The sequence below is a fragment of the Hymenobacter ginkgonis genome (assembly GCF_009755225.1).
Lineage (GTDB): Bacteria > Bacteroidota > Bacteroidia > Cytophagales > Hymenobacteraceae > Hymenobacter > Hymenobacter ginkgonis.
The window spans coordinates 1-230,686 of the sequence record NZ_WQKZ01000003.1 but is presented as its reverse complement, the minus strand read 5'-3'; the positions used below and the strand labels follow the sequence as shown (position 1 = coordinate 230,686).

Sequence of the window (230,686 nt, the reverse complement as noted above, 5' to 3'; positions counted from 1 at the left end):
GGCGTAGCGGTAGCCGTAGAGGTTGTCGCGGCCCAGCACGTTGCTCATGCTCAGGTGCACAATGGTGTACTGGCCGGCCAGGTGCGTGAGGTAGCTCAGGCCCAGGTCGAACTGCTGCGAGCTGGGTGTGCGGCCCTGGTTGTAGCCCGGCTGGTTGGGGTCGTAGTAAGCGCGCGGGCTGCCGTAGGCGTAGGTGGCGCTCACTTGCAGGTGCAATTGCTGCACCCAATACTTGCCCACCAGGCTCACGGTGTGGGTAGCGGCGAAGGTGGGCACGGCCGGCGCCAAGTCGGCCCGAAACTGCCGGCGGGTGTCGAGCAGGCCGTAGCTCACCCAGTAATCTATCTTCTTGAACGTGCGGTACTGGTCGCGCCACAGCACATCCACGCCCTGGGCGTAGCCACTACCCGAGTTGGCGTAGGCACTCGCGTTCAGGGTATTGTAGCGGTCGAAGCACACCAGGCCGCGGTAGTCTTTGCGGTAGGTATCGACGCGCAGGATGCGCCCAGCGGCCATGTGCTGGTAAGTGAGGATGTAGTGCGCGGCCCGCTCGAAGCCCAGCGCCGGCTGCACGTAGAGCAGGTCGTTGGTGGGGTTTTGGTAGAACAGCCCCGCGGCGGCCGATAGTTGCTCGCCCGCGCCCAGCTGCCAGGCCAGGGCCGCCCGCGGCGCCAAGTTGGCTTTATGTAGCAACGCCGAATACTCGCCGCGCAGCCCTACCCGCCCCGTAAGGCGCGGGGCCAGGCTAAGGTCGCTTTCGGCAAATACGGCGGTGCGCTTTTCCAAAAAACCGGGGGTAGCCACGGGCGCGTCGGGCGTGGCTTGGTAGGTGAGGTCGTAGCGCTGCACGGTGTTTTCGGTGCCCAGCTTGAGGTTATACCACGTGCTGGCCGAGTCGTTGGTGAGCACCAGGCGGGCAGTGGCGGTTTGCTCGAGCGTGCCGATGCGCTGGGGCTCGGGCTGCACGGCGTTGCGCTCGCGGCCCAGGGCCAGGCCGGCGTTCAGGCTCCAGCCACGGCGCCAGGCGGTGCGGTAAGTGGTATTGAAGTAATAATTTGTGTTTTGCAGGCTAGTGAGGCGGCCGCCCAGCGCGTAAGCGGCCTCGGGGTCTGCCTGGCGCGAGGCCACTTGCTGGTGGCTATAGGTGGCGTAGAGCTTCAGCATGCCCGTCTGGCCGGTGCGGTGCACCAGGCGGAAGGCGCCGCCCAACGTTTGCGGGGCCTGCTCCCAGCGCTGGGCGGGCGCCGTGAGGCCGAAGTAGGGCGCCAGGTTGGTATAATCGACATTCACCGAGGCTGAGGTGCGCGCCCAGCGCTTGGTGCGCGACAGGCTGCCGCCCACGCTCAAGAGCGAAATGCCAGTTTGCGTTTCGGGGTCGAGGTCGAGCGAGTTCAGCCCTACCACCGCGCTCAGCGCCTGCCCGTACTCGGCCGAGTAGCCGCCCGTGCTAAACAGCGTGCCCTTAAACAGGCTAGGCGAAAACCGCCCCCGCGCCGGCATACCCGCCGTGCTGCCGCCATAAAAGCTCTGCACGGGCAGCCCGTCGAGGTAGTAGCGCGTTTCGGAGGCCGCCCCGCCGCGCACGAACAGCTTGCCCTCTTCCCCTACCCGCGTGGTGCCGGGCAGCGTGTTGAGGGCCGTCGAGATATTAGCCATCGCCCCGGCCGTGGTCAAAATATCAAGCGGTTTGAGGGTGGCCGAGCGCTTTTCGTCGCTCGCCTCAAACGCCCCCGCCACGATGGTGACCGTGCCCAGCGAGGCGCGGCTCTCGCGCAGGCGGCAGGGGGGTAGGGCCAGCACGCCGCCGGTCAGCGCCAGCGGCGTTTCTTGTAGCGCGTAGCCAATGAGCGTGCACACCAGCGGCAGCGTGCCGGTGGCCGTAGTGGAGAACGCGAATCGGCCCAGCGAATCGGTAGTAGCGCCGTCGAAAGTGGTTTTTAAGAACACGTTGGCGCCCGGCAGCGGGTGGCCGGCCCCGTCGAGCACGGTGCCGCTGAGGCGGGTAGTGGCCTGGGCCACAGAGGCGGGGGTAGGGGCCGCCACGGGCGTTTGGGCGGCGGTAGGAGCAACTGAGGCCAAGGCAAAAAGCAGGAGCAGCGCGGGCGTTTTCATGGGGGGTAGGCCGGGGAGCGTTTAACTGCTCCAAAGGTGCCGGGCCACCCTACCCCCCTTCAATTAAAAGCTACCGAAACAGCAAAAGCCGGCACTGAGCCGTCGTTTGGCGCAGTTGGGCGAACTGCCTCAACCACTGGCGGTGGCTGGCGTTGTTTAGCATACTTATTACCTTCGCTCCCCTGTAAGTACCTGCTCTTATGTCTACCCCTACGCTTCCCGCTGACTATCAACACGTCTTCCGCTCGCTGCCCGAGAACTTCCTACTCATGGCGCCGGATGCAACTATTATCGACAACACCGACAGCCACGTGGCAGTGTCGCTCAAGCCCCGGGCGGAGGTAGTGGGCCAGACGCTGTTTGAGGCCTATCCTTCAGTGGATGAGAACGAAGGCGAGGTTATTTTCCAATCACACGAGCACGTGCGCAACTTCCTGGAGCCGCACACCATGCCGCTCATTCGCTACGACCTGGAGCGGCCCGCCGAGCAGGGCGGCGGCTTCGAGGAGTACTACTGGCAGGCTACCCACTACCCCATTCTGGACGCTACCGGGCAGCTGCAATATATTTTGCAGCGCACCCAGAACGTAACCGAGCAACTGCGCGCCGCCAGCGCCGCCCGCGAGGCGCAGCAAAAGCTGACCGACGAGCAGGAGCGCACCCGTTTCATCCTCGACAGCCTGCCGGTGCTGATTTGGACGGCCACGCCCGATGGCCAGCGCGACTACTTCAACCCCCGCTGGCTGGCCTTTACGGGCAAAGAAATGGCCGCCGAAACCGGCGAGCAGTGGCTCGAAAGCCTGCACCCCGACGACCGTGAATCGGTGAGCACCAAGTGGCAGCAGGCTATAGCCACCGGCAGCACCTACCAGGTAGAGTACCGCCTGCGCCGCCACGACGGCCAGTACCGCTGGGTGCTGAGCCGCGCGCTGCCCCGCCGCGGCGCCGACGGCCAAATTTTGATGTGGGTGGGCGGCGTCACCGACATCCACGACCAAAAGCTGCTGGTGCAGGAAATCTTGGAAACCAACGAGCAGCAGGCCGTACTCTCCGACCAAGCTTACCAGAACTACAAACGGGCCGAAAGCCAGCGTGAAACCTACCAGGAGTTATTCCGGCAGGCACCGGCGCTCATCTGCATTCTGCGCGGGCCCGAGCACCGCTACGAGTTTGTGAATGCCGCCTACCAAAGCTTATTTGCTGGCCGCCAGCTCGTGGGCAAAACCGTGGCCGAAGCCCTGCCAGAGGTAGCGGCCCAGGGCGTTATCACGCTGCTCGACAATGTGTATACCACGGGCGAAACCTTCCGAGCCAACGAGCTGCCGGTGCAATTGCGCACGGCTGCGGCCGCAGGCGAGCCCCTGCACCAGCGGTACTTCAGCTTCACGTACCAGCGCTTCAGCGAAGCCGACCAGCCGGTTGGCATCATGGTATTTGCCTTCGACATCACTGAGCTGGTAGAAGCGCGCCAAACCCTGGAGCGCCTGCAACCTTCGGGCGGCCGGTAGCCTCCTTGTCCACGCCGCCGGCCCCTGCTGGCAGCCAGGTAGGTAGCCCATAGAGCAGGCGGTATTTGCCAGAAGTTCTCCCATTCTTCACCTGTTTGGCCGTTAATTTGCTATGCACGCCGCCCGGCAGCCAGCAATGTTGCTTGCCTAGGCTAGCCGAATTTTTGTAAAGCATCAGTAGTTTGCTTTAAACCGCGTTTTCCCTCTCTTTTATGGAGCTCACCGCCCTCGACTTTCAGCAAGCCCGCGTGAAGCAGGTGTTGTTTAAGTCGCGCCTGCGTTCGGTACTCTATGGCGTGCGGGAAGCGGAACCCAGCCTGTTTACCATGCAGGATAACCCGCTGGGGCAGTGGCTAAACGCCGTGCTGAAGCCTCAGTACAGCCACCGCCCCGAAGTGGCGGGCATCGAGCGCCTCATCCGCCAAACCCTCGACACGGGCCAGTCGCTAGTGCGCCAGCACCAGCGCGGCGAGATGGAGCAGGCCCGCGCCGGCCTTGAGCAGATAGAGCGCCTAGCCAGCGAAATTGACGTGCTGCTGACTACCGTGGAGCGGAGCGCGTAGCGCCAGCCACCTGACTCATCGGCCTAACTACTACCGTTGTAATCCAACTTTCAATCGAGCGGCCGGCGGCGGGGCGCCGCTAAAAAACTGGTTTTAGAGTTGAGCCGAGGTACAAAGCCTGGTGGCTCTCTGTACGCTGTCGCGGCCCCGAGAATCACGCCAGGTGGTGGGGTAAGCACAGCTGCACTGCGGGGCATTTTGTCAGCTTGCACTGCCCAGCGGAGCGGGGCGGCAGTCAGCCTGTCGCTGCCTTTCTCCCCAACCGGGCCAACGGCACCCCACCCAACCGCGGGTAATGGCGCAGCAGCCCACCTTGCCGCAGCCCGCCCGCCTGGTGGGCGCTACTGCTGGGCAAGGGGGGTAGGCAGCTTTTAAGTCCTCCATCGCCGCGCACCTATTTTTTGGGCTACTGCGTGGTATAGCCAAATAGCGCCGGGCTGGCGCCGAAGCTGACGGTGCTCCCTCGGCGCCATTTGGCAGCCCAACAAAGAAGTTATAAATTTGGCTAACACCTGCTTGCCTACCCCCTGCCTGGGGGATGAGGTGCCGGCACGCGAGCTGCACGTAGCCCCGTGCCTGGCGCTGCGCCGGGTAAGTAGCCGGCCCCAAACGGCGCAGGCTACTTCGAGGGTGGCAGTAGCTGGCGGGGGTAGGGCGCGGCTAGGTTGAGTAGGTATACAGCACCCGCTCGGGGCCGGGGCAGGAGGATTCGAGCGGGTTGTGGCCGGGCAACGGCGGCTGGCAGGTAACCGTTATTTATTGAAAACTTGTTCTAACCTTGTGAAGTAATAAACTGGCTATCAAGCGTATTTCTGGCATTCAATTTATTCTGGCTCATGGAATCCGAATTTACCCGTGTCCCGCTTGACCGCCTGCGCTACAGCTTGGTATGGGAAGACCACGCGACGCTCTACGCGGCCCTAGAGCTGGCCCCGACCGACCATGCGCTCATCATTACTTCGGGGGGCAGCAATGCCCTGAATGCCCTGCTAGCCGGCCCCCGCCTGGTAACGGCCATCGACCTGAACCCGGTGCAAAACCAGCTATTAGCTCTCAAAGCACACATCATCAAGCACCACCCGCCGGCGGTGCTGCGTGGGCTACTGGGCCTTGACGGGCCGGCCGCCGTGGCTACCACCGTCGAGGCGCTGCAAGCTACCCTACCCCCCGTGGCGTTCGCCTGCTGGGCCGAGTACCTGCGCCTGCACCCCGGCGGCCTGCTGGTAGCCGGGCAGCTCGAAGCCTACGTAACCAGTTTTATCACCGGCCTATCAAGCAGTTGGCAGCGCAAGCTGCACAAGCTGCTGGATTGCGAATCGGTAGCCGAGCAGCAGATGTACGTCGAGATGGAACTCGACCAGCCAGCTTTTCGGGCGGCGTTTACGGTGTACTTTGATGCGGTGAACCTGAGCCAGGGCCGCGACCCGCGCCTGTATAGCTACGCCGCCGAATCGGGCGGGGCCACGTTTTACCGGCGCCTAATGCGGCAGCTAAACCAACGGCTGGCGCGCGACAATTTTTTTCTGCGCTTCCTGCTTTTTGGGCCCACCAACCTGCCCGAGGCCATATTACCGCCCTGCTACCAAGCTGCCCACCACGACCAGCTGCGCGAGCGCCTCCTCAACCTGCGGCTGGTAGTGGGCGAGGCCATCGGGTTTTTGCTCTCCGAAGCCGGGCAGGACGTGGACAAGGCCAGCCTATCCAATATTTTTGAGTACGTCAGCCCCGCCGAATTCGAGCGCGTGAGCACGGCCCTGGCGGCCCAGCGTGCGGCCAGTGGCCGGCCGCTGCGGGCTGTGTTCTGGAACCTGTTGCAGGTGCAGGCGCCCGGGCGGGTGGCGGGCGTGCCGCTGCTGCCCGCCGCCTCGGCCCGGCTGAGTGCCGCCGACGCCTGCTTTTATTTTAGTGGCGTGCGGCTGCTGAGCTATGCCGACTATCCCGCTGAGCAAGCAAGCAGTATGCCCTACGCCCTACCCTACCCCACCCCGCCCCGATGAGCCCTGACTTGCTGCAAAGGTTGCTGCGCCAGCACGCGCCCACCCAGGCGGCCGACGTGCGCGCCGTGCGCCCCCGGCTGCTCGATAGCTCAGCCAGTATTTTGGCCAACCTTACGGCCGAGCGCACGGCCCAGCCGGTAGGCCTGTTTGGCCTCGAAGCCGAGCTGCGCACCACTGGCACCACCTGGCGCACCGAGCGCCTGGTGCTGAAAGCCAAGCCTCCTGGCCCAGCTATCTGCCAGATGTTGACTTCGTTAGCGCGGGCATGCGGCGGCCTCCTGGCCGAGGTATACCCGGCTTTTGAGCTGCGCACTGGCTTTGCCCACACGCACCGCCGCGAGCTGGCCGTGTATGGCTCGGCGGCCGCGGACGTGGCCCTGCCCCCACTGCTGCCTACCATTTGGGCCACCCACGCCGACGAGGCTGCCGCGAGCTACCTCGTGGTGCTGGAAGACCTCAGCGACCGCGAGCTGCTCAACTCGGCCCCCACGCCCGATGCCTGGACCGATGCGCACCTGCGCGCAGCCCTGCGCCAACTGGCTGCCTGGCACGCCCGGCACCTGGCCGGCCCTATCCCTCCCGAAAGTGCCCCGGCCACCTGGCCCGAGCTTGTGCCCCTCTGGGAGGCGCTGCTGGCGCACGCGGCTACCCACTTTCCGGCGCTCTACCCCCCGGCGCGCGTGCGGCAGCTGCGCACCGCCCTGCGCGGCATTCCGGCCGACTGGGCAACGCTGCAAACGTTGCCTAAAACCCTTATTCACAACGACCTAAACCCGCGCAATACGTGTTTTAAGCGTAGCCCCGACGGCCACCTGGCGTTTGTGGCCTACGACTGGGAGCTGGCCGCCTGGCACCTGCCGCAGTACGACGTGGTGGAGCTGCTGAGCTTCGTGCTCACGCCGGCCCGCTACCACCTGCGGCCCCTGTATTTCGAATTGTATCGCCAGGAGCTGCACGCACTTACGGGCCAGTTTGCCGACCGCGCCGCCTTCGCCGAGGGCTACCGCTTGGCTAGCCTAGAATTTGGCCTGCACCGCGTGGGGCTCTACCTCATGGCCCATACCCGGAGCCCCTACTGCTTTTTGCCGGGGGTGATAAACAGCTTTTTTGCGGGGCTAACCAGGTGAGTTGTAGCGAGGCCCCGGCAACTCGCACGCAGCTTCCGGCCCTACCCCCTACCACTCGGCCGGCAGGCGCACCAGGGCCAAATAATCGGCCAGGCCGCTGGGCCGCTCAAACACGTGGATGAACAAGATGGCTTCCTCGCCGATGCTGCGCCACACTTCGGCGTAGAAGTTTTCTACCGCATAGAGGCTCAGCCGAAAGCTGTCTTCGGTGCGCTCGGCCAGGGGGCGGCCGTGGTGGGCCAGATGCTCGGCCTGGCGGCGCTGGTGCAGGTCTTTAAAGGCGGAAAACGTCATGGCTTGTATCCCGAAGATACACCCGGCAGCCCGGCCCTGGTTCCCGGCTAAGCGCCGGCGCGCCAACTTTGCGGCATGACTTCCTTTCGCTTTCCGCACCCCCTGGTGCTGCTTACCTTCTTTATTTTGCTGGCAGCGGCCCTGAGCTACGTGCTGCCCGCCGGCCAATTTACGCGCCGCCCCAACGCTGCCACCGGCCGCGAGGTGGTGGTGCCCGGCTCGTACCAGCGCGTGCCAGCCACTCCCGTAAGCCCGCTGCAAGTGTTTGTGGACATCCCCCGGGGCCTAGCCGATGCGAGCGCGGTGATATTCCTGATTTTTTTGGCCGGCGGGGCTTTCACGGTGGTGGACCAAACCGGGGCGCTGCGTTACGGCGTCGATTGGCTACTGCGCCATGCGCAGGGGCGCGAAGTGGCCATTATTCCGCTCATTTCCTTGGCCTTCGCCACCATGGGCGCCCTCGAAAACATGGGCGAAGAAATTATCGCTCTCGTGCCGGTGCTGCTCGTGCTCATGCGGCGGCTCGGCTACCCCACCCTCACGGCAGTAGCCGCCAGCCTGGGGGCAGCGCTAGTGGGCGCGGCGTTCAGCCCCATCAATCCGTTTCAGGTGGGCATTGCCCAAAAGCTGGCGCAACTGCCGCTGCTGTCGGGCTGGGGCTACCGGCTGGTATTTCTGGCCGCGGCCTTGGCCATTTGGATAGGGGGCACGCTGCGCCACGCCATTCGCCACCGCCAGGCGGCCGATAGTAGCGCCCAGGAGGAAGAGGCCGATGCCGTGGGCGCCGGCCGCCACGGGCTGGTACTGCTCCTCATGCTGGTGGCGTTCAGTATTTTTGGCTACGGCGTAGTAAGCTTGGGGTGGGATTTTGAGCAAATGGCGGCCTTGTTCTTCGTGCTGGGGGTAGGAGCCGGCCTGCTGGGCGGCCTGGGCCTCACGGGCACGGCTGAGGGCTTTGTGGTGGGCTTCCGCGACATTGCGTTTTCGGCCATTCTTATTGGGTTTGCGCGGGCCATTTTCGTGGTGCTAGAGCAAGGCCACATCGTCGATACCCTGGTGCAGGGGCTGGCTACGCCGCTGGCGCACCTGCCCGTGGCCTTCGCGGCGCTGGGCATGCTGGGCGTGCACGCGGCCCTGCATTTGCCCGTGCCCAGCGTGAGCGGCCAAGCCGTGCTGACGATGCCGCTGCTCGTGCCGCTCTCCGACCTCATCGGCCTGTCGCGGCAAGTCACGGTGCTGGCCTACCAATATGGCGCCGGCCTCACCGACCTCCTTACCCCCACCAACGGTGCCCTGATGGCTATGCTAGCTGCCTGCGGCGTGCGCTACGACCAGTGGCTGCGCTTTGCCGGGCCACTCTATGGGCTGCTGCTGGCACTGGGCGCGGCGGGCATACTGCTCGGCATCGGGCTGGGAGTGTGAGTTTTTGGCCCTCCTTACACTTAAGTTCTAGCTTGGCATTTTACGCAAATCAATTTCCTTTTTCCATTCTCAAATCATGTCTGCGTCTGACCTCGACTACCTGCGCTACCCCATTGGCCGGCCAGTGCTGCCTGCTACCCCCCTCACGCCGGCCGCGCGAGTGCCCTATTTGCAGCAGCTGGCTGAGCTACCGGCGCGCCTCACGGCGGCGGCGCGCCGGGTGGGCGGCGAGCGCCTGCAAGTACCCTACCGCCCCGGCGGCTGGACGGGCCGCCAGGTCATTCACCACATCGCCGACTCGCACCTGAATGCCTACGTGCGCTTTCGCCTAGCCCTCACGGAAGCTAATCCCACCATTCGGCCCTACGACGAAGCTGCCTGGGCCGAACTACCCGATGTGGCCGCTACGCCCATCACCGTGTCGCTGGCGCTGCTCGATAGCTTGCACACCCGCTGGCTTTCCCTGCTGCATAACCTCGACGAGGCGCAGTGGCAGCGCACCTTTTTTCATCCCGAGACCAAGAAAATTGCCACGCTCGACCAGACGCTGGTGCTGTACGCCTGGCACGGCCAGCACCATTTGGCCCATGTCGAGCTGCTGGCTGCTGCGCATTAATTTTTGGGTCAAAAAAAGAACGTCCTGCTGACGAAGAAAACAACTTGCTCGCGCCAATAGGATTACTAACCCTAATGGCGCGAGCAAGTTGTTTTCTTCGTCAGCAGGACGTTCTGTTAGCTTTCGCTAGTATTTCCGCACCCGCCTTACTTATTGCCGCCGCGCACCATGCTGCTGCCTTTGCCGTAGCGGCGGAGGCTTTTTTCGGCCTCCGGATTCAGTTTGGCGGCTTTTTCGAGGTCTTTGCGGGCTTCGCTTTTGCGGTCGTAGCTAGCGTAGCTGATGCCGCGATACTCCAGGGCGTCGGCGTAGAGCGAATCGACGGCCAGAGCGCGGGTGAAGTCCGACACGGCAGCCTTGTACTGGTACATCTGCATCTTGGCCACGCCACGGCCGAAGAAGGCCTCCTTATCGTCGGGGCGGAACTTTACGGCGCCGCTAAAGTCATTCGAGGCAGCCTTGTACTGCTTTAGCATTAGCTCGTTCACGCCCTTGTTATAATACACATCGGGGTTGCCGCGCATGGTGCGCAGGGCCACCACGTAGTCGGGCTGGGCTTCCTTATAACTCTTGAGGTTGGAATAAGCCTTGGCACGCTCCAAGTGAGCTTGGGCATCCTTGGGCTTCATTTTGAGCGTCAGGTTGGCGCGGGCGAGTTGGCTGCGGTAATCGGCGGCGGTCATTTTGCGCTCGGCGGCGCGCTCAGCAGTTGCGGCACTGGTAGTCAGGGCATTGGGGTCGAGCGTAGCAGTGGCCGCTTCGGCCGAGGGGTTGTCGAGGCCCTCAAGGGGGGTAGCGTTGGCCGAAGCAGTAGCATCGGCGGGCGGCGTGGCGGCGGGGTCGGGCAGCGGCACGGCCGTGGGGTCGGTGGCCGTGTTGGCGGGGGCCGTGCTCATGGGCTGGGCGGCCTTGGCGGTAGTGGTGGGGCGGTCGGTTTCGGTAGTAGTAGCACAACTGGCCAGGGCCAGCAGGGCAATAGCAACGGGGATATATGGGGTAATGAACGGCTTCATAAAGCAGAAAAAAAAGGAGTGAGTCAGCAGCGAGCTGGCTATTGGGGGCTTGTACGGAAAAGTACCACAAGGGTAAACAACAACAACTGGTCCAGCCTAAAAAAGCTACCGAACCCGTAGCCGCGCTACGGGGTTATCTTTGCCGCCCCCGGCTTGGCCGCGGAGCTTTTAGTAATCTCATTTACTCTGCACAAACAAACTCATGGCATTGCAATTTGACCTGGTAGTAATTGGCTCCGGCCCCGGTGGGTACGTAGCGGCCATCCGCGCCGCGCAGCTCGGGCTGAAGGTGGGCGTGGTAGAGCGCGAGTCGCTCGGCGGCATCTGCCTCAACTGGGGTTGTATTCCAACCAAGGCCCTGCTCAAAACGGCGCAGGTATACGAATATCTCCAGCACGCCCAGGACTACGGCCTGACGGTGAAGGAGGCTGGCTTCGACTTCGGAGCCGTGATTAAGCGCAGCCGGGGCGTCGCCGATGGCATGAGCAAGGGCATCAACTTCTTGTTTAAGAAAAACAAAATTGAGGTGGTGAACGGCACCGGTAAGCTCCTGGCTCCCGGCAAAGTAGAAGTAACCAAGGCCGACGGCACCAAGGAAACCGTGGAGGCGAAGAGCATTATCCTGGCTACCGGTGCCCGCGCCCGCCAGCTACCCAACCTGCCCATCGACGACAAGAAAATCATCGGCTACCGCAAGGCCATGACCCCCGACAGCCTGCCCAAGCGCCTGGTAGTGGTGGGCTCGGGCGCCATCGGCGTCGAGTTTGCCTACTTCTACCGCTCGCTCGGCACCGAGGTTACCATCGTGGAGTACCTGCCGCGCATTGTGCCGGTAGAGGACGAGGAGATTTCGCGCCAGATGGAGAAGTCCTATAAAAAGATGGGCATCAACATCCTCACCAGCGCCGAAGTAACCAAGGTAGATACGGCCGGCGCCGGCTGCAACGTGTTCATCAAGACGGCCAAGGGCGAGCAGCAAATTGCCTGCGACGTGGTGCTGAGCGCCGTAGGCGTGCAAACCAACCTCGAAAATATCGGCCTCGAAGAGCTGAAAATCAAGGTAGAGAAAGGCCGCGTCATCGTCGATGATTTCTACCAGACCAATGTGCCCGGCATCTACGCCATCGGCGACATTATTCCGGGCCCGGCGCTGGCGCACGTAGCGTCGGCCGAAGGCATTATCTGCGTCGAGAAAATCACGGGCCACAACCCCGAGCCTCTCAACTACACCAACATCCCCGGTTGCACCTACGCCCAACCCGAAATCGCCTCGGTAGGCTTCACCGAAGCGGAGGCCAAGGCCAAAGGCTACGACGTTCGGGTAGGTAAATTCCCCTTCTCGGCGTCGGGCAAAGCTGCGGCGGCCGGCGTAAAGGACGGCTTCGTGAAAGTCATCTTCGACGCCAAATACGGCGAGTGGCTCGGCGCCCACATGATTGGTGCCAACGTGACCGAGATGATTGCCGAGGTAGTGGTAGCGCGCAAGCTCGAAACTACTGGCCACGAAATCATCAAATCGGTGCACCCGCACCCCACCATGAGCGAAGCTATTATGGAAGCCACGGCTGCCGCCTACGATGAGGTAATCCACCTCTAAAGTTTTGTAATTTTCCTTGAAAAGCCAGGCCCGCACACGGCCTGGCTTTTTTTGTTCTTTATATTTGAAAGCTATATTTTTCCCTACCCCTTATTTTACCCATGAAACAACGCTTTACTCGCTCATTAGCAACCTTTTTAACGAGCTGCACGCTGCTGGGCAGCGGATGCGCGGGGTCTTACACGGCCATTCGCCCCGACCGTATTGCCAGCTACCAAGCGTCGCCGGTTGGCGCGCCGTTGCAGTTCAATTACCAGTTCGATGCCTTGCGTTTACAGGGCCGCAACAAGAAATACGCGAAGAAAGAGCAGAAGAAAGGCTACCACGTAGTGGCCGTGCAGGTCAAGAATACAACCGGCGCCGAAATCAACTTTTCGCGGGACGCCGTTTTGTACTATGGCGACCGCCCCGTGGTGCCCGTTGATGCCCGCCTTGCGGCCAAAGACATGAAGCAGGGGGTAGCCATTTATCTACTCTACGTGCTGCTCAATCCTACTTTCACCAAAACGACTACCACAAACGGGTACGTCACCAGTTCGGAAGGCAGCACCTTCTACGTTGGTCCTTTCATTGCCGGCGGCAACATGCTCGGCGCCTCGCTGGCCAACAACAACTTCCGCCGCGAACTAGAGCAGTACGACCTCACTAACCGCATCATCCACCCCGGCGAAACGGTGTACGGCCTGCTCTGCCTGCGCGAAGCCACCGTGGCCCCGCTCCGGCTCGAACTGCGCTCGGTAGCGGCCAATACCCCCGCCACGCCGGCGCCCGCGGCACCGGCCACCAGCCCCGCGCCGACTACCAACTAGTATTTTCAGTGCGTTTCTTACTCAAAAAAGCCTCGCGAATTGCGGGGCTTTTTTGCTTGGGCAGCTGCTAAGGGTGCTACCCCCCGCTTGGGCGCGAGGGCCGTTATTTTGCGCAAAATTCTTCTCATGAAAATACCTAGCCTCTATTTATCGCTGCTACTGGGCTTGCTAGCCGGCTGCACCTCTCCCACCGAAAAGCAAGGCCTCGATGCGGTAGCGCAGTTCTATGGCGATAAGGTGAGCTATAGCAAAGGCAGCCACCTCTCGACCAATGCCGCCGAGCCCCAGGGCAAGTACTTGGAGGTAAAGGTGTTCAACACCAAGCTCAGTAAGGAATTTTCTGATTTGCGCCTGCCGGCCTCCAACTGCGCCTACCTCACCTACAGCAGCCTGGCCCCGGCCGAGCGCCAAGCCTATAACTACGTGAAGGTGACGCTGCAAGACTCGCTCACCGAGCATTCTTACACTTTTAAGGCGCCCGAGCTGGCCCTGGCTACCCAAGCCGCTACCGACCTCGACCGGCTGATGACGCACTTCAAAGACCGCGACTACAATGGCGTGGTCAACAGCTTTAACCCCGCCACCCTACCCCCCGATGTGCGCGCCAACCTGCCCACCTCGCTGGCCGAGCTGGAAAAGAAGACCGGCCCTGTTACGCAGTATTATCTGCAAGGCTACGCCTTGACGAGCGCGCCCGTGGCGGGCCGCTCGCAGCAGCTGGTGCGCCTGTTCGTGACGGTGCAGCGCGCGCAAAAAGCGGGCAAGCTGCTGGCTGTCATCAATCCGCAGCTGCGCCCCAACGAGAAGTTCCTCTACGGCCTCAACATCCTCGACTAGCCGGTGCTTGGCGGCTTAAACAACAAAAAAGGCTGCTTCCCGGTTGGGAAGCAGCCTTTTTTCGTAGCTCGCGGCGCTGATTATTGCTTGGCGATGACGTTGAAGTCCAGCGTGAACTCGTCGTAGATAGCCTTGTCGCCAATGCTTTCGAAGAACGACTTCGAGCCGTATTTTAGGCCAAACTTGGTGCGGTCGATGGTTAGCTTGCCGGTGGCAGCAGCTACGCCGTTTTTCACGCCCACTTTGGCGGGGAAGGTTACGCGCTGCGTTACGCCCTTGATGGTCATATCACCGGCGATGTTGGCGTTGTTGGCATTGGCGGCAGCCCCGGCGATGGGGGTAACGCTAACAATTTTGAAGGTCGAAGTAGGGTACGTGCCAGCGCCGAAGAAGTCGTCGCTGCTCATGTGGCCCACAAATTTGGCGTGGTTGTCGGCATCGGTGATGTCGGTAGCTTTGATGGTCTTCATGTCCACCGTAGCCGTGCCGCCAACTACCATGTTGTTGCGCACCTGCAAGTCGCCACCCGTGAATTGGATGGTGCCGTTGTGGCCGTGCGTTACGGCTTTGCCCTCCCAGCCCAGGGTGCTCAGCTGCGGCTGCAACTTGTAGACTGCTACAGCGTTAGCGGCGGTTTTGGTGGTAGCCTTTTGGGCAAAAGCAGCCGGCGCAGCCAGCAAAGCAGCCCCAAGCAGGGCAGGCATCAAAATTTTTTTCATGAGTGAAAAAAGGTAAAAGAAGTGTAGTATGTTTTTGGATAGGTAGGCGACCAATTCAACTTTGGCGCCAAAATAAATTACCCGGCTATTCGGCAGCTACTACTAGCATAACCAGGGAATAGCAGCGGCCCTACCCCCGCATTTTATCAAGCAGCTGGTTGAGCTGGCGTAGCTCCGCTTCGCTGAGCTTATCGGTTCCGTGGCCAACGGGCCCCACCACATTGTCATCCTCCATCTGGCGGAGCAGGCGCAAGCCGCTTTCGGTGATGCAGATATCAACGGCCCGGCGATTGGCGGGGCAAATGGTGCGGGTTACGAGCTTTTTCTCTTCCAGCTTATCCACAATGCGCGAGGCATTGCTGGTTTTATCGAGCATACGCTCGATGAGCAGCGCTACCGTGGCGGGCTTGGGGTGCTGGCCGCGCAAGATGCGCAGCACATTAAATTGCGGCAGCGTAAGGCCGTAGGGCTTGAAAGCAGTAGCTTGGCGCAGCGATAGCCAGCCCGCCGTGTAGACCACGTTGAGGTAGGCCTTCTGAGCGTCGCTCTGAAAAGTAGGTTGCTTAATTTCGTCTTCGAGGCGCACTGGATTCTTTAATTACGACTACAAATTTAGTGTACATACATTTAATGTTGCAACATTATTTTAATTTCTCGCCTTATTTATTTTTTCAACGTACGAGCGACAGCCGTTATTTCAATGGTTCAGCTTAGCCACTCTGCCCTTCCCTTACTTTCACACCATGCGTAGTATTCACCTCTTTACGGTAGCCCTGCTTGGCCTGGGCTGCACGCTGCTGCCCCACCAAAGCGCAGCCCAAAGCAAGAAAAAGCAAAAGGCGCAGGCCCAAACCCAAAGTGTGGTGCAAGATGTGCGCCCCAACCGCAACACGCAATTTCTGTTCCGCAACGGAAGCGTGGTGCAGCGCCTGGGCAACGAGACTACCCCCCTCGACCAGAACGTGCGCTTGCCCAACGGCACCAAGATTAATGTGCGCAGCGGCATTATTGAGCTGCCCGGCGGCAAAATCACGAGCCTGCGCGAGGGCGACTACGTGAATGCCGAAGGGGGCATCGTGTTTGGCTCGCCGGCCAGCGCGGCCGCCGCCCGCGGCGACAACAGCGTGCCCGCCGATGCCAAGTTCGACTCGTATGTGCACGTGGGCAGCGCCGCCGCGCCGGTGCTCACCAACGAGCCTAACGAGCGCGAGCAACTGCTGATGCGCAAGATTGAGCTACTCAACCGCAAGGTAGCCTTGCTTACCCAGACGCACACCAACCCGCCAAATACGGAGGCCGTAGACAAGCAATTGCAAGAGCTGGACGCCCAATTGAAAACGGCGAAGTAGGCGCCGCCCTACCCCCACTGAGAATCAAAGCCCTTAGTGCCGCGCGGCACCAAGGGCTTTTTAGTGCCTGATTACGTAGCCGGCAGCTTACGGATGAGCTGTAAGTGCGGTGAGTTTGCCATCGGCTTCATTCACCAAACCAAACGGCTCATCGCGGATAATTAGGCTGCCATCGAGGTCGTGGATGTCGGCCAAGGCGCTCACTTGCAGCGCCGACCAGATGCCGAGCGTGGTTTCGACCATGCAACCCAGCATCGGGAGCAGGCCGTGGGCGCGGGTGCGGCGCAGCAGCTCGATGCCGCGCTGGTAGCCACCAGCCTTCATCAGCTTCACGTTTACGCCGTGAAATTGCTGGGCGATTGCCTCAAAATCGGCTTCATCCGTCACCGATTCGTCGGCCATGAGCGGCACTTGCACGCGGGTATGCAAGTAGCGGTAGTCGGCGGCGCGGGCGGCGGGCAGGGGCTGCTCGAGGTAGCGCAACTGCAAGCCCGGCACGGCAGCGGTGGCTTCCAGAAAGCGGAGCACGCCGTCGGCATCGGGCCAGGTTTCGTTGCCATCTACCAGCAGCGGCTGGCCGGGGCTGGCCTGGGCCACCGCCCGGAGCAAGTCGAGCCCGGCTTCCTGGTTCACCTTGACTTTCAATAAACTAAACCGCCCAGCCTGCTGCGCCCGAAAGAACCCAGCCACCTCGCCCGGCTCCATAATGGGCAACGAAAACGCGGTGGCCACCTGCGGCGCAGGCGCGGGCACGCCCAGCCACTGCCACACCGGCTGCTGGGCGCGGGTGGCTAGGTAGTGCGTTAGGGCGGCTTCGAGGGCAAAGCGCAGGGCGTGAGCCACCGGCTGGGCAGCCAGCAATTCGGTGAGGCTAGCTAGGGTATCGGCGGCGGGCAGGCCGTGGTGCAGCAAGTCGTCGAATTGGGCTTGCAGCAGGGCCGGCGACTCGCCATAGCGCACGTTGGGAGCGGCTTCGCCACGGCCGCTGGCCCCGCCCTGGCTAACATGCACCACCAAGTTGGTTTTAGCATCCGAAGCATTGCGCGCAATTTTCCATACGTAGCGCAGCGGTAAGGTATGGGCAGTGAGCGTCCAGGAAATAGGCATACAGGCACGTAGCTGCCGCACTAATGCCGCCGCTAAGCCGAAGGTGAGCAAAAAAACTGGCTTTTACAGCCGCCTACCCCCTTCTCCTACCCCCGCCGCCAGCGCCAACACGCGCCTGTGCTCGCAAGGCCAGGGTAGCCCAGTAGGCGCCAACCGTCGGGTTTCGGTTCGGCCTGCCGTACTTTGATGTCCGATTTCGGTTTTATTTTCTTGCGTGCATGAAGTTTTCTCGTCTCTTTTGGCTCACCATTTTGCTAGCAATTGTGGCGGTGGTCCTCACCTTTTTGGGCGCCCGCCCCGATGCAGCCCTGCCGGCGGCCCTCCCACTGGCGGCTCGCTGGTTGACCCTGGCGGCCCTGGCAGCCACGCTGGCCCCGCGCCGTTCGCTCACGCTCTGGATAGTGCTGAGCATGCTAGTTGGCATCGAGCTGGGCCACGACGCGCCCACCGCTGCCATGAACCTTAAAGTACTGAGTGACGCCTTCTTACGCTTGGTAAAAACTATTATTGCGCCGCTGGTATTCGCTACCCTGGTGGTGGGCATCGCCGGCCACGCCAACCTCAAGCAAGTAGGCCGCATGGGCCTCAAAGCGCTGATTTATTTTGAGGTGGTAACCACGTTTGCGCTCTTCATTGGGCTGGCGGCCATCAACTTCACCAAGGCTGGCGTAGGTATCGAGCACGTAGTCTCCACCGACAAAGCCGACGCTATCGCGGCGGCAGCACCACAAACCGCGGCCGACATCATCCTGCACATTTTCCCCGAAAACATTGCCAAGTCAGTGGCCGAAGGACAAGTGCTGCAAGTCGTCATCTTCGCCATCATCTTCGCTATTGGTCTGGCGCTCACCCCAGAACGCCAGCGCCGGGTGATGCTCGACTTTTGCGAAAGTCTTTCCGAGGTCATGTTCAAGTTCACCAATGTAGTGATGTATTTCGCGCCACTCGGGGTGGGCGGGGCTATGGCCTACACGGTAGCTAAAATGGGTTTTGGTCCGCTCCTGAACGCTTTTCAATTGCTACTGACGCTCTACGGAGCACTTATTGCCTTTGTATTGCTGATTTTGCTGCCAGTAGCCCTGATTATGCGCATTCCGCTGCGGCGCTTTGTGGCGGCAGTGGCCGAGCCAGTGAGCATTGCCTTCGCCACCACGAGTAGCGAGGCAGCCCTGCCGCGCGCCATGGAAGCCATGGAAAGCATTGGCGTGCCACGCCGCATTGTGGCCTTTGTGATGCCTACGGGCTACTCCTTCAACCTTGATGGCACCACGCTGTACTTGTCGTTAGCGGCGGTGTTTGTAGCGCAGGCCGCTGGGGTATCCCTCTCCTTCGGCGACCAGATGCTGCTTGTATTCACGCTGATGCTCACCAGCAAAGGAGTGGCTGGCGTACCGCGCGCCTCGCTCGTTATTCTGCTAGCCACGTTGCCTTCGTTCAACCTACCAGCCTGGCCCGTATTTATCATCCTGGGCATCGATGCGCTCATGGACATGGCCCGCACCGCCGTGAACGTACTCGGTAATTGTTTGGCCAGCGCCGTAGTGGCCCGCTGGGAAGGCGAGTTTATTGATAACTACGTGGCTCCCGCCGACTTACTTGCGCCGGTGGCAGCGCCTGCCGAGCTTCAGCACTAAACCGGGGGTAGGAAAAAATAAAAAGTTGAATTATTACGGGCTGCTTGCAAACAAAAAGGGGGGTAGCGTTTTAGTAGTACAGCAGGCTTTTAGATAATGCCTATGTGCAATTATGATGCGCGGTAATTGGATAAATTGCAGTAACTTAGCTGCCGGAATAGCTACTATTACCGTATATCTACTTAATGACCAAGTACTTCTTTTTATAGTCCCACTCTACTAAATCGATTTTTTCTAAATTTTTATGAGCTATATGTTGTTTGCTAGTCGCACGGCTTTACTGGCCACCTTGGCACTGGCCGGCCTAGGTGCCTGCAAGTCGGTAAAAGGTACTTTTTCGGCTACGCCCACGGCCGTCATCACCAAGCGCCTGCCGCCGCTGGAAATCACGGCCGACCCAGGCCCCCTGGCCATGAACGACGGGGCCTTGCCCGAAGACCCGCTGCGCATGTTCAAAGCCGAGCTGCAACGCAACGTAGTAGAGCCCACCGACACGGCCACGTATGGCTATGCCCGCCTCGTTGTCACGAAGGTGCACACTACCCGCACGGGCCGCAGCTTGCAGGCCGCCCAGGTACTTACTATGCTGGTTCCCAGTGTGTTCGGCGCTCCGCTAGAATGGTATAAAACCGATATTCAAGCCGAAGTGCAACTGATGAATGCCAGCGGCGAGCTGCTGGGCACTTACACCGGCAAGGGCACTTCCAACGTGAAAGTGGCCATGTACCACGGCTACTCGCAAACCGAGGCGCCACGCCTGGCCGACGTACTGGCGCTGCGCGAAGCCCTAGGGCAGATTCGCCCGCAGCTCGACACGGCGGCCACCCGCCTGCGCCCCCTGCTGATGGCGGGTGGCCAAGTCAATAACCCTACCCTGCCTACCTCCAGCCGCTAAACGCCGCTGGCTGGCAGCTCGGCACCTTCCTTATGCAGCCCAGCCCGGCCGCTACTGCCTTCGGGCGAGGCGGCCGGGCTGTCGTATTTTTATGCGAAAAGGGCCAGGCCGGCCGTTTGGGTGGGCCACGCTCCGCTGCTAGTTCATGAAAAATACCCTGCGCACTCTGCTGCTTATGCCCGCCTTGCTGCTGGCTGGTTGCTGCGCCAATAATTCCTGCGATTGCCAAGACCTGCTCGCAGATGCCCTGTTCTTTAAACTCGACCAAAGCACGTTTCGGCCCAGCGACATCGACACCGTATATCTGGTGCAATACAGCTCCACCAATAGCACTACCCCCGTCAATACGGCTCGGCTGCTGCCCGGCGTGCTAAGCGACTCTATACTGGCCCGCCAGCTGCGGCAAGTAAAGCTGCCTAGTACTACCATCGTGCTCAGCAATACCTACCCCTTCGCCACGGCCTCGGCCGGTAGCAAACTCAGCCTCTACACCTACCGGCTGCTAGTGCCCAAAGGCGATTCGGTGCGCGTGCGAGCCAATGGCGGCTTGGCGCCCCGGCCGGTGTATAGCTTCGCCATCGGCCCCGTAACGCTGAGCGGCCGCTACAATGCAGACGGTTGCTGCACTTGCTACCAAAACACTAAAAAAACTGTTTCCGTCAACGGGACGTTTTATGATGCTACTGAAAGCAGTGGCGAACCCCTGCCCATTTTGCTGCGCAGGTAGCCCCGAGGAATTTTACCCTGGGCTACTTGCGCAAAGACAGGCTTGGCCGCTCCTACTCTACCGGGCTTCCCTATCCCTATGCTCGCTCCTGATACGTTATTGCCCTCGGCCGCTGCCACCGCAGCCCTGCCCCTCGTTCCCCCCGAGCCTACCCCGCCCGGTAGCCACCACGTGGGCTTTCCGTTTGTGACGCGTCTTAGCCTGGAGCCACTCATTAGCTATTGGCATGAGCGTGAGCACGATGCCAACCCTGGGGTAGCCCGGCTGGCGTGCTCCATTGGCAAGCAGGTGGCCGCAGCGACGTATTGCCGGGGCGACTTGGCCAATATTCATTCCCTGGATGAGCACCGCGACCTGGTCGATACGCTGATGCTGGCCGTGTTTCCGCCAGCGGCCACGACTACCGGTATCAGCGGGGCCATTCCGCCGTTTCAGCGGCAGAGCTTCTACTACACCACTCGCTTTGCGGAGGTGATGCTGGGTAAGGACCGCACCATTAAGCAGCCGCTGAACGTGGACCTGCCCATGCTGGAAGAACGCATGACGCGCATGGCTTACCTGCTGATTCTCAGCCGCGAGTACGGGGCGGAGGTACCCGACCAGGGCGGCCTCATTTTTACGGTGGCCGACTACCGCATTGGGCTGTACCGGCACTACGGAGTAGATTTTGACTCGTCGTTTGTGCGGGTGCGGGTGGTAGGCGATAAGCCCATGCTGACCCATGAGCAAGTGCAGCACCTGCTGCGTAACCGCCACCGCCTCGACCTGTGGCAGGAATTCCTACCCCCCGAGCGCTTCGTGCTCGAGGGTTTCAACCTGCTTCACCTGCTGGATGTTACGACCCAGGAGATACTATCCGAACTGAAGTACGACTTGCTGGAGCGCGATGTGTTGCAGGCCTCCGACCGGCTCGAACAGATTCAGGAAAAGCTGCGGGTGCTGTTTGCCCGGCCGGCGTTGCAGCTGGGCATTGCAGCCTATGATGAGCGCAAAAAAGCCTTCGTGGACTTCGGCCGCAAGATTAACCACAGCTTTCTCATCAAGCAGATGCAGGGGCAGCAGCTAGAGGGCGACTTTCGCCACCTCTACGCCCGCCTGCTGGCCGAGCGCCGCCCGCTGGTGCTCGAAGACGTAGCCACCGCGCCCGACCTGCCCGAGGGCATGCGCCATCAAATGCTGAGCATGGGCGTGCATTCGGCCATTTTGGCGCTACTGCCCTACGGCCCCGATACGGTGGGCCTGCTCGAGTTGGGCTCGCCCGGCGTGGGCGACCTCGACGAGTTTGACATGGAGCTGGTGAACCAGTTTGTGCCGCTGTTTGCGGTAGCGGTGAAGCGCAATGCGGAGGACCTAGAAACCCGCATTCAATCGGTTATCAAAGAGAAGTTTACGGCCATTCACCCTACCATGGAATGGCGCTTCAACGATGCGGCCCGGCGGCTGCTGGCCCAGCACGAAGACGGGAACCGCAACGCCGAAATGGAGGCCATTGTGTTTGAGGAGGTCTATCCGCTGCACGGCTCCTGCGACATTCGGGGCAGCAGCATGGCCCGCAACGAAGCCGTGCAGGGCGACCTCATCGAGCACCTAACCCTGGCCAACCGAGTGCTCAAAAAGGCGTCCGATTTTCAGCAGCTACCCATTCTAGATGAACTTAAGTTCTACGTAACTAAGAACTTGCGGCGCCTGCGCCAGGGCATCATCAGTGGCGATGAGGTAAGTATTTACGACTCGCTGCGCACCGAAGTCGAGCCTCTGTTTGAGTATTTGGCCCAAAACAACGTAGAGCTACGCCCCACCATCGCCGCCTACTGGCAGCAGATTGACCCGCGCCTGGGCATTCTCTACCACCGCCGCCGCGACTTTGAAGAAAGCGTTACGCGCATCAACGATACCATCAGCGACTACCTCGACGAGGAAGAAGCCAAGGCGCAGCTCATGTTTCCGCACTACTTCCAGCGCCTTAAAACCGATGGTGTCGAGCACAACATTTACGTGGGGGGTAGCCTGGTGCAGGGCAAGCCGTTTGACCTGGTTTTTCTGAAAAACTTGCGCCTGTGGCAATTGCTGGTGATGGTCGAAATCACGCGCCGCACTCATATCCTCAAGGCCACGCTTTCGGTACCGCTCGACACTACGCAGCTGATTTTGGTGCATTCGCAGCCCCTGAGCATTCGCTTCCGACAAGACGAACGCCAGTTCGACGTCGATGGAGCGTATAACATTCGCTACGAGATAATTAAGAAGCGTATCGACAAAGCCACCGTGCTCGGTACCGGCGAGCGCCTGACCCAGCCCGGCCAGCTAGCACTGGTGTATGCCCAGCCCCGCGAGGCTACCGAATACCTCGAGTACATTGATTACCTGCAAGACCGCAACCTGCTGGAGCCCGGCATTGAGGAGCTAGAACTAGAAGAATTGCAAGGCGTGAAAGGCCTGCTGGCCCTGCGCGTAGCCGTGAAACTGTAGTCACAACCTAATTGCAAAACGGGGGGTAGGGAGCGACCGCTCCCTACCCCCCGTTTGCGTCCGATACTTTCGTTGTTGGCAACAGGCCCGGCCGTTTACTCGGTCACGTTAGTGCCCGATTCGTTGGTATTGACCACCTTTTTCTCTTTCCAAAACAGCCGGATGCCCGTGCGCAGCAGTACTAGCCACGCTGCGCCCCCAGCAAAACCAGCCAGCACATCGGTGGGGTAGTGCACGTGCAAAAACACCCGCGTGAGGCCAATCAGCACAGCGAAACACACCAGCGCCGCCGCCCAGCCCCAGTGCCGGCCGTGCTGCACGGCCAGCCAAGCCAAGCACCCATAAAAAGCCATGCTCATCATAGCATGCCCACTGGGAAAGCTCAGACCGTACTGGTGAATAAGGGCCGTGGTAGGCCGGTCGCGGTGGAAATATGCTTTCAGCAACTCATTGAGCGCCAAGCCTCCGCCCATAGAAGCCAGCAATTCGATGGCGTAGCGGCTGAGGCCGCGTCGGTGCAGCACCAGCGGCGTAAGCAAGCTGGCCGGCACAAAAAACCACACCGACCCAAACCAGGTAAGTACGTTTTGTATCCACCACCGCAAGCCAGGATGCGCGGCCCGCAGGCGGTCCATTTGCGCAAAACCCCAGTTATCAAACACTTGTGAATGCTCTTGAAAAACTACCCGAATCAAGTAGAAAAACAAGGCGAACGCTACTAAGAATAATACGCCCCCAAAAACGACCTCCGTAGTAAGCAAACCGGCTAGCTCAGCTTGGCGGGTCGAGGAGCTGGACTGGTTGGGCGGAGCAGCGGGCGCGGGCATATCGAGGCTTTTCGGAAAGGAGAAAAAACGTTGAACGGAATTTCTTCAGGATTGGCTGTCTGGCTTCTATTTCAACAAAATTGAAAACAAAAAAGCCAGCCCCACATGGGGCTGGCTCTTATTGTACTCGTGCGCTCGGAGAGACTCGAACTCTCACACCTTGCGGAACTGCCGCCTGAAGACAGCGCGTCTACCAATTTCGCCACAAGCGCAAACGAAGTTCAAAAACCGCTCCACCCGGTCGGTGGTGGCTTTTGATGGTACAAAGATAGCCTCCTTGCATAGCATCTCGCAAGCGTAGCCCCGTTTTTTTTGCTGTCCTGAGGCACTACACGCAGCCGGAAAATTGTCTCTCAGCTACTTGCAGCTGCCGTTTTTCACAAAATAAATCTGGCTTAGTTAGTAATAGCTAGGTTCAAACGGAAATTAGCCTGCTTTTTAGCTTTTCTGTTGGTTATGGCCGTTTCTCCTCCGCAAACCTTCCCGCCAGAGGCCGACTTCGGCCGAGTGGCTCGTTTCTACGACTTGTTGGCGGGGCTGGCATTTGGCGGGGCACTGCGGCGGGCGCAGCGAGCGGCCCTTGTGGCGGGGCTGCCGCCCAGCCCTACCCCCCTACGGGTGCTGGTGCTGGGCGGCGGTGCGGGCTGGGTACTCAGCGAGTTGTGGCGGCATCAGCCCACGGCCCAGGTACTCTACCTAGAAGTCTCGGCCGAAATGCTGGCTCGTACGCGGGCACGACTGCGGCGGCAGCCTGCACCGCCCGGCGCGGCTGTTGAGCTGCGCCGGGGCAGCGAAGCCGCCTTGCAGCCGGGCGAGCAGTTCGATGTGCTTATTACTTTTTTCGTCCTCGATTGCTTCACCGCCGAAGCTTTGCCAGGTGCGCTGGCTCGCTTGCAGGCCGCTCGCCAGCCGAGCGCACCCTGGCTAGTAACCGACTTTCGACCAGCGCAAAGCGGCTGGCGGCTTTGGCTGATACAAGCCATGTACCGGTTTTTTGGTTTGCTGGTGGGGCTGCAAGTGCAGCGAATGCCCCCGTGGCCGGCTGAGCTGGCTAGCTTGGGATTACGTTCTATCTGGAAAAAATCCTTTTTTGCAAATGCGATTGACGCACTCGTTCTGCACTAAATCATGGCGCTTAACAGCTTGGTCCTAGACGCGCGGGAAGGGCATTCGCGTATTTATGAGGGCCAAAAGCGCCAGCTGATGCAATTATTTAGTTACTTTGCACTGCTCCACTCAGGGCTATTTTAAAAAAGATAGGCAATTGGTATTATCCTGTTACTTTTTATGAAAAAACTTTTCCGCAAATCCCTTTTAGGTGCGGTAGGAACCTTATTATTACCTAACCTAGCTACTGCGCAAACTGCTACCCCTCCTGCTACCAAGGCGGCTGTGGCCAAACCAGTGGCCAGTAAGGCTGCCGTAGTTAAGCCAGTCACCGCTAAGCCGGCAGTAGCTAAACCTGCCCTGGCCAAGCCAGTGACAGCTGCTAAACCGTTAGTAACTAAACCAGCCGCCGCTAAGCCAGCTATAGCTAAACCCGTGGTGGCTAAGCCAGTGGTGGCGCCTGCTGCTAAGCCGGCACCGGCGGTAGTAGTAGCACCAGCCGAAGCACCAGTTACGGCCACCGTAGAAGCGCCCCCCAAGCCCACGCCGGTGGCGCCCGCCGCCCTTGGGCCGGCCGTGCACTACACGGTTTCCTTCCCCAATGCGGTGCACCACGAGGCACGTATTGCGGCCACGTTTGCGGGTTTGCCCCCTGGCCAAAAGGCGGTTGTGCGCATGGCGCGGTCGTCGCCGGGCCGCTACGCGCTGCACGATTTTATTAAAAATGTTTATTATGCGGTAGCTACCGACACCAACGGTAAGCTACTGGCTGTCAATCGCCCCGACCCTTATTCTTGGGAAATAACTCCGGGTGCCGATGGCATTATTAAATTTGACTACACGCTGTATGGCGACCTTACGGACGGTACTTTTTCGGGTATCGACCAGCAACATGCTCACCTCAATATACCGGCTACTTTCTGCTACGTGCAGGGGCTGGAAAGCCGGGCAGCCGAAGTGAAATTTGAATTGCCCGCCACCTGGAAAGTAGCTACCCAACTACGAGCCGCTGGCGACGATAAAACGACTTTTACTGCCCCTAACCTGCAGTATTTCATGGACAGCCCCATCGTGCTTGGGGCGCCCCAAATCCTGCATACGTGGCAGGACGGGGGCCGCAATTTTGAGATGGCGACCTATTATTCGGGGCCGGTGAGCGAGGTTGATGCTTTCGTGAAGAAGACGCAAAAAGTGGTGCGCGAATCGGCTGGTGTGTACGGCGGCGAGTTTCCGCAGTTCGATTTCAACCGCTACACCTTCTTGGCTGACTACCTACCCCAGGCCAGCGGCGACGGTATGGAACACCGCAACTCGACTTCGCTCACTAGCCCCTTACCCCTGCGCGAAGAGGGCGGCCTACGCAACCTAGGCACCGTATCGCACGAGTTTTTTCACGCTTACAATACCGAACGCATTCGCTCGCAGGGCTTAGAGCCATTTGACTTTCAGCGCGTTAATATGAGCGACGCGCTTTGGTTTGGCGAAGGCTTCACGCAATACTATGGCGAATTGGTGCTGCGCCGGGCGGGCTTCTACACCGATGAGCAGTTTTACAACAAAGTGAGTTCGTGGGTGAATGCCCGCATCAACTCGCCGGGCGCCCGCTACGCCTCGGCCGTAGACATGAGCCGCCAAGCGGGCTTCGTAGACGCCGCCGTGTCGGTGGACCCTACCAACCGCAACAACACCTACCTCTCATACTACATCCAGGGCGCGGGCTTAGCACTCGTGCTCGATTTGCAGCTGCGCCAGCGCTTCCACACTTCGCTCGATAAGTACATGCAGGCTATGTGGCAGGAGTTTGGCAAGCCACAGACGCCCGCTCTGGCCCCGGTAAAAGGCTACACGGTGGCCGATTTGCAGCGCGTGCTGGGCACGGTAGCTAAGGATACGGCCTTCGCTGGCAACTTCTTCCGGCGCTACATCTACGGCCACGAAACGCCGCGCTTTGCCGAAAACCTGGGCACGATGGGCCTGGCGGTGGTGCCCGTGAAGGCACTCGCCGCCGCCCTACCCCGCCAGGTAGAGTTCGACGAAGAGGACCGCTGCATCTTATCGCACAACACTACCATCGGCTCGGGCCTCTATAAGGCTGGCATCGACCGTGGTGACCAGATAGTGATGCTCGACGGCGAGAAAATCGACAACATGGCCACCCTCGAAGCTATTATGCGTCGCCACACGCCCGCCGACCTCGTACCTGTAAAGGTGCGCAACCGTGCTGGCGTAGAGCGCACTACCCAAGTGGTGCTCACCGAGGACACCAACATTCAGGTGCAGCCCATGGAGACCGTCGAGAAGATGACGGCCACCACTGCCCAAAAGGAGCAGCGCGCCGCTTGGCTCGCGGCTACGGCTACCACTGCCGCGCCTACTCCTATCAAGTAAGAGGCCTGAAACATAAAAAGCACGTCTTGCTACCGAAAGGAAATATCTCTACCGCACCGTTAAACGAGGTGATAGAGGTATTTCCTTTCGGCAGCAGGACGTGCTTTTTTGACTTCACTACCTAATCTATTGCCGAATAATTTACGTTCGGCTGTAATGCCTACCCCCCTCTTGGCGATGAAGCTATTGCACTGCGTGGCCCACCGGGCCCGCTGCTACTTCTACCGTCATGGAAATTTTCGATAACCTCGCCAAGGCTGCCAAAGGCTTTTTTGTGGAGCCTGACCCGACCGGAGCACCCGCCAAAACGGCGGGCAGCCCCCTACCCTCTGCTCAGCCAAGCAATGCCGCTGCCCGGCCTACCTCCCCGGCGCCGGGGCAGGCCGAGCAGCGGCACCTCGACCACATGGCTAGCCTGCTGGCCGGTGATGGCAAAGACTTCGCGGCTTATATGAAGATGGTGAAAAGCATGGCCGCCGCCGGCCTGAGCGGCCCGCTGCTTTACCAAACGGCCTTCAACGCCTTCAGTGCTGTGAATGGCTCGACGGTGCCTGCATTGCTAGCGTCGGCTGGCGAGTTTGAAGCAGCCCTGGCCACCGACCGCGACAAAGTGCTGGCCCGCCACCGCGAAAAAATGGGTGAAGCCGTGGGCAACGGGGCGCCCGGCGTAGTGATGCAGCTGACAGAAAAAGAGCGCCAATTGGCCGCCGACCTGGCTGCCCTCAGCCAGCAGCTGCAAGCCAAGCAGCAGCAGCTAGCCGACACCCAGCAGCAGCTAGCCACCGAGCGCCAAAAAACGCAGGCCGCGCTGGCGTCTTACGAGTTGGCGCAGTCAGCCGCTTTGGCCGAGCTTCAGGCTCATCGCCAGGCAGCCACTAGTTTTTTGAGCGGCGGTGCAGCGGCGTAAAGCCTACCCCTAGCCCGAGCTGATAGCAACAAAAAAGCCCCGCCTAGGTATCGGCGGGGCTTTTTTAGAAGTGAATTTTTGGGCCTTAGCGGCGACGACCGAAGATGCGCAGCAAGAATAAAAACAGGTTGATAAAGTCGAGGTACAGCGTGAGAGCGCCCAGGATGGAGGCTTTGTGGCTGGCTTCTTCGCCTTCGGTTACGCCAATGAAGGCGATTTGCTTGAGCTTCTGCGTGTCGTAGGCCGTGAGGGCTGTAAAGAGCAGCACGCCTACAAACGAAGCCACCAGCGACAGCGCCGAGCTTTGCACAAACATGTTCACTACCAAGGCGATAAATAGCCCGATAATGGCCATGCTTAGTATTTTACCCCAGCCCGACAGGTCGGACTTGGTGAAGTAGCCGTACAGGCTCATTACGCCAAACGTGGCGCCCGACACGAAGAAAGTAGAGGCAATCGAATCGGCCGTGTAGGCCATAAATATCACGCTCAGCGTCAGGCCGTTGAGCAGGGCATAGGCTAGAAAAGCGGTTTGCACTTCGGCACGGCTCCACTGGGCGGCGCGGGCCGTCATAAAGCCCACAATGAGCAACTCGGCAATGATGAGCCCAATAAAGAGAAAGCGCGTACCGAAGATGAACTGCTGCATGGCCGGGGAAGACGCCGTGAACAGGGCTACCCCCCCGGTTAGGCTCAGGCCGGCGGCCATCCAGCCATATACTTGGGCAAAAAACTGCGCCTGAATTCGGGCCGCTTCTTCGGCCGAAAGCTGACGCGCAATGGAGCGGTCAAATTGATTTTCGTTCATAACAAGGAAAAGATGAGCAGCGTAAGCAGATACCTACGCCAAAGTACGAACTTTGGCTAGCACCGGCGGTAGTAGTAGCAATTTTGCGGCCGACTTACCGCCTTGCCCCCTGGCCTGTCCTTATGTCTGCTTCCGCTCATTACCGCCGCAACGAGGCGCTGCGCACTATTCGGCCCGGCTACGCCGGCAACAAGCTTATTGGCAAGGAATTTTGCAATGGCGAGGCACTTTTCGAGCCGCATTTCAGCACCGTACTACGCTGGCAACTAACGGCTAACCCTCAGAAAGAGGAGAAAAAACGCGATACCTGGGTGCCCCAGGTAGTACCCTGCGCCGAGGCTTTTTTCTCGACCGAGGACATGCTGGTTTGGCTGGGCCACGCCTGCTTTTTGCTGCGCGTGAAGGGGGTAAGCTTGTTGTTTGACCCGGTGCTGTTCAGCTCATTTGGGTTGCGCCACCGCCACGCCCTACCCTGCCGCCCCGAGGATGTGCGCAACATCGACTACCTGTTGCTTTCGCACGGCCACCGCGACCACCTCGACGAGCAATCCATTAAGCTACTAACCCAGCAAAACCCGCAGATGCGGGCGCTTTCTTCGCTGCGCATGGCGCCGCTGCTGCGCAGCATGGCCCCTACCCTGCCCGTGCAGGAGGCAGGCTGGTGGCAGCAGTACGACCTGGGGCCAGCTGCTCCTTTTGAGATTTATTACCTGCCCGCCAGCCACTGGCACCGCCGCGGGGTATTCGACCTCAACCAAGTACTGTGGGGTAGCTTTTTAATTAAGACCGAGGACCGGCTTATCTACTTCGCCGGCGACACGAGCTACGGCGACCACTTCGAGCACATCGAGCAAACGTTCGGGCCGCTCGATATTGTACTCATGCCCATTGGCGCCTACAAGCCGCCTTTTATGATGCACATGAGCCACGTGAACCCGCACGAGGCAGCCAAAGCGGCCAATATCCTGCGGGCGGGCCACGTGGTGCCCATGCACTACGGCACCTTCGACCTCTCAGACGAGCCCGCCTCCGAGCCGCTGCGCCTGCTTACGGAAGTAGCAGCCGGCGGCTTGCTACGCGGCGCCTTGCACGCGCCGGCCGTGGGCGAGGTGCTGCGCTGGCCACAATGGGAATAATATACTCTATTTAGATAGCACGTCATGCTGAGCTTGTCGAAGCATCTCTACCACGCCGTTAGCTTACTAATTTAAGCGGCGCGAGCGAGATGCTTCGACAAGCTCAGCATGACGGAGAAACGGTGGATTACCTTTGCGACCTATGTCGCCTACCCTCGTTCTCAGCCTCATCGCGGGCTACTTTGTCGTGCTGGTTATTATTGCGCTGCTCACCTCGCGCAAGGCTACTAGCGAAAGCTTCTTTGTGGCCAACCGCAACGCGCCCTGGTACATGGTGGCGTTTGCCATGATTGGCACCTCGCTTTCGGGCGTCACTTTCATCTCGGTGCCGGGCAACGTGTACGGCAAAAGCTGGAGCTACCTGGCCGTGGTGGCGGGCTACGTGGCGGGCTACCTCGTCATTGGCACCGTGCTGATGCCCCTATACTACCGCCTGCGGCTGGTGTCCATCTACACCTATCTAGAGCAGCGCTTTGGCTACTGGAGCTACAAAACGGGCGCCCTGTTCTTCTTAATTTCGCGGGCTTTGGGCTCGGGATTGCGGCTTTACCTGGTGGCGGGCGTATTGCAACTGGCGGTGTTTGATAAAATGGGCGTGCCGTTTGCGGTTACCGTGATGGTCAGCATCTTATTCATTTACCTCTACACCTTTCGCGGCGGTCTCAAAACTATTCTCTGGACCGACACCTTCCAGACGCTGGCCATGCTGAGTTGCGTGGGTTTGAGCATCTACTTCATCTCGTCGGAGCTGAACCTGAGCTTCAAGCAACTGGTAGCTACGGTGCGCGGCAGCGAAATGTCGCACATCTATTTTTCTGATTTTAAAGACGATAAATTCTTCTGGAAGCAATTTGCCTCCGGCATGTTCATCACCATCGTGATGACGGGCCTCGACCAGGATTTGATGCAGAAAAACCTGAGTTGCCGCAGCCTCGGCGACGCCCAGAAGAATATGTTCTGGTTTACCATTGTGCTGGTGGGCGTCAACGTGCTGTTTCTCACGCTGGGGGTGCTGCTCTACCAATACGCAGCAGCTAAAGGTATTCACCTCAGCGAGTTGCCACAGCTCCTTACCCCCAAGGGCACGCTCGACACCGACCGCGTATTTCCTTACCTGGCTACCACCCACTTCACGCTGTTTGCGGGTATCATCTTCATTCTGGGTATTATCGCGGTCACTTACGCTTCGGCCGACTCGGCACTCACGGCGCTTACCACCTCGTTTTGCGTCGATTTTATCAACATCAAGCAGTACGCTGAGGCCAAGCAAACGCGCATTCGGCAGCTCACGCACCTGGGCTGGTCGGTGGCGCTGATTTTGATTATCCTAGTTTTCCGGGTCATCAACGAGCAAAGCCTAATTGACGCCGTGTTCAAAACCGCGGGCTACACTTACGGGCCGCTGCTGGCGCTTTATAGCTTCGGCATTTTTACGCGGCGGCGCTTCCGCGAGCGGCTGGTGCTGCCCGTGTGCATTGTGGGGCCGCTGCTTACGCTGCTCATCGTGGCGCACTCGGTAGAGTGGCTGGGCGGCTACAAGTTTGGCTTCGAGATTTTGCTACTTAACGGGGCCATCACCTTTCTGGGCCTACTATTGATTTCGCGGCCCGATAACCGAACCGAAGCCGCGCCTATTTTGTCCTAAATCGTGGCGGTTGCCGCTTGGCTAGCCGCTGACTTTTCCTATCCTATGCGCCTTTATCTCTTCTCGTTACTACTCGCTACCCCCTTGCTGGCGCTGGCCCAAACCAAGCCTACCCCCGCCAAAGCCCCCATCACCCTCACGCCCGGCAACATGCAACTGCAAGCGGGCGGCGGCGCCGAAAATCGCCCCGACCATGCCCCCGAGTTTCCGGGCGGCGAGGAAGCCATGGGCGAGTTTTTTACCAAAAACGTGCAGATTCCCGTTAAGGCCAAGCAAGCCCGCGTGACTGGCGACGTACTTGTGACGGCCACCGTGGGCACCGATGGCAAGCTCATCAACCCCAAAGTAGCTAAGGGGCTTACCCCCGAGTGCAACGCCGAAGCCCTGCGCGTGGTGCAAACCCTACCCCCCTGGCAGCCCGCCACCCGCCGCGGCGTGCCGGTGCCCGTGCTGGTGCAAGTGCCCGTGCCATTTGATAATGCGGGGGTAGTAAAATTTGAAAACGACCGCAAAGTGCCCCGCTCCACGAAGGATGCGCCCGGCTTGAATTAAGGGCCCTAGCCTAGAAGAATAACTAAAAAGGACGTCCTACTGAACGCCGTGAAGCATCTCGCTCGCTTCGTTCAACGATTCACGCGAGGTGCTTCACGGCGTTCAGTAGGACGTCCTTTTTGAAAGTAATTATCAGCAAGAAGGCCACGCCTTTAAAGCAAGCGCAGCCTTTGTTCGTCTAGCAAATAAGTAGGCCGGCCCCAGCCAGCCCCGATTAAATTATGGCTCGAAGTGGAATGAATACCAGCGGCACCGACCTCACGGCCGACCTGCCCAAACCAAAAGTAAATAAAGAGTCGCTTCAGCGTAGCCTGCGGATTTTTAAGTTTGTATTGCCCTACCGGGCTAAGTTTATCGTAGGCTTGGTGATGCTGCTGCTCAGTAGCAGCACGTTTATGGCCTTTCCGTGGGTGGCGGGTAAGCTCGTGGATGCCGCTAACCACAAGCCCGTTATCCTACCCGGCGGCCTCACCCTCAACATTGACCGCATTGCGCTGCTGCTGTTTTTGGTGATTGTGTGCCAGGGCTTTTTCTCGTTTGGGCGCATCTGGTTTTTCACGCAGGTGAGCGAGTTTACGGTGCGCGACATTCGACAGGCGCTTTACGCCAAATTCGTGCAGCTGCCCATCCCGTTTTTTGAGCAAAACCGCGTGGGAGCTATCACCTCGCGCATTACCAGCGACGTTGCCCAAATCCAGGACACGTTTTCGCTGACGCTAGCCGAGTTGTTTCGCCAGGTGTTCACGCTGCTGGGCGGCATCACGTTCATCATGCTGGTGTCGGTGAAATTGTCGCTGTTTATGCTGGTCACGTTTCCGCCTATCGTGCTGGCGGCGGGGCTGTTTGGCCGCAAAATCCGCACGCTGGCCAAGACTACCCAGCAAGAGTTAGCGCACACCAATACTATTGTGGAAGAAACCTTGCAGGCCATTAACTCGGTAAAGGCGTTTACCAACGAGAAGTTTGAAACGGAGCGCTACACCCTTTCGCTGGGCAAAGTGGTACGGGCCGCGCTGCAAAGCAATATGTACCGCGGCGGCTTCGTGTCGTTTGTCATTATTGGCCTGTTTGGCGGCATCATTCTAGTACTGTGGCGCGGGGCTACCCTCGTGTATACGGCCGGGCCCGGCCACCTCGAAATCGGCCAGCTTGTGTCGTTCATTATCTACACGGCTTTCATTGGCGCCTCGGTGGCCGGCTTGGGCGAACTATATGGCAAGGTGCAAAGCACGTTGGGCGCCTCCGAGCGTATCCTCGAAATTCTGGACGAAACCCCCGAGCCTACCCTACGCGAGCCAGCTACTGGCCTAGTGCCAGCCCAAATTCGCGGCGATATTCGCTACGAGCACGTGGTATTTCGCTACCCTACCCGCCCCGATATGGCGGTGCTGCAAGACATTGACTTTCATATTGCGGCGGGCGAAAAAATCGCACTCGTCGGCCCCAGCGGCGCGGGCAAAAGCACCATTGCGGGGCTGCTGATGCAGTTCTATCCCCTCAGCGGCGGCCGCATCTTGGTAGATGGGCACGACGTGGCCGATTACGACCTAACCTCCCTGCGCCGCCACATCGGCATTGTGCCGCAGGAAACGCTGCTCTTTGGCGGCACCATCCGCGAGAACATTGCCTACGGCAAGCCGGGCGCTACCGATGCCGAAATCATCGAAGCGGCCCGCCGCGCCAACGCCTGGCAGTTCATTCAGCATTTCCCTGAGGCGCTTGATACGGTGGTCGGCGACCGCGGCGTGAAGCTCTCGGGCGGGCAGCGCCAGCGCGTGGCCATTGCCCGCGCCATCCTGAAAAACCCAGCTGTCCTCATCCTCGACGAAGCTACTTCTTCGCTCGACAGCGAAAGCGAAAAGCTCGTGCAGGGCGCCCTCGACGAACTGATGCAAAATCGCACCAGCCTCATCATTGCCCACCGCCTCAGCACCATCCGCAAGGTCGATAAGATTTTGGTTATTGACGGCGGCCGCATTGTGGAGGCCGGCACCCACGAGGAATTGAGTGACCGAGCAGGCGGGCTGTACGCCAATTTGCTGCGCTTGCAGTTTGAGTTGGCGTAGAAGCCGATTTGCTCTAACGAGTAGGGCCACCCATTCGCTAGCGAATGGGTGGCCCTACTCGTTAGAGCAAATCGGCTTAAGAAACCTTCATCTTAAAGCAGTGCCTTGCCCCGCATTAGCACCCAATACAGCCCACCTGCCACGAAGAAGCCCACAAACCACGCGTAATTATATAGCTCCAGCAACCAGGGCCACACAGTTGCTTTGTCGAGTACGCCGATGGCCGCCAAGAAGCCCGGCACACTAGGCAAAATACCCAGTACCAGTGCCACAATGGCCACGGGATTGAAGCCGCGGCTATAGGTATAACGGCCTTCGTGCTGATACAAGTCACTCAGTGACAGTTCTTGGTGGCGCAGCAGGTAGTAGTCGGTAATGAGAATGCCGCCGATGGGGCCAAGCAGCGCCGAGTAGCCCACCAACCAAGTAAAAATGAAGCCGCTGGGGTCGGCGATGAGCTTCCAGGGGAAGATGAGCAAGCCCACTACCCCCGTAAAATACCCACCCGACCGGAAGCTGATACGCTGGGGCGCGAGATTGGCAAAGTCGTTGGCGGGGCTTACGATATTGGCCGCGATGTTGGTAGCCAGCGTAGAGAGGGCCACGGCAAGCATGGCAAAAGTTACGAGCCAGCGGCCTTCGAAGCGCCCGGCGAGCACCACCGGGTCCCAGATGGTGGTGCCGTAAATGAGGAGCGTGGCCGACGTGACGGCTACCCCTACAAACGAGAACAACGTCATGGGTAGGGGTAGGCCCAGCGCTTGGCCCAGTTGCTGCGAGCGCTGACTGGTGGCATAGCGCGTAAAATCGGGAATATTGAGCGAGAGTGTGGCCCAAAAGCCCACCATGCCCGTGAGCGAGGGAAAAAAGAACTTCCAAAACCCGTCGGGCGTGGCAAAATGAGAGGGCTGCGCCAAAATAGGCCCCAGCCCATGCCCGGCCGAGATGGCCCACCACAGCAGCGCCAACGCCGCTAGGGGCAGGAAAAAGGCTTTGAATACCAGCAGCTTGCGAATGCTATCGACGCCGAGGTATACTACGTACATATTCAGCAGCCAGAACAGGAAGAACGTGATGGCCGGCCCCGTCGCGAGCCCCCAGCTCGCCGGAAATACGGGGGGTAGGGTGCCCAGCGCGGGCCACCAGCGCACGGCCAGCTGGTAAATGGCGTAGCCGCCAATCCAGGTTTGGATGCCAAACCAGCCGCAGGCAATGACGGCCCGCAGCAGCGCCGGCACATTGGCCCCCAGCACCCCAAAGCTAGCCCGCGCAAATACCGGAAATGGAATGCCGTAGCGCGTGCCCGCCCGGCCATTCAAAATCATGGGAATGAGCACGATGGCGTTGCCCAGAAAGATGGTGAGCAAGGCCTGCCACCAGTTCATGCCGCCCTGGATGAGCGAGCTGGCCAGCATGTACGTGGGAATGCACAAACTCATGCTAATCCAGAGCGCGGCATAATTCCAGGTGCCCCAGGTACGGGCAGCGGGCGCTACCGGAGCTAGGTCTTCGCTGGTAAGGCTGGCCGCTGGGGCTGCTTCGGCCGCAACGGGGGGGTAGGGAATTTCCATGCTGCTAGGGTGGGCGGCGTGGGTGCCACACGCCCGCCCGCAGCCGCAAGCTACGCGCCTACGCGCACTTAGCCAAGCACTTGCCAGCTAGCCCCGCTAAACTTGCTACGCAGCACAGCCTATTTATTATCCTATGTAATCAGTACCACCCCGCCTTAAACACAAAACGCCGGCTGGCCCTATTTGGGCCAGCCAGCGTTCGTAGTGCACTAGGTGCAGATACTACATTTTGGTTTTCATCTTGCCTTTGCCATCCGACATCGAGCCTTTTTGCTTGTGGGTTTTGCGGCTTTTGGTGGCGTTGGTGGTATTATCGGCGTTGCCCATGGTGCCATCGACACTGATGCTAGCAGGGTCATTTACGCCGGTGCCCGACTGGTTGAGGGGGCGTGGCACGGTCAGGGTACCGTTTTCGGTAGTGGTGCCGGTGGTGGTGCCAGTAGTAGTGGGGGTAGTCTGGGCAAAGGCTACATTGCTGAGGCAAATGGCGCAGGCAGCAAGCAACAGGGATTTGGCGGTGTTCATAATCAAAAGGAAGGAATGTGGAAAAGGAAGCGGCCTCCTCGGCCTGCTCTCGGCGGTGTATACGCCGCGTGGGCAGGCAGCGTTACCAAAGCCACCTTTTTACCCGGTATTTGTCCAATGGGCAGTTTGCGTGGGCACTAGGCACACGCAGGCAGCCTAGCCATTGATTACCAGTCTGTTTTCTTCCTACAGTCCGGCGTGTAAACCAGCCGCTACCCCCCTATCGTTGCCCAGGCGCGGCACCTTATTTTGCCCGCCCAGTTTGCCCACGCTTTTCATATACCGCTGAAACGCGCCCGCCGGCAGCGCCGTGAGCAGCAGCGGCGCCAAGATGTTGCCCTGGCGCAAGTCGTCGTAGTAGGTATTGAGCTGGCGCATGGTGGCCTCGAGCACAGCCGCGAAGCCGGCCGCGTCGCGGGGGGGGTAGGCAAACTCGACCAGCCACTCATGGCGCGAGGGCTGGCCGGCCTCCTCACCCACGAGCGGGGCTACGGTGAACTCGGTCACCTCGGCTTCGGGGTGCTGGCGCACGGCTTCGCGCAGGGCGGCCTCCACTTCTTCGCCGATAACGTGCTCGCCAAAAGCGGATAAAAAGTGCTTGATGCGGCCCGTAACCACTACGCGGTGCGGGTGCAAGTCCACGAAGCGCACGGTGTCGCCGAGCGAGTAGGCCCAAAGGCCGGCATTGGAAGTGAGCACGACGGCGTATTGCTTCCCCAGTTCGACTTCGGCAATGGTGAGGCGGGGCGGGTTTACTTCGAAGAAACGCTCAGCGGGCACAAATTCAAAGAAAATGCCGCTGGCTAGGCGCAGTAGCAGGCCAGGATTGCCGGGCTGGTCCTGAAAAGCTAAAAAGCCTTCGGAGGCCGGAAACAATTCGATGCTATCGACCGCCCGGCCAATGCTTTCGAGGAGGCGGGCGCGGTAGGGTTCCATACTCACGCCGCCCGACACAAAGAGGTCGAACTGCGGAAACAGCTCGCCCACCGGCCGGCCGGTGCGGGCCGTGAGGCGGTCGAAATACATCTGCACCCAGGGCGGAATGCCCGAGATGAGCGTCAGGGGCTGGCCCAGCGTTTCGCCCACGATGGCGTCGAGCTTGGTTTCCCAGTCTTCGAGGCAGTTGGTGGCGTAGCTGGGCAGCTGGTTGCGGCGCAGGTAGGCCGGCACGTGGTGGTTGACGATGCCCGAGAGCCGGCCCGTTGGAATGCCGCCTCCCGGCCCTACCCCCTCCAACTCGGGCGAGCCGGACAGGAAAATTAACTTGCCGTCCAGAAAGCGGGCGCGGCCGGTGGCGGCCACGTAGTGCAGCAGGGCATCTTTGGCGCCGTTGATGTGGTTGCCGATGCTGGCCTGGGTGATGGGAATGTACTTGGCGCCGCTGGTGGTGCCGCTGGTTTTGGCCAGGTACAGCGGCCGGCCGGGCCACAGCACATCGGGCTCGCCGGCCTTCACGCGGTCGAAGTAGGCCTTGCCAGCTTCGTAGTCGCGGATGGGCACGCGGGCCGCAAAGTCGGCCGACGTCTGAATAGCCCCAAAATCGTGCGCCCGCCCAAAGGCCGTGCCCGTCGCGGCGTGCACCAATTGGTGTAGCAGGCGCCGCTGCGTAGCGGCCGGCGCCTGCTGCCACTGCTGGTAGCGGTGCACGGTGTAGGCAGCCAGCGGGCGGCTCAGAATGGCTTTAATTCCCATGCTTAATTTTCGATGCAGCAACTTGCTGGCCCCGCCAAAACTAAGGTGTATCGCGGGCACGGCGGCTAAACCCTGTCTTAATCGGATTAGTAGCTGGCGGCCGCCACACTTGATGCATCTAGTAATAGCTTGTTTAATATTTAATGCTTACATAGTAAACAAAACAAAAGACCCGCAGTTGCACGTACGCACAACGCTGGCGCCTTTGCCAGCCCTTATTCTTCCCCTTTTTCTTCTCCACATCATGATTAACCAACGCGGTAAAGCTGTTTGGAACGGCGACATGAAAGGCCACGGCACCATCACTACCCAGAGCGGCCTGTTAGATGCCCAGTACTCGGTAGGCTCACGCTTTGAGGGCCAGAAGGGTACCAACCCCGAGGAGCTGATTGGCGCGGCCCACGCCGGTTGCTACACCATGTTCCTGACCAACGTGCTCACGCAGCACGGCCACACGGTGGACACCATCACCACGACCTCAACCGTGACGCTGGACCCGACCCAGAACCCGCCCAAAATCACCAAAATTGCGGTAAGCACCGAAGGTAAAGTGACCGGCGGCAATATCACGCCCGAAGACTTCCAGAAGCACGCCGAGTTTGCCAAGGCCAACTGCCCGGTATCGCAGGTGCTGAGCGCCGTGCCCGAAATGACGCTCGAAGCCAAGCTGACTTAACATTACGAATTAAAAAGTAGAAATTATGCAGGAGGATTCGGGCTTCTGAGGAGGCTATTTTCCGATTCATAATTTCTACTTTTTAATTCGTAAGTAGCTTTGCCCCATGCCCACTGGTACTACCCGCATTCGCCTACGCCCCGCCAACTCATCGCGCCTCTCGTTTGGGGTGCAGGTTTCGCTCGTTCTTTTTGCCATTGCCTACGCGCTGCTGATGCTGCGCAATTCGCCCGCCAGCCAAGATTTTTACTGGCTGCATTATGTGTTTCTAGCTATTTGCGCCTTGTATTTGGGCTTTATTCTGGTGCACAACGCGCCGGTATTTGGCACACAGAGCTACTTCGAGTTTGCGCCGGGCTACCTCGTGCACAAGGCGGGCTTGTTTCGGCCGAAGCAGGTATTTGCAGCCGAAACTATGAGCCTGCTGGAGCTGCTACCCCGCCAATTGCGGGTAAGGCTCAAGGATGGCGACATCCACGTGCTGAATATGCGCGAGGTGAAAGGTACCCGCCGCCGCGCCATGCTGCGCGGCCAGCTCGAAGGCTTTGCCAAACGTTATGGGGTAGCGTTGCGCGAGGATGCCTCCGCTGCCAAATAAGCTTAACCAACGCTAAACAGGCTGAGTGCGGCAGCAGGTAACTGGCACGCAGCAAGTAACTTGCTACCCTGAATAAGTCTTTCCTGAGTAGCTAACTGAGTTGCTCACTTGTTTTATTGAATCCGGATGCTGGCAAAACTGACTCTTTCGCTGCTGCTAACTGTGGGCGTTGGGCAGGTGGCTACGGCCCAGAATTGCCCCGACCCACGCGCGACCAACTACAACCCCAACGCCGTTGGCAACGACGGCTCGTGCCAGTATCCCCTCACCAGCACGGCCCTGCCCCCCAAAACCAAGCTGGCCGATGAGGTAGCCGAAAGCTCGGGCTTGCAGTACACGGGCGGTCAGCTCTGGACCTTCAACGATAGCGGCAATGCGCCGGTGCTTTTCCGAGTCGACTCGACCGATGGGCACGTGGTGCAGCAAGTGCGCATCACCAATTTTGGCAACGTGGATTGGGAGGATATTGCCGCCAGCGCGCAGTATCTGTACATCGGCGATGTGGGCAACAACAACGGCGACCGCCGCGACTTGCGGGTGCTACGCGTGCCCAAATCGGCCCTTGGCCCGGCGGCCAGTACCGCCGCGGCGGAAGCCATCGAGTTCAGCTACCCCGACCAAACCGATTTTACGCCCCGCACCAACCGGCACAATTTCGACTGCGAGGCGCTCTTTTTTGCCAACGACTCGCTGCACATCTTCACCAAAAACTGGGTCGATTTGCAAACTCGCTACTACACCGTGCCAGCCACGCCGGGCACGTACGTAGCGCACCTCAAAGGCACTTTTAAGGTAAATGGGCTGGTAACGGCCGCCGACATCAACGCCACGGGCACCGTAGCGGCCCTGCTGGGCTACAACGCCAGCGATACCTCCACGTTTATGTGGTTGCTGTCGGGCTTCACGGGCACCCATTTTTTGCAGGCTAACAAGCGCCGCATCGAGCTGCCCAGCGCCCTAGAAATTGGCCAGGCCGAAGGGCTCACCTTCGTGAGCCGCAGCCGCGTATTCATCTCCAACGAGCGCATCTCGAACTTTCTTTTCACGGTGCCGCAGCAACTGTACGCGCTCAGCACCAGCGTGTGGCTGGCGCCTACGGTGCTGGCTACTGCCGCGCCCCAGGCAGCGGTCAGCTTTACGGTGGTGCCCAACCCTGCCCACCATACGCTGCACATCGAACGAACGACAGGGGTAGGCGCCGCTACCAGCCTGCTGCTGCAAGACCTGCAGGGCCGCACCGTCTTAACTACTACACTGGCCGCCAATCGTTTGGCACAAGATGTTGATATCTCGGCAATAGCGACGGGCGTGTACGTGGTAAAAATCAAGTCGCCCCAAGGCAGCTTTTCCCAGAAAATAGCGGTGCAGTAAGCTGGTTGGTTGGGAGTGAAGTAGGCGGCGCGGTTGGGTTTTCGGCCCGAACATCTTTCCTTTACGGCCGTTTCTGGCCTTACCAACTTTTCTATTCCCTTCCCATGCCCCTCTCCCCCGACGTTCAGCAGCGCATCAACACCTGGCTTACCCCCGCCTACGACGCTGATACCCAGGCCGAAATAAAACAGCTTATTGATACGCAGCAGGATGATGCCCTCAATGACGCCTTCTACCGCTCGCTAGAATTTGGCACCGGCGGCTTGCGTGGCATCATGGGTGCGGGCTCGAACCGCATGAACCGCTACACGCTGGGCATGGCTACGCAGGGGTTGTGCAACTACCTGAAGCAGAGCTTCCCGGACCAGGAAATTAAAGTCGCCATTGCGCACGACTCGCGCAACAACTCGCGCCTGTTTGCCGAGACGGTGGCGGGTATTTTTTCGGGCAACGGCATCACGGCGTACCTGTTTGACGACCTGCGCCCTACCCCCGTACTTTCGTTTGCCATCCGGCACCTGGGCTGCCAGAGCGGCTGCGTTATCACGGCCTCGCACAACCCCAAGGAGTACAATGGCTACAAAGTGTACTGGAACGACGGCTCGCAGGTAGTGGCCCCACACGATAAGAACATCATCACGGAGGTAAACAAAATCACTGACCCCAGCGAGGTGAAATTCACGGCAGACCCCAGCCGCATCCACCTTATTGGGCAAGAAGTTGACAACGCCTACCTGGCCGAGTTGAAGAAGCTGAGCATCGACCCGGCGGCTATTCAGCGGCAGCACGATTTGGGCATTGTGTACACGCCCATCCACGGCTCGGGTATTAAGATGGTGCCGCCCGCGCTGGCCGAGTTTGGCTTCACCAACGTGAGCGTGGTACAGGCGCAGGCCGTGCCCGACGGCAATTTCCCCACGGTGCAGTCGCCCAACCCAGAGGAAAAGTCGGCCATGCAACTGGCCCTGGACCAAGCCAAAGCCCAGAACGCCGACATCGTACTTGCTACCGACCCCGATGCCGACCGGGTGGGGGTAGGCGTCAAAAACAGCAAAGGCGAATGGGTGCTGCTCAATGGCAACCAAACCGCCGCGCTGCTGACGCACTATATCCTGTCGGCGCGCCAGCGCGCGGGCAAGGCTCAGCCCAACGATTTTATCGTGTACACCATCGTGACGAGCGAAATCCTGGGTGATATTGCCCGGCACTACGGCGTGAAGTCGTACCGCACGCTCACGGGCTTCAAGTACATTGCTGGCCTCATCCGCGACCTCCGCGGCCAGGAAACTTACATCTGCGGCGGCGAGGAAAGCTACGGTTTCCTCATCGGCGACTTCGTGCGTGATAAAGACGCGGTATCGGCCTGCGCCCTCGTAGCCGAAATGGCCGCTGTAGCCAAGGACCAGGGCCGCACGCTTTATGAGGAAATGGAGCGCATGTACGCCGAGTACGGCCTCTACGTTGAAGACCTTATCTCGCTGACTAAGAAGGGCCAGCGTGGCGCCGAGGAAATCCAGGAGATGATGGTGGAGCTGCGCAAAAACCCGCCTACCACCCTGGCCGGCTCACCAGTAGTTGAAATCCGCGATTTCCAGACCGGCAAAATTCAGCATCTGCGCACCAACCAGGAAGAGAGCACCGGCGTCGAAAGCTCCAACGTGCTGCAATTTCTCACCGAGGCCGGCGACAAGATTTCGGCCCGCCCCAGCGGCACCGAACCCAAAATTAAGTTCTATTTCAGCGTGAAGGAGCCGCTGGGCTCTATCGCCGATTACGAGGTAACGCACCAAAAAGCGGAAGCCAAGATTCAGCGTATTATCGAAGAAATGCAGTTGAAGTAACAAGCAGGTCTATCAGAAAAGAACGTCCCGCTGAGCTTGTCGAAACATCTCAACCGCATCGTTGGATGAGGCGGTAGAGGTGTCTCGACAAGCTCAGCGGGACGTTCTTTTTTGGTTTTCTCAAGGGCACATGCCCCTAACTTATTCCTAAGCGCGCTGCAATTGCATCTGCTTTACTTGCTGCGTCAAATCGAGTACCATGCTGGCCAAGTGCTCCAGCGACACGCCACCGATGGGGAACGCGCTGCTGATGTAGCTCTTAGCTTCCCAAATCTCGAGCACATCCTCGGCCCGCACATCGTAGGGCGAGTACAGCGGGTTGTCCGACTGCAAGGCAAACATCGAGCTTTGCTTCAGTTTATTATATACGCGCTTAAATACAATACCATCTTTTTGGCTAACCACAATGCACGGCGTGCCATCCTTGATAGCCGCCCAATCATCGACGTAACGGCCTACGATGGTGGTGCCGCTGGCGAGGGGTAGCATCGAATCGCCCGCGATTTCGAAGGCGCGGTAAGTGCCCGTGCTAGCCAGCATCGGCAACCGGAAGCGGGGTAGCTCCTCAATAAATTCGCGGTCGGCGTAGCCATTTAGGTAGCCGGCGGCGGCTTTGAGCGGCACTAACTCAATATTTTCTTTTTCATCCAGGCCCACGGTGAAGGCCAGCACCCGCATGGGCTTGTCCTCGGGTAGGGTATCGGTGAGGGGACCGGCTTCGCGCAGGGCAGCCGCCGTTTTGGCGTTCTTGCGCTTCGTAAAGTCGGTGGTAGCCAGCGAGTCAAGTGGAATATTGAATAGCCGGGCCATGTTCACGAGGGTGGCCAAGCGGGGCTCGGCACGGCCTTCTTCGTAGGCGCCCACCAGCGAGCGCTTAATGCTTAGTTTATCAGCTAGTTGAGCCTGCGTCAGGCCTAGCTCGCGGCGCCAGAACTTGAGGTTAGTATTAATCATAACAGTAGAGATGCAAGGGAGGGAAAAACCCAGCGCGGTGGGCACGCGACGCACAAAACCAGCAACACAGCACGCAAGTTACTAATTCCATTAGACTTGCCAACGCTAATGGGGTGGGAATTGTTGGCAGAAATATTTTTTTGATTAGCCCACCGCAAAAACAGCCGCCTCTGCTCGGGGCGGCTGTTTTTGCGGTGGGCTGTTTTGAGGCTACAGGTTCAGGCTAGGTTTGGGCGAGTCGGCCCACCATTCGTCATTCGTCCAAAACTCATTCCAGCCCAGCTTGGCATATTTAGGATTAATCTCGCCCATGCGTTCATCAAGCATAAAGTCCTTAAATACGTAGGGCGCTACTGCTGCCACATCGGGCGCCACGATAAAGGACTTGACCTGTCCGGTTGACACATTTCGCCGGTTGCCGCGCAGCAGCAGTCCAGCGCCGCGCGTGGGCAGCTTTTCGTCCATGCCTTCAAAAGCAAACACATAGACGAAGCCCGACCTTTGGTTGGGCACCGCGTAAAAATCCAGCAACACTTCTCCCTCGAAGAGGCCGCTATTTTCCTGCTGCTCTTCTTGCAGCTGTAGCTGGGCGCGAGCCGTGTAGGTACGGCCGGCGAGCGAGTCAGCCGCCTTCTCCTGCTGGTTGGCCAGCGCCTGCAAAAAGCCAGGATACGATAAGTCGGCTACCTGCCGCACGGTGAGCGTGCCAGTGAAGGGGCGGATATTTTTGCGGTAGCGACTTTTCCCAACCACGTGGTACACGGCCGGGTCAGTTGCATCGCGGGTCACTTGGGTGAATACCATCGCAAAGTGGTAGTGGTCGGGGCCAAAAAACCCTTCAACGCATTCGGCATTGCCATCGCGGTAATGGCCAAAGTTCTGCCAGAGGTGCGATAAGTCGTTGGTGTGCAACAAGTCGCGCATGGGTAGCGTCAGCGTATCGGCGGCCGAAAATAGCGCCGGCAATGGCTGCACATTTTTGGCGGGGCTAGCTGGCTGGGCGGTGGCAACGGGCACGCCAGCCGCCGCGGTGGCAGTGGTTTGGGTGGCCTGGGGCTGGCAGGCGGCGCTAGCACAAGCCAGCGCGAATAAAGTAAGCGTTTTTTTCATAAGCTTATACAACAAGGCCTTACAGGCTCAGGCTAGGCTGGGGCGACCTGGCCCACCACTCGTCGTTTTCCCAGAGAGTATTCCACAAAAACGCTTGCACTTGCTGCGTATCCTGGACTAGCTACGAAGGCACATCGGCCCGCAACACCTTACGGAACCGTACAGGTATTGGCAGCGGTGGCAACCTGCGGCTGGCAGGCAGTGATTCCTAAAGCCAGCCCGAACACCCAGTATAACTTTTTCATGCTGCCAAATTACGGCGCAGCTTATTCATTATTTCCCGCAAGAAGTACCGACCCAAGCCTAGTTCTAACAGCACTTCGGCCAGGATTAAATTGCCTACCCACGAGAGCCATGTCACCGTCAGGTAAGTTTCTAGCGGCTTGGTACCGAAGGCATAATACATGACATAGCTTTCGCCGCGCAGCGCCAGCGCCGCCAGCGTTACGGCGTAGGAGCGCACCAGCCAGTCGGCGTGACGGGACCACTGCTGCTGGCGAGCAGCGCGATAAGCCACCCAGGTAGTGAGCCACCACACTACGCATTGCAGCGTGAAGCCTACTTGCGCCGCAAGCCCGCCATTGGCGAAGCGCGCCAGGATGAGCCCTGACGGTGCCGCCAGCCCCAGAATACCAACCACGTAGCCGTAGCCCAGCCAGCGGTGTAGGCGGGGCCCTACCCCCGCCACCGGCGGCAACCATTGCAGCAGGCCCAGCACTAGCACGACCAGGCTACTGGTGATGTGCACGTAGAAACCCAACCGAAACCATAGGCTATCGTTGGTTTCGTCGCTTTTAGTAGTCAGAAAGTGGATGCCCTTCTCGAAGGTGTAGTAGGGCAGTGTTTTGGTGAGCATCAGGGCCGCAAAGGCGGCGATGAGTAGGGTAGCGGAGAACAGCAGGAGTTTGCGCAGCATGCCGCCCTACCCCCGCTGCAGCTTGATACCCGCCAGCCGCAGCTGGAAGTAGTCGTACTTCTCGCGCAAATGGTCGAAGAGGTCGCGTAGGGCGGGTGCACCGCCGAGCTGCGCACGGGCCGCCGCTATTTCGGCCACCTGCGAGTCGGAGAGAAAATCTTGCAAGCGCAGGTCGAGGCCTTTGGCATAGGCCCGCTCGAGGTGGGCACGCACGGTGCCCACCACCAAGCCGCGCTGCTCGGCAATTTGGTCGGGGGTAAGGCCCTGGCGGTGCAGTTGAAAAGTGGTGTCCTCGGTGCTATTTACGTCGCGGTCGGCAGCCTTGGCAGCGGTGCGGGGGGTAGGCGCGGGCGCGAAGTCCTCTTCGGCGTCTTCCACGTTGGGCACGGGGCGCGGCGGGCCGTGCTGGATGATGGCCTCGATGAAGGCCTCGCCGTACGTCTCGAATTTCTTCATGCCTACCCCCGACACCGAGAGCATGGCCACGCGGCTGGTAGGCTGCTCGCGGGCCATTTCCTGGAGGGTAGTGTCGGTGAAAACCACGTAGGGCGGCACGCCCTGCTCGTCGGCAATTTGCTTGCGCAGCTGGCGCAAGCGCTCGAAAAGCTTGGCCTCGGGCGAGCCAGAACCAGCCGCGGCGGCATCGGCAGCCGCTTTTTTGGAGGCCCGGGTTTGCTTTTCGGCTTTCTCGGCCACCTGAAATTTCTTGAGCGAAACGGGCAGCTGGCCTTTCAATACCTGCTGGCCACGCTCGGTAATTTTGAGGGCGTAGCCTTCTTCGTAGGCGATGTAGAAGAGGCCGTCGTTCAGCATCTGGTGCACGTAGCTGTACCAGTCGAGGTAGGGCAAATCTTGGCCCGCGCCGTAGGTTTTGAGCTGGTCGTAGCCGTGTTGCAGCACCGCCTGGTTGCGCATGCCGCGCAGGATGTCAATCAACAAATTGATGGCTACGCGCTGCTGGGTGCGGGCGCTGGCCGACAATGCTTTCTGGGCCAGCAGCGTGCCGTCGAAGGTAATGGGCGGGTTGCGGCAAATGTCGCAGTTGCCGCAGTCGTGGCCCAAATCTTCGCTGAAATAGTGCAGCAAGATGCGGCGGCGGCAGCTAGCAGCTTCGGCAAACTGCTGCATACGCTCGAGCTTAGCCGTGTTGAGCTGGGCTTGGCGCTGGGGCACGTCCTTGGTCACCATTTCGCGCATCGACATCACGTCAGCGAAGCTGTAGAACAGCAAAGCGGTGGCGGGGCTGCCGTCGCGGCCGGCGCGGCCGATTTCCTGGTAGTAGCCCTCGATGTTTTTGGGCAAGTTGTAGTGCATCACCCAGCGCACGTTGCTCTTGTCGATGCCCATGCCAAAGGCGATGGTGGCCACAATTACTTGCAAGTCATCCTGCAAAAAGGCCTCCTGCACGCTACCCCGCTGGTTGGGCGTCATGCCGGCGTGGTAGTGGCCCGCCTTGATGCCTTTTTGCTGGAGTTTCTGGGCCACGGTTTCGCAGGTCTTGCGCGAGAGGCAATAGATGATGCCCGCGTCCTTAGGGTGGCGGCCGATGAAGTCCAGTATTTGGCCTAGCCGGTCTTGGCCAGGGCGCACCACGAGGTTGATATTGGGCCGGTCGAAGCTCGACAAAAATACCTTGGGCTCGTGCAAATGGAGCTGGGTGCGAATGTCGCGCTGCGTGAGGCGGTCGGCCGTGGCCGTGAGGGCGATAATGGGCGTGCTCGGAAAATGCTGCCGCAGCGCCCCGAGCTGCGTGTACTCGGGCCGAAAATCGTGGCCCCAGCTCGAAATACAGTGCGCCTCGTCGATGGCAAAAATACTGACATTCACCCGCGTCAGAAACTGCAAAAAGCCGTCGCTCAACAGTTTTTCGGGGCTCACGTACAATAGCTTAAGGTGCCCACTCAGCGCCGCCCGCGTGATGTCGCTAGCCTCGCTCTGGCCCACGCTGCTGTTAATGTAAGCCGCCACGATGCCGTTGGCTTTCAGGGCCTCCACCTGGTCCTTCATGAGCGCGATGAGCGGCGATACCACCACGCACACGCCTTCGCTCACCACGGCCGGAATCTGGAAACACACCGACTTGCCGCCGCCGGTGGGCATGAGCACTACCGTATCGTTGCCCGCCAGAATGCTCTGAATAATATCGCCCTGCATGGGCCGAAAATTGTCGTAGCCATAGTACCGCTTGAGGGCCTGGCGGGCGGCAGTAAGTTGAGGAGCAGGAGCGGTAACGGCGGACATAAGGCACTTCGGTCGAAAGATTAAAATAACAATCGCCTACACGAAGTTCCAAAGAATTTAGCCAACGTAGGCTTGGCCGGATGCTGGCACTGCATTAAGCAGTAAATAGCCTCGCAGGAGTAGCCTTCTGCTCAGCGAAAAAGCTCCCAACAAATATTTTTGATGGCTGCTTGTGAAAGGTAGAATTGTCGTCGTCGCTTACCTTCGCGACGCGCAGCTATTTTAGCAACTCGCAGTTAGTAAGTCCTTTGCTCCTAGACTTATGCAGCCTGCTCACCGCTCCCCTGCTCCGTTGCACCTAGCCTTCGTGGCAGCTTGCTTATTACTGGCTGCTTACCTCCCCACTTGGTACAAGCTATGGTTTGTGGCCGAAAGTGGCCATTACGGTGGCGGCACAGTTTGGGAGTGGCTGTTGCTACTTGGCTTGTACCGACGCTGGCGCCCAGCGCTTGCCCTCACCTATGCCTACCTACTGCTACAACTTCTGGTGGCGGGTTATATCCTGCCGCATAATATCACCGCGGGCGGCCCGCTCCTGGGCTTTGTGCTCACCGGCAGCCTTCAGCTGGCTGGGCTGCTCACCCTCTATAATTCGAGCGCTATTCAACGCTACTTAGAGGCTTCACTACCGGCGCCCCTTGCTGAATAGTCGCCACTTAGGCCGAGTTCAGTAGCCCGCATCAAAAAAAGCGACACCCGGCCGGGTGTCGCTTTTTTTGATGCGGGCTAAAACGAGCCGTTTACTTCAGCGCACCTTTCAGGCCTTCCACTGCAAAGGCTTGGGCTTGCTTGGCTTCGGGTACTACGGCGGCCATGCCAAAAAACTCGTGCGTTACGCCATCATAATTCTGGTATTTTACGGCTACGCCGGCTTTTTGCAGGTTGTCGGCCAGCATTTTACCCTCACTCATCAGGGGGTCATACTGGTCGGTGATGAGCGTAGTGGGGGGTAGGCCCTTGAGGTTGGCGTGCACCAAGTCAATCATGGGGCTCTTGCCATCGGCGGGCGTACGCAGATAATGCTTGAAGAACCAGGCCATCAGGTCTTTGTTGAGGGGCTTGGTTTGCGTATTCGCCAGGTACGAAGGCGTGTTCAGGTCGTAGCCAGCAATGGGATACACCAGCAGTTGGTATTTAGGCAACTGCACCTTTTTATCGCGGGCCATCATGCTCACGGCGCAGGCCAGGTTACCGCCGGCGCTCTCACCAGCCACGGCTACGTGCTGTGGGTCGCCTTTGAAGCTAGCCGCGTTTTTGAGCGTCCACTGGTAAGCCGCAAAAGAGTCGTTGTGAGCGGTCGGAAACTTGTTTTCCGGGGCCTGGCGGTAAGCCACCGATACCACGATGGCACCCGTCTGCTCGACCAGGCTGCGCACCGAGGCGTCGTACGTATCGAGGTTGGCAATAACCCAGCCGCCGCCGTGGTAATACACGATGACTGGCAGCGCACCGGCAGCCCCCTTGGGCGTGTAAATGCGCACTTTCACGCCGGGCATCACCGCGCGGCTCATGGTGTCGGCGGTAGAAGGAGGAGTAGGAACCTTGAATTTACTCATCGTCGCCATGGCGGCGTCGGCGGCGCTGGGAGCCTTGCGGGCCTCCTGCGGGGTCATTTTGGCGAGTGGCGTGGGGCCGCTCATGGCCGTGAGTTGCTCGATAACGGCCTGCATTTCGGGATGGATGCCAGGGCCCCAAGCTGGCTTAGGGCCGCTGGGCTTCACGGGCAGCGGCGCGCTGGCCGTGGCGGCGGTGTCGGCCAGTGGCTTAGCAGTCGCGGTCGAGTCGCTAGCGGCGGTGGCACTAGTGGTTTCGGAGGTTTGGCTAGTGTTGCAAGCGGCGAGCAGGCCCAGAGCAGCTACGGGTGCGGCCCAGCGCGCTGAAGCGCTTTTCCAAGAGTAAGACATAGAAGTCAGGTGGTAAGAGGATTTGAATGCGAAAGTTGCATACGGCCTTTCCGCCTAAACCGCTGCAAAACTCTTGTTATCAATCTGTTCTTACCCTGATTTTCAGAGCATTATTTAGCAGTTAAATCCAATTTACAGAACCGGTGCGGCGGGGGGCACCCGGCGCGAGCCTCGGTACAACTCATACTTCAACAAGCGGCAATCAATGGGGCCATTGAACAGCGGTATGCGCCGCGATACTTTCAGGCCGATGGCTTTCGCGGCCTCCAAGTTTCCGGTGAAAATAAAGGCTTCGTAGCCATGAAAATTCGTTTTCAGCGCGTCGCCGATGGTCTTATAGAGCGCGTCCATCTGGGCTTCTTCGCCAATGCGCTCGCCATAGGGCGGGTTGGTGAGGAGAATACCGGGTGGCTGGTCGGCGGGGGGGTAGGCGTCGCGCACGTCGCGCACCGAGAGCCGGATGCACTCGTCGAGGCCAGCGGCTTCAATGTTTTGGGCCGCCTGGTCTATCACGCGGGGGTCGAGGTCGGAGCCGGCCAGGTAAGCCTGGGGCTCTTCAAGACGCTGGGCTTTGGCCTCTTCGCGCACTTGCTGCCAGAGGTCGGCATCGAAGTCGGGCCAATTCTCAAAGCCAAACTTGCCCTGGTGAAACAGGCCCGGCGCGATGCGCTGGGCAATGAGGCCAGCCTCGGTAAGGATGGTGCCCGAACCGCACATGGGGTCAATGAGCGTGCTTTTGCCGTCCCAGCCGCTGAGCAGGAGGAGGCCGGCGGCAAGCACCTCGTTGAGCGGGGCTTCGTTGGTGCCCTGGCGGTAGCCGCGGCGGTGCAGCGAGTCGCCGGCCGCGTCGAGGCTCAGGATAACGTCGTTTTCGAGCATCCGCAGGTGAATGCGGATGTCGGGGTTCCGGGTGTCGATGCTGGGGCGCTCGCCGGTGCGCTCGCGGAACTGGTCCACAATGGCGTCTTTGGTGAGCTGGGCTACATACAGAGAGTGCTCGAAACTCGACTTGTTGACGACGGCCGTGATGGCAAACGTTTGGCCGGGGCGGATGTACTTACTCCAATCGATGCGCGTCACTTCGTCGTAAAGCGCACGCTCGTCGCGGGCGTAGAAATCGGCGAAGGGCCGCAGCAGGCGCATGGCGGTGCGGCTCCACAGCACCGTGTTGTAGAGCATTTTTTTGTCGCCGCTAAACTCAACGGCGCGGCTGCCGACGTATTCAATGGTGGCGCCGAGTTGGCGCAGTTCGTCAACCAAGACTTCTTCGAGGCCGAACTGGGTGGTGGCGGTAAGGTGCATGGCGCAAAGGTCGGGCCTGGCGAGCGGGTAGCTAGCCTACCCGCAACTATTCTATCCTTAGCGCAATGCAAACCACTATCCATTAATATATTGCGCCTGGCTAAGGGCTCGCAAATAAGCCTTAACTATACCGCAATGCGATGCAAGCGGGCTATTCATCTTTGCGCGCCGTCTAGCCCCAGCGGCGGCCATCGACAGCCTCAGCTTTACGCCAGAAACAGCTTTAAATACCCTCCGCTAAATCGTCAAATGGAAAAGCTCGCATTCACTATCAGACTGCTCGGAGTACTTGGGTGCTTGGCTGGCACGCTCCCGGCAGTAGCTCAAAACCAGAAAGCATCAGCCCCGAGCGGGGCCCCTACCCCACCGGATAAGGCTATGCTGGTAGAGCTTTCCAAACTGAATGAAAACCACAAGCTGCTGGCTAGCTTGGCCGGAAACTGGTCATTTGTAGGGAAACATACGTTTCCTGGTCCAGCCAAGAAAACGGTCGAGTTCAACGGCAATGTGGTTAAGAAGGAATTGTGGGGCGGCCGCTACCTCGAAACTGAAACCACTGGCATACCCAGAAAAATGCTTTGGTCGGAAGGCCCAGTGACGTACGTCGATAGAACAATCGAAGGGTATGATAACGTCAAAAAGAAATTTGTTACCACTAGCTATAATAATGAGTTAGACACGGGATTCATAACCACGGAAGGCACCTACGATTCAGCTACCAAAACCTTTACTTACGATGGGGCCACAACTTCGCACATTCACTACGATGTGCCGGTTGGCACAACGATTAAACTTCATGATATCGTAAGAATTATTGATAACAACCACTATGTTTTCGAGCGGCACGAAACAGTGGATGGCCGAGAAATAATTCTGACTGAGCTTACCTATACCCGCACTACTAAATAAACCAGCGAGCCTGGAATGAATTCTCTCCCACAGCTCCGATTTTCCAGCCGGCTTCATGGCCGGCTTTTTTTGTACCTTCCGCCCCGTATGGCTACTCCTGTTACTACTGCTACGGCGGCTGCTACTGCCGCCCCTACCCGCTCCTACGCCGGCCCGATGGTGCTGATGACGTGCTTGTTTTTCCTGTTTGGGGCGGTCACCAATTTCAACGACGTGCTCATGCCCTACCTCAAGGACGTGTGCCAGCTCACTGACTTTCAATCTACTGCCGTGCAATCGGCTTTTTTTGGGGCCTACTTTCTGATGTCGCTGCCCGCCGGGTTTGTACTCAAAAAGCTGGGCTACCAGCGTGGTATCGTGGTAGGGCTGCTCGTGATGGCGGGCGGGGCGCTGCTGTTCATTCCGGCGGCTAATTCGCGGGAGTTTGCGCTGTTTCTCACGGCCTTGGCGGTGCTGGGCGCGGGCATTACGGTGCTGCAAGTGGCGGCCAACCCCTACGTGAGCGTACTGGGGCCGGCGCGCGGCGCGGCGGCCCGCGTGAGCGTAGTGGGGGTAGCGAATAATTTTGGCGGCAGCCTCTCGCCGCTGGTGGGGGCGCTGGTGCTATTTGGCGGCTCGGTGGCGCTGAAGGCGCGGCTGGCGGCCCTACCCCTCGCCGAGCGCCTGAGCCAAGAATCGCAGCTAGTGAAAGGGCCTTACCTGGGGCTGGCAGCGTTTCTGGTGGTGCTGGCGGCGGTATTTTTCTTTCTTAAACTCCCTGATATTGATAGCATTCCGGAGGAGCAGGCCGAAGAAGCGCGGCCGCTGGCCGCGGCCCGGCAGTCGGCGCTGAGCTTTCCGCATTTGGTGCTAGGCATCGGGGCCATTTTTGTGTACGTGGGGGTAGAGGTCGGCCTGGGCTCCTTCCTCATTCGCTACGGCGAAAGCCAAGGTATTCAGCACCTTTCGGGCTTTACCCAAAGCCTGGTGCGGGGGTTGAACGTGGCGACGAATTTTGTGGGCGTTTTATTCGGCCAAAGCCCTTCGCCTATTGACACTACGGCGGGCTTCACCAAGGCGGTGGGCGCGGTGCTGGTGTCGTCGTACTGGTTTGGCTCGCTGGTGGGGCGGGTAGTTGGTATTCCGCTGCTGCTCAGGTTTCACAACCGGGCCCTGCTGGTGGCGGTGTGCGCGGCGGGCGTGGCGCTGGTGGGCGCGTCGGTGCTCAGCCAGGGCGAAACGGCGCTGTGGCTCATCGTACTCTGCGGCCTCTGCAACTCTATTATGTGGCCGGTTATTTTTCCGCTGGCCATCACTGGGCTGGGGCATTTCACCAAGCAAGGCTCCTCGTATTTGATAATGGCCATTGTGGGGGGCGCCCTCCTACCCCCCCTCATGGGCTTCATTGCCACGCATGGCGGCGGGCTGCGGGTAGCCTTTGCGGTGCCGGCGCTGTGCTACGCGTATCTGCTGTACTACGCGATGAGCGGCTACCGGGTGCGGTAATGGGGGGTAGGCAAGAATGGAAAAGTTTGCCGCCGCTGGCAAGTGGCTGAAACTGGTCGCTACGCCTACCCGCCCCTACCCTATTGCTACGGCACCGGCACTGGGCTGCGCTTATCGGCCGCTTTATTCTTGGCACGGATAGCAGGCGTGGCGGGCTGATTGGCGCGGTTATACTTTTCCTGCTGCGCAGCGTTGAGCAAAGTCAGCAGCACGCCGTTGGTCCAGCCAAAACCGTCTTGCAGTGGGTACTCGCCGCCCCCGCCAGCCGCCGAGCCAGTGGCCTCGACGTTGTATTTCTCCAGCAGCTTGCCAGTTTGGGTGAAGCCGCGTACGTTGAGGCGCTGCCAGCGGCGGGCCACGGTGTCGGCCAGGGTGTGCTGGCCGTAGCGGTTCAAACCCAGAATGGCCAAATATTCGAGCGGGGCCCAGGCATTGGGGGCGTCCCACTGCTGGCCGCTGGGAACGGGGGTAGTCAGCAGCCCGCCGGGCCGCAAAAACTCCTGCCGCAAGTGCTGCGCTACCTGCCCGGCCTGCGCGGGGGTAGCCACCCCAAACGCCAGCGGAAACACCGCCGCCAGCGAGCGGGCCGGCGTAGGCTCGCGCTTATCGAGGTCATAATCGGAGTAAAAACCCGCCTTGGCATCCCAGCAGTAGCGCCGGATGGCGGTGGCGCGCCGCTGGGCCAGCTGGCGGTAGCGCGGCGCCTCGGCCGAGTCGGCGGCTTGGCGGGCGGCCATGGCGAGCGTCTGCTCCAGGGTCAGCAGCAGGCAGTTGAGGTCGACGGGCACGAGGTGGGTAGTGCGAATGCTACCCAGGCCCTGGCCAGGCACAAACCAGCGCGAGCTAAAATCCCAGCCCGAGGCGGCGGCGGCGCGCACGTTGCGGTAGAACTCGGCGGGCGGCTGGGGGCTGGTTTTGGCGGCTTCCACATCTTCGCGGTACGACTCCTCGCGGGGTTGGTCGCTGTCGTCCCAATAGCGGCTCAGCAACTCGCCACCGGGCATGCGCACCGCGAGGCGCGTAGCCGTGCCGAGCGCGGGCCGGGCCCCGTCGGCAGTCCAGTAAGCATATTCGCGCTGGAGCTGCGGCCGAAACTGGGTGAGCGCGTGGCTGCCGGGGCCTTCGCTATCGGCCAGCAGCTGCACCATCAGAGCAAAAAACGGTGGCTGCGAGCGGGTGAGGTAGTAGGTGCGCGTGCCATTGGGAATGTGCCCGTAGCGGTCGATAAGCGACGCAAAATCGGCCACCATGTCGCGCACCAGCGCGGTGCGGCCCGCCTCGCGCAGGCCCAGCATCGTGAAGTACGAATCCCAGTAATACATCTCGCGGAAGCGCCCGCCCGGCACCACGTAGGGCCGCGGCAACGGTAGCAGCGACGAGTAAGGCTGCGCTGCCCCCTGCGCGGGCCGGCTCAGCACCGTCCACAGCGTATCGAGGTGCGGCCGAATGCCAGCCACAATATTGCTGCGGTAACTGCCCGCAGCAGCGGCTGGGGGCGTAAAATATTGTCCCACAAAGGCCTTCAGGTCGAAGCCCGGCTGGGTGCGCAGGCGCTCGTAGGCGGCTACTATCTCGGTGGGCGAAGCGGTGGGCAGGGCATCCACGAAGGTCTTGCCGTCGGGGTACACGCGCTGCGTTTGCACGGCCTCAAACAAGCCAGGGTAGAGTTGGCGGGGGGTAGGCGGCAGTGGCGTGGGCTGGGCGTAGGTGGCGCTGGCCCAAAGCAGAGCGCCGCCGAGCAACAGGTATTTCATAGCGCAAGAGGGTGGGATAAGGAGAAGATATTACGCAGTTTACGCAAGCTCGCGCACATACTGCGGCGGCACCTCGTTAGTGAGCCACACGCCGTTGCCAGCGCGGTAGAATACGCCACCTGCCGCGTGCAGCGCGCCGGCCCCCACGGCCAGCAGCACGGGGCGGCCGCGGCGTTGGCCCACGCGCCGGGCGGTGGCTTCGTCGGCGGTGAGGTGCACATGGTGGCGGCTCATTTTTTGCAAGCCAGCTTGCCTGATGGCGGGCAGCGCGGCCGGCGCCGTGCCGTGGTAGAGCACCGCCGGCGGCACGGCCGAGGCCAGCTGCAAGTCAACGGCCACGCTGTGGCCCTGCTGCGCCCGAATGCGCTGGCCCGCCTCATCGAAAGCAAAGCGCTGCTTGTCATTGTCTTCTACCAAGTCTTCCAGCTCGTCGCGGGTGAGCGGGTGGCCGTGGGCGGCGCAAGCGGCCAGCAAATCGGCCACGGCCACCCAGCCCCCGGCTTCGAGGCGCAGGCCGATGGCTTCGGGCTGGTGGCGCAGGTGCTTACTGAGAAATTTGCTGAGGCGAGTAGCCGTTTTAGTATCCATAAGCCTAAAAATAGTGCGGCTACTGCGAGTAAGCGTGAGCCAGGTAGCGCGTACGGCGCGGGCCGGCTGGCAGAAGCCGCGCCACGGGCCGACCTTTGCGCTATGCTACTCGAAGAATACGTTTCGCTCCGCCCCTACAATACCTTTGGCCTAGATGTGCAGGCGCGCTACTTCGCCCGCTTCGCCTCGGCCGACGAGCTACGCCAGTTGCTGGCCCTACCCCTGGTGCAGGCTGCCAACAAGCTCATTCTGGGCGGCGGCTCCAACCTGCTGCTGACCCAGAATTTTGAGGGGGTAGTGCTAAAAAATGAAATCAAAGGCCTCGAAATCATCAGCGAAGAAGCTGACACGCACACGGCCCTGCTGCGCGCCGGCGCCGGCGAAAGCTGGCACGGCCTGGTCGAGTACGCCTTGGATGAGGAGCTGAGCGGTATCGAAAACCTTTCGCTTATTCCGGGCACGGTAGGCGCGGCGCCGCTCCAAAATATTGGGGCATATGGGGCCGAGCTGCAAGACACTTTCGAGCGGCTGGAAGCGCTGGAAATCAGCACCGGCGCGCTGCGCGTGTTTGGCAAGGAGGAGTGTGGCTTTGGCTACCGCGAAAGCGTGTTTAAGGGGCCGCTCAAAAACCAATTTGTGGTCACGGCTGTGGTGCTGCGGCTGCACCGCGCCAGCGCCCCGCGCCCGGCCAACGTGCGCTACGGTGCCATTCAGGACACGCTGGCCGACTTGGGCATCGATGCTACCGAGCCTACCCCCCGCGACGTGAGCCGGGCCGTGGTGCACATCCGGCGCTCTAAGCTGCCCGACCCGGCCGAGATTGGCAACGCGGGCTCGTTCTTCAAAAACCCCGAAATCTCCCAGCACAAGTTCGACGAATTGCTGGCCCGCTACCCTACCCTGCCCGGTTACCCCGTGCCGGGCGGCGTGAAGGTGCCCGCCGGCTGGCTAATCGAGCAGGCCGGCTTCAAAGGCATGCGGCGCGGCGCGGGCGGCAGCCACGGTGTGCATGACCGCCAGGCACTCGTGTTGGTGAACCACGGTGGGGCCACGGGCCAAGAAATTCGCGAGCTGGCCGAAGAAATAATCAGAACCGTAGGCATGCAATTTGGCATCGAATTGCACCCAGAAGTGAATATTTTGTAGCTCGCTAAGGCAACACGCAGACATAACACAGCAGGAACAGCAGCGCGGTGGTTTACGACCTTACTTTGCGGTAAAGTACCACTATCCGCCAGTTTTCTCTTTCTTTAGTTATGTTTTTTACGACTTACTTCCTACTAACCGGGTTGTTGGGCAGCTTGGCCACGGGCCCGAGCGATACCCCGCCCGTGCCGAGCGGCGCGGTGCAGTCGCTCAAAGCGGCGCGCACCCTGGGGGCAGGAGCTACCGTTACGGTGCGGGCAGTGGTGCTAAATGGGGCCGAGCTGGGCGGCCTGCGCTTTGTGCAGGACGGCGAAAGTGGCCTGGCGCTGTACGCCCTCCCGACGAGAGTGCCAGGTTTTGATGAGCTGCAAGCCGGCGACAGCGTGCAGGTTACTGGCCAACTCAAAAACTACCAGGGCTTGTTGGAAATGGACCCCATTAGCGCGGTGCGCAAAATCAGCAGCGGCCGCCCGTTGCGCCCGCTCAAGGTGCCAGCTTCGGGCATCACGGCGGCTTTCAGCGAAGCCCACGAGGGGCGTTTGCTGGAAGTTACCGGGCTGAGCCGCCTCACCAATTCGAGCGGCACACCAGTTGATGCGCTGTCGGCTAATACTAACTACCTGCTTGATGGCCAAACTGGTGCTTTGCTGCGCGTTACCAATTCCAGCTCCGGGCCCAACGGCCTTATTAATGCCGGGGTGCCCAAGGGCGAGCAATTTGATGTGCGCGGTATTTTAAGCCAGTTTTCGGCCAGCGGCACGGGTGGCTACCAACTGCTGCCGCGCCTGGCTACCGACCTAGTGCGGGGTGGCGGCCTGGCGCGCATCACCGCCGAGCCAGTGCCGGTGAACATTACCGCCCAGGGGTTCACCATTGAGTTCAGCACCTCCTACCCCGGCGATACCCGAATCAGCTACGGCCCCTCCTCTACCGAGCTCACCTCCAACCGCATCGATGAGGCCCTTACCACGCAGCACCGCATCGTGCTCGATGGCCTAGAGCCGGGCACCACGTACTACGTGCAAGTAAGCTCGCGCAATATGGCGGGCATGGCGAGTTCTGCCGCGGTGCCCGTCATCACGGGGGGCCACAAAAGCGGCCGCAAGAAATAGCCAGCGAAGTAGTTATATCCAAAGCCGCTCGCCCTGGTCCTACCCCCCCTCTGCCTGGACAAGGGGGGTAGGGCCAGGGCGAGCGGCTTTGGGTATATTCATCAGGAAAACGGGCCGTAGCTCAGCAGTACGTATAGGTGCCAGGCGGCGGCGCTGGCCAGGGCCGCGGGGCGGGCGTAGCGCGGGGGCCAGTGCGGCAGCAGCGCCGCCAGCAGGCACAGCACCAACGGCAGCAGCGTGTAGGTCAGGCGCTCAGGGTAGTAACCCAGCAGCGCAAAAAACATCCCAAAGCCGCCGCTCACCCAGGCTAACGCCGGGCCAACGGAACGGGGAACCAGCGGCCCAGTGCTCGGCTGGCGCCACCGGGTAATGGCATATAAGCCTGCCGCCAGTAGCAGCCAGCCGCCCATTGCCTGGAAGCTGCTTAGGTAATCCAATACCTTGCTGGCCACTCCCTTTAAGTACGCCAGCACTGGCAGGTGGCGGGCCTCCAACAACCACACGAGTTGGTGGTAGCGCACGGCTTCGTGGTTGTAATACGTAGTGCCATGCAAGCGCAGCAAGCCCACCCAAAGCAGGGTAGGCACGGCAAAAAGCCCCGCACTAACGGCTATTTTCATCAGTTGGCTCGGCCAGCGCGGAGCAACCACCAGCTGGCCGACTTTATCAGCATCAGCACCTGGCCTAAGCAGGCCGTAAGCCAGCGCGGGCCACACCAGCACGAAGCTGCCGTATACCAGCGGCAACAGCCCAAGCACCAGGGCCAAGCAACTCAATGCGCTCCCATTCGGGGCCGGCCGCTGCCGCAGCCATACCGCGAGCGCCACGCAAAACAACGGCACCAGAAAAGCCAGCATTTGCTGGTGGGCCGTCCAAAAAAACGTTTTGGTGATGGGGTTGGCGGCCAGCACCCAGGCTACGCAGTAAAACTGCCAGGTTTCGCCCCGCCCGGCGGTAATGCGCCGCCACAACCAGCGCAATAAGAGCAGGCTCGCCAGCAGCGTGAGCGCATTAAGCAGCACGTAGCCGCTGTAAAAACCATAAAACTGCGCTACTTCGGGCCAAAAATTTGGGGCGAGCCCTACCCTGCCGGCCAGCCGCAGCCCCGCCGTGAGGGGGTAGCCCGCGGCCGCCCCCAGCAGCGCGTAGAGCGGGCGCGACTGCCGCACCTCTTGCGGCTGCAACAGCTGGCCAGGCTGCTCGGCCACGGCCAGATAGCCGTAGCTGTCGTGGTTTACCACAAAGCCCAGGCCCGGCCCCACTCGCGCGTAGTGGCCCCAATAATCGACGCCCGGCTGCCCCTGCGGCGCCGGCGACAACCAGAACGAAAGACTTACGGCTAGCAGCAGGGCCAGCAGCGGCCCCAGTGCCCGGGCCCTACCCCAGGCGCTGGTCATCGGCTTCCATTGGCCGCGGGCCGGGGGTAGGCGGCTGGCTGTCGCGGGTATTTTTTTGTACCGCAATGGCGGCGAATAAGCTCAGCAAGAAGGACATGGCATAGAAGCCTTTCTCGCTGGCAGCGAGGGTCGCGTTCCAGAGGCCCACTACCAGCAGCCCGATTGCCAGCAGGGTCGAAAACCAGCTGAGGCCGTAGTAAATGTTGGTCACCGGAATGCCTTCTTGCCGGTCGCGCACGCTTTTTTGCACCGAAATAGCCGAGAACAGGCCGTACATCAGGATAACGAAGTAGTAGCCTTTTTCATTGAGCGCCATTTGGGCGTTCCACAGGCCCACGTTGTAGGCCACCATGCCGGCCAGCAACGCCACCCACGAGGCGCCAATAAAAGCGGGGGATGGGCCTTGCGCGGTCGGCTTAGATGCGGGGTACATAGGGAGCTGAGTGGTGGTAGCCCGGCAAACATACGGCTGGGTTCGGAACTACCAGCGCCGGAGCTTCACCCAGCCTACACCGACGCTCAGCAGTAGCAGGCGCTCAGTGCCGCCGCAGAGTGCTTGGCTTTTGACACGTCATTTTTAGTATCAATGACCTGGCCATTCTGCCCAGCAAATCGCGCCTTGCCTACGGGAGCATAGCTCGGCTTTCACCAACTATGACGTATGTTTGCGACATATTCCTTAATGCGCTATGACGTACGCAAAGACAGTGGCTTTCACGGCCGACCAGCAGCAGCTTGCCCGCGTGGCGAAAGCCCTGGCTCATCCGGCGCGGGTAGCCATTATTCAGTTTTTGGCCAGCAAGCAAACCTGTATTTCCGGGGACATTGCCGCTGAACTGCCGCTCGCGCGCACAACCGTTTCCCAACACCTTCAGGAACTGAAGGCCCTGGACCTGATTCGGGGCGAAATCGACGGGCTCACGGTCTGCTACTGCCTCAATACCGAATTACTGCGCCAGGTGCACCAGCAGTTCACCGCCTTTTTCAGCGAGGCCACCGCTGGCCCAGTTTGCGGCCCGGCCGATGCCTGCGCCTGCTAGCTTAATTTATTTTCAACCCTTAATATTTTCTCCATGACTATTGCCGAGATGAAACACGCCCTAGCCGGGTTAGATGCCGTGGCGTTTCGCTTGCCCGATGGCGCGTACCTGCCGGCCCATTTTCACGTCACGGAAGTTGGGTTGGTTACCAAGCATTTCATCGACTGCGGTGGCACCGAACGCCGCGAAACAGTCGCCAACTTCCAGCTCTGGGAAGCCGGCGACTACGACCACCGGCTGGCCCCGCAAAAATTTCTGCACATCCTTACCCTTTCGGAGCGGATTTTAGGCAGCGAAGATTTAGCCATTGAGGTGGAATACCAGCAGGCTACCATCGGCAAGTTCGGCCTTGCGTTCGACGGCACCAATTTTATTCTGACACCCAAACAAACTGCCTGCCTGGCGCAAGATGCCTGCGGTATCCCAAACTCTGCGCTAGTGCTACCCCAGCTGCAAGTGGCCTGCTGCACACCAGGCGGCGGGTGCTGCTGAGTAAGGCTTACTCTAACGACGGGGCCGCTATGGCTGCGCCCTTACAAACGAATACGCTAGCCTAGCAGGCAAGGTCCTTACATTCCAGTGTTTACGTAACTCCCTACTAAGCATGACTTTCCAACCACTCACGGCCGCCCACTGGCCAGCCGTGCGGGCCATTTATGAGGCGGGCATCGCAACGGGCAACGCCACTTTCGAAACGCAAGCGCCCACGTGGGAAGCTTGGGACAAGAGCCACTTGGCCCATAGCCGCCTGGTGGCCGTGGCCACCGACGGCACCGTGCGGGGCTGGGCGGCACTCTCGCCCGTTTCGGGCCGCTGCGTGTACGGGGGCGTGGCCGAAATCAGTATTTACATTGCCCCCGAGGCGCGCGGGCAAGGCGTGGGCCGGCAGCTGCTGCAAGCGCTGATTCAAGCATCCGAAGCGCAGGGCATCTGGACGCTTCAGGCGGGCACGTTTGAAGAGAATACGGCGAGCATTGGCCTGCACACCCAGGCGGGGTTTCGGGTCGTCGGGCACCGCGAACGCATCGGCCAGCACCACGGCGTGTGGCGCAACACGGTGCAAATGGAACGGCGCAGCTCAACTGTAGGCGTTGCTTAGTCTCCTTTTTTCATAGCCACCCTGCCCCAATTCCTACCCCCTGCCGCCAACGACCGCACTCGTTCACCAGAAACTATCGGGCTTGGATTATGGACTAACTCTCTGGCTATTCCTGGCGCTGGCACGGGAGGTAGGCCTTAGTTATTCTGTGCTAGGGATGCACTAAGCGGTGAATTATTTCACCGTGGGCACCGTGAACCAGCCGCTGGCTCCGGTCCTCCAACTAGTGATTACCCGCCGCTGGCCAAGGGCAGGTAGGAGCAGTTGCCCAAAGAAAACGAGGGCTTTGGTGGTTTCGGTAGTTGATTCGCTTAGCCAATGCCTACCCTCCTCGCCGTCGACCAGCTTCCCGCTGCACTTCCCTACCCCATGCTTTCTGAACCTACCTACCTGGCGGCCCGCATGGTGGCGCCTACCCTCGAAACGCATTTTGCCCAGCACTGGGCCGCCGCCGAGCGCCTGGGGGGCAAGCGGCGCTTGCCCCTACCCCCACCGGCGGCGCTCATCGAGGCGGTTATCGACGTGGCTTTTTGGGCCAGCTTGCGGCGCGAAGAAGGCCGGCCGCCGCGCATTTCGCTGGCGCTACTAGCACCCGAAGCGGCCGAGCAGCCGCTGCTGTTTGGCCACCGGCTGCGCCTCACACCGCAGGCACTTATCAAGCTGGCGCCGGCTGTAGAGCAGCCGGGCATCCACCTCGGGGTGGGCTACGACGACTGCGGGCTTTACGTGTGGGGCACATTTACGCATATTCCGCCCGTTTGCTTTGTGCTGGAAGTGGTAGAGCCGGGCCTGCTGGTGGCCAAGCACCGCCGGGCCGATGGCTTCGGCAAATTTGTGAACGTGGCCGTGCTGCGCGGCGACCAAATCAGGGTGGTGGATGAGGAAAACCAGGGCTTGGCCGACTGCCCGGCCCTGCGCGAGTCGTTGCCGGGTATTCCGCTTTCCACAGCCGCCCCCGCGCCGGGCGCCGGCGTAGATGTGCTGCTTGAGCTGGCCCGCTCCATGCGCGCGCATGGCCGCGGCGCGCTGGTGCTGCTGGTGCCGCCCAGCTCCGAGGTATGGTGCCAGTCGATTGTGCAGCCCCTGAGCTACCCGGTGGCGCCGCCCTACCGAGGCATTGCGGCGCTGCTTGCCGAGCCCAACCACGAACGCCGCGACTGGCAAGACAATCTCTTGGATACCATTGGGGTAGTAGGCGGCTTCACGGCGGTGGATGGCGCTACCGTACTCACCCGCGAGTACGAATTGCTGGCTTTCGGGGCGAAGGTTACGCGCCGCGCCTCCGGCACGCCCGTCGAGCAACTGGTGGTGACGGAGCCCGTGGTCGGCACTAGCGCCACTACCATTCACCCCGCCAAAAATGGCGGCACCCGCCACCTCGCCGCCGCGCAGTTTGTGCACGACCAGCACGATGCCGTGGCCCTGGTAGCCTCCCAAGATGGCAATTTTACCATCTTCGCCTGGTCCGAAGCGTTGCACACGGTGCACGCCCACCGCATCGACGTGCTGCTGCTTTGAGGTTTTGGAGGGGGTAGGGAATGGGAAGTAGAGAAAGAAAAAAGGAAGGCATGCAGTGGCCAACCTCTACCTGGCCTCCGAACAATTTAAGAAAGGCAAAAAAGGGACGTCCTGCTTCGGCAAGCTCAGCAGGACGTCCCTTTTTTGCCTTTCTTAGCTATTCGCCAAGCTTTTAATGCATCCCTACTTCAGCACGGCCAAGGTCACGCCGTCGCCGCCGCGGTCGGCGTGCTCGTCGCCTACGCTAGCTACGGCGCGGGTTTGGCGCAAGTAGTCGCGGGCCACTTGGCGTAGCACGCCGTTGCCGCGGCCGTGCAAGATTTTTATCTCCGGAATGCCGAACATCACCGCGTCGTCCACAAACGACATGAGCTTGGTGAGGGCGTCTTCAGCCCGCTCGCCGCGCAAGTCGAGGGTAGGGCTAAAGCCTGCCATGCGGCCCGTGAGGTCGAGGCTCTGGCCACTAGCGTTGGCGGCTGCGGCCTTGCGCGATACCTGCTCGCGTTCGCGCGCTTCGGCCCGGCTTAGCTTTTCTAAGAGATTGACTTTCACGAGGGTTTTCATCCCGCCAAAGAGTACTTCGGCCGTTTTGCCCTTCACGCTCACCACTTCGCCGTGGCCTTCCTGCCCCAGAATGGCTACCCGGTCGCCGGCATTCAGGGTGTTGGCATCGGCCAACTCGCGGGTGGGGCGGGCTTTAGGTGGCTCAATTTGCAACTCCTTGCGCACGAAAGTATCGAGCTTCTCGCGGGCTTGCTTCGTGGTGTCTTTATCGGCCTGGCTGCGGCGGATTTCGCCGATGGTCGACTCAATTTGCTGGTTGGTGTCTTTGAGCAGCTTTTTGGCTTGCTGCTTGGCCTCGCGCAAGGTTTCGTTGCGGGTGTCTTCGAGGTGCTGCTTTAGTTCCTGGTACTCCTGGGCAGCGCGCTTGAGGCGGGCGGTTTGCTTAGTGGCGTCGGCCAGCTTGGTTTCAAGCTCAGTCTTGTCTTTTTCGAGGCCTTCGAGCAGGCGGTCGTAGCGAATTTTATCCTTCCCCACCAGTTGCGAAGCGCGCTCGACAAGCTGCTTAGGCAAGCCAATCTTACGGGCAATCTCGATGGCGAAGCTGCTACCCGGCTTCCCAATTTCGAGGCGGTAGAGCGGTTGCAGGCGCTCGGGGTCGTAGCGCATGGCACCGTTCACGAGGCCAGGGGTTTTCTCCGCGAAGTTCTTGAGGTTAGTGTAGTGGGTCGTAATCACCCCAAAGGCGCGGGCTTGGTTGAGCTGCTCGAGCACGGCTTCGGCAATGGCGCCGCCCAGGCTGGGCTCGGTGCCGGTGCCAAATTCGTCAATCAGCACGAGGCTCTTTTTGTTGGCCACGGTCACAAATTGCTTCATGGCCAGCAGGTGCGAGGAGTAAGTCGATAGGTCGTTTTCGAGGCTCTGCTCGTCGCCGATGTCCAGCAGAATATCTTCAAACATGCCAGCTTCCGAGTAGTCGTCGCACGGAATGAGCAGGCCACATTGCAGCATGTACTGCACCAGCCCTACTGTCTTGAGCGACACCGACTTACCGCCCGCGTTTGGGCCCGAGATAACGAGCATGCGCTTTTCGGGCGTCAGCTCGATGTCGAGCGGCACCACTTCGCGCTTTTCGGCATCTTTGCCGGCGGCCTTGTTTTGCTCTTTAAAAGTGAGCGCCAGCACGGGGTGGCGCACGCCGCGCCACCGCACCAGCGGCCGGCTGCTCAGCTCGGGCAGCTGGGCGTCGAGCTCGCGGGCGAGCCGCGCCTTGGCCCGAATAAAGTCGAGCAGCCCGAGGTAGCCGTAAGCCTTGCGCAGGTCGGGCAGGTGTGGGCGCAACTGGTCGGTGAGCGACGTGAGAATGCGAATCAGCTCGCGTTGGTAGGCGTTTTCGAGGTCTTTGATGTCGTTGTTCAGCTCAAACACTTCCGATGGCTCGATGAATACCGTCTGGCCCGAGGCCGACTCGTCGTGAATGAGGCCGCGCACGCGGCGCTTGTGCTCGGCCACCACGGGCAGCACCAGGCGCCCCCCACGGATGGTGGGTTCGGCGTCGCCGGGTATCCAGCCTTCGCTTTTGGCGTGGCGCAGCACGCTGGCAATCTGCTTACGCAGCTGGCCTTGGCGCTGAATCAACTCTTGCCGAATTTGGCGCAGCAGCGGCGAGGCGTCGTCGCGCACCTTGCCTTCATCGTCCACTACTTTGTCCATGGCGGCCAGCAAGTTGCGGTCGGCCTGAATGCCGATGCCCAGCAGGCGCAGGTTGGGGTAGAGGTTTTCGGGGGCGTGGGTGAAGAAGGTAAGCGCCGCCCGAATGGTTCGTAAGCTCATCTTCACCTCAAAAAAGGCTTCTACATCGAGGTAAGCGCCGGGCAGCGACGCCCGCTTGAGGTGCACCGTTACGTCGTGGTAGTGCGCGCCTGGAAACTCGCTGCCGCCCGCCAGCAACTGCCGAAACTCGTCGGTTTGGGCCAGTAGCTTGCTGAGCTGCTCGTGCTGGGTGATAAACTGCATGTTGGCCACGTGCTGCCGACCCAAGGCCGAGAGGCAGAGCTGCTCTAGCAGCTCGCGCAGGGTGGCGAAGCCAATCTTGGCTTCAAAATTCTGGGGTACTAACAAATCGAATACGAGCGGGGAATCTGATAACTAGCCGCGAAGGTAAAACAGTAATGGGGGCGGGAAGATTCGGCAGGGGCAGGGTTTTCACTCCACAAGACGCAGATGGCTTCGCAGAAGAAACGCGGATGCTTAGGGGTTGCAGCGCGCTATTATGGCTGCGACAACAGCCACTGCTACCAATGAGCCCAAGCGCAGCGCCAGAAATACCCAAGCCGGTAGCTCGGGGCCTTTGGAGTTTTTAAGCATGGGGAGGGTGTACGCAGGCCGGCGCAAAATGCTGCTTACCCCCCTACTTTGGCAGCTACGCACTCGAAAACCCTTGCTTCACGCCTAAGGAGCGCAGAATTTTTAGCCAAACTATCTGGCCGCAATGCCTGCTCGAATGCCTCCTTCATACCTACAAGCTCAGTAGTACAGCTACGCTCCTACCCCCTCCCCAAACAGTGCGAAGTCATATTTCACTGGGTCGGCAGGGTCGAGCAGGCGCAAGTTGGTAGTGAGTTCTTCGGCGGCTTGCCAGTCCACTTTTTCGCGTTTCAGCAAGCCCAGCAGTCGGGCCTGGCGCTCGACGTGCACGTCGATGGGGCAGATTAATTCGCTGGGCGCAATGCGCGTCCAGAGGCCAAAGTCTACCCCCTTGCCGTCGCGGCGCACGAGCCAGCGCAGGTACATATTGAGGCGCTTGCAGGCCGAGCCGCGGGCGGGAGTAGCCACGTGCTTGCGGGTGCGGGCCGGCGCATCGGGCAGGCTAAAGAATAAGTCGTGGAAGTTTATCAGCCGCTCGCGCATGGTGGAGCCGTGCAAAAAGGCGTCTTCCAGCGAGTTATGCTCGCCATAAAACCAGCGCAGCCAGTGCACAAAATACAGCAGGTCGGTATCGCAGAAGGTGCGGTGGCAGAACTTGAGTAGTCGCTTCAGGTCCTCATCTTGGTGCTGGGTAATGAATTGGTAGGGCGCCTCGTCCATGCGCGTCATCAGTTCGGCGGTTTTTTTGAGGATGGTCGGGCGCTGGCCCCAGGCCAGCAGCGCGGCGAAAAGGGCGCTGATTTCAACGTCCTGCAACTGGCTAAACCGGTGCGGAATGCTGATGGGGTCTTTGGCAATGAAATCCGGCTGGTTGTATTGGGCGGCGCGCTCGTTGAGCAACGTGCGCAATGCTTCTAATTTCAACTTCTGCATTGACTTTAATAAAATCAAAAAGTAACAACGTCATGCTTCGCGGGGCTCAGCATGACGTTGTTACTTTTTATAAGCGGGGTTTGAGTCTCCCTACGGCACGTAGCTGGTTTCGACGCGGAATTTGGCATCGCTGGTGCCCAGCTTCTGCATAGCACGGGGCGAGAGGCGCACCAGTACGTTTTCATTCTCGCCGGTGTCGGGCAGCGCCCCAATTACCCGTACGTACACCGACTGGCCATTCATCTGGTTTTTCACCTGCATAATGGTGCCAACGGGCGCCGTTTTATGCAGCGCCAAGTACTTGTCGGTGCCGCTGTTGCTGATGGGTGCCGCAATGCCGAGGTCGGTTTTGCGCTGCACCAGCTCGCTGGCACGCGTGGGCGATTTGGTTTCGGGCGCCTCTTCGCGCTCATTGGGCGAGGCGGGCGTAACCGTCGCAATCTGGGCCGGCGCAGTGGGGTTGATTTTAGGCGTTGCTTCTGCCGTGGGGCGAGCCGCGGCGGGTAAGGTAGGCGCGGCAGCTACGGACGTTGTTTCGGCGGCGTGCAGCAGCAGCTCTTGCCCCACGCGCACCGAGCTGCCAGGCAGGTGGTTGAGCTGTATCAGCTCGGCCGGCGTCAGGTTAAAGCGTCGGGCAATGCCGAAAAGCGTTTCGCCCTTAGCCACGGTGTAGGTGGCGGGCGCGGTGCTCGTGCCTACGGCTGCCGTGGGGGTAGGCGCCGCCAGGGACGCTTTGGGAATGGTAGTGGCCGCCGCTTTAGCGCCGCCGGCGGCGGGCCTGGGTACCAGCACCACAGCCCCAATGCCGAGGCCATTTTTCAGCTGCGGGTTGGCGGCCGTAATCTGGTCCACAGACACCTTGTAGCGCCGGGCCAGGGCAAACATGGTTTCGCCCTGCGCCACGCGGTGGCGCACAAACCGCTGGCCACCGCGGATTTCCTGGCCAATAGAATCGGTGGGCAGCTTGTGGCCGGGCGTAAGGGTCGCCAACGGGCCATGCAGCGAATTAATAATCAACAAAGAAGCTAACAGACTCATGCGCGGGGCAAAGCTAAATTTATACCAAAACCTACCCGTGGGTAAGTCCCGGCCCAAGGCCAATGAAGGGCAAAGTAACTACCTAGCGGCCGGGCGGCACTAGTTTCGGCTTTGGTTTCGCTTTTTGCACTTCTGCTATGTCCTTGGCTCTCGGCATTATTCCGGCCCGCTACGCTTCTACTCGCCTGCCCGGCAAGCCCCTGGTAGACCTGGGAGGCCAAACCATGATTCAGCGCGTAGTGGCCCAAGCCCAGCTTGCGGGGCTGGCCCGCGTGGTGGTGGCCACCGACGATGCCCGCATCCTCGACCACGTGCACGGCTTTGGCGGCGAGGCGGTACTTACGCGCGCCGACCACCCCAGCGGCACCGACCGCGTGTGGGAGGCCTTCGAGCTGCTGGGGCAGCCGCAGGAGGTGAACTGCATCGTTAATATTCAGGGCGATGAGCCGTTTATTCACCCCGAGCAGATAAATAAGCTGGTCGAGCTGTTTGCCCAAAATCCGCCGCCCGCCATCGCCACCCTCCTCAAACCGGTACTGACGGAGGAAGAACTATTCAGCTCGCACCTGCCCAAGGTCGTAACCGACCAGGGGGGTAGGGCGCTGTATTTCAGCCGCCACCCCCTGCCCTACCAGCGCCAGCACCCCACCAGCGAGTGGCTACGCCACCACCGCTACCACCGCCACCTGGGCCTGTACGCGTACCGCCCCGACGTGCTGCGCCAGCTTACCCTGCTCCCCCCCTCGCCGCTCGAAATCGCCGAAAGCCTGGAGCAACTGCGTTGGCTCGAAGCTGGCTTCCCGATTCAAACGGCCATTACCGAGCTAGATGCCTTCGGTATCGACACCCCCGAGGACGTAGTGCGGGCCCAGCAGCGCCTGGGGGGGTAGGGCCACCACCAGGCCTTGCCCGGCTGGCTTCAGCAGGTCAGGTATTGAGGGCGCGCGGCACCACTTCTTTCTCGGCACCGCCTTCTTTGCGCTCTTGCTGCATTTCTTTGGACAAGAAGAAGTTGAGGGCCGTTCGGATGACGGCGATGGCGCCGAGCTTGCCAATTTGCTCCCAGCTAGGCGCAATAGCCGTGGATAGAATGTCGGCCCCGAGTTGAAATTCTAGCGCCAGCGCCAAGTAGCGCGCCAGCGTGAGCCGGATGGCCGTAAAATCGGCGGTGCGGCGGGCCCACAACGCCCGCACCAGCAGCCGGCCCGCCACCAAAATACCCAGCGAAATGATGAGCGCGCCCACCAGCTCGACGCCCAATTTCAGCCACTGCACAGCAGCGACCACCAGGGCCTCGGTTTGCGAGAACAACGTAGCGGGAATTTCTGCCATAGTGCTGCTTCTGTAAGGCCAGCTAGGCCTGCACGGGCGCCAGGCCCAGCGCCGCGCCGCGGGCCAGCAGCAGTTGGTAGGCAGGCGCCCACTCGTTGGGTACTTCGCCTTCTAGGATGGCTTCGAGCACGGCTTCCTTCAGCTCGCCAACTTGGCGCGAAGGCTTGAGGCCGAAGGTTTCCATGATGACCTCGCCGGTAATGACGGGCTTGAAATTGCGCAAATGGTCCTTCGACTCGATTTCGCGCAGCTTCTCCTCCACGATATCGAAATTGTGGAGGTAACGCGCCTTACGCTGGTGGTCTTTGCTGGTGATGTCGGCCCGGCAGAGCAGCATCAGGCGGTCAATGTCATCACCAGCCTCAAACAGCAAACGTCTTACTGCCGAGTCAGTTACAATGTCTTTCGACAAGGCGATGGGCCGCAAATGCAGGCGTACCAGCTTCTGCACCATGCGCATTTCTTCGCCTAGCGGCAGCTTGAGGTCGGTAAAAATGCTAGGTACCCAGCGGGCGCCCTTGTCCTCGTGGCCGTGAAACGTCCAGCCCACTTTGGGGTCGTAGCGCTTGGTGGCCGGCTTGGCAATGTCGTGCAGAATGGCGGCCCAGCGCAGCCACAAGTCGCCGCCGGCGGCGGCCACGTTGTCAAGCACTTGCAGGGTGTGGTAGAAGTTGTCTTTGTGGGCGTGCTGGCCCACCTTGTCGACCCCGTGCAGCAGCGCCATCTTCGGGAAGATGAGTTGCAGCAAACCCGTCTGAAACAGCAGTTTGAAACCGTAGCTCGGTACCGGCGACGCCACAATTTTATTCAGCTCAATGGTGATGCGCTCCTGCGACACAATTTTAATGCGCTCCTTATTGCGGCTGATGGCGTCGTACGTATCGGGCTCAATATCGAAGTTGAGCTGCGACGCAAACCGAATGGCGCGCAGCATCCGCAGCGGGTCGTCGGAGAAGGTGATATCCGGCCCCAGCGGCGTGCGGATGGTCTTGGCCGCTAGGTCCTTCATGCCCTCGTAGCGGTCTACGAGGGCACCAAAATCTTCGGCGTTTAGGCTCAAACCCAAGGCATTGATGGTAAAATCGCGGCGGGCCAAGTCGTCCTCAAGCGTGCCGGCTTCTACCTCGGGCTTGCGGCTTTCGGCGCGGTAGCTTTCCTTGCGAGCGCCCACAAACTCGATTTCGCCGGCTTCCTGGGTGGGCAGCATCGCGGTACCAAAGTTTTTGAATACAGTAACGCGGCCCCTACCCGGCAGCTTGCGGCCCACGGCTTCGGCCAGCTTAATACCGTCGCCAACGGTCACTACGTCAATGTCTTTGCTATCCCGGCGCAGAGCCAGGTCGCGCACGTAACCGCCAATCACGTAGGCGGGTTGACCCAGCTCGTGGGCGGCCTCGGCGATGGTACGAAAGATGGGAAGGTCGGGCAGCGTGGGCGTAGTCATGGGGGGTAGCAAGCGCAAAATTTTGGTGGTTCGCGGCCCCTGGCTGGCAGCGGGTAGCCAGCCAGGGGCCGCGAGCTGCAAAGTTCGCCCTACTTCGCCCTACCCCCTACTCGCGCACCACTTCGAGCGTGCCGCTCGGCCCCAGGCGCACCACCCGCGAGGGCGTAGTGCGGGTAGCATCGTCTTGCCGCCAGTTCACCACATAGTCGGCGCCGCGCACGATGGCGGGGTCCACTTCGGCGTACACGGCCGGAGTGGGTTCGCCAGCTTTGTTGGCCGAGGTGCTGACTAGGCCGTGGCCCATGCGACGTACCACTTTATGGCAAAATTCATCCTGCACAATGCGCAAGCCTACTGTGCCATCGGGCGCAACGAGGCCGGCGGCCACAGCGCGGCTAGCGGGCAAAATGTAGGTAGTGGGGCGCGTTTGGGCGGCCAGGGCAGCCTCTAGCTCGGGGGGCACTGCGGCGGCGTAGCGGGCCAGCATGGCCAGGTCGGCCACGAGTACAATGCTGGGCTTGCCTTCGGGGCGGCCTTTTAGTTTGTATAGTTTCTCGACGGCGCGGGGCACTTCCGCGTCGCAGCCCAGGCCCCACACGGTATCGGTGGGGTAGAGAATAATCTGCTGCATGAGCAGAATATCGACGGCAGCATCAACTTCCTGACGAAAAAAATTCATGGGGCAAAGGAAAGCAGGGGCAATCAAAAACGATGCGGGCCTCGGGCAGCGGCTAGCCAGGGGGTAGGGCGGGCCGTAACCGCGGGGCAAGTCTAGCGTTCAACCAACCCCATCCCTACCCTCCTATTTTATGCCAACCGCCCACACCATCGAAACCGACGTGCTGCGCATTGCCTACGAGCAAAATGGCCCCGCCGATGCGCCAGTAGCCCTGCTGCTGCACGGCTTTCCCGACGACTTGCGCACCTGGGACGAAGTCTCGACGCAGCTAGTAGCCGCTGGCTACCAAACTATTGCCCCTTCTATGCGCGGCTGCGGCGGCTCGAAGTTTCTCAGCCCTACCCCCCCGCGCAGCGGCCAGACTACGGCGCTGGCCCAGGATGCCATCGACCTGCTCGACCAGCTGGGCATCGACAAAGTAATGCTGGTGGGGCACGACTGGGGTGCCCGCGCTGCTTACCTCATCGCTGCAATTTGGCCGGCGCGCGTCGAGCGGCTGGTGGCCATTTCGGTAGGCTACGAAACCGGCATCAAGCCCGGCGATAAGATTCCCGTTGACCAGATTCATGCCTATTGGTACCAGTGGTTTTTCCACTCGGAGCGCGGCCACGAAGCGCTAAAGAACAATCGCCGCGAATTTTGCCGCTACATCTGGCACGCTTGGTCGCCCACCATGCAGTTCGATGAAGCCACCTTCGCACGCACTGCCGCCTCGTGGGACAATCCCGATTGGGTAGAGGTGGTGCTGCATTCCTACTGCTTTCGCTGGGGCGCCGCGCCGCCCGACCCGCGCTACGCGGCGCTCGAGAACCAGCTTAAGCCCCAGCCTACCATTGGCGTGCCAACCACCGTGCTGCACGGCGAGCTAGATGGCGCGAGTTTGGTGGCTTCTTCCGAAGGCAAAGAACAATTTTTCACCGGGCCATACGAGCGGCGGGTTTTGGCGGGGGTAGGCCACTACGTGCCCCGCGAAGCACCCAGCGCCATCGTGGATGCCGTGCTGAGCGTGTAGCATTACGCTGTGCGTCGCCCTACAACACGCTCTGGCACAGCTCGACCAGCACGCCGCCAGCGCTTTTGGGGTGCACAAAGCACACCAATTTGTTATCGGCGCCGCGCTTAGGTTGCTCGTTTAATAAGATAAAGCCTTCGGCTTTTAGCCGCACCATCTCAGCCACAATATCATCGACTTCGAAGGCAACGTGGTGAATACCTTCGGGCTTCTTTTCTAGAAACTTACTAATGGCGCTGTCGGGGCTGGTGCCGGCCAGCAGCTCAATCTTGGACCCGCCAACTTGAAAGAAAACTGTATCGACCGCCTCGCTGGCTACGTGCTCCGTTTTGTAGGGCGCCTGGCCCAGCAAGCGCGTGTAGAGCGCAGTAGCCGCGGCCAGGTCGTGCACCGCTAGGCCCAAATGTTCGAGGTTAGTAAGCATGGGGCCGGGTGGAAGCGAGGCAAATCGCAAATTTATTCTATCCTCGCCCAACTTGTGCACCTCGGTTGCAGTTGTTGAGCATTAATAAGCTATTTTTGCAACAATAAAAAAAACTGTTTAGGCCAAAATTGTGTTACTTACGCAGCCTACACTCAGTTTAGCTTTTACTCGAAAAATCTTTGCCCAGCGTCATGCTTAAGCTACCTATCTATCTGGATAACAATGCCACCACGCCGCTTGACCCGCGCGTGCTGGAGGCCATGATGCCCTACCTGACCGATGTGTTCGGCAACGCGGCTTCGCGCAACCACCCGTTTGGCTGGGCCGCCGAAGAAGGCGTGGATTACGCCCGCACGCAAATCAGCCAGCTCATTAACTGCGACCCCAAGGAGATTATCTTCACCAGCGGCGCTACCGAAGGCGACAACCTCGGCATTAAGGGCGTGTTTGAAATGTATAGCCAACGTGGCAACCACATCATTACCGCTACCACCGAGCACAAGGCCGTGCTCGACACCTGTAAGCACATCGAGAAGCTCGGGGGCAAGGTTACCTACCTGCCCGTAGATGACCAGGGCCTGATTAGCCTTGCTGAGTTGGAAGCTGCCATGACGCCCCAGACTATTCTGGTGACTATCATGTACGGCAATAACGAAACGGGCACCATTCAGCCCATCCGCGAAATTGCCGCCATCGCTCACAAGCACGGCGCGCTGTTTATGACGGACGGCACCCAGGCCGCCGGTAAAATTCCGGTGGATGTGCAAGCGGATGGCATCGACCTGATGGCCTTCACGGCGCACAAAATGTATGGCCCCAAGGGCGTTGGCGCCCTGTACGTGCGGCGCAAAAACCCCCGGGTAAAAGTAACCGCCCAGATGGACGGCGGCGGCCACGAGCGCGGCATGCGTTCGGGTACGCTCAACGTGCCCGGTATTGTGGGCTTCGGCAAAGCTTGTGAATTGGCTCGCCTCGAAATGGCTGCCGATACCGAGCGCCTGAGCAAGCTGCGCGACCACCTCGAAACGGAACTGTTGACCTTGGAAGAGAGCTACGTGAACGGCAGCCGCGCACACCGCCTACCCCACGTAACCAACATCAGCTTCAAATATGTAGAAGGCGAAGGCCTGATGATGGGCGTGAAGGACCTGGCCGTATCGTCGGGTTCGGCTTGCACCTCGGCTTCGCTAGAACCTAGCTACGTGCTCAAGGCCCTGGGCCTGAGCGACGACCTGGCGCACTCTTCGTTGCGCTTTGGCCTAAGCCGCTTCACCACCGACGAGCAAATCGAGTACGCTATCGGCCACGTAAAAGAGGCCGTAACCAAGCTGCGCGAAATGTCGCCACTCTGGGAAATGCACAAGGAAGGTGTTGACCTCAGCACCATTGAGTGGGCCGAACACTAGGGTTCAATTATGAATTGAGTTTAGCCGATTAGAACCTTCTTTCGGATTCCAGTTTCCAATTCATAACTCCTAATTTTTAATTCATAATTAACTAAAGCCATGGCTTACTCCGATAAAGTAATCGACCATTACAGCAATCCCCGCAACGTGGGCACGCTGGACAAAAGCAAAAAAACGGTAGGTACCGGCCTCGTCGGTGCACCTGAGTGCGGCGACGTAATGCGCCTGCAAATTGAGGTGGACGAAGCTACCAATACCATCACCGATGCCAAGTTCAAGACGTTTGGCTGTGGCTCGGCCATCGCGTCGTCGTCGCTGGCCACGGAGTGGCTGAAAGGTAAAACAGTTGACGAGGCCCTGGCCATCGACAACATGGAGATTGTAGAGGAGTTGGCCCTACCCCCCGTTAAGATTCACTGCTCGGTACTGGCCGAAGATGCCATCAAAATGGCCATCAACGACTACCGCGTGAAGAACGGCCTGCCCGCTCTCGAGCTAGAGAAGTCGCACCACTAAGCGACTACCTGCGCAAATGGGTGTCGAAGCGAGACAGCAAGTGCTGTTTTGCTTCGACACCCATTTTTTTTGCCTTATTTAGAATCCTTCTTGGTTGTATCTTTGTTAAGGTATTATCGCGAGCGGAGGTGTTTTACAACGCCCTCTCCTTGCTTGATAACCGCCCACGAACAAGCCAACTAGCTATATGATAACCGTTTCGGATAAAGCCAAGGAAAAAGTTGAGCACCTGATGCGCGATTCGCAGCTCGACGCTACCTACCGTTTGCGTGCCTCAGTGGCGGGCGGCGGCTGCTCAGGCCTAAGCTACAAGCTCGATTTCGACAACGAAACCCGGCCCATGGACCAGGAATTTGAGGACAAGGGCGTGCGCGTAGTGGTTGATATGAAGAGTTTTCTCTACTTGGCCGGCACCGAGCTAGACTTCTCGGATGGCCTGAATGGCAAAGGCTTCCAGTTTCACAACCCAAATGCTTCGCGCTCCTGCGGCTGCGGCGAAAGCTTCTCGGTATAAGCAATATAAATGAAAGCGTGGCGTGTAGTGGCGCTTCCCTGGCTTCACAAAAAAGGCCCTGTGCGCATTGCACAAGGCCTTTTTTATTTTAGCGAGGTACTTAGCTTACTGCTTGCTGAAGCGCAACACTTGCTGTTCCCCTACCCGCAACAGGTAAGAGCCGGGCATCAAAGCCTGCACCTCCACCGCCCCGGAAGGGGGTAAGGCGCCTGCTTGAAGCAAGCGGCCGGTGAGGTCTAGCACCTGCACTGCGGTGCCGGCGGGTGCTAGCACCGTCAGGTGGTCGTGGGCTGGATTAGGGTACAGAACCAAGGCCGTGGCGGCCTCAGTAGCAGCTAGAGCGACTACTTGGCTACTAGTAACCTGGCCACCAGTGTCTACTTGGTGCAGGCGGTAGTACAATAAGCCCGCCGGAGCGCCCAGGTCGCGGGCCGCGTAATGAGAAACTTGGGTAGTTGTGCCGTGGCCTACTTCGTCGGCAACCGTCGTAAATACTTGGCCATCAAGGCTACGCTGCACTTCAAAATGCGCGTTATCTACCTCCGAAGCCGTAATCCAGTTTATGGCAACTCCAGTAGATTGGCGCCGGACCGTGAAGCTGGTGAGTGCTACGGGCAATGGGTTGACGGCCGCATTGGCATCGGTTTTGGCCAGCGCAAAATTACTAAAGGAAGTAAAAGTGCCGGATGTGATGGTGCCGCTGGCATAGCCTCCAGCAGGTGCAGGCGTCGATACATTAATGCCCGAGTTACCGATGTTTTGCCAACCGCTGCCGCTGTTTTTACCGATAGTGAAGCCGGGGCTATTGGGTGTATTCACTTGGTCATCAGTGCCGTATGGAATCGTGACAGTACCACTAAAATTATTGGCTGCTGGCGTAGGGGTAATGGTGTAGAAACGCACCTGCGATACACGCGTGAGGGTAGGCAGCGCTGTGGTGCCAGCAAGTAGGTTGTTAGCGCTGGGGGCTAGGCCCTCGGTCTGCGACACGAGGTAAGAGGTAGCGTCCTGGGCCGTGGCATTGAGGGTAATCGGGCGGTAGGCCGCGCCGCTACCCGTTGGGAAAAACAAATTGGTAAGCGCGCCTGCGGCCGTTTGGCGGGCTAGCGGGCCGTTGATGAAGCTGGTGCTGCTACCCCCATTGATAGTCGCGGGGGCTGTCAGCGTCAGCAGGTTAGTTGCGGTAGTGGTGAGAGTGCCGCTCGTGAGGGTGAGGGCCCCACCCAGTTGCACAGGGGTAGCAAGCATTACCCCTGTCGGGTTATTAATGGCTAGCCCGACGGCTCCATTCAGAATAAACACTCCGCTAATAGTCTGCACCTTGGTACCGGCCAGCAGCACTTGGCTGGTTGCGGAAACCGGGCTTGTTTCTTTGAACTGAAAAGTACCCTGCGACCGCACGTCGCCCGCGATGCGCAGGTCGTTGTTTATAGTGGCGTTGAGTGTGACGCCCGCCCCAATAATCAAATTTCCTTGCACGCTGAGAGTGCTGGCAGTAGCCAGGTAGCCACTGGTAGCTGCGCCCGGTCGGTTGCGCAGGATAAGCGTACCGTAGTTACGCCCCGAAGTAGACAAGGCATAGGACGAAGATGCGTTAGCAGGCAGCCGCAAGTCAAATATTCCCTGCTCCGTGCCTATTAGCACGTTTAGGTTTTCGGCCACAAGCCGATGGCCCAGGCTACTGGCGTGCCGGTAGCTGCCGCCGTTGTAAATGAAGGCCGTGGCCATCGTACCGGCCACTTCAATACCCGCGACGTTGGTACCCGCGGCCGCCCCGCTGGCGTTCGTTACCACGCCTCTATTATAAATAGCGAGCGCCAGCGCTGCGGTAGTGCTACCCAAAGTGAGCGCGGCAGGGGATACTGCATTTGTAGCGGGAACCAGCGCAAAAATTGAGTCTCCTACCCCCGGATTTACCGTCAAAGACTTGATAGCAACGGCCGTATTCTGGTCGATGCTAACGGTGTAGCTGCCAGCCACAAAGCGGTGGTCGAGCAGCACTTCCTCGGTGGCGGCGTTGGGTACGGTGCGGGTGCTCCAGTTGGCGGCGTCGAACCAACTGTTTGTATTAGCGGCGCCGGTCCAGCGCGTGAGCGCCGGCGTGACGGGCAGAACCACGGCCACCGAAGTTGCGCTCCCCGCCGTGGGGTTGGTAACCGTAACCGAGTAGTTGCCAGTAGTGGCAACGGCCGCGGCGGGCACCACCGCCGTGAGCGAAGTAGCCGAATTATAAGCAGTTGCTAAGTCAAGGCCGTTGAAATTAACGACCGCTCCGTTGGTAAAATTGCTACCCCCTACCAGCAGCGTGAAGTCAGCCGAACCGGCTTCCACGGTGCCCGGCGTGAGGCTACTGATGACGGGGTCAACGGTGTTGACGGCCTGCACCTGAAAATTGTCGATGCGTGCTACCCCGCCGCCACTCCCCATCACTACTAGTTGGAAGGTCAGGCTGCGGGGCGAGTTGAGTGCCGTCAAGGCCGACAAGTCGATGACGTTTTCGTTAAAGGCAGTGGTGCCAAGTGAAATGGAGTTACCGTAGGGCACGTAGGCCCCACCATTCAGACTGTATTGCAAGGCCAGTGAAGTTGGCCCCGACGCAGAGCGATACGCTTGCAGGTACAGCTTAAAAGCCGCATACTTAGGCAGCGCTACATCGCCGAGCGAAAATTGAAAATAGTCGGTACTCGTTACCCCCAAACTACCCATGCTGATGGCGCTGCCTGCTACTGCGTTGGCAGTGAAAGCGCTGCCCCCAGTAGCTATTCCGCTAGTACCAGTGATAGTAAATGCTTTGGAGGCAGTAACCGTCGCCGCAACGCCCGATGCCGACGAGGTTGCAGGCACCGATGTAGTTGACGCAAAGCTGCCTGTAGTCGAATTGAAGTCGTAATTAGCGATAGTGGCCTGGCCCCAGCCTAGCAGCGGCGTTAGCAACACAATCAGCAATCCCAAATACCGGCACTTAACAGTAATAATTCTAGTAAAAAGAAGATTCATACGTAAGCAAATAAAAATTCAAGAGTCGCAATATTTTCGCGTTTGCGAAGATAAGCATTTTGATTTTTATTTGAATACTTTCAAGTAGCGCCTTGCTTTCAGGTACTGTTGCTTCTAATTTGTAGTGAATATGCAGGAATAAACTACCCCAACATTACTATATAATAAACAACTAGTTATGCAGATAAATGGACAGAGCAGCTTAACCGTGTGCCCCTAATAAATATTTGATATGCAACGTTTTTTATCATCCATGCGCCGTAACGGCTCCAGCTACTCCCAGAGCGGGTAGTGCTCCAGCTGCACTTCTTGGCCGAAGAAAATACGCGTGCTTTCTTCAAACGAACGGGTGAAATCGCTCACGTAGAAGTGGTGCGCTGGCCCTACCCCCTCGGCCGGCGCAGAGGCAAGCAGTTGCCGGGCCGCCAGGGCCTCGGCCACGGTGGCGGCCACCACATCGGAGGGGTCGAGCACGGCCACGCGGCCCTGGTAGTAGGCCTCCATTTGGGGCTTGATGAGGGGGAAGTGGGTGCAAGCCAGCAGCAGCGCATCAATGCCCTGCAAGGCCGGGTGGTCGAGGTACGTGCGAATAATTTCCTCCGACACCCGACCCGCAAAAAAGCCCTCCTCAATCATGGGCACGAGCAGGGGGGTAGCCAGGGCGTGCAGGTCCACGCCCTGGTCGAGCTGGTCGATTTTTTTGCGGTAGATGTTGGAGCCCACCGTTTGCTTGGTACCGATGAGACCTACCGGCCGGCCGGCGTAGTGCTGGCCCACGTACTGCACTACGGGGTCTATCATGCCTACTACCACGGCTTTAGAACCCACATACTCGCGCACCAGCTCGTAGGCCGCGGCCGAAGCCGAATTGCAGGCAATGAGGATGAGCTTGCAGTGCTGGCGCAGCAGCACATCGCAGATTTTGACGGCGTAGGCCTGGATGGCAGCCGTGCTTTTCTCGCCGTAGGGCAGGTGGGCGGTGTCGCCGAAATACACCAGCCGCTCGTGGGGCAGGTGCTGGGCCACGGCGCGGGCTACAGTGAGCCCACCAATGCCAGAGTCGAAGATGCCAATGGGCCGGGCGGCCGCGGCGGGGGTAGGGGCAGTAGTCATAAGCGCGGGCAAAGGTCGGGCGCCGCCGCCGGCTAGCGATGCACATCGCCAACAACTGATTGCATAAGTCTAGGTTTATTTCTACTTTTCGGACCAGCTACTCAGTTAGTATCATCGTACTATGAGCCGTGTGTTAGCAGAGATAGACCAGGCCCTCACTACCTACGAGGCGCAGAACCGGGGCCGGCCGGTGGCCGTGTACCTGGGCGAGCGCAAGTTTACGCAGCTCACGCTCGATGTGGCAGCGCTGGGGGCGCCACCGGCCCTAAGCACCGCCGCCGGCCGCCCTCTCACCTACCGCAACCTAGAGCTGCTGCGCGATGAAGTGAACTTGGACGGGCTGCGGGTGCTCTAAAAAATTGGCTGCGGACAAGCGCTTTTCTTCCCGAATGCCGCGCGGCCAGTTACTTCGCCGCAAACCGCTCGAGCAGCACAATGGGGCAGTTTTTGTAAATAGTACGGCCAAACTCTTGGTAGCCCAGCTTTTCTGCCAAGCCCCGCGATGGCTTGTTGGCCACGTCGATGATGCACACGGTGCGTGGCTGCGTGAAAGCAGCATCGCCCCAGGCCAGGGCGGCCCGCACCGCCTCGGTGGCGTAGCCGCGGCCGTGCGTGTGCGGGGCTAGCACCCAGCCTATTTCGGGCCAGCCCACGAGCGAGGGCTCCATGGCGCGCTGCCACTCGCCAAAACCAACGGCCCCGATAAACTCGCCGGTGGCTTTTTCCTCCACGGCCCAGTAGCCAAAGCCCTGCAAGTACCACAAGCCCGCGTGGCGCAACAGCTTGGTCCACACTTCTTCGGGGGGTAAGGGCTGGCCGCTTAAGTATTGGTAGAACTGCGGCTGCTGCCACATGGCCACGAAGGGCGCAAAGTCGGTGGCGCGGTGGGCGCGCAGCCGCAGCCGGGCTGTTTCGATAGTTGGTGGGGTCATTATCAAGAATTAAAGCAGCGGCTTGAGCGTGCGCCACACCGTGCGGGCCACCAGCCGGTGCCCTTCGGGCGTGGGGTGGATGCCGTCGCGCTGGTTGAGGCGGGTGATGCCCCCTACCCCCTCCAGTAGGAAGGGGATGAGCAGGAGGTGGTTTTTGGTAGCAATATCGCCGTAGAGCTTCTTAAAGTCGGCGGCGTAGGCGGGCCCCATATTGGGCGGTATCTGCATGCCGGCCAGCACAATGCGCGACTGCGGCGACTGCCGCCGCACGGTGTCGATGATGGCTTGCAGGTTCTTGCGGGTATTGGCCAGGGGCAGGCCACGCAGGCCGTCGTTGCCGCCCAGCTCCAGCACAAACACGCTCACGGGCTGGCGGCTGAGCACCCAGTTGATGCGCGAGCGGCCACCGGCACTGGTTTCACCGCTCAGCCCGGCGTTGACGGCCGTATAGGGCAGGTGCAGCGAGTCGAGAGCTTGCGCGATGAGGGCGGGGTAGGCCTGGTCGGGCTCGACGCCGAAACCCGCCGTAATGCTGTCGCCAAAAAATAGGATAGCGGGTGAGGCTTTGGCCGCTGGGGCGGCCGCAGTAGTAGCAGTAGGCGCCGCAGTTTGGGTTTTGGGCGTGTCGGACTGGCAGCCGGCCGCGGCCAGCGCCAGCAGCAGGGCACTGCCGGTAAGGTATTTCATGAGGTTCAACTTAAAAACAAGCGAAAGTATAAGCCGCCCGGGTGCGTCCTACGTAGCCATAACCAGCAAAGAGACATTTTTCTTCCCCAACTAGTGTTACCAGCTTTTAACTCGTTTTAAAAGAACGGCCTGCTGAACAGGATGTTCTAGTTGGCACAATTAGCGCGGCGGCATGGCCTCTGCTGCCACCTTCCCCCGCAAATTATTTTTAAATGACCAGCCTCCAAGTCGAAAACCTCACCAAAACCTACACCAGCGCCGGGCGCCAGCTCACAGTGCTGCACGAAGTCAGCTTTAGCTTGCAGCCAGCCGATACATTTGCCATTGTGGGGCCCTCGGGCAGCGGCAAAACCACGCTGCTGGGCCTCTGCGCTGGCCTCGACCGCGCCACCAGCGGCAGCGTATGGCTACAAGGTATTCAGCTCGATAAGCTAAGCGAAGACCAACGGGCGGCGGTGCGCAACCAGCACGTGGGCTTTATTTTCCAGAATTTCCAACTGCTGCCGACCCTCACAGCCCTCGAAAACGTGCAGGTGCCGCTGGAACTGCGCGGCGAGCGCAATGTGGCTCGCCAGGCCCAAACCTTGCTCGAACGCGTGGGCCTGGGCGAGCGCGGCCACCATTACCCGGCCCAGCTTTCGGGCGGCGAGCAGCAGCGCGTGAGCCTGGCGCGCGCCTTTGCCAACCGGCCGCAGATTCTATTTGCCGATGAGCCTACCGGCAACCTTGACCCCGACACCAGCGCCACGGTGGTGGATTTGCTGTTCGACTTAAATAAGGAAGCGGGCACTACCCTGGTGCTCGTAACGCACGACCTCGAACTGGCCGCCAAAACGCAGCGCATCATGCGCATGCGCGGCGGCAAAGTAGTAGAGCAAACGGTCGGCACTTCGGTATAAATCATGAAATTCAAGTGGTTAGTAACAATGGCGTGGCGCGACTCGCGCCGCAGCCGGGGCCGGCTGGCGCTGTTTATGTCGAGCATTGTGCTGGGCATCGCGGCGCTGGTGGGCATTAATTCGTTTGGCGATAACCTGGCGCGCAGCATCGGCGCGCAGGCCCGCGAGCTAGTGGGCGCCGATTTGGTGCTGTCTTCGAGCCAGCCGTTTGACTCGACCTTGCGGCCCGCCTTGCGCCGGCTGGGCAGCACCCGCACCGACGAGGTATCGTTTGCCTCGCTCGTCTCGTTTCCGCGCACGCAGGGCGTGCGGCTGGCGCAGGTGCGGGCGCTGGGCGCGGGCTTCCCGTACTACGGCGATTGGGAAACGGCGCCCGCTGCCGCCGCCACCGATTTTAGGGGGGGTAGGGCCCGCGGCGCGCTGGTAGACGACGTGTTGCTCGACCAGTTCAACGCCCGCGTGGGCGATTCGGTGAAGGTGGGTACGCTCACCTTGCCCATTGTGGGGCGCGTACTAAAAACGCCGGGCCAGAGCGGCTTTAGCGCTGCCGTAGCACCCAAGGTGTTTATTCCCATTGATTTATTAAATAAAACCGGCCTTGTGCAGCGCGGCAGCCGGGTGCAGTACCGCACCTACTACCAGTTTCCGCTCGGCGCCGATGTGGCCGCAGCCATCAAGCCCTACCAGGTGCGCTTCGACCAAACCGGCATCGACACCGATACCGTGGCCAGCCGCCAGCAATCGACCGGCCGCGCCTTTCGCGACCTCACGCGGTTTCTGAGTTTGGTGGCTTTTGTGGCGCTGCTGCTCGGTAGCGTGGGGGTAGCCAGCGCCGTGAGTTTGTACGTGAAGGAGAAGCTAGCCAGCGTGGCCGTGCTGCGCTGCTTGGGCGCGAGCGGCCAGCAGGCGCTGCTCATCTACTTGATTCAGACCTCGGGCCTGGGCTTTTTGGGGGCGGCCATTGGGGCGGCTCTGGGCGCGGCAGTGCAATTGGTGCTGCCCAAAGTGCTGGGCAATTTTCTGCCCGTGGAGGTGAGCATGACGGTGTCGCCGGCCTCGGTGGGCCTGGGGCTGTTGACGGGGGTAGCAATGGCGGTGCTATTCGCGCTGCTACCGCTGCTGAGCATTCGGCGGGTGTCGCCGCTCCGCGTGCTGCGCGCGTCGCTGGAAGAGGACACTGCTACCCCCGACCCGCTGCGCGGGCTGGTGCTGGCGCTCATCGGGGCGTTTGTGCTGGGCTTTTCGTACTTCCAAACCCGCGACTGGAAGCTGGCACTAGGCTTCGCGGCTGGGCTGCTGGCGGCGCTGGGGGCGCTGGCCGGGCTGGGCCTGGGGCTGCGGTATTTGCTGCGGCGCTTCTTCCCGAGCAGTTGGAGCTACGTAGGCCGTCAGGGTTTAGCCAATCTATTTCGGCCCCAAAACCAGACGGTTACGCTCATTTTATCGCTCGGACTGGGCACGTTTTTACTGGCCACCCTCTACCTCACGCAGTCGGTACTGCTGGGCCGGGTGCAGCTTTCGGGCGGCAGCAACCAGCCCAATTTGGTGCTGTTTGACATTCAAACCGAGCAGGAAAAGGGCGTCGAGCAACTACTGAACACTCAAAAGCTGCCCATTTTGCAGCGCGTGCCCATCGTGACGATGCGGCTGGCATCTATCAATGGCCGCACCGTCACGCAGCTCAAAAAAGACACCGCCAATGGTATTCCGCCCTGGGCGCTGACGCGCGAATACCGCGTGACGTACCGCGATACGCTCAGCAAAACCGAAAAGCTGATGGCTGGCACGCCGCCACAGCGCGCCGCGGCCGGCGGCCTACCCCGCGTGTCGGTCGATGCCAACTATTTCGAGCGCGTCAAGCTCAAACTCGGTGATACGCTGACCTTTAACGTGCAGGGTGCGCCCATTGCCACGGTCGTAGGCGGCACTCGCGAGGTCGATTGGGGCCGCGTGCAAACCAATTTCCTGGTCGTGTTTCCGTCGGGCGTGTTGGAGCAGGCGCCGCAGTTTCACGTCATTCTCACGCGCACGCCCAGCAACCGCGCGCTGGCCACTACCCAGCAGGCACTGGTGCGCGATTTCCCCAACGTGTCGGCCATCGACCTAGGGCTGATTTTGCAAACGGTGGATGAGATTTTGACTAAAATCTCGTTCGTCATTCGCTTCATGGCGGGCTTCAGCATTCTTACGGGCTTGCTAGTGCTAGCCAGCTCGGTACTCATCAGCCGCTACCAGCGCACCCGCGAGAGCGTGCTGCTGCGCACGCTGGGCGCCAGCCGCAGCCAAATTTTGCGCATTACGCTGCTCGAATACGCCCTACTGGGCTCGCTGGCGGCGCTGGCGGGGGTAGTGCTAGCCAGCCTGGCCGCCTGGGGGCTAGCTTTTTGGGTATTCGAAACGCCGTTTGCCCTCAGCGCTTTGTGGCCGCTACCGTGCTTGGTGCTGCTGGTAGCCGGCCTCACGGCGCTCATTGGCGGGCTCAACAGCCGCTCGGTGCTCAGCCAGCCGCCGCTGGCCGTGCTGCGCGCCGAGGGGTAGGCCTACAGGTAGCCCACCTAGCCCAAACCTTGGGCCTATAACTACCCAGGTTTATATTGCCGAAGAGTAAGTTACGTTGCGACTTTCACCCCCAGCAAAATAGCACTATGGAGAAAAAGGCAGTAAACCCAGGAAAATGGCAGGACGATTTTAGTTTTTCGCAAGCCGTTGAAGTCAGCAATAACTCGCAAACTTTATTCTGCGCCGGGCAGGCCTCAATCAACGAAGAAGGCCAACCGCTACACAAAGGGGATATGGCGGCGCAGTTGACCTTGGCGTTTGAGAATCTTGAAGCTGTTTTAGTTAAAGGAAATTACGGCCTGACGAATATTGTGCGCTTATTAATCTACACCACCGACTTCGACAACTTATTTCAGCATTATAGTATGCTTGCGGCTAAGCTGGAAAATACCACTCCTAAACCAACCGTAACCATTATTGGTGTTAACAGACTCGTGTTCCCTGAATTACTAGTTGAAATTGAGGCTATTGCTGTAAAATAGCAGGAGCCGCCTAACGAGTACAGCGCTCCTGAATCCGCCACAAAGCGAGTTAAGGAGCCGTTAAAAATACTTCTGGAGATTAGGCAGGCTACCAAGAAGCTGTTCGCTTGGCCTAGCTGGGCCACTTAATGCAGCGAACAAGCGGCTTCCCTGCCGCCTGCCTGACTTCCAGAGGATTTCTTGAGTTAACTACTCTTACTTTGTTCAAGAAGCCGGTCTTTTAAGCCGGCTTTTTGTTTTGGCCGCTGCTTACACCTGCTGCCTCCTGCAACGGAGCGGGTTACTTTTGTGCCTATGCCCATCCCTACCCCCCTTGCCAAGCTCTTCGCTGATTTTAATAACCTGCACGTTCTCATTGTGGGCGATGTGATGGTTGATGCCTACGTGTGGGGCCGGGCCAGCCGGCTTTCGCCCGAGGCGCCGGTGCCGGTAGTCAATGTCGAGCGCACCGAACAGCGCCTGGGCGGCGCCGCCAACGTGGCCCTCAACGTGCAGGCGCTCGGGGCTACCCCCCTGCTGTGCGCCGTGGTCGGCGACGACCAGGGTGGCGACCAGCTGCTGCAATTGCTGCACACCCACCAGCTGCCCGCCGATGGCCTCATCCGCAGCGCGCACCGTCCCACTACGTTCAAGCAGCGCATCTTGGCCCACGGCCAGCAGCTGGTGCGCATCGACTCGGAAGTCGAAACTGACCTCAACGCCGAGGAAGCGGCCCAGCTACTAGCGGCCTACGACGACCTGCTGCCCCGCGCCGACGTGGTCATCTTTGAGGACTACGACAAGGGCGTGCTCAATGAAAATATCATTGCAGCATGCGTTGCCCGGGCCCGCGAGCGCGGCATCCCAACCGTGGTTGACCCCAAGAAAAAGAACTTCTTGGCTTACCGCGACTGCACGCTTTTCAAGCCCAACCTGAAGGAACTGCGTGAAGGCCTGAAGGTAGAATTTGGGACACCCGACGCCGACCGCACAGGTTTCGAGGCCGCCGTGACGCGCTTACGCGCCGTGCTCACCCCCGAAATTGTGCTGGTCACGCTGTCCGAATACGGAGTTTTTGCCCAGCAAAACGACGAGAAAACCTACCTGCCGGCCCACCTGCGCTCTATCTCCGACGTGTCAGGCGCCGGCGACACCGTGATTAGCATCGCGGCCTTGTGCGTGGCTCTGCGCCAGCCGGCGGCCTTCACCGCCGCGCTCGCTAACCTCGGCGGCGGCTTGGTGTGCGAGCAGGTAGGCGTAGTGCCGATTGAGAAGCAGCGGCTGCTGGCCGAGGCGGAGGCGGCCGCTTTATAATGCCGCCAAGCTTCGCACGACTCGCGCTGGGTTGCCGACCGCCAGCGAATACGCCGGAACGTCTTTTGTCACCACTGCGCCGGCGCCAATCACGCAGCCGTTGCCGATGGTCACGCCGGGGCAAATGATGGCGCTACCCCCTACCCAACAGTCGTCGCCGATGGTGATGGGATGCGCCAGCTCCAGCGTGCGGCGCACCTCAGCGCCGAGGGGGTGGGTAGCGGCGTAGAGTTGCACGCCGGGCCCAAACAGCACATGAGAGCCGATGGTGATGCGAGCTGCATCAAGCACCACGCAGTTTACGTTGAAATACACGTTGTTACCGCAATAGATATTGCTGCCGTAGTCGCAGTGGAAAGGCGGCTCGATGTACAGGTTTTCGCCAGCGTGGGGCAGCAGCTCGGCCAGAATCTGCTGGGCTTGCGCCGTGAGCAGGTACTCCGTCACGTTGAGGCGGTGCAGTAGGCGCTTGGCGCGGGTACGCGCCGCCAGCAGGGCCGGGTCGAAGGCGGCGTACAGCGCACCGGCCAGCATTTTTTCTTCCTCCGTAGGCATAAATAGCAGGGGTAGAACGCACTACCGCTAGCGATAGGTGGGTTGTTGCTAGCGGCTACTTAGGATAACCAGCAGCCGCAGCAGCCCGAAGCACAGCAGCGGCGTCGTGACCATGGCGGCAATCGCAGTAGCCACGAGCACCCCCGCTTCGGATTTGATGATTTTTCCGAAGAGCCGCCGCCAACCAAAAAATAACAACCCCGCTACTACCAGCAGCACGAGGTAGAAACCAATGCCCGACACGGGCACCACTGGCGACAATAGTAGCATAAAAACCTTTATAGGCAACTAGTTACCCGCGCCACGCCTTCACCGTTTCTACGAACACCTTCACGTTGTCGGGGTTGGTATCGGGGTACACGCCGTGGCCGAGGTTGGCAATGTGGGGACCGCCGGCAAACTCGGCCAGCATAGCTTCGGTGGCGGCTTTTACTTGGGCGGGCGTGCCGTAGAGGGCGCAGGGGTCGAGGTTGCCTTGCAGGGTTTTGCCGGGCGCCTGCTGGCGCGCCTGGCGCGGCGACTGGTTCCAGTCGAGGCCAATGGTGCGGCAGGGCGAGTGGGCGAAGTCCTCCACGGCCCACCAGGCACCCTTGGCAAACACCGTGACGGGCACCAGCGGCGCCAGCGCCGCGCTGATGCGGTTGATGTAGGCCGTTGAAAACTCGGCGTAGTGCGCGGGCGGCAAAATGCCCGCCCACGAGTCGAACACCTGTACGAGGTCGGCACCGGCCGCCACCTGCGCTTGCAGGTAAGCGATGGTCGTAACCGTGATTTTTTCTAATAATTGATGCGCCAGCGCGGGCTCCTGGTAGAGCATTCGGCGGGCTTTGCTGAAGGTTTTGGAGCCGTGGCCCTCCACCATGTAAGCCAAAATCGTCCAGGGGGCGCCGGCAAAACCGATGAGCGGCACCCTACCCCCCAGCTCGCGCTTGGTGATGCGCAGGGCTTCGAGCACGTAGCCGAGGTGCTCTTCGGGGTCGGCCACGCGCAGCTTGGCCACGTCGGCGGCATTTTTTACTACCTCCGGAAAGAGCGGGCCCTTGGCCTCAATCATCTCGTAGGTGAGGCCCATGGCCTCGGGCACTACCAGGATGTCGGAGAAAATAATAGCCGCGTCCACGTTCAAGGCATCGACGGGCTGAATAGTGACTTCGGCGGCCAGCGCTGGCGTTTCGACCAGCTCTTTAAAACCCGACAAGCGGCCGCGCAGCGCGCGGTACTCGGGCAAGATGCGGCCAGCTTGGCGCATAAGCCAGACGGGAGTGCGTTCGGTGGTTTCGCCCTGGGCGGCGCGGAGGAGGAGGTCGTTCTGGAGCATGAGGGGGGTAGCGGGCCGGGGCACGGAGCCGGGCTAAAGCGGGCCGCAAAGGTAACAACCGGCCAGCCCTACCCCCACCGCCAGTCTTAAGCGCGCTGCACAGCGCGCAGCAACTCTTCTTGGCGGCGGCGGGCACGGTCCTCCGTTAGCGAAGCCACTCCCCAGATGGCGGCCGGAATCCAGCCGATAAGCGTCAGGTGCAGGATAAAGCACAGGATAGCCTTGAGAATGTGCCCGTTGAGGAGCATCGACAGGCTCGGGAAGAGAATAGCGAGAAGCATGGCCGCAAAGTACTCAATCTGCCTCTAGCTACGCAAGAGCCACGCGTGAAGTTGAGTCTTCGCCTGCGCTATAAAACCCACCAAATGCCCCCCTACGGCCAGCTACCGAGTAGGCGGGGCGGGCGCGGGCATCCAGTGGGTTACATTGAGAGCCGGGAAACGCGTATTGCCGGGCGCTAGCGGCACCTGGTAGTAGAAGCCCATGCCGCCGGCCTGGTAGGTGGCAATGCGCAGGGCATCCTCGGCGGGCGCGTCGCCCACTCGGTCAGAATTTTCAAACACCAGCACTTGCTGTTGGTGGGCGGGCAGCTGCTCGCTGATGGCAATCCACTCCGGGGTAGGCATTTTCAGTTTCATTTAAGGGGAAAGTGAGGCCAGTACACTAGCCGCCGGACCGGCGCCGGCGCGCCTCCCCCCGCCTACTCGGTGCGGTGAAAGGGCCGAAAATTGGACGACACCGGGGCAGGGGCAAGGGTACCCACCCCGCCGTGCGCCGCGTAAAAAGCCGTAACGGCCGCTTGCAGCCCCGGCTGGTCGCTCAGCGCCACGGTGGCAAATACATCGCGCCCATCAAGGGGGGCGGCTAAGGCGCTGAGGCGGCAGCCCTCAATGCCGAAGGGATGCTCCAGAAAGAGGGGTAGGCCATCGAGGGCCAGGTGGTGGTGCTGGTAGCGCCAGGCGTGGTCGAAGGCGAGCCGGCTGGCGTTGGTAGCGGGCTCGGTGGGCACAAAGCCCAGGCTGCGCAGGTAGGTATCAGTCATGGTACCCTGCATACGCAGAAAAACTAAAAACCACTGAAAATCAAAGCATAATACTCAGATACTGGCCAGCCCTACCCCCTGCTCGGCCCTCGAGCGCCCGCCGCTAAGTGGGCAAAGCTGGCAGCTCGATGTAGAACTTGGCGCCTGCTCCTTCGGCGCTTTCCAGCCAAATGCGGCTCTGGTGCAGGTTGAGGATGGTTTTGATGATGGACATACCCAAGCCATTGGCTTTTTCGCCCCGCAGGCCAGGGCGCCGAGACCTGGTGAAGCGCTCAAATAGCCCTTCCTGCAAGTCTGCCGGAATGCCAACGCCCGTGTCAGTCACCGTCAGCAAGGCGTGCTCGCCATTGCGCTCGACGCGCAGGCTGATGCTGCCCCCATCGGGCGTAAACTTGATGGAATTGGAAATGAGGTTGTTCACTACTTGCTGGAATTTATTAACATCCAGGCTTGCGTAAATCGGCTGCTCGGCAGCTTCGAAGCTGAACAGCAGGCCCATATGCTGCTGTGACTGCCGGTATTCATCTATCACCAGGCCGAGCAGGTGTACCAACTCGGTGCGCTCCCGCTTCAACTCTATGTTAGCCGATTCGAGAAATTCATTATCTACAAAATCTCGAATCAGGGTTACGCCCTGCGTACAAGCCCGCTGCATGAGGCGCAGCAGTTCAGTCCCCATGTCGCTGATGCCTTCGACCTCCCAACTCAGCTGCTCGGTTAGCTGCTGCATCAGGGCAAGCGGGGTGGCTAGGTCGTGGGCCAAAATTTCGAGGGTAGCGTCTTTCTTCGTATTGAATTTCTGCGCGTTGAACTCGTTTTTTTTAGTAGGCGTAATGTCGCGGATGCTGCCCGTGAGGTGCGCTGGGCCGTTGGCCGCTTGCACCTGCATCACACTCACACTCAGCCACTGCATGTCGCGCGCGCGGGTCAGGCGCAGCTCCACATCCTGCACCGGGGTGCCGGGCGGAGCCGCGGCCAACAGCTGGCCGAGGTAGTGCCAGTCGTCGGGGTGCACGCTGGCCAGCAAACCGGGCAGGTCATCGGCCAAATGGCGCACGGGGTCGCCTAACAGCTGCTCGTACACCTCACTTACGTACACCACGCGTTGCTCGCTCAGGTCGTAGGCAAAGTACAGCACATTGCTATGTTCTAGCAAAGGGCGTAATAACTCTAAATAGTCAGGCATACCCGAAAATAGGCGTTGGCGCGTTAGCCACAGTTGGCTTGGGCGGCTGGCAGCGCCGTAGAGTACGGGTTATCCTCCCGGTAGTTTTGCTGAGCCTGGGGCAGGGCGGCAGGCCGCAGCCAACCAGCCGCACCCCTACCCCCTTATTTTGGCCAGGGCCAGCACGGCCTGGGCATGCCAGCCTATCATTGGCATAAACCCGCAGCTGCTGGGCGGGCCCTTGCGCTTATGTGGCTTGGCGCCAGCACCCAGGGCTAGTCTTTCGCCTGGTTATCTTCCAGGTGTGCCAGCACCTCGTCAATGGTTAAGGCGCCGCGCACGAACTGGTCGAGCAGCCACCGCTCGTAGGCCGTAGCCGCCAGGGCAGTGGGCTGGGTAAATTCCAAAGCGGCCGTCACCATACGCTGGCGGGCCTGCTCGGTAGCAAGAATAGATGGATAGAAGTTCACTGGCAGAAAAAGATAAAAAACACAGTCCTCAAAGGTACCATGCGCCAGAAATTACACCAACGTATTAATGCTGATTTTGCAAGCAGTAAATACGTATTTTATCCAAATATTAATGGCATTGCATAGATTTATGCCTTATTAAACACCAAATAGTTATACTGTTCATTTAGAGCTTAGCGCCTCGAGCATAAAAATGCCCCAACCGGCGTGGCTGAGGCGTCTTTATGAAAGGGCAGGAGTAACGCGCCGCAGTTAGCGCGAGGCTTGCAGGCGGCACACTTCACTCCAGCTTATCTCACCAGCAATGTAGCGGTCGTACAGCTGATGAATGTACACGGGCACGCTCGGTACAGTAGGGCTAGGCGTAGCGGTAGCGGGTGTTAGGTTTAGGCCACCGGTGGCAATAGGTAGTGTGTGTTTCATAGTGGTGAAGAACGAGAGTATGTAAACGCAAATTTCGGAACTCTCTCCCGCTACACTACTTAGCAAAACACTGAATTTTCACAGGCGAAATACGTAGTTTAGAGGCAATACGGGGTAGTAACACCTCAAAATAGCCTATTTTGGCCGGAGCCGGCCGCTACCCTACTCCCATATTTGGGAAGGCCTCACTAGCTGGCCAATAGCCAGTTGGGTCGGCCGCTCGCTTCTTATGGCTAACCTTTGGCTGCACTAGCTCCTATTTAAGGAGCCGAACCCGTAGCGCAGGTAGCAGGAGACAAGCCCGGCCAAAAACAGCATATCTAACCAAACAGCAAGCTTCGTGGCAACCGGGCTTCGTTGTTGCTCGCCAAGCCTTTCTCGGGCCGAATAGATAGCGGCTGCCTGCTAGCTAGTAGCGCAGCTGCCCATCGCTGTCTACCCACATGGCTGGTTTTGGGCCAGTTGCTACCCGCGGCTTCGGCTGCTCACGCTTGTCAAAAAACACGAAATACAGGACGCCTACTAGCGGCCCTACTAAAAGGGAACTGAGCAGGCGGAGGTGCCAGTATTGGTCGGCACTCATGTGCCAATGGTGGGCAACAATCTTAAGGAGGAATTCCATACCTGAATGTACACAACCCCAACGGCTTTAACAAACCTAAGCTGGGCCTTCTCTAAGCGCAGGCACTAGCCGCAGTTTTTGCCAAACCCAGTCAGCTTATTTATTAGTAAAATTCAAACTATTATTTAATCCATTCTAAAGCCTAGCTCGTAAGTGTGGCGAACTATAAAAGCAGCTTACCCGCTTCTTGCCACCACTCATAGCAAGTTCAACCGTTCAGGTTGGACTTGCTATTTTCCCCATTACGTGCATTCGCGCCCGTTTCAAGCTACCTAGCATTCCATGCAAGTTTCTCCTTTTTATTCGAACTCACCAGGTATGGCAGTCGAGAGCCTTTGGCACGACAACGATGAGTGCGAGATTGGGCTAAGCCTCCCACTGTATGCGCGCAAATATGATGTAAATCAGACTTTAAAGCACTGCCAGTACTGCGCCCTACTAAACCAGCCTTACCAAGGCCACAAGTGGCTACTAGCTAAGCCAACCAGCCTACAACTTTACTAAACCAAAAAGCCCGACCGCTGAGGTCGGGCTTTTTGGTGGTTAGCACAAGCGCTAGTTGCCTACGGCCGCGGCATACCAGCGGCTGGTCAGGTTCTGCTGAACTGGTTGAGCAGGGTAAGCAACAGGGGTTCGGTAATGGGAATCTGAGGCATTACCAAGTTGTGCTCTCTAGCCTCCAAATAGCTAATCAGCCAGAAAAAGTCAGGAGCATCGGTTTCCACAAAGGCCATTTGCCAATCTGTAAACCACCGGCTGCTGGCTGCCTTATTGCTAAGCAGCTGTACGTTCTGGTGGCGCTTATCCCGCTGAATCTTAACATAGAGGGCATGCACCTCGTGAGCGGGCCCTTCCAGTACCTGCACAAAATGCCCGTCGCTGCCATAACAAAGCAGGCCCGTAATTCCGTGTGCTCTATTCCACGCCCTCGATTCCTCAAGCAGTTCAGTGAGCTGCACGGCCGTGAGGAGCTCCACCGCCTGGCTGCGGTAAAGCAGATGCTGCACCCTGGTATCGAGTTCGAGCAGCACTTGGTTTAAGGTACGCTCGCCCTGGGCGTAGGATTCGAGCAAATCAAACTCGTATTGGTCGGGGGCCAGGTGCGTATCGGCTGTTAACGCTATTGCCAGGGCAATGGCGCGTCGGCGTTGCGCCTCATCTTGTAGTTCGGTCATCCAGGCTGTTTACGGCAAAAGCTCCATATAAATCGTTCAGTAAATACCTATACTGAATAAATAAATAGCCGACTGTAACTATTACCTGGCTCCGGTAGGGGTAGCGTGCTGCCCCATCTTCCCTAAACCAGGCTGCTACGCGCCCCGTGGCCTACCTCCTTACGCGCGTCACCTGGCTATACTATAGAGGGGTAGCATTGCACATTTCGGAATCAAAACCGGGAGCTGGTGGTGCCCTACTTGCCCTTATTTCTTTGCTTAATAGAACCCGCTATTTGGGCAAAATGTGAAGCAGTGCAATAAAAAATCCCCCTCAACGTACTGCTGAGGGGGATTAAGTGGCTCCGCTGGGATTCGAACCCAGGACCCGTACATTAAAAGTGTACTGCTCTACCAGCTGAGCTACAGAACCGATACCTTTGTTCTCACAACCGCGGTGTGCTACCGTGTTTGTGGGTACAAAAGTACAGCATCGATTTTATTTTAACAACCTTGACGCTAAAAAAAACTCGTCTGGGGCCGCTGCTTATTTGGCTGGCCTTACTTATTCAGTTGCCATTCTGGGCGTTGGGGGCTGCACCCGTCGAAATATTTTTTTCAAAAAAAGCTCGCCAGCTGCCGCCGCCCGACCTGCGCCGGGCCGACTCGCTGTTTGCGCAGGGGCAGTACGGGGCTGTTTTGCCGCTTTACCAAGCCCAGGTATGGCAGCAGCGCCGGGTATCGGCGCAGCTTTTGTTGCGCTTGGCTTATGCCCAGCACCAATTAGGCCACTACCCCGCCGAAATGCTGTACCTCAACCTGGCCCTGGCTCGGCAGCCCCGCCTCAGCACCTGGCGGCAACTCGTGAGCCTGGCGCAGCGCCAGCGCCTGGTAGGCTACCCCGGCACCTGGCAGCAAGAGGCGCGGGTACAGGTGCAGCGCTACTACTACCCCGTGCTGCAAGGGCTACTGAGCGTGGCGGTGGTGGTGGTAGTGGGCCTGCTGCTGCGGCGCCACCGCACTAGCCCCGGCCAGTGGCTGGCGTATGGGGTGTACCTGCTGGCGGCGGGGGCCTACCTGGGCCTGCTGCGGCCAGTGCCAACGGGCGTGGTGGCGCGGCCTGGGGCGGCTCTCATGGCGGGGCCGGGCGCAGGCGCTACCTGGCTGAGCACGGCAGCCCCCGGCGACCGCCTCTTGGTGCTGGGCCACCAAGATATCTGGCTGCGCGTGCGTTGGCAGGAGCGCATTGCCTATTTGCGGGCGACTGATGCGTTTATTATCGAGTAAGAGTTGTCGTCTTGTGATAGTAGTTGGCTCACACTGATGGGGTGCCTTATCAAAAACAGCGGGGGTAGAACTGGCTAGCTGCCGGCCCTACCCCCGCTGTTTTGTTTGAGCGCGGGCTACGTGCTTTTCTTATTCAGAATTGCAACGACTTACTACTTTGCGACTAGCATGGAGCGCAGAGCGAATTGAGCCGCCCTACCCCCTCTGAAAGCGCTTAGTTGAAATATACTTGGTACTGGGCCACTACGGCGCTACGGCGCGAGTCCACTACGTTGAGGCCATCGCTGGCGCGGGTGATGTAATAGGGGCGGTTTTGGTAGGCTAGGGTAAACTTGGACGTGTGGCCCGAGAGCAGCCAGTTAATGCCCATGTCGAAGTAATTCACGTCGTCGCTGAGGCGGGCGTAGCGCGAATACTGGTAGCTAAAATAGGGCATGAACGTGGTGCCGCCCACCAAGTTATCTTTCAGCTTATAGCCGAGCTGCGTATAAATAACGTTGCCGGTGCCAAACTGCGGAAACGAATTGCCGAAGCCGCCAATGGTGTTGTTGGCCGGGTTGCTGGTGCCGGTGGCGGGGTTCATGGGCGCATTGTTGCGAATGTAGCCGGGGCCGTAGTCGAGGTGCATGGCAGCGGCGTAGAAGCTGACGCTGGCCGCGTCGGGTGCGGTGCTCAGCGGCGCGTCGTAGAACACGTCTACGGCAAACTGTTTCATGGCCTTGGCCAACGTATCGGCGCTGGTGGCCGACGCGCGGTACCACACGGCCTGGGGCTGCACCAAGAAGCCAGCGCCCACGTTGAACACTGCTTTCTTGCCCAGATAAGTGCCAGCCGCGTAAGGCGTGAGGTTGCTTTCCTGGTCTTTAAACTGGTACTGGAAGTAGCCCTGGTATTGCGCCTTGGGCGGGCGGCTTGAGAAAGTAGCGTTGGTGCCGATAACAGCAGTGTAGCCCACCGCTTTTTGGTATAGCAGCGGGTCGGCCACGGCCAGGCGGTAGTCGAGCTTGCCGAGCTTACCCTTGGCATACACGCTAAGCTTGCGGCCAAACTGGTCGTTCACGTCGTTGGTAGTTTCTTCCACTAGCGGCAGGTCGAGGCCCATGATGGTGCCCGACGACGACGAGGCGTAGCGCGCCAGGCCGTTCCAGGCGCCGAGGCCGGCGCCCAGCGAGAGCTTGTTTTTGATAATCGCGTACTCGCCCACGGCATCGTGCAGGAAAAAGCCGCCCGTGCCGCTTTGGCTGGCGCCCGGCGTGCCGCCGCTCTTACGGTCCGAGTCGTAGGTTAAGTTATTGATACCGAACTGCGAGTAGATGAATACACGGTCGGTGAGCTGGCCGTACATCTGGATGCGGAAGCGCCGGATGCCAATGTCGTAGGTGCTGGGCTTGGCGTAGCCGCCCACGGTGGTGCCGGGGTTGCTCTGGTTGTAGCGCAGCCACACCTGGTTGAGCAGCGTGAACTTGACGTAGTGGCTGGCGTCGGCGTTGAGGGGCAGTTTGCCGTCTTTCAAAAAGAAATTGGGCGCCGGCGTGGGCTGCGGGCGGCTAGTGGCCTGGTCAGACTGCGTTTGGGACGGCTGGCCGGGTTGGCCGGGCTGGGTTATTTGGGGCTGGCCGGCGGCGGGCTCGGCTTGGGCGGGGGGGGTAGGCGGGGTCGTGGGCGTGGTTTGGGCCAGGGCTAAACCCGGCAAAGCAAGGGCCGCGCTGAGCACAGCGGGAGCTAAAAGTAACTTCATTCCAAGAGGAAATGGTGAAAAGAAAACCGGTCTTTTTCGCTCAAAAACAAGCGAAAAAGACCGGTAAAACACCTCCTCAAAGCATGAGCTTCGCGTGAGGCCGCGCGCAGGGCAGGCTATAACTCGCCTTCTTCCTTGCGGAAATTGTTCAGTACCATCTTGTCCATCAGGCCTGGTAGCCACTTATTCAAAAAAACCACTAATTTTCCTTCCCCGGTGAGCACGAAGCCCCGCTGGCGTTGCTCCACGGCTTTGCGCAGGTGCTGGGCCACTTCTTCGCTGGTCATCATCTTGCCCTCGTCGCGGGGGGTCTCGTTCTGGGTTTGGCCGTTGGCTAGCAGCGCGGTGTGGCGAATATTGGAGGCCGTGAAGCCCGGCGCGGCCGTGAGCACGTTTACGCCTTCGGGCAGCAGCTCGGTGCGCAGGGCTTCGAGGAAGCCGTTCATGGCAAACTTGGAGGCCGAGTAGCCGGTGCGGCCCGGCAGCCCGCGGTAGCCGGCAATACTGCTAACGCCCACAATGGTGCCCTTGCTGGCCAGCAGGTGGGGTAGGGCCGCCTTGGTGGTGTACACAGTGCCGAAAAAGTTGGTTTGCATGAGCTGCTCGATGACTTTCACCTCGACGTCGGCAAACTTGGCGCGCATACTGAGGCCGGCGTTGTTGATGAGGACGTCGAGGCGGCCAAAAGCAGCTACGGTTTCGGCCACGGCGCGGTCGGCATCGGCCACCAGGCCCACATCGCCCTGCACGGTGCGGTGCTCGATGCCGGCAGTGGCCAGCTCGGCGGCCGTAGCGGCCAGTTTGGCCGCGTCGCGGCCCGTGATGACGACGCGCGCGCCGGCCCGGCCAAACTCCAGGGCGCAGGCGCGGCCAATGCCCGAGGTGCCCCCGGTAATGAGAACAACGTTGTTTTTCATGCGTGTATTAGGTGGGCGTTTTGCCCGGTTTTGTCGTGAGGCAACTGGCACTTTACCCCTGCCTGGCGGGCGAGCCAGATGCCCTACTCCCCCACCGGGCGGCGGGCCACGGCCAGCCCCACTGCAAACCTACGGCCGGCGGCGGGGCCGTCGCTACTGCCCTGCCAACGAGGCAGAGCGGGCAAACCGCGCAAGCCGGACGATTCGCATGGCTCAAATTTCCAGTCCTCAAGCTGGTTAGTCGATTTTCGCGAAACAGTGCGGTTCCTTTATGCTTACCTTTAAACCCGCGGGCTATGGGCAGTAAATAGTCCAGGTAATTCGCTCATTTCGTCTTCATTTTCAGCATGGTGCAAAATTTACCTTCGTGGGCAAAATGGTTGAGCAGCTTGAGTTTAGTCATGCTGCCGATGCTGAGCTACGCCCAGTGCCCCGCGGCCGCCAGCTGCACGCCGGGCAGTGCCAGCAGCGCGCTGGCATCGGCCTACAGCATGGGCATTTATAACGTGACGCTGGGCGGTATTAACAACTCAACGGCCAACTATACCGATGGCTACAAAGACTATAGCTGCACGCTGGGCGCGAGCCTAATCGTGAACACGGCCGCGGCCATCAGCATTCGGAACGGCACGGCGGCCAACGAGAACGTGCGGGTCTGGATTGACTACAACAACGACGGGCTGTTTGGCACTACGGAACTGGCTTTCAGCTCTGATAATAAGGTGCTGCACACCGGCACCATCACCCCGCCCGCCACGGCTGTGCTGAATACCCGGCTGCGCATGCGCGTGGCCTCAGACTACGCCAATATTGCGGTACCTACGGCCTGCTCTACCCCCCAATACTCGCAGGACGAGGACTACGCCGTGACCGTGACGCCCAACTTTAGCGCGCCGGTGGCGGCCTTTTCGGTCGATGCGACGACTACCTGTTCGGGCCGCGTGCAATTCACCGACCAGAGCACCAACGGGGCTACGGCGTGGCTCTGGGAGTTTGGTGACAACACCACCAGCACGCAGCAAAACTCACTGCACACCTACGCCACGGCCGGCACCTACCAGGTGCGCCTAACGGCCACCAACGCCAACGGCACCAGCACCAGCGCCGCTACTACCATTACCTACAACGCGGCCGTGCCGGTGGCGGCTAGCTGCGCCGGCTTGGCCGCCACGGCCAACTGCTGCAACTACGGCATTACGCGGGTGCAGCTGGGCACTATCGACAACGCATCGGCCGACGGCAGCGGGGGCTACCAGGATTTTACTTGCCCGCAGCGTACCACCCTCACGCTGGGGGTAGCCAATACGCTGCGCATCAGCACGGGTGGCACCAACTTGCACGACACCCGCGCCTGGCTCGACCTAAATAACGACGGTGTTTTTGCAACCTCCGAAAAAGTATTGGAAGTGTTGAATTCGGCCAGCCCCAGCGCCACCTTCACGGTGCCGGCCACGGCCACGCTGGGCCAGCCGCTGCGCCTGCGCCTGGTGGCCGACGGTGTGGGCACCAACCCCCAGCCGTGCGTGGCCCCTACCCTGGGCCAGGTAGAAGACTATACCGTGACGGTGGTGGCCAATACCAACGCCCCGGCGGCGGCCTTCACCTCCAACTACGTGGCCGGGGCCTGCACCACGCCAGCCAATACGTACACCTTCACCGACCAAAGCACCAACCTGCCCACGGCGTGGCTGTGGAGCTTCAGCCCCAGCGCGGGCGTGTCGTTTGTGAATGGCACCTCGGCTACTTCCCAAAACCCGCAGGTGGCTTTTGCCACAGCCGGCACTTACTCCGTAACGCTGCGCGCTACCAATGCCAACGGCAGCAACACCTTCACGGCCAGCAACTACCTGCTGGTGCAGGTGCCCTGCCTCACGTACTGCCCTGCCAACGGCGGCTACGCCACGGGCTTGGCCAGCTCGTTCTGGATTACGAATGTGAGCGTGAGCGCGGCGCCGGGCGGGGCGGCGTTCAGCAACACCTCGGGCAATGCGACGGGCGGCTACGCCCTATTTGCAGCGTCCACAATTGGGGTGCAGGCCGGGGCCACTCAAACCATTACGGTAACGACCAACCAGGCTTTTAGCCACCGCGTTACCATTTGGGCTGATTATAACCGCGATGGCGTATTTGCCAACACTACCGGCGCGGCCGGCGAACTGCTCTACAATGGCACCAGCACTGCGATTACTAGCTCGACACAGGTGACTATTCCGGCTAGCGTAGCCCCTACCCGGCTGCGGGTACTGGTGGCCCTCAATAGCAACACGCCCAACCCCTGCGCTACCAACCAGGGCGAGGCCGAAGTGGAAGACTACTTCCTGAGCGTGCCTACCCCCCTGGCTACCCGCGAGGCGCAGGCCCTGCCCGCCCTCACCGTAAGCCCCAACCCTACCCCCGACGGCCGCTTGCAGCTGCAAGTGAGCGAGGCCAGCGCCAGCGGCACCTACAGCCTAGCTGTAGAAAACCTGCTGGGCGCGCGCCTGCTCAGCGGCCAGGTGCGGCTGGGCGTGGCGGCCCCCGCCGCCCTCGACTTGGCCCCGCTGCCCGCCGGCCTGTACCTGCTGCGCCTCACCAATGCCCAGGGGCAAACGGCCCTGCGCCGGGTGGTACGCCAGTAGCCCTACCCCTGCTTATTCACGCCACACCTTCCCTTCCCGAGCCGGCCACCGCCGGGTGGCCAGCTTTCTTTCTGGTTCTCATTTCCTATTCTCGTATGCGTGCACTTTTACTTCGCTGGCTACGGCTGGTGCCTCGGCTGGCACTGGTGCTACTGGTGCTGGGAGTGGCCCGGCCGGCCCTCGCTACCCACCTGCTGGGGGGCGAGATGTCGTACCAATACCTGGATGCCAACGGCCCCGCGGCCACGCCTTTCCGGTATCAAATAATGATAAAGTCTTACTTCAATGGACTTTATACACCGCAAAACCCTAACGGCATTGCCGCGCCGCCGGCCAATGTCAACGTATCAATCTTCAACCGCACCACGGGGCAGATTCTGCAAACGGTGTCGGCTACGCGGGCCACGGCGCTGGGCAGCCCGGTGTACCCGCGGGTACCTAGCGGCTGCGTGGTATCGGGGCCGAGCCAGCCGTTTTACCTGCTGCGCTATACCGTCACGGTGTCGCTGCCCGCCACCGTCGATGGCTACTACGCTGTGTATACGCTGGGCGCGCGCAATACCACGCTCACCAACATTAATAATACGGGCAACAACAACGTGCCCCTTACGCTGTACGTGAGCATGGCGCCGCCGCTCATCTACAACCGCTCGCCGGTATTTTCGGATACGGCCGTGGCCATCGTGTGCACCAACGATACCACGGTGCTGCTCAACAACGCCGTGGACGCCGACGGCGACCGCCTCATTTATTCCTTCGGCACGCCCTATGCCAACTTGGCCAGCAACACGTCGTTTCCGCCGCTGCCTACGTCGGTGCCCTATGTGGCCGGCTACAGCGCCGCCGCGCCCTTTGGACCCGGCGCGGGCAATTTTGCCTTGATTAATGCCAACACCGGCACGGCCCGCTACGGCGCTACTACCACTGGCCTCTACGGCATTGCGGTAGATGTGGGCGAGTACCGCACCATCAACGGCCGCGAAGTACTTATTGGCACCACCCGGCGCGATTTGCAGCTAGTGGTGGCCAACTGCCCGGCCACCAAAGCGCCCGTGCTACCCCCCGCCGTGGTTACGCCCCGCACCTACACCATCGAGGAAGGCCAGTCGTTGAGCGTGCCCATCACGGCTACCCAGGCCGACGGCCACCCGCTGGCCCTCACCCTGAACAGCGTATTGCTCGACGGGGCGGGCGGCTTCAACGCCAACTTCAACGGCGATGCGGGTACCGTGGTAGCCGGCAACCCCACGGGCACGGCCACCGCCACGGGTAGCGGCACGGTGTCGGGCACATTTGTCTATAACTCGGCTTGCGGCGAAGCCCGCACCACGCCCTACGACGTTGTTTTTTCGGTAAAAGACAACGGCTGCGCTGGCAAAACCGCCGCCGATGTGCTGCGCATTACGGTGACGCGGCCCAGCGGCCCCACCGCCATCAGCGGCGACCAAACCGTGTGCCTCCTCAATACGGTGAGTACCTACACCGCCACCGGCGGCACTGCTCCTAGCGTGCGCTGGCGGGTGGTAGGCGGCACCTTTGTGGGTACCAACGTGGGCCGCACCGTGCAGGTGCGGTGGACTACGCCGGGTGGTGGCACGCTCGTAGCCAAGGGCTTATCGACCTACGGCTGCCTCACCGACTCGGTGGCAACGCCTATTTCGGTGGCGCCGGCGGGCACGCTGGCTGTGGCCGGCGCCCTGAGTATTTGCCAGGGCGGCAGCACCGTGCTGACCGTGACGGGCGGCACCGCTCCCTACACCATCGTGGGGGGCGGCACCACCCAAACGGGCAACGGGCCCTTTACGGTGGCCCCCAATCAAACCAGTATTTACACCATTACGAGTGGCGCGGCCACGCAGGGCTGCACCGCCAGCAGCCAGGTAACCGTGACGGTGGTGCCCCTACCCCCCGCCAACACCGGCGGGGCGGCGCGCGCTACCTGCTCGGGCGTACCTATTGCGCTGGGCGCCGCCCCGGTGGCCGGCCTCACCTACAGTTGGAGCCCCGCCACGGGCTTGAGCAGCCCCACTGTAGCTAACCCCACCCTTACGCTGACGAATACCACCGGCGCTCCGATTACCCAGACCTACACCCTCACCGTCGCCAACACCGCCACTACCTGCGTGAATACGGCCACCGTGGCCGTAACCGTGAACCCGCCCGCCACGGCAGCGGCCGGGCCGGCGCAGGCGGTGTGCGACAAGCAGACCATTACGCTGGGCGCCACTGCCCGGCCGGGCTACACCTACCAGTGGACGCCCGCCGCCAACCTTAGCAGCCCTACCGCAGCCCAGCCGGTACTCACGGGGGCGAATACCACTAGCGCGCCCATCATTCAGAAATACGTGGTGGTGGCGACTACCGCCCTCGGCTGCTCGGCCAAAGACTCGGTGCTGATTACCATCAACCCGCGCCCGGCGGCCGATTCTATCGCGGGCCCGCAGTCGGTGTGCCCAACCATTACGGGCGTGGCGTATACCATTCGCAACCCGCACAGCACGGCCTACCAGTGGACCGTGACGGGCGGCACTATTGCCAGCGGCCAGGGTACTACCGCCATTGTGGTGAACTGGGGCGCGGCCGGCACCGGCGCGGTGCGCGTAAGCTCAACCAACGCCCTGGGCTGCTCGTCGGATGTGTTTACGCTGCCCGTCCTCCTCAACCAAGTGTTGCAAACGGCCAAACCTACTGGCCCCACCAGCGTGTGCCAGGCCGATGGCCCCTACCCCTACCAAACGCTGGCCACCAACGGCTCGTCGTACGCCTGGCAATTATTTGGCACGGCCCGGGGCACGCTCACAAATACAGGTAATTCGACCAGCATTCGGTTCACGCAGCCGGGCCTGGCCAAGCTGGTGGTGACGGAAACCAGCAACCCTGCCGGCGGCATCTGCCGCGGCGTGAGCGACACGCTCTACATCACCGTCAAGCCGTCGCCCTCGACTGTCATCGCCATTCAGGGCCCCACCCGGTTCTGTTTTAACAGCGGCCCGCAGACCTACTCCCTACCCGGCGCGGCGGGCTCGACTTACGCGTTTCAGCTTAATGGCGCCGCCATTGCCAATACCGGCGGCACCGTAACCATTCCGGCCAGCACGGCGGTGGGCACCTACACCCTCACCGCCCGCGAAACCAACGCGGGGGGCTGCACCGGCCCGCTGTTTAGCAAGACGTTCACCGTTGACCCGCTGCCGGGCGCGGCCACCATCAGCGGGCCACGCTTCGTGTGCCTGGCATCGGCGGGGCTGACGTATACCGTGGCCAACGCTACCCCCTCCTCTACCTTCCAGTGGACGGTGGTGGGCGGCACCATCGCCGCGGGCCAGGGCACGGCCAGCATTACGGTGAATTTTCCAAATAATACGCTTACTAACAAGACGGTGAGCGTGGTAGAAACCTCGCAGTTTGGGTGCACGGGTGCCCCAGCAGTCGTTACCGTAGTGCCCGACAATGCCCAGACGCCCCAGCTGACGCTGGCCTCGGTAGTGGCCACCGACAACACTAAAGTGACGCTCACCTTCAGCGTGGCGGGCGCCAGCGCTACCCCCAACCCCGTGCGCGTGCTGCGCCGCGACGCGGGCAGCACCGCCGCCTACGTGCAGGTGGGTACCGTGGCCGCCACCGCCACCACCTTCGTCGATGCCACCGCCAACGCCGCCCAAACGGCCTACCAGTACACCCTGGCCCTCACCACCGGCTGCGGCGATGTGCTGCCGGGCAATGGCACCGCTACCACGGTGCTGCTCAAGGCCCTGGCCACACCCGGCACCGGCGGCCGCAGCCAAGGCTCGGTGGCCCTAACCTGGACGGCCTACCAGGGCTTCGTAGTGGCAGGCTACCGCCTCTACCGCCAAGATGATAACACGGGCAGCTACAACCTGGTGGCCACGCTGCCCGGCAGCACCTTGCAGTATAGCTTAGCCAATACGGGCCAGGGCTTTAACCAGTGCTTCCGGGTAGTAGCTTTTGAAAGCCAGGTGACGCCCGGCACCCCGTCGCGCGAGTCGAACTCGAACACGGCCTGCGTCGATTTCGCTAATAAAACGGCTTTCTACAACGTCATCACCCCCAACAACGATGGCCAGAACGATAAGCTTGAAATCGATAATGTGCAGCTCTATCCCGGCAACTCGCTCACCATTTTCAACCGTTGGGGGCGCGAGGTTTTTGCCACCACCAACTACAACAATACCAGCAACTACTGGGGCACCGACCCCAACATTGCGGCCGGCGTGTACTACTACCTCTTCAAGCTACCCAACGGCACCAGCACCAAAGGCTGGGTCGAAGTGGTCAAGTAAGAGTCCAGATTAACGAGGATTTTAGCAGGTTCCACGAATTTTGTGAACGCCTGGCTTTCATCTGGCAAAAGTCACTTTAAGAGAGTAAGGAAAGGCTATTAAAACGTCCTGCTTCGACAAGCTCAGCAGGACGTTTTAATAGCCTTTTTTATACGCTCAATAGCCCGCTTCGGCAGGCTATAAACTGGCTTTTGCGAGTCAAAAACCAGTTGGTTAATTACTGACACCAAATCTGATTCTTTTCTGAGGCTATGGCTGAATAACTTAGCTCTTGGCGCAGCTAAGCCCGACTGCCAGCGGCTACTACCGGCGCGGTAAGCGGCTTAATTTTGAGGCTGCTAGAAGTTACTGTATGAGTTCACCGCGCTCGCAAAACCCGTTTTTGTTGGTTTTGCTCACCGTAGGCTTGCTGGGCCTGCTTTCCCTGCTGAAACCAGGACTAACAGTGGGGGGCGTGGCGCTGCGCCCCGTGCGGCTGCTGGCCGATGTGCTGCGCCGCCCCAGCGCCACCCGCCAGCCGGCCCTACCCCCTCCCAATGGACTAGGCACTGGCGCCAAGGCAAACACCGCCACTGCCGCCGCTAGCCTACCCCCTCCTGCCGACGATGACCCCGCTGCGCCACCTAAAGCGCCGGCCGTAGCCAACCTGGGTGGGCTCGACAGCTTTTTGGCGGCGCTGCGCCAAACCAAGGCCACGGGCAGCAAAACCCGCATCGCCTACTTCGGCGACTCCATGATTGAGGGCGACCTCGTGACCGGCGACTTGCGCAACAGCTTGCAGGCGGCCTTTGGCGGTACGGGCGTGGGCTTCGTGCCCATCAACTCGGTTACGGCCGATTTTCGGGAAACCATTCACCAGTCGTTTTCGCCCGATTGGCGCGAGTACAACTTGGTGTCGGCCAAGCTACCGGCTACTTACCCGCTGGGGGTATCGGGGCACGCTTTTTTGCCGCGCGAGCTGGCCGCCGATAGTGCCAGCGGGCGCGCCGATACCAGCTGGGTGCAGTACCAAGCTGGGCAGCGCTTTGCCGGCACCCGGCGCTTTGCCGAGGCGCGGCTGTTCTACGGCTCCGGCTCGGGCCACGACGAGGTACTGGTTACCACCGACGGCCACCGCGTGCCGCACGCCCTGGCGCCCACCGGCCCACTCAACGAGCTGATACTGAAGCCCGGCACCCCCGCCCGGCGGATGCGGCTGGCGTTTGCTACCCACGGCCCGCGCCCGGTGTACGGCGTCAGCTTCGAGAGCCCGCAGGGCATTACGCTGGACAATTTTTCGTTTCGGGGCAACAGCGGCATGTCGCTCACGCGCATCCCATTTAAGCAGCTCGCCGCCTTTGGCCAGGCCCTCGATTACCGGCTCATCATCCTACACTACGGCGTAAACGTGGCCAACGCCAGCGTGCAGGACTATACCTTTTATGAGCGGGCCATGACCCGCGTGGTCGACCGCATGCAGCGCGCTTTTCCGAATGCCAGCATCCTCATCGTGGGCATGAGCGACAAGAGCACGCGCCTCGACGGCGAGTTCGTGACCGACCCCAGCGTGCCGCGGCTGTTGGCCGCCCAGCAGCGCCTGGCCCGCCGCACCCACGCCGCCTTCTGGAATTTGTTTGAGGCGATGGGCGGCGAAAACACTATGACGAGCTGGGTAGAGCAGTCGCCTCCGCTGGCCAACAAAGACTATACCCACCTCAATAGCCGCGGCGCCTACCGGGTAGCAGGCTTGCTCTATACCTACTTGATGGAGGAGTATAACCGGCCAGTGGGCGCCCCGGCCGCCGTGCCAGCTGCCCCTACCCCCTCGCCACGCGCCCACCCCGATAGTTCGGCGGGGCCCACGGCAGCGCTGCGGTAAAGTATAATCTCGGTTGTCAACCATCCATTAAGTAGCGTCTGTGGTCAGTAAATAAAAAAGGCGGTTATGCCGAGCGCGGCGCAGCATCTCGCGTGCCTCGTTGAATAATTAGATTACTGCTGCTGCGCTGCGCTCGGCATGACTGTCTCTTTTGCTTCAACCTGTTTCAAAACACCTACTCACTTCGCTTCATGCCGATGCTTTTCCGGTGCCTACTTGCGTGCTGCTTGCTGCTGAGCCTCAGCCGCCCGGCGCGGGCGCAGGCCCGCGACCCGCTCGACAGCCTGCAAACCGCCTACCCCTTTCTACGCACGGCAGCCAACCGCATCGAGAATGCGCCGCTGGGCTTGCAGCACTTTTACCAACGGCTGGCGCAGCTGCCGCTGCACCCGGCCGGGCTACCGGGGGGCCGCGTGAGCGTGGTGCACCTCGGTGATTCGCACCTGCAAGCCGATGAGTTTTCGGGCCGGGTGCGGCGCGAGTTGCAACGCACGTACGGCAACGCGGGGCGCGGGCTGGCGTTCCCGTTTCGGGTGGCGGGCACCAATGGCTCGCCCACTTTCCGCACGGCGGCCACCGGCGGCACCTGGCGCACCAAGCGCGTGCTAGCCGCGCCCGATAGCACCTTGCCAGTTGGCCTAAGCGGCATTTCGTTGGCTACCACCGATACGGGCGCGGCGTTCACGCTGCGCATTCCGCTGCTGCCGCGGCCCGACTACCGCTTCACCAAACTTACGCTGCTGCGCCAGCCCAGCCCCGCGGCCTTCGACTGGCAGGTGCGCGAAAGCCACGGCCGCCTGCTGGGCCAGCTGCCGGGCCAGGGCAGCAGCGTGGCCGCCGCCCTACCCCTCGATTCGCTCCGCAGCTTTGTGGAGCTGCGCGCGGCCCGCACTAGCGCGCGCCAAACCGGCGCGCTGCTTTACGGCCTGCTGCTGGAAAACGGCCAGCCCGGCATTTTCTACCACGCCATTGGTGTGAATGGCGCGGCCGTGAGCCACTATAACCGGGCGCCGCTGTTTTTTGAGCAATTACCGGTATTGCAGCCCGATTTGGTTATCATTTCGCTCGGCACTAACGATGCTTACGCCGTGGGCTTCGACCCGGCCGTGTTCGAACGCCAGCTCGATACGCTCGTCAGCCGCCTGCGCCGGCGCTGCCCCTCGGCCGACGTGCTGCTGGCCGCCCCCGCCGACTCGTACCGCGCCCGCCGCTACCCCAACCCCGACCTGGCCCGCCTCGGCGCCGTGCTGCGCGCCTACGCCCAGCAGCACGACCTCGCCTACTGGGATTTTGCCGCTGTGCAGGGCGGCGCCGGCGCCATTCGGGCGTGGCGGGCGGCGGGCCTGGCCCAGGCCGACCTCGTGCATTTTACCACCAAAGGCTACGACTTGCAAGGCCTTTTGCTTTACCTCGCGCTTCAGAATGGATTTGCTTCGCGCCCTTATTAATAAGATTGACCTCGACCGGCTGCTCAGCCAGTTTGCCTACCACCCCAAGAGCCCGCTGATTTTCAATACGGGGTTCTTTTTGCTGCTCTTTCTGGTCTTTCTGGGCATCTACCAGCTACTGCGCCACCACCACCGGGCGCGGCTGCTGTACGTCACGGCGTTTTCCCTTTTCTTCTACTACAAGTCGAGCGGCTGGTACTTTCTGCTGCTGGTTTTCTCCACGATAGTGGAGTACAACTTCGCCCGTTGGATTGCCGACTCGCCTACCCAGGGCCGCCGCAAGCTGCTGCTCACGCTCAGTCTGCTCGTCAACCTGGGCATGCTGTTTTATTTCAAGTATACCAACTTCTTTCTCAGCGGCTTCCAGGCGCTCACGGGCCAGCCGGTGCCGGTGCTGCACGTGCTGCTGCCGGTGGGCATCTCGTTCTACACCTTCCAAACCCTGAGCTACACCATCGACGTGTACCGCGGCCAGATTAAGCCGCTGCGCAGCATCTGGGACTTTGCTTTTTTCGTTTCCTTTTTTCCGCAGTTGGTAGCCGGGCCCATTGTGCGGGCGTCCGATTTCATTCCGCAAATTCCTAAAAAGCCTTTCCTCTCGCGCGAAGACATGGGTAGGGCGGTGCTGCTCATCGCGGCGGGCTTGTTTAAGAAAGCCGTTATTTCCGACTACATCAGCCTGAACTACGTCGAGCGCATTTTCGACAACCCCGGCCTGTACAGCGGCATCGAAAACCTGCTCGGCGTGTACGGCTACGCCCTCCAGATTTACTGCGATTTTTCGGGCTATTCCGACATTGCCATTGGCATTGCGCTGCTGCTGGGCTACCGCCTACCCGTCAATTTTCTGTCGCCCTACCAAAGCACGAGCATCACCGAATTTTGGCGGCGCTGGCACATTTCGCTGTCCTCCTGGCTGCGCGACTACCTCTACATTCCGCTGGGCGGCAACCGCAAGGGCGTAGTGCGGCAGTATATCAACCTGTTTCTGACCATGTTGCTCGGCGGACTGTGGCACGGCGCGTCGCTCACGTTTGTGCTGTGGGGCGCTATGCACGGCGCGGCGCTGGCCGTGGATAAGCTCTTTCAGAAGGTCATCAAGCCGGGCGATAACTGGTTGGTCAAGCTGCTGGGCTGGGTTATCACCTTCCATTTTGTGTGCTTCTGCTGGATATTCTTCCGGGCCGGCACCTTTGAGGTGGCTACCCAGGTCATCCACCAAATTACCCACGCCCTACGGCCCGATTTGCTGCCGCAAGTGGTCGGGTCGTTCCGGCCGGTGTTTGCACTGGTGGCGCTGGGCTACGTGCTGCACTTCCTGCCCGACGGGTTTACGTTCCGGCTCGAAGGCGCGATGGGGCGCCGCTCGGTGGTGACGCAGGCCGTGCTTATCACGGCCATTATCTGGCTAGTTATTCAAGTGAAATCAGCCGAGATTCAGCCGTTTATCTACTTTCAGTTTTAAGCTGGCTATTTCCCAGCTGCTAAGCACGACCAGGCCGGCTATGGGCTGCTGGGGTTGCCTTTGGGCTAGCAAACTACCCGTACCCCGGCTGCTCGGTATCGAGCCACTAGCTCGGGCGGGGCTTGCTGGTCCGTCACCAACGTTCCGATGGCCGAAAGCGGAGCAAATTGCAGGTACTTATCCTGCTCTAGCTTGCTAGAGTCGCACAATAAGTATACGTGGCCCGCGCCAGCCAGCACGGCCTGGCTGATGCTGGCCTCCGGCTCGCCGTTGGCGCTCAGGCCACGTTGCAGCGATAGCCCATCCACACCCAGAAATGCTTTGTCAACCGCGTAGCGGCGCAGCTGTTCCACCGCTAGCGCGCCGTGCACCGCCTGCCGGGCCGCATCTACTTCGCCCCCAATTAGCACAACCTGCACTGCAGAGCCCACCAGCTCAAACAAGACAGGTAAGGAGTTGGTGACTACCCGCAGGCGCAAATGCCGGATGAGGGGGCACAGCAACACGCTTGTGCTGCCGCAGTCCAGAAAAAGCGTGTCGCCTTCGGCCACGTGTCCGGCGGCTAGTTGGCAGATATATTCTTTCTGGGCCAGGTTAGCGGCTGCTTTGCGGGCAAAGGCCACCGGATGCTTGGCTACGCTGGGCAACACCGCCCCGCCGTGCGTGCGCACCAGCAGCCCCTGCGTGGCTAGCTCGGCCAAGTCGCGCCGAATAGTGATGTGGGTAGTACCCAGGTGCTGCGCCGCCTCGGCCACCGTGAGGCTGCGCTGCTGCTCCAACGTGGTGAGAATGTAATGCTTGCGGAGTTGAAAATTCATGCGGCTGTAGTAGTTTGCCCGTAGCAATCACAAAGAAACACATTCGAACTCAAACAAACATTTTTTAGCGCATGAACGAACGTATTTGCCTCCGCGAACAGACAGTGTTGTCCGATGACTGGTACACCCTACGTAAAATAACTTTTGATTACCAGCGTAAAAACGGCAGCTGGGAAACGCAGGCGCGGGAGGCCTACGACCGGGGCAACGGGGCCACCATTCTGCTGCACAACCCGCAGGCCGACACCGTTATCCTAACCCGACAGTTTCGGCTGCCAACCTTCCTCAATGGCAATGCTTCAGGCATGCTCATCGAAGCCTGCGCCGGGCTCCTGGACGATGAACAGCCCGAGGTAGCCATTGTGCGCGAGACTGAGGAGGAAACTGGCTACCGCCTCCTGGCCGTGGAGAAGGTAATGGAGGCCTACATGAGCCCTGGCTCGGTTACGGAGCGACTTTTTTTCTACCTGGCCGAATACTCGGCGGCCACGGAGCGGCTGGCCGGGGGCGGCATCGAGGAAGAAGAGATTGAGGTGCTGGAACTGCCGCTGGCGCAGGCGGTGGCCATGATAGCAACGGGCGAAATTCAGGATGGCAAAACCATTATGCTCGTGCAGTACCTGCGCCTTCGGCAGCTAACTACCCAAGCCAACTTACTAACTTAAAATCTTTTTAACATGCTGATTCTCATTGCTGGCCCCTATCGCAGTGGCACCCACGACGACCCCACCCGCATGGCGGCCAACCTACACCGCCTCGAAGCGGCCGCCCTGCCTTTGTTTCGGGCGGGCCACCTACCTGTTATCGGCGAGTGGCTGGCCCTACCCCTGCTTCGGCTGGCCGGCTCCGTTCGGCCCGGCGATGCGCCCTATGAGGAGATTCTGTACCCCGCCGCGCACCGCCTGCTGGCCCGCTGCGAGGCAGTGCTGCGGCTGGAAGGGGCTTCATCGGGTGCCGACGAGGACGTTCGGCTGGCACTGGCGCGGGGCCTACCCGTGTACTACCGCTTGGAGGATGTGCCCGGCTATGTAGCTGCCTAATTTGGCTTGGGTGTTTAGTCGCTTCCCGTTTTAGATTTACTGGCGCGAGGCGGTGCCCCCTACCAGCCGCTCGTCTTATGAAAACTCTCCTCCTCACGCTGCTCCTGGCCGCTACCCTTCCCGCCTCGGCCCAGACCCTACCCCCTCGCACCAGCGGCAACCCCTTGTTTCCGGGCTGGTACGCCGACCCAGAGGCGGCTATTTTTAGCAAGCAGTACTGGATTTATCCCACCTACTCGGCTCCTTTCGACCAGCAGGTGTACCTCGATGCCTTTTCCTCGCCCGACCTTATCACTTGGACCAAGCACCCGCACATCCTCGACACGGCCCGCGTGAAATGGGCGCACCGCGCGATGTGGGCCCCCGCCATTGTGGCGAAAGGCGGCAAGTACTACTTGTTTTTCGGGGCCAACGACTACCACCCCGAAAAGCCCAACGAGCCAGCCGGTGGCATCGGCGTGGCGGTGGCCGACAACCCGGCTGGCCCCTTCAAAGACTACCTCGGCAAGCCGCTGGTGGGCACCATCGAAAACGGTGCCCAGCCCATCGACCAGTTTGTGTTTAAGGACGGCGATGGGAAATATTACTTGATTTACGGCGGCTGGCAGCACTGCAACATTGCGCGCCTCAAGGACGATTTTACGGGCTTCGTGCCCATGGCCGATGGCACAGTGTTCAAGTCCATCACCCCCCAGGGCTATGTCGAAGGCCCGTTGCTGTTTCGCCGCCAGGGCAAGTACTACTTCATGTGGAGCGAGGGTGGCTGGACCGGCCCCGACTACTCGGTGGCCTACGCCGTGAGCGACTCGCCCTTCGGCCCTTTTAAGCGCATGGGCAAGATTTTGGCCCAAGACCCCAAAGTGGGCACCGGCGCGGGGCACCACTCCGTCATTCAGGTGCCTGGCACTGATAAGTGGTACATCGTGTACCATCGCCACCCACTCGGCGACCAGGATGGCAACCACCGCGTGGTGTGCATCGAGGAAATGCACTTCGATGCGAAAGGCCTCATTGAGCCCGTGAAGCTGACGACGACCGGCGTGGCGGCGCAGCCGTTGAAGTAAGCCACCTTAGCGAGTACCCTCACAAGCCTCTTTTGAAGCTGGGGGGTAGGGCCCCACGCTAGGGCGGCAACGTAACTTTGCGGCCCTCACCGCCACAAGTTATGCCTAGCAAAGCCACCAAGCTCGCCAATTCCATCCCGCCCGAAGCCCTTCAGCACGTCGAAATTCAAGACATGGTGGCCGAAGGCAAATGCCTGGTTCGCATCAACAACCTCGTAGTTTTCGTCAATCAAGTAGCCCCCGGCGACGTGGTGGATTTGCGCATCAGCAAGGCCCACAAGCGCTTTATGGAGGCAATGCCGACCCACTTTCACAAGTACTCCGAGCTGCGGGCTACCCCCTTCTGCCAGCACTTCGGCACCTGCGGCGGCTGCAAGTGGCAGCACATCAGCTACGACGCGCAGCTGCGCTACAAGCACCAGCAGGTGGAAGACACCCTGCTGCGCATCGGCAAAGTGGCGATACCCGAGGTACGCCAAATCATGCCTTCGCCCGAGCGCAAATACTACCGCAACAAGCTCGAATACACGTTCAGCTTCATGGGCTGGCTGACGGAGGAGCAGATTAAAGACGAAACCGCGGCCTACGACCGCCGCGTGCTGGGCTTCCACACGCCCGGCCGCTTTGATAAGATTATCGACGTGGAGCACTGCCACTTGCAGCCCGAGCCGAGCAACGAAATCCGCCTCTTTATTCGCGACTACGCCCGCGAGCTGAACCTGCGCTTTGGCAACATCATCAAGCAAACCGGGCTGCTGCGCAACCTCATCGTGCGCACCGCCGAGAGCACTGGCGAAACGATGGTGATTTTGCAGTGCTACCGCGAGCACCAGGCCATTGAGCCGCTGCTCGATGCGGTGTACGCCAAGTTTCCGCACATCACCTCGCTCAACTACGTGCTCAACGACAAGGGCAACGAAACCTTCCACGACCTCGAAGTAGTGTGCTACAAGGGCAAACCCTACATCGAGGAGGAGATGGAAGGCTTACGCTTCCGCATCGGCCCGAAGTCGTTTTACCAAACCAACTCGGCCGGCGCCTACAACCTCTATAAGGTGGCCCGCGAGTTTGCCGAAATCAAGCCTACCGACCTCGTGTATGACCTTTACACCGGCGCTGGCACCATCGCCAACTTCGTGGCCCGCCAGGCCAAGCGCGTGGTGGGCGTCGAGTACGTGGAGCAGGCCGTACTCGATGCCCGCGTAAACTCCGAAATCAATGGGGTAGGGAACACCGAGTTCTTCGCCGGCGACATGAAGGATATGCTCACCGAGGCCTTCACCAGCCACCACGGCCACCCCGACGTCATCATCACCGACCCGCCCCGCGCCGGCATGCACGAAGACGTAGTGAAGCGCCTCGTGGAATTGCGCACGCCCCGCGTCGTCTACATCAGCTGCAACCCCGCTACCCAGGCGCGGGACCTAGAGTTGCTGGACGAGGTGTATAAAGTGACCCGCGTGCAGCCGGTGGATATGTTCCCGCACACCCACCACGTGGAGAATGTGGTGCTGCTAGAGTTGCGGTAAATCTTAATGCTTCTTACGTGAAAAACTACAAGATAAAAGCTAGTGATTTCAAACAGCTTATCGAACCGATGGGTGGTTGTATAGCACCAGATACGATAACGGTAGAAGGATTGCCGGTTCGCTTTATGTATCGCGCCGAGCCCAGTAATGACGTTGATAGTGGCTGGCAGTTTTTCTCCGGCACCGAATCACAAGAATACATTGATGATTCGAGTAATTCAGCCATTTACGATGTCAATACTATTGCAAATTATGACCCGGCAATTATTCAGTATCTGCACTATCCAACAGGGACTGACCTTATACGTGTAGAGGGTTCAGATGAATTTATTGAGGTATAATAATTAGTTCTGTCATGCTGACGAAGGAAGCATCTCATCAGATTTACACGATGGCTGTTCCCCTCTGGTAAAATGCTTCCTTCGTCAGCATGACAAACGCACAACATATAAACCATGGACTACTTCAACGACCCCGAGCTAAACGGTAAATACCTGGGCACGATTACCAAGGATTTTGCTACCGCCTCCGATACGATTAAGGAAGCTTCTTACCAAATCCGCAAGCGCGAGATTTCGCAGTACCCGGTGTTTGTGTTTGCCCGCCAAACGGTGCAGCTCGGCAGCCTGCTCATCAACGGCGACGAGCTGGACCTGCAATGGCACGTCTTCGCCTCCTACCTCGAAATCCTGACCCAGCAAGGCATCGTGGACCCCGATAAAATCGAGGATTTCAAGGAAACCTGGAAAGACCCCGACGAATTCTGTTGCCTCTTCGTGGTGGATGAGGAGTTCACGAATTTCGTGTATATCCCCTACCCCGAGGATTAGCGAAACGCTACAAGAACGGTCATGCTGAACGCAGGGAAGCAGCTCTACCGCATCGTTGAACGAGTCAAACGGTGCGGTAGAGCTGCTTCCCTGCGTTCAGCATGACAGCCGTTTTGTTCTGCAAGAAGGCTTAAAAGTGGTTGAAGCCCTGCGCCCGTAGCGGTACGGCCTGGCCCGACTTCGTGATGAGGTTCACCGCGTCGTTTTGCTCGGTGAGGTGGCCGATGACGGTGATGTCGGGGTGGTTTTTAATCTTGGCGTGGTCGGCCACCGGGATGGTGAAGAGCAGCTCGTAGTCTTCGCCGCCGTTGAGGGCCGCCGTAATGGGGTCGAGGTTGAACTCGGCCGCCGCTTCGAGGGTAGGGTTGGCCATGGGCAGGTACTCGCTGAACACGCGGGCGCCGGTGCCGCTGGCGGCGCACAGGTGCAGCACCTCGGAGGCCAAGCCATCCGAAATATCAATCATGGTGGTGGGGTGCACGCCCAGTTCGCGCAGCTCGTGCACAATGTCGAGGCGCGCCTCGGGCTTAAGCTGGCGCTGCACCACGTAGTCGTAGTTTTCGAGTTCGGGCTGAGTGTCGGGGTCGGCCAGGAAGGCTTGTTTTTCGCGTTCTAGCACTTGCAGGCCTAGGTAAGCGCCGCCAAGGTCGCCCGATACGCAGAGAATGTCGGTGGGCTTGCCCCCGCTGCGGCGTACGGCCTGGCCAGCCGCCACCTGCCCCAGCGCCGTAACGCTGATAACCAGCCCCGTACGGCTGCTGGTGGTATCGCCGCCCACTAAATCGACGCCGTAGGCCTCGCAGGCGGCGCGCATACCGGCGTACAATTCTTCCACGGCCTCGACCGTGAAGCGGGGGGGTAGGCTCAGGCCCACCACTACCTGGGTGGGAGTAGCAAACATGGCCGCCACGTCGGACACGTTGACGGCTATCGACTTGAAGCCTAAATGCTTGAGAGGCGAAAAAGAGAGGTCGAAATGCACGCCCTCGACCAGCAAGTCGGTCGTGACCACTACTTCCTGCCCGGCGGGTGGGGCCAGAATGGCGGCATCGTCGCCGATGCCCAGGATGGTAGAAGGCTGCGTGAGGGTGATAGCGTGCTGCAAGCGGCGGATGAGGCCAAACTCGCCGAGGTCGGCCAGCGGGGTGAGGTCAGACATGGAAAAGTGGAAAATGCCGTTGCCGGCAGAACTAGTAGAAAGGCCTCAAAATTACGCCGTTCAGTCGGGGCCGAGCGGCGTAATTTTGGAGGAGTATTAGGGAATAAGCTAGTAACCCGCGGCGTTATCTATTTGTCCGCTATTTTTTACCTCATGAGAAAGAGTATTTGGGTGGCCCTGCTGGCCGCTACCGCCTTCGGCCTACCTGCCTGCAAGCCCGACACCGCCAAAACCGCTACCGATGCGGCGGCCAATAACCCCGCCTCGCCGGCCGAAGTGCGCGCTCAATTCGACATCCTGCGCGATTCGGCCGATGTGAGCTGGCAGCGCATGATGGCCAGCGACGACAAAAAACTGGCCGATATGCGCACCCTGCTGACCGACCTGGGCAAGCAACCCAGCGTGAACGTTGCCGCCCTCGACCCGCTGCGCCAGGCTACCCTACGTATCCGGCCCCAGCGCTACGACCGCCAAAGCATGGCCTCCTCGCCGCGCATCGACCGCTACGACACCGTGCAAGACTCGGTGCTGAAGGTGCTCTACCCCCTCGCCGCACCCGAAGGCAACGCCCCCACGGCCCAAATTCGCGATTACGTAGAGGCCATTCAGCAGGCCGACGCCAGCGTGGTGCGCTTCCGGGGCCACTACGACCGCGCCGCCAAGGCCTACAACAACTACTTGCAAGTGCACGGCGACGAGCTCACCAAAATGGGCGGCGCATATGCCGGCTTGCAGCCCCTGCCGCTATTTGAGGTAAAGTAACACCCAGGCAAAATCCTTGAGGGCTTTGTGCTTACGCAGGAAAGGTGTATCTTTTGGGCCCGGTGCAACCCTCGCTAGCCAGCAAGGCTCTGCCCTTTACATCCACCCTTATTTTCCCTGCATATGCCCAAGTTTTTTACTTCCCTCCGGTTGCCGCTGCTGGCCGTGGTCACGAGCTGCGCACTCACCTCGTGCTTCGACCACGACAAAAAATGCGACCCCAAACCTAAGCCTACCATCTGCCTCACGCCTACCCCTACCACGAGTACCGGCGGCACTAAATAAGCTTGTGAAAGAACTTGCTTAGGTGAGCATCATTCCAAACAGAACGTCCTGCTTCGACAAGCTCAGCAGGACGTTCTGTTTAATTTTATTGACTCAGTAACTATCATATTTTTACTACCCTACTTCTCCTCGCCGGGATTCAATTCGCGCACGTCGGGGTGCTGGTAGTTGATGATGATAACGGAGAACGGGTGCGGCTCGCCCTCGCGCTTTTCGATGCGCACGGCGCCGGCATCGCGCAGGTGGCTCAGCAGCTGGCGGCGCTCCCAGTCGGGCAATTCGGGCAGCACATCGGTGAGGCGCCGCAAAAACGGGCTTACCCAGATTTCGGGCACGGCAATATTGCTGCTGTAGCGCTGCACCTGCTCCAGCAAAAACTCTAGGCAGCGGCGCTCGTCGGGGCGCGTTACGCGCCGGGTGGGTGCAAAGGTGGGAGTAGCGTCGGGTAGCTGGTCGGCCGGGCGAGCCAGCAAAAAAGATGCGCCAGCTGCCGTAGGAGCCTCCTTGTCTGGGGCGGCAGCCTCGAAGGTAGCCAGGGGGGTAGGGCTGCTAGCCATATCTTGCGTGGCCTGCCGCGCGGCAGCCGACTGCACCCCCGCGGTGCCCTGCTCGCGCAAGCGGCGCTTGTCTTCGGCCAGTTGCAGGCGGCCGGCGCGGTGCTCTTCGAGGGCCTGGAGGCGCTCGGCGGGCAGCAGCGCCCGCGCATCGAGAAAGTGCTCTTGGCCGAGCATCAGCAGCAAGTCGCCGGATACGCTTTCGCGGAAGCCCACTACTTTCACTTGGCGGGCTTGGCGGCGCAGGTGTTGCAGCACCGGAATGTAGTCGCGGTCGCCGGCCACCAGCACAAACGTGCCAATGTCGGGCCGGGTATAAAGCACCTCCAGCGCGTCGATGCAGAGCTGCATATCGGCGGCGTTTTTGTGGTCGGTGCCCAGCACGTTGCGCGTGTCTACCCCCATCAAATAGAGCGGGCCCTGCGGCCCACTGGGCAGGCGGTCAAAATCGGCGTAGGCGTAGAGCACCAGCGAGTCGAGGCCCAACTCGCGCTTCAGCGTATCGCGCAGCGAACGCACGAGGTCGAGGGCATAATCGTGGGGGTCTTGGGGGTCGAGGTAGTGGTTTTTGAGAAAATAATAGACGTTCTCAAAGTCGATAAAAACCGCGGCATACGGCGACGATGCCGCCGCTGGCGGAGCCCCAAATGTGCTTAGTGTTGACATAAGTAACTATATAAATGCACTGCCCGGCCCGGTAAGCCCTTGGGCAGTAGGTATACCGGCACGAAGAACAAAGGTCGGAACTACAACGGCTGGCCGGGCAAAAAAGGCCGGGCCACGCAGGAAAGCAGCTGTTTCGTGGGCGGAGAAAAAGCGGCGCGGCCAGCTAGCAAGCAACTCTAGGCATGGCCAAGCACCATGGTTTGCCACCTTTCTCGCTTGCGCTTAGCAATTCCCTTTTTATGCCGCACTAGCTAGTTGCCTACCCCCCTCAGCGACGCTAAGCGACCGGCACCCGCCGGGCCCACAGCGCCAGCAACAAGCAGCAGCCAGATGCGGCCACCAGGGTTTCGAGGCCCCAATATGCCCAGATGAGGGCGCCGCCAAAGCTCCCGGCCAAGAAGCAGACCCAGCCCAGCGCCTGCCAAGCCCAGTCGCGCGAGGCAGGGCGGCCACTGAGCAAATCGGCTAAGCCGGTGCCCGCCTTCACCAGCGCGCCGGTTACGTAGGTGAGGCTGACGTTGACGCCACCCAACTGGTGCACCGACGCGTTGATGATGCCCATGCCCAAGGCAAGGCACTCGATGGCCAGCGCCGGCCAGGCATAAGCCAGCAGTAGCAAGGCCGCCACCACGCCCAGCACCACCGACGCGGGCTGCCGACGGGCCACGCGGTGCAGCCCAGTGCCCAGCACCACGCCTCCCACAAACAACCCCACTACCAGCCCCAAACGCCCGGCCTGCGCATGCTGCCCATTGGCCACAGCCACGCCCAGCGCCGTGGTATTGCCGCTCATGATGGAAACGTATACTCGGTTGTATTCCAAGTAGCTAACGGCATCAACGAGGCCGGCTAGCGTCACCACGCCCAGCGAGAGCCCGACCGTAGGCGGGGTAGGCGCAGGATAATCAGTCGTACTATCAGCCACAAACACGAGAGTCTAACCGCAGGGCCGGGCCCTACCCCCCAACAAAAAGCCAGGCTGTCGGCTGCCCCGTATGATGGGCAGCCGGCAGCCTGGCTACGCGCTAAATGGGCAGCGGGTTTAGCTTTTCGAAGCGTTTTGCTTGCCCGCTGTCAGGGCCGCAATCGCGATTTCTGGGTTCAAGTATTTAGAGGTGTAACCCGCGTTCGACTTGTTCAAGAACAAGCAGCTACCGCCGTGTACCGTGCTGATAATCTGCGCATACTGGTCGAGGGGTAGCGCCGGGCAACCCAAGCTACGGCCCAGGCGACCATTCTGCTTGATGAATTCCTCGCTCACGTAGTCGGCGCCGTGCATCACCACTGAGCGGGCAGCGGCATTGGTGTTAAAGCCTTCATCTACCCCCTGCAAGCGCAGCGACTGGCCGTGCTTGCCCACATACTCCGTGCCCGTCACGTAGAAGCCGAGGCTGCTCATGTTACTCTGGTCGGTGTTGGAGAAGCTGGTGGCCTCGTTCTCGCCCGAGTTGTGGCCGTGAGCTACCAAGGTGTGAAACACCACTTTATCACTGTTCAAATCAATTACCCACAAGCGCTTCTCAGTCGAGGGCAGGTCGAAGTCAATCACCGTGAGGTGGTGCTGGTCGTTGGCGAGGCGGCCGGCCTGGCGCAGGTTGAGGTAGCCCGTCATGGCCTTTTGAAAGACCTCAAACCGCAAGCCCTGCTGCTCAGCACCCGTGCGGTCGAAAGTTTCGCGCATGGTAGCGTCGAAGCGCGCCAGGGGGGTAGCCGCAGCCTTGGTTGTGGTGGCAGCACCCGCCCGCGGGTGAGCCGTGGATTTCAGCAGCGGCCCGGCCAACGGAGTAGCCAGAAAGAGCGAAGCCACAAAAGGGAGCACCCGCCGCATCATGCGGCGCGAGCGGCGTACATCGCGTTGGCGCTGCACTACACTGGTATGGTGATGAGGCTGATGCGTTTTCATAACTTTTCGAGGCAAAGAAATACTCTAAAAGGTCGGGCTACTGCGGCGGCCAATTGTTGGTTGAACAATATACGACAGAAGCGAACGCCAGGGTCAGCCCAAACGAGGCTCTTACTAAAAAAATTCCGCCGCTACCGCCAGCCGCGCTGCGCAAACCGCCGCCCCGCCGCTGGCCCATCGAGCCAGCGCGACGTCAGCCCCGGCCCGCTCACGAGCAGCATACTACCCGCCCGCACCGTGCTGATGATGGCCTTGTACTGCGCGGGCGGCAGGGCTGGGCAGCCGCGGCTGTAGCCCAGGTGGCCGGTGGCCTGCACGTAGGCTGGGCTGGCGTAGTCGGCAGCGTGCAGCACAATGTAGCGGTCAAACACGTTGCTGTTCTGGCCCTTGTCCAAGCCCAGCAGCCGCCGCGAGTAGCCATGAATGCCGCTATACGTGCCCGAGGTGCGGTAAAACCCTAGCGAGGTACAGGCCGAGCTTTCGGCGTTGGAAAAGCGCTGGGCACGCAAATGGCCCGAGCCCTGGCCGTGGGCTACTAAACTGCGATGCAACACCTTAGCTTCTTTCAAATCAATCACCCACAGGCGTTCGGTCGTGTTGGGCAGGTCCATGTCGGCCACGGCCAGCACGCCGCCCCGCTCAATGCGCCCGGTGGGGTGCAGCGTGAGGTAGCCCACGCAGGCTTGCTCCAGCACGGCGGGGCGCAGCTCGGCGGCGGCTGGCCCTAAGGCCTGGTACAGCTGCGCAATGGCTTGGTGCAGCGTGTCGGGCACGCCAGCTACTTCCGGCACGGGCGTCAGGCGCAGCGAGTCGGGCAGCGGGGGGGTAGGCTGCCGCTGGCTGGCCAACGGGCCCGCCGAGGCCCCCGTGCTCTGGCAGCCGCTCAGCCCTGGCAGCAGCCCCAACAACGCCACGCCTACCCCTCCCCAACGAACTATCCGGTTTCTCATCCTTCCAAAATTACTGGCCAGCTAGTGCCGGCGCCAGCTGGTAGCAATAAGAAATTGCTGTTTTTAGGGCTTACATCCCTCAAGGGTGTGGCATTGCGAAGCCCTGCGGGTAATTCGTAATACCACACCGCCCAGCTGCGTAAGTCTTGTTTTCTCAAACATATAACCTAACCCGCGCAGGTTCTAAAAGAACACGCTGGCATTCAGCTTTAAATAAAACGGCGTGCCGGGCGTAAAATTCAGCTCATTCACCGAAGTAGTTTCGCCGCGCAGCTGGCTGTCGGTGGCAAATTGGGCCTCGTTCCACTTCACATTCAGCAGGTTTTCGACGGTGGCGCCCAGCTGGAAGCGCGGCTGCGTGTAGCTAGCCACCGCATCGACCAGAAAGTAGCCGCGCGCCCGAATGGCGTTGTCTTCCTGCGCCGGGCGGCTGTCGATGTAGCGGTAGCGGAGGCTGGCGCTCAAACCATTCGGATTCTTCAGCGTAATGCCGCCAATACTGGTGAAGGTTGGCGCCAGCGGAATGTAGTTCTCACCCGCCGGCGCATCTACCAGGCGGCCGTGGCTGAAGTTGAAGTCGGCATCGAAGAATACGCGGCCCGTGAGCTGGTAGCGCCCCGACACGTCGAAGCCAAAGCGTTGGGTAGGGCCCACACTTTCGGTCGTGCCCTCGTCGCCCGAGTACACCAGCTCATCTTGCAGGTGCAGCGCCCAAAACGCCGCGTTCACCACCAGGCTCGGCACGGGCTTGAAGGTGCTACCCCCCTCGTAGCCAAGGGCTCGCGGCAAGGCGTTGAACGCGCCGCTGCCCTGCACCACGGCCCGCGCATCGTTGGAGTGGAAGCCCAGCCCCGAGCGCGCAAACAGCTGCACCGCCGGCGAAAGCTGGTAATAGAAGTTGAGCTTCGGCGACACCCGGCCCCGCGTCACGCGCCCGCTCAGGGGGAGGAACCCGCCCGCCGAATCGGCCCGCTGCCCCCGAAACTGAAACACGAACAAGTCGGCCCGCACGGCGGCGTTTACCGTCAGGCGGTCGGTTAGCTCCAGGGTTTCGTCGAGGTAGGCGTTACTATTCTGCTCGTAAAGACGGCCCGTACTCACGGTGTCCAGCACCTGGCGCTGCACGGCGTGGCGCAGGCCTAGCGCCGAATCATCGATGCGCGTACCTAGCCCGAAAGTTGAGTGCAAGTTGCGGCTGCCCAAGCGGTTATCGCGGTCGTAGGTACCGGTGTAGCCGTAGAGGTTGCGGTGGTCGGTCTGGTCTATTTCGTCGCCGTTGACGGGGTCGTTCTTGAAAAAAGTGAAGTTGGAATACAAGTTAAAATTGTAACGCGAGTAGTACACCTGCTGCCTCAGCACCGCGTCGTGGGGTAGGGCCGTGGCGAGGACAGCGTAGGCATTGGTGCGGTTGGTGCTACCCCCCTCGCTGGGGTCGAGGCTGCCAAAGCGCGAAATAATGCCTTCGGCTACTGCCCGCTCGGGCACCTGGCCACTGGCGTCCCAGCGCGAGTTGAAGTGCGAGCCGAGCAGCGTCAGCGAGGTATTGTCGGTGAGCTGGCCGGTGTATTTCAGCATCCCGTTGAAGCGCTTGAAGTGCTGCGGGTTATCGAAGTACGAATTGGTAAAGTTGTATTCGGCAGCTGCATAGGCGCTCTCCGCTTTCTTCGACAACAGGTGGTGCGAACCCAGCAAGTCGAGCAGCACCAGCGCCCGGCGGGTGTCGAAGCGCCCCACTTCCAGCTTCACCTGGCTGCGGTCGAGGCTGGTTTTGGTCGAAAACTCGCCCGCACCGGCCGTGGCAAAGTCGCCGAAGCGCGCCGTATATGGCCCCTTGTACACCTTCAGCTGCTCCACCGTTTCGGGAATCACGAAGTGAAAATCGGCGTAGCCCTGGCCGTGGGCGTGGCTCACCATGTTCACCGGCAGCCCGTCGATAGTCACCGAAAAGTCGGTGCCGTGGTCGGCATCGAAGCCGCGCACGAATATCTGCTCGGCCTTGCCACCGCCCGCGTGCTGCGCAATGAAGAGGCCAGGCACCAGCCGCAGCAAGTCCTGGGCCGAATTGAGGGGCCGCAGCGTCTGGTCGATGTGCGAGATGGCCGCCAGCGTCTGGTTAGGGTCGCGGGGCTGGCTCACGGTTACTTCGGCTAGGTTAAGACTAGTGGTGGCCAAAGTGATAGCCAAGCCGCGTGTTTCGCCGGCTACTACCACTACCCCCCTAGTTTTCAACCTATACCCCAGCGCGCCCAGCCGCAGCTGGTAGGTGCCAGGGGCCAGCCCAGCCAGGCGAAACTGCCCCAGCGCATCGGTGTCCGTGCCGCCAGGCTGGCCCACCAGGCCTACGCTTACGCCCGCCAGTGGCCGGCCCGAAAGCGAGTCGGCCACGGTGCCCCGCAACCCGGCCGGGCGCTGGGCCGCCGCCGTTTGCAGCGTAAATAACGTGCTGACCAGCAGCACTAACGCTCGCCAGCGCCTTTCTAAAAATCGTAGTGAATAAGTTACGTGCATCCCAACGCTATTGCGAAGCCTGCCGCCTCTTTTAGAGGCCGGCACGAGCTTCCTATAAAATCTAAAACGGCCCGCCGTGCCTGCTTCAGCAGCCGCGCGGGGGTGGCCCCGGCCGGGCGGCCGGGGAGGATGGGCAGTTTCAGCCGCGTTGGGGCGGGGGATAATCGCGCCCACCTTGCCCCAGGGGCAGGGCCAGGTGGGTGGGCGCCGGGTGCCGGGGAGCTGGCTGCCAGGCACAGGTAGCTAGCAGGGCCGCTACCGGGGGGGTAGGAAAATGCACGTCTAGCCCCTTAAGCTGAGCCAAGTAGTGCAGGCCGGTGCCGGTGGGCCGGTGCCTGATTTCGTGCTGGTCGCCGTTGCAGTGCTCGAAGCAATCGAGGCGCAGGTAGTGCTGCTGCTGGCACTGGGGGCTATGCACGTAGGGGTGCGCGGCGGTGTAGCGGGGCTCCGGGGGGCGGCTCACGAGCAGCCCTACCCCCACTACCAGCAGGTAGTTGAGCAGTAGCAGCAGCGTGAGAAACGGACGAAGCATAAAAAGTAAGCGCCAACTAATTGCAGCCAAACTACGGTGGCCGGAGCGGCAGCCCCTCCTCAATCGGCCAGTGGCGGAGAGTAATAGCTTAGTGCCCCGCGGCGGCCGGCTAGCTCAGGCCAGTAGCCGGTCGAGGGTCCAGTAGGCAGCCACCAGGCCAATAACCACCGACACCGGCACCACCACCCGCGCCCGGTACCAGGGCCGGTCGGCGGCCCAGCGGCCAATGAGTACCCAACAAAGCAGAATGATGGTAATCTGCCCCAGCTCGACCCCCACATTAAAGGAAATGAGCGAGCCAAAATAGTCTTGTTTAGGCAGCCCCAGCCCGGTAAGCGCGCTGGCGAAGCCCATGCCATGAATCAATCCAAACCCAAACACGATGGCCAACCGCCACGGGCTCAGCTTGGTAGTGATAATATTTTCGAGCGCCACAAACAGGATAGACAGCGCAATAATGGGCTCGACCACGCTGCCCGGCGGCTTGATGATGCCGTACATGGCCAGCCCCAGCGTGATGGAGTGTGCCACCGTGAACGCCGTGGCCTGCCACAGCACTGGCTTGAGCCGCGGCTCCAGAATGTAGAGGCTGATAATGAAGAGGATATGGTCGAAGCCCAGCGGAATGATGTGGGTAAATCCCAGCCGGATATACGTCCCAAAAATTTCGGTGCGCGACAGCTTGCTCAAGTCAGCGTCGATGACGTGGGCCGCGGCGGGTAGGGCTAGTAGCAGGGCAGTTAGTGCCCAAGCAACGCGCCCTACGCGTATTTTTTTTAACTGCTTATAAACGAACGCCATGCTTAACGGGCCGCTAGCATTTTCTTACCCTCGGCTTCTACCTCGGGGTTGAGGTAGGGCGCGGTGCTCAAGGCTTTCATAATCAGGGCTTGGCCTTCGGTTACTTTGCCGGTTTTGGTGAGAATGAGGCCGGCGCGGCAGAGCAGCACGGGGTTTTGCGAGTTGGTGCGGCGGGCCACCTGCATGTATTTCTGGGCCTCGGGGTAGTCGCCGCGCTTGTAGTGCACCCAAGCCAGGGTTTCATTCACGTCGATGTTGTCGGGGCGGCGGGCGTACTCAATTTTGGCGTGTTCCAGGGCCTTGTCCAACTCATCGGTTTTGAGGTAGGCGTAGGCCAATTCGCGGTCGGTGTAGTGGCCCAGCTGTTCGTTGTCGTTGGCTTGCTGGGCGGCTTCGGCGAGCATCGCCACCGATTCGCGGGCCATTTTCGTGGCTTCCGCAGGCTGGTGGTTGAGCCGGTACACATCTACTAATTCGTCGGTGAAAGCATAGTCCTTCACCGTAGCGCGGGCCAGGTTCAGGTCCTTGATGGCCGTGGGGTAGTCTTGCCGGGCGGCGGCTACGCGGGCCAGCCCAGCCAAGGCATAGGCGTAGTTAGGGCGCATAGCCAGCGCCTGCTGGTAGTAGCCCTCGGCTTCGGCCAGGTGGCCGCTTACCTCGTAGAGGTGGCCCAGCGCCACGCGGCTCCACTCGGTTTGCTCTAGGCCGGGGTAGCCGGCTTTCACGGCCATATCCATGGCCTGAATAGCACTGGGTACATCGCCAAATATTTCGCGTAAGTAGCTTACCCGGGCATAAGCGGCTAAGTCGGGGCGCACCTGGTTCATTTTGTCGGCCATCTTCACGGCCTCATCGTAGCGGCCCAGCTCCACGTTGGCATCCGTCAGCAAACCATATACATAGCCACTCTGCGGGTTGATTTCCTGGGCTTGCTGCGCCAGAGCCAAGCCCTGCGAAAAATGGTGCTGCGTAAGGCTCAGCGAGGCTTGGCAGCACAGCGCCTCGAAGTTCTCGGGGTCGGTTTTTATTACCTCCTGCAGCAGTTGCATAGCTGCGGCGTCGTAGTAAGGGTGGTTGCCGGTCACGCGGCCCTCCTGCATATAGGCTTCGGCCAGCAGCAGGCGGCTTTTTTGGTCGTTGGGGTCAGTGCGCAGTTTAGCCAGTAGGCCTTGCATGGCGGCTTTGGTGTTTACCCATTCGCCGCCCAGCGCCAGGCGGCCCACCCGGTCTTTGGGTTCGGGCAGGGTAGGCGCACCTGGTTTTTTGAAGAAAAGAATGGCCGCTACCGCCAAGCCAAAAGCCAGTAGCAACGCGGGGTATAGTTTTTTTTGCACGGAAAGCAAGTTATGAGGTACCTGAATCTAGGGTAGGGAAAGTGATTTCCCGAAACACTCACCGGCTTGCGAAGCTAAAGCAAACGAGCCGCCGCTAGCTTGGATAGCTAAGCAGCGGCTCGCTTGTTTTTCACCAGGCGCTGGCATTCAGCTACGTGGGTATGAGCCTTTTATTGGCGCTCAATGCGTAGCGATTGAATGAGCGTTTTGCCAGCGTAGAGCGAGGCAATGTACTGGCCAGGCACTAGCGAAGCGTTGGGCTGCCACTGAATTTCGGTTACGCCCGCGGGGTAATCCTTGGCGGCAATAGTTGCCACTTGGCGGCCCATCACATCGCGGATTTGCACGTTCAAATTGGTAGCAGCGCGCAGTTCAACGTGCAGCGTCGTGTTGCCGGTTGAGGGGTTGGGATAGGCGCTTGCGGTGCTCAGCACCGGCAGTAGGCCTAGGGTAGGGCTAGGAGCGAATTGCGCCAAGGCTACCAACTGGGCTTTGGTGCCGCTCCAGGGCGCCTGCACATAAGGGAAGGCTGCTTTGAGCGTGGTGTCATTCTTCTCTACCCCCGTTGTGAAGCTCAATACACCTCCCAGCTGCGGCGTAACCGGGTCGGTAGCCGTGGCGCTAAAATCATCGTACCACAGCCCTATCGCGGCCAGCACCACGCCACTAACTGCTTGCAGCTCAATGCGCGGTGTATCATCCTCCAGGCGGCGGCCATTCGGGAAGCCATCCATGTTCGGGATAAATTGCAGGGCCGCGCTGGTGTTATAGCGGGTGTCCGTCAGGCCCAGCTTGGCGGCGGCCAGCAAGCCTTCCGAACTGAAGTCGGGCGAGTTGCGGGGGGTAGTCGGCACGGCCATATTCAGGCGCAGCATATCGCCGATTACGGGCAAAAAGTTGTTGATGAAGGGCTTGCCGGCGGCCAGCGGGTTGCCCGCTTTGCCAGTTGCCAACTGATACGGAATGGCGTTGGGCACCCCGGTCATGAAAATAGGCAGCAGGTCGACGGAGCGGGGCTTGCCGGCTTGCAGCAGAATAGGGCCGAAGGTAGCATCAGCAAACACGGTACCCGCACGCTGGGCAGTTGATAGCACCGACAGGCCATCGGCGCCGTTGCGGAAGTCGAAGCCATTGGTTGGCAGCCCGGTACGGCCCGCCAGCGATTTTGACTGAATGCGCAAGTTGGTAAAACCAGGAACAGCTTCGCCGTAGTACGTCTGGCCAGCGGGCTTGGGAGACGCCCCGTTCTTCGGCGTATTATCCGCCATGTACAGCGCCAGCTCAGGGTTTACGAAGTTGGCTTGGAACGCTGCATTTTCGGTGTAAGGCGTGCGCGCGTTGAATTCGTCTTTATTGCCAACTGGGTTTACCACTTCATTGGTGAGCGGCATACCCAGGCGCGATACCTGCACGTAGTTGCCCGAAACGGTTTGGGCGCCCGTAGTAGCGCCGTTGGTGCCGGGCTCAACCAGCGTCCGCAGCGAGGGGCGGCTAGCCGAAGCCCACACCCCGATTACGTAGTCCGGGTCCAGAATATTGGCGGCCTGCGCGCCGGTTTTGCCAGCTTTCTGCAGCACCGAAATCGGAATTTGCAACGCAATAGTATTGACGTTTTTACGCGCCAAACCATCGCGGGAGTTCAGGGGGCGCACGCCGCCCAAGTCTTCGATAGCGCCAATATCAACGAAGAAAGGGTCGTCGACGGGGCCGCAAAACACCCTACCCCCGCCAGCCGGCGTGATGGCACTCGTTATGAGGGCATCGTAGCTGGCCGCGCCCAAGCCAGCCGCGCCGCTGATGGCCCGAGGCCCAACGTTATAAGCAGGCACTACCCCGGCTGCCACTAGCGTGGTGAAGGCGGCCCCGCGGATGCTTTGCTCCAGCTTATAAGTCGTTTTTAGGTTTTCCTTACCCAGCCGAATATTAAAGTGCGTGGTTGGGTCTTCGTTGGTCCGCGTAAAGGTAAAGCGGTACGTGATGTCGTCGCCGGTCGTGGTGGCGTCGTTCTTAATATGAATTTCGTAGCGAATATTCTCCCCGAAGTGGTAGTAATTAGGTCCGCCCTGCGGCAGCTGAAACGGGATGTAGTTGGCAATGATATTAATCATTTCCGAGTTGGTGGGGTCACGGAAGGCATATACATCCGTGTTATCGGCCAGGGGGTCGTCGGCAATGAGCGGGGCCTCGCGGTGCGAGGAAGCCTCCAGGTGGCTGGTATGCCCGCTCCACGTTAGCAGGCCGCCCACGGCGGCGGCAGCTAGCGCTACTTGAAGGGCGGGACGCGTAAACATTTTTTTCATGAAATGAAAAGGGGGTATGGTGGGAAAATGCAAGCTAAAATAAGAAAACTACCTTAAAGTATTCTTATTGATAATAAAGCAGTTACCTGCTCAATTTTAGCTCACTTACGCGGCCGGCCCGGTGGCGGTTTACCATTTTCTGAATATGCCCGAATATTATACCAGGTAACTTTTTACCGGGCCGCTGGCTTACCCCTGGTGTGCGCGCTGCCCCGGCCTAAATGAGCGGGTAGGCCTACTTTTGCGGACCGGGGCCGCGGCTCCTTTTACCCGGTTTTATTTGGCGGCGCCCGCGCAGCTACTCAGTATATATTATGGCTAAAATCGCCATCAACCTCGCCACCGGCGCGGTGCAGCAGGAAGAGCTTATTGTGGGCATTGACTTGGGCACCACCAACAGCCTGGTGGCCTACGTGCACCCCGAAACTCGCCAGCCGGCGGCCATCAACGATTTGGGGCGCGGCACCATTGTGCCCTCGGTGGTGCACTTTCCGGCCGATGGGGCTACCCCCCTTGTGGGCAATGAGGCCAAAGAGTTTTTGACCCTCGACCCCGCCAACACCATTTATTCGGTGAAGCGCCTGCTGGGCAAAAGCTACCGCGACCTGGGCGCGCACGCCGGCCAGCTCGGCTATAAAGTGATTGACGACGACTCGGAGGGCCTTGTGAAAGTGCGCGTGGGCGAGCGGTTTTACTCGCCCATCGAACTGTCGGCCGACATCCTGAGCGAGCTGCGCCACCGCGCCGAGCACGCCCTCAAAACGCCGGTGCGCCGCGCCGTTATTACGGTGCCGGCGTATTTCAACGACTCGCAACGCCAAGCCACTCGCGACGCGGGCCGCCTCGCGGGCCTCGAAGTTTTGCGCATTGTAAATGAGCCCACGGCGGCGGCCCTGGCCTACGGCATCGGCCTCGACCCCAGCGAAGAAAAAACCGTGGCCGTGTACGACCTCGGCGGTGGCACCTTCGATATTAGCATCTTGCGCCTGCACCAGGGCATTTTTGAAGTGCTGAGCACCCACGGCGACACATGGCTGGGCGGCGACGACATGGACCGTGCCGTGGGCGAGCACTGGCAAACGAAGTTTGCCCTACCCCCCTCCTTCCAGGCCATCCCGGCGCTGCAACAGCAGCTGCGCTTGGCCGCCGAAATGGCCAAGCGCTACCTCAGCCAGCACGACGATTTCACGACGCAACTGCTGGATGAGCACGAGGCGGTGCACGTCGTTACGCTCACGCGCGCCGAGTTTGAGGGCCTTATTCAGCCGCTGGTGCAGCGCACGCTGGCCTCGTGCCGCCAGGCGCTGGGCGATGCCAAGCTGACGCCCGTCGACATCAACGCCGTGCTGCTCGTGGGTGGCTCAACCCGCGTGCCGCTGGTGTTCGAAAGTGTGAGCACGTTCTTTGGGCAGCCCGCCAACAATTCGCTCAACCCCGACGAAGTGGTGGCGCTGGGCGCGGCCATTCAGGCAGATATTTTGGCTGGCAACCGCCGCGACGTGCTGCTGCTCGACGTAACGCCCCTGACGCTGGGTATTGAGACGCTGGGCGGGCTGATGGACGCGATTATTCCGCGCAACTCAAAGATTCCGACCAAGGCCGGCCGCCAGTACACCACGAGCGTTGATGGGCAAGTAAATCTCAAAATCGGCGTGTACCAGGGTGAGCGCGACTTGGTACAGGAAAACCGCAAGCTGGGCGAATTCATCCTGAGCGGCATTCCGGCCATGCCGGCGGGCTTGCCTAAAATCGACGTCAATTTCTTCCTTAATGCCGACGGCATTTTGCGCGTCGAGGCCATCGAACTGCGTTCGGGCACCCGCCAGCAGGTCGATATCAAACCCCAGTACGGCCTCACCGACGAGCAGGTGGAGCAAATGCTGATGGACTCGCTCACCAATGCCAAGCAGGACGTGGCTGCTCGCTTGCTCATCGAGGCGCGCACCGCCGCCGAGCAGCTGCTTTATCAGGTCGAGCGCTTCCTGAAGAAGAACGCCGAGCATTTGGAAGCCACTGAGGTAACCAGCACCAGGGCTCAAACCGACCTGCTTCGCCAAGCACTCACCGGCAACGACCGCGACCTGATTCTCAAGCGCATGGACGAACTCGATGAGCTCACCCGGCCCTTTGCCGAGCGCGTGATGAACATCTCTATCAAACAGGCCATGAGCGGGAAGCAAATCGGCTAACTGCTAGGCCGTAAACACCAAAAAGCGATGGCTACCCTTGCAGTGCAGGGGTAGCCATCGCTTTTTAGTAGGCCACTACGCCAGCCCGTACTTAGGGGCGCGTGGTAGTAGTGCGGGTATTCGTGGCGCGGCGCGTGCCACCAGTGGGGGTAGTTACGCCCGCTGGCTGGGTCGAACGCAGGGTGCCGTTGTCGAGCGTACCGTTGCTGATAGTCCCGTTATTTAGGGTGCCGGTGCCAATGGTACCCGTGTTGGTACCTGCGCCGCCAGGAATGCCGGTTGGCGTATTTATCGTGCTGGGCGAAGTGCCAATTGGCACTCCCACACCCGTCGACATGGTGCCGGCGGGGTTAGTGCCCACCGTGTTGGGTTGGCCGGGTGCTACCGTGCCAGCGCCGTTGATGGGGGTAGTAGCCGAACCTGGAGCAACTACTACTTGCGCAAAAGCTGACGTGCTGGCGAGCCCAAGCAGGGCGGCACCAAGGATGCTGATAGTTTTCATAACTAGCTGTATTAAGTGGAGTTCGAGTAAAAGGCAACAGACCTAAAAAGCCTGCCGGTCGAGGCTGGTTTACGCACAACTCGGCGGCTAGTCTGGCTTTACTAGACAAAAAAAATTGCGACAGGCTAAAGACAGCCTACCCTCCTTAATACGCATCACGTTGCTAATCAGCAGTTTATTGACGCTACAGTTTTGCATGAAAAACTAGTGATTAAATCGCTCCATTTACTGCCCTGCCCCTCGCGTGGGCGGCTGCCTGGCGTGGTTGCAGGGCCCGGCTGCCTAGCAAGCCAAACACGCGGCTTGGGCAGTACGAGCCGCGTGTTTGGCCCCGTTGTTAAGGGCGGTCAGTGGTGCGGCGCTTGTTCAGGCGCTTGGTTGGCTGTGCACCCGTGACGGCGGGGTTTCCGCTTCGGGGCTGGTCGGCGCGCTGGGTGCCGCCCTCCACGTTTCGGGTAGGCACCCCATCGGGGTACAGCGGCCCGGTAGTACTGGTGCTTGTGGGGGTAGTGGCGCTGGCGGGCACCATACCGGGCGGAATGGCGCTGGGCAAGCTGGTGCCCGTGCCAGCCGCGGATACGGGCGTGGCGCCCGGCGCAGCCACCCGCGGGGTGCCGGCCGTAGGTGTTTGTGCCTGGGCCGAGAAAGTGCTGGCCAATGCCAGGCAAGCGACGCCAAGAAGAGTGCGCGTATTCATAAAGCTAAGCTGTGAAATGAGGGAGTAAGGCAAGGCAACGGTGCCGCTGCCGACGGGCCGCAGCCAGTAGTTTGCTTACGAATTATTTGGCTGGCTGACCATCAAATGCTTCCTTCTGCCGGCGCAAAACCTGGGGCTGGCTGCCACTAGCCCGGCTTACTGGTTGCCAAGGCGGTTGGTATCTTTGAAGTATTGCTAAGTATTTATGCGCGTACTACACACCGCCGACTGGCACCTGGGCCAGCACTTTCTTACGGGCCAGGAGCGTATTACCGAGCAGCAGCTTTTTCTGGACTGGCTGCTGCAAACCGTGCGGGCTGAAGGCGTCGATACGCTGGTAATAGCCGGCGATATCTTTGATAACCAAACGCCTTCGTACGCGGCGCAGGAGCTTTACTACACCTTTTTGGTGAAGATGCAGGCCACCGGCTGCCGCGATATTGTGGTGGTTGGCGGCAACCACGACTCGCCCACCATGCTCAACGCGTCGCGGCAATTGCTGCGGCAGTTGCGCATTCATGTGGTGGGCGGCGTACCCGCCGACCCGGCCGAGCAAGTGCTGGCGCTGCCGGGGCTGGTGGTATGCGCCGTGCCCTTCCTGCGCGACCGCGACATCCGGCTAGCCGTGGCTGGCGAAACGCCCGACGAGCGCCAGTTCCGCGTTCGCGACAGCATTGCTAGCCACTACTTAGCTATTAGTGAGCACGATGCCGTGCGCCGCCTGCGCGAGCAGGATGTCCCCGTACTGGCTACCGGCCACCTCTACGCGGCCGGTGGTGAAGCGCGCGAAGGCGCCGAGCGCGACGTGCACATCGGCGGGCTCGGCCTGGTGGGCGCCGAGCACTTTCCGGCGGCTTTCGACTACGTGGCGCTGGGCCACTTGCACCGCCCGCAGGTGGTGGGCGGCCGGGCACATATTCGCTATTCGGGCTCGCCGGTGCCGCTTTCCTTCACCGAGGCCGACGACCGCCAACAGGTACTCTTATTGAATTTTGAGGGGGTAGGCGTTCCGCAAATCACGGCCATTCCGGTGCCAGTTATGCGGCGCTTGCAGCGCTTTCATGGCGAACTCGACGAGGTGGAAGCCGCCATCCTGGCCTACGACAACGAAGCTTTTCGCCTAGTAGCCTGGGCCGACGTACTGGTGCGCTCCGACGAATCGCCGGCCGAGGTGCAGCGCCGCGTGCAGGCGGTGCTCAAAGAGCGGCGCAGCCACGTATTGGCCCCGCGCGGTGCTCGCCACCAGCGCCTTACCGAAGCACCCGATGCGGCCACCGCGGCGACCAGCCCGCTAGAGCTATTGCACGAACTTACAGTAGATGAGGTATTTCGCCGCCGCGTAGCGGGCCTACCCCCCGAGCGCGCGGCCGTCCTCACGGCCACGTTTGGCGAGCTGCGCCAGCTGCTGGCCGAAGCCGACCCGCTTGCCTGGGGCGGCACAGCGTAGGTAGGCACATGCGTTTTTGCGTTTGATAAAAAGCCCGCGCGCAGCCTTCGCCAACCAGGGTGGCGGGTATCAGCTACGGGCGGGCGCGGTTATGCGAGTGCGAGCGGTGCAGTTCTTTTCCTATATCTTGCTGCTACGTTTCATGTAACACTCAATCAGACGCAAAATTCAGTACGCAGTATGAAAAAATTAGTACTTTCTTTAGGATTTCTACTCAGTATAAGCGCCGCTCAAGAGGCCAAAGCTCAAGCAGGTGCGTTAGTTAATCTTATTGGGTTAGGCGTGCGAGTTGGCACGAGCGCGGCCCTCAAGCACAAAGCCACGCCCGCGCAGATAGAAGCCGCTAAAGCTGCCAACGCCAAGACTGCCGCCGACCAGCAAGCCGCCGTGCTGGCCGCCGCAGCCCCCGCAGGGCCCAATGAACTGGTGATGCACCGCACGCCGGCCGACAAGCTGCCCAAGCAAGCTGCCGAGCAAATTACCAGCCTCGAAACCCAGCTGGAGCGCTGCCACGCCGCCATGCTGGCCAGCCCTACCGGCTCGGTCTGCTCGCCCGAGCAGCGCACTGCTATTCAGGAAGCAGCTGTGAATGTTGCCCGCGCCAGGCCCGGCTGGAACCTGCAACCCTACCAGCAGGAAATGGCCTTCTACCTAGCCGAAGACGCCCGCCGCCAGCAGCCCGCTGCACCGGCCGCGCCAACAGCACCAGCCACGCCTGCTACATCAGCTAATTAGCAGTAGCCCACCGCCAAAAATCAGGCCCGCCCCCGTCATTGCGTGGGAGCGGGCCTGATTTTTGGCGGTAAGTCAGCGGCACCTTTTTGTGTGTTAATTAACTACGAAAGAGCGCTTTCCCGGTGGGTATCACTTACGTTTGGTATTCCGCAATAGCCAAATGCCACCCGCTACTACGGCTGCCAAGCCAGCCACCACCGCTAGGTGGGGCACGGGCTTTTTGGCGGGGGTAGGGGCTGCTTTGGCAATGTCCGCATCGCGGAAGGGCTGGCCGCTGGTAGCAGCCAAAATCAGGCGGATAGTCTCGGCGGGCTGGTCCCACTGCGGCAGGTGGCCGCAATCGTCGAACCAGTAGAGGCGGGCATCGGGAAATTTTTCGAGCGCCAACTTCGATTGGTGGGGTAGGCACACCCGGTCTTGCCGGCCCCACCCAATAACCAGCGGCGCAGTAAGACTGCCTCGCGGTGCCCCCTGCTGCACCTCGCCGTAGGCTAAGCTGCGCAGCAATTCCTCAAACGAGGGTGCGTGGTTGTAGCTACGCAGCTCGTCGAGCACCACATGGGCTGGTATTTTCCACGGGTGAGCCGAGAACTGCGCCATCAATACCGTGCGCGACACCACATTGCCGACAAGCGCAGGCAGCACCGGCTGAATGGCGCGCACCAATTTTACCGACAGCGACACGCTGTGGTAGAACACCGGGATTTCCAGGCCCTGCCAAAATCCACCGGGGTTGAGCGACACCACCGTGCCCACTACCCCCCCGCGCCGGGCCAGCTCTAGCACCAGCCGCGCGCCCATCGAGCTGCCCACTACGTCGATACCCAACAGGTCGTGCTTGGTCAAAAAGGCCGTTACGGCATCGGCCAACGTACTAATGCTGACGGGACCCGCCAACGGGGGCGTGTCGCCAAAACCAGGCAAATCGACGGCGATAACGTCGCGCTCAATGGCGAGGTCATCCAAAATCAGTTGCCACGAGCGCCAATTGCTGCCAATTCCGTGCAGCAATAATAGTGGCTGACCGGCCCCGCGCCGGATGTAGTGCATGTCCATATATTTCTTAAAAAAGGGAGGGTAACCGGCTACCTGCCAGCCACTGCCGCGCCAGCCCAGCTGGTTGGGCATTGGGCGAGCACGCGGCTGCTCAACGGCGCAGGCCACGGCCAGGTTGTAGCGGCAGCCGGCGGGCATGGCCGCGGGGCAGGCAACAGTGGGGAACCTAGCGGCTCGTCTTTGCTTTTTTAGGGTGCTACTCGTCCCACCGCAGGCGTAACTTCGGGGTGTATTGCAGGAAATTCGGTCGCATGAAAATTATTAGCATTCGCTTCGCCAACCTCAACTCGCTGCCTGGCCCCTACCTCATCCGTTTCGACACGTCGCCGCTGGCCGACACGGGGTTGTTTGCCATCACGGGGCCTACGGGCGCGGGCAAAAGCACGCTGCTCGACGCCATCGCGGTGGGCCTCTACGGGCGGGTGCCGCGCCACGACCGGCAGGTGGGCGAAATGGTAAGCCGCCACGCGCCCTACGCGTTTTCGGAGGTCGAATTTGAGGTGCACGAAACCAACGCCGACACCGGCACCACCGACCGCGTGCGCTACCGCTCGCGCTGGGAAGTGAAGCGCAAAACCCGCGGCGACGACAAAGGCGGCCTCGGCCAGGACGCCATGTCGCTGGTTCGTAGCCCCTTGTGGGAGGCCGTCGTGAGCGGCAAAGAGGCCGTGCCGGCGAAAGTGGGCGAGCTATCGGGGCTAGATTTTGGGCAGTTTGAGCAAGCTGTGCTCCTGAGCCAGGGCAAATTTGCGCGCTTCTTGCATGCCCCCGAAAAGGAGCGCAGCGCCCTGCTCGAGAAGATGACCAACGTGGGCATCTACTCGCGGCTGTCGGTGGCGGCATTTGAAAAAGCCAAGGAGGAAGAGTTAAAGACCAAGCTCTTGCAAGAGCGGCTAAACGCTACCCGCCTGCTAACCGAGGAGGAGCGCCACCACCTGGCAGCCCAGCTTGATACCCTTAACGAAGAAACCGAGCAACACCACGAAGAAGAGCAGGAGCTAAACGTGTGCCTGACTTGGCGCACCATTCTGGACCAGCTCGATAAGCAGCTGCGCGACACCGCCCGCGAAGTAGCAGCCCTGCGCCAAGCCGACGAAACCTTGCAACCCGAGTTTGCCCGGCTGGCCGGCCACCAGCGCGCCAATGCCAAGGAGCTGGCTACCCCCCTCGCGCTAGCGGAGGTAGCCCGGCAAGCTTTGGAAAGTGGCACCGAGCAACTGGCGCAGCTTCAGCAAGCCCTACCCCACCTCGCCGCGGCCACCGCCACCGCCGAAAACACTTTGGCTGCAGCTACTACGGCTCACCTGGCGGCGCAAGCCACCGAAAACCGCCTGCGGCCTTTATTAGAGGAAGCCCGCACGCAGGATGCCGCCATTGCCAGCACGCGGCAGCAACTAATTAAAAACCAAGCTACTCACACGCAAAACCAGGCGGCGCACGTGCAAGCGCAAGCCGCCTGGCACCAGCAGGCGAAGGAGCTGCAAGGCTTGGCCGCGCAGCAAACCACGCTCGACAACTGGCTTATCGCCCACAGCCACGAGGTGGATTTGAAGAGCCAGCTTAATGCGCTGAACCGCGAAATCATCGACCTGCAAGCGGCGCAGAAGGAAGTGGCTACCCGCGAAGCGCGCCGCCACGAGCTGCTTAAAAACCAGCAGGCCATTGTGGCTGACCTCAGCCGCCAGCGCCGCTTCGAAGCCGAGGCTTTGGCGCAGCAGCAAGCCATTAAGGACGAAGGCCAGCCCTGCCGCACCGAGCGCGATGCGCTGCTGCGCGACACTACCCCCACCGAGCTAGCCCAGCGCGCCGACGACCTCACGGCCTACTTGCAGGGCCTGCAACAAGTATTGCCGCAGGCTACGGCAGCCCACGAGCACCAGGCCCGCGCTACCGCGTTGGCTGCCCAAATAGAGCAGGCCGCGCCGACTTTAGCAACGACCGAAACCAGCGTTGGCCACCTCGAAACCCGGCGCGCCGACGGGCAGCGGCTGCTCGACAGCCTCCGGCGCGAGCTGCGCATGCAACAGGCGCTGGCTGACCTCAATACCCACCGCCACCAGCTGCAAGCCGGGCAGCCCTGCCCGCTGTGCGGCGCCGTGGAACACGCGTTCGCCGCCGACTTTGCCGCCGATGCCAACGCCCAGGAGCTACAAGTAGCTGCCCAGCAGCAATCGCTCACGGCCCTTGATGAAGAGCTGCGCACTTTGGCCCAAGACCTTACCCGCCGCCAAACCGAGCAGCGCCAGCGCCAGCAACAGCGCCAAGAAGCCACCGACGCGGCCGAAGCCGCGCGCCGCCAGGCACACGAGTTGGCGGCCGCGTTAACCTTGCCGGGTGCCACCCCTACCCTACCCCAACCCGCCGACCCTGCCGCCGTGCGGGCGCTGCTAGCTACCACTGCTGCCGAACAAGCCGCCGCGGTGGCCAACCGCCGCCAGCTCGCCACGCTGGATGAAAAGCTGGCTGTTCTGCGCGAAAAATACCTGGCGGCCGGCACCACAGCCACCGCAGCGCAGGCTGAAATCCGGCTCGTTTTGCAACGTCAAGACGTTACAAATCTGGAAATAAGCAAGCTCGCTGCCGAGCTGGAGCACTGGCGCGAGCAGGCCGAGATTTACCAAAGCACGGTGCAGGATTTGCTAGGGCCTCACCAATTGGCGCTGCCTGCCCGGCCGCCCTACGATGGCGTGCTGGCTACGCTAGAAGACCGCGCTACGTACTACGAAGCCCAGCGCACTGCCCTAGCCACCGGGCGCGAAATATTGCTAGAACGCAACACTCAGCACAAAACGCAGGGCGAAGAACTGGCCCGCCAGCAAGTGCAGCTGGCCGCTGCAACCGCTACCATCGCGGCCGAGCAGCAGGCTTTGGAGCAACAGCAGGCAACCCGCCTGGCACACTACGCCGGCGCCGACCCAGCCGCCAAAACCGAGCAGCTACGCCAGCAAACCGAGCAGCTGGCCAGCGCCGTGCAGCTGGCCGAGCGCCAGCACGCCCGGCAGCAGCAAGAGTTAGCTATCAAGCAAAACACCCTCGATTCGCTCCAAGCTCAGCTGGAAGCGCACCGCGCGGCTCACACCGAGCGCCACGCCGAACTAGCAGCGGCGCTGGCGGATGCTGGGTTTGCCAGCGCCGCCGAGGCCCAAGCCTTGTTGCTACCCCCCGCCGAGGCCGAGCGCCTGCACCAGCGCCGCCAAGACCACCTCACGGCTAGCGCCGCGGCGGCCCGGCGCCTGGCCGACCTTACCACCGAGCAGCACCACCACGCTGAAGCGGGCCTTACCCCCCTCAGTACCGCTGAGCTCACGGCCCAGTTGAATGCGCTGTCGGCGGCCGATGATATTTTGCAGCAGAAGCTCGGCGCGCTCAGCAGCCAACTGGCCCAGGACGATGCCGCCCGCCAGCAGCAGGCCGAAGGCCTGCGCGAATTGCTAAATCGCCAACGCGAAGAAGAACGCTGGAAAGACCTGGCCGAACAAATTGGCTCGGCGCGGGGCGACAAGTTCAGCCAGTTTGCGCAAGGCCTGACGCTCAGCCACCTAGCGCGGCTGGCCAACTTGCGCCTCAAGCAACTTACGGGGCGCTATACCATTCTTAAAACGCCCAACCGCAACCTGGAGCTGCAAATTATCGACCACGACCAGGCCGACACCGTGCGCCCCATGGCCTCGCTGTCGGGGGGCGAAAGCTTTTTGGTGAGCCTGGCTTTAGCTTTAGGCCTGAGTGAGTTGGCGGGTTACAAGGCGCGCATCGAGTCGCTATTTATCGACGAAGGTTTTGGCACACTCGACCCCGACGCCCTCAACACGGCCCTCGACGCGTTGGAGCGCCTTCAGCATTCGGGCAAAATGATTGGCGTGATTTCGCACGTGGCCGACCTCAAAGACCGCATCGGCACCCAGATTCGGGTGCAGCCCGGCGCCGGCGGCAACAGTACCGTGCGCGTTGTGGATGTGGTAGGCACCGAAACGAGTTGCGCCGTGTGATAAAACACCGCCTACTAAGGGTGACGTTATTACTTACTCATTGCCCTACCCCTCGCACTTCGGCCCAGGTCCAATATTTTTTGGGCTGCACGCCAAGATAACCTTGGCGTAAGTAGGCCACTACTTCGGCCTCTACTGCGCTGGCAGCCAGACTAGAGGCGTAGATGGGCCGCCCGTCGGGGTCAGCGTAGCGCTCGGCTTTGGTGAGCGGCCGGCCGGCCAGCCGCAGCAGCGGCCCGGTATCGGTGAGGCCATCGGCTGCCCAGCGGTAATTGCTCTTTTCCAGCTCGTTGAGGCGAGTAGCCAGCGCAGCCAGGGGTAGGCGCGGCAGCGTAGGCCGGCTTTCGAGGTCAATCCAGGTCGTGTATTTACACTCCAGTTCGTAGCGCTGGCCGTCGTATAGACTCAGTACATAGTCGAAGCCCGCGGTGGGGCCAAACAAGGCATAGTAGGGCACCGGCGCGGGCGTGCGCACCACTACTAGGCCAATCTCTGGGTAGTTAGCACGCTGGGTAAGTGGCCCTTGCAATACCGCTACAGCCTGCTGCACGCGCGCATATTCGGGCTGCCAAGCGGTGCGGCCGGCCTCGGAATGGCGCAAAACTTCGGCGAAGCGCGGCAGAAACCAGGCAAATTTTTCGGCCGAAGCCTCGTCTTCGCGCCGGCGGCGGGCAGGCGCGCCAAATGGCTCGTAGAAACGCGCTTTTTCCTCGGCATTCAGCCAGCACACCAGCTGCAAGGCTTGGTTGGCCAAGGGGTTTTGCCAGTCTATTTCCCGAAAATCGCCTAGCGCTGCCACCAGCCGTAGCAGTGCTTCGTGGGCCAGCGCCAGCTCGGGGTTGAGCAGCGCCCATACCCCAATAAAGCCGTCAATATCAAAGTGATTAGCCGTTACCGCCTCGGCCGCTAGGCCGGGGGTAGCGGGCTGGTGCAGCGCCCGCAGGCACGAACCCGCACTGGTATCGTCGCGCAGGTGGAGGGGGGTAGCGGCCCCGCGCCAGTGCGCCAGCGTGAGGGCCGCGCCCAGCCCGGTGCTGTCTACTACTATCGTCGGCTGCCGCCGCAGTTCGCCAAACGGCACAAATTTTCGCATATTCTAAGCTTGTTTCGGCGGGCCAGCAGGACGGGTGCTATGCTTAATTACTTCCCCGTCGGTTGCGGATTTTTTCTACCTTGTTTTTCCGAATCCAGCGCAAGTAGTCCTGCAATTCTTCGGCCGTGCGCAAGGCCTCTACGGTCTGATAGTGCTGAGCCAACTCCTTGTTGGTTAAGAAACGGTGCACACTGCTGTGGCAAGGCTGGCACAGGTCTACGGTGTCGCCGTAGCGGCCACCTTCCTCGCGGGGCACTAGGTGGTGGCGGCTGGTGTGCTGCACTTCGCGCTCGCAAAGGCTGCACGTGGTGGCAGTGGCGCGCTGGGCGCGGGCGGTGGCTTCGGCGGCGGCTTGCCGCATTTGCTGGCGACGCAACATAGACAAAACGGGCGCCGATAACGGACCGGCATTAAGCCAATAGTAACAGTAAGTGGCGCTTGTGAGTTGCGTCGTATCGTTCCGTTTACTTACCTTGACCACCGATTGCCAACTCCCCAAACAATTAGTTTTTGTTTCTTCATCTTCCTTCTTAAACAATTTTTATTTTTTCTCGAATGAACCCAATTTCTACTCCTCCTACCTCCACTACGAAACGCTTGCAGCAGTTGCTTTTCAGCGCTTTGCTGCTGACTTTCAGCGCATTTGCTCAGCCTGCCCATGCCCAGACCTGGATGGTATCTACTACGGCCTACATTAAGCTTGGGATATTAGATAAATTCAATTCGCTCGGCGGCTACGAGGCCACTTTCTTTGTGACCGACGAAAAAACTCAAGCCCAGTATATGTTAACCAAGCAGATACCTAAAGGCGAGAGCGGTGTAGACGTATTATTTCCGAGCGAGCCCAGCGAACCCGAGTATTTTAAGAACATGAAGGGGACGTCGGCGCAGCCCACACCGGGCCGCTACACCTGGGAGTGCCGCGTGAACGGCAAAAAGGCTGTGGGCGGCCGGTTTACGTTCCCCGAAACGGCCAACGACATCAACGTGATTGGGCAGCGCTAGCCAGCTGGGGGTAGGGCTAGCGCGCTACCCCCGCACAATGCGCATGTAGGGCACCTCGGTGGGCAGGGGGCCCAGCAAATCGGCGAGGGCCTGCAAAAACCGGCCGGTGGTATCGGGCCGGCCCGCCGGAGGGCCGGGCGCGTGGTGGCGGTGGTGCTCACCGCGCAGCTCGCCCAGCATGGTGGGGGTGCCGGCCTCGTCGGGGCTGCGGCCCAGGGTTGCCTCCAGTAAAAAATAGCGGGGTAGGGCTTCGTCGGCTAGCACCGGGTCGTCCTCATCGGGCTCGTCGTCGTCGGGAATGCGCGATTGGTCGTCGGGGTCATCGGCGTGCTCGTACACAATGGCGGCTAAGTGCGCCTCGCCGGTGGCTTGGGGCGCGGGTAGCTGCAAAAGCGCTGTGGCTCGCCCGGCCACCGTGTGCCAGCTCAGGTGCAGGCCCCGCGGGGCTACCCGCTCGCGGGGGGGTAGGCTTTCGGCGGCCTTATCCCAGATGTAGAGCAGCAATTCGCGGGCTAGTAGGGGGTCGTTCAGCTCGCGGCGCACGGCGGCCGGGCGCCGCCACACCAGCTGGGGCAGCATGGTATAGGCAAAATGGTAAGGGTGCGGGCGGGCCATCAGAAGTAGTTAGCAGCGAGCTGTTAACAAAGAGTAGTGAGCAAAGGGCAAGTGGGCAGCGAGTGCCGGGCAGCCGCAAAGGTAAAACCCGTCGCCAGGGCAAAACGCTGGCGGAGCTTACCAACTGGCGGGTAAATTCTCATTGCGCTTGGCTTACTGCCTGCAAGGCCTGCCATAATACGTCGGCGCTGCGCGCCCAGGCAAAGCGCTGCACATTGTGCAGCCCGGCGGTGCGCAGGCGCTGGCGCAGGTCGGTATCGAGCGCCAGGCGGCGTAGGCCGTCGGCAATGGTGGGGGGGCTGTGCGGGTCGCAGAGCACGGCGCCTTCGGGGCCACCGGCCACCTCGGGCAGCGACGATACGCTGGACGTGAGCACCGGGCAACCGCTGGCCTGCGCCTCTACCACTGGCAAGCCAAAGCCTTCAAAGAAAGGCACGTATGCCGTGGCCAGGGCCGCCGCATAGAGGCTAGCTAGCTCGGCCTCGCTCACGCGGCCCGTAAACCGGACGGCCGCTTTTACTGCGGTTGGCAGGCTCTGGTAGGTGGTGAAAAGCGGGCCCGTTTGCCAGGCATCGCGGCCTACTAATAGCAGCTGCACCTCGGTGGTTTCTACCCCCCCAGCTTGCTTAAACAGCGCAAACGCCTGGAGCAAATGCTGCAAATTCTTGCGGGGCTGCAACGCCCCTACGAATAAAAAGTAGGGCTTGCCCTGGCTAAACTGCTGGCGGGTGGCAGCTTGCTGCGCCGGGCTTTGGGGGCCAAAATGCTGGGCTGGCGCATTGTACGCCACCAAAATGCGGTTGGCGGGCAAGCCGTACTGCTGCGCAATGTCGAGGCGGGTAGCGTCGGACACGGCCACCAGGCGCTCGGCGGCCCGGGCAAAGCGCGGCATAAAATAGGCGTAGTAGCGCCGCACAACGCTACCCACATCTTGGGGGCGGTGCAGGTACGCCAGGTCGTGCACTACCAGTACGCGGGGCACGCGGGTGCCGAGCGTGGTCATGCCCTCGGGCGAGAGCAGCGCCGCGGGGCGGTGCAGCCGCAGCCACAGTGCCACGGCACCTTCGTACCAGGCCAGCATCAGCAAGGGGTGGCGGGCGGGGGGTAGCAGCACGTGCGGCACCACGTTGGAGCCCAACAAGTAACGCGCATCGTAAGGCCGGTCGAAGAGCAGGTGAAACGTGCAGTTGGGGTGCTGCTGTACCAAGCAGCGCAGCGTTTCAAACGTGAAGCGGCCCAGCCCTTCGAGGTGGCCGCCGGGCAGCAGGAAACGAGCGGTAACGGCAATGTGCATGCGGGTTTCGGGGTTCGTGGCAGGTCGTTTTGCGGGGTACGGCAGGTGCTCTACTTAATGAACGGGCTCACCCATAGCTGCTAATTAGAGCCTGCTTTGAATTCTTAATTAACATCAAATACGCCTTAAATAAGGCAGGGGAAATCTATAAAATGCCCGCTGTAGGTCAGCCTTGGGCTACCTAACCGGGAGTTAGAAGCAATTTATCTACCCTCCACGTGAGACTAGCCGCCCCAAGAAACGACGAAACTACTGGCCTACTTCGGCCGCAGCTGTTGCAGCTCGCGGCGTTGCACTAGTCCGGTAGCCAGCAGCAGCCCAGCGAATACGACCGTCATCAAGCCGGTTTCGAGCCACCAGCTGAGGCCTAGGTAAGTGCGCGCCAGGTACCAGCCGCCGCACAGCAGCCCAAACGCCAGCGCCAGCCGGGCCAAAATGTGCCACGGCACCGCCACCGGCATGCGCCGCCGCACCAGCCACACGTAGCCGCCCGACACCAGCAAAGCACTAAGCAGCGTGTTGAGGGAAGCCGCCACCGCGCCGTACTTGGGCAGCGTAAGCAAGTTGAGGCCGAGGTTGAGGGCAATGCTCAGGGCCACGAGCCAGCTGACGGCTTTTTGGTGCTGGGTACTGGTGAGCAACGTGCTGTAAATGGCGAAAAACGCCTGTACCAGCACGTTGAGAAACAATATTTTGAGGCACACCACCATGTGCGCTACCTCGGGGCCGGTGCTGTGGCCAAACTGCCAGAACAAGACTTCGCCCCGAAACAGCACGAAGGCCACCACGAGCAGCAGCGGCACCGCCGCTACCCGCTGCCCCACCCACAGCAGCTGGCGCAGCTCGCGCGGGCGGGCCGCGGCGTGGGCAAAGCGGGCAAAAAACAGCGGCAAGACCGTCCAGGCATACATCATGGCGGCGTCGAGCCAGCGGTAGGCACCGGCGTAGTAGCCCGCCTCGCGGGCCGACGACAGCCGTTCGAGCAGCACCATATCGACCCGCTCGTTGATGCCGTAGAGCAGGGCGATGAAGGCAAACGGCAGACTGCTGCGCAGCAGCGGCTGCACGGCGGGCCAGCGCGGCCAGCGGTGCGGCAGCGCCCCAAACAGCCGCCGCAAGAGCCCAAAAAACAGCACCGCCGTAAACGTCGAGGCCACCAGCCGGCTACCCACGTAGGTAGCCAGCCCCAGGCTACCCCCCACTAGCAGCGCCGCCACCAATGCCAGCGCTACCAGCTTCTCAAACACCGAGAGCACAGCATCGGTGTTGAAGTGCTGGCGGGCTTGCACCGGCGCCCGCAAAAACTGCCCGTACTGCGTGAGCAGCAGCCCCGCGCCCACCGCCGCCAGCAGTTGCAGCTGCGCGCCGCGGTAGCCCAGCAGCCAGCCCACACCCAGCAGCGCGCCCATGGCCGCCACCGTAAGCAGCCCGCGCAGGGGCAGCAGGGTAGGAAAATGCCGATGCGCAAACTCGGGCTCGCCGGCCAGGCGCTGCACCGTAAACTGGGTGAGGCCGAGGTCGGTGAAGGAGGCGATGACGACGGTGAGGGCCGAGCAGGCGGCAATCAGCCCGTAGGTGGCGTGCCCCAGCCGGTCCTGCACCACGTTCTCCAGGATTACCCAACCGGGCTTTACCAGCAGGTTGAGCACGATGGCGAGGCTGATATTGCCGAGAAAGCGTTTAATTGCGAGCAGCGATAATGGCCTGGGCCGGTGAACGCGCAAAGATAATCCGCTGCTAGGGCTGGCAGCGGATTATCTTTGCCGACTACCCTTCGGGCCGCTTCGGCGTTCTAGCCGGCCTGCCTCGGCAGTACTTTACCCGCCTCTATGTTGCCAGATTCAGTATCCCCATTCTCCCTCGCCGGCCTGCGGGCCATTTTTCATCGCTGGAAATACTTACTGGGGCTGGCCGCCGGGCTGGCGGCTGTCGGCAGCATTATCGTGGTGCTGGCCCTGCCCAATATCTACAGCTCGACGGCCGTTTTTCTGCCTACCTCCCCCCAAAGCGCCGACCCTGACCGCCTGGTAGAAGGCGGCGGTAATAAGCTGGAGCTGGGCGTGCGGGCCGAGGATTTAGACCGGATTCTGACCATTGGGCAGTCGCTGCCGGTAGCCGAGCTCATGATTCGGAAGTTCAACCTCTACAAGCACTACGACGCGGGCCAGCCGGGCACCGATGCAGTCGAAAACCACGTGCTAGGCGAGTTCAACAGCAATTTTAACATTGTGCACAACGAGCGCGATGCCATCGAGCTCACGTTTCAGGACCGCAACAAGCAGCTGGCCGCCAACATAGCCAACGCCATGGTGGCGGCCATCGACTCGGTGAACCAGCAACTGACTCTCGACAACCGGCGCACCGTGCTGGCCTTATACCGCAACCGGGCCGCCGACCTGGGCCGCCGCTACGCCACCACCCGCCAGCGCCTCGAAGTCATGCGCCGCCGCTACGGCGTGTTTGGCCTCGAGCAGCAGGGCCGCTACTTGAGCAAGGCCGTTATCGAAACCGAGAAGGAGCTGCAAGTGGCCGAGGGCGGCGGGCCGGGTAGCGTGCCGGGCCTGCGCCGGGCATTGCGCGGCCTCACCCGCGCCGATGGCGGCAACCTCATCAACCTCGAAGGCTGGACGCTGGGCGCCGACTCGGTGAACCTAATGAGCGGCCGCCTCATCGATTTGCAAACCCGCTACATCAGTGCCCAGGGCGTATACGAGCAGGCCGAAACGTCTTTGCGCAGCCGGGTATCGTCGCTCTACCTCATCCAAAAAGCCTACCCCGCTACCCGCAAGAGCAAGCCGCTGCGCACGGTTATCGTGCTGGGCTCGGTGCTGCTGACCGTGGCGCTGTGCCTGTTCTTGATAATGCTGCTGGAGCTTTACCGCCGGCCGGCTCGGGCGGGCCTGCGGGGGTAGGCCGCAACTAAAACACCATAACTTTCTGCTGTTAAAGCCATTCAAATAGTTGGAGGTAAAAAGGAGCGTCATGCTGCGCCTGCCGAAGCATGAGATGCACTGGTGATTTTTTCAGCCTTCCCAAGCAGCTTCATTCTTTTTATTCTGCACTATGCGCCAACTGTTGCTGCGCCTGCGGCCCGCCGATATCAGCCAGTGGTTGTTTTTAAGTTTTGTGGGGCTGCTGGTGGGCAGTGGCATGCTGGCAGGGCTGTGGCAGCAGCCGGCGCTGCTAGTGCCGGCGCTGGCGGTGCTGGGCCTGGTGCTGGTGTTCACGCGCTGGCACTGGTGTTATTACTTATTATTTCTGACGCTCCCTTTTTCGCACGAAATCAGCCTGCCGGGCGGGCTGAGCATGGACGTGCCTTCCGAGCCGCTGTTGCTGGTGCTGCTGGCGTGCGTGGTATTGACCCTGGCGCTGCGGCCCGGCCAAGTGCCGCGCCACGAGTGGCGGCACCCCTTGGTAGTACTACCCCTGCTGATGCTGGCCTGGGCGGCGCTGGACATCTACTTTTCTACCAGCACGTTAAAATCTGCTAAATACGTGCTGGCCAAGTGTTGGTACCTGGCGCCTTTTTTGGGGGGTAGCCTGCTGCTGCTGCGCCGGCCTGCCGATTTTTGGCGCCTGGCCGCTTGCTATGTGGGCGCCACCGTACTGGCCCTGGCCTGGATATTGCCTCGCCACGCCAGCCGGGACTTCAGCTTTGGCAAGGTAGGCTGGGCCATTCAGCCTTTCTACCTGAACCACGTTATTTATGCCACGGCGCTGGCTTTGCTGCTGCCGCTGGCTATAGGCCTGGCCGCGCAGGCCGCTACCAAGGGGCGCCGCCGGCTGTGGCTGTGGGCCGCCGGGCTGCTGTTTTTTGGGTTGATGACGTCTTATACGCGGGCCTCGTGGCTGGCGCTGCCCGTGGCGGGACTGCTGTACGGGGCGCTGCGCCTGCGCCTGACGCGGGTGGTGCTGCTGGCCACGGCCCTGGGCATGGCCGGGGCAGCGGCTTACTTCGTGAGCAATGATAATTTCATGCGCTACGCGCCCGATTTCGACAAAACGGTGTGGCACGGCAGCAACTTCGAGGCTCACCTCGAATCGACGTATAAGCTCCAGGATGTGTCGGGTATGGAGCGCATTTACCGCTGGGTGGCCGCTGCCCGCATGGTGGCCGACAAGCCGTTCACCGGCACCGGGCCCGCCACGTTTTACCCGCAGTACAAGCGCTATACCATCACGAGCTTCCGCACCTACGTGAGCGCTAACCCCGAGCGCTCGACCACGCACAACTATTTTCTGCTGCAACTAGCCGAGCAAGGGGTGCCGGGCTTTGTGTTGTTTTGCACGCTGCTGGCGGTGGCGCTGCTCCGGGCCGAGCGCCTGTACCACGCCAGCGCAGCGCGGCCCGAGGTGCGGCGTATTGTGGTGGCCGTCACGCTGTCGCTGGTCATTATTGTGTTTCACCTGTTCTTGAATGAGCTGGTGGAAGTCGATAAAATCGGCTCCATCTTCTTTGTGAGCCTAGCTATGCTGGTTCGCTGCGAAACCTGGCTGCGCGAGGCGCCGCCCACGCTGGGCTAGCGCACGAGAAACTGCCGGGGTAGCCCCAGCGAATCGGGCTGCCAGCCTTGCCGCCGGGCGCGGGCCCGCACCGCCGTTTCGTATACCTGCTCGTTGAGCATCGCCAAACTGGCCACAAACAGCACTCCGTTCTTTTTGCCATTCAGCTCTAGCAGGAGGTAGCTGCGCTGCCCTAGCCAGTACCAGTGGTTGGGGAGGGTATCGGGCCGGGCAGGGCCGTAGAGCGCGCTGAGTTGCTGCAAGGTTTGCTGCACCGCCGCCGCTGAGGTTAGCGCTATATCGACGCCAATAAACCGGTTTTGGCGAAACCAGTAGGCGGTGGGCGGGCCTACCCCGTGCCACTGCGTGGTATCAGCAGGGCGGCTGTAGAGCCGCGTGGTGCGCCAGCGCCGGCCCACGCCCGTAAAGCGCCGCGCAAACCCGACTATTTGCGTGGCGGGCTCGCCAAACCGCACGCCCCCTACCCCACCTTCCACATCTAGCCGAGTGGCGGCGGGCGGGGCTTGCAGCAGGCCCGCGGCCAGAAGCCAGAAGCTGAGCAATCCATTCATGCCCTACCCCCCTATTTCACCCGCAGGCTGAGCAGCGTTACGTCGTCGGCAAATTGGTCGCCGCTGGCGTTGAACTGGCGAATGCAGCTCAGCAGCTCTTGGTGCAGCTTGGGCAGCGGCAGGTAGCGGGTGCGGCGCAGCACGTCCAGCACGCCTTCTTCCCCAAATTCTTCCTGCTGCTCGTTAAATACTTCGGTGAGGCCGTCGGTGTAAGTAAACAGCAATGAGTGCGGCTCCATGCGCGCCAGCCCCACTTTAAAGGGTGGCAGCTCGGGCATGATGCCCAGCATCACGGTGCCGTCGTGCAGCAGTTGGGGCGGGCCAGTATCGGGCAGCAGTAGGGGGTCGTTGTGGCCAGCGTTCACGTATTCCAGCACTTGGGTGCGGCGGTGGTAAAGGCCCAGGAAGACGGTAATAAACTTCTCGCCGCCCGCGTTGCGAAAAATTAAGTGATTGAGCTCCTGCACAATGGTTATCAGGTCGGCGTCGGTGCGCAGCAGCGTGCGCAGGCCCGCCTGAAAGTTGGACATCAGCAGCGAGGCCGGCATGCCTTTGCCGCTCACGTCGGCCACGCACAGCAGCAGGCGGTCGGCGTCAATCTCCACCACGTCGTAGTAGTCGCCCCCAATTTCGGTGTGCGGCTGGTAGGTAGCGTGCAGCGCCACGTGCGCATTGTTGGGCATTTTCTGCGGAAAAAGCAACTGCTGCACTTGCTGGGCAATCTCGATTTCGCGGCGCACAGCGGCCTCGGCCATCAAAGAGGTTTCGCGCTGGCGGGCCAAGCGGCGGTTAGACACCGCCCCGAGCAGAATATTGCTCAGCGTTTCCAGAAAGGCCAAAGCCTCGCTGCTGGCGTAGTCGCCCTGGGTAGTGCCCACAAACACGAGGGCCTGCACGGCCTCTTGCTGGCGCACCGGCACCAGCAGCTCAAAGGGCTGCCAGTCGGGGCCCAAACCCAAGCTTTTTACCTCACACGGGCCACGGAGGCACCACCGGCTGGCCTCAGCTGGCGCAAAATGCGAGTTGGTACGGAGGGCCGTGCCGAAGTTTACCTTCAGCTGAAAAATACCTTCTTCTAGCACGTACAGCGCCAGCTTGCGCACGCCAAGCTGCCCAATCAGGGTAAATTGGTAAATCTTGTATAAGTCAGCCTCGGTCGAGTCGTGGGTAATGGCCTGCGTAATTTCGAGCAGAGCCCCCAGCTCCCGCTCTTTCAGGAAGAGGCGTTTTTCGAGGCCAACTAGCGCGTCGGTTTGGGGCATAAAGCGGAAGTAGGAATCGGCACCAATAAAATATAAAGTCGAAAGTAACCCACACCCGCCTACTTCCCAACAAAGCTACGACGCCTACCCCCCGGCCACCGGGCGAGGCCTAGGTAAGCAGCGTTTTGGGGTCGAAGGCATCGCGCAGGCCATTGCCCAGCAGGTTGAAACTCAACACCAACAAGCTGATGGCCAAGCCCGGCAGCAGCGTTAGCCACAGGCCGGCCTGGGTGCCCAGCAGGTCGTAACCCTCTTTCACCATCAGGCCCCAGCTGGGGGCTGGCGGCTGCACGCCCAGCCCCAGAAAGCTTAGGCCAGCTTCGAGCAAGATGGCGGCGGCAAAATTGCTGGTTGCCAGCACAATGAGCGGCCCGCGCAGGTTGGGCAGCAGGTGCACAAAAATGAGCCGCCAAGTAGGTAGCCCCAGCACCCGCCCGGCCTCGATAAACGTGGCCGAGCGCAGGCCCAATACCTGGCCGCGCACTACCCGGGCCACATCGACCCACATGGTAAGGCCCACGGCTACGAAGCTGACCCACACGCCTTTGCTATCCAAGGCCAGCGAAATGCCAATCACCAGCATAATGCCCGGAATGCTCCACACCACGGTCATTAGCCCCAGCAGCAGGCTATCTACCCAGCCGCCAAAGTAGCCGGCTACGGCCCCTACCCCCACCCCCAGCGCCAACGAAATAAGCACCGCCACCAGCCCGATACCCAGCGAAATACGCGTGCCCAGCAGCAGGCGGCTCAGCTCGTCGCGGCCGGCTTTGTCGGTGCCCAGCCAGTAGGTGCGGGTAAGCGTGTGCGGGGCCGTAGCGGACACTACCTCGTCGCGCAGCTGTGGCGGCTGGCCGTGCAGCCACACCTGCCACAGGCTGGCAGGGGGCGCGGCGGCCGCATCGGGCGCTTGCCGCAGCGTAGCCGTAAAGCCCGGCGGCTGCTTTTGCAGCTGCACCAGGCCGTTGTTGGCGTTGGGCGAGTTGTCGGGCAGCACCCAGTAGCCGAGCAGCGCCACCAGCGCGCACAGGAGAATGAAGCCTAACCCCGCCACGGCGGGGCGGTTGGCCCACAGGCGCTGGCGCACGTAGTAGCCCGGCGTGCGGGCCGGCGCGGGCACCACCACGGCCGTATCGGGGGCGGCGGGCTGAGCGGTGGGGGCAGCCACAGCTAGCGGGTATTGTGTTGCAGCAGCCCCTCCTTAGAGGCGAGGTAGCTGGCATCCTGGCCCAGGGCGCCGAACGAGGTAGGCTCGTAAGCCAACTCGGTATCGGGGTCGGGCCAGTAGTAGCGCACTAAGCCTTGCTCAAGCAGGCGGCCCAACAGGGCCAGCAGCTCGGGGGCGGGCAAGGCAGTTTTTTCGAGCAATACCCGGAAAGGCGTAACGAAGTACAGCTCGTCGAGCAGGTCAAATTCAGCGTCGGTCATGGCCCACAAAAATAGGGGCAAATAACTACTACCCCGCCAAGTGGGGGGTAGCCCCGCTTGGCGGGGCGGAGCCAGAGCGCGGTAGCTACTCATCAGCTAAGCAAGGAGTGGCGAGCATCCGTATTTCGCTAACACCGGCGACGGCGAACTTAAGCAAAACACGGATTTATTTCTACGTGTTTTTCAACGGCGTTTCGGAACGGCTTGGGCAATTAAAAAGCGGTGCATAATGGATGTATAAGCTGTGTTTTCTATTGCGAAAGCCCTATAAATAATCTTAAAACTAATGTCAAAGACCCTAAATAAGCCATGAAACAATTTGAATAGTTATAATAGTTACACAGCTATCCGCCAAGGTATCTAACCCTTACTGCTGCTACCAGGTTAGCTACCTAATAGCCACAGGCTTAGGATAACAGCTTGGTATCCAAGCAATGCCTGGCGAAAAACACGTATTTTTTATTGCGTTTAAATATACAATTTTGGGAACAGTAACCCTATCTTAGGGGCTCGTCCCCGGGCCACTACGGTGGCTTGGCTCGGTGCAAGAGCGGGCGCCATTATTGGCAACACCTTCTCAACAGTAATCCGAATGCCACTAGCTGCCTCTTAATCTATGGCTAAAGCGATTACTTATTTTACGGATACTCCTGCGGAGGGGCTGTCGCTCGACCTGCCCAGCCTGCTGCAAACGATGCCCTGGGCCGTGCTGCTGCTCGATGCCGCGGGCATTGTGCGCTTGGCCAATGCGGCCGTTGCTGCCGTGTGGGGCTTGGCGCCGGCCGTGCTGCAAGGCAGCCAACTAGGCGAGCTGCTGCCTGCCGCTACCTACCCGGCCCTGCATGCGCTGCTGGCCGCCCCGGCCCCGGCGCACGGCGAATGCTACCTGCCCCACTGCGCGCAGTGGCTGGCCCTCTCAACGGCGCAGCTGCCCCAGGGGCTGGCCCTGTACGGGCACGACATCACGGCGCTGCGGCGCACCGAAGCCGAGGCCCACGAGCAGGCCCACCTGCTGGCCAGCATTTCGAATGCCACGCCCGACCTCATTTATATCACTGACCTGCAGACGCATAGTGTGAGTTATGCGAGTGGCCACGTGCAGGCGCTGCTGGGCTACTCGCCCGCGCAACTGTATGCGCAGGGCCCGGCAGCCTTTGGGCACATCCTGCACCCCGACGACCAGGCCCTGCGCCTGGCCCACCTACAAGCCTGCGTCCTCCTCCCCGACGAGCAATTGCTGACCCAGGACGTGCGCCTGCGCCTGGGCGATGGCCGCTACCACTGGTTTCGGCTGCGCGACCGGGCCTTTCGGCGCGGGGCCGATGGGCGCGTGAGCCACAGCATTGGCATTGCGCAGGATGTGCAGGCCGAGCGCGAAGCCACCGACCGGCTGCACCAGCACCACGAGCTGCTGCTCGGCGTATTTGCCAGCGCCCAGGTGGGGCTTAGCTACCAGCAGGCCGTGCGCGACGAGCAGGGGCAGCTGCTCGATTTTCGGCTGCAAACCCTGAATTCGGCCAGCCTAGTGGCCGACCACCAGTCGGGGCTGGGGCAGGGCGAACTGCTGTCGGAAGCCCTACCCCACCTGCGGCAGCACGAGCTGTGGGGCAAGTTTACGGAGGCGCTGGCCACCGGCCAGCCCATGCGGCTCGAAACCCACTACCAGCACGCCCAGCTTTCGGCCTGGCTCGATGTGTCCATTACCCCGCTGGGTGATGGCCTCATTCTCAGCTCGCTCGACATCAGCGCCCGCAAGCAGGCCGAACTGGAGCTTCAGCACAAAAACAGCATTTTGGAGGCGGTGTACGGGGCGGCGCTCACCGGCATTCAGGTGCTGCAAAGCGTGCGCGACGCGGCGGGCGAACTCGTCGATTTTGAGTGGGTATACGCCACGCGGGCTGCCGAGGCGCTCCTTGGCCAGGGCCCGCTGGTGGGCCGCCAGCAGGCCGCCACCTTGGCTCCTACCCCCCCGCTGGCTACCTGGGCCCAGCAGCAGCAAGTGGTGGCCACCGGCCAGCCGGCCGAGCACGAAATGCCCTACCCCCTGCCCAGCAGCTGCACCTGGCTGCGGGTGCTACTGGTGCCGTTTGGCGATGGCTTGGTGCTGGCTCACGAAGACATTACGGCCCGCAAAACCGAGGAAGCTACCATGCGCGCCAGCCGCCAGCAGTTGCAGCAAACGCTCGATGCGCTGCCCCAAATAGTGTGGACGCGCCTGCCCAACGGCCAACTGGGCACGTTTAATGCCCGCTGGTATGCCTACACGGGCCTGAGCGTGGCCCAAAGCCAAGCCGATGGCTGGCAGGCAGCCCTACACCCCGACGACCTACCCCGGCTGCTGGCCGGCCGCAGCAAGGCTAACCTCGACGGGACCAGCCGCACGGTGGAGGTGCGGGTGCAGCGGCACGATGGCCGCTACCGCTGGCACCTGTGCCAGGTAGTGCCGCTCTACCACGAGGCCGGCGAGCTGCTGTACTGGGTGGGCTCGGCTACCGACATCGACGACCGCAAGCAAACCGAAACCGAGCTGCAAGAAAACAAGCACCTGCTGGAGGCTGTCTTCCACACCTCACCCCAGGCTTTTGCCCTTACCAAGAGCGTGCGCAACGCAACCGGCGACATTGTCGACTTTAGTTTTTTGTGGACCAATGAAAAGTGCCGCGCCCTGCTGCACGGCCACGACCTAACGGGCCTGCGCCTGCTGGCCGATGTGGCGCCCCGGTTTCTGACCACCGGCATATTCGACAAGCTGGTGGCCAGCCTTCATACAGGCCAATTGGTGGAGGAAGAAGCGCCGTATGCCGCCGCGGGCCCGGCGCAGTGGCTGCGCTGGACCGCCGCCCGCCTCGGCGACGGCAATTTCCTGACCCTGGAAGACATCACCGCGCGCAAGCTGGCCGACCTGGAGCGCCGCCACGGCCAAGAACTGCTGCAGGCCGTGTTCGACAGTACGACCGACGGCATTGAGGTATTCAAGAGTGTGCGCAACGCCCAGGGCGAGCTCATTGATTTTGAATGGGTGCTCCACAACCAAGTCAGCCAGCGGCTGCTCGGGCGCACCGACTTGGTGGGCAAGCGCTGGCTCGCCGAGCTGCCGGGCATGGCGGAGCTTGGCGTGTTTGGGCGGCACCGCCGCGTGGCCGACCACGGCGAGGTGGCCGAGCTAGAGTGGCACTACCAGGGCGAGGAGCTGCGCGGCTGGTTTCACAGCGTGGCCGTGCAGCTGGGCGATGGCCTGCTCGTGACTTGGCAAGACATTACGGCGCGCAAGCGCCAGCAAGCCGAAACCCTGCGCCTGCAGCTTACCCAGCAGCAGCAGTTGGCCCAGGCGGTGCTCGAGGCCGAAGAAAATGAGAAGCGTCGCATTGCCGAAAGCCTGCACAATGGCTTGGGCCAGCTGCTGTACGCCACCAAGCTGAGCCTAGCCCAGCTAGACCCCGCGCAGCCCATTGCCTTTGCGGCTACCCTGCACAAAACCAGCGAGCTGCTGAGCACCGCCATTGGCCAAACCCGCACGCTCTCGCACGAGCTGATGCCGCAAATTTTGGCCGATTTTGGGCTGGAAGTAGCCATTCAGGATATTTGCACCACGTGCAGCATGGGCGTGCTGCGCATGCGCAGCCGCGTCGATGATGTGCCTCCGCGCTTATCGCCGCACCTAGCGCTGGCGCTCTACCGCATGGCCCAGGAGCTGGCCAATAACATTGTGAAGCACTCGCAAGCCACCCGCGCCAGCCTGCAGCTGCTGGGCCAGGCCGACGGCACCATCGAGCTGCGCGCCGATGACAATGGTGTGGGCTTTGTGCCAAACCTGCCCCAAGTGGGGCGGCCCGGCATTGGCCTGCAAGCCCTGCACGACCGGGTGCGCCTGCTGCGCGGCACCCTGCACTTGCTCCCTACCCCCGCCCAGGGCACGCAGGTAATCATTCGCCTGCCCTGGGCGGTGCCTACTGCTGCGGCCACTTCTACAACTCCTGTTTATTTAACCAGTTCATGACCAGCTACCTGCCCGAAACCACCCGGCAAACTCTCTGCGCAGTAGCTTTCCTTTCCCTCCCTCCCCATGACTCGCATTTTTTTAGTCGACGACCATACGATAGTGCGCGACGGCATTCGCTCGCTGTTGGCCACTGAGCCTAGTATCATCGTGGTTGGCGAAGCCAGCAATGGCCAAGAACTGCTCGACCACCTGCCCGCTACCCCCGCCGACGTGGTGCTGCTCGACATCAACATGCCCGTGCTTGATGGCCTGGCTACTACCCTGCGCTTGCAGGCCGAGTTTCCGCACGTGCGGGTGCTGGTGCTGTCCATGCTCACGCACGAGCGCTATGTGGGGCAGATTTTGGATGCCGGTGCCTTGGGCTACGTGCTCAAAAATGCCGACCGTAGCGAAATTATTACGGCCGTGCAGGCGGTGGCCGCGGGCAAAAACTTCTTGTGCAGCGAGCTAGGCCTAACAATGCTGCGCAAAGTGCTGAGCCGGGAAGAGCCCAACGAGCCCGAGCTGAAAAAACCTAACCAGCTAACCCGCCGCGAGATGGAAGTACTGCACCTGCTATCGGAAGGGCTAACTACCAGCGAGATGGCCGAAAAGCTCTTTACCAGCAAGCGCACCATCGAAACCCACCGCCAGAATATGCTGGAAAAAACCCAAACCAAAAACACCGCCGCCCTTATCAAACTCGCCGTGACGCAGGGCCTGGTGAAGTAGCCCGCCCGCAGAAAACGACGCAGCCGGTATTAATCAGGGTATTTACGGAATACAAATACGTATTTCGCTAGCTTTCAAGGGCCTGGCCACCTTCTAGCTTTGCAAGCATCCTTTCACCTCTTACTTACTCTTTCTCCTTCTTCGCGTATGCACAAACTTGTTACTCACGTTGGTGGCCACCGGGGCTGCCTGGGCCTTAGCCTCCGCGGCAGCTGCACTACCCCTGCCGATGCGGCCCAGCTTGCCCGCGCGGCTAGCCAGCTGCTCACTACCCGCACCCCGCAGCTGTGGGTAGACTGCCAGCAGCTGCTCGACCTTTCGGGCCTGGGCCAGCAGGCTTTGCTGCAGGCCGACCGCCAGGCCCGGGCCGCGGGCAGCGTGTGCTACTGGTGCGGGCTACCCCCCCATTTGCATGCCCAGCTAGCCAATGCCGGCCTCGAACTGCTGCCGGCCACTGGCTTCCGGGGCCCGAGCTGCGTGCTGGCCCAAGCCGCGTAGCTGCCGGCCGACTAGCCCCGCCTTCCCCCAAATAGCCCAAAACCTAAAAAGCCCGGAATGTTATTCCGGGCTTTTTGGTAGGCATAGGCAAGGAAGCGGAGACGGTAGCTGAGTGCGCGGCGAGCGATGGGGCGCAGGTTATTTCTGCACCACCCGCACGCTGATGCGGCGGTTGAGCGCCCGGCCCGACGGGGTATTGTTGGACGTGACGTAGTACTTGGAGCCGTAGCCCTTGGCTTGCAGGTTGTCGACGGGTACCCCCATGCTAGCCAGCGCGAGCATAGCAGCTTTGGCGCGCTCCTCGCTCAGCTGGAAGTTGTGCAGTGCTACCCCCGAGCTGTCGGTGTAGCCCCCGATTTTAACAATGGCGTGCGGAAAGGTCTTCAGGATGCTGGCCACGTTGCGCAGCTGCTGGTTCGACTCGGCCGTGAGCGTAGCCTTGCCGGGGTCGAAGTACACGCGGTCGAAGTTAATCCAGCCTTTGGTGCGGTTTACCGAATCGACTTGCACTGAAGGCGTAGCCAAGAAAGTGTAGAGGCGGTTTTCGGTGGAGTTGGCCCCTACCTGCTGGGTAGTGCCGTCAGACAGCCTCAGGCGGATGGGCTGGCCCGTATCGTAGATGTAGGTGTCGCTGCCTTGGTCGTAGCGGCCCGCGGCCACGGCGGGCTTGGCTGCTGGCACGGCAGTTGGGGCCGCAGGCGCAGCACTCTCCGTAGCCGGGCCGCGCCCGAAGAAATAACCCAAGCTCACGGCCACCAGCAGCAACAGGCCCCATTGCCAGCGCAGCCCTCCCGAGCTACGCGGCTCGGAGCTGGGCCCGTACCCGGCACCCGGCATAGGCTGAGGCATGCGGCGCACAGCCGCCGAGAGCTGGCGTGGGGGCACCACGGCCGCGGTAGCCCGCGGCCCGGTAGGCAGGGCCATACCCCGGCCGGGCTGCAAGGTGGGCAGCATGGCGGCGGCCACATCGTGCTGCTGCGCTTGCAGCCACTGCACAAAGGCGCTGGGGGTAAGGCCGTTTTCGGCAGCGTAGCGGCCTAGCACGCCTAGTACCGCCGCGGCCACTACTTGCAGCAGCATTTCGGTGGCGCCAGGCCGCATGTCGGCCTCCATGGCCAGGCGGCTTACGGCGGTGCCGTAGTCGCTACCGAGTAGCTCAACCAAGATGGCACCGCCTTGCTCGTAGCACGCAGCGTTGCGCACATCGCCCTGCGACGAAAGCATGCTGGTGGCGTCGGTTTCGCGGGCCATATGCAGCAGAGCGGCGGGGCTGCCTTCCTGCTCGGCTTGGTGCACTAGCGTGGCCAGCACGAGCGGCACGGCTTGGCTCAGGCCCTTTTTTACGTTGGCGGGGTCTTCGCCAATTACGTTGGCCAATTGGTCAATGACTTCGGCGGTAAAATTAAATTTTACCGCTTCTACCAAGTTGTTTTTCATAGGTATAAAAGTTACATAAAATGGCTGATTTTAAAAGCCAACTTAACGTTGCGCCAGTATGACCGTTAAGGGATACAAATAATAATACTATCAACGATAAAAACAATTTTTTCTTGGAAAAACATTTTTTTGCGACTTATTAGATTACACATTCATTGAAATAACCTAAGCTATTGACTCAGGATAATATACTCAGCAGCAACACAATGATATGACCACTTTTACCAAATAGGAAATACCTATTTAGTACCAAAAACACTTAACCTTATTCAGCTAATAGCGGCTTATCTATCAGCAGCTTATCTTACACAAAAACCTACCTTAATTACGTACGATTTAGAATAAATACGGAGGTCTTTTTGCGCGCAATACGTAGCTGATTTTTGCGCAAAACCGCGCTTCAATTCCACCTTGCTCTATTGCTATAAGCTAGCGATGGGCAGTGGGGCCGCCTCTGGTGCACTGGTATATGAATTCCACTTTTACCTGGCTGTTTTTTACGCTGTATAATAGGATTTGGCGCAGGAGCTTTTCTTCCCGGCGCTGGCGGCAGTGGGGTGGCCTGGCCGCCGTTTTTGGGTTCGGTGCTACCTCAGCTGGCTGCACCAGCGGCGCCCCGCCCTTGCTACCCCCCGCCCCCAACTCGGCCCAAGTTCTGGTGCGGCCCTACCCCACCGCTTTTGGCTACGGCACCAACCTGGGCTACTACGGCGCGGCCTGGCCCGACGAGCGCCTGGCGGCGGCGGCGGCAGCGGCGGGCAGCACCACCATCCGCGTGACGCTACCCGAGGAATTCTTAGTAAAGTGGGGCCCCAATGCGCGCCGGGCAGCTTTTAGCTACTACGCCGATTCGCTGGGCCTGCGCGACTTAGTCTGCTTTGTGGGCGAGCCGACGCCCGCCCACCGCGACCCTGCCACCTACCCTGGCTGTCACGAGCAGTCGCGGCTGTTTGCCAACCTCTACGAGCCCATTTGGCAGGCCAATGGCCGCGTGAACCCCAAAAACTATTACGCGCAGTATATCTACGACTTAACTCAGCGCTACGGCAACAACATTCGGGTGTGGGAAGTGGTGAACGAGCCCGATTTTATAACGAATACGGTAAATGAAAAGTGGGCCGGCCGTGCCCCCGCCCCGGCCGAGCTGCCCAACTTGCAGGCACCCGTGTACCGCTACATCCGCACGCTGCGCATTACGTGGGAAGTGGTGAAGAAGTACCGGCCCGCCGCCTACGTGACGCCCGGCGGCCTGGGCTACGCACAGTTTTTGGATGCGCTGCTGCGCTACACCGACAACCCGCACGACGGCCGCCCTACCCCCCACTATCCGGCCCTGGGCGGCGCGTACTTTGACCTGGTTGATTACCACGTATATCCGTCGTACTACCTGCGCCACCGGGCCTGGCAGCGGGCAGGCCGCTTTGCCTACACGCGCCACTCCGACGGGGCGGCCGCCCAGGTGCTTGGCCACCAAGCAGCGCTGGCCGCCGTGCTACGCCGCTACGGCTACGATGGCACCACGTACCCGCGCAAGCACTTCATCGTGACAGAAACTAACATCGCCCGGCGGCCTTCGGACTGGCGGTTTAGCTCGGACGAGATGCAGCGCAACTTTGGCATTAAAGCCCTGGTGCTGGCGCAGGTGCACGATATCCGGCAGTTGCATTTTTATAGCTTGGCCGAAGCTGCTACCGCGCCGCCGCCGGGCACAGCCGTCAGCAGCGAAGAAGAGTTCAAGCTAATGGGACTCTATGAAGACTTCAACCGCGATGCGCCGGGTCGGCAGCGCCTCACGCAGTTAGGCCAGGCTATGCGTACCACCAGTAGCTTGCTGCGCGGCCTGCCCTATAATGCCGCTGGCACGGCTGCCCTACACCTGCCGCCGACGGTGGCGGGCGCTGCCTTTGGTGGGGCCAGCCGCTTAGTATACGTGCTGTGGGCCAAAACTTTAACCGACCAGCAGGAGAACGCCACTGCTACGTACACGCTGCCGCCGCTAGTAGGGCCGGGCCACCTCACGCAGCACGCTTGGAACCAGGCACCCGGCACGCCCGGCCAAGCCCTACCCCCCTCCCAGCCCCTGGCCCTAACGGGGACGCCCGCGTTTTTTGTATTTGACCGGCCCGCCCCCGTGGCCGGTCTTCGCTAGCCACCTTAGCTCCCCCTTATTACCGCTGCCAACTAGGTTGGAGGGCACAAAAACGCGCTAATCAGTTAGCGTCAATAACCTCCATACTATGCTGATTGGCTAATTTGATTTACACGCAGTTATCTACTTTAACCTCCACGTTTAATACTAGCAAATAATTGTAAAATTAGGGTAATTATATGTGTGAAATAAGTAGTAATTAATTAAGCAACTGCTTGACGTACAAATTTTTGTCTTTTTGTAATTTAGTTTAGTAAACCCGACCTTATGGTGGTAACTTCGCAGTGAATGATTAACCCGTTTATTTTACATAATTAGTTTTTTAATAGGAATTAGCGAACGCTGCGCAAGTTGTTTTTAACCTGCCAGCGACTTATTGAGAAGCCGCCGCGCGGTGCCGAGCAGCACCCAGGTGGCCCGGGCTCTGCTCGGAGCGTGCCCTTATCCTACCCATTTGGGGGCAAAAAAAATATCAGGCAGCTGATACGGAATCACTATGTCCAATTTTTAGCAATCTACTAGTTACTGTATGCCAGCCCATTTACCTAAAATACCACTATTGGCCGTGTTGCTGAGCGTTTTTTCGGCGCTCACGGCACTGGGCCAAAGCGCTTCAGCGGAGGAGCAGATTAAGATTACCGCTGCTACCCCAAGCGTAGATACGGGGCAAGATTATTCGCCCTGGCTCGACGACAACCTGAAAAACTTGGTGCAAAACAGCTGGTTTCCCGGCAATTTTCGCTACGTCGATGTGACGCTGCAACTGGCCAAGCCTACGCTCCTCACCCGGCTATCGCTTTTTGATTACGAAGGGGTTTTCCCGCTGCAGCCGGCTACGTTTTACGCCGTAAGTGGGGGTAAGCAAACGTATCTGGGCAGTTTCGATGGCTCGGACTACAACAAGTACGTGGACTTGGTGATTAGCACGCCGGTGGCAGCTGAGGCCATTATCGTCCACAAGTACTGCAACAATATTCCGGTTAAAATCAAGGTATTTGGCCAGGCTACGGGCACTAGCACGCCTACGCCGCCGGCGCTGGTGCCGGCCGTGCTCACGTTTGGGTCGCTGGCGACCCGCACGGTGGGCGATGCGCCCTTTACCCTGGCGGCGAGCAGCACCAACGCGGCCACACCCATTACCTACTCCTCGTCCAACGCGGGTGTGGTGGCGGTGGCAGCCACTAGCACCGGGCAGTGGCAAGCCACTGTGGTGAGTGCGGGCACGGCCACCATTACGGCCGCGCAGGTGGGTAGCAGTTCGTTTTTGGCAGCGGCTAGCGTATCGCAAACCCTGGTGGTACAAGCGGCCGCTACGCCTACCCCCACCCCCATCCCAACTCCTACCCCTACTCCCCTACCTACTCCTACCCCAACGGGCCCCACTGTCAGTGGCAAAATTCCGATTGACCCGACGCGCTGGTACAGCCTCACCAACGTGAGCAACAACATCGCTGGTCTGTTTGATGGCTCGACTTCGACGGGCATTACGCCCGGCTGGGGCCGGGTGATTGACCCGTACGAGGCCTATTACCCCCTGCTGCCCGACGAGGCTATCAGCCTGGAAAGCCTGCGCATGTACGACCCCGGCGTCAGCAACCCCACTAACCCGATGACGTTGTCGGTCATCACCGATAAGTGGGAGCGGATTACGGTGGCTACGTTCACCGGGGCACGCGGCGGCCAGTGGCAGGGCCCCGACCCCAAAAACCCTGCTAATCAGAAGCTCAGTTCGCAGATTAGCAATATTCGCTACTTGGTGCTCACGGCGTCGTGGGCCTACCCCAACGAGCTGGAGCTATATGGCAGCTACGTGGCCGGCACCCCGCTGGCCGTAGCCGACCCCGCCGCCCTGGCTCGCCAAAAGCAGGTGAAACTGGGCCAGGAAATGGGCGTTAACGCCTTCGAGTGGGATTTGGAGAACCCCGACAAACCCGGCGAAATCGACGAGACCCGGCTGAAGGGCGTGAAGAACTTCACGGGCATCCGGCACTACATGGACTGGCAGAAGCTGGAATCGACGGAGGGCGGCTACACATTCAACCCCGTGCACAGCGGCGGCTGGAACTACGATGTGCTGTACGAGCGCTGCAAAAAGGAGGGCATTGAGGTGCTGGCCTGCTTGAAAACCCTACCCGACTGGATGCTGGCCACCTACCCCAGCGACCAGCGCGACGCCGAAAATGTGCCCGTACGCTACGGCAAGGACTTTGCCGACCCCAAGTCGTATATCGAACAGGCCAAAGTAGGCTTTCAGTACATTGCCCGCTACGGCTACAACACCGGCGTGCCAGCCAACCTGCTGCGCGTAGACCAAAGCCTGCGCTGGGCGGGCGACGGCGTGAACCAGGTTAAAATTGGCCTGGGCTACATCAAATACATCGAGTGCGACAACGAGCGCGACAAGTGGTGGAAAGGCCGCAAGGCCTACCAAACCGGCCGCGAATACGCCGCCAACCTGTCGGCTTTCTACGACGGCCACCTGAACACGATGGGCGCCGGCGTGGGCGTGAAAAACGCCGACCCAAGCGTGCAGGTAGTGATGGGCGGCATCGCGTCGCCCAACCCCGACTACGTGCGCGGCATGATAGACTGGTGCCGCCAGTACCGGGGCTTGAAGGCCGACGGTAGCGTGAACCTATGCTGGGATATCATTAACTACCACCTGTACTCGAACGACGAGAAGTCGTCGCAGAGCGGCAACCCAACCCGCGGAGCAGCCCCCGAAGTATCGGAGGCCGCGCAGGTGGCTCAGCGCTTTGTGCAAATGGCTCACCAGTACGCCCGCGATATGCCGGTTTGGATAACCGAAACCGGCTACGACACCAACCAGGGTAGCCCGCTTAAGGCTATTGCCGTCGGCGGCAAATCGGTGCTGCAAACCCAGGCCGACTGGCTGCTGCGCACGGCGCTGCTGTACGCCCGCTGGGGGGTAGAGCGCACGTTTTTCTACCAACTCGCCGACGACAACCCCAATAGCGCGGTGCAGTTTAGCTCGATGGGGCTGGTGAATGCTGACCGCTCGCCCAAGCCCGCCGCCGACTTTTTGCGCCAAACCACGCAGTTGCTGGGCAATTTTGCCTACCAGGGCACCCTCAACAACGACCCGCTGGTGGACCGCTACACCGCTGGCAACCAAACGGCTTATTCGCTGGTAATTCCTGACGAGAAGGGCCGCACTGCTACCTACACCCTCAACGTGGGTACCGATTCGGCGCGCATTTACCAGCCGCAGGCGGGCCAAATCAATATGAAGGTGACCCGCGTGCGCACCCAGGGCGGCCAACTTCAGCTGACAGTGACCGAGACGCCGACTTTCGTGCTCACCGGCCCGAGCGCGGCGGTTACTACCCCCGCTACTTCGTGCCCTGGCACGGGCTCCATCCAGTGGGAGCAGTGGCAGAATAGCTATGGCTTGTCGGTAAACGACATTCCGACCCAACGCGCGCCCGACCAAACGGCTACGCTGCTTCAATTAGAGAGCAGCCGCAACATAGGCGATAACTACGGGGCGCGTATTCGGGGCTACATCTGTGCGCCGCAGGATGGCAACTACACGTTTCGGATTTCGGGCGATGATGTGTGCCAACTGTGGCTTAGCACCGACGACAACCCCACGCACAAAATACAGATTGCCAAAGCCGACGGCTACACGGGCTTTCGCCAGTGGGATAAATTTGCCAGCCAGCAATCGGCCCCAGTGGCGCTGCTGGCCGGGCATCGCTACTACGTAGAAGTGTTGCACAAAGAGCAAGGCGGCGACGACTTTGTGTCGGTAGCCTGGACGCTCCCCAACGGGCAAATTGAGGCGCCCATTGCCGGCAGCCACTTGGTGCCGCTGAGTAGTGCCACCTCCCTCACAAACTCAGAAACCAGCAGCCTGCACACTACCCTTAGCGCCAGCGATGAGGCCACCCCCGCAGGCCCTACCCCCCCCGGCCTGGCTGTATACCCCAACCCATTCACCGACCAGACGACGGTTAGCTTCAGTTTGGCAAAGGCCGGCGCTGCTACACTGGGCATTTACGATGTGCAAAACCGGCTCATCAGCCAGCTGTATGCGGGCTCGCTAGAGGCCGGCACCAGCCAGCACTTCACCATTAAAAGTGCTACCCTGCCCGTTGGCATGTACCTGATACGGCTAATAACGCCGGGGAAAGTATTTACCCAGAAGCTCGTGCGCATCGACTAACCAACTAGTAGTCGGGCAAGCAAAAGGCGCTAGCTACCGGGCATACTGCCCGGCGGCTAGCGCCTTTTGCTTGCGGAATTACTAACCCCCTACCCCCCGCTGGCGGTGCTAGCAACGGCCCGCAGCCGACGCCTGGCCTCGTTCCGGAGTAGAGAATGCAGGATTTTAGTTACCTATACGTCGAGGCAGCAGCACATCCAGCATAAAAGCGGCCTAGACGTGAACAGCATCTGACACGGTGCTTTCTTGCGTTGCTACTATTTTTTGTGCCACTACCGGCTTGGTTTTTCGGAAACGGGCATTCAGTTGGGCCCGCACTTCTTCGGTAGCCAGCCCCCATACACCCTGTAAGTTGACGGGCACGAAGCGACGCAGCACCACATAGCCGTAGATAGTGCTAACTACGAGCGTAAACGTCGAAGCCCAGGCAGCACCGTACACGCTGTGCGTCAGCCGAATGCAGACCACGTCGGCTACTACGTTTGTGCCCAGCGCTAGCAGCACCTTCAGCAGGTTCAGCTGCGGCTTACCGATAATGTCGAGGGTAACGCCCAGAAATCGTTCCAGTGGAAAAAGCAGCGAGCACACTATCATGATGCGGTAGATGTTGGCGGCTTCGGTGTGCACATATTTCCCCCCGCCAATTAGCCCCACCATTACATTAGCAAACACCAGCACCCCTATCATGATAGGAATGAAGAGTAGCGTTAGGAACCCGGAATACTTCTTCAGAATATCTACCACTTCATTGTCGCGCTGCTGGTTGACAGCGGCCGACATACTGGGCATAGCCGTGGCTAAACCGCTGCGCAGCGGAATCTCGATTACTTCCAGCAATCGCTGCGGCAAATTATACACCGCCAGCGCCGCGGGCCCCAGCATAAACTTGATAATAAAGGTGTCGGAGCTACGCAGCAGGTTGGAACATAAAAAAGTGCCGAAGCTGTATTTACCGAAGTGAAAAATCTCTCGGATTACGCTGCTTGTGCGGTTTTTTAGAGCGGCCAAGCGAGCCCAGCCGGCACCTACTGCTACGGTGCTAGTAAGTAGCGAACTAGCAATGAAGGCGCAGATGATATGCGTCAGCGTAACGTCGTGCAGCAGGTATAGGGCAAATACCAGGATGATAAACGACCCCTGATTGAGCAGCCGGATGTAGAGTATCCGGTCGAAGCGCTCTTCAGCTTGTAGTATCCAGATGCTCACGTTGAAGGGCAGCGTCACGGCCAGGCTTAGGCCAAACCACTTTAGCAGAATTAATACCCCCGAGTCGGTGAAATAGCTGGCAAATAGCAAGCACACCAAGTTAATCACCAGAAATAGGCCCGTTATAACCAAGCCAATGTACCAGGCCGAGCCAGCTACGCTTAGGCGGCGGGCCTCGTCGGCCCCAGCATAAAATTTAATAACGGCCGTTTGCAGCAAGCCCGTTCGAAAAGTATCAAGCAGCAGAAAGGCGAATTGGAAAAATATCCAGTTGCCCGTATCCGCCTCCGACATAAAACGATATAGTATACTGTACGTCAGCACACTAAATACCGCCATAACCCCATTGCCTGTCAAGGACAGGAAATGCCGGTTTCGCAGAATCGCCCTCATATCGAAACCACTAAAGATGCTTCATTTTCGGGGCTGGCGGATTGCCGCCGCTGCGCTGTGCGCTGCCGGTCGGCCCGGCGTTGCGCATAGAAATCTAACACCGCTTGGTAAATCTTCGCCACGCTATTTTCCCAGGTGTGCGTAGCGGCAAAATCTCGGCGCTGCTGCTGCCAATTGGGGCCGGTTTGCGTCAGCGCCAAGGCAATCAAGTGCACATAATCTTCTTTGTTATCGGCTAAATACACGTATTCCTCGAAGCTGCTCATCGCCTCGGTGCGGGTGGCAACCACGGGCTTGCCTAGCGCCAGGTATTCGTCTACTTTGCGGGGATAATTACCGATGGTAAGTAAGTTCAGGCGTTGGGGGTTCAGGCACACATCGAAGTGCCGTACGTAGGCCGGCAATTCGCCCGGCGCTTTCATGCCTAAGAAGTGCACGTTGGGAAGGCTATGCAACTGGCTGTTCGTGAACTCTTCATCCTCAGGCCCAATCAAGACAATGCTCCAATCGGGCCGCTGTTCGCTGAGGTAGCGCAGCACTTCTAGGTCGAGGCGCGAACTAACGAGCGCCCCCACGTAGCCAATAAGGGGGCCCGTGATTCGCTGCAAATCAGTTGGGCAAGGGGCGTCCTGCGCTTCCTGCGCCAAAGTCAGGTCGCAGCCTTGGCCTACATCGTACCCACGCGGGTTGTAGAGTTTGCAATAAGTAGCGAGGTAGCTCGAATTGGCTACGCACACATCGCTTTTGGCAATGAGTTGTGGCTCGAGCTGCTCGCCGTGCTTTTTCCAATAGCCGCCAGCCAAAATAAAATCGCGCGAGTAATAAATACTTACGTCAGGGCTCAGCAGTTCTTTCAAATGAAAGCTGCGGAAAATATCGTTGTCGTTAAATAAGATGACGTTCGTGAAATTCAGCTTTTCAATTGCCTTTTGGATGGACTTAGCAAACCGCCGGTTATTGAGCTTATTGAGCATGGAGTAGAGGCCAGAAGCAGGCAGCCAGTTGATGGACTCTACTATCTCGCCTGGGTTTACTACCCACAGGTTATTGCTTATCAGCTCGATGCCGTCGGTTTCACCACGTATTACGCGCAGGCGGCTTTGCACCGCGGCAGTGCGGCGGTGCCGCAGCAGGGTATTGCGGTCGAGGGGCGAATTGACGTAAAGTACCCGATTGTTGCGGCTGAATTCGAGGGCGATATCCTTGCAGTTGCTGCCTAGTTGAGTATCCCAGGGCTGCTGACCTACCACGACAATGTCGCGGCCTGAAAGTAGAGATGCCATAGTACGTGTAGTGAATTAATTATGAGGGAGCCGCGCTTCCTTACGACTTATTATGGCCTAGAGCAGGGGGTAGGGCTAGCGGCGGGCGGCCACGCGGCGGGGCTGCTGCCTTATTAGAGCTTGGTCAATCAAATTGAGGATATGAGCGTCGCGCGTAACATCAAATTTTCGGGCAAAAAGCTTATGCGCTTGGGCAAGTTTGCCGAAATCATCCACGGTCAGCGTTTTTGGGTTTGCGGCCCCTTCCGACCAGTCGATATAACGGTAGTTTTCATTAATAATGCTGGCTTTGAAGGGCGAGTTCATCAGAATAGTGGCCACTAAGAATTCGTCAGAACCCCAGGTAAACAAGCTAAAAATGCGCAGCTTAGAATGCCTATCTATAAAATCGACGAGGTAAGCTGCGCATTCAGCTGTCATAGTCCACCACGAGCCGTCGGAGCCGCCGTATAAATCATAGGGCAACGGAAACTGGCGCTTAGGCAGCAGGCTATTCAGGATGTTTTGCAAGATATACTGGCCCCTGAATTTGAAGTAAGTAGTGTGATACTGCTCGATGCGGGTGCGCGCGTGCTGCCACCAAGCCGAATCCTCTCCCTCAAACGACAGGAAGGAATATCCCTGGTGATTCGCCAAAAACTGGTAAATAGTTTCGGCTGGTTTAATGGGGTAGTCTTGCCCGCTTAGCAGGTTAATAAAATCGTATTTAATGCCACTCAACAAAATGTCGCGTACGCATTCAAAAATGGCGCTCGTGAACCGGTACGAAGCCCAGCGCATGGCAAACCGACGCTTGGTGAACTGCACGCGCGGCAAGTGAAGCAGCGAGTGATACTCGCTGATGTCCACGCTACTGTCAACGTGCACATAAAAATCGAAGCTTTCGTGCGCCAATGCGGTAAGCAAGCGGTGCACCTGCGCTGGATTTTTATGCACCATAATTAGATGAGCTACTCTCATAATGAACTACTCCTTAGCTACATTCAATCGAACATCAGAGCGGTTGCTTGCCACAGCATCAGGCCGTTTCGGACAAGGTGCTTAGCACTTCTGGTAAGCGGCTGGCTTTGGCCCAAGCTGCGGGCTGAGCTTTGCGCAGGAAGCGCCAAAAACCCATAAAAACTGCCACGTTCATCAGCGTAAAGAAAAGTGGCACTACAAAAAGCGGCTGGCTACGGCCTTGGCTAGCCGCTTGCCACTCGCGCCCGGCGGCCAAATAAAAGGCCACCTGCGCTGCGAGGGCTAACCAGTAAAAGCCCCCTACCCTCACCGCCAGCACTAGGCTCAGCAGCAGCAACATTGTCAAGGCCAACGGGGCCAGGCTCCAGCGTAGCACGCGGTGCGACACGTACAGAAAAGTTACCACGGGCTGCCGCAGCGGGTTGAGTAGCGCCGTGAGGCGGCTCATGGCTTGCCAGCCGCCCGCGCAGATGCGGATTTTGCGCTCTAGCTCGTCGGGCAATGACACTGATGGCTGCTCAGTGGCATAAGCCTTGGGCTCGTACACTACCCGATAACCTTGGTGGACAATGCGTAGCGACTGTACAAAGTCGTCCAGAATGGTGTCGGATTCGAGCGGTAGAAATAGATGTGAGCGGAAGGACACTAACTCGCCAGCAGCGCCCATCAAGCTGTAAATATTCGAATCGCAGCGCTTGAGAAAGGACTCGTACTTCCAGTAAATTCCCTCGCCGGCGCCCGAGGTGGAAGCAGTACGCTCAATCTTTTTCTCGCCCGAAACTGCGCCAACTTTTGGGTCTTGGTAGTGCTTCACCATCTCGCGCACCGCCGCCGGGTTGAGGTTGGTGTTGCAATCGGTGAAGATGACGTAGGGCGTTGTAACGAACTCCATGGCCCGGTTTTCGGCCATGGATTTGCCGCCTCGGAAGGGCGAGTGTAGGTGCTCGATGCGCGGGTGCCGCGCTAATACCTGGCCCGAGTGGTCGGTCGAGCCATCGGTGATGAAAAGCAGCTTTAGCTTATCGGCTGGGTAGTCGAGGGCCGTGCAATTCGCAATTTTAGCTTCTAAGATGGAAGCTTCGTTGTAAGCCGGTACCACCAGCGTTACGGTAGGTTCGAAGGGTTGCAACGCCAGCGGCCGGCGCGTGCGAGCCACTATTTTGGCCCACAGCCATACCACTACCGCGTAGCCTAGGTAAGTGTACCCAACTATAGCCGCCGCCGACCAAAATAAGTAGATAAAATAACTCATACGCAAGCAAGAATTAAATGCGACTTTTGCGGGCTTTTAAGCCACTTAAAATACCAAGTACGAGGCACAGCACAACGGGCACCGTAATTATTTCGAAAGGCATATCGGGCGTTAGTTTTTAACTGGCACAATGGGGTGATGCGCCCGGTGGGGGGTAGCCAAAAAGGAAGTCTTCGTTTGGTTTATCCGAAACATAGCCAAGCACATACACCAGATGGCGTAGGGCAATCGAACCAATGCCGCCAGCAATTGGCGGTTGTAGAGCCGGGCGGGCAACGCAATGCCCAGAGCTGCTGCTAGCAGCACTAGCAGCCCCGCCCAAAATGCCACGGATGGCCCAAAGGGCAGTACCAACGACAGCAGAAAAAACACGCCCAAAATGCCCATAAGTAGGCTGCGGGGCACCAAAAAAGTCTGCAGTGATTTATGAAAAAACTCGATGTTGCCGTGGCGGACTAATTGCCTTACCCCTTCGGCGGCGTACTTCTTTAGAAACTCGTATTGCGAAGCCAGCCAGCGCGTGCGCTGCTGGGTGAAAACCTGCGCATTCTCAATCTTTTCGTCGTAGACGTACATATCGCTGAGGTAAGCGATTTTTTGCTGGTCGCGGGCGATGCGGAAGTCTAGTTCTTTGTCTTCGCCTACCGTTTCGCCAATGCCGGTGAGCAGCCGCCGCAAATAGCCGTAGTCGAACGCCATACCCGACCCAATGAGCGCGGCCGACAGCCCAATGGCTGCCGGACCTTGCCGGTAGATGTGGTTGTTAATCTCTTCGTTACAAGCATCTAGCAAAGCGAATGCTGTACCCTTATTTTTGGCCGTGCGATGGGCCTGTACGACCCGATAACCCGCCGCAAAAGCGGTGTTGATACGGTTGAGGCAGCCTTGGCCCATAATGTTGTCGGCATCGAGTACCACCGCTACATCAAAGGCGTTGGAGGGTAGCACCGACAGCGCGTGCAGCAGCGCTTTGCCTTTGGTGCTGCGCTCAAAATTGACCTCTACTACCCCAGCGCCTTCACTGCGCAAGGCCTTAAGCGTCTGCGGCTGTAGCCCATCGGCCACTACAACTACGTGCGCTACCCCTTCGTATTGATGGGCGATGGCCAGGGCGGCCGTCTCCAGAATTACTTCATCGGCTTTGTAGGCCGGAATCAACACGCATATGCGCCGGGGGGGGATAGGCACGGTAGGCACTAGCTGCGGCAGCTTGCGGTGGCCTACTAGGGCAAAAAACAGCAGGTAGATACAATTCAGCAGCAAAAATGCGCCGATTGCATCGAGTAAATACGTGATTATTATAGAGAAACCCATTGCCGAAAAATCAGAAAAAGCAGGGTGTAGTTTAAGTAGTGGCTGGATGCTGCATATTCCAGCGTAGGCCGCGGCCGAGGGCACGCAAGTGCTGCCACTCGCGCTGCAGCGAAAACTGCACGGCTTTTTTGGGGAGAGCAGCTGCCACAAAAACCAGCGCGCTAGTCCAGCGCGACCACCCGCTAAAATTGCGGCGGATGAACAGCAACCGGTTGCGATTCATGTAGTAGGTTTTGAGCACTGAGGCTTTGCCAACCGAGGTAGATTCTTTGTGGTAAACGGTGGCTTCGGCCACGTAGTGGCAGCTGTAGCCGGCGCGCTTTATTATTTCGCACCAGTCAAGTTCTTCATAATAAAGAAAATACAGCTCAGGCATGTTGCCTACCCTGTCCACTACACGGCGGGGCACGAGCATGGCGGCGCCGTCGGCAAGTTGGGTCGGCCGCGAGTGATTGTGTTGGCCGTGGTCGGGTTCGAGGTTGCCGATGGTGATGCTACGGCCGGTCCAGGTGTTGATGCCGTGCGAGCCGGCATACTGAATCAAATCATCAGTGCCGTAATATATGATTTTGGGCGACGCGATGCCAGCCTTTGGATTCTGCTGAAATAATTGCACCAGCGGCTCTAAAAAATCGGGGGCTACTTCGGTGTCGTTATTCAGGAAAAGTAAGTACTCGCCTTTAGCCTGCGCAATACCTAGGTTGTTGCCGCCCGCAAAACCCACGTTTTTAGTAGATTTAAGCAGCGTGACTTGCGGAAAGCGCTCGGCAATGATGTCGGGGTTATCAGTAGGCGAGGCGTTATCTACGACAATTATTTCCAGGTTTGGGTAGGTAATGCGCTGCAGCGAAGCCACCATGGCGCAGGTAACCTCGGCCTGGTTATAATTAATAGAAATGACCGAAACTAAAGGGAGTGTCATGCGTGCTAATACCTAATCAAGTGGCGACACATCGAACCGGGGGCTCATGAATACAAAGGCCCAAGAGAAATACACAATTATTGCCGAGGGCATGAAATTGATAACTTCGTTGCCGTAGCTGCAAAACAGGCTACCCGCCACGCCGGCGGTGAGCGCTATAAGCTTAGTGCGCAGTACTGGGTCGCGCGTGTTCCAGACGATACCGCAGCACTTGCCCAGAATGTAGAGCATGATACCCAGCCAGATAACAAATCCAACTACGCCATACATGGCCCAAACCTTCACCCAATAACTATCGGGTGGCACTGTGGACAGGAATTTATCGGAGTTGTACTTAATTCCCGAATTACCAATTACCCCTACCCCCCCGCCAAGCGGCCGGCTGCTGAGATAGTCGCGCAGCACCAGCTGGTTGTGGAGGCGCACGTTCAGCGAAGGGTCGTTGGGGTCGAGAGCCGTGCGCATGCGGTAGATGTTGTAATTATCATCACCGATGTGCGTGTATTTCAACACACCAAAACCAGCCAGCGTCAGCATCGAACCAAATACGAAAGCCTTGATATTTTTGCTGATAATCAGCGCCACGGCAATGCCCGATATGAGCGCAAACAGTGCTCCGCGCGTACCCGAAACGAACATACCAACTATGAGCAGCACCGCGGCACTAAGCAGTAGTACGCGTTTCCAGGGCTTGAAAGGACCGAGCGCTAAAATGAGCGCGACTAGGGCAATGTGCGCCTGCGAAGCGCCGAACTGGCCGGCATCGCTATAGAAAGAAAACACCCGCAGCTTGCCCCACAGCATGTGGGTTTTGGCATTTTCGTTGAGGTAAATTTGCTCGCCCGGCGACAAGCCGATGTAGAGTTGCTTGAGGCCATTGAGCGTGCCCAACACCGATAGCCCAATGATGAGGTAAAGAAACAGGTTCAGGTCCTTCTTCTGATTGAAAATCAGCATGACCAGTGGCACAGTCAGAAACCAGTACAGCGAAGCACTGCGAAACTCCTGAAACCAGCCCGCGAAACTGACACTCGCCGGATTGCCCAGCTCCAAGATGTTGATAACGAACCACGCCAGTGCTAAGAAACACAGGTCGTTCTGCAGGTTATGCCAATCGTAGCGCTCATTGTTGAATGCCACAGCTACCCAGGTTAACAGCAGCAACCCATCCACGGCCAGGCCTACGGGCAGGTTACCGGGTATTTCGCGGGCCAGCACAAACAGCAGAAAGCAATAGGACAAAAGCGCTATAACGCCCACGCGGGGCTCATAGAAAAGCGCAATGACTAGTGGGCCGCCCAGTGCTACTACTATCAACAGGCCTGGCACTAGTATTCCCTGGTTCACAGTTAGCCAGCCTACTACTAGAGCCAGCAACATTCCCAGCGCTAAGGCCAGGCCCCGAAAACGGGTTTCAAACGAGGGAATTAACTGGTTCACGCGTGGGTAATGGATAGAAGCTCACAGAGCTTCCCGCCCTAGTTGAGCAAGGCGGGGGCAGGGTGCGCCGGCAGGGCCGGGTTGTAAGAAGGAGCGTTGGGGCGGACGCGGCTGCCAATAAAATCTATCACATATTCAGGCAACACGCCGTTGAGCACTAGCTCGATAGGAGCTTTAGTAACCTTTTGAATATTCGTGAAAACCGTGCGGTCGGCTTCGTGCCAAGCCCGCTCAGCGCGCACAGCCACCAATATCAAATCCAGGTCTTGCAGCAGCGATACTGGATAGGTGGTTTCGAGCAGGGCCGGAAACTCAATGATGACTACCTCATCCGGATAAAGGTCTTTGCCGGTTAAGTCGGTGATGACTACCCCCTGCGCCAGACCTTGCAGCGGCGAGTAGAACATGGTGTCGTCGTTGGGAATAATCTGGAAGGTATGGTCATCCGGAAACATGCTCAGCGTGCGAATGCCCATGTCGTTCAGGCTAGCTGCTAAGTTGCAGGCTATGCTGGTTTTGCCTTCCGTGCTTTGGCTGCTCAGCACCCCAATAGTGTAGGGTTTGAGGGCGTTCTTTTTCTCGTGAAACCGCAGAAGCAGCTGGCGAGCCAAGTGGTCTTCGGCCTGCTTCACTAGTAGCTGCTGAGGGGGGGTAGGGTTGGGCACTTTGGGCACCACTCCTGCCACCGGAAACGAGGTGGTTTTGGTAGCCTGAGCCGGGTATTGCAGCGAGGTATCGAGCAGGCCCGTAGCAACCACGCCAGCACCCGTCAGCAGAAATGCCCCGATGAAACCACCGAGCAGCAGCAATATCGTTTTAGAGCCAGTAGGGTCGACGGGCAGGTAGGGCGGGTCAACTACGTGCAGCTGCGAGGCCAGCACCCCGTTTTGCTGCGATAGCTTGCTCTGCTTCAAGCCCTCCATTTGCGAGAGGTATTCCTTCTCCGCCACTTCCACCTCGCGACGAATCTTGCGTACCTCTGCACTTAGTGGTACTAGCTGGTTGTACTCGCTGGCAGCTTCTGCTTTTTGGCGGCGCATCAGGCTGAGCTGGCTTTTGAGGTCGGCAGCAGCTAGGGTTCCTTTAGAATAATCGTTCAGTAGGCCTTTTACCTCCACTCCTTTTGTAGAGTGCGTTAGGTTGTAGTTGCCTTCTGCTGCTGCATCTAGCTTTTGGTTCACCTGAGCTATTTCTTGATTGACAGCAGTCAACCGCGCTTCGGTGCTTGGCGTATGCTCGGTGCTGTTCATAATTTCCAGCTCCGAAGCTTGGGCATTAAGTGCCCCTAGCTTGTTGCGTAGGCGAATAAACTCTGCGTTATTTCCTTTAATATCGCCCCTGCCATCCAAGGTACTTTCCACCGACTTGAGGGTTGAAGTAGTACCTGCGTACTGCATCTCTAGCTGGTTAAGCTTGTCGGAGGCAGCCTGGCGCTCGTCGGTTGAGGAAATCAGTTGCTTATCATAGTCGGCGATGTTGTGCTTCTGTTGGAAAGCCAGCAAGCGCTGCTCGGCTACCTGCAGGCGGTCGTAAGCCTTTTTAGCCGCATCATTGAAGTACCCAATTACCGATTCGTTTTGCCCCGTAAACAATTCCTTGTGCTTACGAATGGCTACGTCGGTCAAAATTTCCAGCGTTTTTTGGCACAGCACCGGGTTTTTGGCCGTATAATCAATTTGCACCAAATCGCTGTCTTTCAAGCGCATTGCCGAAATATTATAGAGCGCAGTCGTCGAAAAAAGCGGGTCTTTCGAATTGACGAGCTTATAGAGCGCGTTCGTGTTGTTAGTCTTGTAATATGCAATTAGCCGGGCAGTGGTTTCTTCCAGCGTGCGGCCCGTTAGGCTAGCCTTAAGCGCCGGCGTTAGCAGTTGGTCGAAGGGGGTAGTCTTAGGCTTAAGCACCTTGCGGGTGGCCTGGGTCAGCATCCCTTCCGACTGCTGCGCAGCGAGTGGGCTAGCAGGCGCATTCACATCTGCCATTAGGCGCCAGGCCAGCAGGCGCAGGCATACTTCGTCACGGGTATCGCGCGAATTGATAAGCGAAATCAGGTTGTCGAAGGCCGTAGCGGTGGCGCTCCAGTTGCTGCCGCTACCATTGTTGCCACCCTCGATTTTATAACCCGAGGCGATACCGGTATAAATCACGGTATCCGACATGTATTTCTTGTCCTGGAACCGGGAAAAGAAATAAATTGAAGCCGCCGTGGTTATAGGTATTAGCAAGAGAAGAGGCCAATGCCGAAGCAGTCGCCGCACGATTTCTTTTCCGGTCATTTCCCGAGCATTAAGTTGTTAATGGGCATTCCTATCAGGTCTTCCAGTAGCAACTGCGACGTCTGATATTTATTCAGCGCTTCTTCGTGGGCCAGTAGGGCCTTACCATAGAAGTCCATGGCAGCCATCTGCTCATCAACCTGAATCTCACCTTCTTTAAAGCGCTTATCCGCAATTTTCCGGCTGATACTAGCCGATTGCAGCGCATCCTGGTAATGTTGCAGCATGGCCTTGGCCAGCGTTAGCTGCTGGTATTGCAAAATGACCGTCTGGCGAATTTCGCTTTCCTTGGCCTTGCGTTGCCCCGCTACTTGGTTCAGCACCAGTTCTTGCCGCTGAATGGTGGCGCGGCGCCCAAACAGCACATCGAACGGTGCCACTACATTGAAGCCCGTCGAATATTGAGCCCGTGCCCCCAAGTTAAACGGATTTACCTGGTAGGTTGGGGTGCTACTAGTTTCAGCTGTAGCAAAATAGGGCAGCGTGCCATAGTTGTAGCTAGTAGTAACAGCTAGCATGTTAAGCGACCGCTTCTTAGCTAGCTTCACATCAACGTTGGCCACATCGCGGGTGGCATCCAAACGCTCTATCTCGCCCGAGTGCGCAATTGCTGCTTCATAGAGCCGCGGTAGCACCGTTTCGGGTGAGCTAAAAAAAGTCTGAAGCGCACTTTCGTTGCGCCCACTGGTGGTCTGCCCCCAAACCGGGCTTGTAAACGCTACTAAAACAGAAAATAGCAAGTATTTCATTACACATTTTCTTGTTGAAAAAGCGCTGGTACCGTTCGCAGCAATATGCCTAAATCCTTTTTAAGGGAATAATTGCGGGCATATTCTACGTCTAGGGCTTTGCGCTCGTCTTCCGACATCCCCGCTTTACCACCTTTACCGCGCTTGCTTACCTGCCATAGGCCAGTGATGCCAGCCGGCGCCAAGAAACGGGCGGCGAACTGGTCAGTCGTCAGCCGCTCAGCTTCATAGAGGGGTAGAGGCCTGTTGCCCACAATCGACATATCACCGCGCAATACATTGAATAGTTGCGGCAACTCATCAATGCTGGTGTTGCGCAAGAAGGAACCGATGCGCGTAATACGCGGGTCGTTCACAATCTTGATAAAGGCTGCGTTGCCAGTAGCTTTTTGCTGCTGGCGGTGGTATTTTTCACACACCTTATTTCCCTGCTTATCAATAAGTTGTGCTTGGCACGTTTGGCCACAGGCGCAAGTGCCACTGGCAGCTTGCATTGCACCGGCGGCAGCACTTGTGCTAGCCTGGTATTGATTCAGGTTTTTCATCGACGCCAACATCTGGTCGGCGTCGGGACGCATCGAACGAAACTTCCAGAACCGGAAAATGCGGTAGCCATTGCCTACCCGGTACGAATAGTAGAATACCGGCCCGCCCGACTCTAGCTTGATAAGTAGCGCTACCAGGGCAAATAAAGGCAGCAGCAACAGTAAGCCCACAAGTGCCAGCACAAAGTCGAAAAGGCGCTTGCTCAGAGGCATAGGCGCCGATATTGCTACTGGACGGGCACTAGCAAGGGAACGCTCACTACGCCGAGGCAACCAATTGGGCTGAATACCGCGCAGGGGGTAAAAGTTGTTTACAAATGCTTGCATAACAATGAGTTGAAAATGAAAAGGAATGTTCCCGCTTAGGCTTAACCTAAGGGGTAGGGACAACCGCACATTACACGCCTACGCGCCCTAAAACCTTCTGTATTCTGATTTCCAACTCTTCGGGGTTGAAAGGCTTAACCACGTAATCATCAGCACCTTGTTTGAGGCACAAGATTTTCTTACTGGTTTCATCAGTGCCCGAAAGAATGAGCAACGGAGTATTTTCGTGACTTGGTGAGGCGCGTAGCTCCCGAATAAAATCGAGGCCATTCATAAACGGCATCTCATAGTCGGCCACGATGGCATCCACCATATTGCCTTGTCGCAGCCAAGCAATTGCCTCTTGGCCATTAGAAGTAAGTATTACTTCGTATTCGCCAGAAAAATAGTGTTCTAAAATGAGCTGAATAGCCGGCTCATCGTCAATTACCAACAAGGTCTTTTTAAGCGTGAACATAGGCTTTTGGTTGTAAAATTTAACCGAATTAGAGCGGGAGGTCACTGAGCAGCACTACTGCGCAATAGGCCATTTAGTGAGTACAGAACGAGTGGGAATATATTTACTTAACGTAGTAATTATCTTCTATTAAGCTAAAATAAATGCAAGGATTTTGGGGCCGTAAAATTCAATTTCGTTTCCTCAACTGTGCGGCATTCCCCATACAGCAACTTGCCAAAAAGCAAATGCATGTTTTTTGTTTTTTACCAATAGTAGAGACGCTAAATAATGCTGGGTGGGAAGGCAGCAATAGCGCAGAGCAACTCAACTGAAAATAGCTTTGACCAAAAACGCGGCCTTTGCAACAAGCTACTCTTCTATCGAGGCAGGGATTTGTCAGTCAAGCAACAACCTGCACAAGATACGTAGAATAGGCAGTTGCTGGTTTTAAAAAAGGTCAAAAAAATCAACTATTAATACAAAGAAAATATTACTGGCTTCAGTATATGTTTAATAATCAAGGAAGAACTGGATTAAACTGATGTGATTTTAAATTGCCTGAATTGTTAACCTGGTCAGTTTTCTTCTCTTTGCTATACTATATACTCTGTAATAATCAAGCAGCGGTTGCCAGTTGCGTTTTAAAAATTTCGGTTGTTTCAATAGTTGATAATCGCAGAAAATGGAGCAAAGTAGTTAAGCTGTTGCTAGTAGGATTATTTTTTAACACAGCTTCTATTTTCTTTAATTGCTGCCCAGCTTCTTCCATTTGCATGCTTCCATAGGTCGTCTTCAAACTGTGCACTATTAAGCGAGCAGCTACCCAATCTTGGCGCGCAACAGTAGCCTCCAGTTGCCCTAGCCGCAGCGGTACTGTTTCAACAAATAGCCGCTGCATTTTGCTGATGAAGCCGGCATCGTGGGCGAGCTTACCTAAGCTGGCAAATCCGTACTGTGGGGTCTTGGAGGGGGTAGGCGTAAGGTGGCGGCCGGAGTGGGTAGCCACCGCTTGGTGCAGTTGTTCTTCGGTATAGGGTTTTTCGAGCCAGCTCGTAAATAAGGTAGCTGCGAAAAACTCCCCCTCTCCTACCCCTGCTTCGGCCGTGAGGGCGATGACAGGCGTATTTTGGTTAGGACCAGGTTGGTGGCGCAGGCTAGCCGTAGCTTCTATCCCCGTCAACTGAGGAAGGTGTACGTCCATCAAAATCAGGTCGTAGGGCTTGGCTTGGGCCAGTGCCAGCGCCTGCTCGCCCGTGGTGGCTACTTCTACGGCTACCTGCCAGGTTTGGAGCAGGGTAGTTGCTAGCAAAGCCCCCACTTCGTTGTCTTCTACCAGCAGCACGCGCAGGCCTTGCAGCAGCCCTGGCACAATCGGCGGTACAGCCGGAGTAGCCGGGCTTGCCAGGCTCATGCGGTAAGGTAGCCGAAAGTAGAATTGGCTGCCCTGGCCTACTTCGCTTTCCAACCAGATGCGCCCACCGTGCTGCTCTACCAAGCCTTTGCAAATAGCTAGCCCCAGGCCAGTGCCCCCGTAATGTTGGGCTATGTCATCGTTAGCTTGCTCGTGGCGCTTAAACACCTGCGTTAGTTTATCCACGCTGATACCGATGCCCGTATCCGCCACGCAGAGTTGCAGTTGCACGTGGCCTGTTTGGCCAGCAGTCACGCTTAGCGTAACAGTAATGTGCCCAACGGCCGTAAACTTGATAGCATTACCCACCAGATTGACTACCAGCTGTCTCAGTTGGCTGGCATTACCCACAACAAGGGGCAAAGAGGGAGTAGGCGGTAGTTCCAGCCGGAGGTCTAGACCCTTGGCTTGCGCGGCAAAAAACATGGATTGCACCGCCTGCTGCACCGTAGCTGCTGCATCAAACGCTGCATCGGCGGGGGCAGTACGGCCAGCCTGCAAAGCATTGGTGGTAATACCCAACAAGTTTTCGGCATTCGCCAGCAGGGCATCGAGGTAAGCCGAATTCTCGGGGCCTTTGCGCAACAGCTGCGCCAGCCCCATGATAGCGTGCAGGGGCGTTTTGATTTCGTGGCTTAAGTCGGCTAGTAGGTCGGGCGTTGCGGCCTCATTGGACGCCGCCACCACAATACTCCCCAGCAAGCACGTAGCCTGGCCTTGCGCATTGCCTAAAAATACGGTGTGCTGTAGCTTAGCTCGCTGCCACTCGCCAGCCGCGGTGCGCAACCGCACTGTGTGCTGCGTGCTGGTGCCAATGGGCGTTGCGTGTTGCTGCGTACTAGCAAAATAGTATTGTAGCGTGGCCTTGTCGTGCGGGTGCAGCAACGCTTCCAGCACACGTGGTTTGAGCAGCCGTAGCGCCGCCGGTGTATAACCCAAGGCCTGAGCCAGCTGATTATTGAGAAAAGCCTCGGTACCCGTGGTCAGGTTATGAAAATAAATCGCGGCTGGTACAGCCTCAGCCAACCGCATCAGTACGGCTTGCCGCCGTGCCAGCTGGCGCCGCAGAGCCAGCCGTAAGCGGCCCTCTTCCCGCAGGCGCCGCTCTAGCTGCCCCACTTTCGCCCGCAGGGCAACCAGTTCGTCAGCAGCGCGCACTCGCGGAGGCGTAACCTCAGAGTTGCTGTAGAAATCCATGCTGCGTTACTTGTTTAGGAAGGGTACAGGCAGCCCACGCAGAGCTGGCGGTACTCAAAATAATTTCTTGCTTGTCCAGCGCTGCCATTGGCCGCGCGGGGCTGGGGGTGCTACCCCCTCAAGACCAGGCACGGAGCACCGGGCAAGAAATCAAGCAGCGCCGTAGAAAGCACTAGCTTGCAAGTGGCAGGAAGGTTGAAAGAATAGTTATTTTTCATAGCAGAAGAGGTAGATGTGTAGGCAAACGTTCAGTAGCCCCCTTTCAGAAAGAGGCGCGTGAGGTTGACACTTACAAAGTTCAACAATCAACCCATGAACCATTATTCGTGAAATACGGATTTAGCCATCCTAGAATACTTAAAAAAAAGGTACGTATAATTATAAAATATGTACGTATAAATCGCGTTTCTACCTACTTTTAATTAGGTACATTTCACGTTTCTAAGCCTTTCAGTTAAATTCAATGGCGTGGTAGCATTGCCATGGGCAGCCACCTCCTTTTATAGTCTTATTGTTGTTTAGCCAGCGTTGGCTGACTGTTTAGCTTAGCTACCTAGCTGCTATTTACCCTAGACACTGGCTGAGCCAAGCGGGCATTTTGGAAGTACGCAGCTTGTGGCAGTATCTTTGCCGAATCAATTCCTCTTAGTCGAAGGATTGTTTTTATACAGAGGCGCGGAGAGACAGGCTCGATGAACCGCCGGCAACCCCCAGCCATTTGCTGGAACGGTGCCAACCGAAGGCCAAGAAACCTTACTCCTGGCTATATAAAAACAAGTTGCCGTGTGCTGCTCTAGTAACCCCCGCATTTTCAACACCCCCGCCCCTACTTTGCTGCTGGCGTGTTGTTGTATGCCCTGCCTGACCGTCTGTATGACGGGCGGCTTTGCTGGTTGTTAGAGCAAAAGTCCCCCTTGCTTCCGGCGGTTTTCTGGGCCTAGCAGCTGCTAGTGCTATCCTACTCTCTTGGCCCAAGGCCAGTGTTGGCAGCAGGAAGCACGCACACGCTGGCGGCCCGGCCCACTCAGCGCTCTGGTTGTTGGCTTAGCGCCCCTACCCCCCTCTTTTATGGAACTATCGCAAGCGGAGCTGGTCGATGACCTGCGTCATTATTTGCCCGAGCACTCGGTGCTCGAAACGCTGACTATGCTGGCCGACCGTTTTCCGGGCAAGGCCATCTTCTCCACATCTTTTGGTCTGGAAGACCAGATAATCAGCCACTTTATTTTTGAACACAACCTGCCCATTCGGGTATTTACGCTCGATACGGGCCGCAATTTCCAGGAGACCTATTCAACCTGGAACAAGACGCTGCTACGCTATGGGCAACCCATAGAGGTATTTGCGCCCGTCACGGCTAGCGTGGAGGCGCTCATGCTGCAAAAAGGTCCCAACAGTTTCTACGAGAGCATCGACAACCGCAAGGAGTGCTGCTACATCCGCAAGGTGGAGCCGCTGGGGCGGGCGCTGGCCGGCCAGCACGTGTGGGTGACAGGCATCCGGGCCGAGCAGTCGGCCAATCGCCAGCATATGGAGCGCGCTGAGTGGGATGCCGGCCACCAGCTCGTGAAGGTGCACCCACTCTTCGACTGGACTTGGGAGCAGTGCGTGGCCTATGCACAGCAAAACGGCATCCCCGTTAATCCCTTGCACCAGAAGGGGTTTGTGAGTATTGGTTGCGCGCCCTGCACACGGGCCATCCAGCCAGGCGAAGACTTCCGCGCTGGGCGCTGGTGGTGGGAGGAGGCGGCTGCCAAGGAGTGTGGCCTGCACAGCACCGCCGAAACCGAGCACCAGGGCCTCGACCCGGTGGTCGAACAACTACCGAGCTAAAGCGCTTTCGCTCATCTATTCTATTCTTAAAGATGCCCTAGCACTGGGCCCTTATTCACTAAGCTAATGCCTACCCCCATTCATCTCGATTACCTCGACCGGCTTGAGGCCGAAGCTATTCATATTTTGCGCGAAGTAGCAGGCCAGTTCGAGCGACCTGCGCTGCTGTTTTCGGGTGGTAAAGACTCTATTGCCCTCACACGGCTGGCTGAAAAAGCGTTTCGGCCGGGTAAATTTCCGTTTCCACTGGTGCACGTCGATACGGGCCACAATTTTGAGGAAGTTATTGCTTTCCGCGACAAGCTGGCTGCCCAGCTGGGCGAAAAGCTGATTGTGCGGAAGGTGGAGGACACTATTCGGGAGCGTGGCCTGCGCGAGCCGGGAGGCAAGTATCCGAGCCGCAACCCGCTGCAAACCTATACGCTGCTTGATGTAATTGAGGAGTTTGAGTTTGACGCCTGCATTGGGGGCGCCCGCCGCGACGAGGAAAAGGCCCGCGCTAAAGAGCGGATTTTTTCGGTGCGCGACGAGTTTGGGCAGTGGGACCCGCGCCGCCAGCGCCCCGAGCTGTGGAACATCTACAACGGTCGTATTCAAAAGGGCGAAAACGTGCGCGTGTTCCCAATTTCTAACTGGACGGAGCTCGACGTGTGGAACTACATCCAGCGCGAAAACATCGAGCTGCCCGAAATATATTTTTCGCACGAGCGTGAGTGCGTGGTGCTGCCCAGCGGCCAGCTACTCGGCCTCAGCGAGCACCTGCACCTCGACGAAACCGACGAAATCGTGAGCCGCCGCGTGCGTTTCCGCACCGTGGGCGACTCGACTTGCACCGCCGCCGTGGAAAGCGACGCTACCACCATCGACGACATCATCCAGGATATTCTGGTGGCCAAGGTGAGCGAGCGCGGCGCTACCCGCCTCGACGACAACCTGTCGGAGACGGGCATGGAAGACCGCAAGCGCAACGGGTATTTTTAAGCTAAGCAGTTAATTTCTAAGACAGTGGACTTATTACGATTTATAACCTGCGGCAGCGTCGATGACGGCAAGAGCACGCTGATTGGCCGGCTGTTGTACGACAGCGACTCGGTGTCGCTGGATGTGCTGGCAACGCTCGAAAAGAAGCGCAATGCCACCAACGGCGACGCCGTGGACCTGGCGCTGCTCACCGATGGCCTCAAGGCCGAGCGCGAGCAAGGCATCACGATTGATGTGGCGCACAAGTATTTTACTACCCCCCGCCGCAAGTTTATCATCACCGACGCGCCAGGCCACGTGCAGTACACCCGCAACATGGTGACGGGCGCCAGCAACGCCGACTTGGCCATTGTGCTGGTAGACGCGCGCCAGGGCGTAATTGAACAAACGCGCCGACACACGCTCTTGGCCTCGCTGCTGGGCATCCGGCACTTTGTGCTGGCTGTAAATAAGCTGGATTTGGTAGGTTACGACGAGCAGATTTTCAATAAGATAGTAGCCGACTACCAGGCTATTGCCGATTACCTGAAAATTAATAACGTAGTGGCCATCCCGATGAGCGCCCTGAACGGCGACAACGTGGTGCGGCCCTCAAAGCACCTGGCCTGGTACAGCGGCCCTAGCCTGCTGGCGCACCTCGAAAGCGTGCCCGCCGCGGCCGATGCCAACCCGCACGAGCCGCGCTTCCAGGTGCAATACGTCATTCGGCCCCAGACCGAGGCGCTGCCCGATTACCGCGGCTACGCCGGCCGCATCCAGAGCGGCGTGTACCGGGTAGGCGACCGGGTACGCATCCTGCCTTCGGGCCTCGAAACGGTGCTAAAGGCCATTGAAGTAGGCCAAAAAGAAGTGACGCTGGCTGAAGCTCCGCAAGCAGTAGTGCTGCACCTGCGCGATGACATCGACGTGAGCCGCGGCGATTCTATTGTGCCCGTGAGCGGCCACCCGTCGGTGGTGCGCGAGTTGGAGGCTACCCTCTGCTGGATGGACGAGCGGCCTCTGCGCGCTGGCCGCAAGCTTCTGGTGCAGCACCACTCGGCAGTAGTGAAAGCTTCGGTGACGGCTATTTTGCAGAAAACCAACATCGAAACCTACGAAAGCATGGGCACCGACGAGGCTAAGCTCAACGACATTGTGCGGGTGCGCCTCAAAACGGCGATTCCGCTGGTGGCCGACGAGTACCGCCAGAACCGCCAGACCGGAGCTTTTATTCTAGTAGATGACCAAACCGGGGCGACCCTCGCCGCTGGCCTCGTCACGGCTACCGACCCCGAATATTTCACCCAGGAAGTCCCCGTCGAGCCTGCCTTCTCTATCTAATAGCTAACGAACGGCCCCCGATTGGCACCGGGCGCGGCAAATGCCGGATATTTATACCAACAGCGCTACGCTTTAGGTGCTTAACCGAATCAGTATCTTATTTTTATGCTCCCTACCCTACCGGCCGGCTTTGATGAAGCGGCTTTGCAACAACTTACCGCCGGCCTCTCGCCGCAACAGTTGGTGTGGCTGAGCGGCTACTTCTATGGGCAGGCTACGAATGCAGGCAGCGGAGTAACGGCTGCCTTAGCGCCAGCGCTAGTGGCAGCTGCTCCGGCCGCCAAGCCCGTTGAGAAGCTCACCATTCTTTACGGCTCGCACACCGGCAATGGCAAGAAAATAGCCGAGCAAGCCGCCGCCGCTGCCGCTACTCGCGGCCTCACGGCCGAGGTGCGCGACATGAACGACTACCCTACCCGGCAGTTGGCGCAAGAGCAAAACTTGCTAGTGATAGTGAGCACGCACGGCGAAGGCGAGCCGCCCATCGCGGCCGAAGACCTCTACAGCTTTATCAACGGCCCGCGGGCGCCGAAGCTGCCCAACCTGCGCTACTCGGTGCTGGCGCTGGGCGATAAAAGCTACCTGCACTACTGCCAAACGGGGAAGGAATTTGACCAGCGTCTGGCCGAGTTGGGCGGCACCCGCCTGCTCGACCGCGTAGATGCCGACGTGGCTTATAAGGCCCCCGCCGCGCAATGGGTAGAAGCCGTGCTAGAAAAAATAGCGGGTGCCGCTGCCCCAGCGACCCCGGCCCCTACCCCCACCTTGGCAAGTGTAGTACCAGCTACGCTGGTAGCGCCAGTGGCCGAGTACACCCACGCCAATCCTTGGAAGGCGCGAATTCTGGAAAGCATTCAACTCAACGGCCGCGGCTCGGATAAGGAGACGTACCACCTCGAGCTCGACCTGGCGGGCGCGGGCCTGCACTACGCGCCCGGCGACGCGCTGGCCGTGGTGCCCGTCAACCAGCACCCGTTGGTGGAGGAGGTGTTGCGCGCCGCGCGCCTCAGCGACACTAGCCCCGTGCAAGTAGGCGACGAAAGCCTACCCCTCGCCGCCGCGCTGGCCGGCCGCCGCGAGCTTACGGTACTCACGCGTGACGTGTTGGAGCGCTACGTCGTCTTGGCGCCGCACGCCGAGCTGCACAGCTTACTGGCCGATACGGCGCGCCTCCAGCCCTACCTCTACGGCCGCGACGTGGCCGATTTGCTCACCGAGTTTCCCAGCGACCAGCTTACGGCGCAGGCCCTAGCCGATACCTTGCGGCCCCTACCCACCCGCGCCTACTCCATCGCCAGTAGCCTGCTAGCGCACCCCGAGGAAGTACACCTCACGGTGGGCGCCGTGCGCTACGAGGCCTTTGGGCGGCGCAAGCACGGCGTGTGCTCGTCGTTTTTGGCCGACCGCGTAGCGGTGGGCGACGAGGTGCGGGTATTCGTGGAGCACAACGAATACTTCAAGCTGCCGCAAGCTGCCGGCACCGACGTCATCATGATAGGCGCGGGCACGGGCATTGCGCCGTTTCGGGCGTTTGTGGAAGAGCGGGTGGAGCTGGGCGCCACCGGCCGCAACTGGCTGCTGTTTGGCAACCCGCATTTCACCACCGACTTCCTCTACCAGGCCGAGTGGCAGCAGCACCTCAAGCGTGGCGGGCTGGCCCGGCTCGACGTGGCCTTCTCGCGCGACCAGGCCGAGAAAGTGTACGTGCAGGACCGCCTACTCGAAAATAGCCGCGACGTATTCGGCTGGCTCGAAAACGGCGCGCAACTCTACGTCTGCGGCGACAAAAATCGCCTCGGCGGAGCCGTGCAAACGGCGCTTACTCAGGTAGTGCAAAAAGAAGCCGGCTTCTCGGTCGAGGAAGCCGCCGCCTACGTGAAAAATCTCAAAAAGCAGCGCCGCTACTTAGAAGACGTCTACTAATCAACTAGTTATTCACTAAAATCTCCATTATAAACATTTAAAAAAGAACGTCATGCTGAGCAAAGCGAAGCATCTCGCTCGTCTCGTTGCACCGATTGGATTACCGCCACCTGCGTGGTGCTTTGCTCAGCATGACGTTCTTTTCAAAGATTTATAATTCAATTACTTAATTACCTCTCTACCCCCTCACAAAGGGCAAACCACGCATGAAACCCCTCTTCCTCCTGAAAATACTTGCCACGTCCAGCCTCGCTGGGTGCTGTTGTTGAAGCTGCCGCTGGCTTTCTAACGTGCCTGCTGCACTCAGCGAAAGCCCTACCCCTCTGCTTTGCGCAGACCAGCCTTTTCAACTCATTGTTTGCAAGTTACCTTCAGTATGAAGCCTTACTACCCCTCGTTTATCTTGTTCCTGATACTGCTGCTGGCCAGCGTATCAGCGGCTTTTGCCCAAACCGAATTAATTGCTATTAGTGGCGTAGTGCGCGAAAAAGGCACCCAGGAAGCGCTGCCTGGCGTCAGCATCAGCGTGAAGGGCGCCAGTGTGGGCACCCAGAGCGATGCCGCTGGCAAGTTCGCCTTCAAAGCCAAGCTACGCTACCCCTTCGTATTGGTTTTCAACGCACTGGGGCACGAAGCCCAAGAGCTGGAAATTGCCAGTGGCAGCCAGCCCATCGCCGTTACGCTGGAATCGCGCGATGTGCTCACGGGCGAAGTAGTGGTGTCAGCCTCGCGGGTCGAGGAGAGCCGCCTGAAATCGCCGGTAGCGATTGAGAAACTCGACATTCGGGCCATTAAGGAATCGCCGGCGCCCAGCTTCTACGATGCCCTTGAAAACGTGAAAGGTGTGCAGATGCTCACCAGCAGCCTCACCTTTAAAGTGCCGAATACCAGGGGCTTTAACATTCCGAACAACTTCCGCTTTATGCAGCTCGTGGACGGCGTGGATATGCAAGCTGCTACCCTGGGCGTGCCCCTCGGCAACGCCATTGGGCCGACCGAGCTGGACATTGCGAGCGTGGAGATTACGCCCGGCGCGGCATCGGCCCTGTATGGCATGAACGCCATTAACGGCATGGCTAACCTCACTACCAAGAGCCCCTTTACTTACCAGGGCCTGAGTGTGTACCAGAAGATTGGGGTAAACCACGTCGATGGCATCGACCGCAAGCCGAGCGTGCTCACCGAGACGTCTATTCGTTGGGCGCAGGCCCTGGGCCGCGATAGCCGCTGGGCGTATAAGGTGAATTTTGACTACCTACGCGGCACCGACTGGCTTTCGAACACCCAAACCGACCAAAACCCACAACCGGGTGCCACGGCCAACCCGGCCTTCCCGGAGTTGTCGGGCAGCTTTAACCCGGCTGCCGACCTGTGGAACCGTTACGGCGACGATACCAACTCGTCGCTGTCCATCTCGATTCCCTACCAGGGTAAAAACCAGACATTTACCGTAACGCGCACGGGCTACTACGAGAAGGATTTGGTGAATCCCATTGTGCGCAACATCAAGGCCGACGCCACGGTGGCATACAAGCTCACCGACAAGCTGGAGCTGAGCTACGGCTACCGCTTCGGGCTGATGGACGGCGTGTTTCAGCGCGGTAATAAGATTCAGCTCGACGGCGTGACGGTGCAAAACCACAAGCTGGAATTGAAGGGGAGCGATTTTGTAGTGCGGGCGTATACGCTGCTCGAAAACACTGGCAACTCCTACAACCTCAATCCGTTGGCCCTAAACCTGGACTTGCAAAATGGCTCGAACGCCGTGTGGGGTGCCAAGTTTAGCAGCGCGCTGCAAAAGCAGCTAGCCGCTGGCACAGCCCTGGGCCCGGCCATGGTAGCGGCTCGCCAGGCCGCCGACGCCGGTCGCGCCGAGCCTGGCACGCAGGCCTTCAACGACTTGAAGGCGCAGATAGTGGGCATCAATAACTGGGATAGCGGCGTGAACGTGAAGGGCGCGCCCATTCCGGGCGGGGCGGCGCTCACGCAGCACAGCCGCACCTACCACAGCGAGGGCGTTTGGAACCTGGGCCAGCGCATCAAATTCGTGGATGTAATTGTGGGCGCCGATGCCCGCGTGTACCAGATTATCCCCGATGGCAACAACTTCGTGGACTTTAGCCTCCCGCTGGCCGAGCGCAACCAGCCCGGCGGCGACTACGTGTACTACAAGAAGTTTGGGGCTTTCGCCCAGGCTACCAAATTGTTGCTGGGTGATAAACTAAAGCTGACCGGCTCGCTGCGCGTCGATTACAATCCCGAGTTTACGGCCAAAGTAAACCCGCGCCTGGCGGCCGTGTACACGCTGGCCGAGAAGCACAATTTCCGCGCTTCGTACCAAAATGGCTGGCGTTTCCCGTCGCTGTTCGAGGCGCTTTCCTTCGTGAACAACGGCAACGTGCGCCGGGTAGGCGGCCTGGCCCGCGTGAACGAGGGCCTGAACTACCTGCAGAATTCGTACACCCGCACCAGCATCGACCGCTTCAACGCAGCCGTGAATGCCTACGTGGCCGCCAACAACGGCACCACCGCCGCCCAGGCCGCCGTGCTGCCCCAAAATAGCAGCCTGCTGCAAGTAGCCAACCTAGCCACCGAGCAGCCCGAGCAAATCAACGCCTACGAGGTGGGCTACCGCAGCGTATTGCTGGACAATCGCTTGGCCATCGACGCCGACGCTTACTACAACGTGTACTCTGGCTTTTTGGGCCAGGTAGAGGTGAGCGTGCCCAAAGACGCCAATGGTGCCCAGGTAAGCGTGGGCACTGATGCCGCCGCCCTGGCTGCCCTGCGCGCCAACCGCGATGCCCGCCAGGACCGCTACCGCGTGTACACCAATTCACGCCAGAATTACCACAGCTATGGCTCGACGTTGGGCCTGACTTACAACTTCATTGGCAAATACACGGTGGGCGGCAACGTCAATTACAACGCCCTTTCGGCCAATAATGAAACTGATGTGTTCGTAACGGGTTTTAATACTCCGAAGTGGGCGGGCAGCGCCTCGTTTGGCAACCGTGAAATTGTGCGCAACCTCGGCTTCAACATTGTGTACCATTGGCAAACGTCTTTCTACTGGGAAAGCCCGCTGGCCAACGGCCAAGTACCGAGCTACGCCAACTTCGACGCCCAAGTGAACCTGCGGGTGCCGAACTTGAAATCAACCATCAAAATTGGCGGCACCAACCTGTTTGATAACCGCTACTACCAGTATGTAGCGGGCCCCACCATCGGGGCGCTGTACTACGCCAGCATCACCTTCGACGCCACAGTGCTGCACTAAAAACTTCTGTGGTAAAAACACGCGAATAAGCAACTACTAGCAAATCCATGTCCGACATCCTAGCCCCTACCCCCCCCAAGCTCTCCGAGGTCGAGCACGTCAAGATAGCTAGCCGCTACCTGCGCGGCACGCTGGTAGACAGCCTACGCAACCGCCTGACCGGCGCCCTCAACCCCGACGATACGCACCTCATCAAGTTTCACGGTTCGTACCAGCAAACGGACCGCGACCTCGACAGCGAGCGCAAGCGCCAGAAGCTGGAGCCGTTGTTCTCGTTTATGATTCGGGTGCGCGTGCCGGGCGGCGTGGCTTCGGCCCCGCAGTGGCAGCGCATGGATGCGCTGTCCGATGCCTACGGCAACGGCACCATGAAGCTGACTACCCGCCAAACCTTCCAGCTGCACGGCGTGCTGAAGCGCAATTTGCCGGCCGCTATCCAGGGCTTCAACGAGGTGCAGATGGACAGCATTGCGGGCTGCGGCGACGTGAACCGCAACGTGATGTGCAACACCAACCCGCACGAGTCGGCGGTGCACGAGGAAGTGTATGAGCTAGCGAAGGCCATCAGCGCGCACCTCACGCCGCGCACCACGGCCTACCGCGAAATCTGGCTCGATGGCAACTTGCAGGAAACCACCGAGGCCGTCGATGACGAGCCCATTTATGGGCATACCTACCTGCCGCGCAAGTTCAAAATTGCGCTGGCCCTACCCCCCTACAACGACTCGGACATCTTCTCGAACGACATCGGCCTGATTGCAATTGAGGAAAATGGCCAACTGCTGGGCTTCGATGTAGCTATCGGTGGCGGGCTGGGTATGACGTTTGGGATGAACGAAACCTACCCCCGCCTGGCCGACGTGATTGGCTTCGTGCCCACGGCGGAGGTGGTGAACGTGTGCGAGAAAATCGTAACCATTCAGCGCGATTGGGGCAACCGTGAAAACCGCAAGCTCTCGCGCCTCAAGTACACCATCGACCGCGTGGGCCTGCCCGCCTTCGTGGCCGAGCTGCACCAGCGCCTGGGCTACGAGCTGGCCCCGGCCCGGCCCTACCAGTTCCACACGTCCAACGACGCGTTTGGGTGGACGACCAACGCCGCGACCGGCCTCTCCAACCTGGTGCTATTCATTGAGGGTGGCCGCATCCTCGACCGGCCGGGCTACCGCGTGAAGTCGGCGCTGCGCGAAATCAGCGGGTTCCACACCGGCGACTTCCGCCTGACTGGCAACCAAAACCTGATTTTGGGCAACATTGCCCCCGGCCACCGCGACCGCATTCAGGCCATTCTGGAAGAGAACGGCGCTGCTCCCAAAGCCGACCAACTCACCAAGTTGCGTCGCGATGCCCTGGCCTGCGTGGCCCTCAATACGTGCTCGCAAGCCTTTGCCGAAGCCGAGCGCTACCTGCCGCAACTGCTCGATAAGCTCGACGCCGTTATCCGAGCCCATGGCTTGGCCGAGGCCGGTATTTTACTGCGCATGACGGGCTGCCCCAACGGCTGCGCCCGCCCCTACCTAGGCGAAATTGGGCTAGTAGGCCGCGCCCCCGGCCGTTACAACCTCTACTTGGGCGCCAACCACGCCGGCGAGCGCCTCAATAAGCTCTACCGCGAAATGCTAGACGAAGACGGCATCCTGCGCGAACTGTCGCCGCTGCTGGCCGCCTACGCCGCTAGCCGCCAGCCCGGCGAGGGTTTTGGCGACTTTGTGGTGCGCACGGGGGTCGTAAAAGCCACGGTAAAGGGCTTGGACTTCCACGATTAAGCTTTATTTTACTACTAACTATGGCTACTGACCTGCTTTCGACTGCGTCTCCGGTGGTAGCTGCTGCCTCTTCGGCGGGCCCTTCCCTACCCGTGTTTCTGGACCTGGAGCAGCGCCGGGTGCTACTGGTGGGCGGCGGCCACGAGGCCCTAGCGCAGCTTACGGCTGTGCTGCACGAGCATCCGCACGCCGCCGTTACGGTAGTGGCCCCGCAGCTGCTACCCGCCCTGTATGCCTTAGCCGCGCAGCACGCGCAGGTTATTCTGCGCCTGCGGGCGTTCGAGCCCGACGACCTCGTGGGCCACGACCTCGTGCTGGTGGCCACCGACGATGCCGCCCTGCACGGCCGCGTGCGGGCCGCGTCGTCGGCCCGGCGGCTGCACGCCGTGGCGGCCCTCGGCCCCGCCGATGAGGCTGCGGCCATTGACTATTGGCGGCGCGTGGCCACGTACACGCTCGGGGCTTTTGCATTGTTTTTGGTATTCAATATCTTATCTTATTACTTCACCTGGCAGCAGGTGTGGCACATAGCCAGCAATTCGGGCACCTTTTACACGTTTGTGGGGGTAGGGTTTGTGGCCCAGCTCATTGATGGTATGCTAGGCATGGGCTACGGCGTGGTGTCGGCCATCAGCCTGATGTCGCTGGGGCTGACGCCGGCGGCGGTGAGCGGCAGCATCCACACGGCCGAGATGTTTGCCAGCGGGGCTTCGGGCTATAATCACTACCGCTTCGGCAACGTCAACAAGCGCTTATTCAAGGTGTTGCTACTGCCGGGCATTGCCGGCTCAATCAGTGGCGCCTTTCTGCTAGCGCACTTCGGCGAGCGATATGCCGACTACATCAAACCCTTTTTGGCGGTATACCTGCTCATTTTGGGCTTGCGCATCATCAGCAAGGCCATTCGGAAGCAGGCCCAAAAGCGCCGCAAGGTCAAGAATGCGGGCTGGCTGGCCGGTGCCGGCGGCTTCCTCGATTCATTTGGCGGCGGTGGCTGGGGGCCGCTGGTTACGAGCACGCTCATCGCCAACGGCCGCACGCCGCAGTACGTCATCGGCACCGTGAGCTTGGTCGAATTTTTCGTCACGTTTGCCAGCGCGCTCACATTTTTCTCCATCCGGGGTATTTCCGATTGGCAAATCATTCTGGGGCTTATTGTGGGCGGCGTAGCCGCGGCGCCCATTGCTGCACGCTTGGCGGGCCGCATTGCTACCCGCTGGATGTTTTTGGGGGTAGGGCTGATGATAGTGGTGTGGAGCTTGTGGGCACTGCGCAAGGTCGATTTCGGGGCTATATGGCACTACGCAGCCGGTCTTTTCGCGTAGCGGCTCCTTTTGCCAGCGGCAGGCCCAAAACTATTCCGCCCCTCCCCCGTGTTTAGTCCTAAATTTGCCGGTGTGCGCGCTGGCAAATACCCTACTCAAATACGCTTCTAGCATCTTAGAGGCACCTAACGCAACTACGTATGGCATTCGACATGATGGGCATGATGGGCAAAGTGAAGGAGCTGCAAGATAAAATGCAGCAAGCCCAGGCGCAGCTTCAGCACCTTACCGCCACCGGCGAAGCAGGCGGCGGCCTCGTGAAAGCTACTGCCAACGGCCATCGCCAATTGATTAAACTCGACATCGACCCTTCGCTGCTTACACCCGAAGACCGTGAAATGCTCCCCGACCTCGTGGTAGCGGCCGTTAACAAAGCCTTGGAGGCTGCCGGCGAGCAGGCCAAGCAAGAGCTTCAGCGCCAAACCAGCGGCCTGATGCCCAACATTCCGGGGCTCGACCTCAGTAATTTTGGTGCCTAGTTTGGCACCCCTACCCCCCTCAGCCGCGTCAGCGAGCGCCGAAGCAAGTACGTCGGCGCTCGCTGACGCGGCTTTTGCGCGCTCCTGCGCCGACGTGGCCATTGTTATCCTCAACTACAACGGGGCGCACTTTCTGCGGCAGTTTTTGCCTGGAGTGCTGGCGCACGCTGCCGGCGCACGGGTAGTAGTGGCCGATAATGCCTCGACCGACGACTCGCTGGCGCTCTTGCAACGTGAGTTTCCAGCAGTGGAGCTGCTGGTTTTTAGCGAAAACTACGGGTTTTGCGAAGGCTACAACCACGCCCTGCGGCAGGTCGAAAGTCCTTTCGTAGTGCTGCTCAATTCTGATGTGGCCGTGCAGCCTGGCTGGCTGCCGCCCCTACGCGAGTTGCTAGCCGCTAACCCACGCATCGCCGCCGCCCAACCCAAAATACTGGCTTTCAGCGACCCTACCCTTTTCGAACACGCAGGGGCGGCGGGTGGCTACCTCGACAAGCTGGCCTACCCCCTCTGCCGGGGCCGGGTGTTCGACACCCTCGAAACCGACCACGGTCAGTACGACGATGCCCGGCCTGTAGCCTGGGCCAGCGGCGCTTGCTGCCTGGTGCGCACCAGCATCTGGCAAGAGCTGGGCGGGCTGGAGCCGGCTTTTTTTGCCCACATGGAAGAAATCGACTTCTGCTGGCGCGCGCAAAATGCGGGCTATGAAGTCTGGTACGCGGGTGGGCACAGCGTGGTGCACCACGTGGGGGGCGGCACGCTACCCAAGTCGAGTGCCCGCAAAACCTACCTCAACTTTCGCAATGGGCTGGCTTTGCTGTATAAAAACTCAGCTCCCAGCGAGTTAGCTAGTGCTTTTGCCAGGCGCCTGGTACTCGATTGGGTGGCGGGCCTGCGCTTCTTACTAGCCGCCAACTGGCCCGAAGCCCAAGCGGTGGGCCGCGCTCACATGCATTTTTTCCAAAAGCTGAGCTACTGGCAGCAGCGCCGCCGCTTGGCAAAGCCGCGGCTGCTGGTTGGCCAGCGGGCAGGCACCTACGCGGGCAGCGCGGTGTGGGCGTATTTTTTGCAGGGCAAAAAGCGTTTTAGCGACCTGTTTTTGACGTAGTGCCGCTGACCGCTGGCAAAGCTGGCTTGTTAAACGCGGCCAGGATATACTTGGCAATCAACTCATCAGCGGGCGACTGCTGGTTGTAGTTACCACCCGTCACTACTACTACCAGCCGCTGCTGGGGCCACAGCGCGATGCGCTGGCCACCATTGCCCTGAGCCATAGCGCCTTGGTAGCGCACGCCATTGCAATCCAAATACTTGAGCCACCACAGGTAACCGTAGCTTACGCCTTGCACCACCGAGTGCGGCGCGAGGGAAGCCGCTACCCAACTAGCTGGCACAAGCTGCTGGCCCTGCCAGCGCCCTTGGTTGAGGTAGAGCAAGCCAAACTTGGCCATGTCGCGGGGCCGCAACGACAGCTGGCAATACGTCTCGGCGCTGGTCGAATCGGGCACGAACCGCCAGTTGAACTGCTTGATGCCCAGCGGCGCAAATAGGTAGCGCCTAGCAAACTCGGGCAGGGGCACTTTCGCCTGCTTCTCGACAAGGCGCCCCAGTGTAATAGGGTTGCCCGAGCAGTAGCGACCCGTAGTGCCGGGCTGGTCGAGCATTGGCAAGTCGAGCGTAAACTTCACCCAATCAGCCGAGTAATCCATTTTGGTTTCGTTGCCCTCCGACTTCTCATTGCTAATATCACAATCGAGGCCGCTCTGGTTAGTCAGCAGGTTTTCGATGGTAATCCGCTGCTTGTCAGCCGAATTATGTTGAAGTACATACTCCGGGAACTGCGCGGCTACTGGCTGCTGCACGCTGGCTAGCAGGCCGCGCGCTAGCGCAATACCCGTCAAGGCCGACACAAAGCTTTTGCTGGCCGACCGCAAGGCGTGCAGGCTATCGCGCTGGTACTCATAAAAGTATTCTTCAAATACTAGGCTGCCGTCTTTGATAATCAAGACGCTGTGAATATTAGGGTAGCTGCCATCAACAATTTTACCGACCATAGCAGCGAGCAGCGCGGGGTCGAGGCCCGTGCCTTGGAGGGTGCGCACCGGCAGGCCATCGGTAGTGGCAGCAGGCACGGTGTAGCGATAGGCAAAGGGCTGCGCCGAGGCCTGGCGCGGGTACCACATCTGGGTAGGGAAAACCAATCCGCGCTTCAGCAACCGAAAACGCTGCTGGCCCATTGCGTAGGAAGCTACGCGGCCGGCCGCATCGCGCTGAAAGCGCACTGTATCGCCGCCTTGGTTGCGAAAAGCATCGGGGCCCACCGGGGATAGCCGGTAGCGGGCATCGGCGATGAGGGCGTAGAGGCACAAGTCACGGGGCGAGGCCGCTAGTTTCAGCGTGAGGCCGGCAGTGTACTGGTACTGTCCCTCGTATTGCCGTAGCTGGGCTAGGGTGGGCGCAACCAGAGTTTGAGCATGGCTACCCACGGCAAAGGCAAGCCCGCAGAGCATCAAGCACCATTTTTTCATCTCGGTAAGGGTAGATTGGGGCAGGCAGTCGCTGGTGCCAAAATAGGTCTCAAAAGTGGGCTCGCAGCCTACTCACTGCTACCGCCAACCGGAAGACAATTGTCCGACATTTTTACGTCATTTCACTTATATATATATGAAATATATAGAATTATATCACCTCAAAATAAGGCTAAGCCAACCGGGTAGCCACCGTAGTTCCCCTTGCGGGCTTGCCATGCCCCTACTAGCAGCAAAGGCGCGTGCAGAAAATTTAAGCCAAATAGAAACAGGAGCGGAGCCAGTACCAGCACGAAGTGGAAGTAGAGGATGAGGCCGATTTGTGCGGCTAGCAGCACCAGATAACCGCCGTAAGTAACCAGCGTCCAAACCAGCTCGAGGTTGAGCAGCCGACTGCCTGCTTCTTGAATTTCAGGAATATGCCGCTTGCGGTAGCGTAGCCAGAGCGGCAGCAAAATATTGGCCCCTGGCAGTAGAACGTAGCTGAAGCAGGACAAATACATCAGCGCTACGTAGGTCGGCACTGCCAGAGCTACCTCCTGCCTGGCGGTGGCTGGCGCGTCGGCGGGCCGCAGGGTAGGTTTGGGGGCTTCTGTGAGTGCCTCTACGGGCAGGTGCAGGGCCGCTGCTAGGGCTTGCAACGTAAACCCACGCGGCAGGCTTTCGCCTTTTTCCAGACGCTGGATGGTCCGTAGGCTCAGGCGAGCCGCTTCGGCCAGGCTTTCTTGCGACAGGCCTTGGGCTTGGCGGTAAGCCACGAGTTTATCGGCGAGAGTAAGCGGCATATCCATGCAGCAAGCTAGCCGGAGGCTGATTATAAGTAGTAGCTGGCTCGAAAGGCGCGCTACCCATCTATCTTACTACTGCCTACCCTCTTACAAATCCCAAACGGTGCTGCGCTGCTGGCGCATCGCCTGGCGAATATTCATCCAAAACACCCCGGCAAAATATAGCACTATGGGTGAGCCAAACGTAAAAAACGAGGCGTAGACGAATGATAATCGCACGCTGCGCGTGCTAAATCCCCAGCGCTGCCCCAGCGCCGAGCACACCCCGAAGGACTGCGTTTCGATAAAATCGGTGAGGCGGTTCATAACGAGGGTTTGAGACGGCGGGTGCAACTTTGCCGGGCTAAGATACGCTTGAAAAAGAGCGGAGTCAATAGTGCGCGGCCGTAAACGTTCGGCTCATTCCTACGTTTAGAGGGAGGCCAAGGTTGGCCCGTTCGCGCCTAACTTTCTGTTAATCATTCCCAATTTGCGTTTTCCTTTTTTCCTCACTGCGCCTTTGCGCGCCGGCTTAGTTGCGCTAGGGCTCTTTTTGCCTACTGCCTGCGCCACGCTGCCCAGCATGCTGAAAACGGCTGAGAATGGCCGCCGGGTGCGGGTCGAGCCTACCCCCCTCACCGCCGTGGGCGATGCCGTGCCCTTCGAAGCCACGGCCAAAGCCGCAGCCAGCCACTTGCACAAAGGCGCCGTGTACGAGGTGGTGCTTACCTACCACTACGACCACGACCTGCGCCTCGACACGGTGGGCCGCATCTCGTTTGGCCCCAGCGACTATACCTACGACGACTCGGTGAAGGGCCGCCTCGTGAGCCGCCGCCGCTTCACGATGGCCAACGCAGCGCGCCGCTCGCCAGGCCAGCTCATGGCCCGCGGCCAAGTGCGCGAGTTGAAACCGAACGGCAAAATCTTGCGTGCCACCACCGAAACGCTGGTGGCACGCGGTATTTCGGACCCCGCCCGGCGCGTGGTGCTCGAAGATTCGGCCCTCACGCTGCTGCCCGAGCACGCCAATAACGTGATGAGCGGCACCCGCATCCTACCCCTCTATTTCGACCAGGGCCAGTGGTTTATCCGCTCGCACTTGGGCACCAACATCGCGGCGCTCGAAGACCTAATTGACGCCAACCAGCACACCCAGCGGGTGCTCATCGCGGCGGGCCATTCGCCCGACTCGACCGATGCCCACCAGCCGGCGCTGGCCAGCAAGCGCGTCAAGATGCTGCTTTACTATTACAAGCAGCGCGTGAAGGGCTTTTCGTACCTCAATAAGGTCGAGAACATCACCTTCGACACCCTGGCTTACCGCCGCAGCTGGGAACTGTTCCTGAATCAAGTGCAAAACTCGGTGCTAAAGCCCGCGCAGCAAGATTCAGTGCTGTCTATCATTAATGACACGCGCGGCACCTTTGCTCAGAAGGAAAAGGCGCTGCACAAGCTCAGCTACTTCGATTACTTGGAAGACTACATCTACCCGGTACTGCGCTGGGGTACGGTGGCCGTGACGTACACGGCGCCCAAGCGCTACGACTCGGAAGTGTACATCTTGAGCAAGAAGATATTGGCTAAGGAAACCGATGTTGACGCCCTTACGCCCGAAGAGTTGCGCTATTCGGCTACCCTTACCCCCCTGCTGGCCGAGAAGCAGCGCATCTACGAGCTAGCCGCTGCTAGCACAGCTAGTTGGGAGGCGTTCTACAATTTGGGCGCCGTGCTGGCCTTGCGCGCCGAAAAGGAGCCTACCGAGCGCGTGCAGCGCAATTATTACCACCGGGCGGCCGTCAATTTTACTTTAGCGGCCCACCGCCACCCCACGGCCGAGCTGTTTTATCGCGCCGCCGCGGCGCACCACCGCGCCCAGGAAACCCTGGAGGCGCTCAGCGATTACGACTACGCCATTAAGCTGGGTGGTTCGCGGCCTATGCTGCGCAAGATTTTTTCTGATAAAGCGGCTCTTGAAATCCAAATTGGCCAGCCCGACCAGGCCCTTACCAGCCTGCGCTTGGCCGGCCCCAGCTACCAAAACTACTTGAACCAAGGCTTATTGCTGGTGCAAAAAGGTGGCTACGACGCGGCCGCCGCCCAGTATAGCCTAGCCCTCGACCTGCGCCCGCAGGCCGCGGCGCCGCACTACGGCATGGCTGTGGCCGCTGCCCGCCGCCACGACGAAGCCACGATGGCCCAGCAGCTGCGCCAGGCTGTGCAACTCGACCGCAACTTGGCCACCCAAGCCGTGGAGGATTTGGAGTTTCAGGACTATGTGCAGGGCACGGCGTTTCGGGAGGCACTGAAGTAGGCCAATCCGGCTAGGTGGGGGTAGGGATACCCGCGCCCGTGCCTTAACTTTACCCCGTAAATTATCTAACCAGATGCGTACTATTCAATTCCGCGAGGCCCTACGTGAGGCCATGAGCGAAGAAATGCGCCGCGACCCGTCGATTTTTTTGATGGGCGAGGAAGTGGCCGAATACAACGGAGCTTACAAAGTGAGCCAGGGTATGCTCGACGAGTTTGGCGCTGAGCGTGTGATTGATACGCCCATTGCGGAGCTTGGCTTTGCGGGCATCGGGGTAGGCGCAGCGGCCAATGGCCTCAAGCCGATTATCGAGTTTATGACCTTCAACTTTTCGTTGGTGGCCATCGACCAGGTAATTAACTCGGCGGCCAAAATCTACTCGATGTCGGGCGGGCAGTACTCGTGTCCTATCGTGTTTCGCGGGCCGACCGGCAACGCGGGCATGCTCTCGAGCCAGCACTCGCAAAACTTTGAGAACTGGTTTGCTAACTGCCCCGGCCTCAAAGTAGTAGTACCTTCTAACCCGTACGATGCCAAGGGCTTGCTGAAAGCCTCCATCCGCGACCCCGACCCGGTTATTTTCATGGAGTCGGAGCTGATGTACGGCGATAAAGGCGAAGTGCCCGAAGAAGAATACATCCTCGAAATTGGCAAAGCCAACATCGTGCGCGAAGGCAAAGACGTGACGCTAGTGAGCTTCGGCAAAATGATGAAGCTGCTCTACACCGCCGCCGACGAGCTGGCCAAAGAGGGCATCAGCGCCGAAGTAATCGACCTGCGCTCGGTGCGCCCCATTGACTACGATACCCTTATCAATTCGGTGAAGAAAACTAACCGCATGGTGGTGGTGGAGGAAGCTTGGCCGCTGGCCAGCATCTCGGGCGAGCTGGCCTACATGGTACAGCGCCGCGCCTTCGACTACCTCGACGCGCCGGTTATCCGCATCACCTGCGCCGACGTGCCGCTGCCCTACGCCCCTACCCTCATCGAAGCGTCGCTGCCCAATGTGGCCCGCATCTTGAAGGCCGTGAAGGAAGTAACCTACACGGCCGCGTAGTTCGCGATTCCGTCAAAAGCAAAAAAAGCCCGCAACTAGCGGGCTTTTTTTGCTTTCGGCTGGTTAGTACTTTTATCGCCTTGGCCCTATAGCTTATGAATCAATCCTTTGATGCGCTGATTATTGGGGCGGGCCAGGCAGGCCCGTCGTTGGCCGGCCGGCTCACGGCTGCGGGCTGGACGGTAGCACTCGTCGAGCGCAAAAACTTTGGCGGCACCTGCGTGAACACGGGCTGCACGCCTACCAAAGCACTAATTGCCAGCGCCAAAGCCGCTCAAACCATGCGCCAGGCCGCGCACTACGGCTTAGAGCCGGCCGCCGCGTTTACGGTGGATTTGGCCAAGGTACAGGCCCGTAAAGATGCCATCGTACAAGCCTCGCGCAACGGCCTGGAACAGTGGCTGACGCAGATGCCCGGCTGCACCGTTTTCCGGGAGACTGCCCGATTTCTATCACCTACCACCATGCAAGTGGGCGACGACGTACTCGCAGCCAAGCACATTTTTCTGAACGTGGGGGGTAGGCCGGCCAGTCCGCCGCTGCCTGGCTTGGCGCAGGTACCCTATTTCACCAGCAGCACCATATTGGCCCTGAGCGAGTTGCCCGCGCATTTGCTTATCGTGGGGGCGGGAGCCGTGGGGCTGGAGTTTGCGCAACTGTTTCGGCGGTTGGGCTCACAGGTTACCATTGTGGAGCGCAACCCGCGCCTGCTGCCGCACGACGATGCCGATGTGGCGGCGGCCGTGGCCGAAACGCTGGCTAGCGAAGGTATTACGCTGCGCCTAGGGGCCGAATGCATCAGCGTGAGCCTAGAAAACGGCCAGCCCGTGGTGGAGGTTAGCTGCGAAGAAGATGCTACCCCCAGCCGTGGCTCGCACCTGCTGCTGGCCATGGGCCGCCAGCCCAACACCGACGATTTGCAACTGGAAAGGGCGGGCCTGCACGCCGATGCGCACGGTTATATCCCAGTAGATGAAGAACTGCAAACGGCCACGCCGGGCATTTGGGCGCTGGGCGACTGCAACGGCCGCGGTGCGTTCACCCACACGTCCTACAACGACTTCGAGATTGTGGCTGCCAACCTACTCGACCACGGGCAGCGCCGCGTCAGCGACCGGCTGCCCGTATCGGCCATTTACGTAGACCCGCCCTTTGCCAAAGTTGGCCTCACCGAGGCGGAAGTGCGAGCCGCCGGCACGCCCGCTTTGGTAGGCAAGCGCCCCATGACGAAGGTGGGTAGGGCCGTAGAAAAGGGCGAAACGCTAGGCTTTATCAAGGTACTGGTGCACGCCGAAACCGACCAGATTCTGGGGGCTAGCATTGTGGGCGTGGGCGGCGACGAAGCCATTCACTGCATCATCACGGCCATGTATGCCAAGCAAACAGCCGCTTTTATGCGCCGCAGTGTCTTCATCCACCCCACCGTTTCGGAATTGATTCCAACGGTATTCGGAGAACTGCAACCGCTTGATGCTGAATCAACAAAGTATTGAACCAGCAAAGTAGCTGCGCTACGCATTGCGCTGCTGTGGGGCAGCCGCGCGCCCTACCCCCGCTTACTGAATAGAGCCGCCCTCCTCCACAAGAGGGGGTAGGGCGTTAGCGCCCCAGGGCTAAGGCCAAAGCGACTGGCTCCTTGCTGCTGAGGGTGGTGGACGCGGTAGACGCTCGCACGATTAGCTCCGACTTCAACTCCTTGCTTTGGGCAGCTGACACTAGCCGGTTTTTGACTACTGCCTGAAACAATACGCTGGCCGCCTCCTTGCCTATTTCGTAGGCTGGCTGCGTGATGGTGGTGAGCGGCGGGGCCAGTAAAGAGGCCGTTTTCAGGTTGGAAAAGCCGATAATTTTCACATCCTTCGGAATCCGGAGCCCGAGGTTGTGGCAAGCCTCGTAGCTGCTCATGGCTAGGCTTTCGACGGCGGCGAAGATGCCATCAATATCCGGCCGCTGGGTTAGTAAGGTTTGAGGTAGGCTGGCACTTTGGGGCTTGCCCGCCGCCTCACACACTACCAATTCCTCATCATACGGAACCCTAAATTGCTGCAAGGCAGCCTGATACCCTTGCATGCGCCGCTGACTAATAGAGAGCGTATGGGCAATAGTGAGGTGGGCAATAACGCGGCAGCCAGCCTCTAGCAGGTGCTGGGTGGCCCGGTAGCCACTTTCGTAGTCATCGGTCGTCACTTTTGGCATGTCCTTGCCCGCATACACGCGGTCGAACAACACCACCGGAATACCACGCTCCCGCAGCAAATCGAGATGCGCAAAGTCTTGGCTTTCACTTGCTACCGAAAGCAGCACGCCATCGACGCGGCCGCTGGCCAGCAGCCGCATTACGGCCAACTCGCGCTGGTAGTCTTCGTGGCTCAGGTAGATGAGCACGTGGTAGTTGTTGCGCCGCGCCACCTCCTCTATTCCCTTGATGGCCAGCGAGAAGAAATGGTTATCTACTTCCGGAATAACGACGCCGATGGTTTTGCTCTTGTTGCGGCGCAGGCTGCTGGCGTGGTGATTGGGCTCGTAGTTGAGCTTATTGGCTAGGGCGCGCACCCGGTCTTTGGTGGGCTGGGAGATGTCGTAGCGGTCGTTGAGCGCGCGCGAAACGGTGGCAATAGACAGGTTAAGTTCCTGAGCCAGTTTCTTCAGGTTGACGGGTTTCATGGTGCAGGGTGGGAAACTGCTGGGTTTGCAGGGCGGAAAAGGTGTGCAAATCAACGGGTAAATACTACTTTTTCAATACCTTATAAAACATGAGTGAGCACTTAATCTCCGGAAACGTTTACGTAATTAATCCTAGCTTTTGGTAAAGCAGCCGGGTAAGTTTGTGGCACTTCACTTCACTCCCACCCCACATTCTGCCACATGCGCACAACTACGCTTACCTCTTTTCTGGTGCCGATAGCCGTGGTCGCAAGCCTCTCGGCGCAAGCCCAAACCCGCCAGATAACCGGCACCGTGGTAAGTGCCGCCGACCAAGTGCCGCTGCCGGGCGTCACGGTAGTTTTAAAGGGCACTAGCACTGGCGTTTCGACCGACGCGCAGGGTAAATTCAGCTTGTCTCTCGGAACGGGCGGCGACCCAGTGCTCATTTTTTCTTTTGTGGGCTATGAAACCACGACAGTGCGCGTGGGCGACCGCACGGCTCTCAACATCGTGCAGCTGAAAGACGCCGCTACGGGCCTCGATGAGGTGGTGGTGGTCGGCTACGGCACCCAAAAGAAGCGCGACATCACGGGCTCGGTGGCGTCCATCACGGCCGAGCAAGTGGCCGAAACGCCTATTGTGCGCGCCGACCAAATTTTGCAGGGCCGCGCCAGCGGCGTGCAAGTGACCCAAACCAACTCGGAGCCGGGCGGCGGCACGTCTATTCGCATCCGGGGCACGAACTCCATTAACTCGGGCAACGAGCCGCTCTTTGTGGTGGATGGCTTTCCGGGCGCGGGTGACCTTAACTCCATCAACCCCAACGACATCGAGAGCGTGGAGGTGTTGAAGGATGCCTCGGCTACGGCCATTTACGGCTCGCGCGGCGCCAACGGCGTCATCCTCATCACTACTAAAAAAGGCAAAGCCGGCCGCAACACCACCAGCTTCGAGGCCTACAGCGGCGTGCAAACTGTGCGCCACAAGTACGAGCTGATGAACGCCACCGAGTTTGCCAACTACCTGAACGACGTGCGCACCCAGGGCAACCTGGCCTCGCCCACCACAGCCCTACCCCTCCCCTACACGCCCGAGCAGATTGCTGGCCTCGGCGAAGGCACCGACTGGCAGAGCGCCATCTTGCAAACCGGCAAAATCAACAACTACCAGCTGGGCTTTAACGGCGGCACCGAAGAAACGCGCTATAACCTTAGCTTCAACTACTTCGACCAGACGGGTATTATCTTGAACTCGGGCTTTAAGCGCGGCACCGTGCGCCTGAACCTGGACAAGAAAATCAGCGAGAAGCTGAGCTTCAACTTTTCGAGCCAGGTAGCGGCTACCGGCGAGAAGCGGGCGCTGGTGAATTCGCAGGGGGGTAGCTTCGGCGGGGTGCTGCTCGATGCCCTGCGCTTCAGCCCCATTGTGCCGGTGCGCGACGCCGACGGCAACTACACCTATTCTAATACGCCCCTACCCTACGTGGAAGATGTGGGCAACCCCGTGGCCTACGCCCAGAAGGCCGAGGACAACCGCACCATCATCCGCGGACTGCTCAATGTGGCTGCCAACTACCAGATTATGAAGGGCCTGACTTTTCGGGCTACTGGTGGCGTCGATTACAACAACCAGCAGGTAAGCCAGTACCGGCCCTCCGATATTTTCCTGGGCCGCACCACCAACGGCTCGGCCACGCGCACCAATTCGAACGTGTATAGCTGGGTAAACGAAAACACGCTGACTTATGACCGGCAGTTTAACCCCAACAATGCGCTGAATGTGGTGGCTGGTCTCACGTTCCAAGAATTTTACGGCGACAACTTTAACTCGCAGGCAACCAACTTCTTCACCAATACGCTCGGCACCGACAACCTCTCGCTGGGTGCCGTAACGCTAACGCCCGGCTCGGGCCGCTACAGCAACTCGCTGGCTTCGTATTTTGGGCGCCTCAACTACCAGCTGTTCAACCGCTTCCTGTTCACGTTCACCATGCGCGCCGACGGCTCGTCGCGCTTCGGGGCCAATAACAAATGGGGCTATTTCCCGTCGGCAGCCATTGGCTACCGCATTGTAGATGAGAAGTTTATGCAAAACTTCCCGGTGGTGAGCGACTTGAAGCTGCGCGCCAGCTACGGCATCACCGGCAACCAGGAAATCAGCAACTACCAGTCGCTTTCACGCTACAGCGTGGGCGCTTATGCGGCGGGCAGCACCCGCCTGGTGGGTCTGGTTTCGACCAATATTCCGAACCCGAATCTAAGTTGGGAATCGACGGCGTCGAGCGACGTGGGCATCGACTTGGCGCTGTTTAAGAACCGGCTTATTTTCACGGCCGACGCTTACTATAAGAAAACCAGCGACTTACTACTGCAAGTATCCATCCCAACCACTTCAGGCTTCAACAGCATTTACCTGAACGCGGGCAGCGTGGAGAACAAAGGCCTAGAGCTGGCCCTAACCACGACTAACCTCGACAGCAAGCGCTTCTCGTGGACGACTAACCTCAACTTCTCGCTAAACCGTAACAAAGTACTGGACCTCAACGGCGAGTACGAGCGCTACGTGGGCTCGTCGAGCAGCAGCCTATTTGTGGGCTCGGGCCTGGGCAACACCAGCGTGCTGCGGGTGGGCTCGCCCATCGGCTCGTTCTTTGGCTACCAGTTTGACGGCATTTGGCAGACGGCCGACGAGATTAAGGCCAGCGGCACCAAAACGGCCGTGGTGCCCGGCGACCCGCGCTACGTAGACCAGAACGGCGACGGCCAAATCACGGCCACCGACCGCGTAATTATCGGCCAGGCCCAGCCCGATTTCATCTACGGCGTCACCAACAATTTCAAGCTCGGCGCTTTCAACCTGAGCGTATTCATCCAGGGCGTGCAGGGCGATGATGTGCTGAACCTCAACCGCTACGAGCTCGAATCGGGCATCACGACCACCAATAAGCTCAAGAGCGTGAACGACCGCTGGACCGGCCCCGGCACCAGCAACACCATTGCGCGGGCGGGCAGCACCATTCGCCGCAGCACGGGCATCGTGAGCGACGTGGTTGAGGATGGCAGCTTCGTGCGCCTCAAAACCCTCACGCTGGGCTACACCATCCCGGTGCCGGCCTCACTCAAAGCTGTGAAGCAAGCCAGCATCTACCTCACCGCCCAAAACCTGGTGACCCTCACCAAATACACCGGCTACGACCCCGAAGTAAACTCCTTCGGCGGCAACAACTTGAGCCTCAACACCGACTACAACGCGTTTCCGAGCACGCGCACCTTCATCGCTGGTTTGCGCCTGGGCTTTTGAGGCTATTGCTGCCCTACCCCCTTCGCTACTTAGGAGGGGGTAGGGCGCCCTATGCACCCGCGCCGCTTCCCCTACCAGCTCCCATTCCCTCTACTTCCCACCCCGATGAAAAAGTCTATTATTCTCCTGGGCTTGCTGTCGCTTGGCTTGTTTCCTTCCTGCAAAAGCTTTTTGGAAGAAAAGCCCTACGACTTTATTGCCGCCACCAACTTTTACCAAACCGAGGGCGACGCCGTGGCCGGCCTCAATGGCGTCTTCAACGCCCTGCTGCCCCAAACCTACTACGGCCGCACGGGCTGGCAAATCACGGAGCTGCCCGCCGAGCTTATCCGCGTGGGCTCCAGCACCGACGAGCGGGCCCAGCTTTCGCGCTTCACCTTCACGCCCACCAACACGGAGATAAATAGCTGGTGGCTAAACACGTACCGGATGATAAACCGAGCCAACGACGTGATTGAGAAGGTGCCCGCCATTAACATGGACGTGGCCCGCCGCAACAATATTGTGGGCAATGCGCGCTTTCTACGGGCGCAGGGGTACTTCGACCTCGTGCGCTGCTTCGGCGATGTGCCGCTGGTGCTGGCCACCGTAAAAGGCCCCAGCGACGACGTGCGCCCGGCCCGCACGCCGCTGGCCGACGTGTACAAGCAAATTATTGAGGACCTGATGTTTGCCGAAAAAAACTGCTTCCCCGAGAACCAGATAGCCGCGTCCGAAAAGGGCCGCGTATCGAGCGGAGCTGCCGCCGCCGTGCTCGCCAAGGTGTACCTAACCCGCGCCGCTAGCTCGGCCGCGCAGCCCACCGACAACCAAAATGGCCTCGACGCCTGCAACCGCCTTATTGCCAGCGGCTTGTACCGGCTACTGCCCGTGTACGGCGACGTGTTTGACCCAGACAAGGAGAACGGCCCGGAGCATATTTTCTCCATTCAGTTCGACCTACCCCCCAATACAGGCAGCATCATTGTGCGGCAGTTTTTGCCCTCGCAGCTAGCAGGGTTGGGCACGTTTACGGTTGAGGATAACTTGGTGGCTTCGTACGCCGCCACCGATGCCCGCCGCGCCTGGAACATCAGCAATATGGCGGGCACTACGGTGCTGCCGCGCTACTACTTCAATAAGTTTCGCGACCCGCTGCGTATCGTCAACGATGCCCGCACCAACTACCTCATCACGCGCTATGCCGACGTGCTGCTGCTGCGCTCGGAGGCGCTTAACAACTTGAATCCCAACGATGTCAACAAATACACCGACATCAACCAAGTGCGCGTGCGGGCCAAGCTGGCACCGCTGCCCACCACCGCCACCACCAAAGACGCCTTCGTGGACTTGCTGGTGCAGGAGCGCGCCTGGGAACTGGTGCAGGAAGGCCACCGCTGGTTCGACCTCATCCGCCTGAACCGCCTCAAGCAGCGCGAGCTGGCCGTATTCAACCGCGTGATTGACGATAAATACCTGCTGTTTCCCATTCCACAGCCCGAAACGGTGCTGAACCCAAACCTGACGCAAAACCCTGGTTATTAATGCGAAATTTCTTCTTACTACTAGCTGGGTGGCTACTGGCCGCCCGGCTAGTAGCGCAGGCCACGCCCACCGCCCCTACCCCCTTCCTGCTGCTCGACCCCGCCGCGATGGCCGCCTACAAAACAGCTTACCAGCAGCGGCACTCGCCAGAAGTGGCGCAGGTGAAAACGCTGCTGCAAGCCGCCGACCACGCCCTAAAACAAGGCCCCTATACCATTGCCACGAAGCCGCAAGTACCGCCGAGCGGCGATAAGCATGACTACATTTCGCAGGCGCCGTACTGGTGGCCCGACCCCGCTAAGCCCGACGGCAAGCCCTACATGCAGAAGGACGGCCTGCATAACCCCGAGGCCGAAGCCATGAAGGACAGCGAGCACCTAAGCAAGCTGTGCGCCGATGTGCAAACGCTGGCCCTGGCCTATTATTTCACCGACGACGAGCGCTACGCCCGCCAGGCGGCGAGCCAATTGCGGGCGTTTTTCCTCGACCCCGCCACCCGCATGAACCCCAATTTGAACTTCGGGCAGGGCATTCCGGGCATCAATACCGGCCGCAATTTTGGCATTATTGAAACCCGCCATTTGGTAGTGGTGCCCGAGGCGCTGGCGCTGATGGAGGGTAGCAAGAGCTTGGATGCGAGTTTGGTAGCGGGTTTGAGAACCTGGTTCAAGGATTTCACTAACTGGCTTACCACGAGCCCCATCGCGCTGCCCGAAGGCCAGGCTAAGAATAACCACGGCACCTTCTACGACGTGCAGGTGGTGGATTTTGCCCTCTTCACCGGCGACGAGGCCCTGGCCAAGCGCACCTTGCAGCAGCAAACCTGGCCCCGCGTGGCGGTGCAGTTTGCCCCCGACGGCGCCCAGCCGCTGGAGCTGGCCCGCACCCGCCCCTGGAACTACGTGAGCATGAACCTGCAAGGCTGGACGCGCCTGGCCCAACTGGCCCCGCACGTGGGCCTCGACCTGTGGCACTACACCACGCCCGATGGCCGCAGCCTGCGCGCCGGCGTGAACTGGTTTCGGCCCTACCTGCTGGGCCAGACCAAGATGGACAAAGCCGATGCCGCGCCTACCTCCAACGCGCTTGCCCTCAATACCTACGACCAAGCCAGCCGCGCCTACCCCGACCTAAATGCAGCGGTGATATTCGCCCGGCAGCCCGGCTTTAGCCCGGTGCCGTGGGCATTTTGAGGAGGGCCGGCCCGCTGCTAGGCGGCGCAGCGGGTGCCATCTTTGGCGGCATTTAGCTGCCTTGTTTTTACCCCACCCTACTCCCTGTTTGCATGCTGACCCCACGCCGCAGCCCCAGCTACTCGCTGCTGCTTGCGCTCTTTATCGTTCTAGCCAGCGCCTACCCTTCACGCGCGCAGCAAGCCCAGCGCCTCACCAGCGGCTGGGAATTTGTGCGCCAGGACCTCGGTGGCATCTGGGAAGCCGTGCGCCCCGTGGTGGCCGGCAACCCCGAAAGCGTGCCGCTCTGGGAGCCGGTTACGCTGCCGCACTGCTTCAACGCGCGCGACGCCGTGGACCCCGCCGTGAACTACTACCAGGGCCCCGGCTGGTACCGCACGCAGCTGGCGGTGCAAAACCCCTACCCTGGTGGCCGCACACGGCTGCACTTTGAGGGTGCGGGCCAGAAAACGGAGGTTTACATCGGCACCACCAAGGTGGGCAGCCACGTGGGCGGCTACGACGAGTGGACGGTGGACATCACCCAGGCCGTGGCCGATTTTCAGAAAACGGAGGCCTATCAAAAGCAATTCAAGGGCAAGATTCCGTTCGCTATTCGCTGCGACAACTCGCGCGATTTGGAGATGATACCCTCTGACCTGTCGGACTTTAACGTGTACGGTGGCCTTTACCGCTACCTCAACTTGGAGTACCGCCCGGCCACTTCGCTCGACCGCCTCATCACCCAGGCCGCGGTCGATGCTACGGGCAAAACCGGCACGCTCGCGCTGAAAGTCACGTTTCCCGAAACCAGTTCCCTACCCCCCTCCTCGCCGGTGGCCGTGCGCCTGCTCGACCCGCAGGGGCGGCCGGTGGGCAAGTACCAGGGCGTGGTGCAGGGGCAGGCCGGCGAAGTGGCAGTGCACCAGTTTGCCCTGAAAAACCCGCGGCTGTGGTCGCCTACCCAGCCCCAGCTTTACACGGTGGAGCTGACGCTGGGCAGCGGCCCGCAGGCGTACCACCAGACTCAAAAAGTCGGCTTTCGCCACATCGAGTTTGTCGAGCACGGGCCCTTTAAGCTCAACGGGCAGCGGCTGTTGCTCCGCGGCACCCACCGCCACGAAGACCACGCCGGCGTAGCCGCCGCCATGACCGAGCCGATGATTCGGCAGGAAATGGTGCTGATGAAGCAAATGGGTGTCAACTTTATCCGGCTGGGCCACTACCAGCAGTCGCCTATCGTGCTGAATCTGTGCGACTCGCTCGGCATTTTGGTGTGGGAGGAAATACCGTGGTGCCGCGGTGGCCTAGGCAGCCCGGTGTACCAGGCGCAGGCCAAGCGCATGCTCACCCACATGGTGCAGCAGCACGCGCACCACCCGGCCGTCATCATTTGGGGGCTGGGCAATGAAAACGACTGGGCGGGCGACTTCCCGGAGTTTGACAAGGAGAAAATCCGCACCTTTATGAAAGAGCTGAACGCGTTGTCGCACCAGCTCGACCCGAGCCGCTACACGGCTATTCGGCGCTGCGATTTTTGCAAGGATATTCCTGATGTGTACTCGCCTTCTATTTGGGCGGGCTGGTACCGAGGCATTTACACCGATTATAAAGCGGCTACCGAGGAAGAGTTTAAGGGCGTGAAGCGCTTCCTACATGTGGAGTGGGGCGGCGATAGCCACGCCGGTCGCCACTCCGAAAACCCCGATAATGCGCTGGCCAAAATCACGGCCGGCAAAGGCGCCGACGAGCGCGCCGGCGATGCCTCGCTCTTTGGTGGCAGCGCCCGCGTGTCGAAGGATGGCGACTGGAGCGAAACTTACCTCTGCAACCTCGTGGACTGGCACCTGAAGGAGCAGGAAACCATGCCCTGGCTGAGCGGCACCGCCTACTGGCCATTCAAGGATTTCTCTACCCCCGTGCGGCCCGACAACCCCATCCCCTATATGAACCAGAAGGGGGTAGTAGAACGCGATTTTACTAAGAAAGAGGCGTATTACGTATTTCAATCGTACTGGACCACCGCGCCAATGGCCCACATCTACGGCCACTCGTGGCCCGTGCGTTGGGGCGACGAAGGCGAGCAAAAGATGGTGAAAGTGTACTCGAACTGCGAGCAGGCCGAGCTATTTGTAAACGGCAAAAGCTACGGCGTGAGAAAGCGCAATAGCCAGGATTTTCCCGCCGCTGGCCTGCACTGGAATGTGCCTTTCACCACGGGCCAAAACCAAGTGCGCGTAGTCGCCCGCCAGGGCAAGCAGACGGTGACGGATGAAATCAGTTTCCGCTACCAAACCCAAAAGTGGACCAAGCCCACGAAGCTGACCCTCACCAAAGTAGGCGAAGCCAACGGCCTCACCACCGTTGAAGCCAAGCTCTTCGATGCCCAGGGCGTGCAGTGCCTCGACGCGGCGAGTTGGCTGGAATTTTCGCTGGCCGGTGCGGGCCGCCTGCTCGACGACTTGGGTACCAGCCGCGGCTCGCGCAAAGTGCAGGCATACAACGGCCACGCCCTTATTAGCCTCGAAGCCAAAGCTGGCCAAACTACGGTGGCCGTGCAGTCGCCAGGTTTGGCCACGGTGCTGCTGGCGCTGTGACGAATGCAAGCGGCTTCGCCCACCACCATTGTACGTCCTGCTGAACGTAGTGAAGCAGTTCGCTCGCATCGTTTACCGATTCACGCGAGCTGCTTCACTACGTTCAGCAGGACGTCTTTTTTGAATTTTGTAGCATGAATTACCAACTCATAATGCGTAATTTATCAAAGCACCTCTTCTGCCTAGTGCTGCTGACTCTGCTGGCGATGCCAGCCGCCGCGCAGCGGCTGGTGCAGTCCATCAACTCCAACTGGTTATTCCGCAAAGACTCGACGGCGCTGCCCCCCGGCCAAGCAGCGGCGGCCGCGGGCTGGGAAAAAATTTCCCTACCCCACACCTGGAACGCGACCGATGTACTCGACGACGAGCCCGGCTACTACCGCGGCGTAGGCTGGTACAAAAAGACGCTTTACGTGCCCGCCGATTGGCAGCACCGAGCCGTGTCGCTACGCTTCGAGGGCGCCAACCAGGAAGCCGAAGTGTACGTGAACGGCCAGCTTGCTGGGCGGCACGCGGGCGGCTACACGGCTTTTAGCTTCTCGATTAGTAAATTCTTGAAATTCAGCAGTAATGCACCAGCCAGCGCGGAGGTACTGATAAAGCTGACCAACCGCTACAACCCCGCTATTCCACCCCTCACGGCCGACTTCACCTTCTACGGCGGCATTTACCGCGATGTGTACTTGGTGGCGGCCGACGCCGTGCATTTCGACCTCGACAATTACGCCTCTAGCGGCGTGTTTACCACTACCCCTGCGGTTTCGGCCGAGGCCGCGCAGGTGGCGGTGGCGGGTGGCCTCACCAACGAATCGGCGCAGGCGCAACGGCTGGTGGTGCAGGCGCAGCTGCTCGACCAAGCTGGCCAGCTAGTAGGCCAGCAGCAAACCAGCTTCAGCTTGAAAGCTGGCGAAAAGCGCGCCTTCCGCCTGGCCCTACCCCGCCTGAAACAGCCGCATCTGTGGGCACCCAGCGACCCGTATCTGTACCGCGTGGTGACGAGCGTGCGGGCGGTGGGCAGCAAAACTGGGCCGCCGCTCGACGCGGTGAGCAGCCCGGTGGGCATGCGCTGGTTTCGCTTCGATGCGGCCAATGGCTTTTTCTTGAACGGGCAGCCGCTCAAGCTCATTGGCACCAACCGGCACCAAGACTACCCCGGCCGCGGCAATGCCCTGCCCGACGCGCTAGCCGAGCGCGATGTGCAGTTGCTCAAGGAGATGGGGGGCAACTTTCTGCGCGTGTCGCACTACCCGCAAGACCCCGCCGTGCTGGCCGCCTGCGACCGGCTAGGCATCCTGGCCTCGGTAGAGATTCCGGTGGTGAACGCCATCACCGACTCGCCGGCTTTCTTCCAGACGTGCCGCACGATGCAGACGGAGCTGATTCGGCAAAACTTCAACCATCCGAGCGTCGTCATTTGGGCCTACATGAACGAGGTGCTGCTGCGCCTACCCCCCGGCATAAAGCGCGACAACGACCCCGGCCGCGCCTACCTGCGCCGCGTGCAGGCGCTAGCCAGCCAGCTCGATAGCCTAACCCGGCGCGAAGACCCGGCGCGCACCACCATGCTCGTGTGCCACGGCGATTTTAACCTGTACCAGCAAGCGGGCTTGCTGGCTATTCCGCAGGTCATTGGCTGGAACCTCTACCCCGGCTGGTACTCGGGCGACTTGCAGGGCTTCCCTAATTTCCTCGACCGCCACCACAAAGAACTGCCCGACAAGCCTTTATTGGTAACTGAATATGGTGCTGACTGTGATGAGCGGCTGCATTCTTTCAGCCCAAAGCGGTTTGATAAGACGATGGAGTACGCCAATCGCTACCACGAATTTTACCTCAAAGCTATTTTGGAGCGGCCTTTTGTGGCGGGCAGCACCGTTTGGAACCTCGCCGAATTCAACTCCGAAACCCGGCAGGAAGCCGTACCGCACATCAACAATAAAAGCTTGCTTACCGGCGACCGACGGCCCAAAGACGCCTACTTTCTCTATCAAGCTACCCTCCTGAAAACGCCCTTCCTGCGGATTGGCTCGCGGGGCTGGGCGCTGCGCGCTGGCTTGGCCGCGGGCCCCGACTCGCTATTCTGCCGGCAGCCGGTGGATGTGTACACCAACCAGCCCGCCGTGCAGCTACTGCTCAACGGCCGCAACCTTGGTACGCACGCAGCCACCGCGGGCGTGGCGCATTTCAGCGTACCGTTTGGCAATGGGCTGAACCAGCTACGGGCGCAAGCCGCGGGCCAACCGGTGGAGGACGTAGCCAATATAGAATTTCAGCTCCTCCCTACCCTCCTGAAATCTAGCCAGCTACCCTTCACCGAGCTGAATGTGAGCCTCGGCGACGAGCGTACCTTCACCGACGACAAGCTGCACCAAGTGTGGGTGCCCGAGCAAGCCTACGCGCCCGGCGGCTGGGGCTACGTAGGCGGCCACCCCTACAAAATGCCCGGCGACCGCCTCCCCTACGGCTCCGACCGCAACATTTTGGGCACCGACTACGACGCTGTTTTCGAAACCCAACGCTTGGGCCTGAGCCAGTTTCGGCTCGACGTGCCCGATGGCGAATATGAAGTGACCCTGCACTTTGCCGAGCTGGAAGCGGTGCCCGCCGCCGAGCAGCTGGCGTACAACCTGGCCGGCGAGAAAGCAGCGGCCGGCCCCGCCACCGCGCCCAGCCGGGCGTTTGCCGTGCGGGTGAATGGGTTGGCGGCCCTACCCTCCCTCAGCGCGGCTACCTACTTGCGGCCTTTGCAGGCGGTGAGCTTTAAGGTGCCGGTGTCGGCGCGGAGCGGGCAGGGGGTAGTAGTTGATTTTCAGAGCCAAACGGGCGAGGCGTTTTTAAACGGGATTCAAGTAAAACGCATGTTTTGAGGGGATAGGGAACGGCGCAGAACGGCCTGGTCATAATGGCCCAAACCGTCATGTTGAGGTTGCCGATTTTCCTGTCCTTTTGCTTATTTTTCTCATTTTCCAAGTCTTTTTAAAGCTTTAATTACCTTTAAATCAGATATTTGTTTCATAAAAAGACCGTAAACGTTTACGCAGATAAAGCCCCCTAGAGGAGGATTTTTCGGAGGAAGCGGCCGCTACATTTATGCGCTGCCGCCCGGTAATGGCCTACGCCGGGCGGCGCACGAGTACTTATCCATTCCCTCCTATTCCCCACCCAACATTTATGAAGCGTACTTCGCTTTTATCGGGCACGGTGTGCCTGGGCCTAGCGGCCGTACTTACCGCTTTTGCGGGTTGCCAGCGCGAAAACGTGGCGGCACCCGTGGCTACGGCCTCGGCCAGCGCCAACTCTACCATCACCACGTTTCGGCACCCCGGCGTAGTGAACAGCGCGGCCAGCCTCAGCTTGGTGGCCGGGCAAGCCAACGGTGGCGATGCCACCCGCACGGCTGGCTATAACAAGGTTGTCGATTTTATGAACAGCAACGCCGTGCCCACGTCTTTCCCGGCGGTGGTATACGCGGTGGGCAGCGCGGGTAGCCCCACCGAAAACCAAATTCGGCGCGACTGCATTTTGGCCTACGCCTGCGCCCTGCGCTGGGTGAAAACGGGCAGCGCTACCTACGCCAACCAGGCCAAGCAAATTCTCAACGGCTACGCCAACAATTTTCAGCGCTACGACACCTCGCCCAAGCCCGATGGCTCGCCCACCGAGTTTCGCCAAACCTACCTAGAGGCAGCTTGGGTAACGCCTTCGTTCGTGGCAGCGGCCGAAATTATTCGCTACTACCAAGTAAACGGCCAAGGTGCCGGCTGGTCGGCGGCCGAAATCAGTAAGTTCGATGGGTTTATCAACAATTTGAAAAACAACTACATCAACAACATTCCGGGCTCCATCGGCGACATCAACAACTGGCAGGCCTCGTACTGCTACGCCAAGATGGCGGTGGGCGTGTGGCTGAACAGTACGGCGGTGTACGACTCGGGCTACGACTACATGCAGCAGCACATGGCGGATTTTATTCGGGCCGATGGCAACGTGAACGAGTGCGGCCGCGACTGCCACCACCTGCAATACACGCTTTGCGCCCTTACCTACGCCGCCGAAACAGCACGCATCCAAGGCAATACGGCCCCGTACGGCTTTAATAACCAGGCCATCAAGAACGGCTGGAGCAAGTACGAGGAGTCGCTGGAGGGCAGCACCCAGTGTAAAAGCTGCCAGAATGCGAGCGACAACGCCATCTTTCCCGGCATCGAAACGGCCTATAACTACTACGGCACCAGCAAGCTAGCCGCCCTGCGCGACCGCGAAGACCCCTACGGCGTCATCTCGCCCGACAATACCTTCTTGGGCTTCACTTCCTTCACGCACCGCAGCATCGGCAAGTAAGACTGGCCCTGGCGAGGCTGCCCGCCAAAACAAATTGCCCGCACGCTCGGCCGCCCCTACGGCGCCGGGCGTGCTTCGGTATTTTAGGTAAATGCCTACCCCCCATCTGCATGTCAAGAATAAGTTTTGTATTGCTGCTGAGCTGCTTACTGAGCCTCACGGCCAGCCGGCCAGCCCTACCCCCCACCCCAGCGGTGAGCCAGGAAGCGACGCGCACGCTGCGCCGCCACGTGCTGGCCGAGGCGGCTTGGGCGTTGCAGCAGGCGCCGGTCACGGTCACGAGCAGTACCTCGCCGCGCAGCGCGGGCGGGCCGCACGACTTCTTCTCGGAGGGCGACTACTGGTGGCCTGACCCCAAGGACCCCGGCGGACCCTACGTGCAGCGCGACGGCCTCACCAACCCCGACAATTTCACGGCCCATCGCCTGGCCATGATTCGCTTTAGCCGCGTGGTGGGGGCCCTGGCTTCGGCCTACAAAATCACGGGTGATGAGAAGTACGTGCGCCACGCACTGCAGCACCTGCGGGCCTGGTTCCTGGAGCCAGCCACGCTTATGAACCCTTCGCTGCTGTACGCGCAGGCCATCAAGGGCCGGTTTACGGGGCGGGGCATTGGCATTATCGACACCATCCAGCTAATGGAAGTGGCGCAGGGCGTGCTAGTGATGCAGGGCGCTAAGTCCTTTTTTCCTAACGATTTAGCGGGCATTAAAAATTGGTTTGCGCAGTACCTCACCTGGCTCACTACCCACCCCTACGGCCAAGACGAGATGAACGCCCCCAACAACCACGGCACTTGCTGGGTGATGCAGGTGGCCAGTTTTGCTCGCCTGACCGGCAACCAAGAGCTGCTCCGCTTTTGCCGCGAGCGCTACCAAACGGTGCTCCTACCCACCCAAATGGCGGCAAACGGCTCGTTTCCACAAGAGTTGAAGCGCACCAAGCCCTACGGCTATTCGCTCTTCAACCTCGATGCGATGACGATGATTTGCCAGATACTTTCGGATAAGACGCAGAACCTCTGGACGTACGAAACGGCCGATGGCCGCAGCATTCGCCGGGGCATCGAGTACCTATATCCCTTCATCGCCGACAAAAAAACGTGGCCCCTACCCCCCGATGTGATGTACTGGAACGACTGGCCGGTGGCGCAGCCGGCCCTGGTGCTGGGCGCGGCGCAGTTTGGCAATGCTGCGTGGCTGCACACTTGGCAAGGCCTCAACCACGACCCGCAGGTGCCCGAAGTAGTGCGCAATCTGCCGGTGCGCAACCCGCTTATTTGGCTGGAATAATGATGCGTGCCAATAGGGCAATACCCCAGATAAAGCTCGTCCTGCTTCGACCAGCTCAGCAGGACGTTCCTTTTTAATCTTTTAACTAGCTCTAAGCCGGGCGGCTATTTACATAAACAATATGCAGATAATCAATAAAATAAACAGTAGCGCTGGCTACTTAGCACTGGGCTTCGCGTTACTTACCAACCAAGCGCTGGCCCAAACTGGCCTGCCCAAAAAAACGCTGCAACTGGCCGAAACGCAGGCCGATTTATTGCTGAAAGAAACGCCGCTGGCCGCGCAGCGAGCCGCCGTGCCCGGCAAAGCCCCGTTGGTATCGCCGCGCACGCTCTCGCCCACCGGCGAGCTGGTGGCAGTGCCAGCCCGCGACTGGACGAGTGGCTTTTTTCCGGGCTACCTCTGGCTGCTGTACCAAGCCAGCGGCCAGCCCAAGTGGAAGGCCGCTGCCCAGGAGTACACCGCCCGCATCGAGCCCGAAAAAACCAATGCCACGACCCACGACATGGGGTTTAAGGTGTATTGCAGCGTGGGCACGGGCTACCGCCTCACGCAGGATGCGCACTACAAAGCGGTGCTACTGGAGGCGGCGCGCACGCTCAGCACGCGGTTTAATCCGAAAGTGGGCGCCATTCGGTCCTGGGACCACCACCGCGAAACGTGGGGCTTTCCAGTTATCATCGACAACATGCTGAACCTGGAACTGCTGTTTGCGGCCACCCGGCTGTCGGGCGATTCGTCGTTTTATAAAATCGCGGTTGCCCACGCCAACACAACCCTCAAAAACCACTTCCGAGCCGATTACAGCTCGTACCACGTGGTAGACTACGACTCGGCCACGGGGCGCGTGGTGAAGAAAAACACGCACCAAGGCTACGCCCATGAGTCGGCCTGGGCGCGCGGGCAGGCGTGGGCCTTGTATGGCTACACCATGTGCTACCGCGAAACCAAAAACCCCGCCTACCTGCGGCAGGCCGAGCACGTGGCCGACTTCCTTCTGCACCACCCCAACCTGCCCAAAGATTTGATTCCGTACTGGGATTTTAATGCGCCGGGCATTCCCAACGAGCCCCGCGATGCTTCGGCGGGGGCCGTCATTGCCTCGGGCTTGCTCGAGCTGAGCACCTACAGCGCCCAGGGTGCCACTTACCGCCGCCAGGCCAACCAAATGCTCGATAACCTGGCCAAAAGCTACACCGCGCAGCCCGGTGGCAGCCACGGCTTTTTGCTGCTGCACAGCACCGGCTCGAAGCCTGCCAACAGTGAAATCGACGTGCCGCTGAGCTACGCCGACTACTATTTTATGGAAGCCCTGCTGCGCCGCCAAGCCTTGGAGGCGGGCAAAAAACTGTCGGTGCGCTAGGCGCTGCTCCTCTCTCCCTACCCCTTTCTTGAGCGCTTATGCACCAAGCTATTTCCCGCCGCAGTTTTGTAAAAGCCAGTGCCTTGGCCGGGGCCGGCGTGCTGGGCGGGGTAAATGGGCTAGCCGCGCTGGCGCTGCCCAGCCCTACCCCCCCCGGGCTGCGCGAGCTAAGCGAGCAGCTAACGCGGCAGTGGGCAGCCGCGCTGCTGCGCCTCCAACTCACGGATAAAAGCCGCGGCGACGACTACGGTGGCATTCGGGGGCCGGGCGATGCGGCCGTGCCGGGGCGCATCGCCGAAACCATTTACCCGCTGCTGCGCCTGGCCAGCCAAACCCAACAAGCGCAGTACCTAGACGCCGCACACCTGCTTTTTGGCTGGGCTGAAAGGCGGGTGAGCCAGCCCGATGGCTCGTGGCTCAACGAGCCGCAAGCGGGGTCTTGGAAGGGCACCACGGTCTTCATGGCCACGGCCCTGGCCGAAGCGCTGAAGCACTACGGGCCGCTGCTCGATGCACCGCTGCGGGCGGCGTTGGCGGCGCGGCTGCTGCGCGCGGGCGACTTCATCCACCAGACTTTCACCATCGACTACGGCAATATCAACTACCCGATTGCCGCGTCCTACGGGCTATCGTTGCTGGGCGAAGTGCTGGACGTGCCGCGCTTTCGGCAGCGGGGCCGCGAGCTGGCCCACGAGGCGCTGCGCTTTATCACGCCTACCAATCACCTGTTGTTTGGCGAGGGTACGCCCCACGACCGAGCCAGCGCCAAGGGCTGCTACTCCATTGATTTGGGCTATAATGTGGAAGAATCTTTGCCCGCCCTAGTCCTGTATAGCCAGCTCACCCACGACGAGGAAGTGCTCGCCGCCGCAACCAGCGCCCTGCAAGCTCACCTCGAATTTATGCTGCCCGATGGTGCCTGGGACAACAGCTGGGGCACTCGCAACTACAAATGGACCTACTGGGGCAGCCGCACCTCCGATGGCTGCCAGCCCGCCTATGCCCTGCTGGCGGGCCGCGACCCGCGCTTTTACCAAGCGGCGCTGCGCAACACCCAGCTGCTCCAACGCTGCACTACTGCCGAGGGCCTGCTGGCGGGCGGCCCCCACGCCGCCGCGCATGGCCTACCCACGAGCGTGCACCACACCTTCTGCCACCTCAAGGCCCTCACGACCATCCTCGACTACGGTGCGGCGCTCCCCGCCCCAGCGCCCAGCAGCTCGGCGCTGCCGCGCGAGCAGGTCTACGGTGCCCGCTTTCTGGCCGATACCCAAACGTGGCTGCTGGCTGAGGGCCCGTACCGCGCCACCGTGACGGCCTACGACCGCGAGTATAAGGACTACAAAAATGGCCATGCTACCGGCGGCGCCCTTACCCTGCTGTGGCACGCCAAAACCGGCCCGCTCGTGGCCGCCAGCATGACCGACTACCAGCTCTACGAAGCGGGCAACATGGTGCCCTACCCCACCGCCCAGTGCCTGACGCCCCGTGCCGAGCTGCGGCTAAACGGCGTGCTGTACACCAACATCAGCGACCTGCGCGCTACCCTCACCCGCCGCAGTGGCAATGGGCCGCTTACCCTCACGGCCCAAGCCCGGCTAGTAGATAAAAACCAGCAAAACCCACCGGCTGGTGAGGTCAGCTGTGTGGTCACCTACACTTTTGCAGCCGATAAAGTATCCTTCCACTTCGACGTGGCGCCCAGCACTTACGACCAGCAGATTCGGATTTTCCTACCCCTCGTCGCCAAGAGTACGGAGCTAACCACGGTTATTTCTGACCGCCGCATCCGGGTGGCCAAGGATGCGGCTAACGTAAGCATCACAGCCACGCAGCCTTTCGTGCCCGTTGCACCCGGCGAGCGGGTCTTCAACCCCGTGCCGGGCCTAGAGGCGCTTGTGTTGTGCGTAGCGCACCGTACGGCCGGTTTTGACGTGGCGGTGAGTTGATTGATTTAGGAATTTGATTAGCGTGTTTGGAATTTACTAAATAGGCCTTTAGCCCGTCCTGCTGAGCTTGTCAAAGCATCTCGCTCGCCTCGTTGGACGAACCCAGACGAGGCGAGCGAGATGCTTTGACAAGCTCAGCAGGACCACCTTTTTAAGTTTTTCATAAAACCCAAACTTGCCCTTAGTACTATCGAAGAACTGCTGTTGATAAACTATCTAAAACAAGTCTAAAATCGGTTGTCATTGCTTCTCTCTGCTCACAATGACAACGACTTCTAAGTCAACACACAAAGAAGGCCGCCATGCTGAGCATGGCGGCCTTCTTTGTGTAGGGCAGGCTGCTACTGCGCGTCACTAGTGGGCGCTGCACCCTTCTTGGCAGCGGCTGAACGCTGCGTTTTGGCAGCCGTGTCGCTCACTTTATCGGCGGCTTTCTTAGTGGCGCCGGCGGCTTTGGCGGTGGGGCTGGTGGCGGGCTTTTTGGCAGCGGGCTTGGCCTTGGTGGCGGCAGAGGGGGTAGGCTTTTTCTTGGCATCGGCGCCCAGGCCCACCCGGTCGCGCAGGCTGCCAGCGAGGCCCTGAAACTGCTTTTCGAGTTCGGTGCGCTTGGTTTCGCTGCTTTTGAGCAGGTCATCCATTATTTTTTTGCCTTCCTGCTCCGATATTTTGCTTTCCTTCACCAGCTTATCGAGGGCAGTTTGCACCCGCTTGTTGCCCTGCGAGAGAAAGCCCACACCGGTATTGATAAACTTCTTAAACAGGTCGTCCATAAGTGAAAAAGAAAAAGGTGAGTGTTTGACGGTGAATAGCTTATGCCTACTAAATAGTAGGCTAGCCGAGTACTTGCACAAACCTACGCCCAGCGAGGTGTAGCGCAGGCAAGTGTACGGGTTTTTTCTGAAAAAATTACTTCTTCTGGCTAAGCCGATGCCCACGGTAGCCCTTGATAGCCAGCGGAATCCAGCCCAGCAGCGGAATGAAATAAGCCAGCACCAACGGATTGCGCCACAGCAGCTTCCAAAACGTGCCGGGGCGGTCGAGGTGCAGGTCGAAGTAGCGTTCGCCGTTTTTCACGTAGCGGCGCTCAAACTCGGTAAAGGCGGCGGGCCAGGCAAAGGGCAGAAAAAACGGAAAGTAGCGGCGGTTTTCCTTCATGCGCTGCCACAGTTCGCGCCAGCGGTAGGGGTGCTGCCCGTGGGCAGCCACGGCGGCGTCCATCTCCACCTGCATTCGCTGCCGAATTTGCTCGCTGATGGCCAGCAGCTCGTCGCGGCTTAGCTCGTCGTGCTTTTTGGTGGTGTAGTCGGTGGGCCGAATGCGGGTGCCCATCACGTAGGTAAGCTGGGCGGGTAGGGCCAAGTAAAATGCCCAAGGCTGGATGATTACCAGCAGCAGCAGCAGCGTAATAGGCAAAAACGGAATGCCGATTTTCTTGGTCAGCCGGTTTATCCAATCGAAGCTGTAAGCGTAGGGATTAAGATATTCGGCGTTGATGGTGTAGAACGGCATGATGTCGGTGCCGTGCATCAAGCTCAAGCGCAACATACTGGTAGCCAGACGCTGCAATTGGTATTTGCGGTTGAACCCCTTGCCAATACCTGGCACGCCCTCGGGGTAGAGCATCAGGTTGTGGTCTTGGTAGTACATCATGGTTTCGAAGTTGAGCGTGGTCGCATCGACGCTGCCGCACTTCTTCCAAAAATCCTTGATGAGGTAGGGGTTCATCAGCGTGGTAGCCGAGAGCATGGGCGCCGAGAGCGGCCGGGGCAAGTCGCGCAGGGTGCCGCGCGTGTGCAGCAAGTAGCGCCACAGGTGCGAGAGCGAAATAATGGCATCCCAGGGGAAGGCCATGCCCGAGTGGTTGGAAGCAAAAATCAGCGGCCGGTCGGGGTTGTTGCGCGGCGGAAACGGCTCAAAACCCACCAGCCGCGACCGGAACCACACGCGGTCGAGCAGGTGCAAGATGCTGTCGTCGAGGGTCTGCGTAAATTCCTCCTTGAAATAATCCGTGTAAATGTGCTGGTTAGCCTGGATGGCGGGAGGGGGTAGCGCAGCGGCAGCAGGCATAAGGCAGGAATAAGCTGCGCGAAAGATACAATTGGCAAGGAGCAACGGGCAGTTAACCGTGCGGAACGCGCAGTGCTCCCTGCTTTTCATATCTGGCGCTTGAGGCGAATGCTGGCCGGGTGCAGCTCGCCATCGGGCCGACGCAGCACCAGTATGAGGGGGCGGCCATCCTGCGAGTGCAGAATGCGGCTCAGCTCGGTGATAGACAAGTTGCTCACCGGCAAAAAGTTGATAGTTAGCAGCTCCTCGCCGGCGCCGATGCCCGCCGAAGCCGCGGGCGAATTTGGCACCACGCGCTGCACCAAGTAACGGCGAAAGTTGGGGCCAGTGGCCAGCAGGTCGAGGCCGCACATGTCGTGCTCGAAGGGCTCGTGCAGCAAGGGAGTAGCGTGCAACAGCAGGCGCTGGTGAGGGTAGTCGATAACCAAGTTGAAGCGCTTGAGCATCTCGTAGCCAATGCTGCCCTGGCGGCCGCGCTCGCTCACGGCCAGCCGCTGGTGCACCTGCATCGAATCGGGAAAAGAAGTGAGCACTTGGGGCAAATAGTGTTGCCCTAGCCGCACCGAGGCTACCCGCCCCAGGTAGCCACTTACCAGGCCCGACAAGCCCCGGCCGAGGTCGGTGCGCAGGCAAGCGGGGGGTAGGTGCAAGTGCGGGTCGGCGGTGGTTTCGATGCTGAGCGCGTGGCCGGCACCGGTGTCGAGCAGCAGGTTGAGGGGCAGCGGCGCCATGCGGGCCGTGGCCGACAGCTGCACTACCTCGGCGGTAAGGTAGGCTTTATCCCGCTCTAAACGCAGCGGCAGCGAGGCCCAACGGCGCCCCCGAGGGGCGCGGTAGGCAGCAGGGTCGTAGAGCACCATGCGGTTTTGCTGCGGAAAAATAGCCACCACCAACGACTGAAATAACTCAGACCCCATAATGCCGTGGATGGGCATGCCGGCGTAGCCCGATAAATCAAGCACGTCGCTGCTCAGCACCAGCCAGTTGAGGCTTGGGGCCACTACCCCCGGCAATTCGACGCGGACGCCTGCGGCTTCGTAGGCCCGCAGGCCGCTGTCTTCGCCCCCTACCCCCATCAGGCGGTACTGGGCGCCGTGGGTCAGGCTCAGCGAATCGGCCAGTTGCGGGTCGGTGAGCAGACTGGTGCTCACCCCAGTATCCAGCAAAAAATTATACGGCCCGCAGCCGTTGAGCTTGGCCGCTATGATTATCAGGTTGCGCTGCGTTGTGAAGTTTAGGTGCACCGCGTGCTGGCCGGGTTTCACTAGCCGAAAGAGACTGGCCGGCAGGGGCTGCGCGCCGCCTACGTGGCCCAGCAGGCATAGGCACAGCCATAGCCAGGCTTTTCGCCCAAACGATAGTAGAGGTAACATGGCATGCAGCAGAGCGGTGGGAACACCTAAAGCTACAACGAGTTACCCAGCTAACCAAGCCCTGCTAGCTACTCCCTCCCCCCCTTGCTAAGCGCCAGCAAAACCTACGGTCGCTCCCAGTTTCCGGCGGGGTCGTAGTGCAGGGCACCCGCCCGAATCTGGAGCGGCGCAGCCAGGTTATTATGATAGAGCTGCCCCGTGCCCAGCCCCTGCGCAAAGCCCGCCACCTCATACTCGCCCGTGAGCTGGGCCACGGCGTTGAGGCCAATATTCGACTCCAAGGCCGAGGTTATCCACCAGCCAATTTGGTGCTGGTTGGCCAGGCTTATCCAGCGGCGGGTGGCGGCGTGGCCGCCCAGCAGCGTAGGCTTCAGCACCACGTAGGCGGGGCGTACGGTGGCCAGCAGTTGCTCCTGCTGTGCGGAGTCGGTGAGGCCAATCAGCTCCTCGTCGAGCGCAATCGGAATGGGCGAGTGGCAGCATAATTCGGCCAGGGCCGTCCACTGCCCGGCCGCAATCGGCTGCTCGATGGAGTGAATGTCGAAGCGCGCCAGCCGCTCGAGTTTAGACAATGCATCGGCCGGGGCAAATGCGCCATTGGCATCCACGCGCAGGACTAGCTGGTCGGGGCCGGCTTCGGCCCTGATTTCGGCCAGCAGCCGCAATTCGGTTTCAAAATCTAAGCTGCCGATTTTTAGCTTCAGGCACGAGTAACCCGCAGCCAGCTTCTGCCTGATTTGGGTACGCATAAATTCGGCGTCGCCCATCCATACCAGGCCATTGATGGGGATGCCAGCTTGCCCTTGGCTAAAAGCGTTAGTATACAGCTGATGCCGCCCGCCGTGGTACAGGTCCAGCACAGCCGTTTCGAGGGCAAAGCGCAGCGAAGGCAGCGTGGGCAGCATCTGGGAGGCTTGCTCCAGCGTGAACTCGGCCATGCCATCGCGGCTGAAATGCAGGCACAGCAGGTTCACGCGCTGCTCAAAATCGGTGAGGTAATCAAGGCTGAGTCCAGCCAGTGGGGCGGCCTCGCCCCAACCTACTACCTGCGGCTGCCGGTGGTCGTGCAGCTTCAGGTAGTAGGCTACGTGCTCGGTGAGCGCGCCGCGCGAAGTGCGGGCCGGAAAATTAAAGCGCAGCGCCCGGCGCTCATAAGAAAGCATCAACATAGGGGCAAAGGTGCGGCCCCTAAGCGCTTATGCCTTGTTCGAGTCCGACTTTTTCTTACCCCGACGGCTAATTTGGCCCCCTTTGCGGCCCGCAGCGCGGGCTTCTTCGGAGGAGAACCGGTGGCCCCGGCCGCTCTCGTGCGAGGCCCGGCCACCTTCGCTGGCGATGCGCCGCTGCTGCTCGGGCGACATGGCGGCGAAGCCCCGGCGGCTTTTCTCGCCAATGCGCCGCGCGGGGCGCTTAGTCAATATTTCGTTGCCATTATGCAGCTCTTCCAACCGGGCAACTTCCTTGTTTTCAATAGACATATTTAAAGAAAAAAAACGACTAACAAATGGCAGTTTTTCGCTGCAGCTAGCTTAAGTAGTGGACTTTGCAAACCACGTTAGCATAGCAGAAATTCCTTTTGCGCGTTTCTTTCCGGTTAAATTTGCCGGCCTACCCCCTGGCTATTACCCCACTGGCTGGGCCGCCGCAACCCTAAGCCCATGGCAGCGGTTTAGCACCTACTCGCCTGGCTCTCATCTGGCGCCGCTTATTTCCTGCGTTTATGGCTCTTCCCGTTTCTCTCGTTTCCTCGGCTCAGCCCGCGGTGGCTACGTCGGCCTTGGCTACCCACTACCAAGCGGTGCGGGCGCAGTCGGTAGCCTTGGTGCTACCCCTGCTGCCCGAAGACACCGTGGTGCAGCCCAACCTCGACGTGAGCCCGCCCAAGTGGCACTTGGCCCACACTACCTGGTTTTGGGAAACAATGCTGCTCAAGCAGTTTGTGCCAGAATACGAGGTGTTTCACCCCGAGTATGCTTACTTGTTTAACTCGTACTATAACTCGCTAGGCTCCAGGGTAAACCGAGCTGACCGCGGCACGCTTTCGCGCCCGCCGCTGGCCGATGTGTACCGCTACCGCGCCTACGTAGACGAGCACATGGCCGCCCTGCTGGCCAAGCTAGCCGAGCTGCCTGCCGCTGCTACCGAACTGGTAGAGCTGGGCCTGCACCACGAGCAGCAGCACCAAGAGCTGCTGGCTACCGACATCAAATACATCCTTAGCACCAACCCGCTGGCACCTGGCTACTTAACGGCGGCCGAGCTAGCCAGCAAATCTGCCTCAGCGCCTACCGATGGCGCCAATTTCGGCGCTAGCTGGCTGCCGGTGCCGGGCAATATTTACCCCATTGGGCACCAGCAAGAAGGCTTTGCATTTGATAATGAGCTGCCCGTGCACGAGGTGCTGGTGGCACCCTTCGAGCTGCAAAACCGGTTGGTTACGAACGGCGATTTTCTGCAATTCATCGAGTCGGGCGGCTACCAGCAGTTCCAGTTCTGGCTGGGCGAGGGCTGGGACTTGGTGAACCGCGAGGGCTGGCGCGCGCCGCTCTACTGGTCGCAAACTGCTGACGGGCAGTGGCTACGCTATGGCCCTACCGGCCTGGCACCGCTCAACCCCGCCGCGCCGGTGTCGCATATTAGCTTCTACGAGGCCGATGCCTATGCCCAGTGGGCTGGGGGGCGCCTACCCACCGAGGCCGAATGGGAAGTGGCCGCCCGCCACTTTGGTGCTACAGCGGCTGGCGGCAACTGGCTGGAAAGTGGCCATTTCGACCCCCTACCCCTGCCTGCCGACGCCGACCCCACGCAGTGCCACCAACTGCTCGGCGACTGTTGGGAGTGGACGTATTCGCCCTACCACCCCTACCCCGGCTACCAACGCGCAGCCGGCGCCCTGGGTGAGTACAACGGCAAATTCATGATAAACCAGCTCGTGCTGCGCGGCGGCTCGTGCGCTACGCCCGAGAGCCATATTCGCCTCACGTATCGCAATTTTTTCCACGCCGATAAGCGCTGGCAATTTACAGGTTTGCGCCTAGCGCGGTAATTCATTCGCGTCAACAAAAAATGTCCTGCTTCCCTGCGGTCGGCAGGACGTTTTTTAGTCGTAGCTACAGGCGGTGCCTAGCTTCGCTCCGGCGTTAGCCATTTTTCCAGGCGCTGGGGCTTGTACTGCGCCATGGCGTCGAGCAGGGCTACAGCGCTCACATTTTGGAGCACTTGGCCGCGGTTTTCGCTGCGCAGAAAGGCCTCGGCGCTCATGTGGTCGAGCAGGGCCAGCAGCGCGTCGTAAAAACCTTGGATATTGAGCAGGCCTACGGGCTTGCCGTGCAGACCAAGTTGGCCCCAGGTCAGCACTTCAAACAGCTCTTCGAGGGTGCCAAAACCGCCGGGCATGGCCACGAATCCTTCGGCCAGGTCGGCCATTAGCAGCTTGCGCTGGTGCATGGTTTCGACCACGTGCAACTCGGTGCAGCCTTTGTGCGCCAGCTCTTTATCAGCCAAAAAGCCGGGAATGACGCCGATAACCTTACCCCCCTCCGCCAGCACAGCGTCGGCGATGGTGCCCATCAGGCCCACGCAGCCGCCGCCATACACAAGGGTAAGGCCGCGCCGCGCCAGCTCGCGGCCCATTTCCTGGGCTTGCTGGGTATAAATTTCCTGGTTGCCGCTGCTAGAGCCGCAGTACACTGCTACGCTGTTCATAAAGTCAATTACTTATACTATTGATAAGTAAGAACGTCATGCTGAGCTTGCCGAAGCAGCTCTACCGCGCCGCTGAGATTACTACTTCAAAGGCGCGGTAGAACTGCTTCGGCAAGCTCAGCATGACGTTCTCCTTTTTTATTTTTTAAGCATTACATGCGCTCAGGCACGTCGATGCCGAGCAGGCCAAGACTGGTTTTGATTGTTTCGGCAGTCTTGGCCGAAAGGGCGACGCGGAAAGATTTTTTTAGCGGGTCAGTCTCTTTCAAAATGGGCACCTCGGTGTAAAAGCGGTTGTAGCTTTTAGCCACATCATAGGCGTACTGCGCCACCACCGCGGGCGAAAGCGTGCGGGCTGCTTCAGCTACCACGCCAGCATAACCAGCCAACTGCTGAATCAACTCGCCTTCAGTAGCTTGCAACTCGTCAAGCTGGCTGAAATCATCGGTTTTGACTACACCTGTTTCCTCCGCATCGCGCTGAATTTTAGAAATTCGGGCGTAGCTGTATTGCACGAATGGCCCCGTATCGCCCTCCAGCCGTACCGACTCCTCGGGGTTGAAAAGCATCCGCTTTTTGGGGTCCACTTTCAGCAAGTAGTATTTGAGTGCGCCCAGGCCCAGCGTGTGGTAGAGCTGGTCAAGTTCTTCATCGCTCAGGCCCTCAGTTTTGCCTTTTTCGAGGGTGGCGGCTTTAGCGGCATCTTCCACCTCTTTCACCAGTTCGTCGGCGTCTACTACCGTGCCCTCGCGCGATTTCATTTTGCCCGAGGGCAAATCGACCATGCCGTAGCTGAGGTGATGAATGGCAGCGGCGTAGGGCTTGCCCAGCTTTTTGAGCGTGGCTTGCAGCACCTGCATGTGGTAGTTCTGCTCGTCGGCGATGACGTAGATGCTGCTGTCGTAGTGAAAATCATGGTACTTGAGCTCGGCCGTGCCTAGGTCCTGGGTGATGTAGACGCTGGTGCCGTCGGCACGCAACAGCAGCTTTTCGTCGAGACCTTCGGCCTGGAGGTCCACCCATACCGAGCCATTTTCCTTCTTGAAGAACACGCCTTTTTGCAGGCCTTCTTCCACCCGCTCCTTGCCCAGCAGGTAGGTGCCCGACTCGTAGTAAAACTTGTCGAAATCGACGCCGATATTGCGGTACGTGGCGTTGAAGCCATCGTACACCCAGCCGTTCATGCGGTGCCAGAGAGCCATTACCTCCTCGTCGCCGGCCTCCCACTGCTGGAGCATCTGCTGGGCTTCGAGCATCAGCGGGGCCTGCTTCTTGGCCACATCATTCGCTACCCCCTCGGCTTCGAGCTGCTTAATTTCTTCGCGGTAGTGCTTCTCAAACAGCACGTAATATTTGCCGGCCAGGTGGTCGCCTTTCATGCCCGAGCTGTCGGGCGTTTCGCCGGCGCCAAAGCGCTGGTAGGCAATCATCGACTTGCAGATGTGGATGCCGCGGTCGTTCACCAAGTTGGCTTTGGTGACGGTGGCGCCGGTAGCCTTCAAAATCTCGGCCACGCTGTAGCCCAAGAAGTTATTGCGCAAGTGGCCCAGGTGCAGGGGCTTATTAGTATTAGGCGAGGAATACTCGACTACCACCTGCTGCGGGCCGCCGGTGGGCACGGGCGCGCCGGCCGGCTGGCGGTACAGCTCTCCGAAGAGGGTAAGCCACTCGGCATCGGCCAGTTCGATGTTGAGAAAACCCTTTACCACGTTGTAGCCGCGCACGGCGGGCGCGTTGGCTAGCAGCCACTCGCCCAGGGCTTGGCCGAGCTGCTCGGGGCCTTTGCCGAAGGCTTTGGTAAGCGAAAACGTGACGAGGGTAAAGCTGCCGGCAAACTCCTTGCGCGTAGGCTGCAAAACGAGGTTGGCGACGGGAATTTCCTGACCAAAAACGGCCTGCGCGGCCGCTTGCAGGGCGGTTTTTAGGTTTTGTTCAAGCTGTTGCACGAGGGCAAAGGTACGGCGAGGGGGCCGGCCCAGTAAAGCCGCGGCTGTGCAAGGGGGGTAGGGCGCGTTTTTGGCAGCACCCACGGAACGCCCCGGCGGCTAACGGGCGTTAGCGGATTGATTTTATAGGTAACTAACTTTTTCCGCGTGTTTATATCTCGTTTTCCTCTCTTGGCTAAGGCGCGTTTGGTGTGGCTCTACGCTGCCTTGCTGGCCACGCCCGCCTGCAAAAGCAATGCGCCCGACCCCGTCAGTGCTACCCCCGTCACCGAAACCAATGTACTCACGGGCAGCACGTTGATTGGCGAGTACAGCACCGCTACCCTGGCTGGCCGTGTGCAGGGCGTGCCGCTGGCGGGCGCCTTGGTGAAATATCCCATCCGGGTGTACCGCCTCACGTACCACACCCATACGCCCGATGGGCAGGAGACGACGGCTTCGGGCGCGGTGCTGGTGCCGGTGGCCACCACGGCCCTGCCCCTGCTTAGCTACCAGCACGGCACGCTGGCGCCCAGCAGCGAAGGCCAGGCGCCGTCGTACTACGCTTCGGGCAGCGACGTGTGGTCGGTGGTGTCGGTGCTGGCCTCGACGGGCTACGTGGTGTCGGCGCCCGACTACCTGGGCTACGGCGCCTCCAAGGCCCTACCCCACCCCTACGAGCACGCCGCCTCACTGGCTTCGACTTCGGCTGATATGCTGCGCGCTGCGCGCGAATTTTGCCAGCAGCAGAGCGTGCTTGTCAACCAAAAAAACTTCCTACTTGGCTATTCGGAAGGCGGCTACGCTACCATGGCGCTGCACAAATTGCTGGAGGAAAAATATGCCGCTACCCTACCCGTAACGGCCAGCGCGCCCGGCGCAGGTGCCTACCATAAAACGGCGTTTGCGCGCTACATTTTGCAGGCCACGCAGCCGCTTAGCTTTTTAAGCAGCTACGTGTGGGTGCTGCGCACCTACGACCGTATTTATGCACTCAACCGGCCGTTCTCCTTTTATTACCAAGAGCCTTACGCCACCCAGTTGCAGGCCGACCCGTTTTCGGAAGTGCCTAGCCAGCAGAGCCAATTATTTGCTACCCCGTTCCGCCAAGCAGTGCTAAACGATTCGGATGTCGCACTCAAGGCAGCCCTCGTCGATAACGACATCTACGATTGGAAGCCGACAGCGCCGCTGGCACTCTTCCACGGCACAGCCGACGACTACGTGCCGTTTTTCAACTCGCAGGATGCCTACGACGCCATGCAGAAGCGCGGCGCTACGCAGGTCGAGCTACACCCTATTCAGGGCGGCAACCATTTCTCGTCGGCCACGGCTTATACGTTGGGGGCGTATGCATTTATTAGCAAGTATTAAAAGGCTGCTTTTTCTAGATAAAGGTATTGGTACGCGAATTAGCTAATTCGCGTACCAATACCTTTATTTTTTTACTTACTTTAAGTAAATTATTTACCCAAAATACCCAAATACGCAATTGGGCACAGCGGCTAGGGTAAAAGGCTCAATTTTTGCGCGCGTTAGTAGAAGCTCAAACCGATAGTTTATGCAACTTCTTTTACAAAGTGGGAAAGGTAAGCGGTGCGCCACGTGGCTGCTGGCATTGGTAATACTGGGGTTGGGCTGGCTGGCGCCGCAGGCCGCGTGGGCCACGCACATTCGGGCGGGCGACATTCAGTCGCGGGTTGATAACGTGACCGGCAACCCCAACCACCTGCTGTTTCGACTCACGATTTACCGCGATAAATCGGCGCCGGCGCACCAGGAGCTACCAGAAACCTACGTCTACTTTGGTGACGGTAGCGGCCTGAATGGCAATGACAAAGACGCGAATGGCACCGCCCTGATGACGCGGACCTCAGACGCAGCTGCTTCAACTGCCGATACGGAGGTGCTTTATTTTGATTTTGAGCACACCTACGCCGGAGCGGGCTCCTACTTGGTAAGTTTTGTGGGCGAAAACCGCAACGCTGGGATTATCAACATGGTGAACTCGGTGAACACCAGCTTTTACATTTCTTCCACCGTCACCATCAACCCTGCCTACGGGCTCAATCACTCGCCCGTATTGCGTGCCCCGGCCGTGGACAAAGCCGGCCTGGGTCAGGTGTTTTTACACAACCCAGCCGCCTATGATGCCGACGGCGACTCCTTGGCCTTTAAGCTACGTACCTGCCAGCAGGTGGTAAATGGCAATAGCGCAGCCCTAATAGCCAGCAAGCGCCCGATGCCTGTGGATTGCGACCATTATGTGTATCCCAACGACCAGAGTATTGTGCCGGGTGCTAAGCAGGTGCCCTACACAGGTGTGCCGGCCGGCGACCCCAGCTCTAATGCGCTGCTGGTGCAAGACCCTTACAACGGGCAGATTACCTGGAATGCGCCCGCTCGCGCGGGCTACTACAACATCGCCTTTACGGTGGAAGAATGGCGGCGCACAGCTAATGGCATTCGGCTGATTGGCACCGTAATTCGGGACATGCAGATTATCGTGACGGCTACCAATAACCTGCCGCCTACCCTCATCGTGCCACCCGATGTGTGCGTGGTGGCGGGCACGCCGGTGGTGCTCAACGTGTCGGCTACCGATGGCGTGGGCACCGGGGCGCAAGGCGCTCCTACCCCTGTTGCGCTGTTTGCCTACAGCGGCATTTTGCCGCCGGCCACGTTTACGCAAACCAGCACGGGCACCACTAGCAGCGGCACTTTCCGCTGGACGCCCGATTGCAGCAACGTGGCCAACCAGCCCTACACAGTGGTGTTTAAGGCCCAGGACAGCCCAAGTACGGCGAGTGGCGCCCCAATTTTGATTGATGAGAAAACCGTGCGCATCACGGTAATAGGGCCGCCGCCGCAAAATGTGCGCGGGGTGCCCGGTGCCTCGGGCACTAGCCTGGTGAGCCTCGTAACCTGGGACCGCTATACCTGCCAGAACGCGAGTCAGCTATTGATTTTCCGCAAGGAAGGACCCTTTCCGTTCACGCCGGGCCCGTGCCAAACGGGCTTGCCCGCCGGCTCGGGCTACGTGCAAGTGGGCGCCGTGTCGCCCACCACTACCACATTTACCGATACTAACAATGGGACAGGACTCGTGCGCGGCAAAACGTATTGCTACCGCATATATGCTGTATTCCTGTTGCCCGCAGGCGGCGCCAGCATCGTGTCTAATGAAACGTGCGTAACATTCAGTGGCCGTTCGGCGCGGCTCACGAATGTGGACGTGAACACCACGAGCGCC

The 230,686-nt window shown here is 59.9% G+C and carries 186 protein-coding genes, 2 tRNA genes, 1 pseudogene and 1 riboswitch (1 of these 190 cut by a window edge); of the genes and pseudogenes, 95 read left to right on the top strand and 94 right to left on the bottom strand.

The features are described 5' to 3' along the window. Positions 1-2,112: the 5' portion of a TonB-dependent receptor gene (locus tag GO988_RS12380; protein WP_157565868.1), read on the bottom strand. It extends 135 nt beyond the left edge of the window; 2,112 of the gene's 2,247 nt are visible here — the first part of the coding sequence; its start codon is at positions 2,110-2,112; its stop codon lies off the left edge, out of view. A 200-nt stretch (positions 2,113-2,312) separates the two neighbouring features. Here GO988_RS12380 and GO988_RS12375 point away from each other — a divergent pair, with 200 nt between their 5' ends. The 4 genes from GO988_RS12375 to GO988_RS12360 all read left to right on the top strand — a co-directional run bounded on the left by GO988_RS12375 (position 2,313) and on the right by GO988_RS12360 (position 7,307). Next, positions 2,313-3,620 (top strand): PAS domain-containing protein, encoded by a 1,308-nt coding sequence (locus tag GO988_RS12375; protein ID WP_157565866.1) that lies wholly within the window; start codon positions 2,313-2,315, stop codon positions 3,618-3,620. A gap of 212 nt (positions 3,621-3,832) precedes the next feature. Next, positions 3,833-4,183 (top strand): hypothetical protein, encoded by a 351-nt coding sequence (locus GO988_RS12370; protein WP_157565864.1) that lies wholly within the window; start codon positions 3,833-3,835, stop codon positions 4,181-4,183. A gap of 836 nt (positions 4,184-5,019) precedes the next feature. Next, a complete protein-coding gene (locus GO988_RS12365; protein WP_157565861.1) occupies positions 5,020-6,180 on the top strand; it encodes a DUF3419 family protein in 1,161 nt (386 codons plus the stop codon). Continuing rightward, the gene (locus tag GO988_RS12360) at positions 6,177-7,307 is read left to right on the top strand and encodes an aminoglycoside phosphotransferase family protein (protein WP_157565859.1); all 1,131 of its coding nucleotides are present in this window, start codon (positions 6,177-6,179) and stop codon (positions 7,305-7,307) included. The genes GO988_RS12365 and GO988_RS12360 overlap by 4 nt, the downstream gene beginning before the upstream one ends. A gap of 48 nt (positions 7,308-7,355) precedes the next feature. Here the strand turns inward: GO988_RS12360 and GO988_RS12355 are convergent, their stop codons facing one another. After that, positions 7,356-7,601, bottom strand: coding sequence for a hypothetical protein (locus GO988_RS12355; protein WP_157565857.1), 246 nt, complete (start codon positions 7,599-7,601; stop codon positions 7,356-7,358). A 75-nt stretch (positions 7,602-7,676) separates the two neighbouring features. On the opposite strand from GO988_RS12355, the gene GO988_RS12350 reads away from it, so the two are divergent. Together GO988_RS12350 and GO988_RS12345 are read left to right on the top strand one after the other, a co-directional pair. Further along, positions 7,677-9,023 (top strand): YfcC family protein, encoded by a 1,347-nt coding sequence (locus tag GO988_RS12350; protein WP_157565855.1) that lies wholly within the window; start codon positions 7,677-7,679, stop codon positions 9,021-9,023. A 76-nt stretch (positions 9,024-9,099) separates the two neighbouring features. After that, positions 9,100-9,639, top strand: coding sequence for a YfiT family bacillithiol transferase (locus tag GO988_RS12345; protein WP_157565852.1), 540 nt, complete (start codon positions 9,100-9,102; stop codon positions 9,637-9,639). Positions 9,640-9,785: 146 nt separating this feature from the next. Here GO988_RS12345 and GO988_RS12340 read toward each other — a convergent pair whose 3' ends face one another. Next, positions 9,786-10,652 carry a tetratricopeptide repeat protein gene (locus GO988_RS12340; protein ID WP_157565849.1) on the bottom strand — a complete coding sequence of 289 codons (867 nt, stop codon included), beginning with the start codon at positions 10,650-10,652 and terminating at the stop codon, positions 9,786-9,788. A gap of 202 nt (positions 10,653-10,854) precedes the next feature. Between GO988_RS12340 and lpdA the strand changes: the two genes are divergently transcribed. From lpdA to GO988_RS12325, 3 genes are all read left to right on the top strand, one after another. Beyond that, positions 10,855-12,249 carry a dihydrolipoyl dehydrogenase gene (lpdA, locus tag GO988_RS12335; protein ID WP_157565847.1) on the top strand — a complete coding sequence of 465 codons (1,395 nt, stop codon included), beginning with the start codon at positions 10,855-10,857 and terminating at the stop codon, positions 12,247-12,249. Positions 12,250-12,350: 101 nt separating this feature from the next. After that, on the top strand, positions 12,351-13,058 hold the full coding sequence (locus GO988_RS12330) for a hypothetical protein (protein ID WP_157565844.1): 708 nt from the start codon (positions 12,351-12,353) through the stop codon (positions 13,056-13,058). 126 nt (positions 13,059-13,184) lie between these two features. Next, positions 13,185-13,895, top strand: coding sequence for a hypothetical protein (locus tag GO988_RS12325; protein WP_157565842.1), 711 nt, complete (start codon positions 13,185-13,187; stop codon positions 13,893-13,895). Positions 13,896-13,975: 80 nt separating this feature from the next. Here the strand turns inward: GO988_RS12325 and GO988_RS12320 are convergent, their stop codons facing one another. Next, on the bottom strand, positions 13,976-14,614 hold the full coding sequence (locus tag GO988_RS12320) for a YceI family protein (RefSeq protein ID WP_157565839.1): 639 nt from the start codon (positions 14,612-14,614) through the stop codon (positions 13,976-13,978). A 130-nt stretch (positions 14,615-14,744) separates the two neighbouring features. Beyond that, on the bottom strand, positions 14,745-15,200 hold the full coding sequence (locus GO988_RS12315) for a MarR family winged helix-turn-helix transcriptional regulator (protein WP_317164854.1): 456 nt from the start codon (positions 15,198-15,200) through the stop codon (positions 14,745-14,747). Positions 15,201-15,357: 157 nt separating this feature from the next. Here GO988_RS12315 and GO988_RS12310 point away from each other — a divergent pair, with 157 nt between their 5' ends. After that, positions 15,358-15,963, top strand: a complete 606-nt coding sequence (locus GO988_RS12310) for a DUF6799 domain-containing protein (RefSeq protein WP_157565836.1) — start codon at positions 15,358-15,360, stop codon at positions 15,961-15,963. 87 nt (positions 15,964-16,050) lie between these two features. On the opposite strand, the gene GO988_RS12305 is transcribed toward GO988_RS12310, so the two are convergent. Continuing rightward, positions 16,051-17,070, bottom strand: coding sequence for an enolase C-terminal domain-like protein (locus GO988_RS12305; protein ID WP_157565834.1), 1,020 nt, complete (start codon positions 17,068-17,070; stop codon positions 16,051-16,053). Positions 17,071-17,113: 43 nt separating this feature from the next. On the opposite strand from GO988_RS12305, the gene GO988_RS12300 reads away from it, so the two are divergent. The 5 genes from GO988_RS12300 (at position 17,114) to GO988_RS12280 (ending at position 22,795) form a co-directional block, all read left to right on the top strand. Next, the gene (locus GO988_RS12300; RefSeq protein ID WP_157565832.1) at positions 17,114-17,257 is read left to right on the top strand and encodes a hypothetical protein; all 144 of its coding nucleotides are present in this window, start codon (positions 17,114-17,116) and stop codon (positions 17,255-17,257) included. 31 nt (positions 17,258-17,288) lie between these two features. Continuing rightward, entirely contained in the window at positions 17,289-18,704 is a 1,416-nt protein-coding gene (locus GO988_RS12295) for a dicarboxylate/amino acid:cation symporter (protein ID WP_157565830.1), read from the top strand. Between the two features lie 244 nt (positions 18,705-18,948). After that, positions 18,949-19,599: a hypothetical protein gene (locus tag GO988_RS12290; RefSeq protein ID WP_157565828.1), complete on the top strand. Its 651-nt coding sequence runs from the start codon at positions 18,949-18,951 to the stop codon at positions 19,597-19,599. A gap of 145 nt (positions 19,600-19,744) precedes the next feature. After that, positions 19,745-20,326, top strand: coding sequence for a hypothetical protein (locus tag GO988_RS12285; protein ID WP_157565826.1), 582 nt, complete (start codon positions 19,745-19,747; stop codon positions 20,324-20,326). Between the two features lie 78 nt (positions 20,327-20,404). Next, on the top strand, positions 20,405-22,795 hold the full coding sequence (locus GO988_RS12280; RefSeq protein ID WP_157565824.1) for a GAF domain-containing protein: 2,391 nt from the start codon (positions 20,405-20,407) through the stop codon (positions 22,793-22,795). A gap of 95 nt (positions 22,796-22,890) precedes the next feature. Here GO988_RS12280 and GO988_RS12275 read toward each other — a convergent pair whose 3' ends face one another. Together GO988_RS12275 and GO988_RS12270 are read right to left on the bottom strand one after the other, a co-directional pair. Continuing rightward, positions 22,891-23,622 (bottom strand): phosphatase PAP2 family protein, encoded by a 732-nt coding sequence (locus tag GO988_RS12275; RefSeq protein WP_157565822.1) that lies wholly within the window; start codon positions 23,620-23,622, stop codon positions 22,891-22,893. Between the two features lie 130 nt (positions 23,623-23,752). Then, positions 23,753-23,834: transfer RNA gene (locus GO988_RS12270), tRNA-Leu, on the bottom strand. Between the two features lie 244 nt (positions 23,835-24,078). Here GO988_RS12270 and GO988_RS12265 point away from each other — a divergent pair. The 3 genes from GO988_RS12265 (at position 24,079) to GO988_RS12255 (ending at position 28,024) form a co-directional block, all read left to right on the top strand. Continuing rightward, positions 24,079-24,747, top strand: a complete 669-nt coding sequence (locus GO988_RS12265; RefSeq protein ID WP_157565820.1) for a class I SAM-dependent methyltransferase — start codon at positions 24,079-24,081, stop codon at positions 24,745-24,747. Positions 24,748-24,909: 162 nt separating this feature from the next. Then, complete coding sequence (locus tag GO988_RS24605; RefSeq protein WP_157565818.1) at positions 24,910-27,117, top strand: M61 family metallopeptidase; 2,208 nt, start codon at positions 24,910-24,912, stop codon at positions 27,115-27,117. A gap of 229 nt (positions 27,118-27,346) precedes the next feature. Continuing rightward, positions 27,347-28,024 (top strand): hypothetical protein, encoded by a 678-nt coding sequence (locus GO988_RS12255; RefSeq protein WP_157565816.1) that lies wholly within the window; start codon positions 27,347-27,349, stop codon positions 28,022-28,024. Between the two features lie 85 nt (positions 28,025-28,109). Here GO988_RS12255 and GO988_RS12250 read toward each other — a convergent pair whose 3' ends face one another. Then, on the bottom strand, positions 28,110-28,832 hold the full coding sequence (locus GO988_RS12250) for a Bax inhibitor-1/YccA family protein (protein WP_157565814.1): 723 nt from the start codon (positions 28,830-28,832) through the stop codon (positions 28,110-28,112). A gap of 122 nt (positions 28,833-28,954) precedes the next feature. Here GO988_RS12250 and GO988_RS12245 point away from each other — a divergent pair, with 122 nt between their 5' ends. The 4 genes from GO988_RS12245 to GO988_RS12230 all read left to right on the top strand — a co-directional run bounded on the left by GO988_RS12245 (position 28,955) and on the right by GO988_RS12230 (position 34,231). Further along, the gene (locus GO988_RS12245; protein WP_157565812.1) at positions 28,955-29,968 is read left to right on the top strand and encodes an MBL fold metallo-hydrolase; all 1,014 of its coding nucleotides are present in this window, start codon (positions 28,955-28,957) and stop codon (positions 29,966-29,968) included. 142 nt (positions 29,969-30,110) lie between these two features. Beyond that, on the top strand, positions 30,111-31,613 hold the full coding sequence (locus GO988_RS12240) for a sodium:solute symporter (protein WP_157565810.1): 1,503 nt from the start codon (positions 30,111-30,113) through the stop codon (positions 31,611-31,613). 45 nt (positions 31,614-31,658) lie between these two features. Continuing rightward, a complete protein-coding gene (locus GO988_RS12235; RefSeq protein ID WP_157565808.1) occupies positions 31,659-32,165 on the top strand; it encodes an energy transducer TonB in 507 nt (168 codons plus the stop codon). 221 nt (positions 32,166-32,386) lie between these two features. Next, on the top strand, positions 32,387-34,231 hold the full coding sequence (locus GO988_RS12230) for an ABC transporter ATP-binding protein (protein WP_232341504.1): 1,845 nt from the start codon (positions 32,387-32,389) through the stop codon (positions 34,229-34,231). A gap of 92 nt (positions 34,232-34,323) precedes the next feature. Here GO988_RS12230 and GO988_RS12225 read toward each other — a convergent pair whose 3' ends face one another. The 3 genes from GO988_RS12225 to GO988_RS12215 form a co-directional block, all read right to left on the bottom strand. Next, entirely contained in the window at positions 34,324-35,802 is a 1,479-nt protein-coding gene (locus tag GO988_RS12225; protein ID WP_157565805.1) for an NCS1 family nucleobase:cation symporter-1, read from the bottom strand. Positions 35,803-36,024: 222 nt separating this feature from the next. After that, positions 36,025-36,327, bottom strand: coding sequence for a hypothetical protein (locus tag GO988_RS12220; RefSeq protein WP_157565803.1), 303 nt, complete (start codon positions 36,325-36,327; stop codon positions 36,025-36,027). Between the two features lie 186 nt (positions 36,328-36,513). Further along, entirely contained in the window at positions 36,514-38,019 is a 1,506-nt protein-coding gene (locus GO988_RS12215; protein WP_157565801.1) for a GH3 auxin-responsive promoter family protein, read from the bottom strand. A gap of 244 nt (positions 38,020-38,263) precedes the next feature. Here GO988_RS12215 and GO988_RS12210 point away from each other — a divergent pair, with 244 nt between their 5' ends. The 4 genes from GO988_RS12210 to GO988_RS12195 all read left to right on the top strand — a co-directional run bounded on the left by GO988_RS12210 (position 38,264) and on the right by GO988_RS12195 (position 42,505). Continuing rightward, positions 38,264-38,695 carry an OsmC family peroxiredoxin gene (locus tag GO988_RS12210; protein WP_157565799.1) on the top strand — a complete coding sequence of 144 codons (432 nt, stop codon included), beginning with the start codon at positions 38,264-38,266 and terminating at the stop codon, positions 38,693-38,695. A 106-nt stretch (positions 38,696-38,801) separates the two neighbouring features. Then, positions 38,802-39,293, top strand: coding sequence for a hypothetical protein (locus GO988_RS12205; protein WP_157565797.1), 492 nt, complete (start codon positions 38,802-38,804; stop codon positions 39,291-39,293). A 126-nt stretch (positions 39,294-39,419) separates the two neighbouring features. Further along, on the top strand, positions 39,420-40,664 hold the full coding sequence (locus tag GO988_RS12200) for a T9SS type A sorting domain-containing protein (protein ID WP_157565795.1): 1,245 nt from the start codon (positions 39,420-39,422) through the stop codon (positions 40,662-40,664). 104 nt (positions 40,665-40,768) lie between these two features. After that, positions 40,769-42,505 (top strand): phospho-sugar mutase, encoded by a 1,737-nt coding sequence (locus GO988_RS12195; RefSeq protein ID WP_157565793.1) that lies wholly within the window; start codon positions 40,769-40,771, stop codon positions 42,503-42,505. A 147-nt stretch (positions 42,506-42,652) separates the two neighbouring features. On the opposite strand, the gene GO988_RS12190 is transcribed toward GO988_RS12195, so the two are convergent. The 4 genes from GO988_RS12190 to recQ form a co-directional block, all read right to left on the bottom strand. Next, complete coding sequence (locus tag GO988_RS12190; RefSeq protein ID WP_157565791.1) at positions 42,653-43,459, bottom strand: XRE family transcriptional regulator; 807 nt, start codon at positions 43,457-43,459, stop codon at positions 42,653-42,655. A 210-nt stretch (positions 43,460-43,669) separates the two neighbouring features. Further along, complete coding sequence (locus tag GO988_RS12185) at positions 43,670-44,569, bottom strand: hypothetical protein (protein WP_157565789.1); 900 nt, start codon at positions 44,567-44,569, stop codon at positions 43,670-43,672. A gap of 241 nt (positions 44,570-44,810) precedes the next feature. Then, positions 44,811-45,485, bottom strand: a complete 675-nt coding sequence (locus GO988_RS12180) for a DUF2306 domain-containing protein (protein WP_157565787.1) — start codon at positions 45,483-45,485, stop codon at positions 44,811-44,813. A gap of 6 nt (positions 45,486-45,491) precedes the next feature. After that, positions 45,492-47,726, bottom strand: coding sequence for a DNA helicase RecQ (gene recQ, locus GO988_RS12175; protein WP_157565785.1), 2,235 nt, complete (start codon positions 47,724-47,726; stop codon positions 45,492-45,494). A 262-nt stretch (positions 47,727-47,988) separates the two neighbouring features. On the opposite strand from recQ, the gene GO988_RS12170 reads away from it, so the two are divergent. Next, positions 47,989-48,375, top strand: coding sequence for a hypothetical protein (locus GO988_RS12170; RefSeq protein WP_157565783.1), 387 nt, complete (start codon positions 47,989-47,991; stop codon positions 48,373-48,375). 91 nt (positions 48,376-48,466) lie between these two features. On the opposite strand, the gene GO988_RS12165 is transcribed toward GO988_RS12170, so the two are convergent. Then, positions 48,467-49,630 carry an alpha/beta hydrolase gene (locus GO988_RS12165; protein WP_157565780.1) on the bottom strand — a complete coding sequence of 388 codons (1,164 nt, stop codon included), beginning with the start codon at positions 49,628-49,630 and terminating at the stop codon, positions 48,467-48,469. 132 nt (positions 49,631-49,762) lie between these two features. Then, the gene (locus tag GO988_RS12160; protein WP_157565777.1) at positions 49,763-50,932 is read right to left on the bottom strand and encodes a THUMP domain-containing class I SAM-dependent RNA methyltransferase; all 1,170 of its coding nucleotides are present in this window, start codon (positions 50,930-50,932) and stop codon (positions 49,763-49,765) included. A 249-nt stretch (positions 50,933-51,181) separates the two neighbouring features. Here GO988_RS12160 and GO988_RS12155 point away from each other — a divergent pair, with 249 nt between their 5' ends. Together GO988_RS12155 and GO988_RS12150 are read left to right on the top strand one after the other, a co-directional pair. After that, positions 51,182-51,841, top strand: a complete 660-nt coding sequence (locus tag GO988_RS12155) for a DUF1579 family protein (RefSeq protein ID WP_198172689.1) — start codon at positions 51,182-51,184, stop codon at positions 51,839-51,841. An 87-nt stretch (positions 51,842-51,928) separates the two neighbouring features. Then, a complete protein-coding gene (locus GO988_RS12150) occupies positions 51,929-53,326 on the top strand; it encodes a sugar MFS transporter (protein WP_198172687.1) in 1,398 nt (465 codons plus the stop codon). Between the two features lie 86 nt (positions 53,327-53,412). Here GO988_RS12150 and treA read toward each other — a convergent pair whose 3' ends face one another. Next, positions 53,413-55,080, bottom strand: a complete 1,668-nt coding sequence (gene treA / locus GO988_RS12145; protein WP_157565771.1) for an alpha,alpha-trehalase TreA — start codon at positions 55,078-55,080, stop codon at positions 53,413-53,415. 39 nt (positions 55,081-55,119) lie between these two features. Next, positions 55,120-55,668 carry an RNA 2'-phosphotransferase gene (locus tag GO988_RS12140; protein ID WP_157565769.1) on the bottom strand — a complete coding sequence of 183 codons (549 nt, stop codon included), beginning with the start codon at positions 55,666-55,668 and terminating at the stop codon, positions 55,120-55,122. Positions 55,669-55,770: 102 nt separating this feature from the next. Here GO988_RS12140 and murB point away from each other — a divergent pair, with 102 nt between their 5' ends. Both murB and GO988_RS12130 read left to right on the top strand, forming a co-directional pair. Continuing rightward, the gene (gene murB / locus GO988_RS12135; RefSeq protein ID WP_157565767.1) at positions 55,771-56,814 is read left to right on the top strand and encodes a UDP-N-acetylmuramate dehydrogenase; all 1,044 of its coding nucleotides are present in this window, start codon (positions 55,771-55,773) and stop codon (positions 56,812-56,814) included. 110 nt (positions 56,815-56,924) lie between these two features. Beyond that, the gene (locus tag GO988_RS12130; protein ID WP_157565765.1) at positions 56,925-57,926 is read left to right on the top strand and encodes a hypothetical protein; all 1,002 of its coding nucleotides are present in this window, start codon (positions 56,925-56,927) and stop codon (positions 57,924-57,926) included. A 101-nt stretch (positions 57,927-58,027) separates the two neighbouring features. Here the strand turns inward: GO988_RS12130 and GO988_RS12125 are convergent, their stop codons facing one another. Together GO988_RS12125 and yiaA are read right to left on the bottom strand one after the other, a co-directional pair. Beyond that, complete coding sequence (locus GO988_RS12125) at positions 58,028-59,323, bottom strand: hypothetical protein (protein WP_198172685.1); 1,296 nt, start codon at positions 59,321-59,323, stop codon at positions 58,028-58,030. After that, positions 59,304-59,756, bottom strand: a complete 453-nt coding sequence (gene yiaA, locus GO988_RS12120; protein WP_157565759.1) for an inner membrane protein YiaA — start codon at positions 59,754-59,756, stop codon at positions 59,304-59,306. The genes GO988_RS12125 and yiaA overlap by 20 nt, the downstream gene beginning before the upstream one ends. 256 nt (positions 59,757-60,012) lie before the next feature. Between yiaA and GO988_RS12115 the strand changes: the two genes are divergently transcribed. The 4 genes from GO988_RS12115 to GO988_RS12100 all read left to right on the top strand — a co-directional run bounded on the left by GO988_RS12115 (position 60,013) and on the right by GO988_RS12100 (position 62,980). Continuing rightward, on the top strand, positions 60,013-60,363 hold the full coding sequence (locus tag GO988_RS12115; protein ID WP_157565757.1) for an ArsR/SmtB family transcription factor: 351 nt from the start codon (positions 60,013-60,015) through the stop codon (positions 60,361-60,363). 33 nt (positions 60,364-60,396) lie between these two features. Continuing rightward, complete coding sequence (locus GO988_RS12110) at positions 60,397-60,855, top strand: DUF6428 family protein (RefSeq protein ID WP_157565755.1); 459 nt, start codon at positions 60,397-60,399, stop codon at positions 60,853-60,855. Positions 60,856-60,967: 112 nt separating this feature from the next. Further along, complete coding sequence (locus GO988_RS12105; RefSeq protein WP_157565753.1) at positions 60,968-61,462, top strand: GNAT family N-acetyltransferase; 495 nt, start codon at positions 60,968-60,970, stop codon at positions 61,460-61,462. Between the two features lie 369 nt (positions 61,463-61,831). Next, positions 61,832-62,980 carry a putative sensor domain DACNV-containing protein gene (locus tag GO988_RS12100; RefSeq protein WP_157565751.1) on the top strand — a complete coding sequence of 383 codons (1,149 nt, stop codon included), beginning with the start codon at positions 61,832-61,834 and terminating at the stop codon, positions 62,978-62,980. 183 nt (positions 62,981-63,163) lie between these two features. Here the strand turns inward: GO988_RS12100 and GO988_RS12095 are convergent, their stop codons facing one another. The 3 genes from GO988_RS12095 to GO988_RS12085 form a co-directional block, all read right to left on the bottom strand. After that, positions 63,164-65,602, bottom strand: a complete 2,439-nt coding sequence (locus tag GO988_RS12095) for an endonuclease MutS2 (RefSeq protein WP_157565749.1) — start codon at positions 65,600-65,602, stop codon at positions 63,164-63,166. 417 nt (positions 65,603-66,019) lie between these two features. Beyond that, positions 66,020-66,781 carry a TIGR02757 family protein gene (locus GO988_RS12090; protein ID WP_157565747.1) on the bottom strand — a complete coding sequence of 254 codons (762 nt, stop codon included), beginning with the start codon at positions 66,779-66,781 and terminating at the stop codon, positions 66,020-66,022. 90 nt (positions 66,782-66,871) lie between these two features. Next, positions 66,872-67,819 carry a LysM peptidoglycan-binding domain-containing protein gene (locus tag GO988_RS12085; protein WP_157565745.1) on the bottom strand — a complete coding sequence of 316 codons (948 nt, stop codon included), beginning with the start codon at positions 67,817-67,819 and terminating at the stop codon, positions 66,872-66,874. Between the two features lie 137 nt (positions 67,820-67,956). Between GO988_RS12085 and kdsB the strand changes: the two genes are divergently transcribed. Further along, complete coding sequence (gene kdsB / locus GO988_RS12080) at positions 67,957-68,709, top strand: 3-deoxy-manno-octulosonate cytidylyltransferase (protein ID WP_157565743.1); 753 nt, start codon at positions 67,957-67,959, stop codon at positions 68,707-68,709. Between the two features lie 37 nt (positions 68,710-68,746). On the opposite strand, the gene GO988_RS12075 is transcribed toward kdsB, so the two are convergent. The 3 genes from GO988_RS12075 to GO988_RS12065 all read right to left on the bottom strand — a co-directional run bounded on the left by GO988_RS12075 (position 68,747) and on the right by GO988_RS12065 (position 71,274). Beyond that, positions 68,747-69,151, bottom strand: a complete 405-nt coding sequence (locus GO988_RS12075) for a DUF1622 domain-containing protein (protein WP_157565741.1) — start codon at positions 69,149-69,151, stop codon at positions 68,747-68,749. A 22-nt stretch (positions 69,152-69,173) separates the two neighbouring features. Then, complete coding sequence (locus GO988_RS12070; RefSeq protein ID WP_157565739.1) at positions 69,174-70,595, bottom strand: CCA tRNA nucleotidyltransferase; 1,422 nt, start codon at positions 70,593-70,595, stop codon at positions 69,174-69,176. A gap of 106 nt (positions 70,596-70,701) precedes the next feature. Continuing rightward, positions 70,702-71,274 (bottom strand): L-threonylcarbamoyladenylate synthase, encoded by a 573-nt coding sequence (locus GO988_RS12065; protein WP_157565737.1) that lies wholly within the window; start codon positions 71,272-71,274, stop codon positions 70,702-70,704. 130 nt (positions 71,275-71,404) lie between these two features. Between GO988_RS12065 and GO988_RS12060 the strand changes: the two genes are divergently transcribed. After that, positions 71,405-72,286: an alpha/beta fold hydrolase gene (locus GO988_RS12060; protein ID WP_157565735.1), complete on the top strand. Its 882-nt coding sequence runs from the start codon at positions 71,405-71,407 to the stop codon at positions 72,284-72,286. 19 nt (positions 72,287-72,305) lie between these two features. Here the strand turns inward: GO988_RS12060 and mce are convergent, their stop codons facing one another. Next, positions 72,306-72,710, bottom strand: a complete 405-nt coding sequence (gene mce, locus GO988_RS12055; RefSeq protein ID WP_157565732.1) for a methylmalonyl-CoA epimerase — start codon at positions 72,708-72,710, stop codon at positions 72,306-72,308. Positions 72,711-72,901: 191 nt separating this feature from the next. Here mce and GO988_RS12050 point away from each other — a divergent pair, with 191 nt between their 5' ends. The 3 genes from GO988_RS12050 (at position 72,902) to GO988_RS12040 (ending at position 75,146) form a co-directional block, all read left to right on the top strand. Continuing rightward, positions 72,902-74,116, top strand: a complete 1,215-nt coding sequence (locus tag GO988_RS12050; protein ID WP_157565729.1) for an IscS subfamily cysteine desulfurase — start codon at positions 72,902-72,904, stop codon at positions 74,114-74,116. 99 nt (positions 74,117-74,215) lie between these two features. Continuing rightward, positions 74,216-74,632: a Fe-S cluster assembly scaffold IscU gene (gene iscU, locus GO988_RS12045; protein WP_157565727.1), complete on the top strand. Its 417-nt coding sequence runs from the start codon at positions 74,216-74,218 to the stop codon at positions 74,630-74,632. 187 nt (positions 74,633-74,819) lie between these two features. Further along, positions 74,820-75,146, top strand: a complete 327-nt coding sequence (locus GO988_RS12040; RefSeq protein WP_068335803.1) for a HesB/IscA family protein — start codon at positions 74,820-74,822, stop codon at positions 75,144-75,146. Positions 75,147-75,251: 105 nt separating this feature from the next. Here the strand turns inward: GO988_RS12040 and GO988_RS12035 are convergent, their stop codons facing one another. Next, on the bottom strand, positions 75,252-78,143 hold the full coding sequence (locus tag GO988_RS12035) for a T9SS type A sorting domain-containing protein (RefSeq protein WP_157565723.1): 2,892 nt from the start codon (positions 78,141-78,143) through the stop codon (positions 75,252-75,254). 273 nt (positions 78,144-78,416) lie between these two features. After that, on the bottom strand, positions 78,417-79,256 hold the full coding sequence (murI, locus tag GO988_RS12030) for a glutamate racemase (protein WP_157565721.1): 840 nt from the start codon (positions 79,254-79,256) through the stop codon (positions 78,417-78,419). A 121-nt stretch (positions 79,257-79,377) separates the two neighbouring features. On the opposite strand from murI, the gene GO988_RS12025 reads away from it, so the two are divergent. Further along, positions 79,378-79,611, top strand: coding sequence for a hypothetical protein (locus GO988_RS12025; protein ID WP_157565719.1), 234 nt, complete (start codon positions 79,378-79,380; stop codon positions 79,609-79,611). 49 nt (positions 79,612-79,660) lie between these two features. Here GO988_RS12025 and GO988_RS12020 read toward each other — a convergent pair whose 3' ends face one another. Continuing rightward, positions 79,661-80,188 (bottom strand): GNAT family N-acetyltransferase, encoded by a 528-nt coding sequence (locus GO988_RS12020; RefSeq protein WP_157565716.1) that lies wholly within the window; start codon positions 80,186-80,188, stop codon positions 79,661-79,663. Positions 80,189-80,197: 9 nt separating this feature from the next. Beyond that, positions 80,198-80,875 carry an arylesterase gene (locus GO988_RS12015; protein ID WP_157565714.1) on the bottom strand — a complete coding sequence of 226 codons (678 nt, stop codon included), beginning with the start codon at positions 80,873-80,875 and terminating at the stop codon, positions 80,198-80,200. A 212-nt stretch (positions 80,876-81,087) separates the two neighbouring features. Here GO988_RS12015 and GO988_RS12010 point away from each other — a divergent pair, with 212 nt between their 5' ends. The 4 genes from GO988_RS12010 (at position 81,088) to GO988_RS11995 (ending at position 86,108) form a co-directional block, all read left to right on the top strand. Continuing rightward, positions 81,088-81,774, top strand: a complete 687-nt coding sequence (locus GO988_RS12010; RefSeq protein ID WP_157565712.1) for an ABC transporter ATP-binding protein — start codon at positions 81,088-81,090, stop codon at positions 81,772-81,774. Between the two features lie 3 nt (positions 81,775-81,777). Beyond that, on the top strand, positions 81,778-84,312 hold the full coding sequence (locus GO988_RS12005) for an ABC transporter permease (protein ID WP_232341503.1): 2,535 nt from the start codon (positions 81,778-81,780) through the stop codon (positions 84,310-84,312). 107 nt (positions 84,313-84,419) lie between these two features. Continuing rightward, positions 84,420-84,815, top strand: coding sequence for a RidA family protein (locus GO988_RS12000; protein ID WP_157565710.1), 396 nt, complete (start codon positions 84,420-84,422; stop codon positions 84,813-84,815). Positions 84,816-85,109: 294 nt separating this feature from the next. Further along, the gene (locus GO988_RS11995) at positions 85,110-86,108 is read left to right on the top strand and encodes a bifunctional heptose 7-phosphate kinase/heptose 1-phosphate adenyltransferase (RefSeq protein ID WP_157565708.1); all 999 of its coding nucleotides are present in this window, start codon (positions 85,110-85,112) and stop codon (positions 86,106-86,108) included. Here GO988_RS11995 and GO988_RS11990 read toward each other — a convergent pair. The 12 genes from GO988_RS11990 to GO988_RS11935 all read right to left on the bottom strand — a co-directional run bounded on the left by GO988_RS11990 (position 86,103) and on the right by GO988_RS11935 (position 93,290). Further along, entirely contained in the window at positions 86,103-86,663 is a 561-nt protein-coding gene (locus GO988_RS11990; protein ID WP_157565705.1) for a sugar O-acetyltransferase, read from the bottom strand. The two genes, GO988_RS11995 and GO988_RS11990, sit on opposite strands and share 6 nt — an antisense overlap. A 48-nt stretch (positions 86,664-86,711) precedes the next feature. After that, entirely contained in the window at positions 86,712-86,933 is a 222-nt protein-coding gene (locus tag GO988_RS11985; RefSeq protein ID WP_157565703.1) for a hypothetical protein, read from the bottom strand. 22 nt (positions 86,934-86,955) lie between these two features. Then, positions 86,956-87,981 carry a uroporphyrinogen decarboxylase gene (gene hemE, locus GO988_RS11980; protein ID WP_157565701.1) on the bottom strand — a complete coding sequence of 342 codons (1,026 nt, stop codon included), beginning with the start codon at positions 87,979-87,981 and terminating at the stop codon, positions 86,956-86,958. A gap of 86 nt (positions 87,982-88,067) precedes the next feature. Continuing rightward, a complete protein-coding gene (locus GO988_RS11975) occupies positions 88,068-88,262 on the bottom strand; it encodes a YqaE/Pmp3 family membrane protein (RefSeq protein ID WP_157565699.1) in 195 nt (64 codons plus the stop codon). 102 nt (positions 88,263-88,364) lie between these two features. Next, positions 88,365-88,619, bottom strand: coding sequence for a DUF551 domain-containing protein (locus tag GO988_RS11970; protein ID WP_157565697.1), 255 nt, complete (start codon positions 88,617-88,619; stop codon positions 88,365-88,367). 62 nt (positions 88,620-88,681) lie between these two features. After that, positions 88,682-89,035: a hypothetical protein gene (locus GO988_RS11965; protein WP_157565695.1), complete on the bottom strand. Its 354-nt coding sequence runs from the start codon at positions 89,033-89,035 to the stop codon at positions 88,682-88,684. 91 nt (positions 89,036-89,126) lie between these two features. After that, positions 89,127-90,209 carry a PAS domain-containing sensor histidine kinase gene (locus GO988_RS11960; RefSeq protein WP_157565693.1) on the bottom strand — a complete coding sequence of 361 codons (1,083 nt, stop codon included), beginning with the start codon at positions 90,207-90,209 and terminating at the stop codon, positions 89,127-89,129. A 254-nt stretch (positions 90,210-90,463) separates the two neighbouring features. Then, complete coding sequence (locus tag GO988_RS11955) at positions 90,464-90,658, bottom strand: hypothetical protein (RefSeq protein WP_157565690.1); 195 nt, start codon at positions 90,656-90,658, stop codon at positions 90,464-90,466. Between the two features lie 252 nt (positions 90,659-90,910). Beyond that, entirely contained in the window at positions 90,911-91,081 is a 171-nt protein-coding gene (locus GO988_RS11950) for a hypothetical protein (protein WP_157565688.1), read from the bottom strand. A 409-nt stretch (positions 91,082-91,490) separates the two neighbouring features. Further along, the gene (locus tag GO988_RS11945; RefSeq protein WP_157565686.1) at positions 91,491-91,703 is read right to left on the bottom strand and encodes a hypothetical protein; all 213 of its coding nucleotides are present in this window, start codon (positions 91,701-91,703) and stop codon (positions 91,491-91,493) included. A 590-nt stretch (positions 91,704-92,293) separates the two neighbouring features. Next, positions 92,294-92,878: a BLUF domain-containing protein gene (locus GO988_RS11940; protein WP_157565684.1), complete on the bottom strand. Its 585-nt coding sequence runs from the start codon at positions 92,876-92,878 to the stop codon at positions 92,294-92,296. Between the two features lie 339 nt (positions 92,879-93,217). Beyond that, positions 93,218-93,290, bottom strand: a tRNA-Lys gene (locus GO988_RS11935). A gap of 80 nt (positions 93,291-93,370) precedes the next feature. Here GO988_RS11935 and GO988_RS11930 point away from each other — a divergent pair. Further along, entirely contained in the window at positions 93,371-94,144 is a 774-nt protein-coding gene (locus tag GO988_RS11930; RefSeq protein ID WP_157565682.1) for a hypothetical protein, read from the top strand. Positions 94,145-94,358: 214 nt separating this feature from the next. On the opposite strand, the gene GO988_RS11925 is transcribed toward GO988_RS11930, so the two are convergent. Both GO988_RS11925 and GO988_RS11920 read right to left on the bottom strand, forming a co-directional pair. Then, positions 94,359-95,882, bottom strand: a complete 1,524-nt coding sequence (locus tag GO988_RS11925) for a hypothetical protein (protein ID WP_157565680.1) — start codon at positions 95,880-95,882, stop codon at positions 94,359-94,361. A 116-nt stretch (positions 95,883-95,998) separates the two neighbouring features. Next, positions 95,999-96,799 (bottom strand): SDR family oxidoreductase, encoded by an 801-nt coding sequence (locus tag GO988_RS11920; RefSeq protein WP_157565677.1) that lies wholly within the window; start codon positions 96,797-96,799, stop codon positions 95,999-96,001. A 401-nt stretch (positions 96,800-97,200) separates the two neighbouring features. On the opposite strand from GO988_RS11920, the gene GO988_RS11915 reads away from it, so the two are divergent. The 5 genes from GO988_RS11915 (at position 97,201) to GO988_RS11895 (ending at position 108,489) form a co-directional block, all read left to right on the top strand. After that, positions 97,201-99,417, top strand: a complete 2,217-nt coding sequence (locus tag GO988_RS11915; RefSeq protein ID WP_198172683.1) for a GEVED domain-containing protein — start codon at positions 97,201-97,203, stop codon at positions 99,415-99,417. 95 nt (positions 99,418-99,512) lie between these two features. Then, entirely contained in the window at positions 99,513-103,718 is a 4,206-nt protein-coding gene (locus GO988_RS11910) for a T9SS type B sorting domain-containing protein (protein ID WP_157565673.1), read from the top strand. Positions 103,719-104,070: 352 nt separating this feature from the next. Further along, positions 104,071-105,576 carry an SGNH/GDSL hydrolase family protein gene (locus GO988_RS11905; RefSeq protein ID WP_157565671.1) on the top strand — a complete coding sequence of 502 codons (1,506 nt, stop codon included), beginning with the start codon at positions 104,071-104,073 and terminating at the stop codon, positions 105,574-105,576. A 191-nt stretch (positions 105,577-105,767) separates the two neighbouring features. Next, positions 105,768-107,024 (top strand): GDSL-type esterase/lipase family protein, encoded by a 1,257-nt coding sequence (locus GO988_RS11900; protein WP_157565669.1) that lies wholly within the window; start codon positions 105,768-105,770, stop codon positions 107,022-107,024. Next, positions 106,999-108,489, top strand: a complete 1,491-nt coding sequence (locus GO988_RS11895) for an MBOAT family O-acyltransferase (RefSeq protein ID WP_157565667.1) — start codon at positions 106,999-107,001, stop codon at positions 108,487-108,489. Before GO988_RS11900 ends, GO988_RS11895 begins: the two co-directional genes overlap by 26 nt. 65 nt (positions 108,490-108,554) lie before the next feature. Here the strand turns inward: GO988_RS11895 and GO988_RS11890 are convergent, their stop codons facing one another. After that, the gene (locus tag GO988_RS11890; protein ID WP_157565665.1) at positions 108,555-109,307 is read right to left on the bottom strand and encodes a DeoR/GlpR family DNA-binding transcription regulator; all 753 of its coding nucleotides are present in this window, start codon (positions 109,305-109,307) and stop codon (positions 108,555-108,557) included. A 71-nt stretch (positions 109,308-109,378) separates the two neighbouring features. Here GO988_RS11890 and nudK point away from each other — a divergent pair, with 71 nt between their 5' ends. The 6 genes from nudK to GO988_RS11860 all read left to right on the top strand — a co-directional run bounded on the left by nudK (position 109,379) and on the right by GO988_RS11860 (position 113,770). Further along, positions 109,379-109,972 carry a GDP-mannose pyrophosphatase NudK gene (gene nudK, locus GO988_RS11885; protein WP_157565663.1) on the top strand — a complete coding sequence of 198 codons (594 nt, stop codon included), beginning with the start codon at positions 109,379-109,381 and terminating at the stop codon, positions 109,970-109,972. A 12-nt stretch (positions 109,973-109,984) separates the two neighbouring features. Next, the gene (locus GO988_RS11880) at positions 109,985-110,347 is read left to right on the top strand and encodes a DUF4406 domain-containing protein (protein ID WP_157565661.1); all 363 of its coding nucleotides are present in this window, start codon (positions 109,985-109,987) and stop codon (positions 110,345-110,347) included. A 77-nt stretch (positions 110,348-110,424) separates the two neighbouring features. After that, on the top strand, positions 110,425-111,411 hold the full coding sequence (locus tag GO988_RS11875) for a glycoside hydrolase family 43 protein (RefSeq protein ID WP_157565659.1): 987 nt from the start codon (positions 110,425-110,427) through the stop codon (positions 111,409-111,411). A gap of 101 nt (positions 111,412-111,512) precedes the next feature. Next, positions 111,513-112,940 carry a 23S rRNA (uracil(1939)-C(5))-methyltransferase RlmD gene (gene rlmD, locus GO988_RS11870; RefSeq protein ID WP_157565657.1) on the top strand — a complete coding sequence of 476 codons (1,428 nt, stop codon included), beginning with the start codon at positions 111,513-111,515 and terminating at the stop codon, positions 112,938-112,940. 17 nt (positions 112,941-112,957) lie between these two features. Beyond that, complete coding sequence (locus GO988_RS11865; protein ID WP_317164853.1) at positions 112,958-113,281, top strand: DUF2185 domain-containing protein; 324 nt, start codon at positions 112,958-112,960, stop codon at positions 113,279-113,281. A gap of 114 nt (positions 113,282-113,395) precedes the next feature. Continuing rightward, positions 113,396-113,770, top strand: a complete 375-nt coding sequence (locus tag GO988_RS11860; RefSeq protein WP_157565655.1) for a hypothetical protein — start codon at positions 113,396-113,398, stop codon at positions 113,768-113,770. Between the two features lie 130 nt (positions 113,771-113,900). Here the strand turns inward: GO988_RS11860 and thiL are convergent, their stop codons facing one another. Next, positions 113,901-114,929 (bottom strand): thiamine-phosphate kinase, encoded by a 1,029-nt coding sequence (thiL, locus tag GO988_RS11855; RefSeq protein ID WP_157565653.1) that lies wholly within the window; start codon positions 114,927-114,929, stop codon positions 113,901-113,903. Between the two features lie 153 nt (positions 114,930-115,082). Between thiL and GO988_RS11850 the strand changes: the two genes are divergently transcribed. Beyond that, entirely contained in the window at positions 115,083-115,691 is a 609-nt protein-coding gene (locus GO988_RS11850; RefSeq protein WP_157565651.1) for a hypothetical protein, read from the top strand. 123 nt (positions 115,692-115,814) lie between these two features. After that, positions 115,815-115,976, top strand: a complete 162-nt coding sequence (locus GO988_RS11845; protein ID WP_157565649.1) for a hypothetical protein — start codon at positions 115,815-115,817, stop codon at positions 115,974-115,976. Between the two features lie 119 nt (positions 115,977-116,095). Here GO988_RS11845 and GO988_RS11840 read toward each other — a convergent pair whose 3' ends face one another. The 9 genes from GO988_RS11840 to GO988_RS11800 form a co-directional block, all read right to left on the bottom strand. Continuing rightward, on the bottom strand, positions 116,096-117,196 hold the full coding sequence (locus tag GO988_RS11840; RefSeq protein ID WP_157565646.1) for an NYN domain-containing protein: 1,101 nt from the start codon (positions 117,194-117,196) through the stop codon (positions 116,096-116,098). Positions 117,197-117,473: 277 nt separating this feature from the next. Then, complete coding sequence (locus tag GO988_RS11835; protein WP_157565643.1) at positions 117,474-118,121, bottom strand: YoaK family protein; 648 nt, start codon at positions 118,119-118,121, stop codon at positions 117,474-117,476. A gap of 117 nt (positions 118,122-118,238) precedes the next feature. Continuing rightward, on the bottom strand, positions 118,239-119,099 hold the full coding sequence (locus GO988_RS11830; RefSeq protein ID WP_157565640.1) for a murein L,D-transpeptidase catalytic domain family protein: 861 nt from the start codon (positions 119,097-119,099) through the stop codon (positions 118,239-118,241). A gap of 131 nt (positions 119,100-119,230) precedes the next feature. After that, positions 119,231-120,049, bottom strand: a complete 819-nt coding sequence (locus tag GO988_RS11825) for a murein L,D-transpeptidase catalytic domain family protein (RefSeq protein WP_157565638.1) — start codon at positions 120,047-120,049, stop codon at positions 119,231-119,233. A gap of 183 nt (positions 120,050-120,232) precedes the next feature. Next, positions 120,233-122,506, bottom strand: a complete 2,274-nt coding sequence (locus GO988_RS11820; protein WP_198172681.1) for a TonB-dependent receptor — start codon at positions 122,504-122,506, stop codon at positions 120,233-120,235. Between the two features lie 190 nt (positions 122,507-122,696). Next, positions 122,697-123,089: a hypothetical protein gene (locus GO988_RS11815; RefSeq protein WP_157565633.1), complete on the bottom strand. Its 393-nt coding sequence runs from the start codon at positions 123,087-123,089 to the stop codon at positions 122,697-122,699. 114 nt (positions 123,090-123,203) lie between these two features. Then, a complete protein-coding gene (locus tag GO988_RS11810) occupies positions 123,204-123,890 on the bottom strand; it encodes a HupE/UreJ family protein (RefSeq protein WP_157565631.1) in 687 nt (228 codons plus the stop codon). Between the two features lie 2 nt (positions 123,891-123,892). Next, on the bottom strand, positions 123,893-125,224 hold the full coding sequence (locus GO988_RS24600) for a tetratricopeptide repeat protein (protein ID WP_157565628.1): 1,332 nt from the start codon (positions 125,222-125,224) through the stop codon (positions 123,893-123,895). Positions 125,225-125,394: 170 nt separating this feature from the next. After that, entirely contained in the window at positions 125,395-127,524 is a 2,130-nt protein-coding gene (locus GO988_RS11800) for a DUF4331 family protein (RefSeq protein ID WP_157565626.1), read from the bottom strand. Positions 127,525-127,838: 314 nt separating this feature from the next. Here GO988_RS11800 and hscA point away from each other — a divergent pair, with 314 nt between their 5' ends. Next, positions 127,839-129,713, top strand: coding sequence for a Fe-S protein assembly chaperone HscA (gene hscA / locus GO988_RS11795; RefSeq protein WP_157565623.1), 1,875 nt, complete (start codon positions 127,839-127,841; stop codon positions 129,711-129,713). Positions 129,714-129,804: 91 nt separating this feature from the next. Here the strand turns inward: hscA and GO988_RS11790 are convergent, their stop codons facing one another. Both GO988_RS11790 and GO988_RS11785 read right to left on the bottom strand, forming a co-directional pair. Continuing rightward, a complete protein-coding gene (locus GO988_RS11790) occupies positions 129,805-130,215 on the bottom strand; it encodes a hypothetical protein (protein ID WP_157565621.1) in 411 nt (136 codons plus the stop codon). A 337-nt stretch (positions 130,216-130,552) separates the two neighbouring features. Next, positions 130,553-130,912, bottom strand: a complete 360-nt coding sequence (locus GO988_RS11785; RefSeq protein ID WP_157565619.1) for a hypothetical protein — start codon at positions 130,910-130,912, stop codon at positions 130,553-130,555. Between the two features lie 205 nt (positions 130,913-131,117). On the opposite strand from GO988_RS11785, the gene GO988_RS11780 reads away from it, so the two are divergent. Both GO988_RS11780 and GO988_RS11775 read left to right on the top strand, forming a co-directional pair. After that, positions 131,118-132,359 carry an exonuclease SbcCD subunit D C-terminal domain-containing protein gene (locus GO988_RS11780; protein WP_157565616.1) on the top strand — a complete coding sequence of 414 codons (1,242 nt, stop codon included), beginning with the start codon at positions 131,118-131,120 and terminating at the stop codon, positions 132,357-132,359. Between the two features lie 282 nt (positions 132,360-132,641). Continuing rightward, positions 132,642-133,094 (top strand): hypothetical protein, encoded by a 453-nt coding sequence (locus GO988_RS11775; protein WP_157565614.1) that lies wholly within the window; start codon positions 132,642-132,644, stop codon positions 133,092-133,094. 129 nt (positions 133,095-133,223) lie between these two features. Here the strand turns inward: GO988_RS11775 and GO988_RS11770 are convergent, their stop codons facing one another. Further along, the gene (locus tag GO988_RS11770; RefSeq protein ID WP_232341502.1) at positions 133,224-134,288 is read right to left on the bottom strand and encodes an alpha/beta fold hydrolase; all 1,065 of its coding nucleotides are present in this window, start codon (positions 134,286-134,288) and stop codon (positions 133,224-133,226) included. Positions 134,289-134,401: 113 nt separating this feature from the next. On the opposite strand from GO988_RS11770, the gene GO988_RS11765 reads away from it, so the two are divergent. Then, complete coding sequence (locus GO988_RS11765) at positions 134,402-138,136, top strand: AAA family ATPase (protein ID WP_157565612.1); 3,735 nt, start codon at positions 134,402-134,404, stop codon at positions 138,134-138,136. A gap of 37 nt (positions 138,137-138,173) precedes the next feature. Here GO988_RS11765 and GO988_RS11760 read toward each other — a convergent pair whose 3' ends face one another. After that, positions 138,174-139,229, bottom strand: a complete 1,056-nt coding sequence (locus GO988_RS11760) for a DUF6687 family protein (RefSeq protein WP_157565609.1) — start codon at positions 139,227-139,229, stop codon at positions 138,174-138,176. 43 nt (positions 139,230-139,272) lie between these two features. Further along, positions 139,273-139,608 (bottom strand): HNH endonuclease, encoded by a 336-nt coding sequence (locus GO988_RS11755; protein ID WP_232341501.1) that lies wholly within the window; start codon positions 139,606-139,608, stop codon positions 139,273-139,275. Positions 139,609-139,784: 176 nt separating this feature from the next. Here GO988_RS11755 and GO988_RS11750 point away from each other — a divergent pair, with 176 nt between their 5' ends. After that, positions 139,785-140,234: a hypothetical protein gene (locus tag GO988_RS11750; RefSeq protein WP_157565607.1), complete on the top strand. Its 450-nt coding sequence runs from the start codon at positions 139,785-139,787 to the stop codon at positions 140,232-140,234. Between the two features lie 24 nt (positions 140,235-140,258). On the opposite strand, the gene GO988_RS11745 is transcribed toward GO988_RS11750, so the two are convergent. The 3 genes from GO988_RS11745 to GO988_RS11735 form a co-directional block, all read right to left on the bottom strand. Further along, positions 140,259-140,849 carry a hypothetical protein gene (locus tag GO988_RS11745; RefSeq protein ID WP_157565605.1) on the bottom strand — a complete coding sequence of 197 codons (591 nt, stop codon included), beginning with the start codon at positions 140,847-140,849 and terminating at the stop codon, positions 140,259-140,261. Positions 140,850-140,988: 139 nt separating this feature from the next. Next, positions 140,989-142,143, bottom strand: coding sequence for a glycosyltransferase family 4 protein (locus GO988_RS11740; RefSeq protein ID WP_157565602.1), 1,155 nt, complete (start codon positions 142,141-142,143; stop codon positions 140,989-140,991). A gap of 257 nt (positions 142,144-142,400) precedes the next feature. Then, positions 142,401-143,867: an oligosaccharide flippase family protein gene (locus tag GO988_RS11735; RefSeq protein ID WP_157565600.1), complete on the bottom strand. Its 1,467-nt coding sequence runs from the start codon at positions 143,865-143,867 to the stop codon at positions 142,401-142,403. A gap of 105 nt (positions 143,868-143,972) precedes the next feature. Between GO988_RS11735 and GO988_RS11730 the strand changes: the two genes are divergently transcribed. After that, positions 143,973-145,055 (top strand): GumC domain-containing protein, encoded by a 1,083-nt coding sequence (locus GO988_RS11730; RefSeq protein ID WP_157565597.1) that lies wholly within the window; start codon positions 143,973-143,975, stop codon positions 145,053-145,055. Between the two features lie 151 nt (positions 145,056-145,206). Next, positions 145,207-146,667, top strand: a complete 1,461-nt coding sequence (locus GO988_RS11725) for an O-antigen ligase family protein (protein ID WP_157565594.1) — start codon at positions 145,207-145,209, stop codon at positions 146,665-146,667. On the opposite strand, the gene GO988_RS11720 is transcribed toward GO988_RS11725, so the two are convergent. The 4 genes from GO988_RS11720 to GO988_RS11705 form a co-directional block, all read right to left on the bottom strand. Beyond that, entirely contained in the window at positions 146,664-147,218 is a 555-nt protein-coding gene (locus tag GO988_RS11720; protein WP_157565591.1) for a hypothetical protein, read from the bottom strand. The genes GO988_RS11725 and GO988_RS11720 overlap by 4 nt on opposite strands. An 11-nt stretch (positions 147,219-147,229) precedes the next feature. Beyond that, positions 147,230-148,480 (bottom strand): PP2C family protein-serine/threonine phosphatase, encoded by a 1,251-nt coding sequence (locus tag GO988_RS11715; RefSeq protein ID WP_157565589.1) that lies wholly within the window; start codon positions 148,478-148,480, stop codon positions 147,230-147,232. 109 nt (positions 148,481-148,589) lie between these two features. Beyond that, on the bottom strand, positions 148,590-149,648 hold the full coding sequence (locus GO988_RS24595) for an ABC transporter permease (RefSeq protein ID WP_317164852.1): 1,059 nt from the start codon (positions 149,646-149,648) through the stop codon (positions 148,590-148,592). A gap of 2 nt (positions 149,649-149,650) precedes the next feature. After that, entirely contained in the window at positions 149,651-149,908 is a 258-nt protein-coding gene (locus GO988_RS11705; protein ID WP_157565586.1) for a hypothetical protein, read from the bottom strand. A 616-nt stretch (positions 149,909-150,524) separates the two neighbouring features. Between GO988_RS11705 and GO988_RS11700 the strand changes: the two genes are divergently transcribed. The 3 genes from GO988_RS11700 to GO988_RS11690 all read left to right on the top strand — a co-directional run bounded on the left by GO988_RS11700 (position 150,525) and on the right by GO988_RS11690 (position 155,117). Continuing rightward, a complete protein-coding gene (locus GO988_RS11700; protein WP_157565583.1) occupies positions 150,525-153,905 on the top strand; it encodes a PAS domain S-box protein in 3,381 nt (1,126 codons plus the stop codon). Positions 153,906-153,971: 66 nt separating this feature from the next. Continuing rightward, positions 153,972-154,619 (top strand): response regulator, encoded by a 648-nt coding sequence (locus tag GO988_RS11695; protein WP_157565580.1) that lies wholly within the window; start codon positions 153,972-153,974, stop codon positions 154,617-154,619. Between the two features lie 147 nt (positions 154,620-154,766). After that, on the top strand, positions 154,767-155,117 hold the full coding sequence (locus tag GO988_RS11690) for an STAS domain-containing protein (protein ID WP_157565577.1): 351 nt from the start codon (positions 154,767-154,769) through the stop codon (positions 155,115-155,117). Between the two features lie 138 nt (positions 155,118-155,255). On the opposite strand, the gene GO988_RS11685 is transcribed toward GO988_RS11690, so the two are convergent. Then, positions 155,256-156,554 carry an OmpA family protein gene (locus GO988_RS11685; RefSeq protein ID WP_157565575.1) on the bottom strand — a complete coding sequence of 433 codons (1,299 nt, stop codon included), beginning with the start codon at positions 156,552-156,554 and terminating at the stop codon, positions 155,256-155,258. A 469-nt stretch (positions 156,555-157,023) separates the two neighbouring features. On the opposite strand from GO988_RS11685, the gene GO988_RS11680 reads away from it, so the two are divergent. Beyond that, positions 157,024-158,703, top strand: coding sequence for a hypothetical protein (locus tag GO988_RS11680; RefSeq protein WP_157565572.1), 1,680 nt, complete (start codon positions 157,024-157,026; stop codon positions 158,701-158,703). Between the two features lie 529 nt (positions 158,704-159,232). Beyond that, positions 159,233-162,892: a PA14 domain-containing protein gene (locus GO988_RS24415; RefSeq protein ID WP_157565570.1), complete on the top strand. Its 3,660-nt coding sequence runs from the start codon at positions 159,233-159,235 to the stop codon at positions 162,890-162,892. Positions 162,893-163,105: 213 nt separating this feature from the next. On the opposite strand, the gene GO988_RS11670 is transcribed toward GO988_RS24415, so the two are convergent. From GO988_RS11670 to GO988_RS11615, 12 genes are all read right to left on the bottom strand, one after another. Next, a complete protein-coding gene (locus GO988_RS11670) occupies positions 163,106-164,491 on the bottom strand; it encodes a lipopolysaccharide biosynthesis protein (protein WP_157565567.1) in 1,386 nt (461 codons plus the stop codon). Then, positions 164,488-165,774 carry a glycosyltransferase gene (locus tag GO988_RS11665; protein WP_157565564.1) on the bottom strand — a complete coding sequence of 429 codons (1,287 nt, stop codon included), beginning with the start codon at positions 165,772-165,774 and terminating at the stop codon, positions 164,488-164,490. Before GO988_RS11665 ends, GO988_RS11670 begins: the two co-directional genes overlap by 4 nt. 75 nt (positions 165,775-165,849) lie before the next feature. Beyond that, positions 165,850-166,734, bottom strand: coding sequence for a beta-1,6-N-acetylglucosaminyltransferase (locus GO988_RS11660; RefSeq protein ID WP_157565561.1), 885 nt, complete (start codon positions 166,732-166,734; stop codon positions 165,850-165,852). Positions 166,735-166,792: 58 nt separating this feature from the next. Beyond that, positions 166,793-167,986, bottom strand: a complete 1,194-nt coding sequence (locus GO988_RS11655) for a glycosyltransferase family 2 protein (protein WP_157565559.1) — start codon at positions 167,984-167,986, stop codon at positions 166,793-166,795. 111 nt (positions 167,987-168,097) lie between these two features. After that, entirely contained in the window at positions 168,098-169,300 is a 1,203-nt protein-coding gene (locus tag GO988_RS11650; RefSeq protein WP_157565557.1) for a glycosyltransferase, read from the bottom strand. Positions 169,301-169,331: 31 nt separating this feature from the next. Beyond that, positions 169,332-170,222, bottom strand: coding sequence for a glycosyltransferase family 2 protein (locus GO988_RS11645; protein ID WP_157565555.1), 891 nt, complete (start codon positions 170,220-170,222; stop codon positions 169,332-169,334). A gap of 12 nt (positions 170,223-170,234) precedes the next feature. Next, positions 170,235-171,662 carry an O-antigen ligase family protein gene (locus GO988_RS11640; RefSeq protein WP_198172676.1) on the bottom strand — a complete coding sequence of 476 codons (1,428 nt, stop codon included), beginning with the start codon at positions 171,660-171,662 and terminating at the stop codon, positions 170,235-170,237. A 38-nt stretch (positions 171,663-171,700) separates the two neighbouring features. Next, positions 171,701-173,887: a GumC family protein gene (locus GO988_RS11635; RefSeq protein ID WP_198172674.1), complete on the bottom strand. Its 2,187-nt coding sequence runs from the start codon at positions 173,885-173,887 to the stop codon at positions 171,701-171,703. A 47-nt stretch (positions 173,888-173,934) separates the two neighbouring features. Further along, on the bottom strand, positions 173,935-174,573 hold the full coding sequence (locus GO988_RS11630; RefSeq protein WP_198172673.1) for a TolC family protein: 639 nt from the start codon (positions 174,571-174,573) through the stop codon (positions 173,935-173,937). A gap of 113 nt (positions 174,574-174,686) precedes the next feature. Beyond that, the gene (locus GO988_RS11625; protein WP_157565549.1) at positions 174,687-175,445 is read right to left on the bottom strand and encodes a sugar transferase; all 759 of its coding nucleotides are present in this window, start codon (positions 175,443-175,445) and stop codon (positions 174,687-174,689) included. A 184-nt stretch (positions 175,446-175,629) separates the two neighbouring features. Continuing rightward, a complete protein-coding gene (locus GO988_RS11620; RefSeq protein WP_157565547.1) occupies positions 175,630-176,016 on the bottom strand; it encodes a response regulator transcription factor in 387 nt (128 codons plus the stop codon). Positions 176,017-176,614: 598 nt separating this feature from the next. After that, complete coding sequence (locus tag GO988_RS11615) at positions 176,615-178,567, bottom strand: hybrid sensor histidine kinase/response regulator (protein WP_198172670.1); 1,953 nt, start codon at positions 178,565-178,567, stop codon at positions 176,615-176,617. Positions 178,568-179,266: 699 nt separating this feature from the next. Continuing rightward, a riboswitch (SAM riboswitch) is annotated at positions 179,267-179,380 on the top strand. A 294-nt stretch (positions 179,381-179,674) separates the two neighbouring features. Between GO988_RS11615 and GO988_RS11610 the strand changes: the two genes are divergently transcribed. The 9 genes from GO988_RS11610 to GO988_RS11570 all read left to right on the top strand — a co-directional run bounded on the left by GO988_RS11610 (position 179,675) and on the right by GO988_RS11570 (position 192,621). After that, a complete protein-coding gene (locus tag GO988_RS11610; protein WP_157565543.1) occupies positions 179,675-180,439 on the top strand; it encodes a phosphoadenylyl-sulfate reductase in 765 nt (254 codons plus the stop codon). Between the two features lie 66 nt (positions 180,440-180,505). After that, on the top strand, positions 180,506-181,420 hold the full coding sequence (gene cysD, locus GO988_RS11605) for a sulfate adenylyltransferase subunit CysD (RefSeq protein WP_157565541.1): 915 nt from the start codon (positions 180,506-180,508) through the stop codon (positions 181,418-181,420). 24 nt (positions 181,421-181,444) lie between these two features. Next, on the top strand, positions 181,445-182,740 hold the full coding sequence (locus tag GO988_RS11600) for a sulfate adenylyltransferase subunit 1 (protein ID WP_317164851.1): 1,296 nt from the start codon (positions 181,445-181,447) through the stop codon (positions 182,738-182,740). Positions 182,741-182,845: 105 nt separating this feature from the next. Further along, complete coding sequence (locus GO988_RS11595) at positions 182,846-184,663, top strand: assimilatory sulfite reductase (NADPH) flavoprotein subunit (protein ID WP_157565539.1); 1,818 nt, start codon at positions 182,846-182,848, stop codon at positions 184,661-184,663. A gap of 376 nt (positions 184,664-185,039) precedes the next feature. Further along, entirely contained in the window at positions 185,040-187,943 is a 2,904-nt protein-coding gene (locus GO988_RS11590) for a TonB-dependent receptor domain-containing protein (RefSeq protein ID WP_157565537.1), read from the top strand. 47 nt (positions 187,944-187,990) lie between these two features. After that, a complete protein-coding gene (gene cysI / locus GO988_RS11585) occupies positions 187,991-189,709 on the top strand; it encodes an assimilatory sulfite reductase (NADPH) hemoprotein subunit (protein WP_157565535.1) in 1,719 nt (572 codons plus the stop codon). A 20-nt stretch (positions 189,710-189,729) separates the two neighbouring features. After that, complete coding sequence (locus GO988_RS11580; RefSeq protein WP_157565533.1) at positions 189,730-191,034, top strand: TSUP family transporter; 1,305 nt, start codon at positions 189,730-189,732, stop codon at positions 191,032-191,034. A 140-nt stretch (positions 191,035-191,174) separates the two neighbouring features. After that, positions 191,175-191,513, top strand: coding sequence for a YbaB/EbfC family nucleoid-associated protein (locus tag GO988_RS11575; protein ID WP_157565531.1), 339 nt, complete (start codon positions 191,175-191,177; stop codon positions 191,511-191,513). Then, positions 191,506-192,621 carry a glycosyltransferase family 2 protein gene (locus GO988_RS11570; protein ID WP_317164888.1) on the top strand — a complete coding sequence of 372 codons (1,116 nt, stop codon included), beginning with the start codon at positions 191,506-191,508 and terminating at the stop codon, positions 192,619-192,621. Before GO988_RS11575 ends, GO988_RS11570 begins: the two co-directional genes overlap by 8 nt. On the opposite strand, the gene GO988_RS11565 is transcribed toward GO988_RS11570, so the two are convergent. The 3 genes from GO988_RS11565 to GO988_RS11555 all read right to left on the bottom strand — a co-directional run bounded on the left by GO988_RS11565 (position 192,599) and on the right by GO988_RS11555 (position 195,135). Further along, positions 192,599-194,041 (bottom strand): serine hydrolase domain-containing protein, encoded by a 1,443-nt coding sequence (locus GO988_RS11565; RefSeq protein ID WP_157565527.1) that lies wholly within the window; start codon positions 194,039-194,041, stop codon positions 192,599-192,601. The genes GO988_RS11570 and GO988_RS11565 overlap by 23 nt on opposite strands. Before the next feature lie 161 nt (positions 194,042-194,202). Next, positions 194,203-194,826 (bottom strand): helix-turn-helix domain-containing protein, encoded by a 624-nt coding sequence (locus tag GO988_RS11560; RefSeq protein WP_198172668.1) that lies wholly within the window; start codon positions 194,824-194,826, stop codon positions 194,203-194,205. 90 nt (positions 194,827-194,916) lie between these two features. After that, complete coding sequence (locus GO988_RS11555; protein WP_157565523.1) at positions 194,917-195,135, bottom strand: PspC domain-containing protein; 219 nt, start codon at positions 195,133-195,135, stop codon at positions 194,917-194,919. 163 nt (positions 195,136-195,298) lie between these two features. Here GO988_RS11555 and GO988_RS11550 point away from each other — a divergent pair, with 163 nt between their 5' ends. The 3 genes from GO988_RS11550 to GO988_RS11540 all read left to right on the top strand — a co-directional run bounded on the left by GO988_RS11550 (position 195,299) and on the right by GO988_RS11540 (position 199,672). Continuing rightward, on the top strand, positions 195,299-197,122 hold the full coding sequence (locus GO988_RS11550; protein WP_157565521.1) for a tetratricopeptide repeat protein: 1,824 nt from the start codon (positions 195,299-195,301) through the stop codon (positions 197,120-197,122). 73 nt (positions 197,123-197,195) lie between these two features. Next, the gene (locus GO988_RS11545; protein ID WP_157565519.1) at positions 197,196-198,179 is read left to right on the top strand and encodes a pyruvate dehydrogenase complex E1 component subunit beta; all 984 of its coding nucleotides are present in this window, start codon (positions 197,196-197,198) and stop codon (positions 198,177-198,179) included. Positions 198,180-198,274: 95 nt separating this feature from the next. Then, a complete protein-coding gene (locus tag GO988_RS11540) occupies positions 198,275-199,672 on the top strand; it encodes an FAD-containing oxidoreductase (protein WP_157565517.1) in 1,398 nt (465 codons plus the stop codon). Positions 199,673-199,778: 106 nt separating this feature from the next. Here the strand turns inward: GO988_RS11540 and GO988_RS11535 are convergent, their stop codons facing one another. After that, on the bottom strand, positions 199,779-200,843 hold the full coding sequence (locus GO988_RS11535) for a LacI family DNA-binding transcriptional regulator (RefSeq protein WP_157565515.1): 1,065 nt from the start codon (positions 200,841-200,843) through the stop codon (positions 199,779-199,781). Between the two features lie 201 nt (positions 200,844-201,044). On the opposite strand from GO988_RS11535, the gene GO988_RS11530 reads away from it, so the two are divergent. The 9 genes from GO988_RS11530 (at position 201,045) to GO988_RS11490 (ending at position 218,363) form a co-directional block, all read left to right on the top strand. Continuing rightward, positions 201,045-204,125 (top strand): SusC/RagA family TonB-linked outer membrane protein, encoded by a 3,081-nt coding sequence (locus tag GO988_RS11530; protein ID WP_157565513.1) that lies wholly within the window; start codon positions 201,045-201,047, stop codon positions 204,123-204,125. A gap of 105 nt (positions 204,126-204,230) precedes the next feature. Further along, the gene (locus GO988_RS11525; RefSeq protein WP_198172666.1) at positions 204,231-205,649 is read left to right on the top strand and encodes a RagB/SusD family nutrient uptake outer membrane protein; all 1,419 of its coding nucleotides are present in this window, start codon (positions 204,231-204,233) and stop codon (positions 205,647-205,649) included. Next, complete coding sequence (locus tag GO988_RS11520) at positions 205,649-206,842, top strand: alginate lyase family protein (protein ID WP_157565507.1); 1,194 nt, start codon at positions 205,649-205,651, stop codon at positions 206,840-206,842. Before GO988_RS11525 ends, GO988_RS11520 begins: the two co-directional genes overlap by 1 nt. A 92-nt stretch (positions 206,843-206,934) precedes the next feature. Beyond that, the gene (locus GO988_RS11515; RefSeq protein WP_157565505.1) at positions 206,935-209,418 is read left to right on the top strand and encodes a glycoside hydrolase family 2 TIM barrel-domain containing protein; all 2,484 of its coding nucleotides are present in this window, start codon (positions 206,935-206,937) and stop codon (positions 209,416-209,418) included. Between the two features lie 152 nt (positions 209,419-209,570). Beyond that, positions 209,571-212,285: a glycoside hydrolase family 2 TIM barrel-domain containing protein gene (locus GO988_RS11510; RefSeq protein WP_232341498.1), complete on the top strand. Its 2,715-nt coding sequence runs from the start codon at positions 209,571-209,573 to the stop codon at positions 212,283-212,285. Between the two features lie 304 nt (positions 212,286-212,589). Further along, complete coding sequence (locus GO988_RS11505) at positions 212,590-213,759, top strand: alginate lyase family protein (protein WP_157565503.1); 1,170 nt, start codon at positions 212,590-212,592, stop codon at positions 213,757-213,759. 110 nt (positions 213,760-213,869) lie between these two features. Next, positions 213,870-215,051 (top strand): alginate lyase family protein, encoded by a 1,182-nt coding sequence (locus GO988_RS11500; protein WP_157565500.1) that lies wholly within the window; start codon positions 213,870-213,872, stop codon positions 215,049-215,051. 121 nt (positions 215,052-215,172) lie between these two features. After that, a complete protein-coding gene (locus GO988_RS11495) occupies positions 215,173-216,414 on the top strand; it encodes a glycoside hydrolase family 88 protein (RefSeq protein WP_157565498.1) in 1,242 nt (413 codons plus the stop codon). Positions 216,415-216,452: 38 nt separating this feature from the next. Then, positions 216,453-218,363, top strand: a complete 1,911-nt coding sequence (locus tag GO988_RS11490) for a twin-arginine translocation signal domain-containing protein (protein ID WP_157565496.1) — start codon at positions 216,453-216,455, stop codon at positions 218,361-218,363. Positions 218,364-218,704: 341 nt separating this feature from the next. Here the strand turns inward: GO988_RS11490 and GO988_RS11485 are convergent, their stop codons facing one another. The 5 genes from GO988_RS11485 to GO988_RS11465 form a co-directional block, all read right to left on the bottom strand. After that, a complete protein-coding gene (locus GO988_RS11485; RefSeq protein ID WP_157565493.1) occupies positions 218,705-219,133 on the bottom strand; it encodes a phasin family protein in 429 nt (142 codons plus the stop codon). Positions 219,134-219,269: 136 nt separating this feature from the next. Then, complete coding sequence (locus tag GO988_RS11480) at positions 219,270-220,430, bottom strand: lysophospholipid acyltransferase family protein (RefSeq protein WP_157565491.1); 1,161 nt, start codon at positions 220,428-220,430, stop codon at positions 219,270-219,272. A gap of 86 nt (positions 220,431-220,516) precedes the next feature. Next, positions 220,517-221,803 carry an aspartyl protease family protein gene (locus GO988_RS11475; protein WP_157565488.1) on the bottom strand — a complete coding sequence of 429 codons (1,287 nt, stop codon included), beginning with the start codon at positions 221,801-221,803 and terminating at the stop codon, positions 220,517-220,519. Positions 221,804-221,907: 104 nt separating this feature from the next. After that, the gene (locus tag GO988_RS11470; RefSeq protein ID WP_157565486.1) at positions 221,908-222,972 is read right to left on the bottom strand and encodes an o-succinylbenzoate synthase; all 1,065 of its coding nucleotides are present in this window, start codon (positions 222,970-222,972) and stop codon (positions 221,908-221,910) included. Positions 222,973-222,999: 27 nt separating this feature from the next. Continuing rightward, positions 223,000-223,281: a con-10 family general stress protein gene (locus tag GO988_RS11465; protein WP_157565483.1), complete on the bottom strand. Its 282-nt coding sequence runs from the start codon at positions 223,279-223,281 to the stop codon at positions 223,000-223,002. Between the two features lie 242 nt (positions 223,282-223,523). On the opposite strand from GO988_RS11465, the gene egtB reads away from it, so the two are divergent. Next, complete coding sequence (egtB, locus tag GO988_RS11460; RefSeq protein ID WP_157565481.1) at positions 223,524-224,849, top strand: ergothioneine biosynthesis protein EgtB; 1,326 nt, start codon at positions 223,524-223,526, stop codon at positions 224,847-224,849. Between the two features lie 77 nt (positions 224,850-224,926). Here the strand turns inward: egtB and GO988_RS11455 are convergent, their stop codons facing one another. Together GO988_RS11455 and argS are read right to left on the bottom strand one after the other, a co-directional pair. Next, positions 224,927-225,508, bottom strand: a complete 582-nt coding sequence (locus tag GO988_RS11455) for an LOG family protein (protein ID WP_157565479.1) — start codon at positions 225,506-225,508, stop codon at positions 224,927-224,929. A gap of 152 nt (positions 225,509-225,660) precedes the next feature. Continuing rightward, entirely contained in the window at positions 225,661-227,454 is a 1,794-nt protein-coding gene (gene argS / locus GO988_RS11450) for an arginine--tRNA ligase (RefSeq protein WP_317164850.1), read from the bottom strand. Between the two features lie 171 nt (positions 227,455-227,625). Between argS and GO988_RS11445 the strand changes: the two genes are divergently transcribed. Further along, a complete protein-coding gene (locus tag GO988_RS11445) occupies positions 227,626-228,807 on the top strand; it encodes an alpha/beta hydrolase family protein (protein WP_157565477.1) in 1,182 nt (393 codons plus the stop codon). Positions 228,808-228,994: 187 nt separating this feature from the next. Continuing rightward, positions 228,995-230,686: pseudogene (locus GO988_RS11440) on the top strand (hypothetical protein); the annotation flags it as partial.

What these genes read in the sequence shown, in the direction of transcription:
- GO988_RS12375 (WP_157565866.1), top strand. Translation starts at nt 2,313, where the DNA reads ATGTCTACCCCTACGCTTCCCGCTGACTATCAACACGTCTTCCGCTCG.
- GO988_RS12370 (WP_157565864.1), top strand. Translation starts at nt 3,833, where the DNA reads ATGGAGCTCACCGCCCTCGACTTTCAGCAAGCCCGCGTGAAGCAGGTG.
- GO988_RS12365 (WP_157565861.1), top strand. Translation starts at nt 5,020, where the DNA reads ATGGAATCCGAATTTACCCGTGTCCCGCTTGACCGCCTGCGCTACAGC.
- GO988_RS12360 (WP_157565859.1), top strand. Translation starts at nt 6,177, where the DNA reads ATGAGCCCTGACTTGCTGCAAAGGTTGCTGCGCCAGCACGCGCCCACC.
- GO988_RS12355 (WP_157565857.1), bottom strand. Translation starts at nt 7,601, where the DNA reads ATGACGTTTTCCGCCTTTAAAGACCTGCACCAGCGCCGCCAGGCCGAG.
- GO988_RS12350 (WP_157565855.1), top strand. Translation starts at nt 7,677, where the DNA reads ATGACTTCCTTTCGCTTTCCGCACCCCCTGGTGCTGCTTACCTTCTTT.
- GO988_RS12345 (WP_157565852.1), top strand. Translation starts at nt 9,100, where the DNA reads ATGTCTGCGTCTGACCTCGACTACCTGCGCTACCCCATTGGCCGGCCA.
- GO988_RS12340 (WP_157565849.1), bottom strand. Translation starts at nt 10,652, where the DNA reads ATGAAGCCGTTCATTACCCCATATATCCCCGTTGCTATTGCCCTGCTG.
- lpdA (WP_157565847.1), top strand. Translation starts at nt 10,855, where the DNA reads ATGGCATTGCAATTTGACCTGGTAGTAATTGGCTCCGGCCCCGGTGGG.
- GO988_RS12330 (WP_157565844.1), top strand. Translation starts at nt 12,351, where the DNA reads ATGAAACAACGCTTTACTCGCTCATTAGCAACCTTTTTAACGAGCTGC.
- GO988_RS12325 (WP_157565842.1), top strand. Translation starts at nt 13,185, where the DNA reads ATGAAAATACCTAGCCTCTATTTATCGCTGCTACTGGGCTTGCTAGCC.
- GO988_RS12320 (WP_157565839.1), bottom strand. Translation starts at nt 14,614, where the DNA reads ATGAAAAAAATTTTGATGCCTGCCCTGCTTGGGGCTGCTTTGCTGGCT.
- GO988_RS12310 (WP_157565836.1), top strand. Translation starts at nt 15,358, where the DNA reads ATGCGTAGTATTCACCTCTTTACGGTAGCCCTGCTTGGCCTGGGCTGC.
- GO988_RS12305 (WP_157565834.1), bottom strand. Translation starts at nt 17,070, where the DNA reads ATGCCTATTTCCTGGACGCTCACTGCCCATACCTTACCGCTGCGCTAC.
- GO988_RS12295 (WP_157565830.1), top strand. Translation starts at nt 17,289, where the DNA reads ATGAAGTTTTCTCGTCTCTTTTGGCTCACCATTTTGCTAGCAATTGTG.
- GO988_RS12290 (WP_157565828.1), top strand. Translation starts at nt 18,949, where the DNA reads ATGAGCTATATGTTGTTTGCTAGTCGCACGGCTTTACTGGCCACCTTG.
- GO988_RS12285 (WP_157565826.1), top strand. Translation starts at nt 19,745, where the DNA reads ATGAAAAATACCCTGCGCACTCTGCTGCTTATGCCCGCCTTGCTGCTG.
- GO988_RS12280 (WP_157565824.1), top strand. Translation starts at nt 20,405, where the DNA reads ATGCTCGCTCCTGATACGTTATTGCCCTCGGCCGCTGCCACCGCAGCC.
- GO988_RS12275 (WP_157565822.1), bottom strand. Translation starts at nt 23,622, where the DNA reads ATGCCCGCGCCCGCTGCTCCGCCCAACCAGTCCAGCTCCTCGACCCGC.
- GO988_RS12265 (WP_157565820.1), top strand. Translation starts at nt 24,079, where the DNA reads ATGGCCGTTTCTCCTCCGCAAACCTTCCCGCCAGAGGCCGACTTCGGC.
- GO988_RS24605 (WP_157565818.1), top strand. Translation starts at nt 24,910, where the DNA reads ATGAAAAAACTTTTCCGCAAATCCCTTTTAGGTGCGGTAGGAACCTTA.
- GO988_RS12255 (WP_157565816.1), top strand. Translation starts at nt 27,347, where the DNA reads ATGGAAATTTTCGATAACCTCGCCAAGGCTGCCAAAGGCTTTTTTGTG.
- GO988_RS12250 (WP_157565814.1), bottom strand. Translation starts at nt 28,832, where the DNA reads ATGAACGAAAATCAATTTGACCGCTCCATTGCGCGTCAGCTTTCGGCC.
- GO988_RS12245 (WP_157565812.1), top strand. Translation starts at nt 28,955, where the DNA reads ATGTCTGCTTCCGCTCATTACCGCCGCAACGAGGCGCTGCGCACTATT.
- GO988_RS12240 (WP_157565810.1), top strand. Translation starts at nt 30,111, where the DNA reads ATGTCGCCTACCCTCGTTCTCAGCCTCATCGCGGGCTACTTTGTCGTG.
- GO988_RS12235 (WP_157565808.1), top strand. Translation starts at nt 31,659, where the DNA reads ATGCGCCTTTATCTCTTCTCGTTACTACTCGCTACCCCCTTGCTGGCG.
- GO988_RS12230 (WP_232341504.1), top strand. Translation starts at nt 32,387, where the DNA reads ATGGCTCGAAGTGGAATGAATACCAGCGGCACCGACCTCACGGCCGAC.
- GO988_RS12225 (WP_157565805.1), bottom strand. Translation starts at nt 35,802, where the DNA reads ATGGAAATTCCCTACCCCCCCGTTGCGGCCGAAGCAGCCCCAGCGGCC.
- GO988_RS12220 (WP_157565803.1), bottom strand. Translation starts at nt 36,327, where the DNA reads ATGAACACCGCCAAATCCCTGTTGCTTGCTGCCTGCGCCATTTGCCTC.
- GO988_RS12215 (WP_157565801.1), bottom strand. Translation starts at nt 38,019, where the DNA reads ATGGGAATTAAAGCCATTCTGAGCCGCCCGCTGGCTGCCTACACCGTG.
- GO988_RS12210 (WP_157565799.1), top strand. Translation starts at nt 38,264, where the DNA reads ATGATTAACCAACGCGGTAAAGCTGTTTGGAACGGCGACATGAAAGGC.
- GO988_RS12205 (WP_157565797.1), top strand. Translation starts at nt 38,802, where the DNA reads ATGCCCACTGGTACTACCCGCATTCGCCTACGCCCCGCCAACTCATCG.
- GO988_RS12200 (WP_157565795.1), top strand. Translation starts at nt 39,420, where the DNA reads ATGCTGGCAAAACTGACTCTTTCGCTGCTGCTAACTGTGGGCGTTGGG.
- GO988_RS12195 (WP_157565793.1), top strand. Translation starts at nt 40,769, where the DNA reads ATGCCCCTCTCCCCCGACGTTCAGCAGCGCATCAACACCTGGCTTACC.
- GO988_RS12190 (WP_157565791.1), bottom strand. Translation starts at nt 43,459, where the DNA reads ATGATTAATACTAACCTCAAGTTCTGGCGCCGCGAGCTAGGCCTGACG.
- GO988_RS12185 (WP_157565789.1), bottom strand. Translation starts at nt 44,569, where the DNA reads ATGAAAAAAACGCTTACTTTATTCGCGCTGGCTTGTGCTAGCGCCGCC.
- GO988_RS12180 (WP_157565787.1), bottom strand. Translation starts at nt 45,485, where the DNA reads ATGCTGCGCAAACTCCTGCTGTTCTCCGCTACCCTACTCATCGCCGCC.
- recQ (WP_157565785.1), bottom strand. Translation starts at nt 47,726, where the DNA reads ATGTCCGCCGTTACCGCTCCTGCTCCTCAACTTACTGCCGCCCGCCAG.
- GO988_RS12170 (WP_157565783.1), top strand. Translation starts at nt 47,989, where the DNA reads ATGCAGCCTGCTCACCGCTCCCCTGCTCCGTTGCACCTAGCCTTCGTG.
- GO988_RS12165 (WP_157565780.1), bottom strand. Translation starts at nt 49,630, where the DNA reads ATGTCTTACTCTTGGAAAAGCGCTTCAGCGCGCTGGGCCGCACCCGTA.
- GO988_RS12160 (WP_157565777.1), bottom strand. Translation starts at nt 50,932, where the DNA reads ATGCACCTTACCGCCACCACCCAGTTCGGCCTCGAAGAAGTCTTGGTT.
- GO988_RS12155 (WP_198172689.1), top strand. Translation starts at nt 51,182, where the DNA reads ATGGAAAAGCTCGCATTCACTATCAGACTGCTCGGAGTACTTGGGTGC.
- GO988_RS12150 (WP_198172687.1), top strand. Translation starts at nt 51,929, where the DNA reads ATGGCTACTCCTGTTACTACTGCTACGGCGGCTGCTACTGCCGCCCCT.
- treA (WP_157565771.1), bottom strand. Translation starts at nt 55,080, where the DNA reads ATGAAATACCTGTTGCTCGGCGGCGCTCTGCTTTGGGCCAGCGCCACC.
- GO988_RS12140 (WP_157565769.1), bottom strand. Translation starts at nt 55,668, where the DNA reads ATGGATACTAAAACGGCTACTCGCCTCAGCAAATTTCTCAGTAAGCAC.
- murB (WP_157565767.1), top strand. Translation starts at nt 55,771, where the DNA reads ATGCTACTCGAAGAATACGTTTCGCTCCGCCCCTACAATACCTTTGGC.
- GO988_RS12130 (WP_157565765.1), top strand. Translation starts at nt 56,925, where the DNA reads ATGTTTTTTACGACTTACTTCCTACTAACCGGGTTGTTGGGCAGCTTG.
- GO988_RS12125 (WP_198172685.1), bottom strand. Translation starts at nt 59,323, where the DNA reads ATGACCAGCGCCTGGGGTAGGGCCCGGGCACTGGGGCCGCTGCTGGCC.
- yiaA (WP_157565759.1), bottom strand. Translation starts at nt 59,756, where the DNA reads ATGTACCCCGCATCTAAGCCGACCGCGCAAGGCCCATCCCCCGCTTTT.
- GO988_RS12115 (WP_157565757.1), top strand. Translation starts at nt 60,013, where the DNA reads ATGACGTACGCAAAGACAGTGGCTTTCACGGCCGACCAGCAGCAGCTT.
- GO988_RS12110 (WP_157565755.1), top strand. Translation starts at nt 60,397, where the DNA reads ATGACTATTGCCGAGATGAAACACGCCCTAGCCGGGTTAGATGCCGTG.
- GO988_RS12105 (WP_157565753.1), top strand. Translation starts at nt 60,968, where the DNA reads ATGACTTTCCAACCACTCACGGCCGCCCACTGGCCAGCCGTGCGGGCC.
- GO988_RS12100 (WP_157565751.1), top strand. Translation starts at nt 61,832, where the DNA reads ATGCTTTCTGAACCTACCTACCTGGCGGCCCGCATGGTGGCGCCTACC.
- GO988_RS12090 (WP_157565747.1), bottom strand. Translation starts at nt 66,781, where the DNA reads ATGCAGAAGTTGAAATTAGAAGCATTGCGCACGTTGCTCAACGAGCGC.
- GO988_RS12085 (WP_157565745.1), bottom strand. Translation starts at nt 67,819, where the DNA reads ATGAGTCTGTTAGCTTCTTTGTTGATTATTAATTCGCTGCATGGCCCG.
- kdsB (WP_157565743.1), top strand. Translation starts at nt 67,957, where the DNA reads ATGTCCTTGGCTCTCGGCATTATTCCGGCCCGCTACGCTTCTACTCGC.
- GO988_RS12075 (WP_157565741.1), bottom strand. Translation starts at nt 69,151, where the DNA reads ATGGCAGAAATTCCCGCTACGTTGTTCTCGCAAACCGAGGCCCTGGTG.
- GO988_RS12070 (WP_157565739.1), bottom strand. Translation starts at nt 70,595, where the DNA reads ATGACTACGCCCACGCTGCCCGACCTTCCCATCTTTCGTACCATCGCC.
- GO988_RS12065 (WP_157565737.1), bottom strand. Translation starts at nt 71,274, where the DNA reads ATGAATTTTTTTCGTCAGGAAGTTGATGCTGCCGTCGATATTCTGCTC.
- GO988_RS12060 (WP_157565735.1), top strand. Translation starts at nt 71,405, where the DNA reads ATGCCAACCGCCCACACCATCGAAACCGACGTGCTGCGCATTGCCTAC.
- mce (WP_157565732.1), bottom strand. Translation starts at nt 72,710, where the DNA reads ATGCTTACTAACCTCGAACATTTGGGCCTAGCGGTGCACGACCTGGCC.
- GO988_RS12050 (WP_157565729.1), top strand. Translation starts at nt 72,902, where the DNA reads ATGCTTAAGCTACCTATCTATCTGGATAACAATGCCACCACGCCGCTT.
- iscU (WP_157565727.1), top strand. Translation starts at nt 74,216, where the DNA reads ATGGCTTACTCCGATAAAGTAATCGACCATTACAGCAATCCCCGCAAC.
- GO988_RS12040 (WP_068335803.1), top strand. Translation starts at nt 74,820, where the DNA reads ATGATAACCGTTTCGGATAAAGCCAAGGAAAAAGTTGAGCACCTGATG.
- GO988_RS12035 (WP_157565723.1), bottom strand. Translation starts at nt 78,143, where the DNA reads ATGAATCTTCTTTTTACTAGAATTATTACTGTTAAGTGCCGGTATTTG.
- murI (WP_157565721.1), bottom strand. Translation starts at nt 79,256, where the DNA reads ATGACTACTGCCCCTACCCCCGCCGCGGCCGCCCGGCCCATTGGCATC.
- GO988_RS12025 (WP_157565719.1), top strand. Translation starts at nt 79,378, where the DNA reads ATGAGCCGTGTGTTAGCAGAGATAGACCAGGCCCTCACTACCTACGAG.
- GO988_RS12020 (WP_157565716.1), bottom strand. Translation starts at nt 80,188, where the DNA reads ATGACCCCACCAACTATCGAAACAGCCCGGCTGCGGCTGCGCGCCCAC.
- GO988_RS12015 (WP_157565714.1), bottom strand. Translation starts at nt 80,875, where the DNA reads ATGAAATACCTTACCGGCAGTGCCCTGCTGCTGGCGCTGGCCGCGGCC.
- GO988_RS12010 (WP_157565712.1), top strand. Translation starts at nt 81,088, where the DNA reads ATGACCAGCCTCCAAGTCGAAAACCTCACCAAAACCTACACCAGCGCC.
- GO988_RS12005 (WP_232341503.1), top strand. Translation starts at nt 81,778, where the DNA reads ATGAAATTCAAGTGGTTAGTAACAATGGCGTGGCGCGACTCGCGCCGC.
- GO988_RS12000 (WP_157565710.1), top strand. Translation starts at nt 84,420, where the DNA reads ATGGAGAAAAAGGCAGTAAACCCAGGAAAATGGCAGGACGATTTTAGT.
- GO988_RS11995 (WP_157565708.1), top strand. Translation starts at nt 85,110, where the DNA reads ATGCCCATCCCTACCCCCCTTGCCAAGCTCTTCGCTGATTTTAATAAC.
- GO988_RS11990 (WP_157565705.1), bottom strand. Translation starts at nt 86,663, where the DNA reads ATGCCTACGGAGGAAGAAAAAATGCTGGCCGGTGCGCTGTACGCCGCC.
- GO988_RS11985 (WP_157565703.1), bottom strand. Translation starts at nt 86,933, where the DNA reads ATGCTACTATTGTCGCCAGTGGTGCCCGTGTCGGGCATTGGTTTCTAC.
- hemE (WP_157565701.1), bottom strand. Translation starts at nt 87,981, where the DNA reads ATGCTCCAGAACGACCTCCTCCTCCGCGCCGCCCAGGGCGAAACCACC.
- GO988_RS11975 (WP_157565699.1), bottom strand. Translation starts at nt 88,262, where the DNA reads ATGCTTCTCGCTATTCTCTTCCCGAGCCTGTCGATGCTCCTCAACGGG.
- GO988_RS11970 (WP_157565697.1), bottom strand. Translation starts at nt 88,619, where the DNA reads ATGAAACTGAAAATGCCTACCCCGGAGTGGATTGCCATCAGCGAGCAG.
- GO988_RS11965 (WP_157565695.1), bottom strand. Translation starts at nt 89,035, where the DNA reads ATGCAGGGTACCATGACTGATACCTACCTGCGCAGCCTGGGCTTTGTG.
- GO988_RS11960 (WP_157565693.1), bottom strand. Translation starts at nt 90,209, where the DNA reads ATGCCTGACTATTTAGAGTTATTACGCCCTTTGCTAGAACATAGCAAT.
- GO988_RS11950 (WP_157565688.1), bottom strand. Translation starts at nt 91,081, where the DNA reads ATGAAACACACACTACCTATTGCCACCGGTGGCCTAAACCTAACACCC.
- GO988_RS11945 (WP_157565686.1), bottom strand. Translation starts at nt 91,703, where the DNA reads ATGGAATTCCTCCTTAAGATTGTTGCCCACCATTGGCACATGAGTGCC.
- GO988_RS11940 (WP_157565684.1), bottom strand. Translation starts at nt 92,878, where the DNA reads ATGACCGAACTACAAGATGAGGCGCAACGCCGACGCGCCATTGCCCTG.
- GO988_RS11925 (WP_157565680.1), bottom strand. Translation starts at nt 95,882, where the DNA reads ATGAAGTTACTTTTAGCTCCCGCTGTGCTCAGCGCGGCCCTTGCTTTG.
- GO988_RS11920 (WP_157565677.1), bottom strand. Translation starts at nt 96,799, where the DNA reads ATGAAAAACAACGTTGTTCTCATTACCGGGGGCACCTCGGGCATTGGC.
- GO988_RS11915 (WP_198172683.1), top strand. Translation starts at nt 97,201, where the DNA reads ATGCTGCCGATGCTGAGCTACGCCCAGTGCCCCGCGGCCGCCAGCTGC.
- GO988_RS11910 (WP_157565673.1), top strand. Translation starts at nt 99,513, where the DNA reads ATGCGTGCACTTTTACTTCGCTGGCTACGGCTGGTGCCTCGGCTGGCA.
- GO988_RS11905 (WP_157565671.1), top strand. Translation starts at nt 104,071, where the DNA reads ATGAGTTCACCGCGCTCGCAAAACCCGTTTTTGTTGGTTTTGCTCACC.
- GO988_RS11900 (WP_157565669.1), top strand. Translation starts at nt 105,768, where the DNA reads ATGCCGATGCTTTTCCGGTGCCTACTTGCGTGCTGCTTGCTGCTGAGC.
- GO988_RS11895 (WP_157565667.1), top strand. Translation starts at nt 106,999, where the DNA reads ATGGATTTGCTTCGCGCCCTTATTAATAAGATTGACCTCGACCGGCTG.
- GO988_RS11890 (WP_157565665.1), bottom strand. Translation starts at nt 109,307, where the DNA reads ATGAATTTTCAACTCCGCAAGCATTACATTCTCACCACGTTGGAGCAG.
- nudK (WP_157565663.1), top strand. Translation starts at nt 109,379, where the DNA reads ATGAACGAACGTATTTGCCTCCGCGAACAGACAGTGTTGTCCGATGAC.
- GO988_RS11880 (WP_157565661.1), top strand. Translation starts at nt 109,985, where the DNA reads ATGCTGATTCTCATTGCTGGCCCCTATCGCAGTGGCACCCACGACGAC.
- GO988_RS11875 (WP_157565659.1), top strand. Translation starts at nt 110,425, where the DNA reads ATGAAAACTCTCCTCCTCACGCTGCTCCTGGCCGCTACCCTTCCCGCC.
- rlmD (WP_157565657.1), top strand. Translation starts at nt 111,513, where the DNA reads ATGCCTAGCAAAGCCACCAAGCTCGCCAATTCCATCCCGCCCGAAGCC.
- GO988_RS11860 (WP_157565655.1), top strand. Translation starts at nt 113,396, where the DNA reads ATGGACTACTTCAACGACCCCGAGCTAAACGGTAAATACCTGGGCACG.
- thiL (WP_157565653.1), bottom strand. Translation starts at nt 114,929, where the DNA reads ATGTCTGACCTCACCCCGCTGGCCGACCTCGGCGAGTTTGGCCTCATC.
- GO988_RS11850 (WP_157565651.1), top strand. Translation starts at nt 115,083, where the DNA reads ATGAGAAAGAGTATTTGGGTGGCCCTGCTGGCCGCTACCGCCTTCGGC.
- GO988_RS11845 (WP_157565649.1), top strand. Translation starts at nt 115,815, where the DNA reads ATGCCCAAGTTTTTTACTTCCCTCCGGTTGCCGCTGCTGGCCGTGGTC.
- GO988_RS11840 (WP_157565646.1), bottom strand. Translation starts at nt 117,196, where the DNA reads ATGTCAACACTAAGCACATTTGGGGCTCCGCCAGCGGCGGCATCGTCG.
- GO988_RS11830 (WP_157565640.1), bottom strand. Translation starts at nt 119,099, where the DNA reads ATGAAAACGCATCAGCCTCATCACCATACCAGTGTAGTGCAGCGCCAA.
- GO988_RS11825 (WP_157565638.1), bottom strand. Translation starts at nt 120,049, where the DNA reads ATGAGAAACCGGATAGTTCGTTGGGGAGGGGTAGGCGTGGCGTTGTTG.
- GO988_RS11815 (WP_157565633.1), bottom strand. Translation starts at nt 123,089, where the DNA reads ATGCTTCGTCCGTTTCTCACGCTGCTGCTACTGCTCAACTACCTGCTG.
- GO988_RS11810 (WP_157565631.1), bottom strand. Translation starts at nt 123,890, where the DNA reads ATGGCGTTCGTTTATAAGCAGTTAAAAAAAATACGCGTAGGGCGCGTT.
- GO988_RS11800 (WP_157565626.1), bottom strand. Translation starts at nt 127,524, where the DNA reads ATGAAAAAAATGTTTACGCGTCCCGCCCTTCAAGTAGCGCTAGCTGCC.
- hscA (WP_157565623.1), top strand. Translation starts at nt 127,839, where the DNA reads ATGGCTAAAATCGCCATCAACCTCGCCACCGGCGCGGTGCAGCAGGAA.
- GO988_RS11790 (WP_157565621.1), bottom strand. Translation starts at nt 130,215, where the DNA reads ATGAAAACTATCAGCATCCTTGGTGCCGCCCTGCTTGGGCTCGCCAGC.
- GO988_RS11785 (WP_157565619.1), bottom strand. Translation starts at nt 130,912, where the DNA reads ATGAATACGCGCACTCTTCTTGGCGTCGCTTGCCTGGCATTGGCCAGC.
- GO988_RS11780 (WP_157565616.1), top strand. Translation starts at nt 131,118, where the DNA reads ATGCGCGTACTACACACCGCCGACTGGCACCTGGGCCAGCACTTTCTT.
- GO988_RS11770 (WP_232341502.1), bottom strand. Translation starts at nt 134,288, where the DNA reads ATGCCCGCCGGCTGCCGCTACAACCTGGCCGTGGCCTGCGCCGTTGAG.
- GO988_RS11765 (WP_157565612.1), top strand. Translation starts at nt 134,402, where the DNA reads ATGAAAATTATTAGCATTCGCTTCGCCAACCTCAACTCGCTGCCTGGC.
- GO988_RS11760 (WP_157565609.1), bottom strand. Translation starts at nt 139,229, where the DNA reads ATGCGAAAATTTGTGCCGTTTGGCGAACTGCGGCGGCAGCCGACGATA.
- GO988_RS11755 (WP_232341501.1), bottom strand. Translation starts at nt 139,608, where the DNA reads ATGTTGCGTCGCCAGCAAATGCGGCAAGCCGCCGCCGAAGCCACCGCC.
- GO988_RS11750 (WP_157565607.1), top strand. Translation starts at nt 139,785, where the DNA reads ATGAACCCAATTTCTACTCCTCCTACCTCCACTACGAAACGCTTGCAG.
- GO988_RS11745 (WP_157565605.1), bottom strand. Translation starts at nt 140,849, where the DNA reads ATGGCCCGCCCGCACCCTTACCATTTTGCCTATACCATGCTGCCCCAG.
- GO988_RS11740 (WP_157565602.1), bottom strand. Translation starts at nt 142,143, where the DNA reads ATGCACATTGCCGTTACCGCTCGTTTCCTGCTGCCCGGCGGCCACCTC.
- GO988_RS11730 (WP_157565597.1), top strand. Translation starts at nt 143,973, where the DNA reads ATGTTGCCAGATTCAGTATCCCCATTCTCCCTCGCCGGCCTGCGGGCC.
- GO988_RS11725 (WP_157565594.1), top strand. Translation starts at nt 145,207, where the DNA reads ATGCGCCAACTGTTGCTGCGCCTGCGGCCCGCCGATATCAGCCAGTGG.
- GO988_RS11720 (WP_157565591.1), bottom strand. Translation starts at nt 147,218, where the DNA reads ATGAATGGATTGCTCAGCTTCTGGCTTCTGGCCGCGGGCCTGCTGCAA.
- GO988_RS11715 (WP_157565589.1), bottom strand. Translation starts at nt 148,480, where the DNA reads ATGCCCCAAACCGACGCGCTAGTTGGCCTCGAAAAACGCCTCTTCCTG.
- GO988_RS11705 (WP_157565586.1), bottom strand. Translation starts at nt 149,908, where the DNA reads ATGACCGACGCTGAATTTGACCTGCTCGACGAGCTGTACTTCGTTACG.
- GO988_RS11700 (WP_157565583.1), top strand. Translation starts at nt 150,525, where the DNA reads ATGGCTAAAGCGATTACTTATTTTACGGATACTCCTGCGGAGGGGCTG.
- GO988_RS11695 (WP_157565580.1), top strand. Translation starts at nt 153,972, where the DNA reads ATGACTCGCATTTTTTTAGTCGACGACCATACGATAGTGCGCGACGGC.
- GO988_RS11690 (WP_157565577.1), top strand. Translation starts at nt 154,767, where the DNA reads ATGCACAAACTTGTTACTCACGTTGGTGGCCACCGGGGCTGCCTGGGC.
- GO988_RS11685 (WP_157565575.1), bottom strand. Translation starts at nt 156,554, where the DNA reads ATGAAAAACAACTTGGTAGAAGCGGTAAAATTTAATTTTACCGCCGAA.
- GO988_RS11680 (WP_157565572.1), top strand. Translation starts at nt 157,024, where the DNA reads ATGAATTCCACTTTTACCTGGCTGTTTTTTACGCTGTATAATAGGATT.
- GO988_RS24415 (WP_157565570.1), top strand. Translation starts at nt 159,233, where the DNA reads ATGCCAGCCCATTTACCTAAAATACCACTATTGGCCGTGTTGCTGAGC.
- GO988_RS11670 (WP_157565567.1), bottom strand. Translation starts at nt 164,491, where the DNA reads ATGAGGGCGATTCTGCGAAACCGGCATTTCCTGTCCTTGACAGGCAAT.
- GO988_RS11665 (WP_157565564.1), bottom strand. Translation starts at nt 165,774, where the DNA reads ATGGCATCTCTACTTTCAGGCCGCGACATTGTCGTGGTAGGTCAGCAG.
- GO988_RS11660 (WP_157565561.1), bottom strand. Translation starts at nt 166,734, where the DNA reads ATGAGAGTAGCTCATCTAATTATGGTGCATAAAAATCCAGCGCAGGTG.
- GO988_RS11655 (WP_157565559.1), bottom strand. Translation starts at nt 167,986, where the DNA reads ATGAGTTATTTTATCTACTTATTTTGGTCGGCGGCGGCTATAGTTGGG.
- GO988_RS11650 (WP_157565557.1), bottom strand. Translation starts at nt 169,300, where the DNA reads ATGGGTTTCTCTATAATAATCACGTATTTACTCGATGCAATCGGCGCA.
- GO988_RS11645 (WP_157565555.1), bottom strand. Translation starts at nt 170,222, where the DNA reads ATGACACTCCCTTTAGTTTCGGTCATTTCTATTAATTATAACCAGGCC.
- GO988_RS11625 (WP_157565549.1), bottom strand. Translation starts at nt 175,445, where the DNA reads ATGCCTCTGAGCAAGCGCCTTTTCGACTTTGTGCTGGCACTTGTGGGC.
- GO988_RS11620 (WP_157565547.1), bottom strand. Translation starts at nt 176,016, where the DNA reads ATGTTCACGCTTAAAAAGACCTTGTTGGTAATTGACGATGAGCCGGCT.
- GO988_RS11610 (WP_157565543.1), top strand. Translation starts at nt 179,675, where the DNA reads ATGGAACTATCGCAAGCGGAGCTGGTCGATGACCTGCGTCATTATTTG.
- cysD (WP_157565541.1), top strand. Translation starts at nt 180,506, where the DNA reads ATGCCTACCCCCATTCATCTCGATTACCTCGACCGGCTTGAGGCCGAA.
- GO988_RS11595 (WP_157565539.1), top strand. Translation starts at nt 182,846, where the DNA reads ATGCTCCCTACCCTACCGGCCGGCTTTGATGAAGCGGCTTTGCAACAA.
- GO988_RS11590 (WP_157565537.1), top strand. Translation starts at nt 185,040, where the DNA reads ATGAAGCCTTACTACCCCTCGTTTATCTTGTTCCTGATACTGCTGCTG.
- cysI (WP_157565535.1), top strand. Translation starts at nt 187,991, where the DNA reads ATGTCCGACATCCTAGCCCCTACCCCCCCCAAGCTCTCCGAGGTCGAG.
- GO988_RS11580 (WP_157565533.1), top strand. Translation starts at nt 189,730, where the DNA reads ATGGCTACTGACCTGCTTTCGACTGCGTCTCCGGTGGTAGCTGCTGCC.
- GO988_RS11575 (WP_157565531.1), top strand. Translation starts at nt 191,175, where the DNA reads ATGGCATTCGACATGATGGGCATGATGGGCAAAGTGAAGGAGCTGCAA.
- GO988_RS11565 (WP_157565527.1), bottom strand. Translation starts at nt 194,041, where the DNA reads ATGAAAAAATGGTGCTTGATGCTCTGCGGGCTTGCCTTTGCCGTGGGT.
- GO988_RS11560 (WP_198172668.1), bottom strand. Translation starts at nt 194,826, where the DNA reads ATGCCGCTTACTCTCGCCGATAAACTCGTGGCTTACCGCCAAGCCCAA.
- GO988_RS11555 (WP_157565523.1), bottom strand. Translation starts at nt 195,135, where the DNA reads ATGAACCGCCTCACCGATTTTATCGAAACGCAGTCCTTCGGGGTGTGC.
- GO988_RS11545 (WP_157565519.1), top strand. Translation starts at nt 197,196, where the DNA reads ATGCGTACTATTCAATTCCGCGAGGCCCTACGTGAGGCCATGAGCGAA.
- GO988_RS11540 (WP_157565517.1), top strand. Translation starts at nt 198,275, where the DNA reads ATGAATCAATCCTTTGATGCGCTGATTATTGGGGCGGGCCAGGCAGGC.
- GO988_RS11535 (WP_157565515.1), bottom strand. Translation starts at nt 200,843, where the DNA reads ATGAAACCCGTCAACCTGAAGAAACTGGCTCAGGAACTTAACCTGTCT.
- GO988_RS11530 (WP_157565513.1), top strand. Translation starts at nt 201,045, where the DNA reads ATGCGCACAACTACGCTTACCTCTTTTCTGGTGCCGATAGCCGTGGTC.
- GO988_RS11525 (WP_198172666.1), top strand. Translation starts at nt 204,231, where the DNA reads ATGAAAAAGTCTATTATTCTCCTGGGCTTGCTGTCGCTTGGCTTGTTT.
- GO988_RS11520 (WP_157565507.1), top strand. Translation starts at nt 205,649, where the DNA reads ATGCGAAATTTCTTCTTACTACTAGCTGGGTGGCTACTGGCCGCCCGG.
- GO988_RS11515 (WP_157565505.1), top strand. Translation starts at nt 206,935, where the DNA reads ATGCTGACCCCACGCCGCAGCCCCAGCTACTCGCTGCTGCTTGCGCTC.
- GO988_RS11510 (WP_232341498.1), top strand. Translation starts at nt 209,571, where the DNA reads ATGCGTAATTTATCAAAGCACCTCTTCTGCCTAGTGCTGCTGACTCTG.
- GO988_RS11505 (WP_157565503.1), top strand. Translation starts at nt 212,590, where the DNA reads ATGAAGCGTACTTCGCTTTTATCGGGCACGGTGTGCCTGGGCCTAGCG.
- GO988_RS11500 (WP_157565500.1), top strand. Translation starts at nt 213,870, where the DNA reads ATGTCAAGAATAAGTTTTGTATTGCTGCTGAGCTGCTTACTGAGCCTC.
- GO988_RS11495 (WP_157565498.1), top strand. Translation starts at nt 215,173, where the DNA reads ATGCAGATAATCAATAAAATAAACAGTAGCGCTGGCTACTTAGCACTG.
- GO988_RS11490 (WP_157565496.1), top strand. Translation starts at nt 216,453, where the DNA reads ATGCACCAAGCTATTTCCCGCCGCAGTTTTGTAAAAGCCAGTGCCTTG.
- GO988_RS11485 (WP_157565493.1), bottom strand. Translation starts at nt 219,133, where the DNA reads ATGGACGACCTGTTTAAGAAGTTTATCAATACCGGTGTGGGCTTTCTC.
- GO988_RS11480 (WP_157565491.1), bottom strand. Translation starts at nt 220,430, where the DNA reads ATGCCTGCTGCCGCTGCGCTACCCCCTCCCGCCATCCAGGCTAACCAG.
- GO988_RS11475 (WP_157565488.1), bottom strand. Translation starts at nt 221,803, where the DNA reads ATGTTACCTCTACTATCGTTTGGGCGAAAAGCCTGGCTATGGCTGTGC.
- GO988_RS11470 (WP_157565486.1), bottom strand. Translation starts at nt 222,972, where the DNA reads ATGTTGATGCTTTCTTATGAGCGCCGGGCGCTGCGCTTTAATTTTCCG.
- GO988_RS11465 (WP_157565483.1), bottom strand. Translation starts at nt 223,281, where the DNA reads ATGTCTATTGAAAACAAGGAAGTTGCCCGGTTGGAAGAGCTGCATAAT.
- egtB (WP_157565481.1), top strand. Translation starts at nt 223,524, where the DNA reads ATGGCTCTTCCCGTTTCTCTCGTTTCCTCGGCTCAGCCCGCGGTGGCT.
- GO988_RS11455 (WP_157565479.1), bottom strand. Translation starts at nt 225,508, where the DNA reads ATGAACAGCGTAGCAGTGTACTGCGGCTCTAGCAGCGGCAACCAGGAA.